The organism is Cognatiluteimonas profundi (genome assembly GCF_009792795.1).
Taxonomy (GTDB): domain Bacteria; phylum Pseudomonadota; class Gammaproteobacteria; order Xanthomonadales; family Xanthomonadaceae; genus Cognatiluteimonas; species Cognatiluteimonas profundi.
On record NZ_VKHQ01000002.1, the window covers coordinates 56423 to 266141 of the forward strand.

General features: G+C 67.1%; 185 protein-coding genes, 1 tRNA gene, 2 pseudogenes and 1 riboswitch (1 of these 189 only partly in view). Of the genes and pseudogenes, 103 read left to right on the plus strand and 85 right to left on the minus strand.

Features of this window, described 5'->3' with window-relative positions:
* Both GST15_RS01075 and GST15_RS01080 read right to left on the minus strand, forming a co-directional pair.
* On the minus strand, positions 1-1369 hold the 5' portion of the coding sequence (locus GST15_RS01075) for a TonB-dependent receptor (RefSeq protein WP_159015407.1). It extends 1061 nt beyond the left edge of the window; only the first 1369 of its 2430 coding nucleotides appear in the window; the start codon lies at positions 1367-1369; the stop codon falls past the left edge of the window.
* Positions 1370-1442: 73 nt separating this feature from the next.
* Positions 1443-3476 carry a tetratricopeptide repeat-containing sulfotransferase family protein gene (locus tag GST15_RS01080; RefSeq protein WP_159015408.1) on the minus strand — a complete coding sequence of 678 codons (2034 nt, stop codon included), beginning with the start codon at positions 3474-3476 and terminating at the stop codon, positions 1443-1445.
* Positions 3477-3738: 262 nt separating this feature from the next.
* Here GST15_RS01080 and GST15_RS01085 point away from each other — a divergent pair, with 262 nt between their 5' ends.
* From GST15_RS01085 to GST15_RS01100, 4 genes are all read left to right on the plus strand, one after another.
* The gene (locus GST15_RS01085) at positions 3739-4032 is read left to right on the plus strand and encodes a hypothetical protein (protein ID WP_159015409.1); all 294 of its coding nucleotides are present in this window, start codon (positions 3739-3741) and stop codon (positions 4030-4032) included.
* A gap of 214 nt (positions 4033-4246) precedes the next feature.
* The gene (locus tag GST15_RS01090) at positions 4247-7171 is read left to right on the plus strand and encodes a bifunctional diguanylate cyclase/phosphodiesterase (protein WP_159015410.1); all 2925 of its coding nucleotides are present in this window, start codon (positions 4247-4249) and stop codon (positions 7169-7171) included.
* 68 nt (positions 7172-7239) lie between these two features.
* Positions 7240-9048, plus strand: a complete 1809-nt coding sequence (locus GST15_RS01095) for a DUF885 domain-containing protein (protein WP_159015411.1) — start codon at positions 7240-7242, stop codon at positions 9046-9048.
* A gap of 2 nt (positions 9049-9050) precedes the next feature.
* A complete protein-coding gene (locus GST15_RS01100) occupies positions 9051-9899 on the plus strand; it encodes a DUF72 domain-containing protein (RefSeq protein WP_159015412.1) in 849 nt (282 codons plus the stop codon).
* Positions 9900-10013: 114 nt separating this feature from the next.
* On the opposite strand, the gene GST15_RS01105 is transcribed toward GST15_RS01100, so the two are convergent.
* Positions 10014-12077, minus strand: a complete 2064-nt coding sequence (locus tag GST15_RS01105; protein WP_159015413.1) for a S9 family peptidase — start codon at positions 12075-12077, stop codon at positions 10014-10016.
* A 57-nt stretch (positions 12078-12134) separates the two neighbouring features.
* The gene (locus GST15_RS01110; RefSeq protein WP_159015414.1) at positions 12135-14129 is read right to left on the minus strand and encodes an OPT family oligopeptide transporter; all 1995 of its coding nucleotides are present in this window, start codon (positions 14127-14129) and stop codon (positions 12135-12137) included.
* Between the two features lie 140 nt (positions 14130-14269).
* Here GST15_RS01110 and GST15_RS01115 point away from each other — a divergent pair, with 140 nt between their 5' ends.
* Positions 14270-16084 (plus strand): peptide MFS transporter, encoded by a 1815-nt coding sequence (locus GST15_RS01115; RefSeq protein ID WP_233263017.1) that lies wholly within the window; start codon positions 14270-14272, stop codon positions 16082-16084.
* Between the two features lie 76 nt (positions 16085-16160).
* On the opposite strand, the gene GST15_RS01120 is transcribed toward GST15_RS01115, so the two are convergent.
* The 6 genes from GST15_RS01120 to ssb are packed head-to-tail and all read right to left on the minus strand — an operon-like array spanning position 16161 to position 22144.
* On the minus strand, positions 16161-18137 hold the full coding sequence (locus GST15_RS01120; protein ID WP_159015416.1) for an alpha/beta hydrolase family protein: 1977 nt from the start codon (positions 18135-18137) through the stop codon (positions 16161-16163).
* Between the two features lie 49 nt (positions 18138-18186).
* Positions 18187-19092: a dTDP-4-dehydrorhamnose reductase gene (gene rfbD, locus GST15_RS01125; RefSeq protein WP_159015417.1), complete on the minus strand. Its 906-nt coding sequence runs from the start codon at positions 19090-19092 to the stop codon at positions 18187-18189.
* Positions 19089-19646: a dTDP-4-dehydrorhamnose 3,5-epimerase gene (gene rfbC, locus GST15_RS01130; protein ID WP_159015418.1), complete on the minus strand. Its 558-nt coding sequence runs from the start codon at positions 19644-19646 to the stop codon at positions 19089-19091. Before rfbC ends, rfbD begins: the two co-directional genes overlap by 4 nt.
* Positions 19647-19659: 13 nt before the next feature.
* Positions 19660-20547, minus strand: a complete 888-nt coding sequence (gene rfbA / locus GST15_RS01135) for a glucose-1-phosphate thymidylyltransferase RfbA (RefSeq protein ID WP_199268693.1) — start codon at positions 20545-20547, stop codon at positions 19660-19662.
* An 11-nt stretch (positions 20548-20558) separates the two neighbouring features.
* On the minus strand, positions 20559-21614 hold the full coding sequence (gene rfbB, locus GST15_RS01140) for a dTDP-glucose 4,6-dehydratase (protein WP_159015420.1): 1056 nt from the start codon (positions 21612-21614) through the stop codon (positions 20559-20561).
* Positions 21615-21670: 56 nt separating this feature from the next.
* Positions 21671-22144: a single-stranded DNA-binding protein gene (gene ssb / locus GST15_RS01145; RefSeq protein WP_159015421.1), complete on the minus strand. Its 474-nt coding sequence runs from the start codon at positions 22142-22144 to the stop codon at positions 21671-21673.
* Between the two features lie 155 nt (positions 22145-22299).
* On the opposite strand from ssb, the gene GST15_RS01150 reads away from it, so the two are divergent.
* Complete coding sequence (locus GST15_RS01150; RefSeq protein ID WP_159015422.1) at positions 22300-23316, plus strand: polyprenyl synthetase family protein; 1017 nt, start codon at positions 22300-22302, stop codon at positions 23314-23316.
* 31 nt (positions 23317-23347) lie between these two features.
* Here the strand turns inward: GST15_RS01150 and GST15_RS01155 are convergent, their stop codons facing one another.
* The 4 genes from GST15_RS01155 to GST15_RS01170 form a co-directional block, all read right to left on the minus strand.
* On the minus strand, positions 23348-24130 hold the full coding sequence (locus GST15_RS01155) for a dienelactone hydrolase family protein (protein ID WP_233263007.1): 783 nt from the start codon (positions 24128-24130) through the stop codon (positions 23348-23350).
* Between the two features lie 66 nt (positions 24131-24196).
* Positions 24197-25579 (minus strand): UDP-N-acetylmuramoyl-L-alanine--D-glutamate ligase, encoded by a 1383-nt coding sequence (gene murD / locus GST15_RS01160; RefSeq protein ID WP_159015423.1) that lies wholly within the window; start codon positions 25577-25579, stop codon positions 24197-24199.
* On the minus strand, positions 25560-26921 hold the full coding sequence (gene murL / locus GST15_RS01165) for a UDP-N-acetyl-alpha-D-muramoyl-L-alanyl-L-glutamate epimerase (protein WP_159015424.1): 1362 nt from the start codon (positions 26919-26921) through the stop codon (positions 25560-25562). The genes murD and murL overlap by 20 nt, the downstream gene beginning before the upstream one ends.
* The gene (locus GST15_RS01170; RefSeq protein ID WP_159015425.1) at positions 26914-29532 is read right to left on the minus strand and encodes a bifunctional aspartate kinase/diaminopimelate decarboxylase; all 2619 of its coding nucleotides are present in this window, start codon (positions 29530-29532) and stop codon (positions 26914-26916) included. Before GST15_RS01170 ends, murL begins: the two co-directional genes overlap by 8 nt.
* A gap of 142 nt (positions 29533-29674) precedes the next feature.
* On the opposite strand from GST15_RS01170, the gene GST15_RS01175 reads away from it, so the two are divergent.
* Complete coding sequence (locus GST15_RS01175; protein WP_159015426.1) at positions 29675-30586, plus strand: PhzF family phenazine biosynthesis protein; 912 nt, start codon at positions 29675-29677, stop codon at positions 30584-30586.
* Complete coding sequence (locus GST15_RS01180) at positions 30583-31458, plus strand: PhzF family phenazine biosynthesis protein (protein ID WP_159015427.1); 876 nt, start codon at positions 30583-30585, stop codon at positions 31456-31458. The genes GST15_RS01175 and GST15_RS01180 overlap by 4 nt, the downstream gene beginning before the upstream one ends.
* A gap of 94 nt (positions 31459-31552) precedes the next feature.
* Here the strand turns inward: GST15_RS01180 and GST15_RS01185 are convergent, their stop codons facing one another.
* Both GST15_RS01185 and GST15_RS01190 read right to left on the minus strand, forming a co-directional pair.
* Complete coding sequence (locus tag GST15_RS01185; protein ID WP_159015428.1) at positions 31553-32404, minus strand: glycine zipper 2TM domain-containing protein; 852 nt, start codon at positions 32402-32404, stop codon at positions 31553-31555.
* A 141-nt stretch (positions 32405-32545) separates the two neighbouring features.
* Complete coding sequence (locus tag GST15_RS01190) at positions 32546-32980, minus strand: OsmC family protein (RefSeq protein ID WP_159015429.1); 435 nt, start codon at positions 32978-32980, stop codon at positions 32546-32548.
* Positions 32981-33254: 274 nt separating this feature from the next.
* Between GST15_RS01190 and fusA the strand changes: the two genes are divergently transcribed.
* Positions 33255-35315 (plus strand): elongation factor G, encoded by a 2061-nt coding sequence (gene fusA / locus GST15_RS01195; RefSeq protein WP_159015430.1) that lies wholly within the window; start codon positions 33255-33257, stop codon positions 35313-35315.
* 173 nt (positions 35316-35488) lie between these two features.
* Positions 35489-35884 carry an HU family DNA-binding protein gene (locus GST15_RS01200; RefSeq protein ID WP_159015431.1) on the plus strand — a complete coding sequence of 132 codons (396 nt, stop codon included), beginning with the start codon at positions 35489-35491 and terminating at the stop codon, positions 35882-35884.
* A gap of 130 nt (positions 35885-36014) precedes the next feature.
* On the opposite strand, the gene GST15_RS01205 is transcribed toward GST15_RS01200, so the two are convergent.
* Complete coding sequence (locus GST15_RS01205) at positions 36015-36479, minus strand: CHRD domain-containing protein (protein WP_159015432.1); 465 nt, start codon at positions 36477-36479, stop codon at positions 36015-36017.
* 143 nt (positions 36480-36622) lie between these two features.
* Between GST15_RS01205 and GST15_RS01210 the strand changes: the two genes are divergently transcribed.
* The 3 genes from GST15_RS01210 (at position 36623) to GST15_RS01220 (ending at position 37998) form a co-directional block, all read left to right on the plus strand.
* Positions 36623-37063: a hypothetical protein gene (locus GST15_RS01210; RefSeq protein ID WP_159015433.1), complete on the plus strand. Its 441-nt coding sequence runs from the start codon at positions 36623-36625 to the stop codon at positions 37061-37063.
* Positions 37064-37133: 70 nt separating this feature from the next.
* The gene (locus GST15_RS01215) at positions 37134-37301 is read left to right on the plus strand and encodes a hypothetical protein (protein ID WP_159015434.1); all 168 of its coding nucleotides are present in this window, start codon (positions 37134-37136) and stop codon (positions 37299-37301) included.
* Positions 37302-37308: 7 nt separating this feature from the next.
* A complete protein-coding gene (locus GST15_RS01220; protein WP_159015435.1) occupies positions 37309-37998 on the plus strand; it encodes a hypothetical protein in 690 nt (229 codons plus the stop codon).
* A 55-nt stretch (positions 37999-38053) separates the two neighbouring features.
* Here the strand turns inward: GST15_RS01220 and GST15_RS01225 are convergent, their stop codons facing one another.
* Both GST15_RS01225 and GST15_RS01230 read right to left on the minus strand, forming a co-directional pair.
* A complete protein-coding gene (locus GST15_RS01225; protein ID WP_159015436.1) occupies positions 38054-40276 on the minus strand; it encodes a DUF5916 domain-containing protein in 2223 nt (740 codons plus the stop codon).
* Between the two features lie 114 nt (positions 40277-40390).
* The gene (locus GST15_RS01230; protein WP_159015437.1) at positions 40391-40855 is read right to left on the minus strand and encodes an SET domain-containing protein; all 465 of its coding nucleotides are present in this window, start codon (positions 40853-40855) and stop codon (positions 40391-40393) included.
* 123 nt (positions 40856-40978) lie between these two features.
* Here GST15_RS01230 and GST15_RS01235 point away from each other — a divergent pair, with 123 nt between their 5' ends.
* From GST15_RS01235 to GST15_RS01270, 8 genes are all read left to right on the plus strand, one after another.
* Positions 40979-41530, plus strand: coding sequence for a cytochrome C (locus GST15_RS01235; RefSeq protein ID WP_425482182.1), 552 nt, complete (start codon positions 40979-40981; stop codon positions 41528-41530).
* A 74-nt stretch (positions 41531-41604) separates the two neighbouring features.
* Positions 41605-42054, plus strand: coding sequence for an SUF system Fe-S cluster assembly regulator (locus GST15_RS01240; RefSeq protein ID WP_159015438.1), 450 nt, complete (start codon positions 41605-41607; stop codon positions 42052-42054).
* A gap of 8 nt (positions 42055-42062) precedes the next feature.
* Entirely contained in the window at positions 42063-43514 is a 1452-nt protein-coding gene (sufB, locus tag GST15_RS01245; protein ID WP_159015439.1) for a Fe-S cluster assembly protein SufB, read from the plus strand.
* Between the two features lie 134 nt (positions 43515-43648).
* A complete protein-coding gene (sufC, locus tag GST15_RS01250) occupies positions 43649-44416 on the plus strand; it encodes a Fe-S cluster assembly ATPase SufC (protein ID WP_159015440.1) in 768 nt (255 codons plus the stop codon).
* A complete protein-coding gene (gene sufD / locus GST15_RS01255) occupies positions 44416-45681 on the plus strand; it encodes a Fe-S cluster assembly protein SufD (RefSeq protein WP_159015441.1) in 1266 nt (421 codons plus the stop codon). The genes sufC and sufD overlap by 1 nt, the downstream gene beginning before the upstream one ends.
* Positions 45678-46913 (plus strand): cysteine desulfurase, encoded by a 1236-nt coding sequence (locus tag GST15_RS01260; protein ID WP_159015442.1) that lies wholly within the window; start codon positions 45678-45680, stop codon positions 46911-46913. The genes sufD and GST15_RS01260 overlap by 4 nt, the downstream gene beginning before the upstream one ends.
* A 76-nt stretch (positions 46914-46989) precedes the next feature.
* Positions 46990-47514 carry a GNAT family N-acetyltransferase gene (locus GST15_RS01265; RefSeq protein ID WP_159015443.1) on the plus strand — a complete coding sequence of 175 codons (525 nt, stop codon included), beginning with the start codon at positions 46990-46992 and terminating at the stop codon, positions 47512-47514.
* Positions 47511-47834: a non-heme iron oxygenase ferredoxin subunit gene (locus tag GST15_RS01270; RefSeq protein ID WP_159015444.1), complete on the plus strand. Its 324-nt coding sequence runs from the start codon at positions 47511-47513 to the stop codon at positions 47832-47834. Before GST15_RS01265 ends, GST15_RS01270 begins: the two co-directional genes overlap by 4 nt.
* Before the next feature lie 10 nt (positions 47835-47844).
* On the opposite strand, the gene GST15_RS01275 is transcribed toward GST15_RS01270, so the two are convergent.
* Together GST15_RS01275 and GST15_RS01280 are read right to left on the minus strand one after the other, a co-directional pair.
* Positions 47845-48444: a HutD/Ves family protein gene (locus GST15_RS01275; protein WP_159015445.1), complete on the minus strand. Its 600-nt coding sequence runs from the start codon at positions 48442-48444 to the stop codon at positions 47845-47847.
* A gap of 236 nt (positions 48445-48680) precedes the next feature.
* Positions 48681-49028 (minus strand): ComEA family DNA-binding protein, encoded by a 348-nt coding sequence (locus GST15_RS01280; RefSeq protein WP_159015446.1) that lies wholly within the window; start codon positions 49026-49028, stop codon positions 48681-48683.
* Between the two features lie 257 nt (positions 49029-49285).
* Between GST15_RS01280 and GST15_RS01285 the strand changes: the two genes are divergently transcribed.
* Positions 49286-50776 (plus strand): M20 family metallopeptidase, encoded by a 1491-nt coding sequence (locus GST15_RS01285; protein WP_159015581.1) that lies wholly within the window; start codon positions 49286-49288, stop codon positions 50774-50776.
* Between the two features lie 74 nt (positions 50777-50850).
* Positions 50851-51129, plus strand: coding sequence for a GlsB/YeaQ/YmgE family stress response membrane protein (locus tag GST15_RS01290; protein ID WP_159015447.1), 279 nt, complete (start codon positions 50851-50853; stop codon positions 51127-51129).
* 61 nt (positions 51130-51190) lie between these two features.
* Here the strand turns inward: GST15_RS01290 and GST15_RS01295 are convergent, their stop codons facing one another.
* On the minus strand, positions 51191-52597 hold the full coding sequence (locus GST15_RS01295; RefSeq protein WP_159015448.1) for a mannose-1-phosphate guanylyltransferase/mannose-6-phosphate isomerase: 1407 nt from the start codon (positions 52595-52597) through the stop codon (positions 51191-51193).
* Between the two features lie 69 nt (positions 52598-52666).
* On the opposite strand from GST15_RS01295, the gene GST15_RS01300 reads away from it, so the two are divergent.
* Positions 52667-53683, plus strand: a complete 1017-nt coding sequence (locus tag GST15_RS01300) for an aminoglycoside phosphotransferase family protein (protein WP_159015449.1) — start codon at positions 52667-52669, stop codon at positions 53681-53683.
* Positions 53680-54384 (plus strand): N-acetylmuramate alpha-1-phosphate uridylyltransferase MurU, encoded by a 705-nt coding sequence (murU, locus tag GST15_RS01305; RefSeq protein ID WP_159015450.1) that lies wholly within the window; start codon positions 53680-53682, stop codon positions 54382-54384. Before GST15_RS01300 ends, murU begins: the two co-directional genes overlap by 4 nt.
* A 16-nt stretch (positions 54385-54400) precedes the next feature.
* On the opposite strand, the gene hda is transcribed toward murU, so the two are convergent.
* The 3 genes and pseudogenes from hda to GST15_RS01320 all read right to left on the minus strand — a co-directional run.
* Positions 54401-55111 carry a DnaA regulatory inactivator Hda gene (gene hda / locus GST15_RS01310; RefSeq protein WP_159015451.1) on the minus strand — a complete coding sequence of 237 codons (711 nt, stop codon included), beginning with the start codon at positions 55109-55111 and terminating at the stop codon, positions 54401-54403.
* Positions 55108-56256, minus strand: a complete 1149-nt coding sequence (locus tag GST15_RS01315; protein ID WP_159015582.1) for an AI-2E family transporter — start codon at positions 56254-56256, stop codon at positions 55108-55110. The genes hda and GST15_RS01315 overlap by 4 nt, the downstream gene beginning before the upstream one ends.
* 60 nt (positions 56257-56316) lie before the next feature.
* A pseudogene (locus GST15_RS01320) lies at positions 56317-57321 on the minus strand (DUF2066 domain-containing protein); the annotation flags it as partial.
* Positions 57322-57501: 180 nt separating this feature from the next.
* Between GST15_RS01320 and purM the strand changes: the two are divergent.
* From purM to GST15_RS01340, 4 genes are read left to right on the plus strand one after another with little or no spacing between them, the layout of a single operon-like run.
* Positions 57502-58518: a phosphoribosylformylglycinamidine cyclo-ligase gene (gene purM / locus GST15_RS01325; protein ID WP_325064763.1), complete on the plus strand. Its 1017-nt coding sequence runs from the start codon at positions 57502-57504 to the stop codon at positions 58516-58518.
* Positions 58519-58523: 5 nt separating this feature from the next.
* On the plus strand, positions 58524-59177 hold the full coding sequence (purN, locus tag GST15_RS01330; RefSeq protein WP_159015453.1) for a phosphoribosylglycinamide formyltransferase: 654 nt from the start codon (positions 58524-58526) through the stop codon (positions 59175-59177).
* Positions 59178-59187: 10 nt separating this feature from the next.
* On the plus strand, positions 59188-59913 hold the full coding sequence (locus GST15_RS01335; protein ID WP_159015454.1) for a DUF3108 domain-containing protein: 726 nt from the start codon (positions 59188-59190) through the stop codon (positions 59911-59913).
* 47 nt (positions 59914-59960) lie between these two features.
* Positions 59961-60620, plus strand: coding sequence for a DUF3108 domain-containing protein (locus GST15_RS01340; protein ID WP_233263009.1), 660 nt, complete (start codon positions 59961-59963; stop codon positions 60618-60620).
* A 43-nt stretch (positions 60621-60663) separates the two neighbouring features.
* Here the strand turns inward: GST15_RS01340 and murA are convergent, their stop codons facing one another.
* Positions 60664-61920, minus strand: a complete 1257-nt coding sequence (gene murA / locus GST15_RS01345; protein ID WP_159015456.1) for a UDP-N-acetylglucosamine 1-carboxyvinyltransferase — start codon at positions 61918-61920, stop codon at positions 60664-60666.
* A gap of 1 nt (position 61921) precedes the next feature.
* Positions 61922-62155 (minus strand): BolA family protein, encoded by a 234-nt coding sequence (locus GST15_RS01350; RefSeq protein WP_159015457.1) that lies wholly within the window; start codon positions 62153-62155, stop codon positions 61922-61924.
* A 67-nt stretch (positions 62156-62222) separates the two neighbouring features.
* On the opposite strand from GST15_RS01350, the gene GST15_RS01355 reads away from it, so the two are divergent.
* The 15 genes from GST15_RS01355 to GST15_RS01425 all read left to right on the plus strand — a co-directional run bounded on the left by GST15_RS01355 (position 62223) and on the right by GST15_RS01425 (position 74655).
* Entirely contained in the window at positions 62223-63218 is a 996-nt protein-coding gene (locus tag GST15_RS01355; protein ID WP_159015458.1) for a KpsF/GutQ family sugar-phosphate isomerase, read from the plus strand.
* 54 nt (positions 63219-63272) lie between these two features.
* Positions 63273-63839 carry a KdsC family phosphatase gene (locus tag GST15_RS01360; RefSeq protein ID WP_159015459.1) on the plus strand — a complete coding sequence of 189 codons (567 nt, stop codon included), beginning with the start codon at positions 63273-63275 and terminating at the stop codon, positions 63837-63839.
* A complete protein-coding gene (gene lptC / locus GST15_RS01365; protein ID WP_159015460.1) occupies positions 63836-64393 on the plus strand; it encodes an LPS export ABC transporter periplasmic protein LptC in 558 nt (185 codons plus the stop codon). Before GST15_RS01360 ends, lptC begins: the two co-directional genes overlap by 4 nt.
* A 52-nt stretch (positions 64394-64445) precedes the next feature.
* Complete coding sequence (lptA, locus tag GST15_RS01370; protein WP_159015461.1) at positions 64446-64925, plus strand: lipopolysaccharide transport periplasmic protein LptA; 480 nt, start codon at positions 64446-64448, stop codon at positions 64923-64925.
* The gene (gene lptB, locus GST15_RS01375; protein ID WP_159015462.1) at positions 64925-65644 is read left to right on the plus strand and encodes an LPS export ABC transporter ATP-binding protein; all 720 of its coding nucleotides are present in this window, start codon (positions 64925-64927) and stop codon (positions 65642-65644) included. The genes lptA and lptB overlap by 1 nt, the downstream gene beginning before the upstream one ends.
* A gap of 40 nt (positions 65645-65684) precedes the next feature.
* A complete protein-coding gene (locus tag GST15_RS01380) occupies positions 65685-67109 on the plus strand; it encodes an RNA polymerase factor sigma-54 (RefSeq protein WP_159015463.1) in 1425 nt (474 codons plus the stop codon).
* A gap of 115 nt (positions 67110-67224) precedes the next feature.
* Positions 67225-67551, plus strand: coding sequence for a ribosome hibernation-promoting factor, HPF/YfiA family (hpf, locus tag GST15_RS01385; protein ID WP_159015464.1), 327 nt, complete (start codon positions 67225-67227; stop codon positions 67549-67551).
* A gap of 25 nt (positions 67552-67576) precedes the next feature.
* On the plus strand, positions 67577-68029 hold the full coding sequence (locus GST15_RS01390) for a PTS sugar transporter subunit IIA (RefSeq protein WP_159015465.1): 453 nt from the start codon (positions 67577-67579) through the stop codon (positions 68027-68029).
* Complete coding sequence (hprK, locus tag GST15_RS01395) at positions 68026-68973, plus strand: HPr(Ser) kinase/phosphatase (RefSeq protein WP_159015466.1); 948 nt, start codon at positions 68026-68028, stop codon at positions 68971-68973. The genes GST15_RS01390 and hprK overlap by 4 nt, the downstream gene beginning before the upstream one ends.
* Positions 68970-69848: an RNase adapter RapZ gene (gene rapZ / locus GST15_RS01400; protein WP_159015467.1), complete on the plus strand. Its 879-nt coding sequence runs from the start codon at positions 68970-68972 to the stop codon at positions 69846-69848. The genes hprK and rapZ overlap by 4 nt, the downstream gene beginning before the upstream one ends.
* 82 nt (positions 69849-69930) lie before the next feature.
* Entirely contained in the window at positions 69931-70323 is a 393-nt protein-coding gene (locus GST15_RS01405) for a PTS sugar transporter subunit IIA (protein ID WP_159015468.1), read from the plus strand.
* A gap of 12 nt (positions 70324-70335) precedes the next feature.
* A complete protein-coding gene (locus tag GST15_RS01410) occupies positions 70336-70605 on the plus strand; it encodes an HPr family phosphocarrier protein (RefSeq protein ID WP_159015469.1) in 270 nt (89 codons plus the stop codon).
* A complete protein-coding gene (gene ptsP, locus GST15_RS01415; RefSeq protein WP_159015470.1) occupies positions 70605-72329 on the plus strand; it encodes a phosphoenolpyruvate--protein phosphotransferase in 1725 nt (574 codons plus the stop codon). Before GST15_RS01410 ends, ptsP begins: the two co-directional genes overlap by 1 nt.
* Positions 72330-72479: 150 nt before the next feature.
* A complete protein-coding gene (mgtE, locus tag GST15_RS01420) occupies positions 72480-73841 on the plus strand; it encodes a magnesium transporter (RefSeq protein WP_159015471.1) in 1362 nt (453 codons plus the stop codon).
* 28 nt (positions 73842-73869) lie between these two features.
* Positions 73870-74655, plus strand: coding sequence for a carboxylesterase family protein (locus GST15_RS01425; protein ID WP_233263010.1), 786 nt, complete (start codon positions 73870-73872; stop codon positions 74653-74655).
* Positions 74656-74686: 31 nt separating this feature from the next.
* Here the strand turns inward: GST15_RS01425 and GST15_RS01430 are convergent, their stop codons facing one another.
* From GST15_RS01430 to GST15_RS01440, 3 genes are all read right to left on the minus strand, one after another.
* Positions 74687-75631 carry an aspartate carbamoyltransferase catalytic subunit gene (locus GST15_RS01430; RefSeq protein WP_159015585.1) on the minus strand — a complete coding sequence of 315 codons (945 nt, stop codon included), beginning with the start codon at positions 75629-75631 and terminating at the stop codon, positions 74687-74689.
* Positions 75632-75699: 68 nt separating this feature from the next.
* Entirely contained in the window at positions 75700-76188 is a 489-nt protein-coding gene (ruvX, locus tag GST15_RS01435; protein WP_159015472.1) for a Holliday junction resolvase RuvX, read from the minus strand.
* Positions 76181-76786, minus strand: coding sequence for a YqgE/AlgH family protein (locus GST15_RS01440; protein WP_159015473.1), 606 nt, complete (start codon positions 76784-76786; stop codon positions 76181-76183). Before GST15_RS01440 ends, ruvX begins: the two co-directional genes overlap by 8 nt.
* A gap of 123 nt (positions 76787-76909) precedes the next feature.
* Between GST15_RS01440 and GST15_RS01445 the strand changes: the two are divergent.
* Positions 76910-77791 (plus strand): annotated as a pseudogene (locus GST15_RS01445) (DUF72 domain-containing protein); the annotation flags it as partial.
* 55 nt (positions 77792-77846) lie between these two features.
* On the opposite strand, the gene GST15_RS01450 reads toward GST15_RS01445, so the two are convergent.
* Positions 77847-78977 (minus strand): PilT/PilU family type 4a pilus ATPase, encoded by a 1131-nt coding sequence (locus tag GST15_RS01450; protein ID WP_159015475.1) that lies wholly within the window; start codon positions 78975-78977, stop codon positions 77847-77849.
* Positions 78978-79059: 82 nt separating this feature from the next.
* The gene (locus GST15_RS01455; RefSeq protein WP_159015476.1) at positions 79060-80097 is read right to left on the minus strand and encodes a type IV pilus twitching motility protein PilT; all 1038 of its coding nucleotides are present in this window, start codon (positions 80095-80097) and stop codon (positions 79060-79062) included.
* Positions 80098-80367: 270 nt separating this feature from the next.
* Between GST15_RS01455 and GST15_RS01460 the strand changes: the two genes are divergently transcribed.
* Genes GST15_RS01460 through GST15_RS01470 form a run of 3 tightly spaced genes read left to right on the plus strand, consistent with a single transcriptional unit; the run spans position 80368 to position 82286 of the window.
* Positions 80368-80964 (plus strand): YggS family pyridoxal phosphate-dependent enzyme, encoded by a 597-nt coding sequence (locus tag GST15_RS01460; protein WP_425482175.1) that lies wholly within the window; start codon positions 80368-80370, stop codon positions 80962-80964.
* Positions 80961-81785, plus strand: coding sequence for a pyrroline-5-carboxylate reductase (proC, locus tag GST15_RS01465; RefSeq protein WP_159015478.1), 825 nt, complete (start codon positions 80961-80963; stop codon positions 81783-81785). Before GST15_RS01460 ends, proC begins: the two co-directional genes overlap by 4 nt.
* 6 nt (positions 81786-81791) lie before the next feature.
* Positions 81792-82286 (plus strand): DUF4426 domain-containing protein, encoded by a 495-nt coding sequence (locus GST15_RS01470; protein WP_159015479.1) that lies wholly within the window; start codon positions 81792-81794, stop codon positions 82284-82286.
* 42 nt (positions 82287-82328) lie between these two features.
* Here GST15_RS01470 and GST15_RS01475 read toward each other — a convergent pair whose 3' ends face one another.
* The 3 genes from GST15_RS01475 to pdxH all read right to left on the minus strand — a co-directional run bounded on the left by GST15_RS01475 (position 82329) and on the right by pdxH (position 84190).
* Complete coding sequence (locus tag GST15_RS01475) at positions 82329-82634, minus strand: hypothetical protein (RefSeq protein ID WP_159015480.1); 306 nt, start codon at positions 82632-82634, stop codon at positions 82329-82331.
* 115 nt (positions 82635-82749) lie between these two features.
* Entirely contained in the window at positions 82750-83553 is an 804-nt protein-coding gene (locus GST15_RS01480) for a cobalamin-binding protein (protein ID WP_159015481.1), read from the minus strand.
* 34 nt (positions 83554-83587) lie between these two features.
* The gene (gene pdxH, locus GST15_RS01485) at positions 83588-84190 is read right to left on the minus strand and encodes a pyridoxamine 5'-phosphate oxidase (RefSeq protein WP_159015482.1); all 603 of its coding nucleotides are present in this window, start codon (positions 84188-84190) and stop codon (positions 83588-83590) included.
* A gap of 17 nt (positions 84191-84207) precedes the next feature.
* Here pdxH and GST15_RS01490 point away from each other — a divergent pair, with 17 nt between their 5' ends.
* The 5 genes from GST15_RS01490 (at position 84208) to hemE (ending at position 88136) form a co-directional block, all read left to right on the plus strand.
* On the plus strand, positions 84208-85035 hold the full coding sequence (locus GST15_RS01490) for a kinase (RefSeq protein ID WP_199268689.1): 828 nt from the start codon (positions 84208-84210) through the stop codon (positions 85033-85035).
* Positions 85036-85117: 82 nt separating this feature from the next.
* Positions 85118-85660 carry a shikimate kinase gene (locus GST15_RS01495; RefSeq protein WP_159015483.1) on the plus strand — a complete coding sequence of 181 codons (543 nt, stop codon included), beginning with the start codon at positions 85118-85120 and terminating at the stop codon, positions 85658-85660.
* Positions 85657-86739, plus strand: coding sequence for a 3-dehydroquinate synthase (gene aroB, locus GST15_RS01500; protein ID WP_159015484.1), 1083 nt, complete (start codon positions 85657-85659; stop codon positions 86737-86739). The genes GST15_RS01495 and aroB overlap by 4 nt, the downstream gene beginning before the upstream one ends.
* Before the next feature lie 46 nt (positions 86740-86785).
* Complete coding sequence (locus GST15_RS01505) at positions 86786-87040, plus strand: WGR domain-containing protein (RefSeq protein ID WP_159015485.1); 255 nt, start codon at positions 86786-86788, stop codon at positions 87038-87040.
* A 34-nt stretch (positions 87041-87074) separates the two neighbouring features.
* Positions 87075-88136 (plus strand): uroporphyrinogen decarboxylase, encoded by a 1062-nt coding sequence (gene hemE / locus GST15_RS01510; protein ID WP_159015486.1) that lies wholly within the window; start codon positions 87075-87077, stop codon positions 88134-88136.
* Here the strand turns inward: hemE and GST15_RS01515 are convergent.
* Positions 88133-89569 (minus strand): M28 family metallopeptidase, encoded by a 1437-nt coding sequence (locus GST15_RS01515; RefSeq protein ID WP_233263012.1) that lies wholly within the window; start codon positions 89567-89569, stop codon positions 88133-88135. The two genes, hemE and GST15_RS01515, sit on opposite strands and share 4 nt — an antisense overlap.
* A gap of 195 nt (positions 89570-89764) precedes the next feature.
* Between GST15_RS01515 and GST15_RS01520 the strand changes: the two genes are divergently transcribed.
* Entirely contained in the window at positions 89765-90979 is a 1215-nt protein-coding gene (locus GST15_RS01520) for an MFS transporter (RefSeq protein ID WP_159015487.1), read from the plus strand.
* 100 nt (positions 90980-91079) lie between these two features.
* On the opposite strand, the gene GST15_RS01525 is transcribed toward GST15_RS01520, so the two are convergent.
* A complete protein-coding gene (locus tag GST15_RS01525) occupies positions 91080-94580 on the minus strand; it encodes a hybrid sensor histidine kinase/response regulator (protein WP_159015488.1) in 3501 nt (1166 codons plus the stop codon).
* A gap of 191 nt (positions 94581-94771) precedes the next feature.
* On the opposite strand from GST15_RS01525, the gene GST15_RS01530 reads away from it, so the two are divergent.
* The 3 genes from GST15_RS01530 to GST15_RS01540 are packed head-to-tail and all read left to right on the plus strand — an operon-like array spanning position 94772 to position 96550.
* Positions 94772-95407, plus strand: coding sequence for a YceI family protein (locus GST15_RS01530; protein ID WP_159015489.1), 636 nt, complete (start codon positions 94772-94774; stop codon positions 95405-95407).
* Positions 95404-96009, plus strand: a complete 606-nt coding sequence (locus GST15_RS01535; protein WP_159015490.1) for a cytochrome b — start codon at positions 95404-95406, stop codon at positions 96007-96009. Before GST15_RS01530 ends, GST15_RS01535 begins: the two co-directional genes overlap by 4 nt.
* On the plus strand, positions 95990-96550 hold the full coding sequence (locus tag GST15_RS01540; RefSeq protein ID WP_425482176.1) for a YceI family protein: 561 nt from the start codon (positions 95990-95992) through the stop codon (positions 96548-96550). Before GST15_RS01535 ends, GST15_RS01540 begins: the two co-directional genes overlap by 20 nt.
* A gap of 46 nt (positions 96551-96596) precedes the next feature.
* Here the strand turns inward: GST15_RS01540 and GST15_RS01545 are convergent, their stop codons facing one another.
* Positions 96597-96827, minus strand: a complete 231-nt coding sequence (locus tag GST15_RS01545; RefSeq protein WP_159015492.1) for a glutaredoxin family protein — start codon at positions 96825-96827, stop codon at positions 96597-96599.
* Positions 96828-96889: 62 nt separating this feature from the next.
* On the opposite strand from GST15_RS01545, the gene GST15_RS01550 reads away from it, so the two are divergent.
* The 6 genes from GST15_RS01550 (at position 96890) to GST15_RS01575 (ending at position 108667) form a co-directional block, all read left to right on the plus strand.
* Complete coding sequence (locus tag GST15_RS01550) at positions 96890-98287, plus strand: L-serine ammonia-lyase (RefSeq protein WP_159015493.1); 1398 nt, start codon at positions 96890-96892, stop codon at positions 98285-98287.
* 103 nt (positions 98288-98390) lie between these two features.
* A complete protein-coding gene (locus GST15_RS01555) occupies positions 98391-101498 on the plus strand; it encodes a ligand-binding sensor domain-containing diguanylate cyclase (protein WP_159015494.1) in 3108 nt (1035 codons plus the stop codon).
* On the plus strand, positions 101495-103720 hold the full coding sequence (locus tag GST15_RS01560) for a putative bifunctional diguanylate cyclase/phosphodiesterase (protein WP_159015495.1): 2226 nt from the start codon (positions 101495-101497) through the stop codon (positions 103718-103720). The genes GST15_RS01555 and GST15_RS01560 overlap by 4 nt, the downstream gene beginning before the upstream one ends.
* A 204-nt stretch (positions 103721-103924) precedes the next feature.
* Positions 103925-104833: a peptidoglycan DD-metalloendopeptidase family protein gene (locus GST15_RS01565; RefSeq protein ID WP_159015588.1), complete on the plus strand. Its 909-nt coding sequence runs from the start codon at positions 103925-103927 to the stop codon at positions 104831-104833.
* Positions 104834-104896: 63 nt separating this feature from the next.
* Entirely contained in the window at positions 104897-106501 is a 1605-nt protein-coding gene (locus GST15_RS01570) for a peptide chain release factor 3 (RefSeq protein WP_159015496.1), read from the plus strand.
* 207 nt (positions 106502-106708) lie between these two features.
* Positions 106709-108667 (plus strand): AsmA family protein, encoded by a 1959-nt coding sequence (locus tag GST15_RS01575; RefSeq protein ID WP_159015497.1) that lies wholly within the window; start codon positions 106709-106711, stop codon positions 108665-108667.
* Positions 108668-108701: 34 nt separating this feature from the next.
* Here the strand turns inward: GST15_RS01575 and GST15_RS01580 are convergent, their stop codons facing one another.
* The 3 genes from GST15_RS01580 to mtgA are packed head-to-tail and all read right to left on the minus strand — an operon-like array spanning position 108702 to position 110915.
* On the minus strand, positions 108702-109130 hold the full coding sequence (locus tag GST15_RS01580; RefSeq protein ID WP_159015498.1) for a CBS domain-containing protein: 429 nt from the start codon (positions 109128-109130) through the stop codon (positions 108702-108704).
* Complete coding sequence (locus GST15_RS01585; RefSeq protein ID WP_159015499.1) at positions 109090-110115, minus strand: glycosyltransferase family 2 protein; 1026 nt, start codon at positions 110113-110115, stop codon at positions 109090-109092. The genes GST15_RS01580 and GST15_RS01585 overlap by 41 nt, the downstream gene beginning before the upstream one ends.
* A gap of 53 nt (positions 110116-110168) precedes the next feature.
* Positions 110169-110915, minus strand: a complete 747-nt coding sequence (gene mtgA, locus GST15_RS01590) for a monofunctional biosynthetic peptidoglycan transglycosylase (RefSeq protein ID WP_159015589.1) — start codon at positions 110913-110915, stop codon at positions 110169-110171.
* Between the two features lie 124 nt (positions 110916-111039).
* On the opposite strand from mtgA, the gene hslO reads away from it, so the two are divergent.
* The 5 genes from hslO (at position 111040) to GST15_RS01615 (ending at position 118401) form a co-directional block, all read left to right on the plus strand.
* Positions 111040-111927 (plus strand): Hsp33 family molecular chaperone HslO, encoded by an 888-nt coding sequence (gene hslO, locus GST15_RS01595; protein WP_199268694.1) that lies wholly within the window; start codon positions 111040-111042, stop codon positions 111925-111927.
* A 137-nt stretch (positions 111928-112064) separates the two neighbouring features.
* On the plus strand, positions 112065-112901 hold the full coding sequence (locus tag GST15_RS01600) for an XOO1806 family protein (RefSeq protein ID WP_159015590.1): 837 nt from the start codon (positions 112065-112067) through the stop codon (positions 112899-112901).
* 161 nt (positions 112902-113062) lie between these two features.
* A complete protein-coding gene (locus GST15_RS01605; protein WP_159015501.1) occupies positions 113063-115945 on the plus strand; it encodes a TonB-dependent receptor domain-containing protein in 2883 nt (960 codons plus the stop codon).
* Positions 115946-116014: 69 nt separating this feature from the next.
* On the plus strand, positions 116015-117856 hold the full coding sequence (locus GST15_RS01610) for a sulfotransferase (RefSeq protein WP_159015502.1): 1842 nt from the start codon (positions 116015-116017) through the stop codon (positions 117854-117856).
* Entirely contained in the window at positions 117844-118401 is a 558-nt protein-coding gene (locus tag GST15_RS01615) for a 2OG-Fe(II) oxygenase (RefSeq protein WP_159015503.1), read from the plus strand. Before GST15_RS01610 ends, GST15_RS01615 begins: the two co-directional genes overlap by 13 nt.
* Before the next feature lie 22 nt (positions 118402-118423).
* Here GST15_RS01615 and GST15_RS01620 read toward each other — a convergent pair whose 3' ends face one another.
* The 3 genes from GST15_RS01620 to GST15_RS01630 form a co-directional block, all read right to left on the minus strand.
* The gene (locus tag GST15_RS01620) at positions 118424-119698 is read right to left on the minus strand and encodes an aspartyl/asparaginyl beta-hydroxylase domain-containing protein (RefSeq protein ID WP_159015504.1); all 1275 of its coding nucleotides are present in this window, start codon (positions 119696-119698) and stop codon (positions 118424-118426) included.
* Positions 119695-121476: a phosphoenolpyruvate carboxykinase (GTP) gene (locus tag GST15_RS01625; RefSeq protein WP_159015591.1), complete on the minus strand. Its 1782-nt coding sequence runs from the start codon at positions 121474-121476 to the stop codon at positions 119695-119697. The genes GST15_RS01620 and GST15_RS01625 overlap by 4 nt, the downstream gene beginning before the upstream one ends.
* 109 nt (positions 121477-121585) lie before the next feature.
* On the minus strand, positions 121586-122164 hold the full coding sequence (locus GST15_RS01630) for a TetR/AcrR family transcriptional regulator (RefSeq protein ID WP_233263013.1): 579 nt from the start codon (positions 122162-122164) through the stop codon (positions 121586-121588).
* Between the two features lie 187 nt (positions 122165-122351).
* Here GST15_RS01630 and GST15_RS01635 point away from each other — a divergent pair, with 187 nt between their 5' ends.
* The gene (locus tag GST15_RS01635) at positions 122352-124847 is read left to right on the plus strand and encodes an acyl-CoA dehydrogenase (RefSeq protein WP_159015506.1); all 2496 of its coding nucleotides are present in this window, start codon (positions 122352-122354) and stop codon (positions 124845-124847) included.
* A gap of 79 nt (positions 124848-124926) precedes the next feature.
* Here the strand turns inward: GST15_RS01635 and GST15_RS01640 are convergent, their stop codons facing one another.
* The 5 genes from GST15_RS01640 to GST15_RS01660 are packed head-to-tail and all read right to left on the minus strand — an operon-like array spanning position 124927 to position 129224.
* Complete coding sequence (locus GST15_RS01640; protein ID WP_159015507.1) at positions 124927-125844, minus strand: DUF4097 family beta strand repeat-containing protein; 918 nt, start codon at positions 125842-125844, stop codon at positions 124927-124929.
* A 26-nt stretch (positions 125845-125870) separates the two neighbouring features.
* On the minus strand, positions 125871-126368 hold the full coding sequence (locus GST15_RS01645) for a hypothetical protein (RefSeq protein WP_159015508.1): 498 nt from the start codon (positions 126366-126368) through the stop codon (positions 125871-125873).
* Positions 126361-126954, minus strand: coding sequence for an RNA polymerase sigma factor (locus tag GST15_RS01650; protein ID WP_425482177.1), 594 nt, complete (start codon positions 126952-126954; stop codon positions 126361-126363). The genes GST15_RS01645 and GST15_RS01650 overlap by 8 nt, the downstream gene beginning before the upstream one ends.
* 43 nt (positions 126955-126997) lie before the next feature.
* Complete coding sequence (locus GST15_RS01655) at positions 126998-127888, minus strand: metallophosphoesterase (protein ID WP_159015509.1); 891 nt, start codon at positions 127886-127888, stop codon at positions 126998-127000.
* A 10-nt stretch (positions 127889-127898) separates the two neighbouring features.
* Complete coding sequence (locus GST15_RS01660) at positions 127899-129224, minus strand: Xaa-Pro dipeptidase (protein WP_159015510.1); 1326 nt, start codon at positions 129222-129224, stop codon at positions 127899-127901.
* Positions 129225-129391: 167 nt separating this feature from the next.
* Here GST15_RS01660 and GST15_RS01665 point away from each other — a divergent pair, with 167 nt between their 5' ends.
* Entirely contained in the window at positions 129392-131014 is a 1623-nt protein-coding gene (locus GST15_RS01665) for a GMC family oxidoreductase (RefSeq protein WP_159015511.1), read from the plus strand.
* On the opposite strand, the gene GST15_RS01670 is transcribed toward GST15_RS01665, so the two are convergent.
* Positions 131011-135303 (minus strand): EAL domain-containing protein, encoded by a 4293-nt coding sequence (locus GST15_RS01670; protein WP_159015512.1) that lies wholly within the window; start codon positions 135301-135303, stop codon positions 131011-131013. The two genes, GST15_RS01665 and GST15_RS01670, sit on opposite strands and share 4 nt — an antisense overlap.
* A gap of 218 nt (positions 135304-135521) precedes the next feature.
* Here GST15_RS01670 and GST15_RS01675 point away from each other — a divergent pair, with 218 nt between their 5' ends.
* The gene (locus GST15_RS01675) at positions 135522-136664 is read left to right on the plus strand and encodes a hypothetical protein (RefSeq protein ID WP_159015513.1); all 1143 of its coding nucleotides are present in this window, start codon (positions 135522-135524) and stop codon (positions 136662-136664) included.
* On the plus strand, positions 136661-138073 hold the full coding sequence (locus GST15_RS01680; protein WP_159015514.1) for an MBOAT family O-acyltransferase: 1413 nt from the start codon (positions 136661-136663) through the stop codon (positions 138071-138073). The genes GST15_RS01675 and GST15_RS01680 overlap by 4 nt, the downstream gene beginning before the upstream one ends.
* Before the next feature lie 23 nt (positions 138074-138096).
* Here the strand turns inward: GST15_RS01680 and GST15_RS01685 are convergent, their stop codons facing one another.
* Both GST15_RS01685 and GST15_RS01690 read right to left on the minus strand, forming a co-directional pair.
* Entirely contained in the window at positions 138097-140010 is a 1914-nt protein-coding gene (locus GST15_RS01685; protein WP_159015515.1) for a M48 family metallopeptidase, read from the minus strand.
* A 165-nt stretch (positions 140011-140175) separates the two neighbouring features.
* Entirely contained in the window at positions 140176-140772 is a 597-nt protein-coding gene (locus tag GST15_RS01690; protein WP_159015516.1) for a LemA family protein, read from the minus strand.
* An 80-nt stretch (positions 140773-140852) separates the two neighbouring features.
* Here GST15_RS01690 and GST15_RS01695 point away from each other — a divergent pair, with 80 nt between their 5' ends.
* Complete coding sequence (locus GST15_RS01695; RefSeq protein ID WP_159015517.1) at positions 140853-142268, plus strand: serine hydrolase domain-containing protein; 1416 nt, start codon at positions 140853-140855, stop codon at positions 142266-142268.
* 332 nt (positions 142269-142600) lie between these two features.
* On the opposite strand, the gene GST15_RS12950 is transcribed toward GST15_RS01695, so the two are convergent.
* From GST15_RS12950 to GST15_RS01730, 7 genes are all read right to left on the minus strand, one after another.
* Positions 142601-143140, minus strand: a complete 540-nt coding sequence (locus GST15_RS12950) for a hypothetical protein (protein WP_199268690.1) — start codon at positions 143138-143140, stop codon at positions 142601-142603.
* A gap of 719 nt (positions 143141-143859) precedes the next feature.
* On the minus strand, positions 143860-145209 hold the full coding sequence (gene gcvPA / locus GST15_RS01705) for an aminomethyl-transferring glycine dehydrogenase subunit GcvPA (protein WP_159015518.1): 1350 nt from the start codon (positions 145207-145209) through the stop codon (positions 143860-143862).
* A 76-nt stretch (positions 145210-145285) separates the two neighbouring features.
* On the minus strand, positions 145286-145681 hold the full coding sequence (gcvH, locus tag GST15_RS01710) for a glycine cleavage system protein GcvH (protein WP_159015519.1): 396 nt from the start codon (positions 145679-145681) through the stop codon (positions 145286-145288).
* A gap of 86 nt (positions 145682-145767) precedes the next feature.
* Positions 145768-146868, minus strand: coding sequence for a glycine cleavage system aminomethyltransferase GcvT (gene gcvT, locus GST15_RS01715; RefSeq protein WP_159015520.1), 1101 nt, complete (start codon positions 146866-146868; stop codon positions 145768-145770).
* Between the two features lie 105 nt (positions 146869-146973).
* Positions 146974-147408 carry an NfeD family protein gene (locus GST15_RS01720; protein ID WP_159015521.1) on the minus strand — a complete coding sequence of 145 codons (435 nt, stop codon included), beginning with the start codon at positions 147406-147408 and terminating at the stop codon, positions 146974-146976.
* Between the two features lie 2 nt (positions 147409-147410).
* The gene (locus tag GST15_RS01725; RefSeq protein WP_159015522.1) at positions 147411-148376 is read right to left on the minus strand and encodes an SPFH domain-containing protein; all 966 of its coding nucleotides are present in this window, start codon (positions 148374-148376) and stop codon (positions 147411-147413) included.
* A gap of 72 nt (positions 148377-148448) precedes the next feature.
* A complete protein-coding gene (locus GST15_RS01730) occupies positions 148449-149423 on the minus strand; it encodes a potassium channel beta subunit family protein (protein WP_159015523.1) in 975 nt (324 codons plus the stop codon).
* Positions 149424-149684: 261 nt separating this feature from the next.
* Here GST15_RS01730 and GST15_RS01735 point away from each other — a divergent pair, with 261 nt between their 5' ends.
* From GST15_RS01735 to GST15_RS01790, 12 genes are all read left to right on the plus strand, one after another.
* The gene (locus GST15_RS01735; protein WP_159015524.1) at positions 149685-150260 is read left to right on the plus strand and encodes a TMEM165/GDT1 family protein; all 576 of its coding nucleotides are present in this window, start codon (positions 149685-149687) and stop codon (positions 150258-150260) included.
* 54 nt (positions 150261-150314) lie between these two features.
* A complete protein-coding gene (locus GST15_RS01740) occupies positions 150315-151451 on the plus strand; it encodes a GGDEF domain-containing protein (protein WP_159015525.1) in 1137 nt (378 codons plus the stop codon).
* A gap of 58 nt (positions 151452-151509) precedes the next feature.
* A complete protein-coding gene (gene dusB, locus GST15_RS01745) occupies positions 151510-152523 on the plus strand; it encodes a tRNA dihydrouridine synthase DusB (protein ID WP_159015526.1) in 1014 nt (337 codons plus the stop codon).
* 166 nt (positions 152524-152689) lie between these two features.
* Positions 152690-153913 (plus strand): methionine adenosyltransferase, encoded by a 1224-nt coding sequence (metK, locus tag GST15_RS01750; protein WP_159015527.1) that lies wholly within the window; start codon positions 152690-152692, stop codon positions 153911-153913.
* 126 nt (positions 153914-154039) lie between these two features.
* The gene (locus GST15_RS01755; protein ID WP_159015594.1) at positions 154040-155632 is read left to right on the plus strand and encodes an SDR family NAD(P)-dependent oxidoreductase; all 1593 of its coding nucleotides are present in this window, start codon (positions 154040-154042) and stop codon (positions 155630-155632) included.
* A gap of 217 nt (positions 155633-155849) precedes the next feature.
* On the plus strand, positions 155850-156551 hold the full coding sequence (locus tag GST15_RS01760) for a hypothetical protein (RefSeq protein WP_159015528.1): 702 nt from the start codon (positions 155850-155852) through the stop codon (positions 156549-156551).
* Positions 156552-156564: 13 nt separating this feature from the next.
* Positions 156565-159741 carry a VPS10 domain-containing protein gene (locus tag GST15_RS01765; protein ID WP_159015529.1) on the plus strand — a complete coding sequence of 1059 codons (3177 nt, stop codon included), beginning with the start codon at positions 156565-156567 and terminating at the stop codon, positions 159739-159741.
* Between the two features lie 198 nt (positions 159742-159939).
* Positions 159940-160033, plus strand: a riboswitch (S-adenosyl-L-homocysteine riboswitch).
* Positions 160034-160071: 38 nt separating this feature from the next.
* Complete coding sequence (gene ahcY, locus GST15_RS01770; RefSeq protein ID WP_159015530.1) at positions 160072-161493, plus strand: adenosylhomocysteinase; 1422 nt, start codon at positions 160072-160074, stop codon at positions 161491-161493.
* A 64-nt stretch (positions 161494-161557) separates the two neighbouring features.
* Entirely contained in the window at positions 161558-162388 is an 831-nt protein-coding gene (gene metF / locus GST15_RS01775; RefSeq protein WP_159015531.1) for a methylenetetrahydrofolate reductase [NAD(P)H], read from the plus strand.
* A 92-nt stretch (positions 162389-162480) separates the two neighbouring features.
* Entirely contained in the window at positions 162481-163125 is a 645-nt protein-coding gene (locus GST15_RS01780) for a hypothetical protein (RefSeq protein ID WP_159015532.1), read from the plus strand.
* A 39-nt stretch (positions 163126-163164) separates the two neighbouring features.
* A complete protein-coding gene (locus GST15_RS01785) occupies positions 163165-163713 on the plus strand; it encodes a hypothetical protein (RefSeq protein ID WP_159015533.1) in 549 nt (182 codons plus the stop codon).
* A gap of 111 nt (positions 163714-163824) precedes the next feature.
* Positions 163825-164757 (plus strand): branched-chain amino acid transaminase, encoded by a 933-nt coding sequence (locus tag GST15_RS01790; RefSeq protein WP_159015534.1) that lies wholly within the window; start codon positions 163825-163827, stop codon positions 164755-164757.
* A 52-nt stretch (positions 164758-164809) separates the two neighbouring features.
* On the opposite strand, the gene GST15_RS01795 is transcribed toward GST15_RS01790, so the two are convergent.
* From GST15_RS01795 to GST15_RS01820, 6 genes are all read right to left on the minus strand, one after another.
* Positions 164810-166138, minus strand: coding sequence for a sensor histidine kinase (locus GST15_RS01795; RefSeq protein WP_159015535.1), 1329 nt, complete (start codon positions 166136-166138; stop codon positions 164810-164812).
* Positions 166125-166808 carry a response regulator transcription factor gene (locus tag GST15_RS01800; RefSeq protein ID WP_159015536.1) on the minus strand — a complete coding sequence of 228 codons (684 nt, stop codon included), beginning with the start codon at positions 166806-166808 and terminating at the stop codon, positions 166125-166127. Before GST15_RS01800 ends, GST15_RS01795 begins: the two co-directional genes overlap by 14 nt.
* Positions 166809-167097: 289 nt before the next feature.
* Positions 167098-168000 carry a 30S ribosomal protein S6--L-glutamate ligase gene (rimK, locus tag GST15_RS01805; RefSeq protein ID WP_159015537.1) on the minus strand — a complete coding sequence of 301 codons (903 nt, stop codon included), beginning with the start codon at positions 167998-168000 and terminating at the stop codon, positions 167098-167100.
* The gene (locus GST15_RS01810; protein ID WP_159015538.1) at positions 167997-168440 is read right to left on the minus strand and encodes an ATP-dependent zinc protease family protein; all 444 of its coding nucleotides are present in this window, start codon (positions 168438-168440) and stop codon (positions 167997-167999) included. Before GST15_RS01810 ends, rimK begins: the two co-directional genes overlap by 4 nt.
* A 74-nt stretch (positions 168441-168514) precedes the next feature.
* Positions 168515-168588 (minus strand) — tRNA-Gly (locus GST15_RS01815).
* Positions 168589-168634: 46 nt separating this feature from the next.
* A complete protein-coding gene (locus GST15_RS01820; protein WP_159015539.1) occupies positions 168635-170512 on the minus strand; it encodes an autotransporter domain-containing protein in 1878 nt (625 codons plus the stop codon).
* Positions 170513-170644: 132 nt separating this feature from the next.
* Between GST15_RS01820 and thiS the strand changes: the two genes are divergently transcribed.
* The 4 genes from thiS to GST15_RS01840 all read left to right on the plus strand — a co-directional run bounded on the left by thiS (position 170645) and on the right by GST15_RS01840 (position 174401).
* Positions 170645-170845, plus strand: a complete 201-nt coding sequence (thiS, locus tag GST15_RS01825) for a sulfur carrier protein ThiS (RefSeq protein ID WP_159015595.1) — start codon at positions 170645-170647, stop codon at positions 170843-170845.
* Positions 170846-170892: 47 nt separating this feature from the next.
* Positions 170893-171699, plus strand: a complete 807-nt coding sequence (locus GST15_RS01830) for a thiazole synthase (RefSeq protein WP_159015540.1) — start codon at positions 170893-170895, stop codon at positions 171697-171699.
* Between the two features lie 96 nt (positions 171700-171795).
* Positions 171796-172530: a tRNA (guanosine(46)-N7)-methyltransferase TrmB gene (gene trmB / locus GST15_RS01835; RefSeq protein WP_159015541.1), complete on the plus strand. Its 735-nt coding sequence runs from the start codon at positions 171796-171798 to the stop codon at positions 172528-172530.
* A 26-nt stretch (positions 172531-172556) separates the two neighbouring features.
* Complete coding sequence (locus GST15_RS01840; protein WP_159015542.1) at positions 172557-174401, plus strand: SLC13 family permease; 1845 nt, start codon at positions 172557-172559, stop codon at positions 174399-174401.
* 42 nt (positions 174402-174443) lie between these two features.
* Here the strand turns inward: GST15_RS01840 and GST15_RS01845 are convergent, their stop codons facing one another.
* Positions 174444-174830, minus strand: a complete 387-nt coding sequence (locus GST15_RS01845; protein ID WP_425482178.1) for a Rieske (2Fe-2S) protein — start codon at positions 174828-174830, stop codon at positions 174444-174446.
* A 70-nt stretch (positions 174831-174900) separates the two neighbouring features.
* Here GST15_RS01845 and GST15_RS01850 point away from each other — a divergent pair, with 70 nt between their 5' ends.
* From GST15_RS01850 to mscL, 3 genes are read left to right on the plus strand one after another with little or no spacing between them, the layout of a single operon-like run.
* Positions 174901-175197, plus strand: coding sequence for a hypothetical protein (locus GST15_RS01850; protein ID WP_159015544.1), 297 nt, complete (start codon positions 174901-174903; stop codon positions 175195-175197).
* Between the two features lie 7 nt (positions 175198-175204).
* Positions 175205-175909, plus strand: coding sequence for a fumarylacetoacetate hydrolase family protein (locus GST15_RS01855; protein WP_159015545.1), 705 nt, complete (start codon positions 175205-175207; stop codon positions 175907-175909).
* Between the two features lie 40 nt (positions 175910-175949).
* Complete coding sequence (gene mscL, locus GST15_RS01860; RefSeq protein ID WP_199268691.1) at positions 175950-176354, plus strand: large-conductance mechanosensitive channel protein MscL; 405 nt, start codon at positions 175950-175952, stop codon at positions 176352-176354.
* Between the two features lie 30 nt (positions 176355-176384).
* Here the strand turns inward: mscL and GST15_RS12930 are convergent, their stop codons facing one another.
* Genes GST15_RS12930 through GST15_RS01880 form a run of 4 tightly spaced genes read right to left on the minus strand, consistent with a single transcriptional unit; the run spans position 176385 to position 182313 of the window.
* Positions 176385-177242, minus strand: a complete 858-nt coding sequence (locus tag GST15_RS12930) for a class I SAM-dependent methyltransferase (protein ID WP_325064761.1) — start codon at positions 177240-177242, stop codon at positions 176385-176387.
* Positions 177232-178086: a TrmH family RNA methyltransferase gene (locus GST15_RS01870; RefSeq protein ID WP_159015546.1), complete on the minus strand. Its 855-nt coding sequence runs from the start codon at positions 178084-178086 to the stop codon at positions 177232-177234. Before GST15_RS01870 ends, GST15_RS12930 begins: the two co-directional genes overlap by 11 nt.
* A gap of 28 nt (positions 178087-178114) precedes the next feature.
* Positions 178115-181249: an efflux RND transporter permease subunit gene (locus GST15_RS01875; RefSeq protein ID WP_159015547.1), complete on the minus strand. Its 3135-nt coding sequence runs from the start codon at positions 181247-181249 to the stop codon at positions 178115-178117.
* Positions 181246-182313, minus strand: a complete 1068-nt coding sequence (locus GST15_RS01880) for an efflux RND transporter periplasmic adaptor subunit (RefSeq protein WP_233263014.1) — start codon at positions 182311-182313, stop codon at positions 181246-181248. The genes GST15_RS01875 and GST15_RS01880 overlap by 4 nt, the downstream gene beginning before the upstream one ends.
* A gap of 228 nt (positions 182314-182541) precedes the next feature.
* Between GST15_RS01880 and cysK the strand changes: the two genes are divergently transcribed.
* Both cysK and GST15_RS01890 read left to right on the plus strand, forming a co-directional pair.
* The gene (gene cysK, locus GST15_RS01885) at positions 182542-183498 is read left to right on the plus strand and encodes a cysteine synthase A (protein WP_159015548.1); all 957 of its coding nucleotides are present in this window, start codon (positions 182542-182544) and stop codon (positions 183496-183498) included.
* A gap of 115 nt (positions 183499-183613) precedes the next feature.
* Positions 183614-184132: an O-acetyl-ADP-ribose deacetylase gene (locus GST15_RS01890; RefSeq protein ID WP_159015549.1), complete on the plus strand. Its 519-nt coding sequence runs from the start codon at positions 183614-183616 to the stop codon at positions 184130-184132.
* An 81-nt stretch (positions 184133-184213) separates the two neighbouring features.
* Here the strand turns inward: GST15_RS01890 and GST15_RS01895 are convergent, their stop codons facing one another.
* Positions 184214-185224: a class I fructose-bisphosphate aldolase gene (locus GST15_RS01895; RefSeq protein ID WP_159015550.1), complete on the minus strand. Its 1011-nt coding sequence runs from the start codon at positions 185222-185224 to the stop codon at positions 184214-184216.
* 181 nt (positions 185225-185405) lie between these two features.
* Positions 185406-186887 (minus strand): pyruvate kinase, encoded by a 1482-nt coding sequence (gene pyk, locus GST15_RS01900; RefSeq protein WP_159015551.1) that lies wholly within the window; start codon positions 186885-186887, stop codon positions 185406-185408.
* Positions 186888-186920: 33 nt separating this feature from the next.
* Between pyk and GST15_RS01905 the strand changes: the two genes are divergently transcribed.
* Positions 186921-187520, plus strand: a complete 600-nt coding sequence (locus tag GST15_RS01905; RefSeq protein WP_159015552.1) for a GNAT family N-acetyltransferase — start codon at positions 186921-186923, stop codon at positions 187518-187520.
* Between the two features lie 29 nt (positions 187521-187549).
* Here GST15_RS01905 and GST15_RS01910 read toward each other — a convergent pair whose 3' ends face one another.
* Both GST15_RS01910 and GST15_RS01915 read right to left on the minus strand, forming a co-directional pair.
* Complete coding sequence (locus tag GST15_RS01910; RefSeq protein ID WP_159015553.1) at positions 187550-188749, minus strand: phosphoglycerate kinase; 1200 nt, start codon at positions 188747-188749, stop codon at positions 187550-187552.
* A gap of 102 nt (positions 188750-188851) precedes the next feature.
* On the minus strand, positions 188852-189289 hold the full coding sequence (locus GST15_RS01915) for a group III truncated hemoglobin (RefSeq protein ID WP_159015554.1): 438 nt from the start codon (positions 189287-189289) through the stop codon (positions 188852-188854).
* A 104-nt stretch (positions 189290-189393) separates the two neighbouring features.
* On the opposite strand from GST15_RS01915, the gene fdxA reads away from it, so the two are divergent.
* Together fdxA and GST15_RS01925 are read left to right on the plus strand one after the other, a co-directional pair.
* On the plus strand, positions 189394-189717 hold the full coding sequence (gene fdxA, locus GST15_RS01920) for a ferredoxin FdxA (RefSeq protein ID WP_159015555.1): 324 nt from the start codon (positions 189394-189396) through the stop codon (positions 189715-189717).
* 51 nt (positions 189718-189768) lie between these two features.
* Positions 189769-191283: a glycosyltransferase family 39 protein gene (locus tag GST15_RS01925; RefSeq protein ID WP_159015556.1), complete on the plus strand. Its 1515-nt coding sequence runs from the start codon at positions 189769-189771 to the stop codon at positions 191281-191283.
* A gap of 70 nt (positions 191284-191353) precedes the next feature.
* Here GST15_RS01925 and gap read toward each other — a convergent pair whose 3' ends face one another.
* Positions 191354-192373: a type I glyceraldehyde-3-phosphate dehydrogenase gene (gene gap / locus GST15_RS01930; RefSeq protein WP_159015557.1), complete on the minus strand. Its 1020-nt coding sequence runs from the start codon at positions 192371-192373 to the stop codon at positions 191354-191356.
* A 76-nt stretch (positions 192374-192449) separates the two neighbouring features.
* Between gap and GST15_RS01935 the strand changes: the two genes are divergently transcribed.
* Positions 192450-193280 carry a S1/P1 nuclease gene (locus tag GST15_RS01935; RefSeq protein WP_159015558.1) on the plus strand — a complete coding sequence of 277 codons (831 nt, stop codon included), beginning with the start codon at positions 192450-192452 and terminating at the stop codon, positions 193278-193280.
* Between the two features lie 28 nt (positions 193281-193308).
* On the opposite strand, the gene trxC is transcribed toward GST15_RS01935, so the two are convergent.
* Genes trxC through GST15_RS01960 form a run of 5 tightly spaced genes read right to left on the minus strand, consistent with a single transcriptional unit; the run spans position 193309 to position 199612 of the window.
* Positions 193309-193749 carry a thioredoxin TrxC gene (trxC, locus tag GST15_RS01940; RefSeq protein WP_159015559.1) on the minus strand — a complete coding sequence of 147 codons (441 nt, stop codon included), beginning with the start codon at positions 193747-193749 and terminating at the stop codon, positions 193309-193311.
* Positions 193746-196997 (minus strand): efflux RND transporter permease subunit, encoded by a 3252-nt coding sequence (locus GST15_RS01945; protein WP_159015560.1) that lies wholly within the window; start codon positions 196995-196997, stop codon positions 193746-193748. Before GST15_RS01945 ends, trxC begins: the two co-directional genes overlap by 4 nt.
* On the minus strand, positions 196990-198069 hold the full coding sequence (locus GST15_RS01950; RefSeq protein ID WP_159015561.1) for an efflux RND transporter periplasmic adaptor subunit: 1080 nt from the start codon (positions 198067-198069) through the stop codon (positions 196990-196992). Before GST15_RS01950 ends, GST15_RS01945 begins: the two co-directional genes overlap by 8 nt.
* A gap of 7 nt (positions 198070-198076) precedes the next feature.
* A complete protein-coding gene (locus GST15_RS01955) occupies positions 198077-198292 on the minus strand; it encodes a YgaP family membrane protein (protein ID WP_159015562.1) in 216 nt (71 codons plus the stop codon).
* A gap of 12 nt (positions 198293-198304) precedes the next feature.
* Entirely contained in the window at positions 198305-199612 is a 1308-nt protein-coding gene (locus GST15_RS01960; RefSeq protein WP_159015563.1) for an NAD(P)/FAD-dependent oxidoreductase, read from the minus strand.
* 247 nt (positions 199613-199859) lie between these two features.
* On the opposite strand from GST15_RS01960, the gene GST15_RS01965 reads away from it, so the two are divergent.
* Genes GST15_RS01965 through GST15_RS01975 form a run of 3 tightly spaced genes read left to right on the plus strand, consistent with a single transcriptional unit; the run spans position 199860 to position 201902 of the window.
* On the plus strand, positions 199860-200210 hold the full coding sequence (locus GST15_RS01965) for an ArsR/SmtB family transcription factor (protein ID WP_159015564.1): 351 nt from the start codon (positions 199860-199862) through the stop codon (positions 200208-200210).
* Positions 200207-201100, plus strand: coding sequence for an MBL fold metallo-hydrolase (locus GST15_RS01970; protein WP_159015565.1), 894 nt, complete (start codon positions 200207-200209; stop codon positions 201098-201100). The genes GST15_RS01965 and GST15_RS01970 overlap by 4 nt, the downstream gene beginning before the upstream one ends.
* Before the next feature lie 52 nt (positions 201101-201152).
* Complete coding sequence (locus GST15_RS01975) at positions 201153-201902, plus strand: sulfite exporter TauE/SafE family protein (protein ID WP_159015566.1); 750 nt, start codon at positions 201153-201155, stop codon at positions 201900-201902.
* A 15-nt stretch (positions 201903-201917) separates the two neighbouring features.
* On the opposite strand, the gene GST15_RS01980 is transcribed toward GST15_RS01975, so the two are convergent.
* The 4 genes from GST15_RS01980 to tkt all read right to left on the minus strand — a co-directional run bounded on the left by GST15_RS01980 (position 201918) and on the right by tkt (position 206177).
* Entirely contained in the window at positions 201918-203132 is a 1215-nt protein-coding gene (locus tag GST15_RS01980; protein WP_159015567.1) for a M56 family metallopeptidase, read from the minus strand.
* Entirely contained in the window at positions 203119-203490 is a 372-nt protein-coding gene (locus tag GST15_RS01985; RefSeq protein ID WP_159015568.1) for a BlaI/MecI/CopY family transcriptional regulator, read from the minus strand. The genes GST15_RS01980 and GST15_RS01985 overlap by 14 nt, the downstream gene beginning before the upstream one ends.
* A gap of 84 nt (positions 203491-203574) precedes the next feature.
* Positions 203575-204174: a DNA-3-methyladenine glycosylase gene (locus GST15_RS01990; RefSeq protein WP_425482179.1), complete on the minus strand. Its 600-nt coding sequence runs from the start codon at positions 204172-204174 to the stop codon at positions 203575-203577.
* An 11-nt stretch (positions 204175-204185) separates the two neighbouring features.
* The gene (gene tkt, locus GST15_RS01995) at positions 204186-206177 is read right to left on the minus strand and encodes a transketolase (RefSeq protein ID WP_159015570.1); all 1992 of its coding nucleotides are present in this window, start codon (positions 206175-206177) and stop codon (positions 204186-204188) included.
* A 194-nt stretch (positions 206178-206371) separates the two neighbouring features.
* Between tkt and GST15_RS02000 the strand changes: the two genes are divergently transcribed.
* Positions 206372-207001, plus strand: a complete 630-nt coding sequence (locus GST15_RS02000) for a phosphatase PAP2 family protein (RefSeq protein WP_159015571.1) — start codon at positions 206372-206374, stop codon at positions 206999-207001.
* Between the two features lie 43 nt (positions 207002-207044).
* On the opposite strand, the gene GST15_RS02005 is transcribed toward GST15_RS02000, so the two are convergent.
* Positions 207045-208397: a dicarboxylate/amino acid:cation symporter gene (locus tag GST15_RS02005; protein ID WP_425482183.1), complete on the minus strand. Its 1353-nt coding sequence runs from the start codon at positions 208395-208397 to the stop codon at positions 207045-207047.
* A gap of 166 nt (positions 208398-208563) precedes the next feature.
* Here GST15_RS02005 and GST15_RS02010 point away from each other — a divergent pair.
* The coding region (locus GST15_RS02010; protein WP_199268692.1) for a HAMP domain-containing protein at positions 208564-209719 on the plus strand (1156 nt) is incomplete at its 3' end.

The window sequence follows — 209719 nt, forward strand, 5'->3', positions numbered from 1 at the left end:
GATCCTGTCGTTGTTGCGCCGTCAGCCAGATGGTGTCCGGGAATCCGGTGACTTCAAGCGACGACGCAAGGTTGTCGACAAGATAACGCTGGTAGATGTCGTGGCCCTGCCGTTGCCAGAACAGGCCTGCGACCATCCGCAGGCGATTGTCCTGTGGCGACGTCAGTCGCAGTTCGTGGCTGGTCATCGTGTAGCCGTCCTTCGCATTGATGTGCTGGGACGGATTGATGAATGCACCGCTGTCGTCGACGAAGTAAGCGCCATAGCCAAGGCCGGGCTGGTCGTACCAATAGCCGTAATCGCTGTAGTCGGCCTGCGAATCGACCTGGCGACCCAGGTGCGAGTAGGCGTAGACGAGGTCGAAATTGCCGACCTTGCCCTCGACCGTCAGCGCCGCCTGCGTCCAGTGGTCGTTGGAATGCTCGGGGTAGAAGTGGGTCACCGCCAGGTCGCCCACCGACGGGTCGTAACCGCTGCTGCCATTGGCGTCCTGTCGCTGGCCCATGACCTGCGGGGTCACCGACCAGTTGTCGTTGAGGTCGATCTTCAACGCCGCGCGGGCGCCGACGGTGTTGGCCCAGTTGTAGTTGTCCTTCGCCCGGCCGGCGTTGTCGATGGTGATCCCCGACGTCGGGAATGTCCGCGTGCCGAAGACGTTGTCGACATAGCCGGCATCGTGCTTCTGCCAGCCGACCAGCCGGATCGCCGCGCTCGGCGACAACGGCGCGTTGACGAAACCCTCGAGCACATGGCCCGTGCCGCCGCCTTCGATCGTGTTCGCCTCGACCGCATAGCCGGAGGAAAACGCGCTCTTGTCGGGCTTGTTGGTGATGATGCGGACGGTGCCGGCCTGGGAACTGGCACCGTACAGCGTGCCCTGCGGGCCGGCGAGCGCCTCGATGCGCTGCACGTCGTAGATATGGACGTCCAGCGAGCCTTCGATCGTGGTGATCGGCTGTTCGTCCAGGTACATGCCCACGCTCGGCTGCGAGCCCGAATGGTTGCCATCACCGCCGCTGGCGACGCCGCGCATGTACACCTGGGCGAAGCCCGGCCCGGAGAACACACCACCACCGACGGTGCCGTAGGACAGGCTGGGCAGCAGCTTGGCGTAATCGGCGAAGCTCAACACGTCCTGCTGCTTGAGCTTCTCCTCCCCCAGCACCTGCACGCTGATCGGCACCTTCTGCAGGTTCTCCACGCGCTTCTGCGAGGTCACCGTGATCGTGTCCAGCGTCCGCGTGTCCTTCACCGCCTGGTCGGGCGGCGTTGGCGTGGCGGCCGCATCCGGTTCGGCGGGCGCGGTCTGCGCCCAGGCCATCGTGCAGCAGGCGAGGTAGATCGCCGCGGTCAGCGGCAGCCTGTTCAAGCGCGATTTGCGCCGGTTTTGTATTGCCCATGCTCTCGGTTGCATTGCATCTCCCCCATCGGTGATCAAGCGTTCAAGGCCTGGTTGAACAGGCCGGTGTCTGGAGTGTTTCCGGATATGCGTCGAGCACAGGCCCCAGCGCCTGTTTCAACGGGCCCAGCCAAGGTTCGTAATGCCGCCAGTGATCGATGCCTTCACGGAAGATCGGCCTGCGCACCTGCTCGGAGCTGGCGGTGCGCACGGGACGCTCGTTCTCGAAGAAGCGCAGGCACTGCTCCTCGAAGGGAAGTCCGCAGTAATCGAGCAGTCGCCGCACCTGGGTGCCGGTGTCGGTGACCATCTGTTCGTAGCGGACGCGATGGATGCGACCGGGTTGGACCTCGTCGAAATGCGTCATCAGCGCGACGTAGTCCTGGTAATAGCGGCCAAGGTCGACGAGGTCGTAGGTGAAGGTCTGCCCCAGCGCGAAGTACTGCTTGAAGGCCGAAAAGCAGCATGCCATCGGATGTCGCCGCGCATCGATGATCCTTGCGTTCGGCAGGATCAGGCGGATGAGACCGACATGCGCGAAGTTGTTCGGCATCTTGTCGATGAAGAACGGTGCGGATGTCTTGCGGTGGATGCGCGTGCGCTCCAGGTAGCGCTCGCCCAGTTCGCGCAACTGCTCCGCATCGAGCATGGCGACGGCGTCGTGGTAGGTCCTGGCGTCCGCACCGGACTGGCGACGCAGCGCTCGCGTCATCGTCATCAGTTCGGGCAACTCCATCGTGCCTTCCACCTGGCTGTGGCTGGACAGGATCTGCTCGATCAGCGTGGACCCGGCACGCGGCAAGCCGACGATGAAGATCGGATCCGGCGCGGATGCGCCCGCACCGGCTCGCTGCGCGTAGAAGTCGGCCGTGTACAGCTCTTTCGCCCGCTGCGTGCGGACACTGGTGTCGTCGGCGCTGTAGGGACTCGTCATGCGCCGCAGGCTGTTGCCACGCTGGTAATGCACGAAGGATTCCTCGAACTCCTCAGCGTCCTCGAGCGCCTTGGCCAAGGCGAATGCAAAGTGCTGGCGGTGTTCGTCGCCGAGGTCGGCGCGCTCGAGTTGCGCGCGCATCGCTCGCACATCGTCCGCACTGAAACGGAAGGTCTTCAGGTTGGCCAGGCTCCACCAGGCGTCGCCGAAGCCCGGCTCGAGCGCGCTGCTGCGTCGATACGCCGCGATCGCCTGCTCCTGCCTTCCTGCTGTCTTCAAGGCGTGGCCGTAGCTCAGCCAGATCCTTGCGTGGTCCGGGTATTGCGCCAGCAGTGCGTCGTAGATGTCGATGGCCGGCAGGTAGTCGCCGGTCCGGCACAGGATCACCGCCTTGAGGTTCCTGTAGGCGGGATTGCGCGGATCCTTGCGCAGCAGGCACTCCACTTCGGCCAGGGCCTCGGCGGCACGATTGGCGCGATTGAGGACGAGTGCATGGTGATGCCGCGCAGCGTCGAAATCCGGCGCCAGCGCAATGCAGCGCGCCAGCAACGCCTCGGCATCGTCGTCGCGTCCCAGGCGCGCCGCCAGCTCGGCCAGCATCCGGATCGCGGCGACGTCGGTCGGCGACTTCTTCAGGTGCGCGCGCAGCAGGAGTTCGGCGTCGGGTATGCGGTCCTCGCACAAGGCCGTTGCGGCGGCGAGCAGGTCGGGGTCACGGGTCGAATAACGGACATGGCTCGAATACGCGGCCGAGGCGGCTGTCGCATCGCCAGCCAGCGCCAACTGGTCGGCCAGCATCAACCACGCGCCGGGGAGGTCCGGCTTGAGGCTGACCGCGCGCCTGAGCGCCGCCGTGGCGGCATCGCTGCGGCCCAGGGCTGACAACGCCCGTCCCAGCTCCCACTGCGCCATCGCCCACTGCGGCTGCGCTGCCGCGACCGGCGCGAGGACAGCGACCGCCTGCTCCGGAGCCCCGCGCGCGGTATGCGATGCGCCCAGCACCAGCAATGCCATTGGATGCTCGCCGACCACGGCGATGATTTCGCGTGCCTGTTCGGCGGCGAGTTCGGGCTCACTGGCGAGCAGCCGCGTGGCGTGCGCGAGGGCGACGTCGAGCGATGCCACCTGCCCGGCTTCGCTCATGCGACGGCAAGCCAGGCTGGCGTGGGGCACACGTCGGCCACGACAGGTTCGTGGACCCGGCCGGATCGGTGGAACGGGCAGGACGACATGCGATTCCCCGGTTCTGCTGCGACGCCACGGCGCCCCCACCCTCGCGCCGGTTCACGCAATCTACGCCGCGGGGATTTGCCGCGTCCAGTGGGGCGGCAGGCACTTCGCCGTCACGTCGACTTAGCCCGGCCCTGCCTAGGCTCCCGGCTTCTCCCCAGCCCAGAGAGTTGCGATGCCGACCCTGAGAATGCGCGTGACCGGCGGTGAAGGCGACGTCCGCGCCATGATGAACCTGCTGCAAAGCCTGGATGGAATCGAGCACGTCGAGGAAGTCGGCGACCTGATGCCGCACATGGACGATGCCGATTCGAGTTCGGCCGGCCTGAGCGACATCGCGGGCCCTGACGTCCATGAGATCGAGATCGACGCCCCGAACGACTCCACCGCCCGCCGGGTGCGCGAGGCGGCCGAGGCGCTGGCCTTCGACCTGGATGCCCTGGTGGAGTTCGAGGAAGAAGAAGACTAGGCATCCGCGGCCTGCGACTGCGCGCGCATGGCGTGCGCGGTCGACAGACAGGTATTCCTGAATGGCGCAGCTGAGGACGCTCACCGCCGCCCTGCGCGACGCCGCCGGGAGCACGCGCCTCATTCGCTGGGCGGGTCGGCGTTTGCGTGGCGCGGCGCCCATTTTCGCGCACCGCATTGCCGGATACTGCCACCACACCCTCCAGGGAACCCCGATGCCACGCAAAGGTTCCGTCATAGAACGCGCCACGCTGGCCGATCGACTGCTGCACGCGATCACGCCCGAGCAGGTCGCCGACGTCATGCTGGAGAGCGATCCGGCGCTGGCCGCGCCCGGCACGTGCGTGCTGTGGTCGGACAACTGGCCGCATGCCATTACGTCGTATCCCTCACCCTGCCTGGAGCCCTGCGTGCTGGCTGCCGCCCATGCGGCATTGCAGGAATGGCGCGAGCGGGCGACCCAGTCGGCAACCACGCAGGTCCTTTGCGACAAGGACGGCGCGACGGCCGTGCTCCATCTTCCAGCCGCAAACGATGCGTTGCCGGCGTCAGGCCTGCAGGCCGCCGGTGCGCGCATGGCTGAAGTGCTGGCGATCCAGCGCCTGCACGGAACCGTTGCGCAGCTGGCCCAGGCCGAGCATCTGCAGCGGGCGTTGTTCGCGATCGCCGACATGGCCGGCTCCAATTTGGACATGCCCGACATGCTGCGCGGGCTGCACCGTATCGTCGGCGAGCTGATGTACGCGGAGAACTTCTACATCGCGCTGTACAACGAGGCCGACGGCAACATCCGCTTCCTGTACTTCGTCGACAGCGTCGACGCCGCCGGCCCCACGGCCGGCGAGGAATTCCCGCTGGACCGCATCAGGCACGGCCCGACCTGGTGGACGATCCATGAGCGCAAGCCGTGGATGGGCACCACCGAGCAACTGCAGGCGCAGATCCCCGGCCCGCTCAACATCCATGGCGCCGACAGCCACGACTGGCTCGGCGTGCCGATGCTGCGCGACGGACAGGTGCGCGGGGTCATGGTGGTGCAGAGCTACCTGCCCGACGTGACATTCAGCAGCACCGACATGGCGCTGCTGGGATTTGTCGGCGAGCACATCCTGACCGCGCTGGAACGCAAGCAGGGCCAGGCGGAACTCGAGCGCCGGGTGGAGGAGCGCACCGCACAGCTGGCCGAAACCAACGAGGAGCTGCGCCAGGAAGTCGCCGAACGCCAGCGTGGCGAACGCCTGCAGTCGGCGCTGTACCAGATCGCGGCGCTTGCCAGCGTCGACGAGAGCAGCGAACGCTTCTTCCGGCACGTGCATGCCGTCGTGTCGGACCTGATCAACGCGGACAATTTCTACATCGCGCTGCTGTCAGGGGACGGCTCGACGCTCGAATTCCCTTATCGCGTGGATCGCAACGCGCCGCACAGCGCCGCACGCCCGCTCGGGCGCGGCCTGACGGAATACACCTTGCGCAGCGGGCGTGCGCAGCTGGTCGACGGCCGCGAGGCGGCGCGCAGCCTGATCGAGGCGGGCGAAATCGACGAGGGCTATATCGACTCGCCGACCGCATGCTGGCTGGGCGTGCCGCTGATCGGCACCGAGTCGTGCATCGGCGTGGTCGCCGTGCAGAGTTACACGCCCGACGTGCGCTACGACCAGCGCGATGCCGAGCTGCTGACGTTCGTCTCCTACCAGCTGGCCAGCAGCATCCAGCGCCGGCGTGCCGCCGATGCCCTGCTGACCTCGCACATCCGCCTTGAGGAGCGCGTCGAGGAACGCACGCTCGAACTGCGCGAACAGATCGCCGTCCGTGAGCAGATCGAGGCGCAACTCCAGCACCAGGTCATGCACGACCCGCTGACCGGACTTCCCAACCGGCTGTACCTGCGCGACCGCGTGGAGCGTGCGATCGCCGGCGTACGCCGCAACGAGGAGCGGCGCTTCGCCCTGCTCTACCTGGACGTGGACCGGTTCAAGATCATCAACGACAGCCTGGGCCACCTGGCTGGCGACCAGGTGCTGCAGGAAGTCGCGCGCCGCCTGGGCGAATGCGTCCGCGAACCGGACGTGGTCGCGCGGCTGTCGGGCGACGAATTCGCGTTGCTGCTCGAGGACGCCCCCGTTCCGCAGACGGCGAGCAAGGTCGCACAGCGCGTGCTCGAGGCGCTGAAGCGGCCGCTGCTGGTCAATGCACATGAATTGCATACGTCGGCCAGCATCGGCATCGCGATCGGCGACCGGCGCTACCAGACGACGGACGAACTGCTGCGCGACGCCGACATCGCGCTGTACCGGGCGAAGAGCGCCGGCCGCCAACGATTCGTGATGTTCGACGATTCGCTGCAACGCAATGCCATGGACGTCCTCGGGCTTGAGCAGGAGTTGCGCGAGGCATTGGCGGCGGGACAATTCGAGCCGTATTTCCAGCCATTGGTGCGGCTTGCCGATTCGATGGCCGTCGGCTACGAGGCACTGGTGCGCTGGCACCATCCGCAGCGTGGCGTGCTGTTGCCGGGCGAATTCCTGCGCGTGGCCGAGGACAGCGGACAGATCGAGGCGATCGACTGGCAGATGTACAACATGGCCTGCACGGCGGGCGCGGCACTGGTTCGCGACGGCGGCTTCATCACCATCAACGTCTCGCCGCGTCATTTCCAGAACGAGGACCTCGACGAACGCCTGCTGGCGGTCACGTCGGAAACCGGCTTCGACCCCGCCAAGCTGCGCATCGAAGTCACCGAAGGCACCTTGCTCGGCGACCCGGCCGCCGTGGCCAAGGTCCTGCAGCGATTGCGCGTCGCCTGCATCGAGGCCGCGCTGGACGACTTCGGCACCGGCTACTCCTCGCTGGGTTACGTGCACCGGTTCCCGCTGAAGATGATCAAGATCGACCAGTCCTTCGTCGCCCCGCTGGGACAGGAGGACTCGCCTCGGAGCCTGGCGGTGATCGGCGCGATCCTGGCGCTGGCGCGTTCGCTGGGACTGGAAGTCGTCGCCGAGGGCATCGAGACCGAACAGCAGCTGCGGATCCTGCGCGACATGGGTTGCGTCTTCGGGCAGGGGTATTTCTTCGGACGTCCGCAGCCGGCCGGACACTGGCTCGCCCTGCGCGAGGCGCGCACCGCCGAAATCGTGGCCTAGGCCCGCGCCTGTCGATTGCCTCCCCGCTGGCGGGGGATATGCTTGGGGTTTACGCCACCGAGACCGCCATGCGCCCGTCACTGCTCGCCGCAACCCTGCTGACCGCCACCCTGGCCGCCTGCCAATCCACGGCGCCCGTTCGCCCCGACCAATCGACGTCGATCGCCGCCCCGGTCGTCAATGCTGCCGACGCACGCTTCGATGCCGTCGCCAAACACTGGCTGGACGGATGGACCCGGCTCAACCCGGTCTCGGCCACGCAGCTGGGCGACCATCGTTTCGACAGCGAGATCGACGACCTGAGTGCGGGCGGGCGGCAGCGCATGGTCGACTTCAGCCGGCAGGTGCTGTCCGAGCTCGACGCCATCGACGCCAGCGCGCTGTCGCGGGAAAACCAGGTCGACGCGATGATCCTGCGCAACCAGCTGCGCTCGGACATCTGGAGCATCGACACCTTCCAGTCGTGGGCGTGGGATCCGCAGGTGTACAACGGCCTGGCCGGCGGCGCGATCTACAACGTCATGGCGCGCGACTTCGCGCCGATGCCGCAGCGATTGAAATCGGCGACCGCGCGCATGGAGAAGATCCCCGGGATCTTCCTGCAGATGCGCGCCAACCTCGATCCGGCGCGCGTGCCCAGGATCCATGCCGAGACAGTCGCCAAGCAGAATGCCGGCGTGCTCAGCCTGGTGGATGAATTCATCACGCCCAACGCCGGCCAGCTCACCGGCGCGGACCGCCAGCGACTGGATGCGGCGGTCGCCGGGCTGCGCACGGCCGTCGCCGATCAACAGGCATGGCTCGACGGGACGCTGGTGCCGAATGCGAAGGGCGATTTCCGCATCGGCCAGAAGCTGTACGACGAGAAGCTGCGGATGTCGCTGGACTCGACCTTGTCGCGAGCCGAGATCCGGCAGCGCGCCGAAGCGGAGATCAAGCGCGTGCGCGGCGAGATGTACGACATCGCGCGCGGCGTGCTGAAGGACCGTAAATCGGCGACGCCGCTGCCGGCAACGCCGACCGCCGTGCAACAGCAGGCGGCCATCGAGGCCGCCCTCGAGCTGGCCTACGCCGATCACCCCGCACGGGACCAGGTCGTGCCGGCAGCGAAGCAGGCGCTGGCGAACGCAACGGCGTTCGTGCGCGCAAAGGACCTGGTGACCGTGCCCAATGACCCCGTCAACGTGGTGCTCATGCCGGAATTCCAGCGCGGCGTCGCGGTCGCGTACTGCGATTCACCCGGCCCGCTGGACAAGGGATTGGCAACGTATTTCGCGATCTCGCCGATCCCCGATGACTGGACCCCGAAACAGGCGGACTCGTTCCTGCGCGAATACAACTCGCGGATGATCAACCTGCTGACCATCCACGAGGCCATGCCCGGGCACTACCTCGAAGGCGCGCATTCGGCGCAATTTCCTTCGACCTTGCGGGCGGTGCTGCGTTCCGGCGTCTTCGCCGAGGGCTGGGCGGTCTACACCGAGGACATGATGACCAGGGCCGGCTACATGGACAACGATCCGCTGTTCCATCTGGTGCAGCTGAAGTTCTACCTGCGTTCGGTCGCCAATGCCCTGCTCGACCAGGGCGTGCATGTCGACCATTGGACGCGCGAGCAGGCGATGCAGCTGATGACGCAGCAGACCTTCCAGCAGGAACGCGAAGCCGCCGGCAAGTGGGTCCGCGCGCAGTTGTCGTCGGCGCAGCTGCCGACATACTTCGTCGGCGTGCAGGAGCAGTTCGACCTGCGCCACGCGATGGAAGCCAGGCTTGGCGACCGTTTCAACGAGAAGGCATACCACGACCAGGTGCTGTCCTACGGCGCACCGCCGGTGCGCTACGTGCGCGAACTGATGCTGGACGAACCCATCCACTGACGATGGCCCGCCTTCCCGCCGAACCGGAGCCGATCGCGACGACACCGCGCGTCGTCGACGGCATCCGCGTCGGCGTGGGCGGCTGGACCTACGCGCCCTGGCGGGACAACTTCTACCCCGCCGGGCTGGTGCAGCGCCGCGAACTGGAATACGCCAGCCGCCACCTCACCGCCATCGAGATCAACGGCACCTGGTACGGCGCGCAGAAACCGGCGACCTACGCGAAGTGGCGTGACGAGACGCCCGATGGCTTCGTGTTCTCGGTCAAGGCACCGATGCGCATCACCATGGCGCGCGCACTGGCCGACACCGGCGGACAGATCGATGCCTTCCTCGCCGGCATCGTCACGCTTGCCGGCAAGCTCGGTCCGATCGTGTGGCAGTTCGATCCGATGCGGAAGCTGCAACTCGACGATCTTGCGCGGTTCGTCGAACTGCTCCCGGCGCGCGTCGATGGACGCGCGCTGCGGCATGTCCTGGACGTGCGCGTGCAGGCGGTGGTCGATGCCGACTTCATCGCGCTGGCCCGCCGCCATGGCATGGCGACCGTCTTCACCGACTCGACCGAGCATCCGTCGTTTGCCGACGTGACCGCGGACTTCGTCTATGCGCGCCTGATGGGAACCCACAGCGCGATCCCCACCGGGTATCCGGAAGCGGAGCTGCGGATCTGGGCGGAGCGCGCCCGGACCTGGAGCCGTGGCGGCGAGCCAGGCGATCTTCCGCGGATCGGTCCGGCCGCCACCGGCAAGACGTCGGCACGCGACGTCTTCCTCTATTTCATCAGCGGCGCCAAGGAGCGCAATCCGGCCGCTGCGCAGGCACTGTTGCGCATGCTGGGATCCGCGTAGCGATCGTGCCGTCATCCGTCGGATGGCACAGGCCACGCGCCCGGCTCTACTGCCAGCAACGCCCAAAAAAAAGCCCCGCTCGATCGAGCGGGGCCTTGTTGCCACGGACAGGTCTTACTGCCCGATGTGTTGCTTCAGCCACGCATTGACCGTGTCGTGCCAGAGCACGCTGTTCTGCGGCTTGAGCACCCAATGGCTCTCATCCGGGAAGTACAGGTATTTCGACTCGATGCCCTTGCGCTGCAATGCGGTGAATGCGGCGATGCCCTGCTCCACCGGGATGCGGAAATCCTGCTGGCTGTGGACGATCAGCATCGGCACCGTCCAGTCCTTGACGTGCAGGATCGGGTTGAACTTCTCGTAACCCTCTGGATTGCTCCACGGCGTGCCGCCGTTCTCCCACTCGCTGAACCAGAGCTCTTCGGTCGCATAACCCATCATGCGATTGTCGAACACGCCATCGTGCGCAACGATGCACTTCCACGGTTGCTGCCAGTTGCCGGCGATCCAGTAGGCCATGAAGCCGCCGTAGCTGGCGCCGAGCGCGCAGGCCTTGTCGCCATTGAGGAAGGAATACTGCGACAGTGCCGCGGCCCAGCCTTTCTGCAGGTCTTCCAGCGGACGGTCGCCCCAGTGTTGCGAGATCGCGTCGGTGAACGCCTGGCCGTATCCGGTCGACCCATGGAAGTCCACCATCACCACCGCGTAGCCCTGCCCGGCATACGTCTGCGGATTCCAGCGGTAGCTCCAGCCGTTGCCGAAGCTGCCCTGCGGGCCGCCATGGATCAGGAACGCGACCGGATAGGTCTTGCCTTCCTCGTAGTTCCATGGCTTGACGATGTAGCCGTGCACGGTGTCGCCGTTCCAGCCCTTGAACTGGAAGGGCTCGTACGCGCCGAACTTGACCTCCGGCAGCATGTCCGCGGCACTGGGCGTTGCTGCAACGACGGGCGCGCCATTGATTCCGCCGGTGAACAGCTGGTCGCCGGTCTGCATGCTGTTGCGCGCAAACGCCAGCGTCGGCCCCTCGATCACGAATGCCGACACGGTACCGTCGCCGACCATTTCGGTGACGCCGCCGCTGGCGATGTCGACCGAGAACAGCGGGTGCTGTCCGAGGTTCTCGGCCGTGGTGTAGATGGTATTGCCATCGTCGGACAGGGTGATGCCGTCGGCCGAGCGGTCCCACTGCGGATCGATCTCCCGCGTCGCACCCGTTCCCAGGTCCATCGCCATCAACGCGAAGCGATCGGCCTCGAAGGTCGGGCGCTTCATCGCGCGGTAATACAGCGTCCTGCCGTCGGCGCTGAACACCGGGCCGGCGTCCCAGGCCTTGTTGGCGGCGGTGAGGTTCTGCGCGGTGCCACTGCCGTCGGCGTTGAGCCGGTACAGGTCGAAGTTGGTCGAGTGCGGCTCATCGCCATTGGACAGTCGCGCACTGACGACCAGGCTCCTGCCATCCGGCGCCCAGGCCACGTCGCTCATGTCGCCGAAGGGCTTGGACGGCACGTCGGCGACCAGGTCGGCGCCGATCAGGGTGGCGGCCTTCGACGGCGCCTTGCCGCCGAGCGCTGCGACGAAGAGCCGATTGATGCGGCCATCGGCCCAGGTGTCCCAGTGGCGGATGAAGAGGTGGTCGAAGACGACGCCGGTGGACTTGTCCTTGCCGACGCCATCGAGCTTGTCCTTCGTGCAGCCCAGGTCAGCGCCACAGGCGGGAAAGACGCCTGCGGCGAGGGCCACGCGCTTGCCATCGGGCGACAACGCGAATGCATCGACGTCCACGGGCAATGCGGTGACCGCCGACGGCGCTCCCCCTGAAGCCGGCATCGCGTAGAGCTGCGAGCTGCCCGACTTCGCGCTGAGGAAATACACGGTCTTCCCGTTCGGGGAAAACGCCGGTGAGTTGACGTTCCAGCCCTTTGGCGTGAGTTGTTTCGCATGCGCGGTGTCGTGCGCGGGCACGTCCTCGATCCACAGTGCGCTGGCGGCCTTGTTGGCGGCGTAGTCGACCACGCGCTTGGCGAACACCAGCTTGTGGCCATCCGGCGACAGCGTCGGGGACGAGAAGCGGTCCATGGTTTCCAGGTCGCGGGCCTGGAACCCGCGCGCGGCGAGTGCGGACGACGACCAGGTGAGCAGCAGGGCGAGTGGAAGCAAAGCGTGGCGAGGCGTCATGTGGGATCCGTTGCGTCTTGTGGGAATGATCTTGTGGGAATGATCAGGCTGTAGTGCTCAGGCTATCGCGCGGCGTGACAGGCCCTCGATCCAGCGGTACAGCAACAGCACCGCCAGCACGAAGGCCACGCCACCGATCCAGAGGGCCGGGCCCGCGGCGAATTGGTCGCCGACCAGCGACAGCGGGAACAACTTGAACGCAACGATGCCGGCAATCAGCACGCCGACAAGTCCCTCGCCGACGATCATGCCGGAGGCGAGCAGCACGCCGAGTTGCTTCGCCGCTTCGGGCCGTGCGCTGCGTTCGGCGCGGCGGTCGTAAAGCGCGCCGGCGATGGCGCCAACGACCACCATCAGCGTGGCCGAGGTCGGCAGGTAGATACCCAGGCCCACCGCCAGCGGCGACAGGTGCGCGTGCTTCGTCGTGCGGCGCAACACTGCGTCGAGCACGATCAGCACCACGCCGATGGCGGCGCCGATGCCGATCAGGCTCCAGTCGATGTTGTTCTGGATCACGCCTTGCGCGAGCGCGGAGATCAGACCGGCCTGCGGCGCGGCAAGGGCCTTGGCCGGGTCCACGCCCGGAGCGCCGGCGAAGCCGTAGGCCGTGTTCACCAGCGACAGCACCGGCGGAATGACCGCCGCGCCGGCGATCACGCCGACGATCAGCGCCCACTGCTGCTTGGCGGGCGTGGCGTCGACGAGTTGGCCTGTCTTGAGGTCCTGCAGGTTGTTGTTGGCGATCGCCGCGACGGTGAACACCACGGCCGTGACCAGCAACGCGAACGCCACCAGTCCCTTCTCGTGCCCGGGCTCCATCAGCGGCTTGATGCCGAACACCAGCAGCAGCGCCGCACCGATGACGACCAGGATGCCGATGCCCGACAGTGGGCTGTTCGATGAGCCGATCAGGCCGGCCATGTAACCGCAGATGGCGGAGACCATGAATCCGGTGATCACGATGTACAGCAGGCCGCCCAGGATCAACGTGGGTGTGTGCGCGCTCAATCCGGTCTCGTTGGCGAAGTAGTTGAGCAGGAAGGCGATCGGCACGAAGCAGGCGGCCATGATGAGGCCGACGATGCCGATCGGGATGTCGTGCTCGGTGCGCGGCAACGTGTGCAGCGTGCCGCCCTTGCGCGCGCGGTTGGCGGCCATCGCCGAGGCGAGGCCACTGATCACCGGCTTGACCAGCTTGCCGAGCGTCCAGATCGCGGCAACACCAATCGTGCCCGCGCCGACGAAGCGCACCTGCGTGCTCCAGGTCGCGCCGGCGAAGTCTTCCGGGCTGCCGGTCATGGGCAGCAGTACGGAGAAATGCGGCACGCCCCAGCCCCAGCCGATGATCGCGCCCAGCAGCATGGCCACGCCGACCCATAGGCCAACGAGGTGGCCGACCGCGAACAGTGCCATCGACAACGCAAAGTCGAAGCCGGTGACGGCGTTGCCGCTGCCAACCTTGAAGTAATGCTTGACGTCGCTGGTGAACACGCGCGTCGCCACGACGATCGCGAACCCAGCGGCGACCACCGCGCCCCAGACCACCGCGAGCAGGCCGGCCCGGCTTTCCTCGGCGCCTTCGCGGGTGCCCCCGGCGCCAGGGCTTCCGACCTTCAGCACCTCGGCACAGGCCACGCCTTCGGGATAAGGCAGGTCGGAGCCGGTGACCAGCGCGCGGCGCAGCGGGATGGAATACATCACGCCCAGGATGCCGCCCAGCGCGCAGATCAGGAACGACACCCAGTACGGGAAGCCTGTCCACCAGCCGATGATCACCAGCCCCGGCAGCACGAAGATGATCGACGACAGGGTGCCCGCCGCCGAGGCTACGGTCTGCACGATGTTGTTTTCCTGGATGGTCGAGTTCTTGAAGTTCCGCAGCAGCGCCATCGAGATGACCGCGGCCGGGATCGACGTGGCGAAGGTCAGGCCGGCCTTGAGCCCGAAGAAGACGTTGGCGGCGGTGAACAACACGGTGATGACGACGCCGAGGACCAGCGCGCGCAGGGTCAGTTCGGTCCGGGGTTCCGCGAGCTTGCTCTGGGTGGCCACGGTCGGGTCCTGTTGGAAGACAGCGGAGTATTGCAAACCCGGAGTCCCACGTGCGAGTGGCCTGCCCGCGCGCCGGCACCGCCGGATCCGCGGGCTACACTCCGGCTGTCCACCGCGGAATGCCCATGACTGCCATCCCCATGAACGCCACCCTGCCTGCCGGGCGCGACCTGCGCGACGAGCTGTTCGGGCATCCGAAGGGCGTCTACGTGTGTTTCTTCACCGAGATGTGGGAGCGCTTCTCGTTCTACGGGATGAAGGCATTGCTGCTGTTGTACCTGCTGCAGCACCACCGCTTCGGCGACAAGTCCGGGCTGGACGTGCTGGGCGCCTATGGCGGCCTGGTGTACTGCCTCCCGGTGGTCGGCGGCTTGCTCGCCGACCGCTTCCTGGGCATGCGCAAGGCGGTGATCTTCGGTGGCCTGCTGCTGGTCTGCGGGCATTTCGGCATGGCGTTCGAGGGCGATGCCGCGACGCTGGTGAATGGCGTCGTCGTGCGTGACGAGGCGTCGTTGCGCGTGTTCTATCTCTCGCTGTCGCTGATCATCATGGGCGTCGGATTCCTCAAGCCCAACATCTCCACGATCGTCGGCAAGCTGTATCCGGAAAACGACCCGCGGCGCGATTCCGGGTTCTCGCTGTTCTATGCCGGCATCAACCTGGGGGCGCTGTTCGCCTCGATCGTGTGCGGCTACCTCGGCCAGACCCTTGGCTGGAGTTATGGCTTCGGTGCCGCGGGCATCGGCATGCTGTTCGGGCTGGTGCAGTTCATGTGGGGACAGAAATACCTGCACGGACACGCAGAATCGCCGGCCCCCGAAAAACTGCGCGAACGCGTGTGGGGAATGCCGCGCGAATGGGCCATCTACCTGGGCGCGATCGCCGGCCTGCTGCCAGTCGCATGGCTGATGTGGGCGGTCGCCAACGGCGCATTCGCGCTGGGTGGCGAAGTCTCGCTCGCGCTGTTGTTGATGATCGCGGTGATGCTGGCGGTCCTGGTGTGGTTCTTCTGGTTCATCGCGACCCAGTGCACGCCGGTGCAACGTCACCAGATGATCGCGCTGATCGTCCTGATCGCGATGTGCCTGGTGTTCTTCACCCTCTACGAGCAGACCTACGGCTCGTGGGTGACGTTCACCGATCGCATGCTCACCAAGGATGTCGTGCCATCGCTGGTCCAGGCACAGGCGCCGGTCACGTGGACAGTCGACGCCTGGTCGAATGTCATGGTGTTCCTGCGCAACGCGCCGTGGTCCATCGTCTCGCTGCTGCTCGCGCCGGCGGCCTTCATGGTGTCGGCGCAGCTGTCCGATCGCAACGCCGACTCCGCCGCGCCCAAGGTGCTGTTCGGGCTGGCAGCGTTGGCGATGCTGGTGTTCCTGCTGCGCGACGTGCTGGTGCTGCCGCAGACGGCGGGATCGCTGACGTATCTCGGTGCCTTGTTCATCGTGCTGCTGGCACCGGTGTTCAGCGTCCTGTGGGCGTGGCTCGAACGGCGAAACCTCGACCCTTCCAAGCCGGTGAAATCGGCACTGGGTCTGCTGCTGGCGGGGCTGAGTTTCATCCCGCTGGCGTGGGCGGCGCAGCAGGCCGGCGCCAGCGGCGAACTGGCGAGCGTGTGGTGGCTGGTGCTGGCGTACTTCGTGCTGGAGCTCGGCGAAATGTGCCTGGCGCCGGTCGGCTTGTCGGCGGTGACGCAGCTGTCGGTCGCCCGCGTGGCCAGCCTGATGATGGGTACGTGGTTCCTGGCGACGGCATTTTCCGAAACCCTCGCGGCCTTGTTCGGAAAGCTCGCCGCGATCGACATTCCCGAGGGGACGACGCTGGACTTCGCGAGCGCCGGCGCGAAGTACGCGCACCTGTTCTGGATCATGACCTGGATCGGGGTAGGTTTCGCCGTGGTTGCATTCGTCATCGCGCCGCTGCTGCGCCGGATGATGCACGGCGTCCGCTAGAACTCCGCGGCACGATCTCCGCGACACAAACAGAAACGGCGCCTCGCGGCGCCGATTCCGTGGTGACACGTGCCGGTCAGTGCTGGGTCGCGGCGGTGCTGGCACCTGCACTCGCGGTCGCGGCAGGGCCGATGTTTTTGTCGAGGAAGCCCAGCAACTGGTTGTAGAACTGCTTCTTGTGGTCCTCGACGAAAAAGCCGTGCCCTTCGGTACGGATGAACAAGGTTTCCACCGGCACGCCTGCGGCACGCAGTGCCTTTTCCATGGCTTCCGACTGCTCGATCGGCACGCGCTCGTCCTGTCCGCCGGCCACGAGCAACACCGGAACCTTGATCTGGCTGGCGAGGCGGACCGGCGACACGGACACGAGGTCGGAGGGCTTGCCCACCCAGTTGTCGAGGTACGCCTTGCTGGAGTTGGCCCATCCGCCCTTGCTGATCCACGCCGGAACGTCGTAGACGCCAACGTATCCAACGGCGCATCGATACAGGCCTGGCTCCTTCGCCGACCCCATCAGGGCCGCGTAGCCGCCATAGCTGGCGCCGTAGATGCAGATGCGCCGACCATCGGCGATACCCTGGCTGATCGCCCAGCGCGTGGCATCGGTGACGTCGTCCTGCATGGTGCGGCCCCACTGGCGCATGCCGGCATGCTGGTAGGCTCGTCCGTGCTCACCCGAGCCGCGGAAATTGACCTGCAGAACGGCATAACCCGCAGACGCCAGCATCTGGATTTCAGGGTCGAATGCCCACTCATCGGAGATGCCGAACGGCCCGCCATGTGGCAACACCACCATCGGCAGGTTCTTCCCGGCTCCGCGGGGGGTGGTCACGTACCCGTAGAGGGTCATGCCGTCGCGCGCCTTGAAATTGAACGGCTGCACGCTGGCCATGGCCTCCGGATCGAACCAGTCGCGCCGGCTGACCAGGTGATCGGCCTTCTTGGCGACGGTATCGAACAGGTAGAAATCGCCGGGATTGCGATCACTGGAGACGCTGACCATAACCTGGTGCCCGTCCGTGGTGCGCGACGTGATGGCGACGGTATTCCCGGGAAACGCCGCTTCCAGGCTGCGGTACAGCCGCGCATCGGGGCTGCCCGGATCGAAGAACAGCGTGTGCGTCTTGTTGCCCATCACCATCGCGCCGACCGGCACATTATTGAGGCCATGGATGATCGCCGCGGGATCGGCTTCGTCATCGCGCAGGACCTGCCGCCGGGCGTTGGTGGCGACATCCATCGCGACGATGGCGTCGGGCCCACTGGACTGCTCGACCTGGATATAGGCAGTGCGATCGTCGGCCGAGAAACCGAGGGGCCATTCGGCATGGCCGCTGGACAGTTCGTTGTTGATTTCGACCCAATCGGCCTTGTCGGCAGCACGGTAATACAGCCGCTGGACATCACTCATGTCAACGCCAATGACAAATCGGACCACGCCGTGATGGTCGGTCATGAATCTCGCGTTTCGCACCGGCGCAGTCACGACCGGCATGCGCCTGCCCGTTACAACGTCCAGCCGGTCCACGCGTGAAAAAGCATCGGCATCGAATGGCGATACGGATACGAGTACGTTCTGGTCGTCACCAGGCAGGTCATCGACGAGGAACGCGGCCACGCGCTCTGTCGTCCTGCCCTGGATGTGCGTTCCCGTGCTCATCTGCGCGACGTCCGGGCCAACCAGCAGTTGAGAATCACTGCCGTCGGCGTTGATGGCGTACAGGTTCCCGGTCAGCTCTGGCTGGTCCAGCGCGCCGAACTTGCGGCCCATGCTGATGACCAGGCGCTTGGGACTGACCCAGTCGAAATGCGCGACGTAGGTATTCTTCCCCAGGCTGAACCCAGCGCTCGCCTTGTTGTCGGAGCGGTGCACGACAAGCAGCACCGACTTGCCCTCCATGGGCACCGTCGCGGCGTAATAGTCGCCATTGGGCGACAGCTTGATCGTCTCGAAATCATCGCGCTTGGCATATGGCGCGACATCCACCGTGACGGCCGCGCACGGAAAGGCAACGGCCACTGCAAGCAGCACACCTGGCATCCAGCGTTTCATCCCCAATCTCCCTGTCGTGAATGTGCAGCGGTTTCCGGGCGATGGCCGGTCAGGCCCGCGCGGTCGTCATCGTGTCCAGGACGTCCCCAAGGGCGTCGTGCCAGTCGGGCAACGTGATGCCAAATGTGGATTGCAGCAGGTGGCAATCCAGCACCGAGTAGGCGGGCCGGGCCGCGGGCGTCGGGAAGTCGGCGGTGGTGATCGGCACCACGCGCGGCCGACGCGCCAGCAGCCCGCGTTGGTGGGCCCCGGCGATGATCGCTTCGGCAAAACCATGCCAGCTGGTCTGGCCCGCAGCGGTGAGATGCCACAGGCCGGATTGCGCGGGCGATTGCGCGAGCACCTGCGCGGTGACATCGGCGATCAACGCGGCAGGCGTCGGGGAACCGACCTGGTCGGCCACCACGCGCAGCTCGTCGCGCTCGTTCGCCAGTCGCAACATCGTGCGGAGGAAGTTCCTGCCGTGGGCGGCATAGACCCACGCGGTGCGGAACACCAGGTGGCGCGCACCGCTGTCGAGCACCGCTTCCTCGCCAGCGCGCTTGCTGGCGCCGTAGACGCCCAGCGGAGCGACGGCATCATCCTCGCGATAGGGGCTGGTGCCGCGTCCGTCGAAGACGTAATCGGTCGAGTAATGCACGAACTGCGCATCGCATTGCGCGCAGGCATCGGCGATCGCGCGCGGCGCGTCGGCATTGACGCGCCAGGCGGTGGCTGCATCGGATTCGGCCTGGTCGACGGCCGTATAGGCAGCGGCGTTGACCACCACGTCCGGAGCCAGGGCAAGGATGCGTGGCGCCAGCGCCCCCGGGACATCGAGGTCAAGCTGCTCGCAGGGAGTGCCGTCGTCCAGCACGCCGCTGCGCGTGGCCACGGTCAGCGCACCGACTGGCGCGAGGCTGCGCCGCAACTCGGTGCCCAACTGGCCAGCACCACCCAGCAGCAGGATCCTCATGCCGACCAGGTCGGCAGGCGCTCCATCGCGATGTCGGCGAGGAACGGAGCGCGCGCGTCCTTGGCCGACAACTCGGGCTGGCTCACTGGCCAGTCGATGGCCAGCGTCGGATCGTCCCAGCGGATCGCCGCATCGGCGGCACCGTCATAGGTCGCCGTGCAGGCGTAGGTGAACAACGCGCGCTGGCTCAGGACGACGAATCCGTGCGCAAAGCCTTCCGGAATCCAGAAATGACGCTTGTTGTCTGCGCTGAGCACGGCTGCGGTCCAGCGCCCGAATTGCGGCGAACCGCGACGGATGTCCACTGCCACGTCCCAGACCTCGCCCTCGAGCACGCTGACCAGCTTGCCCTGCGGTTTGGGCCACTGGTAATGCAGGCCGCGCAACACACCCTGGGCGGAGCTGGAGACGTTCCCCTGCACGAAGGCGGCAGGCAGGCCCGCGGCGGTGAATTTGTCGGCGTTGAACGATTCGTAGAAGAAGCCACGCTCGTCCTCGAACACGCGCGGCTCGAGGATCATGCAACCGGCCAGGTCGGTCTGGACGATATTCACCGGGTACGCCGACTCATTCGATGCGGCCGTGTTCGAGCAGCGACAACAGGTAGTGTCCGTATCCGCTCTTGGCAAGCGGCTTGGCGAGTTCGCGCAGCTGCGCGTCGTCGATCCAGCCATTGAAGAACGCGATCTCCTCCGGGCAGCACACGCGCAATCCCTGGCGCTTTTCGATCGTCTCGATGTAGGTGGACGCTTCCACGAGTGATTCGTGCGTGCCGGTATCCAGCCATGCATAGCCGCGACCGAGCTTTTCCAGCTGCAGGCTGCCCTGCTCGAGATAGCAGCGGTTGAGGTCAGTGATCTCGAGCTCGCCGCGCGACGACGGCTTCAGCGAGGCTGCGTAGCGGCTGGCGTCTCCGTCATAGAAGTACAGGCCGGTGACCGCGTAATTGGAGCGCGGCTGCGTCGGTTTTTCGGCCAGGCCGATGACCCGGCCGTCGGCATCGAACTCCGCGACGCCGTAACGCTCGGGATCGCGTACCCAGTAGCCGAAGACGGTCGCGCCGGATTGCCGTGCGCTTGCGCGCTGCAGGACTTCGGTCAGGCCGTGGCCGTAGAAGATGTTGTCGCCCAGGACCAGGCAGCTGGGATCGCCCGCGATGAATTCCTCGCCAATCAGGTAAGCCTGCGCAAGCCCATCAGGGCTCGCCTGCACGGCGTATTCGATGCGCATGCCCCATTGCGAACCGTCGCCGAGCAGGTTGCGGAACAGTGCCTGCTCATGCGGGGTGTTGATCACCAGCACGTCGCGGATGCCCGCGAGCATCAACACGCTGAGCGGGTAATAGATCATCGGCTTGTCGTACACCGGCAGCAATTGCTTGCTGATCGCCTGGGTGATCGGATACAGCCGGGTACCGGATCCCCCGGCAAGGATCATGCCCTTGCGCGGACGCACGCTCGCGTCGCTCATGCAGCGGCCCCGATGCGCTCGAGCCGGTAGCTGCCGTCGAGCACGCCCTGGACCCATTCCTGGTGCTGCAGGTACCAGTCGACGGTGGCGGCGATGCCCTGCTCGAAGTCGTGCGACGGCTGCCAGCCGAGTTCGCGCTTGAGCTTGGATGCATCGATCGCATACCGGCGATCGTGTCCCGGACGATCGGCGACATAGGTGATCTGGCTGGTCCGCGAGGCGCCATCGGCGCGTGGCCGGCGCGCGTCCAGCAGCGCGCAGATCGCCTGGACCACGTCGATGTTCTGCATCTCGGCATCGCCGCCGACGTTGTAGGTTTCGCCGACGCGGCCCCGCTCGAGCACCGCGTTGATCGCCGTGCAGTGGTCGCCCACGTACAGCCAGTCGCGCACGTTCCTGCCGTCGCCGTAGATCGGCAGGGCCTCCCCCGCCAGCGCCCGCGCGATGACCAGCGGGATCAGCTTTTCGGGAAACTGGAACGGTCCGTAATTGTTGGAGCAGTTGGTGGTGAGGACCGGCAGTCCGTAGGTGTGGTGGAACGCGCGGACCAGGTGGTCCGATGCCGCCTTGGATGCCGAATACGGCGAGTTGGGCGCGTACGGCGACTGCTCGGTGAATTTCCCGGTGTCCCCCAGCGAGCCATAGACCTCGTCGGTCGACACGTGGAGGAAACGGAACTGCTCCCTGGCCGCGCCCTGCAACCCGCGCCAATGATCGCGGGTGGCTTCCAGCAGCGACAGGGTGCCGACGACGTTGGTCTGCACGAATGCCGCCGGGCCGTCGATCGAGCGATCCACGTGGCTCTCGGCGGCGAAATTGACCACGGCACAGGGCTGGTGCGCCTGCAGCAACGAGGCCACCAGTGGGCGGTCACCGATGTCGCCATGCACGAATACATGGCCCGGATGTTCGTCCAGGGCCGCCAGCGTGTTCCGGTTGCCGGCATACGTGAGTGCATCGAGGTTGACCACCCGGATGCCGCGCGCCACCGCATCGAGGACGAAATTACCGCCAATGAATCCGGCACCGCCGGTGACCAGCCATGTCTTCACTCGCAACCACTCCTGTGACGGTACGCACCCACTGGCGCCGACGCGCCCGGCGAGCATCAGAACGGGATGTCGTCATCCGCGAAGTCGTCCATCGGTGCCGGCCGCTGCGCAGGTGCATCGCGACGCGGTGCCGCTTCCTGGCGCTGTGGACGGGCGGCACGTGGTGCGCCCTCCTGGCGTGGCTCGCCCCGACCTTCGCCACCACCGCCGAGCATCTGCATCTCGTCGGCGATGATGTCGGTGAAATAGCGCGTGACACCATCTTTTTCGCTGGTGCTGTATTCGAGTCGACCTTCGATATAGACCTGGCGACCCTTCTTCAAATATTCGGCCGCCACTTCCGCGGTCTTGCCGAACAGCTTGACGCGATGCCATTCCGTCTTTTCCTGGTAGTTGCCTTCTTTATCCTTGCGGGAGGATGAAGTGGCAATACTCAGGGTGGTGATGGCCATCCCGCCCTGGGTGTACTTGGTTTCGGGATCGTTGCCGAGGTTGCCGACGAGGATCACCTTGTTGATGCCGCGAGCCATGACGTTCCTTTACTGGCGCCCGGGATGGGGCGCAGACGATTGAAGTATATCCGCCGGCCCCCGGCCATCGGCGCTCGTCCCGGGCTTCTGTCGGGTTATTCCGGGGTTTTGCGGGCTCCGTATAATCTGGCGTCCTCCGTTGCACCGGTTCATCCATGGATTCCGCCCTGCACCTCCCGGCCGCGACGCCCCTGGCCGAGACCCAGGCACTCGTGGCGGCCGACATGGCCGCCGTCGACGCATTGATCCGGCGCCGGCTGGCGTCCGACGTGCTGCTGATCAACCAGGTCGCCGAATACATCATTGGCGCCGGCGGCAAGCGGCTCCGGCCGATGCTGTTGCTGCTGGCCGCGCGTGCGCACGGCGGCGGTGGCGCCGGGCCGGGGTTCGACGCCGCCATCCACCAGCTTGCTGCGGTCGTCGAATTCATCCACACCGCGACCCTGCTGCACGACGATGTCGTGGACGAATCGGACCTGCGCCGTGGCCACAGCACGGCCAACGCCGTCTGGGGCAATGCCGCCAGCGTGCTGGTTGGCGACTTCCTCTACTCGCGCAGCTTCCAGCTGATGGTGGAGCTGGATCGCCCGGCCGTCATGCGCATCCTCGCCGACACCACCAACGCCATCGCCGAAGGCGAAGTGTTGCAGCTGCTGCATGTCCGCAATGCCGATACCGATGAAGCCGCCTACCTGCGCGTCGTCGAGCGCAAGACAGCGGTGCTGTTCGCGGCGGCGACCCGGCTGGGCGCCTTGCTGGCGGGCGCATCCGCCGCCGAATGCGATGCGATGCACGACTACGGCATGAACCTGGGTTATGCCTTCCAGATCGCCGACGACATGCTCGATTACGCCTCCGACGCGCGGACGCTGGGCAAGAACCTCGGCGACGACCTTGCCGAGGGCAAGGCCACGCTGCCGGTGATCCACGCGATGTCGCACAGCGACGCCGCCACGCAGGCTCGGCTGCGCATGGCCATTGAACAGGGCGACGTCAGCGCGCTCCCGGACGTGCTCGCCGCGATCCGCGCGGCGCGCAGCCTGGAATACAGCGAGCAGCGCGCCAACGAATACGCCACGGCCGCCGGACACGTCCTGGACGGACTGGCCGACAATCCGCATGTCCGCGCCCTGCGTGGACTCGCGCGCCATGCCGTCAACCGGGTGAATTGAGCACTCGCAACCCGCCTGGCGACACGTCCGGTCAGCGCGCGAATCGTTCCTTGAAGAAATCGTCCATCATCACGAAGGCGCGCTTCGCCACCTTGGGGTTGTAGACGCAATTCGGCGGGGAATTCGCGTTCTCCAGTGCGAAGCAGTGCACCGCGCCGCTGAAGTTCACGAATTGCCAGTCGACACCGGCCGTATCCATTTCCTTCTGGAAGGCGGCGATATCCTCGGGCTTGGTGTTCCTGTCGTCCGCGCCGTTCAAGACCAGCAGGCTGGGCTTGACCGTGCCGGCCCTGGCGGGAAGCGACGTCCCCAGGCTGCCGTGGAAACTCACGACTCCCGCGAGATTTGCGCCATTGCGTGCCAGCTCCAGCGCCGTGGCGCCGCCGAAACAGAAGCCGATCGCTCCCAGCCGGCTGACGTCCAGCGGCGAACTGCCGGCCTGCGCCCTGAGCACATCGAGCGCCTTGTCGGCGCGCGCCCGCAGCACCGTGCGGTCCGCGTACAGCGGCTTGACCTGCGCCATCGCCTGCGCGTCGTCCTGTGGTCGGACGCCCTTGCCGTAGACATCGGCGACGAGGATCACGTAGCGGCTGCCGGCGATTTTCGTGGCGGTTGCAACTGCGGCATCGGTGACCCCCTTCCAGTCGGGGACCATCAACAAGCCGGGACGCCGTGTGGCGCTCGCGTCGTCGTAGACCAGCACGCCGCTGAATGCCTGGTCGCCCAGCGTCCACTCGACGGGCCGGGCCTGCATCCGCGCCATGGCCGGCAGCGACAGCAGGCACAGCAGCAGCAATCCGATCATGCGTTTCATGGACAAGCCTCCTCGTGGCGAATGCAGGTTTGCGCGGCCACTGTGCCGTGCCCGTGAAGCCTGCTGTCAGGCGACGCCGAGCCCGGGAATGGCGGTGATGGCATCGGGGTCGAAACCAGCAAGCGCCGCGAAATGTCGTCCGCGTTCCGTGTAGTCGCGATATGCGCCGAAGCTCGGCGCTCCCGGCGACAACAGCACGACGCCGTCGCGGCCCAGGCGGGCCTTGGCCAGCCGCATCGCATCGCCCAGATCCGCTGCGGAATCCAAGGTGAAATGCTCCCGCGTCGCCAGCGGCGCCAGCAATTCGAAGATCCGCGGACCGTTCTGGCCCATCGTGATGATCGACGCCGGCGCGCCGCCATGCATCGCCGCGGCAAAGCCATCCCAGTCGATGCCGCGATCGTGTCCGCCAATCAGGATCGCCGTCGGCCGGTCGCCGAACATCGCCAGCGCGGCCAGGCTCGCATGCGGCGTGGTGCTGATCGAGTCGTTGACGTAGGTGATCCCGTCACGCGTTCCGAGCACCTGCAGCCGATGTGGCAGCGGACGGAAGGAGGCCACGTGCGGCAACAGGGCCGCGGCATCCAGCCCGACGCTATCGATCACCGTCAGCACGGCGCACAGGTTGTCGCGATTGTGCCGGCCCGGCAATGCGTGCGCGCCCGCATCATCAAGGCAGGTGTCCCCACGGAACAGCGCATCACCGCGCAGGTGCCAGCCATCCCCGCGTCCGAACCAGTGCACCTGGCTGTCCGGCAGCGACAACGCCGCCAGCGTCGGATCATTCGCATTGAGCACCGCCAAGCGCGGGCGTGCCTGTGTCAGCAGCCGCAGCTTGTCCTCCACGTAGCGCGCCTGCGAGCCATGCCAATCCAGGTGCTCGGGAAAGATGTTGAGCACGACCGCCACTTCCGGGCGGACACCGGACATGGCGACATCGCTGGTCTGGAAACTGGACAGCTCGATCGCCCAGAACTCGGCGGCGGCGTCCATCAGCTCCAGCAGCGGCAGGCCGATGTTGCCGGCAAGCGCTGTGCGATGGCCGCCGGCGCGCAACAGGTGCGCAAGGATCGCAGTCGTCGTGCTCTTGCCCTTGGTCCCGGTCACGCACAGCGTGCGCGCATCCGGATGTTCGGAAAACCAGAGCGCGGTACCCCCGATGAATCGCGTTCCCTGCGCGGCGGCGGCGGTCACCGCGTCGCAATAGGGGCTGATGCCCGGCGATTTGACCACCACGTCGAACCCCAGGAACGACTCGCCGGACAGCTCGGTTTCAACCTGCAGGAAGTTGTCCCGCAGCGCATGCGCCATCGGTACTTCGCCGGCCAGGCAGAACAGCGTCAGCGGCATTCGTGGCCATTGCGCGCGGATCACGCGATACGCCGCGCGGCCCTCGCGGCCCCAGCCCCAGAGCGCGACGCGCTGGCCGTCAAGCTGCGAAATGCGCACGCAGCCGGTCCCAGATGGAGGCGGGAATGCGGTGTTCACCGTCGGGAACCAGCAATGGCGCGATGGCAAGCCCTGATGGGTCGAGGTGCGGCATGATTTCGCGTGCGAACCGCGCGACCAGTGCGTCCTCGCTCCACTCCGGACGGGTCGTCAACGCCGCCATCGCGGCGCGCGATTCGCGACCCTCGCCGACGCACTCGAAGGGTTTGTGGTCGCGGTATTCCAGCAGCGCGTCGTAACCACCGGTCTGCGCTTCGTCATCCAGCAGGTTGCGTCCGACGATCCCCACCAGGCGCGGCTTGGACACGAATGGCGCCAATGCCAGGAAGACGAAATGGCACTTCGGGCAGACCCCGCACCAGCGATTCGCCGGCCGCTCTCCGAGCAGGTGGAAGTTGCGGTTGCAGCTGGAAAACCACGCATCGTAGCGATCGGTCCGCGCGAACTGCCGCGCAACCGCCAGCTCGCTGAGCGGACGCAGCAGCGAGTAGTACTGCAGGTCGGCGGCGACATGGCGCTGGACGTAGTCGCCGAACGCCTGCTCGCAGGCCCAGCCCTTCGACCACTGGTGGTTCACCTCGCCCGTGCCTTCGATGAAACTGCCGTAGCTCGCCGAGCGCTCGTTGGAGAACACGACCTGGTCGACGCCGAGCACGACGGCGGCGAATACCAGGATCGCGGAGTTGACCACCGTGACCGGGATGTGCCCGTTCCACGCGCCTTGCCGGTTGTAGTCGAACAGTTGCGGCGCGAGCTGGCGACCGATGTTCAGCGTCGGCAGGCCGGTGCGTGCTGCGCAGGCAGCGATCAGTTGCGACCCGCCGATCCAGGTGACGGTCTGCGCGATTCCGATGCCGCGCAACGCCTCGATCGAAACGAGCGAATCCTTGCCCCCACCGATCGCGACCAATGCGTGTTCGCGCAGTCCCGCGGCTGGCGCTGGCGGCGCCTCGCCGGCAACGTGCGGGAAGCGGATCCTGTCGTGCAGGTCCAGCCCGTTGCGGTAGGCGAATTCGCCCAGGCCATTGAGGTAGATCGTGTCCAGCAGCGCCGCGGCATCGGCGTTGATGGCATACGACTCGATCCGGATCTGCCTTGGCACCGCCGCCTTGTAATAGCTCACCCCGGCGATCAGGTGCAGCAGCTGCAGTGCCTGTTGCGCGGCGGCTTCGCGCCTTGCGTCCAGCACGAACGGCGCGCCCGGCACCGTGATGGTCTCGACAAGCTCGGGGCCATCGTCGAACGCGTATACCAATCGCGCCACGCCGGACGCGGCGTCGAAGCCGCAGCGCACGAAGCGGAACGCCTGGATCCCATCGCGCGCGAATTGCCACTCAGCCATCGATTCCGTCCTCGTTCGCGATGCCATCGCCCAGGATGATCTCCACCGGCAGATCGCGCAGGTTGTACTGGTTGGCCATGGCCATGCCGTAGGCGCCCGTGTCCGCGACCAGCATGACGTCGCCCTCGCCCGTCGCCGCCGGTAATTCGCGCTGTTGCGCCAGGACATCGCTGCTCTCGCAGATCGGCCCGACCACATCGACAACCTGCATCGGGCCGTCGACTGCCTGCGACAGGTTGTGGATGCCGTGGAACGCGCCGTAGAGCGCCGGGCGCAGCAACGCGTTCATGCCTCCGTCCAGGCCGACGCGGCGTACGCCGTCCTTGTCGACCACCTGCGTCACGTGCAGCAACAACACGCCCGCTTCGGCGACGAGGTAGCGACCGGGTTCCACCGCGAGCCTGGTGCCGGGATAAGCCGACTTGATCGACGCCAGGTCCCGTGCCCATGCCTGGACATCGAAGGGTTCGTCGTCCGGGCGATACGGTACGGGAAGTCCGCCACCGATATCGATCGTCTCGATGCTGCCGATGCTGTCGGCAAGGCCGGCAAGCTCGGCGTACACGTCGCGCCAATGTGCCGCCACGGCGATCCCGCTTCCCAGGTGCGCATGCAGGCCAGTGATGCGCATGCCAAGCGCGCGCGCACGGGCGACGAAGGCATCCAGCTCCACGACCGGAAGCCCGAACTTCGCATCGCTGCCGCCGGTGCGCACCTTCTGGTGGTGGCCTTCGCCACGGCCCAGGTCCAGTCGCAACCAGACGCTGCGTCCACGCAACAGCTCCGGCCAATGCTGCAGCATCTCGCTGTTGTCGACCGTGACCGTGACACCGCGCTCGAAGGCCGCGGCGTATTCACTGCGTGGCGCGAAGCTCGGCGTGAACAGCACGCGCGCCGGATCGATGTGCGGCAGTACCGCGAACACGCGATCGATTTCGGCGCGCGACACGCATTCGAACCCGAAGCCTTCGGCCTCGATCGCACGCAGGATGGCTGGATTCGCATTGGCCTTGAGTGCATAGAAGTGCTGGTCGACGGCGGCGACGTCGCGCAGCCTGCGCGCGCGTTCCCGCACGGTGGCCAGGTCATAGGCGTAGACCGGCACGCCGGGTCGCGCGACATCCAGCAGTTGTTGCCTGCGACGTCGCCACCACGGATCCGGACGTGGCGTGCGCCCCTGCGCGATCTCGCGCCAGCTGGGGCCGAACACGGCCGTGTCCTGCACCGGCATCGCACCGCTGCGGATCAGTTCGGCATGCAGTTGCGGGATGAGTCCTTCCGCATCGGCCTCGTCCACCACGAAGGTCAGGTTGAGGTCATTGGACGACTGCGAGATCAGGTGCACGCGTTCGCGCCCGAAGGCGGCCCAGATGTCGGACAGTCGATGCAGCAGCGAGCGCATGCCGCGGCCGACGAGCGTGATCGCCGCACACGGGGCGATCACCTTGACCCGGCAGACTTCGGCCAGATCGGCGCTCAGGGCCTCGAGCACGTTGCTGCTGACCAGGTTGTCGTTGGGATCCAGCGACACGGTGACGTTGGTTTCGGACGAACCGATCAGGTCGACCGACAGTCCGTGGCGCTTGAAGCGCTCGAAGATATCGGCGAGGAATCCCACCTGCTGCCACATGCCGATGCTTTCCATCGACACCAGCACGATGCCATTGCGGCGACTGATGGCCTTGACGCCGGGCACCGTCGCCACGCCGCCGTCGATGCGCGTGCCCGGCAGGTCCGGTCGCTCCGTGTCGAGGATGGCGATCGGCACGCCGGCCTCCCGACAGGGGCCGATCGAGCGCGGATGCAGCACCTTGGCGCCGGTGGTGGCGATTTCCTGTGCCTCGGCGTAATCCAGTCGCACCAGCAGGCGCGCATCGGGCACCTCGCGCGGGTTGGCACTGAACATGCCGGGCACGTCGGTCCAGATTTCCACGCGCCGCGCGCCGAGCAGCGCCCCGAAATACGCGGCCGACGTGTCGGACCCTCCCCTGCCGAGGATCGCGGTACCGCCGTCGGCGTGTCGCGCGATGAATCCCTGGGTGATCAGCATCCGTGTCGGCTGCTGGCCAAAGCGCTGGCGCTGGGCCGCACTCGAATCCAGCCCGCAGCTCACCGACAGCCGCGTCGACCAGGCATTTTGGTTGGGCAGCGCCACGGCATCGAGCCAGTCGCGCGCATCGCACCAGCCGATGTCGAAGCCGCTGGCGCGCAGGTAGGCGGCGCCGAGGGTCGAGGACAACAATTCGCCCTGCGCGAGCAACTCGGCTTGCCAATCCAGCGTGCGTGTCGACGCCCGCGCGTCGGCGGACAACGCGCGCAACGCGGCAATCCGCTGCTCGAGGACGCGATCGGCATCCAGGCCAAGCTCCACGGCGAATTCGCGGTGCCGGTCGATCAATGCCGCGACCTGCGTGGCGATGTCGCCGACGCCATCGGCGATCGCCTGCAGGGCGTTGGTCGTGCCGGACAGTGCCGAGACGACGACCAGGACCCGGGTGCCGCCCGCATCCGCGCGCTCGCGGGCCAATCGACCGATGGTGTCCCAACGATGCCGGCGGGACACCGAGGTGCCGCCGAACTTGAGCACGATCCACTGATCGGGAGCAGGCATGCAGGCGAATCGACGCGGGATGGCCCGGATGGGCAAGAGTTGCGCATTCTAGTCGCTGTGGACGGGTTGTCGGGCTTCCGGAAGCAGTGGAGCCTGCCGCTCCGGCCTGCGACACTGGCGTCCGTTTCCCGGATCGATCGCGATGAATCCCGCGCTGCGCCGTTATCTCCAGCTGGACGTATTTGCCGGCTCGCCCGGCGCCGGCAATCCGCTGGGCGTCGTGTTCGACGCGCAGGACATGGACCCGGCATCGATGCAGGCCTTCGCCGCCTGGACCAACCTGTCCGAAACGATCTTCCTGCTGCCGCCGCGCGACGCGCGTGCGGATTACCGGGTGCGGATCTTCACTCCGCGCCAGGAACTGCCGTTCGCCGGCCATCCCAGCGTCGGCGCGGCCTGGGCGGCGCTGGATGGTGGTATCGCCGATGCAAACGCACGGACCTTGACGCAGGAATGCGCGGCCGGCTTGTTGCCGGTGCGGATCGCCGACGCGGGCGGCATCCGCAGCGTGCATGTCCGCGCGCCCCGGGCGACACCACAACCGCAACATCCTGCGTCGACGATCGCCCTGCTCGAAGCCTGCGTCCGCACGCTGCCGCTGGGCACGCAGCCGGCGGCACTGTGGAACAACGGACCTGGCTGGTGGCTGGTGGAACTCGTGGATGAACGCGCGGTTCGCACCTTGCAACCGGACCTTGCGGCGATCGCCGCGCTGACCATCGACAGCGGCGCGGTCGGGCTTGCGGTGTATGCGCGGGCGCCTGCCGATTCCCGCCATCAACTGGTGGTGCGCGCTTTTTGTCCGGCAGACAACATTCCCGAGGATCCGGTCACCGGCAGCGCGAATGCCTGCATCGCGGCGCTGCTGGCCGATGCCGGCGCGCTACCCGGTGCCGGTGGTCGTTACCGGGCGAGCCAGGGCCGCGAAGTCGGACGCGACGGCGTGGTCGACGTCGAAGTCGATGCGGCCGGCGATGTCTGGATCGGCGGCCAGGTCCAACGCGTGATCGCCGGATCGGTGCTGTGGCCCGATGACATGCGAGCGTCGCCATGAGCCGACGTTACGTGCAGCTCGACGTGTTCGCCGACCGGCCCGGCGCCGGCAATCCGCTGGCGGTCGTGCTGGATGCCGACGGGCTGGACGACGACGCGATGCAGGCGATCGCCCGCTGGACGCGCCTGCCGGAAACCACATTCGTGTTCCCGGCGACATTGCCCGGCGCCAGTTATCAGCTGCGGATCTTCAGCCCCCGACGCGAAGTGCCATTTGCCGGACACCCGAGTGTCGGCACGGCCCACGCGGTGCTCGAAGCCGGCATCGCAGCCTGTGTCGACGGCATGCTGGTCCAGGAAGGCATCGCTGGCCTGCTGCCGCTGCGCGTCGAAGGCAGCGGCGCCGCACGCACCATCGCGGTGCGCACGCCACAATCGCGCGTGATGGAAGTCGTCGCAGCCGATGACAGTCGCGTGGCGCCTGTACTCAGCGGCTGGCGATTGGGCGCGCTTCCACCGGTCCTGATGGAAGGCGGCCGACGCTGGTGGCTGGTCGAACTGGAAGGAGAAAGCACGCTGCGCGCCATCACCCCCGATTGGGAGGCCATCACGCGCCTGGCGGTGGACAGCGACAGCATGGGTGTCTGTGTGTTCGCCCGCTGCATCGGCAAGCCGCATGACCTGGCGGTGCGCGCATTCGTGGGCGCGCCGGCGCAATTCGAGGATGCCGCGTCGGGCGCCGCCAACGCGACGCTCGCTGCATGGCTTGCGTCGCGTGATGCCCTGCCGGGAACCGGCCGCAGCTACCTGGTCAGCCAGGGACGCGAAGTCGGCCACGATGCCCTGCTGCGGATGCAGGTGGATGACGACAACGCCGTGTGGTCGGGTGGTCAGGTCTGTACCGTCGTACGGGGCGAGATCGACTGGCGTTGAGGCGACGCGGCCGTGCGCTAACGCGCCGACTTGTGCCGGACATGCGAAGGGGCCGTCGCCGGCCCCTTCGCACACGCATTCCACGGATCGCGACTCAGCCGGGATTGACGGCCACGCGGACCCGCAGGCGGCTGCCGGGGTTGTAGCTGGTACGCGTGGTGTACGTGCGGCCACCGTACTCATAGGTCACGTCGTACCCGCTGATACCCGCGTTGTTGACCTGGCCGTACTGGCCCGACTGCCCGTATCCGGCCTGGGTGTAGTTGCCCGGATACCCGCCGTTGCCCACCTGCACCGGATCGCACACCTGGACGATGCCGGTACGCGGATAACGATTGCGCTGCGCGTTCTCGTACACCTTCTGCCCCACCACGCCGCCGACCATCGTGCCGATCGCGGAGGTTGCATACCGGGCAGAGCCGCCACCGACCTGGCTACCCAGCGCTGCGCCGAGCACGCCGCCAATCACGGTTGCAACCGTGCGCCCGGTGCTGCTGCCCTGGTTGGCGTAGCCGTTGTTGTTGTAGCCGTCGTTGCGATAACCGGTGTTGTCGTAGCCGTTGTTGCCATAGCCGTTGTTGTAGCCGTTGTTGTAGCCGTTGCCGGCGTAGCTGTCCTGGCGGGTCACGCAGCCCTGCTGCGCATTCGCCGGGTACGCATAGCCCGAGCCGCCGTAGCCCTGGGCATAGATGGGATCCACCCGCACCACGCGGGCATAGTCGTAATACGCACCACTGCTCTGGCCGTAACGATCGGCAGTCGGCTGCCCGTATGCGGGCTGGCCGTACTGGCCGTACTGGCCGTATTGCTGCGGCTGGCCGTATTGCGCCTGACCGTACTGCTGCGGCTGGCCGTACTGGGAGTAATAGCCCGAGGACTGCGCCGAGGCGGTGCCGATGGAGGCGGCCAGGCCCAGGGCAAGGATCGAAGCGGTCAGGACTTTCATGGATTGACTCCGGTCGCCGGATTGGCGTGGGGCCATGGTTGGGTTGGCGGTGTTACCCGAGGCTGAACCCGGCGGGCCAGCTTGTTTCCGTTTACCGCGCCGACAGCCGGGCGATGGGCCCGGCACCGGAAACCGCGTGCCTCAGACCAGCGACGCCTCCATGCTGATCGGCACGGCGCTGAGCGCCACCCTGGAAACCGGGCAATGTTTCCCGGCATCTTCGGCCAACTGGCGAAACTTGACCGCGTCGATGCCCGGAACGTCGGCGGTGACCTTCAGGCGGATCGCACTGATCGACGGGCCACCATCCATCGACAGGTCCACCTCGGCACGCGTGTCCAGCGCCGCTGGCGGATGCCCGGCTTCGGTCAACCGCGCCGACAAGGCCATGCTGAAACAGCCCGCGTGCGCTGCGGCGATCAATTCTTCCGGATTGGTGCCCTTCTGCTCGCCAAACCGCGAATTGAAGCCGTAAGGCGTATTGGCGAGCAAACCACTGGCGGGCGTGCTCAGGCTGCCGTGGCCGGTTTTCAGGTCACCCTGCCAATGCGCGGTGGCGTGGCGCGAGATACCCATGGCTTTGCTCCATTCGAAATGGATCGCCAGCGTACGCGCCGGGGTGTTAGCGCTGGGTTCTGCTGCATCGCGTGCAATGCGCATCGGCCACGGCCATGGCTTGACCCCCGCCACCTGCTGGGGGAGGCTTGACTGCCGGCCCGACGCGCCGGGACCCGCCATGACCGACCGCCGAGCGCCAGCCCGGACGGCAGCGCTTCCGCAGCGGACAGCCATGACGGCCTGTTTTTCACTCGGGCGCAATGCCCGACTCCAACACGGGAGAAACGGCCTCATGTCGCACACCACCGGGCAAATCCGCAACGTGGCCCTCGCGGGTCATCCAGGCGCCGGCAAAACCCTGCTCTTCGAAGCCCTGCTGCATGCCGGCGGCGCGATCACTACGGCAGGCACGATCGAACGCGGCAACACCGTGTCCGACTTCGACCCCATCGAAAAGGAGCGCGGTCACTCCATCGATGCGGCGATCGCCAGCATCGACCACGCCGTCGGCGGACAGGCCGTGCACGTCAACCTGATCGACACCCCGGGATATCCCGATTTCCGTGGGCCGACGTTGTCCGCCCTGGCCGCGGTGGAAACGCTGGCGATCGTCGTCGACGCCGATACCGGCATCGGCTACGGCACGCGGCGGATGATGGATTACGCGAAGTCACGCAACCTGTGCCGGATCATCGTCGTCAACAAGATCGACCACGACGGCGCCGGCATGGCGCGACTGCTCGACGAACTGCGCGACACTTTCGGCCCCGAAGTGCTGCCACTGAACCTGCCGGTCGACCGCGGCAGGAGCGTGATCGACTGCTTTGGCAGCGACCAGGGCGACAGCGACCTGGGCGCGGTGTCCGACTGGCACCGCAGGATCATCGACCAGGTCGTGGAGGTCAACGAAACCGTGATGGACCATTACCTGGACCTGGGCGAAGGCGGCCTGGGCGGGCAGGAACTGCACGACGCATTCGAGCAGTGCCTACGCGAAGGCCACCTGGTGCCGGTGTGCTTCGTCTCGGCGCGCACCGGCGCCGGCGTGCGCGAACTGCTCGATATCGCGGGCAAATTGCTGCCGCACCCGGGCGAAGGCAATCCACCGCCGTTCGTCAAGGGCAGCGGCGATGCGGCGACGCCGCTGCAATCGCGGCCCGATCCCGACGCACATGTCATCGCCGACGTCTTCAAGATCGTCAACGATCCATTCGTCGGCAAGCTCGGCATCTTCCGCGTGTACCAGGGCACGATGAAGAAGGACACGCAGCTGTTCATCGATGACGGGAAGAAACCCTTCCGCGTCGCGCACCTGTTCAAGCTCAAGGGCAAGGAGCACATCGAGATCGCGCAGGCGGTCCCGGGCGACATCGCGGCGGTGGCGAAGGTCGAGGAGTTGCACTTCGACGCCGTCCTCCACGACAGCCACGACGAGGATCACATCCACCTGGCTCCGCTCGACTTTCCCAAGCCGATGTTCGGCCTCGCCGTGCAGGCGGCACGCAAGGGACAGGAGCAGAAGCTCGCCTCGGCGTTGCACAAGCTGGCCGAGGAGGATCCCGCCTTCGCGGTCGAGCACAATACCGAGCTCAACGAAACCGTCCTGCGCGGCCTGTCCGACCTGCACCTGCGGGTGATGCTGGACCGGCTGCGGGAAAAATACGGCGTCGAGGTCACCACCCGGCCGCCGCGCATCGCCTACCGCGAAACGATCAGCGGCAAGGCCGAGGGACACCATCGGCACAAGAAGCAGACCGGAGGCGCGGGACAGTTCGGCGAAGTCTTCCTGCGCATCGAACCGCTCAAGCGCGGCTCGGGCTTCGAGTTCGCCGACGAGGTGAAAGGCGGCACGATCCCCGGGCAGTTCATCCCGGCAGTCGAGAAAGGCGTGCGCCAGGTGCTGGCCAGCGGCGCCGTCGCCGGATATCCGCTGCAGGACGTCCGGGTCACGGTCTACGACGGCAAGTACCACGCGGTCGACAGCAAGGAAGTCGCCTTCGTCGCCGCGGGCAAGAAGGCCTTCCTCGATGCCATCGCCCATGCCAACCCGCAGGTACTCGAGCCCATCGTCAACCTGGAGGTCGCCGCGCCCGAGCAGCACATGGGTGACATCAGCGGCGGCCTGGCCTCCAAACGCGCGCGCATCAATGGCACCGACTCGGTGCGCGGTGGGGAGATCATGGTCAAGGCGCAGGTCCCGCTCTCGGAACTGGAAGGCTATGCCGCCGAGCTGAAATCGGTCACGGCCGGTCGCGGCCGCTATTCGCTGGATTTCAGCCACTACGAGCCCGTACCGACGCAGGTGCAACAGAAACTGGTCGCCGCCTACAAGCCCCGGCACGAGGAGGATTGAAGCGGCCGATGGCGTTTTCGGACGGCCTTTGCGCGGCAGTTGCGGCCGATCGGCAAAAAAACCCCTTGAAAACGCCTCCCGGGACTTGGCGCCGGCATTCGCATCGCCTACATTCCGTCTGCCGAGGGGGAATTCCTGGCGAACCCATCCATCATCGAGTACACGGGACACATATGGCGAAGAAGAAAGTCGCAACTAAAAAAGCCGCTCCGAAGGCCGCCGCCAAGCCGGCCGCTGCGAAGCCAGCTGCAACCAAGCCAATCAAGGAAGCGCTGGGCAAGTCCGGCCTGGTTGCGCACATCTCCGAAAACAGCGGCGTGGCGCCGCGCGATGTCCGCGCCGTGCTGAGCTCGCTGGAAGGCGCCGTGCACGGTTCGGTCAACAAGAAGGGCATCGGCTCGTTCACCCTGCCTGGCCTGCTCAAGATCACCGCCGTCAGCGTGCCGGCCAAGCCCAAGCGCAAGGGCATCAACCCGTTCACCAAGGAAGAGCAGTGGTTCGCCGCCAAGCCCGCTTCCGTCAAGGTGAAGGTGCGTCCGCTCAAGAAGCTGAAGGACGCCGCGGCCTGATTGCCGCAGGCGCCGCGCAGGCAGCGGCGTCGTCCCGATGCACGAGGGGCCGGTTTCGACCGGCCCTTTTTCTTTGGGAATTCCAGGTGCGCGAGGTGATTCGCCACCGCATCGATCGCGAGCGCATCGATCAGGGCGTGATCGCGCCGCCCTGCGTCTCCAGCCGCACGGGTTGCGGCACCAGCTGGCCGCGGATTTCGCCCTTCGGATAGTTGCTCGTGGTGACAAGCAGGTAGCTGTTGCCCGCACGCACGCTCCCGGCGGCAAGCGGGGTCAGCGTCAGTTCCGCATCGACGACCGATCCCGCGGCCTGCTCCATGCGCACGTCCAGTGGCGCCACCGCGGCGCCATTCTCCGCGCTGCTGCCCAGCTGCAGCGTTGCCCCGGTGACATTCGACGACAGGCCGCCGAAGACCATGGTGAGGCGCACCTTGCCGTCGTCGCTCAGCGTGGCGGTTGCTTCGCCGGTGCCAAGCGAATCGGTCGCCGATACCACGCTGGCGCCATCGAGCAGTGCGTGCAGCCGCAGGTCGGCCGCCTGCAGCGAGCCCGCGCTGGCGAGCAGCAGCGTCGCGATCATGCCGGCCATTTTCATGACGGATATCCATGGGACAGCTTCCAGACGCTACGCCGCCGACCTTGCGACACCACGTGAAGGTGCTTCCGCCCCGCCGGTTGCCGCGCTAGCATCGGCACGCTCGCCAACCATCCACACGTCCGCCAGGATTGGAGTCCGCCATGCGCAAGCGCTTCTGGGTGTGCGGCATCGTCGTCTCGATCGCTGCCATGGCCCTGGATTTCCTGGTGCATGGCCTGCTGCTGCAGCCCGACTACAACGCCCTTGTCGCCAGCGGGCTGATGCGTTCCCAGGTCGACGCGCAGGCATACCTGCCGTACATGCTGGCGGCGCACCTGCTGATCGGCTTTGGCCTGACCTGGCTGTACATGCATTTCAGCGGCCCGCATGTCCGCGGCGCAGCTGGGACGTCATTGTCCCCGGGGCTCCGGTTCGGCGCCGCCATCGCGGTGATGTCGACGATCCCGGGCTACCTGATCTATTACGCGGTGCAACCATTACCCGCGGCGCTCGTGCACAAGCAGCTGATCTTCAGCTCGATTGCGATGCTGCTGCTCGGGCTGCTGCTGGCATGGCTCGATCCGGGACGCAAGACGCTGTGACTGCGGTCGTCACGGCCGGTCATCGCCGACATGCCCAGCTGGCGCCCCCTGCGATGACGGGAGTGAGCTGATGGGATCGACACGGATGGAGTGGGCAGCGATCCTGCTGTTGGCTGACTATGCCCGCGACGAGCCGGTGTACCAGTTCGACGATTCGTTGCTGCAACGCCTGCAGTCGCGCCGCATCGGTGCGACCACCATCGACAACGGCCTCGTGGTCGTGCACCTGGACCAGTGACGCCATGATGCGTATGACGACAGCGCTCGCGTGTTGCGTGTTCCTGCTGCTGGCCGGTTGCGGCAGGCACGACACCACCGTCAATGCCGGAGCAGGGGACGAATCGGATGTCACGTTGCCAAAACCGGCGGCCGCAGGCGGCTCGGTAACCGGAATGCCCAGCAAGCCTGGTCCCGGACAGGTTGGTCCGCCTGCCGCGCAGTCATTGCCTGCAGGGGATGCTTCGTCCGCTGCACCGGCGGATGCCCTGGTCGCCGGAATGCCGGCCGATCCCATCGATGCCGCAGGCGCGCAATCGCCAGACGCCATCGTCATGCCCGCGGAGCCGACCGCCGCCGAGGCCATTGCGGTGGTTCGCGAGTACTACCGGTCAATCGATTCGCTGGACTTCGCCCATGCCTGGTCGCTGTGGTCCGACGGCGGACGTTCCAGCGGACAGACGCTCCAGCAGTTCGCCGATGGCTTCGCCAATACCGCACACGTGACGATCGATACCGGCGCGCCGGGCAACATCGAGGCTGCGGCGGGGTCGCGCTTCATCCAGGTTCCGGTGACCATCCAGGCCACGACGCGCGATGGCGGCACGCAGCGCTACAGCGGCACCTACACCCTGCGCCGCGCAGTGGTCGACGGCGCGACCGCGGAACAGCGCGCGTGGCGCATCGCGTCGGCCGCACTGCATCCCGTGCAGCCCTGAACCGCTGCGCCGACGAGCGACGTTTGCGCACGGACTGCAGCAAACGCAACCGGCATCACAACTCGAATCGGTAGCTCAACTTGACCAGCAGTTGTTCGCTGTCGCGCAGCGAGAAGCTGTCGCCGAGTTGCGCGGGGGCATCCTGCGAGAACGGATCGAGCAGGTATCCGCCGCGGCCGTAGACGACATAGAGGTCGGACAGCGGCGCCAGTTCGTAGCGGTAGCGCACCTGGAAACCGAGGTTGCGCACGCTGAAGTCGCCGATGGGATCCGCGGTCGCAACGGGCGTTCCATCCGGCTGCGTGCGCCACGCCTGTCGCGTCCGGGCGTCGAGGCCCAGGGCCTGCAGCTTCACCCTGAGCTCCTGCCGCGACCCGATGGTCCAGTTGGCGCCTGCATCGAACTGCAACGCGCGTTCGTCGAAGCTACCCAGCAGGTTGTCGTGCTGCCAGATCAACCACTGGGGCGTATGTTCCACGTACAGCGACGCGAAGACATTGAAGGCGTCGCTGACGAAGTATGTCGGCTTGAACATCGCGCTGAACGCAATGCCGCGATCGCCGAATCCGCTGTTGTTGGCGGCCACGTTGCCGAACAGCTCCCAGTCGCCCTTGCGTGGGCGGAAGCGTTCGTAATACGCATTGAAGTTCGATCCCATGCGCACGATGCCATTGCCGCGCAACAGGCGGTCGTCATGGCCAGGCGCATTGACGTTGAGCTGGGCGAATTCGTTCCCGCCATCACGGCGCGTGCTTTGCCGGCTCAGGCGCAGCTGCCGCTGCAGCGCCAGGCCATGGTCGTTGTTGGTGCCGCTGACGCGGTAACGCCACTCATGGGAGGAATACGCCGAGCTGTCCGGCAAATCGGTGATGCGCTGCGTCAGCTGGTAATGGGCGTAGTCGAGGTTGGCGCGCGACAGGTAGCCAAAATCGTTCAACTGCAGGCTGTCGCCGAAGTGCATCGCCAGCCACTGCTGGCGCCAGCCGTGGTCCATGTCGAGATCGGCAACAACGGTCGCGCCACTGCCGCGCGTCGTCTGCCCCTGCTCCACGATGTCGCTGCCAATCAGGCGCGTCTGCACGTTGATGCGCGCGGTGGGCCGCCAGCTGTGGTCGATTCCGAACACTGTGGCCGCGCGGCCCAGGTACGGACGATCGACATGCGTGACCATCAGGCCGACATTCTGCTCGTCGAAATCACGCACCAGCCGCATCGCGCTGAACGAACGACCGATGTCGTCGGCTTCCTGGGCCACGAACAAACCGTACTTGTAAGCGCCCAGGCTGCCATTGAGCTTGACGGCCGCGGTGATATCGCCAGGGCCGCTGCCGTCATCGGCGGGACCCCCGACGCGGCGCGTGTACAGCAACTGGCTGAAGTCCGAGGGCGTGGTGAACTCGAACAGCCCCTGGTTCTCGGTGAAGAACGGACGCTTGTCACTGTAGAAGGTTTCGTTGGCGCCGAAATTCACCACCAGGTCGTCGCTTTCGACCTGGCCGAAATCCGGGTTGATGGTCGCGGTCAGTTGCGTCTGTCCGTTGGGTTTCCAGACGATGTCCGCGCCGGCATCCTTGTGGTCGGTGCCGGCGACGTTGTCGAAGGACGCGACCGCAAACGGAGTGATCGCCAGCAGCGACTGGCTGTATTGCGACACGGTCACCTTGCTGAAATCCGACAGGAAGCGCGGCCGGGTGTAGCTCGCGGCGGGCCAGGCCAGGCGCTCGCCGGTCGACCCGACCACGCGATCCAGGTAGATCCCCATCGTGCGCTTGCCATCCACGCCCTTGCGCATCGGCGCGATGTACCAGGGGATCAGCATTTCAGCCGACCACGTGTCGCCGTCCTCGCTGACGGCGTGCTTCCAGTTACCGTCCCAGTCCTTGCTGAAATTGTGCTCGTTGGTGATGGTGGCATCGGTGATGCCGTCGGTGATGGTCAGCGTGAAGTTGTATCCGGTGCGGCCGTCGCCATCGAAGTCCACCATCAGGTTGACGCGGTCTACCTGGGCATCTTCGTCGCGCTGGGTGCGGCGGTAGGTTCGCGGCACCGAAGCAGGTTGCGTGTTGCGGAATCCGATTGCGAGGCCCTCTGGCGTCGCCAGGATCCACGCCTGGGTTGGATACGGCGAGGGCGCGCCGGTCAGCGGGTCGACCACGCGAAAATCGGTGACATGCTCGGCGCCCGCCCATTCTTCGGGCTGGATATGGCCATCGACATCGATTGCCCACGCGGGCATGGCCAGCGCGCAGAGGAATACAAGGCAAAACAGCGTCCGCATCGACTCGTCCCGGTGAACAGCACGCGTACGGTACGCATGTCGACGCCAGCAACCGACTGGCGAAAGTCATGGCAACCCGAAGGCCCGCGACTGCATCACGCGGGCCGGCGATCCTCAGCGCTTGGGCTTGAGCATCGTCCCGGTGCAGTTCTTCGCACCGCAGCGGCACGCCCAGATCTTCTTCAGGCGCGCGGTGTGCGGCTCCTCCAGGGTGATGCCGTAGTCGTACGTCAGCTCTTCACCCGGCTTGATCGCGCGCATCGCCTCGATGAAGACGCGTGATTTCCTGGGATCGTTCTCGTTTTCATCGAGAACCGCTTCGCAGTTCGGCTTGCAGCTGTGGTTGATCCAGCGGGCGCTGTTGCCGGAAAAATTGGCGTCGATGACGTATTCGTCGTTGAGCGTGAACAGGAACGTGTGTCCGCTGTCGGCATCGCCGCTATCGCCCGCATCGACATCCGCGTGGGTGCGACGCTTGCCCTTGTATTCGATGACGCGCTCGCCCTTGGCGATCGGCGCCAGCGCGAACACGCCATTGCCATGGATTTGGGATTTGCGGGCGGCGATCTTGCGGGGCATGCGCGGATTCCTGTTGTGCGAGGCCTATTGTCGCGCGTCGTCGCTCTCCCGGCCATGCCTTGGCCGGTTCGCCATCGACATTGCGTAAAAAGGCACGTCCTCCCATTGACAGCCGTGAACGCCATGCGCCCGAATCCCGCACCCACCCTGCTCTCCTTCGCAGTCCTGTTCGCCATCGCTGGCTGCATGGATGCCGTCGACAGACCCGACGCTGCCCGCGCAGCGCAAGCAATCGGCGCAGCGGCGCCGATGACCGACACCGAACTGCTCGCGCGCGGCGAATACATGGTGCGCATGGGAGGCTGCAACGATTGCCATACGCCCGGATGGAACGACAGCGCCGGGCAGTTGCCGACGCAACACTGGCTCACCGGCTCGCCGCTCGGCAACAAAGGCCCGTGGGGCACGACGTATCCGGCCAACCTGCGCCTCAAGGTGGCGGACATGGATGAGGCCACCTGGATGAGCTACACCGCGAACCTGCACACCAGGCCCTTGATGCCGGACTTCGCCGTCCGTGCGATGCATGAGGAGGATCGGCGCGCCATCTACCGGTTCATCCACTCGCTGGGCCCTGCCGGGCAGCCTGCGCCGGCTTTCCTGCCGCCCGGTCAGGATCCGTCGCCACCCTACCTGGAGCTGGTGCTCCCGCCGGCCCCGCCAGCCGGACACTGACCCATCTGGTTTGACCTGCTTGGCCCGGAGGCCTGGAAACCGTACAATTTCGGTACGCTTTCCGGGCCATCCGCATGTTGCGCGTCACCAAGCTCACTGACTACGCCACCGTCGTCCTGACCGTCCTGGCCGCCCAGCCGGGACGCGTGCTCAGCGCGTCCGAACTGGCCGAACAGGCGGGGCTGGAGGCACCCACGGTCGCCAAGCTGCTCAAACCGCTGGCGCAGGCCGGACTGGTCGCCGCGTTCAGGGGCACCCACGGCGGTTATCGCCTGGCCCGACCCGCCGAGGACATCTCGCTGATCGCAGTCGTCGAAGCCATGGAGGGTCCGCTCGGCATGACCGAATGCAGCCTGCATGGCGGCTCCTGCGGCATCGAACAGTCCTGTGGCGTGCGCGCCAACTGGCGACGCATCAACGACGTCGTCGCCGATGCGCTGCGCGGCGTCACCCTCGCCCAGATGCTCGCCCCACCGCCCGGCAACCCTCGCAAGAGCATCCCGGCATTGCTCACGATGGCCTGAGGACAGACATGACTTCCGAAACCTCCATCGAGAACGCCGGCATCATCGAGCAGCTGGGCCGACGTTATGACGCCGGCTTCGTCACCGAGATCGAGTCGGACTCCCTGCCCCCGGGCCTGGACGAGAGCACCATCCGCGCGCTGTCCGCCAAGAAGGACGAGCCCGAATGGATGACCGACTGGCGCCTGGCTGCCTACCGGCACTGGCTGACGATGCCGGTCCCGCACTGGGCGAAGCTGCGGATGGGACCCATCGATTTCCAGGCGCTGAGCTATTACAGCGCGCCCAAGGCGAAGTACGCGACGCTGGCGGATGTCCCGCAGGAACTGCTGGACACCTACGAAAAACTCGGCGTGCCGCTGCATGAGCGCGCCAAGCTGGCGGGCGTCGCCGTCGACGCGGTGTTCGACTCGGTGTCGGTCGGCACCACGTTCCGCAAGGAGCTTGCGGAAAAAGGCGTCATCTTCTGCTCGATGTCCGAAGCCGTCCGCGAGCATCCGGACCTGGTCCGCAGATACCTGGGCACCGTGGTGCCGACCGGCGACAATTATTTCGCCGCGTTGAATTCGGCCGTGTTCTCGGACGGCAGCTTCGTCTTCATCCCGCGCGGCGTGCGCTGCCCGATGGAACTGTCGACGTACTTCCGCATCAACGCCGGGCACACCGGGCAGTTCGAGCGCACGCTGATCATCTGCGAGGAGAAGGCCTACGTGTCCTACCTCGAGGGCTGCACGGCGCCCATGCGCGACGAGAACCAGCTGCATGCCGCCGTCGTCGAGCTGGTCGCGCTGGACGATGCCGAGATCAAGTATTCGACGGTGCAGAACTGGTATCCGGGCGACGAGGAAGGCCGCGGCGGCATCTACAACTTCGTCACCAAGCGCGCCGAGTGCCGCGGTGCGCGCAGCAAGGTGACCTGGACGCAGGTCGAGACCGGCTCGGCGATCACCTGGAAGTACCCCAGCTGCGTGCTGCTCGGCGACGACTCGAGCGGCGAGTTCCATTCGGTCGCGCTGACCCACCACTGCCAGCAGGCGGACACCGGCACCAAGATGATCCACATCGGCAAACGCACCAAGTCGAAGATCGTCAGCAAGGGCATCAGCGCCGGTCGTGGCCAGAACACCTATCGCGGCCTGGTCAAGGTGGAAAAGACCGCCGAGGGCGCGCGCAACCACACCCAGTGCGACTCGCTGCTGATCGGCAAGCGCTGTGGCGCGCATACGTTTCCGTACATCGAGGTCAAGCATCCGTCGGCGACGGTCGAGCATGAAGCGACCACGTCGAAGATCTCCGACGACCAGCTGTTCTATTGCCGGTCGCGCGGCATCGCCGAGGAAGACGCGGTCTCGCTGATCGTCGACGGCTTCTGCAAGCAGGTGTTCCGCGAGTTGCCGATGGAATTTGCCGTCGAAGCCAAGAAACTGCTCGAAGTCAGCCTTGAAGGCGCGATTGGCTGACGTATTGCTTGACCCCTTCTCCCGCGTTGCGGGAGAAGGTGCCGAAGGCGGATGAGGGCGCTCCGGCAGTGCAAAGCGTCCTCCCCCAAACCCTGTCCCGCAAGCGGGACAGGGGCTAACGAACTGGAACCAAGATGCTCAATATCGACAATCTGCACGTCCGCGTCGGCGGCCGTGAAATCCTCAAGGGCCTGTCGCTGCAGGTGGGCGCGGGCGAAGTGCACGCGATCATGGGGCCCAACGGCGCCGGCAAGTCGACGCTGGGCAACGTGCTGGCGGGCCGCGACGGCTACGAGGTCACCGCCGGGTCGGTCACCTACGCCGGCACGGACCTGCTGGCGCTGGCTCCCGAGCAGCGCGCCGCAGCCGGGGTGTTCCTCGCGTTCCAGTATCCGGTCGAAATTCCCGGGGTGAACAACACCTACTTCCTGCGCTCGGCGCTCAACGCGCAGCGCAAGGCACGCGGCGAGCCCGAACTGGATTCGATGCAGTTCCTGAAGCGCGTGCGCGAGAAACTGGCGGTGCTGCACCTGGATGACCGGCTGCTGCAACGCGCCGTCAACGAGGGCTTCAGCGGCGGTGAGAAGAAGCGCAACGAGATTTTCCAGCTCGCCGTGCTCGAACCCAAGCTCGCCATCCTGGACGAGACCGATTCGGGACTGGACATCGATGCGCTCAAGAACGTCGCCGATGGCGTCAACGCCCTGCGTGCGCCCGATCGCGCCTTCCTGCTGATCACGCACTACCAGCGCCTGCTCGACTACATCCGCCCGGATGTCGTGCATGTACTGGCGGACGGCCGCATCGTCGAAAGCGGCGGCCCCGACCTGGCACTGCAGCTCGAGCAACACGGCTATGCCTGGATCAAGGACCGCATCGCCCCCAGCGAAGCGGCGGCCTGATGAGCGCACTGCTCGACTCGCTCGCTGCCTCCTTCCGCGGTAACGCCACGCAGCGCAGCGTCCTGGACGCGGCGTTGCGCGACGGTCTTCCCGGCGCGCGCAACGAGGCATGGAAATACACCTCGCTGCGGTCGCTCGAACGGCGCAGCTTCGTCGCCACCGGACCTGAGGCCAGCGAATTCGATGCTGCGTTGCTTGCGGACATCCCCGCGCCGCGGCTGGTCTTCGTCAACGGGCGCTTCGACGCGCGCCACTCGGACTGTGCCGAGCTGCCGGCGGGCGTCGTGTTGCGCCCGCTGTCCGACGGCCCGACCGCCAACGACGATGCCATCGATACGGACTTGCGCGCCCCGCGGCGCGAGGCCGCCGTATTCGAGCGGCTGGCCACGGCACTGGCCGATGAAGGCGTCGTTCTGCAGGTGGCGGCAGGTATCCGCACGACGACACCGCTGCACCTGGTCTTCGTCGGCATCGCGGCAGCGGCGGACGTGGCCTCGCACGCCAGGCACCTGGTCGATGTGGGCGCAGGAGCGAGCGTCGCCGTCGTCGAGCACCAGTTGCACGGCGGCGACCACGCCAACCTGTCCAACGCTTTGATGCACGTGCGCCTGGCCGCTGGCGCCGAACTGCTGCACGCGCGCGTCCAGGACGAATGCGTCCGCGCCACGGTGATCGCGCAGACGATGGTCGTGCTCGCCGCCAGCGCGCGTTACCAGCGCATCGACATGGAGCTGGGAGCAGGCTTGTCGCGCCACGACATCGGCATCAGCCTCGATGGCGACGACGCACGGGCATCGGCCAACGGGATCCTGCTGGGAACCGGCAGGCGCCATCTCGACACGCGGCTCGGTGTCGAACATCGCGGCCGCGACACGTCCTGCGACCTCGTCTGGCGTGGCCTGGGCGCGGGCCGCAGCCGCACCGTGTTCCGCGGCGGCATCGTCATCCATGCCGGTGCGGATGGCGCCGATGCGCGCCTGGCCAACAAGAACATCCTGCTCGGCGAAGGTGCCGAGATCGATACGCAGCCCGCGCTGGAAATCCACGCCGACGAAGTCAAGGCGGCGCACGGCGCAACCGTCGGTCGACTCGATCCGACCGCCCTGTTCTACCTGCGCTCGCGCGGTTTGCCGGAGCCCGATGCACGACGCCTGCTCACCGGCGCGTTCTGTCGCGAGATCACCGAGGGCGTGTCCGACCCGACGGTCAGGGACGTGCTGACACGATCGCTCGAGCGCGCGCTGGCGACACTGGAGATCGGATGAACGCCGCAAGCCCGCAAACCATCGACTGGACGCGGGTCCGTGGCGACTTTCCGCTGCTGGCACGCCAGGTCCACGGCAAGCCGCTGGTCTACCTGGACTCGGCCAACACCGGGCAGAAACCGGCAAGCGTGATCCAGTGCGTCGACGATTTCTATCGTTGCCACAACGCCAATGTCAGTCGCGCTGTGCATGCGCTCGGCAACGAAGCCACCGAGGCCTACGAGGGCGCGCGCACGCGGCTGGCACGCCACCTCAACGTGCGCGCCGACGACCTGGTACTCACCAGCGGCACCACCTTCGCGATCAACCTCGTCGCTTATTCCTGGGCGCTGCCGCGCCTGCGTCCGGGTGACGTCATCCTGCTGACGCGCATGGAGCACCACGCCAACATCGTCCCCTGGCAGCTGGTGGCCGAGCGCACCGGCGCGTCCATCCGCGTCGCCGAGGTGACGGCGGAAGGCGTACTCGACCTGGATGGCTTGCGCGCGGCAATGACCTCCCAGGTCAAGCTGCTTGGCCTGACCCATGTGTCCAATGTCCTGGGCACGGTGAATCCGGTCCGCGACATCTGTCGCGAGGCGCGCAGGCGCGGGATCGTGACCGTGGTCGATGGCTCGCAGGCGGTGCCGCACATGCCGGTGGACATTGCCGCGATCGGCTGCGATTTCTATGCCTTCACCGGACACAAGATGTGCGGACCCACCGGCACCGGCGGATTGTGGGGGCGTCGGGAACACCTCGACGCCATGCCGCCATTCCTTGGCGGCGGCGAAATGATCCGGCAGGTGCGTTTCGAAGGCAGCACCTTCAACGACCCGCCGCACCGATTCGAGGCCGGAACGCCCAACATCGCCGGCCATGTCGGCCTGGGCGCGGCAGTGGACTACCTCGACGCACTGGGGATGGACCATATCGCCGCGCGCGAAGCGGACCTGCTGTCGCACCTGACCGAATCAATGCGCGCGGAGGCAGGCGTGCGCATCATCGGCACGGCACCGGACAAGGCGGCCGTGACCAGCTTCCTGGTCGATGGCGCGCATGCGCACGACCTTGCAACGCTGCTCGACCTGGAAGGCGTTGCCGTTCGTTCGGGCCACCATTGCGCGCATCCGCTGATGGATTTCTATGGCGTGCCGGCCACGTGCCGGGCGTCAATCGCCTTCTACAACACCCATGGGGAGATCGATGCCTTCATGGTCGCCCTGCGCAAGGTGCGGCGACTGCTCGGCTAGAATCCTTGTCGATGGCAGGGGCGGACATGACGAACGATATCGCGATCGTGTTGCGGGACAGGGACGGAATGACGACATGGCGGAGTTGACTTTCCGCGCCGCAACGCCGGCCGACGTGCCAGCCGTGGTCGCGCTGGTGGAATCGGCGTATCGCGGCGATTCCAGTCGTCGCGGCTGGACGACGGAGGCGGACCTGGTCGATGGCTCGCGCACCAGCGAAGAAGACGTGCTTGCCACCATCCTTCGACCCCGAAGCCGGATCGTGCTGGCCGAGCACGATGGCGCGCTGCTGGCCTGTGCGCACGTGGCCGACGACGGGGACGCCGGCTATTTCGGACTGTTTTCCGTGCGCCCCGACCTGCAGGGAGCAGGAATCGGCAAGGCCGTGATGTCCGAAGCCGAGCGCGTCGCGCACGAGGAATGGGGGCTGCCAATCATGCGCATGACCGTGATCGACGTGCGGCAGGAGCTCATCGCGTTTTACCAGCGCCACGGATATCGCCGGACCGGTGAGGTCAAGCCCTTCCCCTACGGCAACGCGCGGGTTGGACAGCCTCGCCGCGACGACCTGCAGTTCGCGATACTGGAGAAGCGCTGGTGAGCGACTGGATACGTGTTTGCGCCACCGCCGAGATGTTGCCGGGCGAGTCGCGGGTGGTCTGGGACGGCGAAACGCCAATCGTCGTCTTCAATTACGACGGCGATTTCTATGCGCTGGAGGATCGCTGCAGCCACGAGGATTTCGAACTGTCCGCTGGTCCATTCGATGCCGAGGAGGCCACCATCGAATGCGTGCTGCACGGATCGCGCTTCGACGTTCGCGACGGTCGCGCGCTCAATCCGCCGGCCTACGCGCCAGTGGTGAAATTTCCCACGCGCGTCGAACAGGATGTGGTGTGGACGCGGGATGACCGCGACTGACGCCTGCCGGCTAGTGGCCCTTGGGCTGCAGCTGGATCACAAGCACCTCACCGCCACCATCCAGCACGAAACGCTGGCGCGCATCGCCCCCCACCAGCAGCGCGGTATCGCCGGTGCCGATGTCGCCCAATGCGGAGGCGTCGGCGAAACGCCCCTGTCCGCCCATCAGGTACAGCGCCCAGACATGGCCCGGGTCGACGAAGATCACCATCGGGCCCACCAGAGGCCGATGCCATAGCCGGGCATCCATCCGGTCGCGACGCCACATCAGGTTGAAATCCTGGGTGGGGCCGTCGACAAGCCTGCCGGTGACGCCGCGCTCACCGGCAAACCGTGCACGGTCATGCGGCGGTTGCAGGATCTGCTCGACGCCGTCATCGAATTGCAGCGACAGCCCATTGCCGGCCAGCAGCACGAGTTCGCGGTCGACGTCCTCGAATCGGGAAAATGGCGCGTCGTCGTCGATCTCGGCGATCGACAAGCGCCAGTCCCAGTCTCCCTGGCCTGGCGATCGCGTGATTTCGCGGGTCCAGCCAAGGCCGTTCTTCCAGCGTTCGCGCTGGTAGGTGTTGGCCCGGATCACCCGGGTCGCTCCGCAGGCATCAGTCATGCGGACATTCTAGGGGCCGACCCGCGCGCATCGCGTAGGCGTGGCTGTCGAAGGCCGAGGCGCCCGCAGTGCGGCGCTCGCATGTGGGCATGGCTGAAGAAGAAGGTGCCGCTTCGCCCGCGCATCATGCGCGGGCGAGCGGCCAACGTCCTTGTCATTGGTGTCCCGCCAGTCTTGTCGGGCATCCGCCCCTGGCCGCTGGCCGCACATCCGTGCGCGGCCAGCGTGGTACACGATCAGCGCCGGGTGACGGGCGCCATTGGCTGTCGCGCTGGCGCGGCGTTGCCGCCCAGCAGGATGCGGTCACGGTTCTTCTCGACCGTCTTCAGTCCGATGCCCTTGACCAGGGCCAGTTGCTCGGCGCTCTTGAAGCTGCCGTGCTCCTTGCGGTAGGCCACGATCGCTTCGGCCTTGGACGGTCCCACGTTGAGCAGGACGCGATCGATGGTCACGGCATCGGCGGTATTCAGGTTGACCTTGTCCATGCCGTGCAAGCCGGCCCTGTCGGCTGCGTGGGCGTTGCACAGTGCTCCGGTCGCCAGCAGCAGCGACAGGACGATGGATTGGGTGAAATGGGTTTTCATGGCTGTTCCTTGAGGTGATTGGGAGTCCGTTCCTGCCGGCTGGACGCTGTCTGCCGGTGGAGACAGTGTCCCGATTGCCTGCCGCCCACCCTATCGCCGGACCCGCCGTGGCGAAGCCGGCGAATGCCCCACGGGACTGTCGGAAAAGTCCTACACGCCGCGGCGGTAGAATTCAGCCTTCGACTCTGGATCAATCCCCCATGGACCCCAGCCCCACCCAGGCCGCCCCATCGCACTCGCCACCCAGCCCATCCAGGATGGATGCGGCAGCGCTGCAGCGGTACATCGACGGCAGGTGGGACGACGACATCGTTCCCCAACTGATCGACTACATCCGCATCCCGAACAAGTCGCCGATGTTCGATTCGGACTGGGTGGCCCACGGACACATGGACAGGGCCGTCGAGCTGATGCGGTCCTGGGCGCAGGCGCAGGCGATTGCCGGCCTCGAACTTGAAGTCGTGCAGCTGGCTGGGCGGACGCCGCTGATCTTCATCGAGATTCCCTCGACCGACGGCCAGGCGGGCGAGGATTGCGTCCTGCTGTACGGGCATCTGGACAAGCAACCGGAAATGACCGGCTGGGACGAGGGCCTGGGACCCTGGGAACCCGTGCTCGACGGCGACCGGCTGTACGGACGCGGCGGCGCGGACGACGGCTACGCGATCTTCGGCTCGCTGACCGCGATCCAGGCCCTGCAGCAACAAGGCATTCCACACGCCCGATGCGTCGTGCTGATCGAGGCCTGCGAAGAATCCGGAAGCTATGACCTGCCCGCGTATGTCGATCACCTCGCGGCGCGGATCGGCAAGCCGTCGCTGGTGGTCTGCCTGGATTCTGGTTGCGGCAATTACGAACAACTGTGGTGCACCACGTCATTGCGCGGCCTGGCCGGTGGCAACCTGACGGTGCGGGTGCTGGAGGAAGGCGTGCATTCGGGCGACGCTTCCGGGGTCGTTCCGTCGAGTTTCCGGCTGGCGCGCCAACTGCTCTCGCGGATCGAGGACGAGGCCACCGGCCGCATCATCATCGACGCGCTCCATGCCGAGGTGCCGGCCGATCGCCTGCTGCAGGCAGGCACAGTCGCCCACGTACTGGGGAGCGAGGTCTATGACAAGTTCCCGCTCACGCCGGGCGTCAAGCCCATGGCGGAGGACCTCACCGAACTGGTCCTCAATCGCACATGGCGGCCGTCGCTGTCGGTGACGGGCGTCGACGGCATCCCGCCGTTGGCATCCGCCGGCAACGTGCTGCGGCCCTACACCACCCTCAAGCTCTCCCTGCGCCTGCCCCCCACGGTGGATGGAAAGCCCGCAGGGGAATTGCTGAAGGATGTACTCGAGCGCGATCCGCCCAATGGCGCCCATGTCTCGCTTGAACTGGAAAAAGCCAGCAGCGGCTGGAATGCGCCGGTGATGATGCCCTGGCTGGAACGGGCAATCGGGACCGCCAGCCACGAGTTCTTCGGCCGGCCGGCCATGTACATGGGGGAAGGCGGCACCATTCCGTTCATGGGCATGCTCGGCGAGAAGTTCCCGGGCGCGCAGTTCATGATTACGGGCGTGCTCGGTCCGCATTCCAACGCCCATGGCCCGAACGAATTCCTGCACATCCCGATGGGCAAGCGGGTGACGGCATCGGTGGCACGGGTCCTGGCCGAGCACCACGCTGCCAGCCTGCGCGGGGAAACGACTGGCGTGGCGGCTGTGGCCGGCGCCAGCCAGCACGGGGACCACGGTTGTTGCTGAATCGCGGGTGCGCGCACTGACGTCAAGGCCCTGTCCCATCGGATAAGCTCGGCCATCGACAACGGGAGCGCACCATGCACTGGGATCTTTTCGGCAGCAGGAACTGGATCTACATCATCCTGATCGGCTTCGTCGTCGGCTTGCTGGCGCGCGCGCTCAAGCCCGGGCGCGACAGCATGGGCATCATCTTCACGACCCTGCTCGGCATCGCCGGTGCGCTGCTGGCCGGATGGGCCGGGCAGACGATGGGCTGGTATCGGCCGGGGCAACCGGCGGGATTCCTGGGCGCACTGCTGGGCGCCATCGTGATCCTGATCATGGTCAGCCTGTTCCGTCGCCCGCGCAGGTTCTGACGGGTACGCAATCGACAGGCAGACACAAAAGCCCCGCCGTCGCGGGGCTTTTTTTGGGGCGTCAGGCTCGCCCGTAGACGTCGTCGTAACGGACGATGTCGTCCTCGCCCAGGTAGTCGCCGGACTGCACCTCGATCAACTCCAGCATCTGCGGGCCGGGGTTTTCCAGGCGGTGGCGGGCGCCGAGCGGAATGTAGGTCGACTGGTCCGCCTGCAGGTCGAACACCTCGTCGTTGCGCGTGACCCGCGCGGTTCCGCTGACGACGATCCAGTGCTCCGCTCGCCGGGTATGCGACTGCAGCGACAGGCGCGCGCCGGGCTTGACCTTGATCCGCTTGACCTGGAAACGCGCGCCGACGTCCACGGAGTCATAACTGCCCCACGGGCGGTGCACTTCGCGATGCAGCGCGGCCTGGCTGCGACCGCCGTCCTTGAGCTGCGTCACCACATCCTTGACCTGCTGCACGCGATCCTTGCGCGCGACCAGGACGGCGTCGTCGGTTTCGACCACGACCAGGTCGTCCACGCCGACCAGCGCCACGAGCCGGCGCGCGTGCACGTAACTGTTGCGGCTGTCGACGGCGATGACATCGCCGAATGCCGCGTTGCCATCGGCATCGCGGATCGCGACATCCCACAACGCCGACCATGAGCCCAGGTCGCTCCAGCCGATGTCGACCGGCAGCACCATGGCCGCATCGGTCCGCTCCATCACAGCGTAGTCGATGGAATCGGCCGGACAGGCGGCGAACGCCTCACGGTCCAGGCGGATGAAATCGCCATCGACGATCGCCTGGTCGAAAGCCTTGCGGGTTGCCGCTGCGACGTCGGGGCGGAAGCGCTCGAGTTGCTCGAGATAACGCGACGCGCGGAACAGGAACATGCCGCTGTTCCAGTAATAGCCGCCTGCTTCGAGATACGTTTTGGCGGTCGCCTCGTCAGGCTTTTCGACGAAGCGGGCGACCTGCCGGATGCGATCGTCGCCCGCTGCGGCCTGGATGTAGCCAAAACCGGTTTCCGGCGCCGTGGGCAGGATGCCGAAGGTGACCAGGGCCCCCTGGCGCGCCGCTGGAATCGCCGCCGCGACGGCTTCGCGGAACGCATCGGCGTCGCGGATCACGTGGTCCGACGGCAACACCAGCAGCAACGGGTCGTTTCCCTCGGCCATGGCCTGCATGGCGGCGGCGGCAATCGCCGGCGCGGTATTGCGGCCGATGGGCTCCAGCACGATCGCCGGGGTGGGTGCACCGATCTGCCGCAATTGCTCGGCGACGAGGAAGCGATGCTCCTCGTTGGCCACGACGATCGGCGCGGCGGTCGCGATGGGGGCCACGCGTTGCCAGGTGGCCTGCAGCATCGTGTCGTCGCCACCCAGCGGCAGGAACTGCTTGGGGTACAGCTCACGCGACAATGGCCACAATCGTGTCCCCGAACCACCCGACAACAGTACCGGCTGCACGATTTCCATGATTGCCTCGCAAGATTCCAGCACGCAGTTTAACCTGCCCGACAGACTGCCCTCGCACCGGTACATTCGATGAGCCCACCTGACGACGATGCGGTCGCGCGCGATCGCGAACGCCTGGCCTGGATGCGCAACGCGCTGGGCGACGGCGATGTCGGCCTCGAGCGCGCGTCGGTCGACGCCGGGTTTCGCAGTTACTGGCGCACGACCGGATGCACGCCGTCGCGCATCGTCATGGATTCCCCGCCCGGACTCGAGGATGTGCGGCCGTGGCTGCGGATGCACGCGCGGCTTGCGGCCGGCGGCGTCCGCGTACCCAGGATCCTGTCGCAGGATGCCGACAGCGGATTCCTGTTGCTGGAGGATCTTGGCGCTCGGACCCTGCTGCAGGTCATCGATGCCGACAACGCCGATGCATGGTTCGATGCCGCCATCTCGCAACTGTTGAAGATCCAGGCCATCGCGCCGGTCGACCTGCCGGCATATGACGAAGCGCTGCTGTCGCGCGAATTGCACCTGTTCGACGAATGGTTCCTCAAGCAGCACCTGGGCCTCGTGCTCGAACCACATGAGCTGCAGGTCCTCGAAGACGCGTACCGCCTGCTGATCGATGCCGCGCTGGCGCAGCCGCGGGTGCTGGTGCATCGCGACTTCATGCCGCGCAACCTGATGCCGGTCGCCGACGGCCTTGCCGTGCTCGATTTCCAGGATGCCGTCGCCGGTCCGATCGCGTATGACGTGATCAGCCTGTTCAAGGATGCCTTCGCCAGCTGGCCCGAGGCACGCGTGGAGGAGTGGATCGCGCGCTACCACCAGCGTGCGGCGGAAGCCGGACTCCCGGTGCCGTCGCTCGCGCAATTTCGTCGCGACGCCGACTGGATCGGCATGCAGCGCCACCTCAAGGTCATCGGCATCTTCGCCCGCCTGCGACACCGCGACGGCAAGCCGAAATACCTCGCCGACGTGCCGCGGTTCTTCGCCTACCTCGACGCGGTCCTTCCACGCTATCCGGAGCTGGCGCCGCTCCGGGAGTTCATCGAGCGCCGCGTCACACCATTGCTGGCCCGCAACGCCGGCCTCGACGCATGAAGGCGATCGTCCTCGCGGCGGGCCTGGGCGAACGCATGCGTCCCCTGACCGACAGCACGCCCAAGCCACTGCTGCAGGTCGGCGGCAAGCCGCTGATCGCCTGGCACCTGGAGAAGCTCGCAGCGGCCGGTGTGCGCGACGTCGTCATCAACACCTCGTGGCTGGCCGAACAGTTCCCGCGCGTGCTGGGCGACGGAAGCCGATGGGGCCTGCGGCTGCATTACGCATACGAGGGTGCGGTGCCGCTGGAAACCGGCGGCGCACTGTGGAATGCGATGACGCTGCTGCGCGACGATGTCTTCATCGCCGTCAATGGCGACATCTGGACCGACTACGACTTCGCGCGACTACCCACCGACATCGACGGACAGGCGCACCTGGTGCTGGTCGACAACCCGCCCCAGCATCCGGATGGCGACTTTGCGTTGCATGGCGATCGCGTGGCGTCCGACGGCAGCCCGCGCCTGACATTCTCCGGGATCGGCGTCTACAGACCGGCCCTGCTGGATGACTGGCGCTCGATCATCGGATCCGCGCCTGGATCGGATGCAACGCCGCCACGATTCAAACTGGCACCATTGCTGCGTGACGCGATGCGGCGGGATTGCGTGTCGGGTGAACAGTACCGTGGCCGCTGGACCGATGTCGGTACGCCCGCGCGACTGGCGCGGCTCGATCTCGAACTGACCGACGGCCGATAGCGAAGGCGTACCGCGCCTACCTGTCCGGACCCAGCACCTGCCGCAGGAAGGGCACGGTGATACGGCGCTGCGCGGCCAGCGAGGCCCGATCGAGCGTGTCGAGCAGGCCCGCCAGTCCGGCGATGTTGCGGCCCACGCGATGCAGCAGCCAGTCGAGCGCGGCGTCATCCAGCAACAGTCCGCGCCGTTGCGCGCGATCGCGCAACACCGCGCGCCGACCCGCATCGTCCAGCGCCGACAAGCCGATCCGTGCGCACTGCGACAGGCGCGAACGCAGGTCGGGAAGGCACAGCGACAAGGCGTCGGGAGTGGTCTGCGCGGTATAGAGCACGGCCACGCCCGCCGCTCGTGCACGGTTGTGGAATTCGAACAATGCATGCTCGTCGTCGCGGTCGCCCGCGATGGTGTCCAGCCCATCCAGCGCAACCAGTTCGTTGCCTTCGATCGCGTCCAGCGCGGCGCGCAGGCGACCGCGCGCCGCCTGCAATGGCAGGTAGGCGGCGTGTCGCCCGCCAGCCTCGGCCGCGGCGCAGGTCGCCAGCGCCAGATGGGTCTTGCCGGTCCCGTCAGGCCCCTGCAGGTACACCCAGTCGCCGCCCGCCATCGCAAGCGCCTGCAGTTGCGCCAAGGCACCAACCGGTGCGTCGACGAACGTGTCCAGGCGCTGGTCGGGCGGATAGCGCAATGTCAGTGGAAGCTGTGGGCTGGTATCGCCAGTCGTGCTCATGCCAGCTCGTCGACATCCGCCGACAGTGGAGCGCCTGCCTCGTCGAGGATGACCGCGTGGCTTTCACCGGCATAGAGCCGGCTGTGGGTGTAGCGCTCGTGGGCGTAGCGCAACAGCACGTTTGCGATTGCCGCCACCGGGAGCGCCACCAGCATTCCGAGAAAACCGAACAGCTGGCCGCCCGCAAGCACGGCGAAGATCACGGCCGCCGGATGCAGGCCGATGCGGTCGCCAACCAGCGTGGGAGTGAGCCACGCGCTCTCGATCACCTGCCCGATCGCAAACACCGCCGCCACCCCGGCCAGGTGTTGCCAGTCGCCAAACTGCACCAGCGCCGCGATGCCGCCCAGGATGATCACCGTCGCCGGGCCGAGATACGGGATGAAAGTCAGCACGCCGGCGATCAACCCGATCAGGATTCCGAGGTCGAGGCCGACGAACCAGAGCCCGGATGCATACAGCGCACCGAGGATCAGCATCACCAGCAGTTGCCCGCGCAGGAAGCCGCCAAGGACTTCACTGGATTCGGCGGCCAGCCGCGACACGGTCGCCGAATGGTCGCGCGGCACGAGGGCGGCAACCCGCTCGACGATGTGGTCCCAGTCACGCAGGAAGAAAAACGTCAGCACCGGCAACAGCACGATGTTCGCAAGCCATGCCAGCAAGGCGAAGCCCGATCGCGACAGGTAACCCAGCGCGGTGCTCGCGAACCCGCCCGCCTGCTCCCAATGCGTCCGGATCAATTCGACCACACGCTGCGGATCCAGCCAGTCCACCAGTTGCATGCCGGTCTTGTCGCGCAGCCACGGCAGGACCGTGCCGACCAGCCAGTCGCGGTAATGCGGCAGCGAGGCGACCAGCACGACGATCTGGCGCTCCAGCAGCGGCACCAGCAGCAGCAGCGCCACCAGCATCAGCAGCGCCATGCAGGCGAAGACGATGACGACGGCGAAATTCCGCGACAGGCCGCGGCGCTCGATGCGGTCGACCAGTGGATCGCCGAGCCAGCCCAGCAGCGCGGCAAACACGAACGGCGTCAGCACCGGCGCCAGCAACCATGTCAGCCACCCGACGACGAGCGCACCCAGGCCCCACTGCAGGCGCCGCAGGAATGCCGTGATCGCAGCGTCGGCGCTCTGGTCCAAATCCACGGCCTAGTGCAGGCGGAAGACGGGTGGATCGCCTTCCTCGTCGATCAGCACGGTGTCGTCCACCAGCCGGCGGAAGCCGCTCATGCCGGTGGCAAGGTCCAGGTCGACCTCCAGGCCGGCCGGGGTGGCCCGCACCGGGATGACCCTGCGCACCACCGGCACGCCCTGCAGGTAACCGGACAGGCGCATGAAGTCCTCGCTGCTGTCGATTCCGGTGAAGGTCACCCGGTAGATGCCGGGCGGGCCCGCACTGCCGGCCTTGGCATAGCGACGCACCAGCGCATCGGCCGCTCCATCGGCGCCGCCGGCCATCGCGCGCCGCGCATCGTGTTCCTGCGAAGTCCAGTGGGACAACACGCGTCCGCTGTCGACGAACGTCCAGTCGGCGGTCCAGCCCTGCGCGCTGCGATACAGCTTGCCGATCAACTGCATCGGGGGGCTGTAGCGCGACGACAGCCGCGCCACGGCGGCCGTGTCGCCACGCCAGATCGCGCCCACGGCCGCCTGTTCGGCGGCCGTGCCCGATGGCAGGCCCAGCTTGAAGCCGCGCTCGACCGCGCGATCCAGCACCGAACGCGCCGCGACGGATTGCCCCAGCCCGACCAGCCGCGGGCCATGGCCATCATCGATGGCCAGCCACAGCACCGGCTTCGGACGCGGCTGCGGCCACACCGGCAATCCCAGCGCCGCGATCAGGTTGTCGACCTTGTCCTGGTCGAAGCGGACCACCAGCGTCGTGTCGTAGGTCGGCGCGCCGGTCGTGGGCGAGATCCCTTCGTCCTGCCGGTAATCGTAGCCATCGACATATTGGCGGGCGTTGCGCAATTCCTGGCCGACGCCGGGACGTGCGCTGACGTTGCGGTCGCCGGACAGCCTGCCGAGCACCTGCTGGAGGGCGCGCGCGAATCCGACGTTGCGTTCGCTCTCGCTCTGGCTGCGGACAGTCGCCTCGGCCTGGTACATGCCCTGCGCGGACGCACGATCGCCCTCCACCCGCTGGGCGAATGCCACGCCAAACCCACCGTCGAGAAGCATCCCGCCGGTCAGCACGGCCAGCATTACCGCCGTCACACAGGTCATCCGGATTGCCAGGCGCATCGTCCATCCTTGCCACGAACCAGCGGAAATGGTGCCGCACCCACGCCAGCGCGTCCATGACGACGACCCGGCGCTGCTAAAATGACCGGTCCAGCGCCCTTTGCGCACGTTGCCGGGACACGCGTGAATACCCCTACCCCCCTGACCTACCGTGATTCGGGCGTCGACATCGATGCCGGCAACGCCCTTGTCGAGCGCATCAAGCCACTGGTCAAGCGCAGCTTCCGCCCGGAGGTCATGGGCGGACTCGGCGGTTTCGGCGCCCTGTTCGACCTGTCGGGCAAGTACCGCGAGCCGGTGCTGGTGTCCGGCACCGACGGCGTCGGCACCAAGCTCAAGCTGGCCCAGCAGCTCGGCCGCCACGACACCATCGGCATCGACCTGGTCGGCATGTGCGTCAACGACGTACTGGTGCAGGGCGCGGAGCCGCTGTTCTTCCTCGATTACTTCGCGACCGGGAAACTCGACATCGAGACGACCGTCGCCGTCGTCGGTGGCATCGCGCGCGGCTGCGAAATGGCTGGTTGCGCGCTCATCGGCGGCGAAACCGCCGAGATGCCCGACATGTATCCGCCAGGCGAATACGACCTCGCCGGCTTCACCGTCGGCGCCGTCGAAAAGTCGCAACTGGTCGACGGCAGCAAGGTGCGCGCTGGCGACGTGCTGGTCGGCATCGCATCCAGCGGGCCGCATTCCAATGGCTATTCGCTCATCCGCCGCATCTTCGACCGCGCCGGGCGACCGGGCGACCTGGACATCGGCGGCGTCGCGCTGATCGATGCGCTGATGGCGCCGACCGCGCTCTACGTCAAGCCGATCCTCGAATTGCTGGGCAGGCATGACCTGCACGCGATGGCGCACATCACCGGCGGCGGCCTGACCGAGAACATCATCCGCGTCATCCCCGACGGCCTTGCACTGGAAATCGAGGCAAGCGCGATCGTGTTGCCGCCCGTGTTCGACTGGCTGCAGCGCGAAGGCGCGGTGTCGATGCCGGAAATGTGGCGCACCTTCAATTGCGGCGTCGGCTTCGTGCTGGTCGTGTCGCCCGGCGACGTCGCTGCCGTCGCATCCGACCTGGACCGACTGGGCCTGTCCCACCGCCAGGTTGGCGGCGTCGTGGCGGCCAGCGGCGGCGAACGCGTCCGCATCGGCTGATCGCCATGCTCCGGATCGCGGTGCTGGCGTCGGGCCGCGGCAGCAACCTGCAGGCGATGATCGACGCCATCGCCGTGGGCACGCTGGACGCGCGCATCACCGGCGTGTTCTCCGACAACGCCGCCGCGCCCGCGTTGCGGCGCGCGGTTGACGCCGGCCTCCCGGCGCGCGCGCTGGATCCGAAATCATTCGCCAAGCGATCCGCGTTCGACGCGGCATTGTTCGGGCAGGTCGAGGCGTCGCAACCCGACGTCATCGTCTGCGCCGGTTACATGCGCCTCATCTCCGCGCCTGCCGTGCGGGAACGCCGCGGCCGGCTGCTCAACATCCATCCCTCGCTGCTGCCCGCATTCAAGGGCCTGCACACGCATGCGCAGGCGCTGGCGGCGGGCGTCCATGAACATGGCGCGAGCGTCCACTTCATCACGCCCGACCTCGACGGCGGCCCGGTGATCGCGCAGGCGCGTGTTCCGGTGCTTGCGGGCGACCAAGCGGATTCCCTGTCCAGGCGGGTGCTGGCGCGCGAGCACCTGTTGCTGCTGGCGACCCTCCGGCTGTTCGCTGCCGGCCGCGTGGCCCTGCTGGGCGAAGCCATCCACGTCGATGGCAGGCCGCTGGCGACCCCTCTTCAGCTGGCAGCCAACAACGACTTCCCATGATGTGCCGCTGATGTCCCGACTCCCTTCCCTCGCGCTGCTGCTGATCCTGCCCTTGGCCGTGCATGCCGAAGCACCGCCATCTGATGCGCTTGAGCCGTTCCAGGCCACCTACCAGGTGTTCCACGGTGGCCGCGAACTCGGTGAGGCAAGCTTGCAGCTGGTGCATGTGGATGGAGCGCGCTGGCGCGTCGACCTGGCCATGCGTGGCAGCGGCCTGATGCGCCTGACCGGGCTCAACGTGCAACAAAGCACGCTGTTCGACACCAACGGCCACGACTATCGCCCGCTGTCGCAGAGCACGGTGAAGCGCGCGTTCCTGTCGACCCGGAAGACCGTCGGCCTGTACGACTGGAACCGACGGATCGCGCATTGGACTGGCGACGTCAGGAAAGGCCATGCGGGTCCTGTCGCGCTGCAGGACGGCGACATGAGCGGCTTGCTGATCGACCTGGCGGTGATCCGCGATGCGAGCCCGGGCCAGGGCCTGCACTACCGGTTCGTCGACGACGGACGCGTGCGCGAGCACGACTGGGTCGTCGCGCCGGAGACCGAAAGCATCTCGGTCGGCGACCTGAGTTACGACGCCATGCGCGCCAACCGCATCCAGGACGGTGGCGACGACACGTTGATCTGGGTGGCGTCGGGAGTCCCGACACCGATCCGCATCCTGCAGCGCGAAGACGGCAGCGACAGCACCGATTTGCGCCTCATCCAATACAAGGGAGTTGCACCATGAGCATCCACACCAGCCGGACCAAAGGCCTCACGGCATGGACTGCCACCATGGCACTCCTGCTTGCCAGCGCGGGCGCGCTGGCATCGCAGCCTGGCGAACTGAAGCCGTTCAATGCGGACTACCAGGCCAACTACATGGGCCTGCAGGGCAACGGCCGGATGACGCTCGCGCCCGCCGGGGGCAATCGCTGGAAGTACAGCCTGGATATCCACAGCACCATCGCCACCCTCAGCCAGAGCACCGTGTTCGACCAGCACGACGGCCAGTGGCGCCCGCTGTCCGGCAACGATTCGTCGATGCTGCTGATCCGCAAGGCGAACAAGAACGCGACGTACGACTGGGCCACTGGCCAGGCGCGCTGGAGCGGCGACGTCAAGCCCGATCGCAGCGGTCCGGTCCCGCTGAAGGCCGGCGACATGGACGCGATGCTGATCAACATGGCGATTGCGCGCGACGTCCAGGCCGGCAAGCCGCTGAACTACCGCATGGTCGACGATGGCCGCGCGAAGCAGCTGAGTTACCAGGTGGTCGGCAAGGAAGCCATCACCATCGGTGGCCAGTCGCGCCAGGCGACCAAGGTCACGCGCACCGATGGCGATCGCCAGACGATGGTGTGGGTGGTGGATGGATTGCCGGTTCCCGCGCGGATCCTGCAGCGCAAGCATGGCAACGACGAGATGGACCTGCAGCTGCAGGCGATCCGCTGACACGGGATGACGACACGCAAGCCCGGGACCGGGCTTGCGTGACTCAGTCGATCCGCCGGATCCCGGCGCCCAGCGCCGACAGTTTCGCCTCGATGTTCTCGTAGCCGCGATCCAGGTGGTAGATGCGGTCGATGACGGTTTCGCCGTCGGCGACCAGCCCGGCCAGGATCAGCGACGCGGACGCGCGCAGGTCCGTCGCCATCACCGGGGCACCGCTGAGCTTGTCGACACCGCGCACGATCGCTGTGTGGCCTTCGACCCGGATGTCCGCACCCAGCCGCAGCAGTTCCTGCACGTGCATGAAGCGGTTCTCGAAGATCGTCTCGATCATCACGCCGACGCCGTCGGCGATGCAGTTCATCGCCATGAACTGCGCCTGCATGTCGGTCGGGAATCCCGGATGCGGCGCCGTGCTCAGGTTGACCGCATGCGGGCGGCGGCCACCCATGTCCAGGGTGATGCTGTCGTCCGTGCAGTCGATGACGGCACCAGCCTCCTTGAGCTTGTCGATGACGGCATCGAGTGTCTCCGGGCGCGCGTGCGTGGCGGTGATGCGACCGCCGGTCATCGCGGCGGCCACCAGGAAGGTCCCGGTTTCGATGCGGTCCGGCACCACCGAATGCTCGGCGCCATGCAGTCGCTCGACGCCTTCGACGACGATGCGTCCGGTGCCGTCGCCTTCGATGTTCGCACCCATTGCACGCAGGCAGACCGCCAGGTCGATGATCTCCGGCTCCATCGCCGCGTTCTCGAGCACGGTCCGGCCCTCGGCCAGGGTCGCCGCCATCAGCACGTTCTCGGTGGCCCCGACACTGACCATGTCGAAGACGACCCGCGCGCCGCGCAGGCGCTTCGCGCTGGCCTTGATGAAGCCGTGGTCCACGCTGATGTCCGCACCCAGTGCCTGCATGCCCTTGATGTGCTGGTCGATCGGCCGCGAGCCGATGGCGCAGCCACCCGGCAGCGAGACTTCGGCAGCGCCGTAACGGGCAAGCAACGGCCCCAGCACCAGCACCGACGCGCGCATGGTCTTGACCAGTTCGTAGGGCGCGACATGGCTGTGCACCGTCCGCGGATCGATGCGGATGTTGAATGCATCGTCGATGGCGATGCCGGCACCGAGTTCGCCAAGCAGGCGCAACGTCGTCTTGACGTCGTGCAGGCGTGGCACGTTGCTGACGCGGAGCACGTCGTCGGCCAGCAGGCCAGCGCACAGGATCGGCAGCACCGCATTCTTCGCGCCGGAAATCCGCACGTCGCCATGGAGCGGTTTGCCGCCCTGGACAAGGATTTTCTGCACGTCAGGCGCCCGGCTCGCCGGGAGCGAGCGTCTTCAGCGCCAGGGCGTGGATTTCACCGCCCATGCGGTCGCCCAGCGTCGCGTACACCATGCGGTGGCGCGCCAGCGGCAGCTTGCCCCGGAATTCCTCGCAGACGACCGTCGCCTCGAAATGAACGCCGTCGGCGCCCTGGACCTCGACCCGCGCCCCCGACAGCCCTTGTTCGATCAACTCACGGATGCGTTCGGGGTTCATGAGGCTCCGGGCGGACGAACCGCGTAAACTGGAAGCCGTTCAGTCTAGCGGAAAGCCCCGGCCCGCAATGCCGCCCGAGCCCGCAATATCTCCCTCCTTCGATCTGGCCAGCAGTGGTCGACGCGTTCTCGATCTCGAGATCCGTGGGCTGCAGGCCGTGGCCGGGCGCATCGATGGCGACTTCACCGCCGCCTGCAGGCTGCTGCTTGCCAGCCATGGCCGGGTGGTCTGCATCGGCATGGGCAAGTCCGGCCACATCGCCCGCAAGATCGCGGCGACGTTCGCCTCGACCGGCACGCCCGCCTTCTACGTGCATCCAGGCGAGGCCGGCCACGGCGACCTGGGCATGATCACCGACGCCGACGTCGTGCTGGCGCTGTCGAACTCCGGCGAGACCGACGAACTGCTGATGCTGTTGCCGGTGCTCAAGCGACAGGGCAACCAGCTGATCGCCATGACCGGCCGACCCGGCTCGACGCTCGCCCGGCAGGCAGACGTGCACCTGGACGTCAGTGTCCCGGCCGAGGCCTGCCCGTTGGCATTGGCCCCGACCACCAGCACCACCGCTGCGCTGGCGCTTGGCGACGCGCTTGCCGTCGCGCTGCTCGAGGCACGCGGCTTCACCGCCGACGACTTCGCGCGCTCGCATCCGGCCGGTGCGCTCGGGCGGCGACTGCTGCTGCACATCACCGACGTCATGCACGCCGGCGACAACGTCCCGCGCGTGCTGGCGGACGCCACGCTGAGCGAAGCGCTGGTCGAGATGAGTCGCAAGCGCCTGGGCATGACGGCCATCGTCGACGACAGCGGGCGGCTGCTTGGCCTGTTCACCGATGGCGACCTGCGACGGGCCCTGGACGACGCCGCCATCGACCTGCGCCAGACCCGCATCGATGCGGTGATGACGCGCATGCCCAAAACCATCGGCATGGATGCGCTGGCCGTCGAGGCGGCGCAGATGATGGAAACCCACCAGATCAATGCACTGCTGGTCGTCGACCCGCAGCAGCACGTCGTCGGTGCGCTCAACATTCATGACCTGTTGCGGGCACGGGTGGTCTAAAGCTGCTTGCGCAATTGTCGTTCCGCCCGCCGATTTCCCTGGACAACGCACCCGATGCCCTATTCGCATATCAGCGACTTCCCCGCCGACATCCTTGCGCGCGCCGCCAAGGTGCGACTGGCGTGCTTCGACGTGGATGGCACGCTCACCGACGGACGACTGGTCTTCGACAGCGATGGCCGCGAAATCAAGGCATTCCATTCGCGCGACGGCCAGGGCCTGACATTGCTCCGGCGCGCGGGGATTCCGGTTGCATTCGTGACCGCCCGTGGCGGCGTGATCGCGGAACTCCGCGCCGCCGAACTCGGCGTGCAAGCCTTTACCAAGGTCCGCGACAAACTCGCCTGCGTCGGCGAGATCGCCGCGGGGATGGGCATCGGGATGGACGCGGTGGCCTTCATGGGCGACGACTATTCCGACCTGGGCGTACTGCAGGCCGCAGGCCTGTCGGTGGCGCCAGCCGATGCGCACGCATGGGTCCGTGAGCGCGTGCATTGGCGCACGATCGCCAACGGCGGCGCGGGCGCGGCACGCGAGCTTTGCGACCTGCTGCTTGCAGCACAGGGCCACGCCGACGCCATGCTTCGCCAGGCGCTGCACACCGGGCCGTTGCCGGCATGAACCTTCGCGCGGTACTCATCGCTTCCCTGGTGCTTGGTGCGGTGTTGACCGGCTGGCTGGTGCTGCGACATCGGGCCCACCAGGCGGTCGGCGGCACGGGCAGCGGGCGGTCGGATTTCGTGCTGCGCGATTTCGAGCTGATCTCCCTGGACAAGACCGGCAAGGAGGCCTTCACCCTGCGCGCTCCGCTGCTGGAGCAGACGCCCGGCGCGCGCACCATGGAACTGTCGTCGCCCCTGTTCCTGCTGCCCGACATCAACGGTCACTACTGGTCGGTGCGCTCGCGCACCGGCTGGGTCAGCAAGGACCACGACGAGCTGCGCTTGCGTGGCCGGGTCGTGACTGTCAGCCCGACAGAGGATCCGCGCCGCATCACGATGAACACCGAACAACTGAACGTCTACCCGAATACGCGCACAGCGACGTCCAAAGCCGTCGTGACCGTGGCCGAACCGGGCCTTACAATGCGGGGCCGCGGCCTCCAGGCTGATCTTGCCGCGAAGCGCTTCACCCTCCTTTCCCAGGCGACCGCTCGTTATGTCCCGTCACATTGATGCCCCGTTCGCGCGTGTCCTGCTGGCTTGCGTGCTGGCTTGCGCGACATCCATGGCGTTGGGCCGGACCACCGACCGCAGGCAGCCGATGGATGCCGAAGCCAACCAGAACACCTGCTCGCTGGGCGATGCGGGCCAGTGCGTGATGACCGGCAACGTGCGGATTACCCAGGGTTCGCTGGATATCAGCGCCGCCAAGGCGACCATTTTCCGCGCCGGCGGGGATATCAGCCGGGCGCTGCTCAGTGGAAGCCCGGTCGTGCTGAAGCAGGAAATGGACGACGGCACGCCGATGACTGCCCGCGCGAACAACGTGGATTACAACCTCAGCACCGACGTCGTCATCTTCACCGGTGATGTCGTCATCCAGCAGCCGCGCGGCACGATGAGCGGCCAGCGCGTGGTCTACAACCTGAAGACCGGCAACGTCGACAGCGGTGGCGAGGGCGGTGGCCGCGTCAAGATGCGCATCATGCCGAGGAATGCCGCCCCGGCCACGCCGCCACCCGCCCCCACCAAGACCACGCCCTGATGCTGGTCGCCGAAGGGCTGCGCAAGCGCTATCGCTCACGCGAGGTCGTCCATGACTTCGGCCTGACCCTGGATGCGGGCGAGGTCGTCGGATTGCTCGGGCCCAATGGCGCGGGCAAGACCACCTGTTTCTACATGATCGTCGGCCTGGTGCCGGCCGATGCCGGCCGGATCATCCTCGACGGCCGCGACATCACCGCCGAGCCGATGTACACGCGTGCCAAGCTGGGTGTGGGCTACCTCCCGCAGGAACCTTCCGTGTTCCGCAAGCTCAGCGTGGCCGACAACCTGCGGCTGGTGCTGGAATTGCGGCCGGACCTGGACCGGGCCGGGCGCGAGGCCGAACTGGCCAGCCTGATGGATGAGTTGCAGGTCGCCCACGTGGCCGACCAGAGCGGGGCCAGCCTGTCGGGCGGTGAGCGCCGACGCGTCGAGATCGCCCGTGCGCTGGCCGCAAAGCCCCGCCTGATGCTGCTGGACGAACCGTTCGCGGGCGTGGACCCCATTTCAGTGGGCGAAATCCAGCGCATCGTCCGCCACCTGAAGAATCGCGGCATCGGTGTGCTGATCACCGACCACAACGTGCGCGAGACCTTGGGCATTTGCGACCGCGCGTATATCCTCAACGAAGGCGGCGTGCTCGCGCAGGGGGCTCCGGACGCGCTGCTGGCGAATCCCGACGTGCGTCGCGTCTACCTGGGCGAATCCTTCCGTCTCTGACCGCGGCGCCGTCCTTCTCCCCGGACGTGTCCCTCTGGTCATGAAACCGCGTTTGCAGACATCGATGGGCCAGCAGCTGGTACTGACGCCGCAGTTGCGCCAGGCCATCCACTTGCTGCAGCTGTCGGCGCTCGAACTGGACGCCGAACTGGCCGAAGCGGTGGAGACCAACCCGCTGCTCGACTGGGCCGAACCCGAGCCGATCCGTACCGGGTCCGCCGACGGCGAGAGCCCGTCCGAAGGCGATGGTGGCGATACGTTCGGAGCGGACGATGCGCCACCGTGGACACGTGGCGAGGATGCCTGGCAGCAGCGCGTCGGCCCGTCATCCGATGGCGACGAGGACGACGGCGATGCCGCCGATCGCATCGCCGAGCCGCAGACGCTGCAGGACCACCTGCAATGGCAACTGCACCTGACCCACCTGTCGCCCCGCGATCGCCGGATCGGGCTGACGCTGATCGATGCCATCGATGACGATGGCTACCTTCGCGAGCCATTCGCAGCCCTGCGCGAGGCATTGGTCCCCGACCTCGTCGTCACCGACGAGGAACTGCTCATGGTCCTGCATCAGCTGCAACGATTCGATCCTGCCGGCGTCGGCGCCCGCAGCCTGGGGGAATGCCTGTCGCTGCAGTTGGGGCCGCTGCCCGATGAAACCCCGGGCAGGTCACTGGCGCTGCGCATCACCGAAGGGCCAATCGACCGCCTGCCGAAAATCGGCATCGACGGCGTCGCCACCGAACTGCAATGCCCGGTCGAGGATGTCTCGCTGGCCCTGCAACTGCTGCGCTCGCTGGATCCGCGCCCCGGCGCCCAGATCGGCAGCCTGCCGGCGGATACCTACATCACGCCGGACTGCGTGATCTGGCGCCAGCATGGCGTCTGGCGCGTGGCCCTGGCGAACGGGCGCGCACCGCGCCTGACGATCCATCGCGGCTACGAACAGATGATCGGCAGCGCCGGCACCAGCGACGCCGGCTACCTGCGCGGACGCCTGCAGGAAGCACGCTGGCTGCTGCGCAACATCGAAGCGCGCGGCGAAACACTCATCAAGGTCGTGCGTTGCCTGGTGCGACAGCAGTCGGGTTTCCTCGAATTCGGCGCGCAGGCGCTGCGGCCGTTGACATTGCGCGAAGTGGCATCGGAGGTCGGGCTGCACGAGTCGACCGTGTCGCGCGCGATTTCGCGCAAGTACGTGCGCACCCCGCGCGGCACCGTCGCGCTGCGCAGCTTCTTTGCCTCCGGCATCGACAGCGAGGGCGGCGGGGAAACCTCCAGCATCGCCATCCAGACCATGCTCCGCCGCCTGATCGACGCCGAGAACCCGCGCAAGCCCCTGTCGGACGCACGCCTGGCCGACACGCTCAAGGCGGCCGGGGTTCCGGTCGCGCGCCGCACGGTGGCCAAATACCGGGAGGCAATGGGCATTGCCTCGTCGCAGGAACGCGTACGCCTGGCCTGACCGGACGCCGTGGATGCGACTATGCTGGTATCGAGGGACCGATTCAGATTTCCTTCACAGCACTCATCGCTTCCCGGGTGATGCTGTCCTACCCAGTCGCTAGAGGAGGTTGCCGATGCGCATCGAAACCCACGGCCAGCAGATCGACGTCACTCCCCCGCTCCGCGACTATGTCCAGACCCGGTTTGCCCGACTCGGCCGCCATTTCGAACAACCCATCGATGTCCGCGTGGTACTGAGCCTGGATCCGCCCGATCATCGCGCCGAGGCCACAGTCAATTTCAACGGCCGCACCTTGCATACGGATGCCTCGGCACTGGACATGTATGCCGCCATCGACCTGCTGAGCGACAAGCTCGACCGCCTGCTGCTGAAACACAAGGAGAAGATGGTCGATCACCATCGTGGTGAAAACCCGGCGCGCAGCGGCGATTTCGCCTGACTGCCGTCCAGTCGCAGTCCCGTCCATGCTGTCCCTGTCCGAGTTCCTGACGCCGGACCGCATCGTCGAGATGGACGATCCGGGCGACCGCAACGCCGTCATCGACGCAGCCGCAAGGCTGCTTGCGGACGCCTCCCTGCAATCGGTATCGGCAGTCGTGGACAGCCTGCGCCAGCGCGAGCGCATGGGCAGCACCGCGATCGGCCATGGTGTTGCGATTCCGCACGGTCGCAGCGATGTCTTTCCCGACACGCGCGCCGCATTCCTGCGCTTGCGGCCAGGGGTCGACTTCGAGTCCGGCGACGGCATGCCGGTCGACCTCGTATTCGCCATGTCGGTGCCGGAGCATTTCACCCAGAGGCACCTGCAGTTGTTGTCCGACCTGGCGCAGCGATTCGGTGATGCCGACTTCCGCACCGCACTGCGCCAGGCTCCCGATGCCGTCGCATTGCGACACATCCTGCTGGCGAGCGCATGACCGCGCGCATCACGGCACGGGAACTGTTCGAACAGCAACGCGAACGCCTGGACCTGCGTTGGCTGGCTGGCGAGGAAGGCGGCACCCGCGTGCTCGAGTCCGGGGACACCGTCTCCCGGCGCCCGTCACTGGCTGGATACCTCAACGCCATCTATCCCAACAAGGTGCAGATCCTCGGAACCGAGGAACTCGCCTGGCTGGATGGCCTTGACTCACGGCTGCGCTGGGAAACCATCGCCAAGATCGTCGGCTTCGGCCCGCTGGCGCTGGTCATCAGCAAGGACCAGCCCTGCCCGGAGGACCTGCGCATCGCGGCCGAGGAATTCGGCACGCCGCTGTGGACGTCGCCCAAGCGCGGCCATGAACTGCTCAACCACATCCAATACCATCTGGCGCGCACGCTCGCGCCACGCGTCACGCTGCACGGCGTCTTCATGGAGATCTATTCCATCGGCGTGCTGATCACGGGCGAATCGGGTTCGGGCAAGAGCGAGCTCGCGCTGGAACTGATCACCCGCGGCCATCGCCTGGTTGCCGACGACGCGCCCGAATTCACCCAGATCGCCCCGGACGTGCTCGATGGCACCAGCCCCGAGATGCTGCAGGACATGCTGGAAGTCCGCGGGCTTGGCGTGCTCGACATCCGGCAGATGTTCGGCGACACCGCGGTCAAGAAGAACAAATACCTGCGCCTGATCGTGCACCTGACCCAACCGCACCTGGACGTCGTCCCGGGCGGCATCGAGCGCATCACCGGCGACCTGGGCGTGCGCCGCGTGCTGGACCTGGATGTTCCCAGGATCACGCTGCCGGTCATGCCCGGACGCAACCTCGCCGTGCTGACCGAAGCCGCCGCCCGCGCGCATATCCTGCGCGCCAAGGGCGTCGACCCGGCGGCGGCATTCATGGCCCGCCACAGCCACTTCCTCGAGCGATCCTCATGACCGCCCAGGCAGCACCCACGCTCATCATCGTCAGCGGCATGTCCGGGTCCGGCAAGTCGGTCGCGCTGAACACGCTGGAAGACCTCGGCTTTTACTGCGTGGACAACCTGCCGGCGGAACTGCTGCCGGACTTCGTGCGCAACGTCACGCGTGACGAAGGCGCGGCTCCGCAAAAACTGGCCGTCGGCATCGACGTGCGCAACCGCAACACCGACCTGTCGAACATCCCGGAATGGTTGTCGGCGGTCGGCGCCCTGGGCCTGGATCCGCGGCTGGTGTTTTTCGACACCGCCGACGCCGGCCTGCTCAAGCGTTACGCCGATACCCGGCGGCGGCACCCGCTCAGCCATCTCGGGCTGGCATTGGCGGATGCGATTTCGCTCGAGCGCCAGGTCCTCAAGCCGCTGCGGCAGATCGCCGACGCCGTCATCGACACCAGCGACCTCAACGTGCACCAGCTGCGGCGACAGGTGATCACGCAGTTCGGACTGACGACGGACGACTCGCTGTCGTTGCTGTTCGAGTCCTTCGCGTACCGCCGCGGGGTGCCGCCCGACGCCGATTTCGTGTTCGACGCGCGCGTGCTGCCCAACCCGCATTGGCATCCGCAATTGCGTCCGCTGTCGGGTCGCGACGAATCCGTTCGCGCCTTCCTGGAAACGCAGGAGGATGTCTGCGCCTACGTCGCGCAGGTCCAGCAGTTCCTCGACAGCTGGCTGCCGCGCCTGCGCTCGGACACCCGCAGCTACGTCACCGTGGCTTTTGGCTGCACCGGTGGACGCCATCGCTCGGTCTACCTGGCCGAGCGCCTGGCCGAGCACTGCCGCGCGAACGACTGGGGCGAGGTCGCCGTCTACCACCGGGAACTGGACTAGCCAACGCACGGCGGCCGCGCGTCCCGCGCGTCGCAGGCAACAGCGCTTCCAGCCTGTCCCACGCGTCTGCTAACTTGCCTGCATGGCCGTCGGCATCCTCCTCGTGACCCATCCCGGAATCGGTCCTGCGCTGATCGCGTCGGCGACGCGCCTGTTGCGCCAGTTGCCATTGCGGACCGAGGCCTTCGAGGTCGCATACGACGCCGACGCCGACCTGCTGTTGCCCGAGGCGAGCGCGGCGCTGCGGCGCGTGGACGGCGGCGAGGGCGTGCTGGTATTGAGCGATCTCTACGGCGCGACGCCGAGCAACCTGGCCGCCCGGATCGCCCGCATCGGCACGCCGGTGCGTCGCGTGTCGGCGCTGAACCTGCCGATGCTGCTGCGGGTGATGAACTACGCGGACATGTCACTGGACGAACTTCCGGCGATTGCCGCCGCAGGCGCCCGCAACGGCGTCATTGTCGACGATGCCTGAGGAAGCCCGTCCATGATCGAACGCGAACTGCTCGTCGGTAACCGCCTGGGCCTGCACGCGCGTGCGACGGCGCGCCTGGTGCAGCTGCTCTCGGGTTACCGCTGCAATGCGACGCTCGCGGCGAAGGGGCGCGAGGTCAACGCCAAGAGCATCATGGGCGTGATGCTGCTGGCGGCCGGCCCCGGCACCACGGTCGTGTTGCGCGTCGATGGCAGCGATGAAGCCGCCGCGGCCGACGCTGTCGCCGACCTGTTCGCGCGCAATTTCGACGAGGCGGCCTGATGCGGCTTGTGCTCAACGCAAATGGTGCATCGCGCGGAAGCGTGCTGGGCCGCGCGCGCGTCCGCTTGCCGCATGTGCTGGAAGTCGCCGAGGCCCATGTCGAGGACGTCGACGCCGAACTCGCACGACTGCATGACGCCATCCATGTCGTGCGCGGGGAAATGCGCGTGCTGCAGGAGCGACTGCAAGGCGCGCTGGCATCAGAGGTCGGTGAGTTCCTGGACCTGCATGCGTTGCTGCTCGACGATCCCGAGTTGCTGCAGGGCCTGGACACGCTGATCCGCAGCGGGCATTACACCGCGGACTACGCCTTGCGGCTGCAGCGCGACCGAATCGCCGGCGTCTTCGCCGGCATGGACGACGCCTACCTGCGCAGCCGGATCGACGACATCGATCAGGTGATCGGCAGGCTGCACGCGGCCCTGCACCGGCGCGAGGCCGACACCGGCGGTGTCGCCGGTGAAATCCTCGTCACCGACAGCATTGCGCCCACCGAGTTGCTGCAATTGCAGGCGCAGGGCGTCATGGCCGTGGTCACCGCCGGCGGCAGCATGTTGTCGCACAGCGCGATCCTGGCGCGTAGCCTGCACCTGCCGCTGGTGGTCGGCGCCACGAAGGCGCTGCAGAAGATCAACGACGGCGACGTGCTGGTGGTCGATGGCGGGACCGGACTCATCATCCGCGAACCCGACGCCATCGACCTGCGCGCGCATCGCACGCGCGCCAGGGAATACGCGCGCGAGCGCAAGCAGCTCAACCGCCTGCGACGCGAGCCGTCGCGCACGCTCGATGGCGTCGACATCAAGTTGTGGGCGAATGCCGAGTCACGCGAGGACGTGGCCGAGGCCCATGCACTCGGGGCGGCAGGCGTCGGCTTGTACCGCACCGAATTCCTGTTCCTCAACAGCTCCCAGTTGCCGGACGAAGAAGCGCAATTCAGGGCGTACCGCGACGTGGTGCTGGGCATGACCGGCCGCACCGTGACCATCCGCACGCTCGACGTCGGCGCCGACAAGGCCGACCGGACCGGACTGGCGCTGCCCAATGAACCCAATCCCGCGCTCGGTGTCCGCGGCGTGCGACTGTCGCTGCTGCGCGACGCGCTGTTCGAGACGCAGCTGCGCGCCATGGTCCGCGCATCGGGCTACGGACCGGTCCGGATCCTCGTGCCGATGGTGTCCTGTCGCGAGGAAATGATCGCCGTCCGGGCGATGCTCAAGCGTGTCGTCGCCGACCTGCAACGCGAAGGCCACGCCATGGCCGAGGGCATTCCGCTCGGCGCGATGATCGAGGTGCCATCAGCCGCCATCGCGCTGCCCGGGTTCATTGGCGTGCTCGACTTCCTGTCGATCGGAACCAACGACCTGGTGCAATACCTGCTCGCGGTGGACCGCAACAACGAATCGCTCGGAGATCTATACACGCCACTGCATCCGGCCGTCCTGCGGATGCTGCATGGCATCGTCGCATTGGCGAACCGGCGCTCGAAATCGGTCTCCGTCTGCGGAGAAATGGCCGCCGACCCGGTACTCGTTCCGCTGTTGCTGGCCCTGGGACTCAACGAGCTGAGCCTGCATCCCGCGACGCTGCTGGAGGTGCGACGCGCGATCCGCGGATGCGACTTCGGCGCCCTTCGGGCCAATGTCCCCGCCTTGCTGCGTGCGCATGACCGCAAGAGCATCGCGAAGTGGATGCAGGCCTTCGGCAGCGTTCGCGCAGCCTGACACGCGCCACCAGCGCATCCCATGACGGGGTGCGGCAACCCGATGTCTGCGAGGGAACCGTGCAGGAGCCTGCGTGTCGGGCGATAATGCCCGCATGAACGCCTGATCACGGTCGCGCCCTCGTGGATGCGACGCATACCGGAGGCCCGAATGGCCGAAGCCGTCCGCCACGACAAGACCGCGCGCCAGCTGCGTCTGCTCTCCGACGCGCTCGACAGCGGTCGCCTCGGCCCGGTGCGTCGGCTGGTCAACACGCTCTCGCCGGCCGAGATCGGCAACCTGCTCGAGTCCCTGCCGCCTGGCGAGCGCACCGTCGTATGGGGACTGGTCGATCCCGAGGACGACGGCGAGGTGCTGCTGCATGTCGGCGACGACGTGCGCGAGGGCCTGCTCGCGGACATGGATCCGGACGAGATCGTGGCTGCCGTCGAGGATCTCGACATCGACGACCTCGCCGACCTGGTGGAGGATCTCCCCGACACCGTCATCGACGAAGTCCTCAAGTCGATGGACCGCGAGAATCGCGAGCGGCTCGAGCAGGTGCTGTCGTATCCGGAGGACAGCGCCGGCCGACTGATGAATCCCGACGTGGTCACCGTGCGCGCCGACACCACGGTCGACGTCGTGCTGCGCTACCTACGCCTGCGCGGCGAGCTTCCCGATCACACCGACCACATCTACGTCGTCAGCCGCCGCCACCAGTACCTGGGCCGCATCGCACTGCAGTCGCTGCTAACGCACGAGGCCAGCACCCCGATCAACGAACTGATCGACGGCGAGCAGCCGGCGATCGATGTCGAGGAGTCGTCGGGCAGCGTCGCGCGCGGGTTTTCCGACCACGACTGGATCTCCGCGCCGGTCGTCGACGACAACAACATCCTGCTCGGGCGCATCACCATCGACGACGTCGTCGACATCATCCGCGAGCAGGCGGAGCACCAGGCATTGGGCGCCGCCGGCCTGGACGAGGACGAAGACCTCTTCAGCCCGGTCAGGCGCGCGACCAAGCGCCGCCTGCTATGGCTGACGATCAACCTGGGCACCGCGTTCCTTGCCTCGGCGGTCGTCGGCCAATTCCAGGGCACCATTTCGCACATCGTCGCACTGGCGGTGCTGATGCCGATCGTGGCAGGCATGGGGGGAAACGCCGGCACCCAGGTGCTGGCGCTGGTGATCCGCGGCCTGGCACTGGGTCAGCTCGGCGCCACCAACGTGCAGATCCTCATCTGGAAGGAAATCCGCGTGGCACTGCTCAACGGCCTTGCGCTGGGCCTGCTGCTCGGGGTGATCGTCTGGGCGTGGTTTGGCGAATGGCCATTGGCACTCGTGATCGCCAGCGCACTGACGATCAACCTGTTTTCGGCCGCGCTGGCAGGCGTGCTGGTGCCGGTGACGCTCAAACGCCTGGGATTCGATCCGGCGCTGGCGGGCGGCGTGATCCTGACCACCGTCACCGACGTGATGGGATTCCTGAGTTTCCTCGGGCTGGCGACGCTGGTGTTGTTACGCTGAAGCCAACCTTGATTCCACGGAGGCGCCGATGTTCCGCACAGGCATGGCCTTGGTCGCGATGACCCTCGCCTGCTGCACATGCAGCATCGCGCCCGCGCGACCGGACAGTGGACGCTTCGTCCAGCACGATCTCGTGATGGCGGGAACCACCTATCGCTACCAGGTGTTCGTGCCCTCGCGGGCGGCGGGTGGCGAGCATCCTCCCGTGATCCTGTTCCTGCATGGATCCGGCGAACGCGGCGATGACGGCGACAAACCGGTCGCGGTCGGGATCGGCCCCTACGTGCGTGCACACGTGGATGACTTCCCGGCGATCGTGGTCTTCCCGCAAGCCCGCGAACAGTGGGAATGGTCGGGCCCTGGCGCCGTGCTCGCCATGCAGGCGCTGGACGCGGCGAGCCGGGAATTCCACGGCGATGCACGCCGCACTTACCTCACTGGCCTGTCGATGGGCGGCTATGGCGTCTGGGAACTGGCACTGCTGCACCCGCAACGATTCGCGGCGCTGGTGCCGATTTCAGGTGCGATCCGGCCGCCGAGCGACGAGCGCGATTTGTTCGTCACCCCCGTCGCCAATGAATCAGACCCCTACGGCGCCCTGGCCCGTCGCCTGCGCACGGTGCCGATATGGATCTTCCATGGTGCGAAGGATGACGTCGTGCCGCTGGAGGACGATCGGCGCACCGCCGCCGCGCTGGAAGCCGTCGGCAATGGCGTGCGTTACACGGAATTCCCCGATGCGAACCACAACGCCTGGGATCCCGCCTACACCAGTCCACAGCTGTGGACCTGGCTGTTTGCCCAGCACCGGTAAAGGCATCTGGCGGGCAGGCGAACTTATGCGCTCAGCCCAGTAATTCCTCGAGCACGGCCATCCGCACGGCGACGCCATTGGACACCTGGCGCAGGATCAGCGATTGCGCGCCATCGGCAACGGCATCGTCGATTTCGACGCCACGATTCATCGGGCCCGGATGCAGCACGACGGCGTCACGGGCGGCGCGACGCAGGCGTTCCGCGGTCAGGCCGTAATCGCGGTGGTAATCGTCGATGGAGCTGATCAGGCCTTCCTGCATGCGCTCGCGCTGCAGGCGCAACATCATCACGGCATCGACGCCGTCCAGCGCCGCGTCCAGGTCCGCTGTCACCTGGCAGCCCTGCAAGGTCGCGTCATCGGGCAACAATGCATCCGGCCCGCAGATGCGGATGTTGCGTGCCCCCAGCGTCCGCAACGCCTGCAGGTCGGAACGTGCGACGCGCGAGTGCCGCACGTCTCCGACGATCAGGACCTTGATTGCCGCGAAGTCATCGCCCTTGGCCTGGCGCAGGGTCAGCATGTCGAGCAGGCCCTGCGTGGGATGGGATTTTCGGCCATCGCCGGCATTGACCAGGGCCGTCCCCACGTTGGCATCCTGGGCCAGCGCCGCAACCGCGCCGTCGGCCTGGTGGCGGACCACGAATCCCCGCACGCCCATGGCCTCGATGTTCTTGAGGGTGTCGATCGCGGTTTCGCCCTTCGTCGTCGACGAAGCCGATGCGTCGAAGTTCAGCACGTCAGCGCCCAGCCGCATGGCGGCCAGCTGGAAGCTCGATCGGGTGCGCGTGGACGGCTCGAAGAACAACGTGCAGATCGCCTTGCCTGCCAGCACGCCGCGCATGCTGGCCCCGGCGTTGCCCTGCTCCTGCAACTGCTGTGCGCGATCGAGCAGCCGCACCAGCACGTCGCGCGGCAAGCCCTCGAGCGTGGTGAGGTGTCGGAGACGGCCGGTGGTATCGAGTTGCTCGGTCATCGATGCATCCTGGGTGGCATTCATGGTGCGCCCGGTTTCGCCCGGGTCGATTGGAAGATCCATGCCGGCTACGCCACCGGCTTCGCATCGTCGGGCGCAGCCAGCCAGCGTTCGACGATGACGGCAGCGGCGACCGCGTCCAGGACGGCCGCATCGCGACGCCGCTTGCGACCAACGGCGCGATCGGCCGCGAAACGCTGCGCGGCATCGATCGAGCTCGCGCGCTCATCGACCAGCACCACCGGCAATGAGAAACGGGCCCGCAGGTCGCTGGCGAACGCATGCGCGAACGTGCGGATCGGCTGGTCGCCGCCATCGAGCGTCATCGGATCCCCGACGATGAACCCATCCGGCCGCCATTCCTTGTGCAGGCGATCGATGGCGGTCCAGTCCGGGCGCTGTCCATGGACGTCGACCACCGCCAACGCGCGGGCGCCATGGCCGAAGGCGCTGCCGACCGCCACGCCGATCCTGCGGGTTCCCACGTCGAAGCCCAGCACCGTGCCATCACGGCGGATCGTACCGACCGGGGGCTGGCCGCCGCTGGCCTCAGGCATGTCCGCTGTAGTCGGCCATGCGACTCATGTCGACGCCAATCCGTGCGGCTGCCGCCTGCCAGCGGTCGCCCAGCGGCACTCCAAACAGGATTCCGGCATCGGCCGGCGCGGTCAGCCAGCTGTTTTCGGTCAGCTCGTGTTCCAGTTGCCCGGCGCCCCACCCCGCGCAACCCAGCGCGACGGTGACGTGCCTGGGACCTTCGCCGCGGGCCATGGCCTCGAGGATGTCGCGGGACGTCGTCACCGAGAGTCCGTCGGCAATGGCCAGGCTTGAATCCCACTGTTCAGTGCCGTCATGCAGGACGAATCCCCGCTCCGGGTGCACCGGCCCGCCAGCCAGGACCGGTTGCGCGCACAGCGCCTCGTCATGGCTGGCGATGCCCATCTGCTCGAACACCTCACCCAGGGTGTACTCGGCGGCACGATTGACCACGACACCCATCGCGCCGTCGTCGTCGTGCTGGCAGATCAGGGTGACGGTGCGCGCGAATGGCGAGTCCGCCAATGCCGGCAGTGCGATCAGCAGCTGGCACGCCAGCGAGCCGCCGGTGTCGGCAGCCACCAGGGGCTGGTTTGCCGCGGAAGTCGCGTCGCTCATTGCGTGATTCTAACGCGCCGGCCGTCATGGGATCGTGGCTCTCCCGCCGCGCCGAGCGTGATCGGAGCATGGACGCCTGCCAGCTCACGCCACTGCAACCGGGGTCCGGACAGGATTGGAAAGGTGACGATCCGCATCGGCATCTCCGGCTGGCGCTACGCCCCCTGGCGCGGCGTCTTCTATCCCAAGGGACTGCCACAACGCGATGAGCTTGCGTTCGCCTCGCGTTGTTTCGACAGCATCGAGATCAACGGCTCGTTCCATTCGCTGCAGACTCCGGCGAGCTATTCCACCTGGCACGACGCGTCTGCCTGCGATTTCGTATTCGCGGTCAAGGGGCCGCGCTACATCACGCACATGCTGCGGTTGCGCGATGTGCAGAAACCGCTGGCGAACTTCCTTGCTTCGGGCGTCCTGCGATTGGGCCGCAAGCTGGGCCCGATCCTGTGGCAGCTGCCACCGACGCTGCGTTACGACTTCGACCGTGTGGAGGCATTCCTGTCGCTGCTGCCATCGGACACGGAACAGGCGTTGGCGCTTGCACGACGGAGGGACATCGACCGCATGCGCGGCCGCTGCGCACTGGCAATCGACGCCAGCCGTCCATTGCGGCACGCGATGGAGGTGCGCCACGAGAGTTTCTGCAATCCGCTGTTCATCGCCCAGCTGCGTCGCCACGCAGTCGCATGGGTGGTGGCGGACACCGCCGGCAAGTGGCCGTATGCCGAGGACGTCACCAGCGATTTCGTCTATGTGCGCCTGCACGGCGACACCGAGTTGTACGCCAGCGGCTATTCCGACCGGGTGCTGGGGCGATGGAGCCGCCGGATCCGGCAATGGGCCGGCGGCAGCGAGCCGCGGGATGCTCGCCGGATCGACGGCATGGCCGCGGCCCGAACGCACCGCGACGTGTATTGCTACCTCGACAACGACGCCAAGGTGCACGCGCCATTCGACGCACTCGCGCTGATGCGCAAGCTCGGGCTATCGGACGAGGCTGCGGCCACAGGTTTGCAGCCGGGCCTGCCGGCACCCCCTGCACGGGGGCGGGCCGGAGTGCTTAGCGCGCTTCCGCAACCTCGACGCCATCCAGCCCCTGGGACAGGGTCCGCGCGTCACCGCCCTGCGCCAGCTTGATGCGCAGGCGCACCTCGTTCGCGGAGTCGGCATAACGCAGCGCGTCCTCGTAGGAGATCTCGCCCGCCTGGTACAACTCGAACAAGGCCTGGTCGAAGGTCTTCATCCCAAGGTTGATGGATTCCTTCATCACGTCCTTGAGTTTGTGGATCTCGCCTTCGCGGATGTAGTCCTGGACCAGCGGCGTCCCCAGGAGGATCTCCATCGCCACGCGCCGCGTCTTGCCATCGGGACTCGGGATCAGCTGCTGCGCGACGACGCCCTTGAGGTTCAGCGACAGGTCCATCAGCAACTGGCCGCGGCGGTCCTCGGGGAAGAAGTTGATGATGCGGTCCATGGCCTGGTTGGCATTGTTGGCGTGCAGCGTGCACAGCACCAGGTGGCCGGTTTCGGCGAATGCGATCGCGTGGTCCATGCCTTCGCGCGTGCGGACCTCGCCGATCATGATCACGTCCGGGGCCTGTCGCAGCGTGTTGCGCAGCGCCGCGTCCCAGCTGTCGGTGTCGATGCCGACCTCGCGCTGCGTGATGATGCAGCCCTCGTGCTTGTGCACGAACTCGATCGGATCCTCGATCGTGATGATGTGGCCGGTGGAATTCTGGTTGCGGTAGCCGATCATGGCCGCGAGCGACGTCGACTTGCCGGTGCCGGTCGCGCCGACGAAGATGATGATGCCGCGCTTGGTCATCGCCAGCGTCTTGATGATCGGCGGGAGGCTCAACTCCTCGACCGTCGGGATCTTGGTCTCGATGCGACGCAGGACCATGCCAACCTGGTTGCGCTGGTAGAAACAGCTGACGCGGAAGCGGCCGACACCGGACACGCCGATCGCGAAGTTGCACTCGTGGGTCCGCTCGAATTCCTCGCGCTGCGGCGGCGACATCACATTGAGCACCAGGTCGCGGCTCTGCTGCGGCGTCAGCGGATTCTGCGTGATGGGCGCGATCTTGCCGTTGACCTTCATCGATGGCGGCATGCCGGCCGTGATGAAAAGGTCGGACGCCTTCTGGTGCGCCATCAGCTTGAGGAACGAGGTGAAATCGATGGTGCTCATTGCATGGCTCCAATAACCGGCAGCCGGTCATCGGCGGCCGGAACACACAGGTATTTTTGCCGCAGCTGTCCTGCTGCAACCCTCAATCGAACAGGCGCTTGTCCTTGGCGTAGTCGCGCGCCTGCTGCTTGGTGACCATGGAGCGCTTCACCAGGTCCTGCAGGTGCTGGTCGAGGGTCATCATCCCGTACTGCTGGCCGGTCTGGATCGACGAATACATCTGCGCGACCTTGTCCTCGCGGATCAGGTTCCGGATCGCCGGAGTGCCGACCATGATTTCCCAGGCCGCCGTCCGGCCGCCACCGACCTTCTTCAGCAGCGCCTGCGAAATCACCGCGCGCAACGACTCGGACAACATGCTGCGGACCATCGGCTTCTCGCCGGCCGGGAACACGTCGATGATGCGGTCGATGGTCTTGGCCGCCGACGACGTATGCAGCGTCGCGAACACAAGGTGTCCGGTTTCGGCCGCGGTGAGTGCCAGCCGGATGGTCTCGATATCGCGCATTTCGCCGACCAGGATGTAGTCGGGGTCTTCGCGCAATGCCGAACGCAGCGCCTCGTTGAAGCCGTGGGTATCGCGATGCACTTCGCGCTGGTTGATCAGGCACTTCTGCGCGGTGTGCACGAATTCGATCGGATCCTCGACGCTGAGGATGTGGCCGTACTCGTTCTTGTTGATGTGGTCGACCATCGCGGCCAGCGTGGTCGACTTGCCCGACCCGGTCGGACCGGTGACCAGGATCAGCCCCTGCGGCTGGTCGATCAGGTCCTGGAAGATCTTCGGGCAGCCGAGGTCTTCCAGCGTCAGCACCTCGGAGGGCACCGTGCGGAAGACGGCGCCGGCGCCGCGATTCTGGTTGAAGGCGTTGACGCGGAACCGCGCCAGGCCCGGGATCTCGAAGGAGAAGTCGACCTCGAGGAATTCCTCGTAGTCGCGCCGCTGCTTGTCCGACATGATGTCGTAGACAAGCGCGTGCACCTGCTTGTGGTCGAGCGCCGGGATGTTGATGCGTCGCACGTCGCCGTCGACGCGGATCATCGGTGGCAGGCCCGCCGACAGATGCAGGTCGGATGCTTTGTTCTTGACTGAGAATGCCAGTAATTCGGCGATATCCATGCGTGCTCCCCGGCACTCTGTCCACACCATGACCCGTGACGCGATCCGCGGAAGCCCGGGTGGAAACGATGGCTCCCGCGCCGCAGTATAGGCACAAATTCCGGGGTTCAACCTCCTACCCCGACAGGATCACACGTGCCCGTGCAGGCGCTCCAATCAGTCCTTCAAACCATTGGAAACGCGGCGCGACGCGCGGGTCGGCCACTCCCGCGATTATTGGCGGTCTCCAAACGACAGCCTGCGACGGCGATCGCGGAACTGGCTGCGGCAATGCGGGCCTTGCACCGGGATGTGACCGGCGCTGCAGGTGAACAGGCGCCGGCGTTCGGCGAGAACTACGTACAGGAAGCGCGCGCAAAGCGCGTCGCCCTCGCCGACCTGGGACTGGAATGGCACCTGATCGGCCACCTGCAATCCAACAAGGCCGCCGACGCGGCGACACTCTTCGACTGGGTGCAGACGGTGGACCGCCCCTCCCTGGTGCAGGCATTGGGCCGTCATCGTCCCGCCAACCTGCCTCCGCTCCAGGTGCTGGTCCAGGTCAACATCGATGATGAAGACAGCAAGCATGGCTGTGCCGCCGGCGATGTCATGCCGCTGGCGGCAGCGATCGCGGCGACGCCGAACCTGGTGCTGCGCGGACTGATGACCATCCCCGCTCCCCTGCCGGATCTCGAGCAACGGCGCTCGGCGTTCCGGCGGGCGAGACTGCTGTTCGACTCACTGCGGCAGGCGCATCCGCAGGCGGATACGCTGTCGATGGGAATGAGCGAGGATTTCGCCATCGCCATCGAAGAGGGAGCGACGATGATCCGGCTCGGCACCATCCTGTTCGGCCCACGCCCACCGAAGGAAACGGGCGCATGACCGGGCACGAAACCATCGCCTTTATTGGTGGCGGAAACGTCACGCGCATGCTGGTGACGGGCCTCGTGGCCGCCGGCGTCGATCCGGACACCATCCGCGTGGCCGAACCCGTTGCCAAGGTGCGGGCCGCCTTGCACGGGGACTTCGGCGTGCGGGTCTTTGCCGGCAGCCCGGCGGCCGTTGCCGGAGCGGATGCCTGGATCCTCTGCGTCAAGCCGCAGCTGATCCGCGGCGTCTGCGAAGGCCTCGCTGCGCAGACCCAGCTTGCACGACCGCTGGTGTTGTCGGTGGCCGCCGGCGTCACCACGCTGCAGCTCGATCGCTGGATGGGCGGCGACATCGCAATCGTGCGTGCCATGCCCAATGCCGCCGCCGTGCTGGGGGCGGGCGTCACCGGGCTCTATGCCAATCCGCAGGTGGACGCCGCAGGCTGCCGGCGTGCCGAACGTCTGATGTGGGCCAGCGGGGAAACCGTCTGGGTGACCGACGAGGAGAAGATGGACGCGGTGACGGCCGTATCCGGCAGTGGTCCGGCGTATGCCTTCCTGTTGGCCGAGGCGATGATTGACGCCGCGCTGGCCGAAGGCCTGTCGGACGACGTTGCTCGCAGCCTGGTCGCGCAGACGCTGCTGGGCGCAGCCAGGATGATGACCGAAGAAGTGGCCACGCCGGTCGAATTACGGCGCCGCGTCACGTCCCCCGATGGCACCACCCAGGCTGCGGTTGAAGTGCTGCTCGACGGCGGATTCCAAGACCTTGTCGCGCGCGCGATCCATGCAGCCAGGATCCGCGGCAGGCAGCTTTCCACCGACCTCGACTGAGCGACCATGACGACTTCCCGCAGACACATGCTTGCCTTCGCCGTGCTCGCGCTGCTGGCCACCGGTGGCTGCGCGGATCCGCAATCGCCATCGGGGCCCGGGGAGGCCCAGCCCGCCACCGATCAGCGTGGCGATGCCGTGGCCGACATTGGCGACGTCAGCGTGCGCGCCAGTGCCACGCAGACCTCGATGCTGCCCGAGTCGGTCGCACGCGAGTACGGCCTCGACCGCTCGCCGCGGACGATCCTGCTGCTGGTCAACCTTCGGGGCGTTGGCAGTGCGCCGGCGCCCGTGATTTCCGCCACCGTCACCGACCTGCTGGGGCACGCGACGCCGGTGTCGTTGCGCGCGGCGCACATCGCGCAGGCCGATGCCGGCACCGTCGATTACGTCGGTACCGTTGATGCAACGCTGCCGGACACCCTGCGCTTCACCGTCGTCGCCAGGCGTGGCGACGCGACGGCGACGCTGGAGGTCAGCCGGGATTACTACCCGCAGTAATCGGCTGGTCGTCGAAGCGCCTGGCGGCGGCTCTTCGCGCACTCAATCCATCCGCTCCCACTTCAGTTTGTCAGCGTTTCTCGTGACCAGGATGTGTGGAATCCCGGCCTTGCACGCGTCAGTCACCGCCGAAATCAACTGCCTGCGCAGGCGGCGGGTCAGGTTGGAGTCCTGGATGGAGAGCACGCGTTCGACATCCTCCGATTTGACGGAAGCGGGGTTGGCACAGGAAACATCCACCGACTCGCGTGTATCGGCGCGCACCTCGACGGTGGGAAGGCTGGACTGTGCGGACGCCACGCCCCAGACCAGCAGCGATGCAAGCGCGACAAACAATTGTGTACGCATGGCAGTTCTCCTGTTCACGGCGGGCGGCGCCATTGCCACCCGTGCCGAAGCGGCATTTCCCCGTGCCAAACAAGACAACGTCGTTCGCGATGAGAGCGGCCGGCGGAGGCGACTTTCACCTCGTCTTATCAATGCCATCCCATGCGCGGATGATCCTCGCGATCTCAGCGACCCCGTCGGTCAGCGCCGCCGGCCCCGGCTGCAGGATCAACGGCGACTTGATCTCGTGCAGTTCCCCATCGCGCACCGCCGGGATGTCGCCCCAACCCGGGCGCGCGGCAACGCGTTCTGGCTGGAATTTCTTTCCGCACCATGAGCCGATGATGATGTCGGGGGCGCGTCGGATCACTTCATCCGGGTCCTCGAGGATGCGTTGCTTCGCAAGCGGTTCGGCTGCGCGTTCTGGAAAGATGTCGTCGCCGCCGGCAATGCGGATGAGTTCCGCCACCCACTGGATGCCGCTGATCAGCGGTTCATCCCATTCCTCGAAATACACCTTGGGGCGTCGGGGCCGCCGGGCCGCCTCGCCCGCGATCGCGTCGAGGCCGCGACGCAGGCCATCGGCGTAGGCGGTGGCCTTGTCGCCGGCGCCCACCAGCGCGCCGAGACGGACGATGTAATCCAGGATCCCGTCCACGCTGCGATGGTTGCTGATCCAGACCTCCACGCCGCTGCGGATGAGCTCGGCGGCGATATCGGCCTGGATGTCGGAGAACCCGACGACGAAATCCGGACGCAGCGCCAGGATCCGGTCGATTTTCGCCGACGTGAATGCACTGACCTTCGGCTTCTCCTGCCGGGCCCGCGGCGGTCGCACGGTGAAGCCGCTGATGCCGACGATCCGCGCCTGCTCGCCGAGGGCGTACAGGGTTTCCGTCGGTTCCTCGGTCAGGCACACGATGCGGACTGGACCGGTCATGGCCTGTCCATCCCTGTGGGCATGCAGGGATCGCTCACGGATACAGCATGCGTTTGCCCCATTCGCCTTGCGCGTCGCATTCGTAAACGTCGCGCTCGTGCAGGCGGAATTCGGCGCCCATCCAGAATTCAATCACCTCCGGCCTGACCCGGAAGCCGGTCCATCGCGGTGGCCTGGGGACATCGCGACCGGCGAACTCGTGCTCCGCCCGGGCCAGACTGTCCTCGAAGACGTCACGCGACTCCAGCGTCTCCGACTGCCGCGACGCCCACGCACCGAGCTGGCTCACCCGCGGTCGCGAGGCGAAATACGCATCGGCCTCGACCTCGGACACCTGCTCCACGCTGCCTTCGACCCGCACCTGCACACCCTGTCGCACGCGCGGCCAGTGGAACAGAAGCGCCGCATGCGGGTTGGCCTGCAGTTCGCGCCCCTTGCGGCCATCCAGGTGCGTGTAGAACACGAAACCGCGCGCGTCGTGCGCCTTCAGCAACACCGTCCGCGCGGATGGCCGTGCATCCGGCGTCGCGGTGGCAACGACCATCGCCGTGCGATCGGGCTCGCCGGCGGCGAGCGCTTCGTCGAACAGTTCCTGGAAGCGGGACAGGGCCTGGAGATACAAAGGGTGTGCGGTCATTGCGTTATTGTCGCGCGATGCCAACGACTTCGCATTCACCCGCATCCGCCGGCTATCCGGACCCCTTCGTCGCCGACATCCTCGCCGACGCGCGCGGCCACGATTGCCGCACCTATGCCATTGCCGGGCTGCAGGGGACCGGCAAGTCCACCCTGTCGGCGCAGATGGCGGACATGGCGGCCAGCCTCGGTCGCCGGGTCGTCGCCTTGTCCATCGACGACTTCTACCTCGGACATGCCGCGCGACAGGAACTCGGGCATCGCGTGCACCCGCTGTGCGCCACCCGCGGTGCGCCCGGCACGCACGACGTGGCCCTTGCCTGCGAGGTGCTGGATTCACTGCGCGCGCAGCGTCCCACCGCATTGCCACGATTCGACAAGATCGCCGACGACCGCCTTCCGGAATCGCAATGGCCGACCGTGCAGCGGGCGGACATGGTCATCCTGGAGGGCTGGTTCCTCAAGGTCCCGCCGCAATCCGATGCGGAATTGCGGGAGCCGCTCAACGCGCTGGAGCGCGACGAGGATCCCGACGGCGTCTGGCGCAGCTGGAGCAACGAGGCGCTTGCCCGTGACTACCCGCCGCTGTGGTCGCGGCTGGACCGCCTGCTGTTCCTGCAGGGGCCCGGCTTCGAAATCGTCCCGCAATGGCGATGGCAGCAGGAACAGACGTTGCAGGCCGCCCACCCCGACCGGCAGGCCATGAGCCGCGAACAGGTCGAGCGTTTCGTGCAGTTCTTCGAGCGCGTCAGCCGCCAGGCCATGCGGACGCTGCCCGGCATCGCCGATCGCACCATCCGGCTGGATGCGCAGCGACATCCGATCGGCGCCACGTCGCACGCCTGAGACAGCTCGACACGCATCCCGCACCGCCGCATTGCCGACCGTGCTGCGACATGCAGGCCGCTGCGCTGCTAGCATCCGCGGCATGAATTCCGCCAGCAACCTGATCCTCGTGGGCCCGATGGGCGCCGGCAAGACGTCGATCGGCCGGCGGCTCGCCGAGCAGCTGCAGCTTGCATTCGTCGATGCCGATCGCGACATCGAACTGCGCACCGGCGCCGCGGTCGGCACCATCTTCGAGTGCGAGGGCGAAGCCGGTTTCCGGGCCCGTGAGCGCGCGGCTTTGGCCGAACTGTTCGCTGGCGACGGACAGGTGATCGCGACCGGTGGTGGCGCCGTGCTCGACCCGGCCAACCGTGAACGCATGCGCCAGCGCGGTTTCGTCGTGCACCTCGATGTCGGTGTCGACGCACAGCTGCAGCGCCTGGCGCGCGATCGCACGCGCCCGCTGTTGCAGCGCGACGACCACGAGCAGGTGTTGCGTGGGCTCAGCGCTGCGCGCGCATCGCTGTACGCCGACGTCGCCGACCTGCATTTCGACACCGATGGCCTGACCGCGGCCGACGCTGCCTGCGCATTGCTGGGCATGCTGGAAGGACGCTGGCGGCGCGGCGGCGTCGCGGCATGACGATGCGCACCGTGGAGGCCGGCGGACCCCGTCCCTACTCCATCCACATTGGTGCCGGATTGCTCGACGACGGCGCCGCACTCGCCGCGCACGTACGCGGTCGCCACGTGCTGGTCGTCAGCGACAGCAACGTCGGGCCACTGCATGCGCCTCGCGTCGCGACGGCCATCCAGCGCCAGCTGCCGCATGCCCAGGTGATTGTCTCCTGCATTGCCGCGGGCGAATCTGCCAAGTCACTCGATGGCTTCGCCGAACTCCTGCGCGAGCTCGCCGACCTGGGCGCGACGCGCGACGCCTGTGTCTTCGCGCTCGGCGGCGGTGTCGTCGGCGACCTGGCCGGCTTCGCCGCCGCCTGCTGGATGCGCGGCATCGATGTCGTGCAGTTGCCGACGTCATTGCTTGCGATGGTCGATTCCTCTGTCGGTGGCAAGACCGCGGTGGACCTGCCGCAGGGAAAGAACCTCGTTGGCGCGTTCCACCCGCCGCGCGCGGTTTTCGTCGACACCTCGACACTGCGCACGCTCCCGGACCGGGAACTGCGTGCCGGCCTTGCGGAGGTCGTGAAATACGGCGCCATCGCCGACCCGGGATTCTTCGCGTGGCTGGAAGACCATGTCGACGCATTGATCGCGCGCGACGATGGCGTACTCGCCGAAGCCATCGCCCGCAGCTGCGAGCACAAAGCGGCCATCGTTGCGCGCGATCCGCGCGAACAGGGCGAGCGCGCGCTGCTGAACTTCGGCCATACGTTCGCCCACGCCATCGAAGCCGAACAGGCGTACGACGGCCTCAACCACGGCGAAGCCGTCGCGGTCGGCATGGTCCTGGCGGCGCGTCTGTCGACCGTCGCGGGCATGGCGCCACCGGCGGATGCCGAGCGGCTTCGCGACCTGCTGGTCCGGCTGGGCCTGCCGGTGACGCGACCGGCGGGGCTGCAGCCCCAGGCGTTGCTCGCGCGCATGCGGCTGGACAAGAAGGCCGATGCGGCGGGCCTGCGCTTCATCCTGTGGGACGCGCTGGGCGCGGCGCGCATCGTCGGCGACATCCGCGACGAGGACGTCCTGCAAGTGCTGCAATAGCAGGTGCTGCAATGGCCGGCCTCCGCCGCCCGGTACAATTCCGGCCATGCGCCTGCTCCTGCAACAACGTGCCGAGGGCCGCGAGGCCCCACGCTTCGTGCAACTGATGCTCGAACCCGACCTGCTCGGGGGCTGGGCGCTGGTGCGCGAGACCGGGCAGATCGGCGGGCGCAGCCAGCTCAAGCGCGAGCAGTTCCTGGACCAGGCGAGCGCGCAGGCGGCCTTCGAGCATGCGCGCGACGCGCAACTCAGGAAGGGCTTCCAGCTCATGTTCGCCCAGGGTGCGGAAGCGCCGCGATAGCCTCCCCAGACGAGAATCCTGCTTGCACGCTCCCATGAAGAACGACCGCCTGCTGCGCGCGCTGCGCCGCGAACCCGTCGATTGCACGCCGGTCTGGCTGATGCGCCAGGCGGGCCGCTATCTGCCCGAATACCGGGCGACGCGTGCCCGTGCGGGCAGCTTCCTTGCCATGGCCAAGACGCCGGAACTGGCCTGCGAAGTCACCCTGCAGCCGCTGGCACGGTTTCCGCTGGATGCGGCGATCCTGTTTTCCGACATCCTGACGATTCCCGACGCGATGGGCCTGGGCCTGTACTTCGTCGACGGCGAGGGCCCGAAATTCGAACGGACGGTGCGCACCGCCGCCGACGTCGACCGGCTGTCGGTTCCCGACATGGAAACCAGCCTGCGCTACGTGATGGATGCCGTGCGACTGATCCGACGCGAACTCGATGGCAGCGTTCCCCTGATCGGTTTTTCCGGAAGCCCGTGGACGTTGGCCTGCTACATGGTCGAAGGCGGCGGCAGCGACAACTTCGCCCGCATCAAGGCACTGGCGCTGAACGACCCGGCAACCCTGCATCGCCTGCTGGCGGTCAACACCGATGCGGTGGTCGCCTATCTGTCGGCGCAGCGCGCCGCCGGCGCGCAGGTGCTGCAGGTGTTCGATACCTGGGGCGGCGTGCTGTCGCCAGCGATGTACCGGGAGTTCTCCCTGCCCTATCTCGTCCGCATCGCGCGCGAGCTCGAGCGCGGCGATGGCGTCGCCCGCACGCCACTGATCCTGTTCGGCAAGGGCAATGCGCCCTACCTGGATGCGCTCGCCGCCAGCGGTTGCGAAGGCCTCGGCGTGGACTGGACGGTGTCGCTCGAGGATGCGGCCCTGCGTACGCAGGGTCGGGTCGCGCTGCAGGGCAACCTCGACCCGGCGACGTTGTATGCGTCGCCCGCTGCCATCAGCGAGCAGGTCCGCCTGGTCCTGGACAGCTACCAGGCGGGCAACGGCGGATCACGCGAGGGGCATGTCTTCAACCTGGGCCACGGACTGTCGCCCGACATGAGCCCCGGCCACGTCGCCGCGCTGGTCGACGCCGTGCACATCCACAGCGCGCGCTAGCGCGACTGCGGCGCAATTGCCGGCGCGGCGGGGGCGGAATAGCCCCCAAAGCTTCCAGCCGCTCCGGGAAACACCACCGGACTTTCGAAACCGTCCTTCGATACGGCCGCCACGCCGAAGAAGTAGTTGTCGATGATCACGTTGGACAAGGTGTGGTCGGTGCTGTCGCCGACATATACCCCATGCGTCCATTGCGGATCGGTGGTCAGCCGCCAATACACCTTGTAGCCGGCGAGGTCCGGGGCCTGCGCCGCGCCCGGGCGCGTCCAGTGCAGGATCGTGTCGGCCGTGACCGCGCCATCGATGCGGACGTCGGCCGGCGGCGGTGGCGCCGATGCCATCGCCGCCAGGCTGACCGCGTTGAGTGCGGTCAACTTCGCCGCGTAGGGGAAGTCCACGCCGTCGATCGTGTCGCCATAGGCGATGCCGTTCTCCTTGCGGACGTCCTGGTGCTGGCGGTTGTAGTTCTCGTAGGTTTCCATCACCCGCACGGCCGGATAGCCGGCGTCGTTGAATGGACGCTGGTGCCCGCCACGGTCGAAGCGGTCGAGCCGGTAGACCATCATCACGTCCAGGCCCGGCACGTACAGGTCGGCCATGCGTGCGATGTAGCGGGCCAGGTTGCGCGATGGCGAATCGAGTTCGCCACCGGTGAAGCGCCGCTCGCGCGCCTCGGCGGCTGTCTCGGTGACGCGGGTACCTTCGGAGAACACGCGCGCGACGGTGTTGTCGACGACGCCGGTGATGCCGGCCGTGTTGCCGATCATGTCGTTGTTGAGCATCGCCTCGATGCGCCAGCCTTCGCGTTTTGCCTTGGCCGCCAGCGTGCGGCCGCCGTACAGGCCCTGCTCCTCGCCGGACAGCGCGGCGTAGACGATCGACCCGGCGAACTTGTGTTTCGACAGGATGCGGGCGGCTTCCAGCGTGCCCGCGAGTCCGGATGCATTGTCGTTGGCGCCCGGCGCATCGGAAGTCGAATTCATCACGTCAGAGACGCGCGAGTCGATGTCGCCGCTCATGATGACGTAGCGACCCGGATCGCTGGTTCCGCGCTGGATCGCGATGACATTGACGACTTCGGTCGGATTGGGGATGCGCTTTTCGCCGGAGATCGTCTCGCTGACGTCGATCACCTGCAGGCAGCCGCCGCACTGGGCCGAGATGCGTTCGAACTCGGCATGCACCCAGCGCCGCGCCGCGCCGATGCCGCGGGTGTTGGACTTCGTTTCGGACAGCGTGTGCCGGGTGCCGAAGCCAACGAGCTTGCGCACGTCGGCCTCGATCCGCACGGCCGAGGGCGCACGGCCGATGGCCTCGAGCAGCGGCTGCGTCGAAGGTGGCACGACAGTCGACGCCGGCGTTGCCGCGCGCAGCGACGACGGGGCCAGGACGGCCATTCCCAACAACAATCCAGCAACCAGGTCTGTGCGCATCGACGCTTCCCGTGTTCGTGATGGAGCGAGCGGCGCGCGCAATGGAGCACGACCGCGGAGGCGATCGCGAGCTTACAGCCGATCCATGCTGCCGGCCCCGGCCATCCGTCACACCTGGGGAATCGGCATCGACGCTGGCGAACGGGCGGCGCGCTGGCCGCTATAGTCGGCGCGACGCCCGCGATTGTTGACCCGATGACACCACCCGCCGCGCCAGCCGTTCCCAGGATTCCGCGCACGATCTGGGCCCTGGGCTTCGTCAGCCTGTTCACCGACATGGGCTCGGAGATGGTGCACAGCGTGCTGCCTGTGCTGCTGACCGGGCTTGGCGCCACTGCATTGACGATCGGCCTGATCGAAGGCACGGCCGAAGCACTGGTGCTCGTCACCAAGGTATTCTCGGGTTACATCAGCGACGCCATCGGGCGCCGCAAACCGCTGGTGCTGCTCGGCTACGGACTGGCGACCGCGGTCAAACCCTTGTTCCCGCTGGCCACCAGCGTCGAGATGGTGGTGGTCGCGCGCCTTCTGGATCGCTTCGGCAAGGGCATCCGCGGCGCGCCACGCGACGCCTTGGTCGGCGACCTGGCACCACCGGAGATCCGCGGCGCCTGCTTCGGCCTGCGCCAGTCGATGGACACCGTCGGTGCGGTGCTGGGTCCATTGATCGCGGTTGCGCTGCTCTGGGGTTTCGCCAGCAACCTGCACACGGTGCTGTGGGTTGCGGTGGTGCCGGGAATCGCGGCGGTGCTGCTGCTGTTGAAGGTTCCGGAACCCGCGGACACCGCTCGCCGCACCGCGCGCCTGCCGCTCAGTCGTGAAGGCATGTCGCGCCTGGGCCCACGCTTCTGGCGATTGTCCCTGCTCGGCGTGCTGGTCGCCCTGGCCCGATTCAGCGAGGCGTTCCTGGTGCTGCGCGCATCCGACCGGCATGTGCCGCTGATGTTCATCCCGATGGTGCTGGTGGTGATGAGCGTCGTCTACACCTTGACGGCCTACCCCGTGGGCCGGCTGTCCGATCGGGTGTCGCGACCGACATTGCTCGCCATCGGCATGCTGGTACTGGTTGGCGCCGACGTCGCATTGGCATCGACCGACGGCTATTGGCTGCTGTTCATCGGCATTGCGCTTTGGGGGCTGCACATGGGCATGACCCAGGGCATCCTGGCGACGCTCATCGCCGACGTCTCGCCCGCCGCCTATCGCGGTACGGCATTCGGCGTGTTCAACCTGCTGTCCGGCGCCGGGTTGCTGGCGGCCAGTGCACTGGCCGGCTGGTTGTGGGATCGCCATGGCCCGCCCGCGACATTCTGGACCGGTGCGCTGCTGGCCCTGCTGGCCGCGGGATGGATCGTGGTGTCCCGGCGCTCCCTGCTGCCCGAAGCCGCTGCGAAAATGCCGGCAGCCTGAGCGAAACCAGGCCCAGGCGCAGCGGGCTTGCGCAGGAGTCGACCGGAACCCGACACCGCCATCCAGGGACGCTTCGCGACCAGTGTCGATGAATCGGGCGTCAGGCCATTTCCAGCGGCGCCTGGCCGACCAGCGCCTGGATGGCGTCGGCCAGCATCTGCCCGGTCACCGGTTTGCGCACGAAGCCATTGAAGCCCGCCGCGCGTGCCAGCGGCTCGGCGTCGGCATCGGCGCGCGCGGTCACCGCGAGCAAGGGCGCCTTGAAACCCTGCGCGCGCAACTGCCGCGCCAGCGCCATGCCATCCATGCCGGGCAGGTCGAGATCGAGCAAGGCGATGTCGAAGCGCGCGCGGCTGCTTTGCGCCAGTGCCGCCAGCCCGTGCGCGACATGCACGACGTGATGTCCTTGCACCTGCAACAACCCGCGCAGGACTTCGGCGACGGTGGCGTCGTCCTCGACGAGCAACAGCTCGAGCGGGCGCAACGGCTGTGTATCGGGCGACGTCACCCGGACGACATTACCGTCGTGCATCGAGCCTTCCGGCAACGGCATTTCCACGGCGAAGCGCGTGCCCTTGCCAGGCGTGCTGTCGACCTCGATGCGCCCGCCCATGGCCGAGGCCAATTCCTGGCTGATCGCCAGGCCCAGGCCGCTGCCACCGTAGCGCGCGGCCGTGCGCGCTCCATCGGCCTGCTCGAATCGCTGGAACAAACGCGACGTCTGCTCCGCATTGAGGCCGGGCCCCGTGTCGCTGACCGTGAACCGGACATGCCCGGCGCCAACCGTGCGCACGTCGAGTCCGATCTCGCCGTCCTCGGTGAACTTGATGGCATTGCCGAGCAGGTTCAGCAGGATCTGCCGGATGCGCGTCGGATCGCCCTGCACCACCGCCGGCACGTCCGCTGCAATCGAATCGTGGAACTCCAGGCCGCGATGCCGGGCCAGCGGCCGCATCAGTTCGACCACGTCGGCGAGCATCGTGCGCAAGGCGAACGGTTGGTGTTCGAGTTGGAGCTTGCCTGATTCGATGCGCGCCAGGTCCAGGGCGTCGTTCATGAGCCGCAGCAGGTGCTCCCCCGCGCGACGGATGGATTCGGTGTAGCTGCGCTGGGTCTTGTCCAGCGCGGTCGCCAGCAGCAATTCGCTCATTCCCATCACGCCGGTCATCGGCGTGCGGATCTCGTGCCCGAGCGTGGCCAGGAACCGCGTCTTCGCCAGCGAGGCCTGCTCGGCGACGGCATGCTTGTGCTCGACGAGCTGCATTTCGTTGCGCTGGCGCAAGCGCGCGCGGTAGGCGCTGGCGAGCCACCATACCAACAGCGCCGCGGCCACCAGGAAGCCCGCCAGCGCCCATGGTGTGCGCCACCACGGCGGGTCGACGCGGAACGACAGCAGGTGCACCGCCGACCAGACGTTGTCGGCGGTCTTCGCCTTCACCTGCAAGGTGTAGCGTCCTGGTGGCAGTTGCGAAAAAATGCGCTCGCCGCTGGCGTCGGTTTCGACCCACTGCGGGTCGTAATGGTCCAGGCGAAATCGATAGCGACTGGATGCGGCGTTGTCGAAGGTGAGCAGCCGGGCAACGATGCGCAGGTCGCGATCGCCGTGCAGGATGGTCACGTTGCGTTCCTGCCCCAACTCCACCCTGCGGTCACCGCGGCGCACGCTGGCCGATTCGACGACCAGCGCCGGCACGTTGGCCGACGGATGCACCACGGCCGGGTCGAACAGCACCAGTCCTTCGGGCGTGGCCGCGGCGATGCGGCCGTCCTGCACGCGCGCCACCGGCCTCTCGCCGAACTCCTGGCTCGGCAGCCCATCGCGCACGCCATAGACGCGCGCCGATTGCGTGGCCGGATCGAAGCGGATCAACCCCCGAACGCTGGTCAGCCAGACGATGCCGGCACTGTCGACGGTCATGCCCTCGCTGGCCAGCGCCGGCACTCCCTGCCGCTGGTCGTAACGTGCAAGCAATCGCAGGCCGCCGCCATCCCAGCGGTAGGTTTCGAGCACGCCAAAGCGCGCCAGCCACACGGTGTTGTCGTCGCCGGAAGCAAAGCTGTCGATCATCCCGCGCGGTGCGCCCGGTACGGGTTCTAGGCGATGGCTGCCGTCGTTCCAGACCGACAGTCCCTGCGATCCGGCGATCCATGGCGCGCCGTCGGGACCCAGCCCGGCTTGCGAGACGTGCGTTCCACGCGGCAAGCCACTGGGGTCGCCCGGTTGCGAGGACTGCAGTACATGGCCCTCGCCATCGCGTTGCTGCACCCCACCCGCCTCGGAGACGATCCACAGGCTGCCGTCCGATGTTTCGTCGAGCCAGGCACGCTCACCCGGAAGCGCGGCATCCACTGCATCCTGCGAGGACCATCGTGTCGTCGCTCCGGTCTCCGGATCGAATCGCGCCAGGCCGTCGTAGTAGCTGATCCACACCTTGCCGTCGTGATCCTCGCGCACCTCCATCGGCATGTAGCCCGCGCCGGCGTCGGTGAGTGCGTGGCGGATGTCGCCGGTTTCCGGATCCAGGCGATCGAGCACGCCGCCGCTGCCGACGAGCCACATGTCGCCGCTGCGCGATGGCGCGATTCCGTGCACGAAGGCGTTGCCCGGCGAGCCCGGATCCCCTGCCTGGCGGGACAGTACCGAGAAGCGTCGCCAGTTCGGCCGCAGGTACCACAGGCCGCTGTCGCTGCTGGCAAACCAGAGTCCGCCTTCGCGATCCTCGTACGCACGCGACCACGACGGCTTGACCGCGCCGTGCGCGGAGTTGCTGTACAGCGGCACGTTGCGCACCGTGCCTTCGCTGTCGCGCCCGAGGCCGTCGAAGGTATCGAGCCAGTCGATGCCCTCGCGATCGCGCAGCAACATGTGGAACAGGGTCTTGTCGTATTCCGGCCAGGGCGAGAGCGAGACGCTGCCGTCCGGGTAACGGACACTGACGCCGCGCGGCGTGCCGATCCAGAGCGCGCCATCGGCGTCGATCGTCAGGCCATTGACGGCAGGCGCATGCAGCGCCGATCCGGGCAGCCGATCGAAATCGCGCCCGGTCCAGCGGGCGACACCGTTCTTGGTGCCGATCCAGAGTGTTCCGTCCGGTGCGACTGCAAGCTGGCCGACCGCGGCGTCGGGAAGACTGCGCGGATCGCCCGGGCGCGGCATGTAACGGACGATGCTTCCGTCCGGCGCCAATCGATGCAATCCGCCATCCGCCGTGCCGAACCAGAGCATGCCGTCGGCAGTGGATTCGATCGACCAGACATCGTTGCTGCCGATCGTCGGGTTCGAGGCGTGATCGTAATAGCGGAATGTCTCGCGGCGCACGTCGAGCATCGCCAATCCGGCCTTGCCGGTTCCCACCCAGACGCGGTTGCGCGCATCCACGTGCACGGCCCAGACCGTGTTGTCGCGAAGCCCCTGTCCCACGCGCCACGTGCGGAAACCGATGCCGTCGTAACGCGCCAGGCCATCGCTGGTCGCGATCCACAGGTAACCGTAGGCGTCTTCGGCGATGTCGTTGATGCGGTTGGACGGCAGCCCGTCCACGACCGTCAACTGCTGGGGTTGCGGGGTTTCCGGAAGGCCTGCATGAACCGGAAGGCCCATTGGCAGCCACAGACACAGCAACAAGGCTGCGGCCCGCAGTCGCGCGTGGAGACCTCTTTCATGCGGTGTCTTCAATGAACGCCCCCTGCGGACTGCCCTGTCACCGCCTGCGGCATGGTCGCAATGCACCGCAGCGCCCGCAAGCGTTCATTGAATGGGGCCTAGAATCGCGAACCTGCCGAGGATTGCCGATGAAGCGATATTCCCCCGTGCTCTGGTGCTTGCTGGCATTGCCATTGGGCGCAATCGCGCAACCGGCCAGCTATCAACTGGACCCGGTCCACACGCGGGTGCTGTTCCTGGTCAGCCATGCCGGTTATTCGCAGGCGATGGGTACTGTGTCCGGCAGTACCGGCACGGTCACGTTCGATCCGGACGACTGGTCGAGCGCCAGGCTGTCGGTGTCGGTGCCGATGACGCGGCTGGACATGGGTGATGCGGGCTGGAATCGCGCGGTCGACGCGCCCGCCCTGCTCGACGTGGCCGCCCATCCGGTGGCGACGTTCGTGTCCACCCGGGTCACGCCGAAGGACCACGATCACGCGCTCGTCTGCGGAACCCTCTCGCTGCGCGGGATTGCGCGGGACACCTGCCTGGATGTCACCTTCAACCAGCTCAAGCGCCTGTCGCTGCCGCCGTTCCGGCGCACCGCGGGGTTTTCGGCCACGGCCACGCTCAGCCGCAAGGACTTCGGCATCGCTGCCTGGCCCGGCGTGATCGGCGACGCGGTGCAGCTGCGAATCGAAGCCGAAGCGGAAGCGGCTCGCGGTCCACCGGCACCGGCCGCTCCGGTCACCCCGCCCGACGCGCAACCGCCGCAGCCATGAGCTGGAAGAATCCCGCGGATCGTTGGGGCTCGGTGAGCCAGGCCTTCCACTGGCTGGTCGTGGTCCTGGTCCTGGTCATGGCCTACCTCGGCCTGACCATGACCGACCTGCCCAACAGTCCGCACAAGATCCGGCTGTACGCACTGCACAAGTCGATCGGCCTGACCATCCTGGCCCTGGTCGCGCTGCGGCTGCTGTGGCGCTGGTACGCCGGCACGCCACGCCCGCTGGACGGCGTGCCGCGCTGGCAGTCGCGCGTGGCGACCGCAACGCATTGGGCCTTGTATGGGTTGTTGTTCGCGATGCCGGTCAGTGGCTGGCTGGTCAATTCGACGGCTGGCTTTCCATTGCAGTGGTTTGGCCTGTTCAACCTGCCGCCGATCGCGGGCAAGGACGAGGCGATGCGCGCGTTGACCCGCTCCACCCATGAGTTGCTGTTCTGGACGCTGGTCGCGACGGTGCTGCTGCATGCGGGTGCCGCCGCGTACCACCACTTCATGCGGCGCGATGCAACACTCCTGCGCATGTTGCCGCATCGCCGGACGCGCACCGACTCACTGATTGCACGTCGCCCCGACCAGGATGTCCACCATGTCCGTTAGATGGCCGCTGTTCGCAAGCCTGATCGCCCTGTCCACGCCTGCGTGGGCGCTGGACTATGTGCAGGCGCCGGGTTCGACGCTGGCGTTCGCCGGCACCTACCAGGGCGAAGTGTTCACCGGACGCTTTCCCGGATTCGACACCCGCTTGACGTTCGATCCGGCCCACCTGGACCAGGCGTCGCTCAAGGTCGCCATTCCATTGGCGTCAGCCACCACGGCCAATGCCGATTACGACGGCGAAATGCGCGGTTCCTCGTTCTTCGACGCCGGACGTTTCCCGCAGGCGCAGTACACCGCGACCGCGTTCCGCAAGCTGGGTGGCGATCGCTACGCCGCCGATGGCGTCCTGTCGCTGCATGGCGTCAGCAAACCGGTGACGCTGCAATTCACCTGGACGCCGGGTCCGCGCCCGGTCCTGTCGGGCAAGGCGACGGTCCGCCGCCTGGATTTCGGCATCGGCGGTGGTGACTGGGCCGACACCAGCCTGATCCCCGACGACATCGCGATCAGCACCAGGGTGCTGCTGCAGCCCGCGCGGTGACCGGTGCGGGCCTGGTCGCGACTGGTGAGCATCGCGACGCTGGCCTTCAGGCCGCTTCCATCCAGGCGCGAAGGCTGTCCACGTCGAATGGCCATGCGAGTTCGCGGCCGTGCACATCATCGCGCAGCACCGGTACGCGCTCACCGTAGGCGGCTTCCAGCGTCGCGTCGTCGTCGATGAACACACTGGCGAAATCCGGAACACGCGCCTGCGCGAGCAGGTCCAGCGCGAGGTCGCACAGGTGGCAGCTGTCGCGCTGGTAGAGGACCAATCGCATCGCAAAGTGGAGCCCGGGCAGGAGGCATAGAATAACGGCCTGCCCCATCGATACCACCGCGCATGGCCGTCAGCACCTTCGACCTTTACAAGATCGGCATCGGCCCGAGCTCGTCGCATACGGTCGGGCCGATGCGGGCAGCGGCGCGCTTCGTGACCCGCTGGCTGGCCGAGTCCGGCGCGCTGGAGCGGACCGCACGGGTGCGCGTGGAGGTGTTCGGTTCGCTGGCGATGACCGGCCGCGGACACGGCACCGACAAGGCCGTGCTGATGGGACTGGAAGGACACTGGCCCAACCAGATCGACCCGGACATGATCCCCGCCGCGCTCGAGCGCATCCGTGGCGAGAAAACCGTCCGCCTGCTGGGCACGCACCCGATCGCGTTCGACGAAAAACGCGACCTGGTCATGAACAAGCGCCAGAAGCTGCCCTTCCATACCAACGGCATGCGCTTCAGTGCGCACGACGCCGCCGGCAACGAGATCGCGACGCGCGATTACTACTCCGTTGGCGGCGGCTTCGTCGTCAACGAGGATGAGGCCGCGGAAGACCGCATCGTTGCCGACACGACGCCATTGCCCTATCCGTTCCATAGCGGGGATGAACTGCTGGCGCAGGTCGAGCGCAGCGGGCTGTCGATCGCGCAGCTGATGTTCGAGAACGAGAAGGCCTGGCGCAGCGAAGCGGAGATCCTTGCCGGGCTGCGCGAGCTGTGGGTGGCGATGCAGAGCTGCGTCGCGCGGGGCATCCGCCAGAACGGCACGCTGCCGGGCGGGTTGCACGTGCAGCGACGCGCACCACTGCTGTTCGCCGAGCTGTCCTCGCAACCCGAGGTCGCGATGCGCGATCCGTTGACGGTGCTGGACTGGGTCAACCTGTATGCGCTGGCGGTCAACGAGGAAAACGCCGCTGGCGGCCGCGTCGTCACCGCGCCGACCAACGGCGCTGCCGGCATCCTGCCTGCGGTCCTGCACTACTACGAGCGCTTCTGCGCCAACGCGCGCGATCCGGCCGCACTGGAAAAAGGCCTGTTCGATTTCCTGCTGACGGCATCGGCGATCGGCATTCTTTACAAGGAAAACGCATCGATCAGCGGGGCCGAAGTCGGCTGCCAGGGCGAAGTCGGCGTCGCCTGTTCGATGGCCGCCGCCGGCCTCACCGCTGCGCTTGGCGGCACGCCCGGCCAGATCGAGAATGCCGCCGAGATCGGCATGGAACACAACCTCGGCCTGACCTGCGACCCGATCGGCGGACTGGTGCAGATTCCGTGCATCGAGCGCAACGCGATGGGCGCCGTCAAGGCGATCAATGCCTCGCGCATGGCCCTGCGTGGCGACGGCAAGCACAAGGTCAGCCTGGACAAGGTCATCAAGACAATGCGTGACACCGGTCGCGACATGCAGGACAAGTACAAGGAAACCAGCCGGGGCGGGCTGGCGGTCAACGTCATCGAATGCTGATCCGGCCGGGGGGCCGGCAGCGCCGCGTTGACTGATTGCGAGGGACCGCGCGCAGGACGCGCCCACCGGCTTACTATCGTCGGGGGCAGGGGAGTCTCTGATCGTGAAGCCGTTGCGTCGCCCGTTGCACTGGCTGTCCGCCGTGTTGTTGCCGGCGCTGCTGTTGTGCGCGGGTCCGGTGCTGGCACTCAAGCCGGACAAGGCATTCACCCATTTCGTCATCGACCAGTGGTCCATCCACGACGGGCTGCCGCAGATCAGCGGCCTGAGCCTGGCCCAGGACCGGACGGGCTATCTGTGGGTCGGCACCCAGAGCGGGCTGGCACGCTTCGATGGCGTGCGCTTCGTGACGTTCGATCCCGAAACCGTGCCGGCATTGCCGGGCATCTGGATCCGCGCATTGCTGGCCGACCGGCAGGGACGCCTGTGGATCGGCACCTACAAGGGCCTGGCCGTCTATGAGGACGGGCGCTTCCGGCAGGTTCCCGCCCGGGATGCCGCGCGCTTTGCCTCGCTGGATATCTTTTCGCTGGTCGAGCGCGTCGATGGCGCGATCCTGGCAGGGACTTCCCACGGCGTTTTCGAGGTCTCCGGCGATCGCCTGGTCAAACGCCCCGGCCCATCCCCCGCACTGAGCCTGCTGTCGCGACCCGATGGCCTGTGGGTGGGGACCACCGGCGCGGTGGAGCGCATTGCCGGCAACAGCGAGGCAAATCTTCCGCTCCCCACCGGCACGGGCAGCGCGGCGGTGGTGCGCCTGGTCGATACGCAGGGACAACTGTGGGCCGGCACCTCCCAGGGTCTGTACGTGCTGGCGGCCGATGGCTGGAAAGCGCTACGGGCCCACCCGGTATTCGACGGTTCTCCCGTCACTGCCATGCTCGCCGACCGCGACGGCAACCTCTGGGTCGGCAGCAACGCCGGCCTTGGCCGCTTCCGCGATGGTGCGCTGACGGAGTTCGTCCCGGATACCAATCCACGCGCCTATCCGCAGGTGACCGCGGCACTGGAAGATCGCGAAGGCAACCTGTGGCTGGGCAGCCAGCTCAACGGAATCGCCCGCCTCTGGAACGGCTGGACCCGCCGTTACAGCGTCGGCGAGGGCCTGGACGACCCGATCGTCTGGTCGCTGTCGCCGGCGCCCGACGCCGGCTCCGCCGATCGCATCTGGGTCGGCAGCAACGACGGGCTGAGCCTGTTCGACAACGGCCATTTCAAGCTGGTCATCCCGGGCAAGGCTTTGCCGCATCCGCATGCCTACAACCTGCTGGCGGAAGCCGACCGCGTCTGGATCGGAACCCGCCGCGGGCTGGTGATCTGGCGCAACGGCCACCTGGAAACGCCCCCCGAAGTGGCGCCGATGGCGAGCGCACAGATCAACGGGATCGTGCGCGACAACGACGGCAGCGTGTGGTTTCCCACCAGCAACGGGCTGTTCCATCTCGTCGGCAAGACACTCAAGCGATTCGGCCCGGCCGAAGGGCTGGTCGACCCACGGGTTCGCGTGATCGCGTTCGACCGCGAGCATCGTCTGTTGCTGGGCACGCAGTCGGGTTTGTGGCAGCTGCGCGATGGCCGCGTGCAGCGCTACGGCAGGGCGGGCGCGATGACAGACGACATCGACATTTCCGCCATGCTGCCGTTGCAGGACGGCCGGCTGGTGGTCGGATCGCTGGCCGGTCGCCTGCTGGTCCAGGCCGGGAACCGCTGGCATTCCCTGGGCCCTGACAACGGCCTGCCGGGCAATTCGCCGTTCTTCCTCAGCGAAGGTCCATCGACCGGCCCCGGCAAGGAGTGGCTGTGGATCGCCGGCATCCGCGGCATCAGTCGCGTCCGCCTGTCGGAATTGCCGACGGCGGCCGACACCGTCACCCGCAGTGTCCACGGCGAGATGATTCTCAACGAGCGTGGCGATCCGAATTCCGGACAGCAGGGTTATTGCTGCAATGGCGCGGGAATGTCGAAGGGTTTCCGCAAGGATGGCGTGCTGTGGCTGCCATCGCGCGACGGCGTCGTCGCGCTCGACATGCGCGACATCGTCAAGAACCCGATGCCGCCGTCGCTTGTGATCGAGCGCGTCGGTACGCCCGACGGCTGGCGGGCGCCCTCCGCGACCCCGGGCAAACGCCTGGTGTTGCCCGCCTCTGCCCGCGACCTGAACTTCGAGTTCACCGCGCTGAGCTTCCAGGATCCGGCCAGCATCCAGTTGCGCTATCGGCTGCAGGGGTACGACCGCAACTGGCACCAGCTGGATGACGCGCGCAGGCGCAGCGCCAATTACACCAACCTGCCGCCGGGCAACTACACCTTCGAGCTGATCGGGGCCAACAACGCCGGCGTCTGGAGCCGGCAACCTGCCCTGCTGGGCTTCCGCATCCAGCCGCTTTTCCACGAAACCTGGCTGTTCCGGCTGCTGCTGGCGTCGCTGCTGGGGATGCTGGTTTATTCCGGCTACCGGTTCCAGCTGCAACGCCACGCGCAGCAGCGCAGCGCATTGGAGGACCAGGTGCAGTCGCGCACGCGGGAGCTGCATGCGGCCAATGCGCGGCTGGAGAAGGCCAGCCAGACCGATCCGCTGACCGGCCTGCGCAATCGGCGCTACCTGGCCAACCAGATACCAGCGGATCTTGCCTATTACGATCGCGAGCGCAAGCGCAGCGGCGAATACGACCAGGTGTTGGTGTTCGCGCTTGTCGACCTGGACTTCTTCAAGCACATCAATGATATGCACGGACATCGCGCCGGCGACCAGGTGTTGCTGCAGGTGTCGCAGGTACTGGGTTCGCTTGCGCGCAGCAGCGATTACCTGGCCCGCTGGGGCGGGGAGGAGTTCCTGCTGGTGTTCCGGCCCATGGCCGGCCGGCACCTGGAAACCATCGGCTCACGCATCCGCTCGGCGATTTCCAACCACGCGTTCGACGTCGGCCTGTCGCAGCCCCTGCGCATCACCTGCTCCATCGGCCTGTCGGAATACCCGCTGTTCCGCGATGCGCAGCACGGCCTTGGCTGGGAGCAGATGGTCGAGCTGGCCGACGCCGCGCTGTACTGGGTGAAGCAGAACGGACGCGATGGTTGGGCCGCATTCCGGCCCACAATGCTCACCGACGTCGCCAACCTGATGCGCGACCTGCAGCAAGGGGCCGATCTGATGCAAGCCGACCACCTGCAACTGCTGACGTCGCGCAGCACGGACGGGCAGTCGCGCCCATGAACGTGACCCGGACGCCATTCGCGAGGGGTGCGATCCGGGCCCTGGCCTTCGTTGCCGGCTATATCGCATGCGTTGCCTATGCGTGGCAGTTCATCGCCAGTCCCGGCGACATCGCGTTGTATTGGCCGGCCTCCGGCGTGGCGCTCGCGTGGGTGGTCCTGCGTGGCGCGCGATGGAGCGTGCTGGTTCCAGTCGCCATGTGGATCGCGCATGCGGGATTCCAGCCGGGCCGTGATGCCCTGCTTCCCTACGCGCTGGTGTCCGGATTCGCCGGTGCGCTCGCTGGTGGCTGGATGGCTTGCCGCAAGCCGGTCCTGCGCCCGGGAACCGTCGTCTACGGCTTCCGTATCCTGCAGGGCGGTGCGGTCATGGCGGTCGTCAGCGCGATCATCGGCGGATTCGGCATGTGGCGTGTGCAGCTCGTGCCCGCCCCCGACCTGATGGCGACACAGCTGCGTTGGGCGCTTGGGGACCTGCTGGGCATTGCCAGCATCACGCCGGCCCTGCTGCTGGCGGCGGATTGGTGGCAGCGACGCCCGCATGAGCGCCGGGATTATCCAGGTGGCGTCGGCGAGAGCCTGCTCTGGAATATCGCGCTGGTGGGCAGCTTCCTGCTCATGGCCTGGGGCATGAGCCTCAGCCACGACTTCGCGCTCGGCCTGTCCAGCCTTCCACTGGCCGTGGCCCTCTGGAGCGCCCTGCGATTCACGCCGCTGCGCACGGCGGTCTCGGTGTTGCTGACCGTTGCGTTGATCGCCGGGTTCGCCGGCCTCGGGCTGGCCGGTTTCCGCCCCGCGCAAGGCACGCTCGAAGTCGCGATCCTGCTGGTCTACCTGTGCCTGCTGGCGATCCTGCCGATGGTGCTGGCGATGACCGTCAATGAGCATCGGGCGGTCGCCCGCAGCCTGCTGCGTCGCGCCACCACCGATGCGCTCAGCGGACTACCCAATCGCGGCGCCTTCGAGACGCAGGTGCGCATGGCGCTACGCGATCCGGCCAATGTCCCGCTGGCCCTGGCGTACATCGACCTCGACAACCTGAAGCTCGTCAACGACACCGCCAGCCACCAGGTCGGCGACCAGCTGGTCAAGGCCGTCGCGGAATCGCTGCGCACGCAGATGCGCAGCGGGGACGTGCTGGGACATCTCGGCGGCGACGAGTTCGTCGTCCTCTTCCACAACGCGACGCCGACCATCGCGCGCGAACGCGCCCAACGCCTGCTGCACGCCGTCGACAACAGTCGCCATCGCGTTGGCGAGGAACAATATGGCACGACCGCCAGCATCGGCCTGGTGCCTTTCCAGCCCGAGCAGGTGGAATTCGCCGAAGTGCTGTCGCAGGCCGATGCCGCCTGTTTCAACGCCAAGGAACTCGGCGGCGACCGCGTCAGCATGGCCGGGGCGATGGCCGGCTCGGCGTCCGATCCGACATCGGGGATGCGCTGGACGGTCCGCATCCGCGAAGCCCTGAAGCAACAGGGCTTCCTGCTCTACGCACAATCCATCGCGCCATTGCATGCATCCATGGACGACGGCGCGCACTTCGAACTGCTGCTGCGGATGCGCGACAGCCGCGGCGGCACGCCACACCTGCCGGACCGCTTCATCCCGGCCGCCGAGCGTTTCCAGCTGGCCGTGAAGATCGACCGTGAGGTCGTGCGCCTGGCGCTGGAGCGGCTCGAGGCATTCCCGGAAGCGGCGACCGCCGTTTCCCTGTGCGCCATCAACCTGTCGGCGGCCGCGATGATGGACGAAGGCTTCGTCGGCTTCGTTGCCGAGCGCCTGCACCGCAGCTCGTTCCCTGCCAACCGGTTGTGCTTCGAGATCACCGAGACCAGCGCCATGCGCGATCCCGCGCGTGCGCAACGCGTCATCGACGACCTGCGCAGCCTGGGCTGCCGCTTCGCGCTGGACGATTTCGGCACGGGCTTCTGCTCCTTCGGCCACCTGCGCGCGCTGGACGTCGACTTCATCAAGATCGACGGCAGCTTCGTGCGCGACATGGAAACCTCGCCGCTGGCGGCCGAGGTCGTGAGCTCGATCACGCGCATCGCCCACCTGCTGAACAAGCGGACCATCGCTGAACATACCGAAACCGAATCGGTGCGCTCGGCGTTGTCCGCGCTTGGAGTCGACTACGCGCAAGGCTTCGCCATCGACCGTCCGCAGCCGTTCGACGCTTACCTGGCGGCGATCGCGGAGGTCCGCGCCAGCGTCGACTGAACAGGCCTCCGACCATCGCGCGTCCCGTGCGACTGGCGTCTGGTGATGGGCGGGCAACAGCCCGCACGGACGCCGTCGCGACCGATTGCATGATCTGTGATCGATGGCCGTGACGGGGCGTTGTTGACGCCGCCTTCACCTGCGCATACTCGACAGGTGGCTCGATATCGCTCACCCATTGCCTTCTGCTGGCGGCCAGCCTTGGTGCTTGTCGTACTGGCGACGGCATTGCTGCTGTCCGCGGGCGCACAGGCGGCCAAGGTCTACCGCTGGACCGACGCCAATGGCATCACCCATTACGGCGACCGCGCACCCGACAAGCTCCAACGCGCCTCGTCCGGGCATGTGCGGGTCATCCCGGTACGCGCCGAACCCGGCGCCATGGTCCGGCTACGGGTCCAGGGCGACCCGGGCAGCTACCAGGCATGGGCCGACAACACGCTGGCCGGACCGATCGAGGTGATGTTGCGGTTCGACCATTCCGAGAACGTGGCAGGCGACCCGATCCTGCCGGCACGGGCGACGGTTCCCGCGCACGGCAGCGTGCTGGTCGCGCGGATCGGCATGCTGGACGGCACGCATTCCGGACAGTTCGAACTGCGCCTGGACGGGATTCCCGGTGACCCGAACGCACGGCCGCAGGATGTCGACTACCAGATGCCCCTGCGCCAGCGCCAACAGCGCGTCGACCAGGGCTTTGGTGGCAGCTTCAGCCACAGCGACCCGCAGAATTTCTACGCCGTGGATTTCGCGGCCGATATCGGTACCCCCGTGCTTGCGGCGCGCGATGGCGTGGTGATGCAGGTCGAGAGCGATTTCGACAAGGCCGGCCTGGACCTGGAGAAATACGGTGGCCGCGCCAATTACGTCCGCATCCTGCACGCGGACGGCACGATGGGCCTCTACGCGCACCTCGAGGAAGGCGGCGTGCTGGTGCAGGTCGGGCAGCACGTCCGTGCCGGGCAGCAGATCGGCCTGTCCGGAAACACCGGTTTCACCACCGGCCCGCACCTGCACTTCGCCGTCCAGGTCAATCGCGGGATGCGGCTGGAGTCGATCCCCTTCCGCATGAGCGGCCCGCAGGGCGCACTGAGCTTCGCCAGCCGGCGTTAGGCCAGCGGCCGCTATAATCGGCGGCCTTCCCTGCCCGTCCACGCGCAACCGCGCGTCGTTCCCATGTCCGATGTCTCCACCGAAGCCGCGCGCCGTCGCACCTTCGCGATCATTTCGCACCCCGACGCCGGCAAGACCACGCTGACGGAAAAGCTGCTGCTGTTCGGCGGCGCGATCCAGATGGCGGGCAGCGTCAAGGGCCGCAAGGCCGCGCGCCACGCCACGTCCGACTGGATGGCGCTGGAAAAGGAACGCGGCATCTCGGTCACCTCGTCGGTGATGCAGTTCCCGTACGAGGGGCGCATCGTCAACCTGCTCGACACGCCCGGCCACGCCGACTTCGGCGAGGACACCTATCGCGTGCTGACCGCCGTGGACTCGGCGTTGATGGTCATCGACGTCGCCAAGGGCGTCGAGGAACGCACGATCAAGCTGATGGATGTCTGCCGCCTGCGCGACACGCCGATCATGACCTTCATCAACAAGCTCGATCGCGAAGGCAGGAATCCCATCGACCTGCTCGACGAGGTCGAATCGGTGCTGCAGATCCAGTGCGCGCCCGTCACCTGGCCGATCGGCATGGGCCAGCGGCTGAAGGGCGTCGTGCACCTGGTCTCCGGGGAGGTGCACCTGTACGAGCAGGGACGCAACTTCACCCGCCAGGATTCCACCATCTTCGGCTCCATCGACGATCCCGCGCTGGAGGCGCGCATCGGTGCCGACATGCTGCGCGAGGTGCGCGAGGAACTCGAACTCGTCCAGGGCGCGTCGCAACCGTTCGATGTCGCCGCCTATCGCGCCGGCAGGCAGACGCCGGTGTTCTTCGGCTCGGCGGTCAACAACTTCGGCGTGCAGCTGCTGCTCGACTTTTTCGTCGAGCACGCGCCGCCGCCGCAGCCGCGCGAAACCACCACGCGCGTGGTCCTGCCGGACGAGGCGCAGCTGACGGGATTCGTGTTCAAGATCCAGGCCAACATGGATCCGCAGCACCGCGATCGCGTTGCCTTCCTGCGCGTGTGCTCGGGTACGTTCCGGGCCGGCATGAAAGCGCTGCAGTCGCGCACCGGCAAGGAACTGAAACTGGCCAACGCGCTGACCTTCATGGCCAGCGACCGCGAGATCGTGGAGACGGCCTATCCCGGCGACGTGATCGGCATCCACAACCACGGCACGATCTCGATCGGCGACAGCTTCACCGAAGGCGAGCCGCTGTCCTTCACCGGCATCCCGAATTTCGCGCCGGAGCTGTTCCGTCGCGCGCGCCTGCGCGATCCGCTCAAGCTCAAGCAGCTGCAGAAAGGCCTGGCGCAATTGAGCGAGGAAGGCGCCACGCAGTTCTTCCGCCCGCTGATGTCCAACGACCTCATCCTCGGCGCCGTCGGTACGCTGCAGTTCGACGTCGTCGCCTATCGACTCAAGGACGAATACGGCGTCGACGCCGCCTTCGAACCCGTGCAGGTCACGACGGCACGCTGGATCAAGTGCGCGGACAACCGCAAGCTGGAGGAGTTCCGCGAGAAGAACGCGATGAACCTCGCCCTGGATGCCGCGGGCGAACTGGTCTACCTGGCGCCGACGCGCGTCAACCTGCAACTCGCCCAGGAGCGCGCGCCCGCGGTGACGTTCGCCGCGACCCGCGAACACGCCCATGCCGCCGTGGTGGCCTGAACGCCAGCAGTTCGCCAGGCAATCAATTCACCACCGCTTGACCACCCACTGCCGATGGTGCGGTGTCGATTGGCTTCTGCCAGTCCGCCTCGCGGCCGGTGCTGGAGATGTTCCAGTCGCCCGATCCGCTTTCGACCTCTGATTGCAACCTGGGCCCGCAAGGACGCAACCGATGACAGCGCACCATTCCATTCCAGGGCAGCACGGATGACCAGCGGCATCGACAGCAAGGCATCCCCGGCATCGCCGCTGGCACCGATCGCACGCCATCCGTGGCTGACCGCGCTCGCGGTGTTGCTGGTGGCCTTGGCGGTTCTGCTGGCGCTGTGGGACTGGAACTGGTTCAAGGGCCCGGTGGAGCGCTATGTGCATGCCAAGACCGGCCGGCAGCTTGTGATCGGCGGCAATCTCGACGTCGATCTCGGGCGCACGACCATCATCCGCGCCGATGCGCTCTCCTTCTCGAATGCGCCCTGGTCGAAGGTGCCGACGATGGCCAGCACGGATCGCCTGGAGTTCGGCATCCGCACATGGCCGTTGCTCCTGCACCGCGATGTGGAGATCCCGGACATCCGACTGACCCGTCCGCAGCTGCTGCTGGAAACCGGACCGAGGGATGTCGGCAACTGGGTGTTGCCCAATGCCGGGGGCCAAGGCCCGCAGTTCAACCAGGTGTGGATCGATCGCGGCCACCTGAAGGTCGTCAACGTCGCCAACCGCACTGGCCTGGACGTGGACATCAGCAGCCGCAAGACCAGCGGAAGCCAGACGCAGACGATCGACGTCGCTGGAAAGGGCTTGTGGAAGGGCAGCGACTTCAGCCTGCAAGGCATGGCGGAAAGTCCGCTGGCGCTGCGCGACACCGATCGCCCCTATCGCATCGACATGCGCATGTCCGCGGGCGCCACCCATGCGCATGCACGCGGCCGGCTGCTGGATCCGCTGCGCCTGCGCGACTTCGACCTGAAGCTGGCGATCACCGGCAGGAACATGGCCGACCTCTATCCGCTGATCGGAGTCGCCACGCCACCGACGCCGGCTTACCAGCTGGACGGCCGGCTGGGACGCTCCGGGAATGTCTGGAAATACGACGACTTCAGCGGCAAGGTCGGCACCAGCGACCTCGCCGGATCCGCCAGCATCGACCACGGGCGCGACCGGCCCAAGCTCACCGCGAGCCTGGCATCGCGACACATGGACATCGTCGACCTTGGTGGTTTCCTGGGCGTCACGCCGGGCAGCGCCGCCAAGGGTACGGCTGCACCGAGCACCGAAGCGCATGCGCCGCCTGCTGGCAGACTGCTGCCGGATACCGCGTACAACCTCGCCAAGCTGCGCGCGATGGACGCCGATGTGCGCCTCAAGGTCCACGACCTGGCAGCAACGGCTGTCCCCATGGAGAACATGGATGCGCACCTGCTGCTGGACGCCGGCGTGCTGCGCCTGGATCCGTTGAACTTCGGCGTCGCCGGCGGCTCCGTGCGCAGCAACATCAAGATGGACGCGCGCGAGAAGAACCTCGGCACCACCGCCAGCATCCAGGCGCGCAGCCTCGACCTGTCCAAGCTGATTCCGTCGGTGAAGTTCGGCAAGACGACGATCGGACGGGTCAGCGGCGATGTCGCGCTTCGCGGCACGGGCAATTCAATTGCGGCGATGCTCGCCAGCGCCAATGGCGATGCGGGGCTGGGCATGGGGCAAGGCGAAGTCAGCAAGCTGCTGATGAAACTGTCCGGCCTGGACATCGGCGGTGCGGCAAAGGTGATGATCACCGGCGACCAGCAGATCCCGATCCGCTGCGGCATGGGCGACTTCAGCGTGCGCGACGGCATCATGACCACGCAAAACCTGGTCGTCGACACCAGCGACAACACGATCCACGGCGTGGGCAGCATCAACCTCAAGGACGAGAGCCTGGCGCTGCAACTGATGTCCAGGTCCAAGCGTTTCAGCCTGGTGTCCTTGCGCGGGCCGCTGGTGGTCAGCGGCACCCTGCGCGATCCAGCCATCCGGCCCGATTACAAACGCGTCGGACTGCGGGCCGCGGCCGCTGCCGCGATCGGTGTCATCGCCGCCCCGATCGCGGCATTGGCGGCAACCGTCCAGCGCGGGCGCGAGCAGGAAATCCAGTGCGGGAAATACGGCGGCGCGGCGCCGGCACGCTGATCGACGATCGCAACCGACCGGCCGCGTGCGGCCTTCAACTGGCGATATAGCGTTGCAGCTGATCCAGTTCGAGTTGCTGGTCCTCGATCACGGCCTTCACCAGGTCGCCGATCGACACGACGCCGAGGACGACATCCTCGTCGACGACCGGCAGGTGACGGATGCGTCGCTCCGTCACCACCTGCATGCAGTGGTCGGTCGTGTCGGTCGGACCGACCGTCACCACCTTGGACGTCATGATGTCGCGCACCGGCGTGTCGCCTGACGATCGACCCTGCAGCACGATCTTCCTTGCGTAGTCGCGCTCGGACACGATGCCGACCAGCGCGCCGGCATCCATCACCAGCAACGCGCCGACATGTTTTTCGGCCATCTGCCTGATGGCGTCCAGGACCGGCGCATCGGGCCGGATGGCATGGATCTCAGGCGCCTTGGCCTCGAGCAAATGACGGACCGTCCGCATGGCTGTCTCCTTCCCGGATGCCTGCGGGCGAGGATACTCCGCCCGCCGGGTGCCACGTGTCGACGAGGTACAGCGGCCGCTGCTTGGATTCGGTGTACAGGCGACCCAGGTATTCACCGATCAGTCCGAGGGCGATCAGCTGGACACCGCCAAGGAACAGGATCACCGCCATCATCGATGGCCAGCCGGCGACCGGATCGCCCCACAGCAGCGACCGGACCACGACCCAGACGCCATAGGCGAAGGCAACCAACGCCGTGACCACGCCCAGGTAGGTCGCCAGGCGCAGCGGCGCGGTGGTGAAGCTGGTGATGCCCTCGATGGCGAAATTCCACAGCTTCCAGAAGTTGAACTTGGTCTTCCCCGCCAGGCGCGGCGCGCGCTCGTAGGCGATGGCCACCTGCTCGTAACCGATCCAGCCGAACAGTCCCTTCATGAATCGATGGCGCTCGCGCAGCTGTCGCAGCGCCGCCAGCGATCGCGGCGAGAGCAGTCGGAAGTCACCCGTGTCCTGCGGGATCGGCGTCTTCGACAGCCGTCCGATCAACCGGTAGAAGCCGTGCGCGGTGAATTTCTTCAGCCAGCCTTCGCCTTCACGGACGGTGCGCGTGCCATGGACGTCGTCGAATCCCTCGCGCCATTTGGCGACGAACTGCGGGATCAATTCCGGCGGATCCTGGCCGTCAGCATCCAGGACGAGCGCTGCACCGGCTTCGATGCGATCCAGTCCGGCGGTCAGCGCCGCCTCCTTGCCGAAATTGCGTGACAGGCGCAGCAGCGCGACGCGCGGATCGCGTGCCGCGATGCCCTGCATCACCTGCCAGCTGTCGTCATTGCTGCCATCGTCCACGTAGAGCACGCGGCCGTCGACGCGTGCATTCGCGGCAAGATCGTCGAGCACCGCCGACAGCCGCGGCTGCAGCAGCGGGAGGGTCTCGGCCTCGTTGAACACGGCGATGACGATCGTCAGCAAGTCTCGGGGCATGTCGCGTCCTGGTGCATTGCCGGCAACGCGTGCCGGATCGAGGCTGCGCGTGCTCACGGCAGGTCGCCGCCCGGACCCAGATGGCGCATCTGCCGCTGGATGCCGTTGCTGCGGCGTTGCACGTACGGGCCCGGTCGCCGCGCATCGTAGCGCCTGGGACTCGGCAGCACGGCGGCAAGCCGTGCGCTCTGCGCAGGCGTCAGGTGGCTGGCATCGACCCGGAAGAAACGCCGCGCCGCCGCCTGCGCACCGTATACGCCATCGCCGAACTCGGCGATGTTGACGTACATCTCCAGGATGCGGTGCTTGGGCCAGAAGGCCTCGATCAACACCGTGTACCAGACCTCGATACCCTTGCGGACCCAGCTTCGGCCGCTCCACAGGAAGAGGTTCTTGGCGACCTGCTGGCTGATCGTGCTGGCACCACGCACCTTGTGTCCGCGTGCATTGCTGGCACGCGCCTTCTCGATCGCCTTGAAGTCGAAGCCGTTGTGGGTCGGAAAATTCTGGTCCTCGGCCGCGACGACCGCCAGGGGCAGGCTCGGTGCGATGGCATCGAGGTCGCGCCAGTCGTAGGCGAATCCCGAATTCCAGTCGCCCTTCGCCCAGGCCGACAGCTGCCGCTGCACCATGAATGCCGAGAACGGCGGATCGACCACGCGCAGCACCAGCACCTGCAGCACCGACAGCCCGACGCAGGCGAGCAGGGCCATCAGCACCCAGCGCAGCCAGCGTCGCCGCCGCGAACCGCCGCGCCGCTTCGTCACGGCTTGCACACGCACCCCTGCGTCCCCATCCATTGTCCCTGCATGCCCGACAGGCATGTCCTCTTCATGACTCGACATGCATTATCACCATGCTGCGCCCGAGGGACGAAACGCGATGACCCAGGTCCATATCCCCGCAGTCCAGGCCGCGCACGGCCTGATCGACGACGACAGCCTGACACGCTTCCTGTTGCGGCACGCCGGGGTCCGCGGGGTCCGCGTCCACCTGGATGCCACCTGGCTGCAGATCCGCTCGCGTGCCGAATATCCGATCGCGATATCCGAACTGCTGGGCGAAGCGTCGGCCGCCTCGGCGCTGTTCACCGCGCATGCCAAGGTCGACGGTCGCCTGTCGGTGCAGCTGCGCGGCGATGGCCCGCTGCGGACGCTGTTCGCCGAGTGCACCGCGGCGGGAACGCTGCGGGCGATCGCGCAGCTGGATAAGGATGCTGCGCTGCCGCGCGACCTGCGCGTGCTCGGCAACAACGCCGTGCTGGCGATCACCATCGAGAATCCCGGGGCCGAGGGACGCGAGCCCACCCGCTACCAGGGCATGGTCGCGTTGGAATCCGATTCGCTGGCTGGGGCGTTCGAAGGCTATTTCCGGCAATCCGAGCAGTTGCCAACGCGGCTGCTGCTCGCGGCCGACGACACCCGCGCGGCCGGGCTGATGCTGCAGAAGCTGCCCGGCGACAGCGGCGACGACGATGGCTGGAACCGGGCGACGGCGTTGTTCGAGACGCTGTCGTCGCAGGAACTGCTGGATTGGCCGGCCGAACTGCTGCTGCAGCGGCTGTTCCACGAGGAGGAAGCCCAACTCCTGGATGTCAGGCCGCTGCGGTTTGCCTGTTCCTGCTCACGGGAGCGGGTCGCCTCGATGCTGGACGCACTGGGACAGGACGAGGCCCAGGCCGCGGCTGCCGAGGGAGTTGCCCAGATCCGCTGCGAATTCTGTGGCCAGCAGTACCTCTTCGACGCCGATGAGATCGCAGGAATCTTCCAGTCCCACCCGCCTGCCCAGCCAGCCCCGGAGCGGCTGCAATAGCTGGACAGGCACTCCCGGCGATTGTTAAATAAACATAAATCCAGTAGATTGAGGCCTTGATCCAAGGGAACTCGACCAGACACCCACGGTCACACGCAGCCATGTCAGCCCGCCTCCTGCAATTGCCACTCGCCCTGATGCTTGCCCTCGCCGGCACGTCGGGCGCTGCTGCGCAATCGCTGGGCAACAAGGCGACTGGCACCGTGAGCGACCAGACGATCCTGCCGGTCTGGAACAACGCCAGCGGCAAGCTTGAGGCGCTGCTGGTCCTCGAGCCCATGGGGGGCGCCCAGGCAGGCACGCGCTGGCGCTTTGGCAACGCGGCGCTGGACACCACTTTCGGGCTTGAAGCCGGCCACTCGCTCGGGCTGCTCTGCGATCGCAAAAAGGGCCTGGGCGCACTCGGGAGCCTGTCCAACAACTGCATGCTGGCGACGCTGGGAGACGGGCTGGACGACAACGGCAGCCGGCGCACCAGTGCCAATGCGGCCATCACCCGCAATGGCGGCAAGCTTGGGCTGTCGCTCGGCAGCGGCCACGACACGCTGCCGGCCTGGCTCACCCCGGGAGCAGCGGGCGGGCGCGTGGATGTCAATGACCTCACCGTCTTCGCCCAGAAAAACCTCAGCCGGCAGGGTTACGTGTCCATCGCGGGCACCATGGCCAAGGCACGCTTGATCTCACCGTCCGAAGCCCCCGCCCTGGCGGACCGCTGGAGCAGCAAGACCCTCAGCGTGGGCGGCGGATTTGGCGCCTTCGGGGCCAACATCATCGGCCATGTGGTCGACACCCCCGGCCAGCCGAAATGGGAAGGCCTGGGTCTGGGCCTCACCTGGCGGACCCCTTGGAGCGGCCAGCTCACCGTGGGCGCGGACAACGTCATCACACGGGGCAAGAACCCCTTCACCCCGGCCAGCGACGGTACGGAAGACGAGGGCACCGTGCCCTACGTGCGTTACCAGCAGGATCTCTGAGACCTGCGTTCCCGGCGGCTTTCAGCCCGCCACTTAACGACACTTTAATTTTTGGCCAAGGGGGGCTACTATCGGCCCCGGCCTTGCCGGCATTGGCGTCTTTCTTGACTCCACCGGGGAGGTTCCCATGGGAAATACCCAAGAACGACTTGGAGAGAGAGATGACCTTGAAGACCACAAAGCTCCGCGACGCGATCACCTTCGCGCTCGCCGTGGGCGCTACCGCCGTCGCCGGCACGGGCGTTGCATTCGCCCAGGACACCACGACGACGACCACCACCACGACGACCGCCCCGGCCGAACAGCAAGCCACGACCCTCGATCGCATCGAAGTCACTGGTTCGCGCATTCGCCGTGTCGACGCTGAAAACGCCAGCCCCGTCGTCACCATCGATCGCGCCGCGATCGAGAAGACCGGCAAGCTGACCCTCGGCGACCTGATCCAGGAACTGCCGAACATGGCCGGCGCGCCGACCAACCCGCAGGTCAACAACGGCGGTGGTACCGGTGCCTCGACGATCGATCTGCGCGGCATGGGCTCGGCCCGCACGCTGACCCTGATCGACGGCCACCGCATCATCAACGGCGACGTCAACGCCATCCCGGCCTCGGCCGTGGAGCGCATCGAAGTCCTGACCGTCGGCGCCTCGTCGGTGTACGGCTCGGACGCCATCGCGGGCGTCGTCAACTTCATCATGCGCAAGGACTTCCAGGGCATGGAAGCGTCGCTCAACTACGGCCTTTCCAGCCGTGGCGATGGCGAGCGCACCGGTGGATCGGTGACCTTTGGCCAGACCGGCGAAAAGGGCAACGTCATCGCCGGCATCGACTACAACAAGTTCAAGGCGATCTCCGCCGCGGACCGTGACTTCTCCAAGGATGCGACCTACCTGTACTACGGTTCGTCGTTCGTCGCCGGCTCCAGCCGCAATCCCTTCGGCCGCATCTTCCTGCCGTCAGGCGATCCGGTGCGGACCGCGCTGGGCTGCTCCAGCGTCACCCGCATCGCCGGTGCGCCGGGCAACAGCACCGCCGACTACCGCTGCTACAGCGGCGCGACCGATGCGTACAACTACCAGCGCACCAACCTGATCCTGACCCCGCAGGAGCGCACCAATGCGTTCTTCCTGGGCAACTATCAGATCACCGACGACGTCAGCGCCTACCTGCAGGTCTATCACAACAAGACCTCGTCCGGTTTCGCCATCGCGGCACTGCCGTTCGACGCCAACTCCGACGGCGTGCTGATTTCCAAGGACAATTACTACAACCCCTTCGGCATCGACTTCGGCGCCGGCACCAACCAGTTCATGACCCGCTTCACCTCGCTGGGTCAGCGCATGTCGTTCAACGCGACCACGACCGACCAGGTGTTCGCTGGCGTCACCGGCTTCCTGGGTGACACCTGGAAGTGGGACTTCGGCGTCAACTACGGCCACGTCACGCAGGACAGCGAGACCCACGGCTACGTGTATTACGAAGGCCTGCGTGCGGCCCTCGGCCCGTCGTTCCTCGACCCGGCCACCAACACCGTGACCTGCGGCACCGCGACTGCGCCGATCGCCAACTGCACCCCGTTGAACATCTTCAACATCAACGACCCGCAGACCATCGCGACCCTGCAGCAGTACGCAGTGAACCCGATGTACCGCCTGATGAACGACCAGAAGGGCTTCGAGGCCAATGCCTCCGGCGAACTGTTCAACCTGCCGGCCGGTGCCGTGCAGCTGGCGTTCGGTGGTGCATGGCATCGTGACTACCTGCGCACCACGGTCGACTACGTCGCAGTGGCTGGCGCCGATGGCACCTGCTTCATCTCGCAGGAAGCCTGCGGTTCGGCCCTGTCCGGCAGCTTCAGCGTCGGTGAGCTCTACGGCGAAATGTTCGTTCCGATCCTGAAGGACGTGCCGTTCGCCAAGGCCCTGAACGTGACCTTCGGTTCGCGCTTCTCGAACTACAGCGACTTCGGCAACACCGTCAACAACAAGCTGCAGGTCGAATGGCGTCCGTTCAACGACCTGCTGGTGCGTGGCACCGTTGCCGACGTGTTCCGGGCACCGACCATCAGTGACCTGTACGCCGGCCCGCAGGGCAACGCTCCACAGGCGCAGGATCCATGCGCGGGTTACACCAATGATCCGGCCCATGCCGGCGCATGCGGCGCGGGCACTGGCGCCACCGCGATCGATCCGGTCAACGGCATTGGCCCACAGGCCAACTCGCAGCTGACGGGCGTCATCTCCGGCGCGCGTTACGCCGGCTACCAGCTCAAGCCCGAGCAGGGTCGTTCGTACGACTGGGGCATGGTGTATGACCCGAGCTGGCTGTCGGGTGCGTCGATGAGCCTGGATTACTGGCGTCTGACGCTGGGCGACAACATCAGCACGATCGGTGCACAGACCGTTCTGACGCAGTGCTACAACGACAACAACAGCCCGTACTGCCCGTTCATCCATCGCTTCGCCAATGGTGACGTGTCGTACATCTCGCAGCCGACGGTCAACCTCGGCCGCCTGGACGCGACTGGCTGGGATCTGGCACTGCGCTACAAGATGCCGTCCACCGCGTTCGGTTCGTTCAACTTCGGCTTCGATGGCACCTACATCGCGAAGTGGGACAACGACGTCGACACCACCACCAATGCTGATCCGATCGTGCACCTGGCCGGCAACTACAACAAGGACTACGGCATGTACTCGCGTGTCCGTGGTCGCCTGTTCGCCGACTGGAGCCTGGGTGACTGGTCCGCCAGCTGGCGTACCCGTTACATCGGCGCGTTCGATATCCCGAGCGGCGATGGTGCCTGCGCTTACACCGGCAATTTCTGCGACCCGCTGTCCTACAGCAGCTACGTGACCCATGCCCTCCAGGTGGGTTATGCACTGCCGTCGATCAACTCGCGCCTGGAAGTCGGCGTGGACAACGTGTTCGACAAGCAGCCGCCGGTGCTGTACCAGAACAACGTGCTCAACGCCAACACGGACGTGAACACGTTTGACACGATCGGCCGCTACTACTGGGCTCGTTACACCGTCAAGTTCTGATCCAACTGTAGATTGCTAGACTTGGGGGCCGCGCGGCATGCCGCGCGGCCCTTTTTCTTTGGGACCCCGATGAGCCAGCTTCTCTTCAACGCAGCCGTCGCCGAATTCGAGGCCGGTCGATTCGAGTCCAGTGCCCGCCTGAGCAGGTCGGCACTGGAGTCGAATCCCGGAAATGAAAACGTCCTGACGCTGCTCGCCATCTCGTTGCAGGCCATCGGTCAATTCGCGGGCGCCGCGGATGCATTCGCGGCGCTGGCGCAGGCGAGGCCGGATGTCGGCGAATATCGGGCCAACCGCGGCGTGATGCTGCGGCATCTCAAGCGATACGACGAGGCGGAGGCGGAGTTCAAGCAGGCGTTGACGTTGCCGCATGCCGTCGATGGGACCCTGATCAATTACGGATTGCTGCTGCTGGACATGGGTCGCGTGGCCGAAGCCAGGCATTGCTTCCTGGATGCCTGCGAGCTGGGCGACCTGCCCGAAGCCCGCATCTACGCCGCCCTGGCCTGCATCGACTGCGGCGATACGCGTCGCGCGCAATCGCTGATCCCACCACATGCCTGGTGGCCGGCGCTTGATCCGTCGCTGCGACGCGACCTGACCAAGGCCCTCATCCAGCTGGGCCAGGTTGAGGATGCGGAGAACCTGCTGACAGCCGACGCGCGAACCGGCGATCCACTCGCTATCCTTCGCCTGGCCACATTGCATGAACGCACCAACCGGATCGACAGCGCCCGCTCGCTGCTCGAGCAGGTGCGGACCGAGGTCGCGACAGACGCGGAGATGGAGGCGGAATTCCTCAGCCTTGATTCCGCGCTGGCCTTGCGGGCGAAGGACTACGACCGAGCGCGCCGATCCACCCGCGCCCTGCTGCAGCTATCGGGGTTGCCGCCCGCGGCCAAGGCCAATGCCCACTTCGTCATGGCGAAGGTGGCCGACAAGCAGGGAGCCGTCGACGAGGCCATGGCCGAGCTCGCGCAGGCCCATGCCATCCAGTTCGCACTGGCCTCGGCCAGCCTGCCCGAGGTCGCCGAATCGCCGGACGAACCACTGCGCATTGCCTCCAGATGGATGACGCCGGAGCAGACGGTCTTTGCCGTCTCCCCCAACGCTCCATCCAGGGCCGAGTCGCCCGTTTTCATCGTCGGATTCCCAAGATCGGGCACGACCATGCTCGAACAGATGCTGGACGCGCATCCCGCGTTCGTCTCCATGGATGAGCGGATCATCATCCAGTACTGCGTCGAGTGCATGGAATCGAAAGGCCTGACCTATCCCCATGAACTCGACCGTCTGTCCGATGCCGACCTGGCGGAATTGCGCGAGCTCTACTGGGCTGAATCCAGCAAGGTCGCCGACATCGCGCCGGGCAGCACGCTGGTCGACAAGAATCCCCTGAACCTGTTGCGGCTGCCGATGATCCGCCGGCTCTTCCCCGACGCCCGCGTCATCCTGGCGTTGCGCCATCCCTGCGATGTCATCCTGAGTTGCTACATGCAGAACTTCCGCTCACCGGCCTTCATGGTGCTGTGCTCGACGCTGGAGCGGCTGGCGAAGAGCTACGTGAACGCCATGCGCTTCTGGATCCACCACCAGCCACTGCTGTGCCCCGATGCCCTGCTGCTGCGCTATGAGGAGACCGTGTCGGACTTCGCCAGCCAGGTGGATGTCATCGCCGATTACCTCGGGATCGCCGACCGCGCGCCGCTGTCCGATTTCGCCGCGCACGCCGCGGGAAAGAAATACATCAGCACTCCCAGCTACGCGCAGGTGATCGAGCCGGTGAACGCGCGCGCGGTCGCGCGCTGGCAGCCTTACCGGGCGTATTTCGAACCCCTGTTCCCGCTGCTGGAACCGATCGCCAGCCATTGGGGATACGCCCTGGACGGAGGCGAGCCATGCACGCGCTGAAGGACTACATCCGGGTTTACGACAATGCCCTGGAGGACGGCTTCTGCGCCAACCTCGTTGCCGGTTTCGAACAGATGACCGAACTGCAGCGGCGCAACGGGCGTGGCATCCGCCCCGGTCTCGACAACAGCGCCTGGACCGAAATGAACATCGGCACGCAGGCCGACAAGGCATTCCTGGGATTCTTTTTGGCCCAGGTCGACACCTACCTTGCCCGCTACAACAGCGAGGTTCCGCTGACCATTCCGGTTCCGCTGCGACCAAAGACGGACCGGCTGACACTCAAGCGCTACCACCCGCAGGTGGAAGGCTTCGAACCGCATTTCGATTCGATCGACGACTACAGCAGCCGATACATGGTCTTCCTCTGGTACCTGAACACCGTCGAGGAAGGTGGCGAGACGGAGTTCTGCGACCTCGGCATCAAGGTCGCTCCGAAGGCGGGCCGGCTGCTGATGTTCCCGCCGTACTGGATGTTCCAGCATGCCGGGCGGCCGCCGATCAGCGGCGACAAGTACATCCTGTCGACCTATCTGATGTTCTGAAGCGCCGCCGGCTGCCGGGGGATCAGCTGATCCCGGCGCCCAGGTTGAATTCGCCGATCTTCTCCACCAGGTCGCGGAGCGCGATGCGCTCGGGCTCGGTGGTGTCCGGGTTCCACGTGTCCACGACCAGCACGACCCGCTGCTGGCTGCTGCGATTCCACGCTTCATGCAAAAGCGTGTCGTCGAAGGTGACGCACCGACCCTCCTGCCACGCACGCGCCTCGCCACCGACGACGAGCCTGCAGTCACCTTGCGGCACGATCAGCGGCAGGTGCGTGACCACGCGGGTGTTGGTGATCCCGTGACGCGGCTTGACGTGGGTGCCGGGCGCCAACACGGAGAACATCACCTCGGGCGCGTGGTTTGCGATCTGCCTGAGTGGAACGCCAGCGAGTGCGGCTGCGGTCCTTGGACAGGCTGCAAGATGTTCCGCGAAGTCCTTGCCGCGCCGATGGAAGGAATAGGCATCGCCTGCCCCGGCCCCGGGATCGCTTTCAGGACCTGCCGTGTCGCCGCCGGAGCCGAGCAACGGCGCCACGTTGGAAAACTCGTCACGGATGTCGGCTGTCGCGGCTTCGAGTGCGTCGTACCAGTCGAACCGCTCGCGCGGATAGAAGGGTGTCGGTGGCAGTGCTGGCATCCACAGGAACGAGGGCCGCTGGCGCGGATCGGGATTGACCGGTGCATGGGTCTGCAGGTACACGCCCAGCGCGGCGGCGACACGTTGCATGCCGGTCGCGCCGAATGCCGCGATATGTGGCTGGAGTACCGCCTCGAACAGCGACTGCCGGCCCTGGTCGATCATCGCCATGGCCCGCTTGACGCGCTCGCGCATGGGCGGCGGCGTGGACGCGTCATCCAGCCAACCCCCTTGCGCCTGGGCATCGTGCACTGCACGAAAGGCCTGCTGCACGGCATCGGTCCGATTGCCCTGGTGCTGGAGGCACTCGGAATACATGAGCCGGAGCGCAGACTCTTGCGGATGCTGGGCCAGCGCCCGGCGGAAACTCTCGATCGCGGATGCGGGATCGCCGGCAGCGACCTGGCAGATCGCCAGCCCGGAGGTGATCGCGTAGGGAGCGTCGGCTGCGCGTGCCGCGACCGACAACACGTCGACCGCCGCCTGCGGCTTTCCATTCGCCAGCAACGTCGCGCCATGCAATGCGACGAACTCCGGGTTTCCCGGATCACTGTCGAGCAATGCGGTGCTGTCGCTCAGCGCACGCGCGAGGTTGCCGGCGGACAGGGAATTCTCGACATCCTGGCGTGAGGGCAGACCGGACACCGGGCCGGTCATGCCGTCGTCCGTGCAAGTGCGACGGCGATGCGCTGCTGCTCGCTTCGCAATGCGGCGGGCATGCGCGGACCGTATTCGTCCAGGTAGCTGCCGATGCCGTCGAGCTCGGCCAACCAGGCCTGTCGATCGAAACCGAACAGCTTGTCGCGCGCCTCGGCGGTCAGCGGCACGCCGTCGAGGTTGACGTCCTCCACTCGCGGCAGCGCACCGATCGGCGTGTCGACCGCGCCGGCCCTGCCTTCGACGCGCTTGATCATCCACTCGAGCACGCGCAGGTTGTCGCCAAATCCGGGCCACAGGAATTTGCCGTCATCACCCTTGCGGAACCAGTTGACGTGGAAGATCTTCGGCAGCCTTGCGCCTTCGCTGTCGAAGGACAGCCAGTGCGCGAAGTAGTCGGCGAAGTTGTAGCCGCAGAATGGCTTCATCGCCATCGGATCGCGACGCATCACGCCGACGGCACCGGTTGCCGCAGCGGTGGTTTCCGAACCCATCGCCGCGCCGACCAGCACGCCATGCGCCCAGTCGCGGGCCTCGAACACCAGCGGCACCAGCGATGCCCTGCGGCCGCCGAACACGATCGCCGAGATCGGCACGCCGGCCGGATTCTCCGCTTCGGCCGAGTAACTGGGGCATTGCCGGGCTGAAACCGTGAATCGCGAGTTTGGATGCGCCGCCGGACCGGCATTGCAATCGTATGCATTTCCACGCCAGTCAAAAGCGGGTTCGCCGACACCCAATCCCTCCCACCACGGCTGGTTGTCGGCCGTCAGTCCGACGTTGGTGAAGATGGTGTCGCGCTGGATGGAAGCCAACGCGTTGGGATTGGACGCCATGCTCGTGCCCGGCGCGACGCCGAAGAAACCAGCTTCCGGGTTGATCGCGTACAGGCGGCCATCGCTGCCCGGGCGCATCCAGCAGATATCGTCGCCGACGGTCCACACCTTCCAGCCGTCCTGGCGGTAACCCTCGGGCGGGATCAGCATCGCCAGGTTGGTCTTGCCGCAGGCACTGGGGAATGCGGCGGCGATGTAATGCGTCTCGCCCTCGGGATTTTCCAGGCCCAGGATCAGCATGTGTTCGGCAAGCCAGCCTTCCGTCCGCGCCTGGTGCGATGCGATGCGCAGGGCATGGCACTTCTTGCCGAGCAGCGCATTGCCACCGTAGCCCGATCCGAAGGACTTGATGGTGAGTTCTTCGGGGAAATGCATGATGAAGCGGCGATCCGGGTCGAGCTCACCGACCGAATGCAGTCCGCGCACGAAGCTCCCCTCGCGCTCGATCCGCGCCAGCGCCGCCGCGCCCATGCGCGTCATGATGCGCATGTTGGCGACGACGTATGGCGAATCGGTGATCTCGACGCCGCAACGCGACAGCGGCGAATCGATCGGTCCCATGCAGTACGGGATGACATACATCGTGCGGCCGCGCATGCAGCCGTCGAACAACCCGTCCATGCGCGCATGGCCGTCGGCCGGCGCCATCCAGTGGTTGTTGGGACCGGCATCGTCGCGCTCGCTGGTGCAGACGAAGGTCAGGTGCTCCACGCGCGCGACGTCTTCCGGATGCGAGCGATGCAGCCAGCTGCGCGGATGCGTGTCCGGGTTCAACGGCAGCAACGTGCCGTCGGCTTCCATGCGCTCGACGAGCGCCTCGAATTCGCTGTCGCTGCCGTCGCACCACTGGATGCGCTCAGGCCGGGTCAGGCGCGCGACTTCCAGCACCCACTGGTTCAGGGCATCCAGCCGGCTGCCTGCCGACTCGGGGGCGACAGCCATGCCGGGGTGGACGCGTTCCTGGCCGGATGCGCTTTTGCGATCCATGCTCGAGTTTGCTTCGTTCAAGACAATCACCTCTCTGACTTCAATTCGATTGGCTTCCCGCGCCTCACGGTGCCGGGATCAGCGTCGCCATCACGTGTTCGACGTAAGCCTCGAACTCATCGTGCTGCAGGCGCGGCTGGTGCAGCTGCAGGTTCAACTGCAGGAAACCGACATAGGCGGCGTAGGCCAGGCGGGCCCGATGCTGGGCATCCGCCCGTCCCATCCCGGCCTGGCGCAGGGACGCGGTGAGGTAGTCCAGGCGGCGGCCCGAGACGCGCTCGATGACCGGCTTGACCGTCGGATGATCGAGCGCCTTCAGCAGCTCGCTATAGATGGTGTGCAACTTGACCTGGTGCGCGACCACCAGGAACAGCGCGCGCAATCGCTCGCGTGGGTCGGGCACCGCTTCGACCGAGCCGAACACGGTTTCCTGCTCGACCTGTTCCCAACGCTCCAGCGCCGCTTGCAGCAAGGCATCGCGCGATGGGAAATGCCAGTAGAAGCTGCCCTTGGTCACGCCAAGGCGGCGGGCCAGCGGTTCGACGGCAACAGCGGCGACGCCTTGCTCGGCGATCACGTCCAGCGCTGCCTGCGCCCAGTCTTCCGCACTCAGGCGACCGCTGCGCTCGGCGACCCTGGTCACTGCACCTGTGCTCGCCGATACCATGTGAACAGTGTATCCATACGCCAGCGTCCCGAACAGTATGTATGCGCCGACTGTGGTTGACAGCCTCGCGAAGTGAATTCCATACTTGTCCGTATGGTGGTGACGCAAGCCCGCCATGGCCAGCTAACCTGTCCACCACGGCCGCATTGCGCTGGAGCGAACGATGAGCGTGTTACTGCCTTTCCTTGCCGTGTTGTTCGCCGGCGCATTCGCCGCTTACCACCGCTATCGGCTCACCACCTGGGTGGCGATCGTCGCCGTCCTGCTGCTTGCCTGCTGGCTGGGCGGCGCAAGCCATGTCGCCACCGGCATCGCGGCGCTGCTGGTGCTGCTGGTCGCCGTTCCGCTGCTGGTTCCCGGATTCCGCAAGCAGCGCATCACCGCGCCTTTACTCACCTTCTACACAAGGATCCTGCCGCCGCTGTCGGACACCGAACGCACGGCGATCGAGGCCGGAACGGTCGGTTTCGAGGGCCAGCTGTTTTCGGGCAGGCCCGACTGGAACCAGCTGCTGTCGCAGCCCGCGCCCGTGCTCACCGCCGCCGAGCAGGCCTTCCTCGACGGGCCGTGCGAAACGCTGTGCCGGATGAGCGACGACTGGGACATCAGCCACGTGCGCGCCGACCTGCCGCCCGAGATCTGGGACTACCTGAAGCACAACAAGTTCTTCGGGCTGAACATCCCCGCGCAGTACGGCGGCCTGGGTTTCAGCGCACTGATGAACCACAAGGTCATCCAGAAGCTGTCGTCGATCTCGTCCACCGTCAGCACGACGGTCGGCGTGCCCAATTCTCTGGGGCCGGCCGAACTGCTGATGCATTACGGCACCGATGAGCAGAAGCAGTACTACCTGCCGCGCTTGGCGGACGGACGCGAGGTGCCGTGCTTCGCCCTGACCGGCCCCTTCGCCGGTTCCGACGCGACCTCGATCCCGGACTACGGCATCGTCGCGATGGGCGAATGGAACGGCGCGCAGGTGCTCGGCATCCGGCTGACGATGGACAAGCGCTACATCACGCTCGCCCCGGTCGCGACGCTGATCGGTGTCGCCTTCCGCATGTACGACCCCGACGGCCTGCTTGGCGACAAGAAGGACATCGGCATCTCGCTGGCACTGGTGCCGCGCGAGACGCCTGGACTGGACATCGGCCGTCGGCATTTCCCGCTCAACAATCCCTTCCAGAACGGTCCGATCCGCGGCGATGGCGTGTTCGTGCCGCTGTCGCAGCTGATCGGTGGCGAGGACTACGCCGGCCGCGGCTGGCAGATGCTGATGGAGTGCCTGTCGATCGGGCGGTCGATCACCCTGCCCTCCATCGCCAGCGGCGGCGCCAAGATGAGCGCCTGCGTGACCGGTGCCTATGCGCGCATCCGAAAGCAGTTCGGTTTGTCGGTGGGGCGCTTCGAGGGCGTGGAGGAAGGCCTCGCGCGCATTGCCGGCAAGGCCTATGCGATCAGCGCGTTGGCCCAGGCCACGGCCGCCGCCGTCTCGCGCGGTGAAAACCCGGCGGTCCCGTCGACCATCGCCAAGTACCACTGCACCGAGATGGGTCGGGAAGTCATCCGCGATGCCATGGATATCCATGGCGGCAAGGGCATCATCCTCGGCCCGCGCAATTACCTGGGTCGCGCGTGGCAGGCGCTGCCGATCAGCATCACGGTCGAAGGCGCGAACATCATGACGCGCAGCCTGATGATCTTCGGCCAGGGCGCGATCCTCTGCCATCCCTGGGTGATGAAGGAGATGAAGGCGGCCGCACTGACCGACCCGCGGGAGCGCATCGATGCGTTCGACAGCAGCCTGTTCGGCCACATCGGCTCGGCCATCTCCAATGCCGTGCGCGCTTTCTGGTTCGGCCTGACCTCCTCGCGGTTCGGCCGCGCCCCGGGCGACGATTACACCCGCCGCTTCTATCGCAAGCTCAACCGTTACTCGGCGGTGCTGGCGGTGATGGCCGATACCTCCATGCTGCTGCTGGGCGGCAAGCTGAAGTTCAAGGAGTCGCTCTCCGGCCGCCTGGGCGACGTGCTCAGCAACCTCTACATCGCCAGCGCCATGCTCAAGCGTTACGAGGACGAAGGTCGCCCGGTCGGGGACCAGCCATTGCTCGCGTGGGCCTTCCACGATGCCGTACACAAGATGGAACTGTCCCTGTCGGGTGCCTTGCGGAATTTCCCCATTCGTCCGGTCGGCTGGTTGCTGTGGCTGCTGGTGTTCCCACTGGGGCGTCGCGCGACGCCGCCCAGCGATCGCCTGGGCCATCGCGCGGCGTCGTTGCTGATGGCGCCGTGCGACGCCCGGTCACGACTCGCGCAAGGTGTGTTCCTCACGCCCTGCGACAACAATCCGGCTGGTCGCATCGACAGTTACCTGCCCAAGGTCATCCTTGCCGAGCCCGTGGAGCGCAAGTTCCTCAAGGCACTCAAGAACAGCGACATCGAGGCGCTGGACTTCCCCGCGCAACTGGACGAAGGCGTTCGCGAAGGCTGGATCACCGCGGCCGAACGCGCGCAACTGGAGGAGTTGCGGACGATGACGCTGGACGCGATCACCGTCGACGATTTCGAACCATGGGAATTGCGGGCGGCGTCCTACTACGTTGATTTTTCCGACGACGCCAAAGCGCAGTCCGACAGCAGCAATCGTGCTGCGGCCTGATCCGGGCAGGACCGGCCGCGGCTGAAGTCGCTGTCGCGCGCATGGCGGCATTGCGCCGCCATGCGAACCCGTCGGAACCTCATTCCAGCGTCAGCTCCGCATCGCCGGAAAAGGTCTCCATCCGGACATCGCCCGAGCCGTTGCCGTAACGCTGGTCAAAGCTCGAGCCAGGACCGAACTCTTCCTTCTTCACGTCCGCTCCGGGCGCCTTCAGCGAGCCGCTGAAGCTCTCGCCGCTGACGCGCGCGGACAGCGCCCGCGGCATGTGCAGGCGGATGTCGCCGCTGACTGTCTCGGCCTTGATGTGGCCGCCTTCCGCCACTGCGACATGCGCGTCGACCGCGCCCGACACCGTCCCGGCCTGCAGCCGTTGCAGGCGCTCGCCGGTCGTATCGATCGACAGCTTTCCCGAAACGGTCTCCGCATGCACCTGGCCGTTGAGGCGCCCGCGCAACTGGATCGCGCCACTGACGGATTCCACCTTGACGTCGTCGCTGTTGATGGTCACCCGCTGGCTGCCGCTGACGCTATTGATGTCCGCATGCTGCGGCGCGGCGGCCGCGACGATATCGCCGCTCACCGTATCGATGCCCAGGTCACCCGGCGCCACGCCATCGACATCGACGTCCGCCGATACCGACTGGATATCCAGCGATGCACGCAGCGGTACCTGCAGCTGCAGGTCGGTCGGCCCGCTGCGGTCGCCGCGCCACGCGCCGAGCTGCTTGGGATATTGCACGCGCACGACAAGGTGGTCGCCACTCCCCTCGACGACGAGCTTCTCCACACCGGTGCCGAGCGAACCGGTCACGTGGACCTCGTTGCGGTCCCATGCACGGACCTTGATGTGGCCTTTGAGATTGTCGATCTCGATGCGGCCGCGCGCGTCCAGCGGCCGCGTCTGGTCGATTGGCGTCGCCGCCCACGCGCTGGCGCTGCCGAGGCAGGCGAACAGGGCGAAGGCAAGAACGCGTGGATGCAGGGTCGTGCGTGTCATGGCGGGCTCCAGGAACATCGAGGTTGTCAGCTCATCGCGGCGCGCTGCGTCAGCGCCAGCCGCAATGCGTAGGTGTGTTGCAGTCGATCGAGCAGGAAGCGGGCATCCGGATCGCGAACCAACGCGGCCTGGATCTGCGCGGCACTGCGATCAAGATCGCGCAGCGCCTGGGTGTCGGCGACATCGCCCTGGGCGCTGGCGGTGATCACCTGCAGCGCGCCGCGGTATTCGCGTGTCATGCCTTGGGCCTCGCGTGCGATCAGCTTGTCGCTGCCGCCACGCGGAGACGTGGCGTTGTGCTGCCAGGCCAGGAACACCGCCAGCACCACGGCTGCCGCCATCGCCCAAGGTGTCGCAGTGCGCCAACGGTTGCGCCCGAAGTGCATGGCGGGTGGTGTCTGCGCGATCCTGGCGGCGATCCCCGGCCACAGGTCGTGTTCGGGGGGCAGGTCGGTTCGCAGCGCGCGCAAGCGGACGCGCAGCGGATCGTCCATCCATCCGGTCGTGTCGCCGGTGTCAGTCATGGGTACCTCCGAGTCGTGTGCGCAGCAGGCCGCGGGCCCGGTGCAACTGGGCCTTGGAGCTGCCGACTGCCATGCCAAGTGCGTCCGCGATTTCCTCGTGCTTCCAGCCTTCCACGTCGAACAGCACCAGCACGGCGCGTGCGCGGGGCGGAAGGCTGGCGACAGCGCGTTCCAGGTCCAGCGTCAGTGCCGTCGCATGGCCAGCCGAATCCGGGGTGCCGATGTCCTCCAGCGCGGCATCGCCATCCGTGCTCGGCCGGCTGCGGCGCGCGCGCAGCTCCATCAGCGCCGTGTTGGCGGCCAGCCGGTACAGCCAGGTCCCGAAGGCGCTTTCGAATCGATAGCCCGGCAGTGCCTGCCAGGCGCGCACGAAGGTTTCCTGGGTCAGGTCCTCGGCGCGGGCGCCGTGGTAGCCGACCAGGCGCGTGATCACGCCATGCACGCGTGCGGCGTGGCGACGGTACAGCGCCTCGAATGCCTTGACGTCGCCATCCACCGCCGATCGCACCAATGCGCGGTCGATGTCGACCGGCTGGGCGGTTTGCGGCGGGCCGGACAGGCAGTCGGTCATGGTGGCGGCGAGCATACCCAGTCCGATGCGCCGCGGACCCTGGTGGTTTAAGGCCGGGCTACTGCGGCCTCGCCGCGCTGCGCAGGGTCAGGCGTGAGATCTCCGGCGGCACCCGGAACCGGAACGGGAGGATGCTGGTGCCGATGCCCGGGGTCACGAACAACAGCCGGCCGTGGTCGATGATGGGGCCGGCGATGAAATGTCCGAAGCGGACCGACGGCTGTCCGGGCAGCAGGTTCACCTGGCCGCCATGCGTGTGTCCGGCGATCACCAGCGACGCGCGTCCCGGCATCTTCGTGAACAGGTCGGGGTTGTGGGTGATCGCGATCACCGGCATGTCGTCGTTGACCGCGGAAAACGCGCGCCGGATATCGGGATGGCCTTCCCAGAGATCACCGACCCCGACGAGCCACAGCCGGCATTGCCCCAGGGAGATTTCAGCGCCCCGGTTCTCCAGCACGGTGATGCCGTCCGACTCCAGCGCCCGGCGCACGCGCGCGCCGTTCTTCCACCAGTCGTGGTTGCCCAGCACCGCATACACCCGCTTCTTCGCCAGCAGCGGCTTGAGGTGCGCCGCCACCACTTCCGGGTTGACGTACTTGCCCAGCAGCACCTTCAGGATGACGTAGTCGCCCGCCATGATGACGACGTCGCTGTCGCTCGAACCCAGCTCCGACACGACGCGGTCGAGCTTGTCGACCCCATTGCGCGGAGAACCCGTGTGCAGGTCAGCGACGACGTCAACGCGCAGGCCGTCGCATTGCGGCGTCCAGTGCGGCAGCGCGATGGTGTAGTCGCGCTCGACCAGGCGGCCTGGCTCCCAGACGAATCCCCATGCCAGGAAGACGAAAACGAATACCGCGACCGCCCATGCCGCGCGCTGCAGCAGGCGCCGCGCACGGCGGTCGGCATGTGCGGTGTCCAGCGGCCTTGGCTTGCGGCGAAACATTGCCAACGCGTTATGGCGTCGCGCCGTGCACCACGCGTCCGCCCTTCATCACGAAGCCGACGTGCTCCAGCACGCTGACGTCGGCCAGTGGATCGCCGCTGACAGCGACCATGTCGGCGTAATAGCCGGGCTTGATCGCGCCGACCTTGTCCTTCCAGCCGAGAAGATCCGCGGCATCCACCGTCGCCGAGCGGATCGCCTGCAAGGGCGTCATGCCCCACTTGACCATCGTGGCGAACTGCTTCGCGTTCCAGCCGTGCGGATAGACGCCCGCGTCGGTGGCGAAGGCCATCTTCTCGCCGGCGCGCACGGCCCTGCGGAAGTTCTCGCGCTGGGTGCGCCCGACCAGCCGCTCCTTGGCGAGCTGCTCCTCCGGCACGCCGAGCTTGCCGTATTCGGCGAGGATGTAATCGTCGTTGTAGACGTCGAAATCGAGCCACGTGCCGTGTTGCTTCGCAAGCTTCAGGCCTTCGTCGTCGATGAAGCTGCAATGCTCGACCGAGTCGACACCGGCGCGGATCGCCATCTTGATCGCTTCGGCCCCATGCGCGTGCGCGGCGACCTTCTTGCCCCAGCGATGCGCCTCGTCGACGATCGCATCCATCTCGGCCTGCGAGTACTGGGGCGCGCCAACCGATGTCTCGTTGCTGAGCACGCCGGCGCTTGCCATGAACTTGATGACGTCGGCGCCGCGCTTGACGTTTTCGCGGACGCGCTCGCGCACGCCCTCGACGCCGTTGGCGACGCCCGTCTCGCCGTGGAATTCGATGTTGGGCGCGAAGCCCGTGGTGTCGTCGGCGTGTCCGCCGGTCGATCCGAGCGCCACGGTCGCGGCGAGGATGCGCGGTCCTTCGATCTGCCCGCGGTTGATGGCGTTGCGCAGCGCGATGTCGACATAGTCGTCCGCACCGACGTTGCGCACCGTGGTGAATCCGGCGTCGAGCGTGCGCTTGGCGAGCGTCGGCGCGACCACTGCGTAGTCCATCGACCCCAGCGTGAGCGCGTCCTTGTAGTAGTTGCCGGTGCTGACCGTCGGGTCGGATGTCAGGTGCACGTGCACGTCGATCAGGCCGGGCAGCAGGGTGACATCGCCCAGCTCGATCACCTGCATGCCGGCCGGCGCGCTGCCGCCAGCGGTGACCGAAACGACCTTGTCGCCTTCGACCAGGACCAGCGGATCGGCGACGACGCGGCCGGTGTCGACATCCAGCAGGCGCGCCGCATGGACGGCGATGCGCGCCGGCGGCACCACCGAAGCGGAATTCTGCGCCTGGGCGTCGGCGGTCGAGGCAACCGCCAGTGTCAACAGCGTGGCGAACAGGGCAGCAAGGCGCATGCGTGGAATCCCACCGGAAGGAGGCCGCATGATCGCATGGAGGCCCGAATGCGTCTGCGGACGGCGTCGCACGAAGGCATGGAAGCATCCGTCCATCCAACCGCCCCGCGACGACACCCGGAAGCCTGCGGCATAGTGGGGGCGATCGCCGCCCAGGACACGCCACCGTGTACGACTACATCATCATCGGGGCCGGCTCGGCCGGCTGCGTGCTCGCCAACCGCCTCACCCAGGACAGCTCGGTATCGGTGCTGTTGCTCGAGGCCGGACCCGCGGACTGGAACCCATTCATCCACATGCCCGCGGGCTTGTCCAAGCTCGCGGGCAACCGGCGGATCAACTGGAACTACAGCACCGCCCCGGAGCCGGCGCTGGACAACCGCGCGCTGTGGTGGCCACGCGGGAAGGTGCTGGGCGGATCCAGCTCCATCAATGCCATGTGCTACATCCGGGGCGTGCCCGCTGACTACGACGCCTGGGCCGAAGATGGCGCCGAAGGCTGGGACTGGCACTCGGTCCTGCCCTACTTCCTGCGGGCCGAATGCAACTCGCGTGGCGGCGATTCGCTGCATGGCGACGCGGGTCCGCTATCCGTATCGGACCTGCGTCATGTGAATCCGCTGTCGCACGCATTCGTACAGGCGGGCCGACAGGCCGGTCATGCCGCCAACAACGACTTCAACGGGCCGAATCAGGATGGTTTCGGCCTGTACCAGGTCACGCAGCGCGACGGCGCCCGCTGCTCGGCCGCAGTCGCCTACCTGCACCCTGCGCGGCCGCGGCCCAACCTCACCGTGCAGACGGGCGCCCTGGTGTCGCGGATTACCTTCGATGCCTCGCCGCGACCGCGTGCCAACGGCGTCGTCTATTCGGTGCACGGCAAGGGATTCCACCAGCCCGCGGCGAGGGAAGTGCTGCTGTGCGGCGGCGCGGTGAATTCGCCGCAGCTGCTGATGCTGTCCGGCATCGGACCGGGGGATGCACTGCGACGGCTTGGAATCCCCGTCGTCGCCGACGTACCGGGCGTCGGCGAGAACCTGCAGGACCACCTGGACATCTGCACGCTGCAGCACTGCACGCAGCCGGTCACCTACGACCGCCTTGGCGACCTGCGCGTCGCCTTCGACTATTACCTGCGTGGACACCGGGGCGCCGGCACCAGCAACATCGCCGAGGCGGGTGCATTCGTGCGCTCGCGCTTCGCCCCGGACGATCGCGCGGACATCCAGTTCCACTTCATCCCGGCGATGCTCGACGACCATGGTCGCCATCGGCTCAAGGGCGACGGTTACACGGTGCACGCGTGTTTCCTGCATCCGCGCAGCCGCGGCCGCATCACGCTGGCGAGCAACCGCGTCGCCGACAAGCCGCGCATCCAGGCCAACTACATGAGCGATGCCGATGGCTTCGACCTGAAGATGATGGTGGAGTGCGCCAGGATGTCGCTCGAATTGCTGGCGCAGCCCGCCTTCGATGCGTATCGCGGGGCGCCGATCTACCCGGCGGCGAACGAACTCAGCGACAGCGACCTGGTCGCCTTCGTCAGGGCCAAGGCGGAAACCGTCTACCACCCCGTGGGGACGTGCCGCATGGGCAGCGATGACCAGGCCGTCGTCGATCCCGCGCTGCGCGTGCACGGCGTCGCGGGCTTGCGCGTGGTGGACGCAGCGGCGATGCCGCGCCTGCCGACCGGCAACACCAATGCGCCGACCATCATGATCGCCGAGCGCGCGGCGGACCTGATTCGCGGCAGCACCGTGCCAGCCCGGGACAATCCGGCGAAACGCTAGCTTGCCGATCCCGGCGCGACGCCGCCGCAGGCGCGCCACAGGCGCTCCAGCTCGTCCGCCGGCATCGGTCGCGCCAGGAAGTAGCCCTGGGCCTGGTCGCAGCCGTGCGCGCGCAGGAAATCCAGCTGCTCGGCTGTCTCCACGCACTCGGCGATCACCTGCAGGTTGAGCCGGTGCGCCAGGTCGATGATGGTCAGCGTGATCGATGCATCCTCGGCATTGGTGGTGACGTCGCGGATGAAACTGCCATCGATCTTGACCGCGTCCAGCGGGAAGCGGCGCAGGTAGGCCAGGCTGGAATACCCGGTGCCAAAGTCATCCACGGAAATATGGATGCCGGACCCCTGGAGCCGCCGCAGCATGTCGATGCTGTACTCGGCATCGGACATCAGCGCGCTTTCCGTCAGCTCGAATTCCAGCAGCCCCGCAGGCACCTCGTGTCGCTGCAGGCAGGCGGCAGTCATCGACCACAATTCGCGCGCGCCGGCGTCCGTGCGCGCAAGACCACGCGGGGCCGTTGGCGATGCCGGCGTTTCCCCGGCCATCTGCTGCGCCGAGACGTTGACGGCGATCGGCAATGCATCCAGTCCCGATGCGCGCCATGACTGCAACTGCCGGCACGCCTCCGCGATCACCCAGGCGCCCACGGCCACGATCAGTCCGCTCTCTTCCAGCGCTGGGATGAACTCCGATGGCGGCACCAGCCCGCGTCCCGGCCGACGCCAACGCAGCAAGGCCTCCATGCCGGTCCAGCGGCCGCTGTCCAGGCTCACCTTGGGCTGGTAGTGCAGGACGAATTCCCCGCGCTCCAGCGCCTCGCCCAGCGCCGCCTGCAACTCGCGCTTCTCGCTCGCGCGCAGGTTCATCGCCTCGGTATAGAACCGGTAGCCGTTGCGGCCGGACTGCTTGGCCTCGTACATCGCCATGTCCACGTACCGCACCAGGCTGTGCATGTCGGCGGTATCCGTCGGGTACACCGTGATGCCGATGCTGACGGTGCTGGTGACCGTGTGTCCGTCGAGCACGAACGGCACCCGCATGGCCGCCAGGATCTTCTCCGCGACGATGACCGCGACCTGCGGATCGCCGGGCGTGAGCAGGATGACGCCGAATTCGTCGCCGCCTAGGCGGCCCACGGTGTCGCGCAACCGCACGCAACCCAACAGGCGCTCGCCGGCCTGTCGCAGCAGTTCGTCACCGATCGCATGCCCCAGGCTGTCGTTGATGTCCTTGAAGTTGTCCATGTCCAGGAACAGCAGGGACACCAGCCAGCCTTGCGCATCGGCGTGCGCCATCGCGTTCTTCAGCGACTCCTGGAACAGGTGGCGGTTCGGCAGGCCGGTGAGTACGTCGAAATGCGCCAGTTGCTGCAGGCGCTCCTCGGCCTGCTTGCGCTCGGTGATGTCGTGCATGGCGACGACCGCACCGAGTTTGTCGCCGTCGCGATTGACCAGTGCGCGCCCATTGCAGACCACGACGTGGCGGGGCAGGTCCCTTGGCGCGATGACCATTTCGACGTCGCGGACCTGCTCGCCATGCAAGGCGCGGAACAGCGGCACCTGCGCCGTCCGCATCGGCGTGATGCCATCGGCCAGGTACAGGTCGTAGTGCCCGGACCATTGCTGCGGCGGCATCGGCTCCCCGGGCAGTCCGTGCAGGGCACGCGCGGCCTCGTTGAACATGGTGAGGTTGCCGTGCGCGTCGCAGGCGACGATGCCCTCGGTGATGTTGTCGAGCAATGCGTTGAGGAACTCGCCTTCCTGCTCCAGCGCGCGCTCGGCCTGGCTGCGGGCGATGAACTGCCCGAGCAGGTTGCCCAGGGTATCCATCATCCCGAGCAGGTCCGGGTCGGGCTCCTGGATGGCCAGGGAGAAGAACTCGACGACACCCAGTCCCTGCGCGCCATTGTTGACCGGCACCGCGAAGGCTGCCCGCAAGCCGTCGGCCATGGCCGCCGCGGCGCGAGGGAAATTGTCGTCGCTCGCGACGTCCGCGATCCATTCCGGCCTGCCGGCCAGGAACACCCGTCCGGGCAGTCCGATGCCCGGGGCGAATGCCATCGCCCGGCTCTGCGACAGGAATGCAGCCATAGGCACGCCCGGCGCGTGCCAGGCCTCGGCGCAGTGCAGCGCGCCATCGCTGCGGTCGACGATCCAGAGCAACCCGACGCTCCAACCGAGCGCTTCGCAAACGGCCTGCAGCAGCCTGGGTCCGGCATCGCCGAGGGCGTCGGATTCGATCAGCGCCGCGGCGGCAGCGGTTTGCGCGGACAGGCGCCGGTTCGCCATCAACTGCGCGCTGATGTCATGCACGAAGGCATGGAATTCCAGCGTCTCCCCGCGCAGTGTCGGCCAGATCGTCAACTCGATCGGGAACTCGTGGCCGTCGCGGTGCAGCGCGACCAGTTCCATGCGCTGGTTCAGGGCCGGTCCGTCGCCGTTGGCAAGCAGGTGCGCGACGCCGGGAAATTGCGCCTGTCGAAAGCGCGGGGGAATGACCAGCCCGGTGATGTCACGTCCGGACACGTCGTCGCGATGCCAGCCGAACATGCGCTCGGCCTGCCGGTTCCAGGCAAGGATCCTGCTGTTGGCATCGATCGCCACGTAGGCGTCGTAGGCGGTGTCGATGATGGCCTGCGCATGCTCGCGGCTCTGCTGCAGCGCGATGTTGCTCGACTCGAGCTCCGACGTACGCAACCGGACTTCGCTCTCGACCGCCACCCGCCGACCGACCGCCATCAGCAGGAAAATGCTGGACAGCGCCGCGAACAACATGCCGACGGCCAGCATGCACCACGCCAGCCATGACCGGTTCGTGGCAAGGTCTTCGGGACTCAGGAAGAACGTCAGCTGCCAGCGGCGTCCGGCAACCACGATCGTCTCAGTGCGCACGGCAATGCCTGGCCGATCGCCGGTTCCTGGCGGCGCGGGAACATCGGATCGATACATCACGCGTCGCGCGACTGGTGCCGCGGTGTCGTAGAGCCGCAGGTGCATGCCCTGCATGTCTTCGCGCTGCAGGAATGGCGCCATCATCGCGTCGATCAGGAACACCGCGGCGACGTAGCCGTGCAGCGCAGGTGCCTGGGCGGCGGCATCGCCTTCGTGCAACCAGTACACGGGCTGGTAAATGATGACGCCGGAGCGGCCGGGCGACTCCTGCACCAGGTCCACCACGCCGGTGGCAGCGGGCGCTGCGGATCTGCGCGCCTGCTGCAGGGCGGCGCGTCGTGACGGTTCCGAGGCCACGTCGAATCCGAGCGCCGACCGGTTGAGAGGTAGTGGCTCGATGTAGGTGACGGGAACGTAGTCGGGTCGCCGCGATGCGGGCACCAGGTCGCCGCGCGCGCCCATTTCGACGATGCGCAATGCCGGTTGTCCGGCCTGCCGGTTCGCGCTCTCGAATGCGGCGCGATCGGCATCCTCGACCAGCGGATTCCACGACAGCGCATGCAAGCCGGGATAGCGCCGCAGTGCGTCCGCGGTGAAGGCCTGGAACTGCCGGTTGTCCAGCTGCCGGGAGGACGCCACGAAATTGCCGACCTCGTGGACGACTTCGGTGTAGCTGGCCAGGCGCAGGACCAGCGACTGGGCGACGGCATCGGCACGCCGCTCGTATTCAACGCGGATGCGATGTTGCTCCAGTGCGCTGGCCTGCACGAACAACCACGTCACCGCGGCCAGCAGGATGCCGACCGGCACGCTGATGAACAACTTCTGCCGGCGCGACAGCCTGTCTGGCGGCGCCACCCAGACCAGGAACAGCGGCATGAAGACCAGCACGCCGATGGTGTCGCCAGCCCACCAGGTCAGCCAGGCGAAGGGGACATCGTCCGTCGACATGCCGCCCGAGAGCCACAGCAGCGTCACGCCGATGCTGGCATTCACCAGGCACGCGACCGCTCCACCCAGCGCAAGGAATTTCCCGATCTCAAGCTCACGGCTGAAGGCAACCGGATAGCGGCTGAAGCGGCGGATCAGCCAGGCGCCCGTCACGGCCTGGAGGCTGGCACCACCGGCCATGGCCGCGGCCAGTGCCACCGCCTTGGGCAACGTATCCGCACCGCTTGCCTGCAGCGCCGTGGGGTAGTCGAGGCAGAAGGCCCCCAGCAGGATGCCTGGCCAGACGCGGTAGCCGAACACCAGGATCCCGGCCAGCGCCACGCCGGCTGCCGGCCACACCGCGGTCGCATAGCCCGGCGGGATCGCGAGCAACAATGCCAGCCGCGCGGCCAGGTAATAGGCCACGGCCAGCCACAAGCCCTGCAGTAGCGGAGATCGCGGAGCCATGCCCCCTCCCGTGGCAGTGCTGCGAACCCCAGTGTGCCATGCGGTGGCAGCTGGAAATCCGGCGTGCGGAACCCGGCGCAATCAGCCTTGGAGGCATCCCTTGCGGCAGCATCCGCCCGCGGGCGCCGAACGCACTGATGTGGTGTCCAGCAGCGGCCATAATGCCGCGCTACGCGAGGGCGGGATGGCGCCTCTTGCGAACTTCGCCAGGGGTGGCCGTGACACTGGAATCGCGCAGCACCATCCGGACCAGGCTGGTCCCGATCCTGCTCCTGGCGACGCTGGCGATCGCGGGCTGGCTGGTCATTGGCGGGTTGCTGTTCCGCAGCGGGCTCTACTACCGCTATCTCGCATCGCCGGATTCAACGGCAGGGGAAGCCGAGCGCGCCCTGCTCGTCATCCAGAAGCGCTATCGGCCAGGCGCAAGGAACGTACTCGTCCTCGGCGACTCGCGCACCAATGAAGGCTTCTCGTCAAAGCTGGCGAACCATGCGGTCCCCGGCATCAACTTCATCGAAGCGGGGATGGCGGGTACCACGCCCAGGGTCTGGTACTACCTCCTGCGCAAGGTCGATCCGGATGGCGATCGCTTCGCGGCGATCGTCCTGGTGCAGATCTGTGATGCGACCTTTCCCAACCGCGAGGACCTGTCCGAGCGCCCGCTCGACCTGGCGTACCTGCCACCCTTGCTGACACTGGAGGATGGCTTCGATCTGCCTGCGTCCTTCCACGATGCCGCACTGCGCAAGCAGGCGTGGCGAACGGTGCTGCTGCCGATTCGCGCGGCACGTTCCGATCTGGCGGAGTTGGCCGCGACGCCACACATGCGGTTCCGCCAGGTGCGCGCCAACCTGCGCGCCTATGCCGACTCCCGATACGACTATGCAGGCCATCCCGAAAGCCTGGCTGCGGTCAGGCTGGATCCGTCGACGCTGCACCCCGTCGCCACGACGGCATCGCCCGCCGGCCTGGTCGATTACCTGGATCGACTTGAAGCCTCCCGGACATCATCGATGCCGACACGCCCGGAGAACCAGGCGTATTACCGTTACTGGATCAGTCGCATCGCGGGAGCCGGCCATCGCACTCCACGGCGGGTGTTCGTGGCAACACTGCCGCGCGGTCCTTTCCATCAGCAATTCGGACCGCCGCCGCGCCCGAGCCTGCAGGCCATCGGTTTGTCGACCGGCGACGGAGTCGCCTTGCTTGCGCCACCCGAAGTTGCCGCGCTGGAGCGCCCGGAATACTTCTTCGACGGGCTTCACATGGACAGCGCCGGCCGCAATCGCTACTCCGTGATTCTCGCGCAATCGGTCGCCGCTGCCCTCCGCGCACCGACAGTCGGCGGCGACGCGCCATGATGTTCGACAGCTTTGGATACTGGGTGTTCTTCGCCAGCTGCCTGGTGCTGTACTGGATGCTGCGCGACCGTCCGGCAAAAGTCCTGCTGGTCGTGGCGAGCTACATCTTCTATGGGTTCTGGGACGCGCGCTTCGTCCTGCTGCTGCTTGGTTCGACGGCTGCCAACTACGCATTCGGGCGCCTGATCGACTCGGCCGACGGGTCACTCCGCAAGCGTTGGGTGACGCTTGCCGTGGCCTTCAACCTGGCCTTGCTGGGATTCTTCAAGTACTGCGATTTCTTCATCGGCAGTTTCGCCGCGCTGTTCGGCATCGCGCCGGACGGACTGCTGCTGCACGTCATCCTCCCGGTCGGCATCAGCTTCTTCACCTTCGAGGGCATCGCCTATTCGGTCGACATCTACCGGCGCCAACTGCGCGCGGTCCGGTCGCCGTTGGATTTTGCGGTCTTCATTTCGTTCTTTCCGCACCTGATCGCCGGCCCGATCATCCGGCCGCATGATTTCTTCCCGCAGCTGCTGCATCGTGCCGAGCCCGTCGACGAGGATCGGCGCTGGGGCCTGCGCGAGATCCTCAAGGGGCTGGTGAAGAAGGTCGCACTCGCCGATTTCTTCGCGCTCATCGCCAATGCCTACTTCAACGGAACGCCTTTCGATGGCGCCCATGTACCGGCGAGCGCGGGCGTGTTCGCCTTCGCCATGCAGATCTATTTCGACTTCTCGGGCTACACCGACATCGCGCGTGGATGTGCGCGATTGCTCGGCTACCGTTTCCCGGTGAATTTCGCCAGGCCATACCTGAGCGCCGACATCGCGGATTTCTGGCGGCGCTGGCATGTGTCGCTGTCGACGTGGCTGCGCGACTACCTCTACTTCCCGCTTGGCGGCAATCGCCACGGATCCGCGCGCACCTACGCCAACCTCATGATCGTGATGGGGCTTGGCGGACTGTGGCATGGCGCAAGCTGGAACTTCCTGCTGTGGGGCCTCTACCAGGGCCTGTTGCTGTGCGTGCATCGCGCCTGGCGCACGCTGGTGACGCGCGCCGGCCTGACAGGCGTGGTCGACCATCGCAGCTTGCTGCCATTCTGGACGACGCTCACCTTCCTGGCCGTCACCGTGGGCTGGGTGCCGTTCCGCGCTGCCGACTTCGCCAGCACGGCGCGGACCTTGCGCGCGCTCGCAGGGCCGTTCGACTGGAGCTTCTGGGCAGCGCACCGCGCGCTCTACCTGGTGCCGCTGGCCTGCCTGGGATTCTGCATCGTCGATCGCCGCCAACGCCTGCAGGACTGGCTCGTCGAGCGCGCCTCGAATGTTTCGGTCGCCACCACCGCCGTCGCCTGCCTCGTCGCACTGGAATTATTCGCGCCGCTGGGCAGCGGCATTCCGTTCCTGTACTTCAAGTTCTAGGGATCGCCGCCGCGCAGCCTGCCTCAGGCCAGTTCGAGCATCGGTGGCAACGGGCAATGCAGCACCGCGCAGATCGTCCGCAGCAATTCGGATTCGGCGACGGTGACATGGTTGTCCAGGCTGACCGAAGCCGTGATTCCTTCGATCAGCACCTGCCGGGCCAACGGATCCAGCGCATCGAGCGGCTCCCAGACGGGATCCAGTGCCGACACGAGGTCCGTGCGCGGCAGGTAGGGCAGATAGTCGCTGGGAAGCACGCGCTGGATGCCCGCCAGGTATGCGCGCCGGGCTTCATCGGGGTCATCGCTGCCAGCCTGTGCCACCACGCACAACAGGGTTGCGACTTCGCTGGCGACATCGGACAGCTTGCGGCGCCCGTAGCGCGCGTATTTCGCCGGATCCAGCGATTCGCGGATCTGCGTCTGCAGCAGGCGCCCCAGGCAATATTCGAACAACGAGACCTGTCCGTCCGCGTGCACGACGGCATGCACGGTATCCATGAAGGCCTCGAGTTCCGGTCGAGGACGCAGCCGCAGCACGGGAAATGCCAGCGCGGCCAGTGGCAGTCGCAGCATCGGGTGCAGGCTGGACAGCGCACCGCCATGCAGCTCCATCGCCTCGTCGGCCGTCGACTGGCCAACGCGCGCGGCGATCTCGGCATGCTGGTTCGCCGACAGCTGCGGGGCGTCGTCGAGCAGCAGGCCCAGCACCAGCGCCATGACGGTTTCGCGTTTCGCGGCCAGCGCACGCAGCTCGGCGGGAATGGTCGAGACGATGGCGTCGGCACGGCGATAGTCGCCAGGCGCGGGATGTGCGACATGCGCGACCACCATGGGCGCGGTCACCGACAGTTGCGCCCCGGCGCCGGGCAGGCGCGCGTCGCCGGCGCCGACAAGGCCCATTCGCGCGTCTTCCTCCAGCCCGACCGGTGGCGCGGCAAGCCAGCGACGCTGCAATTCGCCCAACTGGTCGGCGCGGAACTGCGGTTCCAGCGCCTGGATGCGCTGGAGCAGTGGCGGATGCGTGGCGAACAATCCCGAGAAGCCGATGCCGTCGCCGAACAGCATGTGGCTGGCTTCCTCGGCATCGGCGCGATCGTTGAGGCGCGAGCCTTCCTCGAGTCCGGCGATCTTCTTCAGTGCACCGGCAAGCCCCTGCGCCTGTCGCGTGAACTGCACCGCGGACGCGTCGGCCAGCGATTCACGGGTGCGGCTGACACCGGCCTTGATCATCCGCGCGAAGAACAATCCGACGTAGCCGATCACCATCGCCACCAGTGCCGCGACCAGGATCGCCGCCGCGCCCTTGCTGTCGCGACCGCGCCCACCGAACTGCAGCACCTTGCGGCCAATGATGGCGAGCATGAGGATCCCGAACAGGATCCCCATCAGGCGGATGTTCAGTCGCATGTCGCCATTGAGGATGTGGCTGAACTCATGCGCGATCACACCCTGCAGCTCGTCGCGGTTGAGGCGGTCGAGCGCGCCACGGGTGACGGCGACCACCGCATCGGAAGGTGAGTAGCCGGCGGCGAATGCATTGATCGCCGATTCGTGTTCCAGCACGTAGATCTTCGGGACCGGCACGCCCGAGGCGATCGCGATTTCCTCCACGATGTTGCGCAGGCGTCGCAGGTTGAAGTCGGTGGTGTCCTCGGGCACCGGCACGCCGCCCAACTGCAGCGCGACCGGCTCGCCGCCACCGCGCAGGGATGCGATGCGGTACAGAGACCCAAGGCCGATGATCGCCAGCGTCAGCAGCGTGGTGAACGCCAGCAGCGCCCCGATTTCGCCCGGCTGCCTGCCGGCGGCGCCACCAAATGCAACCCAGGCGGCGAAGTCCACCGCGGCCACGATCCCGGCCACCGCCAGTGCGAACAGCACGATCAGTCGTGTCGTGGCGCTGCGTGCGGCAGCCTGGTTCTCGAAGAAGTTCATGCGGATTGCTCCTCCCCTTCTCTTGCGGGAGAAAGGTGCCGACGGCGGATGAGGGTGTGGTGCGGTGAAGCGAACGGATGCGTGATGGAGGCGGATGCTGCCGGTCATCGACCAGCGCTCCGCCGCTTCACCCCTGGCCCTCTCGCTGAGGAGAGGGCTCCGGGATCAGAACTGCACCTTCGGCGCCGCGCGCACCTGCGCCTGGTCGGTCGCCGGAATTTCCAGCAGCGCCGCCGGTGCGAACTGGAACATGCCGGCCACAACGCTGGATGGAAACACTTCGCGGCGGTTGTTGTAGCCCATGACCGCGTCGTTGAAAGCCTGCCGGGCAAAGGCGACCTTGTTCTCCGTGGAGGTCAGCTCCTCGGACAGCTGCATCATGTTCTGGTTCGCCTTGAGGTCCGGATAGGCCTCCGCGACCGCCATCAGGCGTCCCAGCGCGCCATTCAGGATCCCCTGCGAACTGGCCAGTTCCGCCATGGCGGCAGGATCGCCCGGGCTCGCCTTGGCCGCCGACAGGCCGCTCATCGCCGCCGTGCGCGCCGCGGTGACCGCCTCGAGGGTTTCGCGTTCGTGCTTGATGTAGCCCTTGGCCGTTTCGACCAGGTTCGGGATCAGGTCGAAGCGCCGCTGCAACTGCACGTCGATCTGCGCGAAGGCGTTCTTGAATGCATTGCGGGCCGTGACCAGGCCGTTGAAGATACCGACCGCCCAAAGCGCCAGAACCACGATAATTGCCAGCAATATCAAAAGCGTGACCATCGTTCTTCCCCTTGTTCATGCAAAGTGGAAATCAGGCGCTATGATCCCTCTGCACGCAGCATACGCAGGGGACCAAGCCGATGAAAGCACGCAACAATCGGCGCAAGGAACGCCTTGGCCGCGCGAGGCTGACGACGCTCGCGGTGCTGTTGCCACTGGCCCTGGGTTCGACCGCGCAGACCCCGGTGCGCTGGAGCGGCGTACAGACGGCATCGCCCGTGGCCATGATCACGGCGACAACCGCCCAGCCCGTCGATGCGACACCCGTCGCCAGCCCGCGCCAGATTGCATATGCCCCGCCGCCGAAACGACTCGTGCCGCTCGCGGCTGGTTTCGACGTCCAGCGATTCGAGTCCATGGCGCAGGCGCTGGTCGCCAACCAGCGCGTACCCGGTCTTGCCATGGCCATCGTCAAGGACGGCCACATCCTCACCGCGCGCGGTTATGGCATCACCGACGTGCGTGCCGCCGAGCCGGTCGACGCGCATACCGTGTTCCGGCTTGCGTCATTGTCCAAGTCCTTCGCCGGCGCGGTCACCGGCCTGCTGGTGTCCCAGGGCGCGTTGCGCTGGGACAGCAAGCTGACCAACTACATGCCGGCACTGCGGCTGTCCGATCCAACCGCGGCGCAGGAACTCACGGTTGCCGAAGTCCTCAGCCAACGCGTCGGACTGACGCACAACACCTATGACCGCGACCTGGAAGCGAACGTCGACTATCGCACCCTGGTGCAGAAACTCGCGTACGCGCCGATGGCGTGCCGGCCGGGCCAATGCTATGGCTACCAGAACATCGCCTTCAGCCTGATCGGCGATGTCGTGTTCGCCGTCACCGGCAAGTTCTATGGGGAAACGCTGGCGAGCCGCGTCTTCAAGCCACTGGGCATGAACGACGCGAGCACCGGCCTGGAAGGCATCGAGTCGAGTCCACGCTGGGCCAAGCCGCATGTGCGCGGCGGCGGCGGCTGGGTGTCGCTGATGCCCAAGCCGGCCTATTACGAAGTCACTCCCGCCGCCGGCGTCAACGCGAGCATCAGTGACATGGCGCAGTGGCTGATCGCCCAGACCGGCCATCGTCCCGACGTGCTGTCCGACTCGCTGCTGGCGACGCTCCACTCACCGGTGATCAACACGCCAAGCGAACTGCGTGGGTCGTCCTGGCGGGGCGAGCGCCTCAACGCCGCTGGCTACGCACTGGGCTGGCGGGTCTACGACTATGCCGGCCACCGCGTGGTGTTCCATGGTGGCGCCGTGCAGGGCTATCGCGGCGTCGTCGCGCTGCTACCTGAGAGCGACATGGGCGTGGCCATCCTGTGGAACAGCGAGAGCTCGCTGCCAAGCGGCTTGATGCCGACCATCCTGGACACCGCCATCGGCCTGACGCCGCACTGGCTCGACGGACGCACGCTGGGTGACACCCTGTATGCGCACGGCGCCGACAACGACAACGACGCGCCTGGCGTCGAGTCGTCCACTGCGCAGGCAAAGCCGAAGTAAGCCTTCGTTTCGCTGGACGGTCCAGGTGGTTGCACGGAGCGTCCTGCGATCGACCTGCTGTTGTCCGAGGCATGCGAGGGTGCTTCGGCGCCGCGGGGTGAGTCCTCTCGCGGTGAGCGCCGTGGCGCTGCGGGTCTCGCCGAGTCGCTGGGGACGGGCTACGGCCGGCAATCCATCAGGACGTCATGAGGCTCGCTGGCCCGGTGCGATCAGCGCGCGGCGGCGCGGCGCATGGTTGCGCATGACGCATCCATCGGCAGCGCCATAAAAAAACTCCCTCTCCGCCTGGGCGTGCGGAGAGGGAGCTCGATTGACGGCTTATCGGGACTTGCTTACATCATTGGCGCCGGCGCGGAAGGCATGGCCACTGGGGCCGCCCTACGCTTCGCCGGACGCTTCGCCTTCTTGGCAGCAGGCTTCTTGGCCGCTTTCTTCGCGGTCTTCTTGGCGGCAGGACGCTTCGCCGCCTTCTTGGCGGTCTTCTTGGCGGCCTTGCGCGGTGCTGCCTTGCGGGCGGTCTTCTTCGCGGTCTTCTTTGCAGCCTTCTTGGCTGTCTTCTTGGCTGGCCGCTTGGCTACCTTGCGGGTTGCCTTCTTTGCGGTCTTCTTGGCGGCCTTCTTCGCAGGACGACGCTTGGCAGCCGTCTTCTTGGTGGCCTTCTTTGCAGTCTTCTTCGCAGCCTTGCGTGCAGTCTTCTTCGCGGCCGGCTTCTTGGCTGCGGACTTGCGCACGGTCTTCTTGGCGGCTTTCTTCGCCGCCGGTTTCTTGGCGACTTTCTTCGTCGCCTTCTTGGCGGACTTCTTGGCAGCTTTCTTCATGGCCATGGAATGGCTCCTCGTCAGTGAACTTTCGGGTACTGCGGCCCAGTGCAAAACAACATCGCGGGTATCGGACCCGCGACCAACCGCCGACGCGCAAGGCGCGCCGGAACGGATCTGGTGCGCCGGGAGAAACCACCCCGGCAATAAAAAACCTGCATCGCAAAACGATGCAGGCTGGAATCTTGTGAGCGGTCGATGCGTTTCGCGGGGGAGATGTTGCCCGCGTCCACCTTCAAGACTGTCAGGGCGGAGGGCTTCGTTGCGCTGCTCGTTGTCCGGGTTGTTCGACTCACTCTCTTCTGCAGGTCATGTCTGCTGCGCGAAACCTAATCACGGTTTTTTCCAGTGTCAACACCTTGGACGAATTATTTTCAGGGCCGGCGCCGATCCGTCCCGGCGCCGAGCGACGATCGGATGCGCGATCCGCACGCCGACGCGCACGCGTGTTCGTCGCCGCATTGTCGCGACTGTTCCGAAACCGCTTTTTTTCAGCGCTTTTATTTGCAGGCGTTTGCCGCGCGCTTGCATTGCATGGCGCCACGGTCGCCGACACTTGCGGCCCGGACATGTCCGTCGACGTCGCGCACGGGGCTCGAAAATAATTTCGCGAGGCGGCCGATTTTGGCGCTGCACAAATGGTTTTGCGCGAGAAATGCGCGAACAATTCCTGGCATGCGGAGCCGACGCGGCGGGTGCGCGCGCGTCATGCCGGCAATAAAAAACCCGCTCCGTCGCCGGAGCGGGTTGTCGTCGGCAAGGCGCGTCGGTCGTCAGCGCAGGACGTCGGCGAGCGCCCCGGCGAATGCATCGAGGTCGGACCCGCTCTTGGTTTCGGTGGTGCACACCAGCAAGGCGTCGCCGTGCTCGGGGTATTCCTCACCCAGCGAAACACCCGCCACGATCTTCCTGGCGGCGAGCGCATCCACGACATCGGCGGCCGGCCTGGGCAGCTTGAGGGCGAGCTCGTGGAAGTGGACATGGCCGGGGAAAAGCGGCTCGACGCCGGGAATCCGAAGCAGCCGTTCGCGCAGGGCGCGCAGGTTCGCGGCGGAGGACGCCGCCACCTTGCGCAGGCCATCGGGACCCAGCAGCGACATGTAGATGGTCGCGGCCGTGACCAGCAAGCCCTGGTTGGTGCAGATGTTCGAGGTGGCCTTCGCGCGGCGGATGTGTTGCTCGCGCGCCTGCAGCGTCAGCGTGAAGCCGCCCTTGCCGTCGAGGTCGGTGGTGCGGCCGACGATGCGTCCCGGCAGGTTGCGCACCAACTCCTTCTTGCAGGCGAGGAAACCGAAGTACGGACCGCCCGACGACAGCGGCACGCCGAGCGGCTGGCCGTCGCCGCAGGTGATGTCGGCGCCCGTCGCGCCCCAGGAGCCCGGCGCCTCCAGCAATGCCAGCGACATCGGATTGACCACCGCGATCACGAGCGCGCCGCGCGCATGCGCCGCATCGGTCAGGCCGGCGACGTCCTCCAGCACGCCGAAGAAATTCGGTTGCGGCACGATCAGCGCGGTGAAGTCTCCGTCGATCGCGGCGACGGCAGCGGGATCGAGCGCGCCGCCGGGGCACGGCAGGGTGACGATCTCGATGCCCTGCAGTTCGATGATCGCCTGCATGGTCTTGCGATACGCCGGATGCAGCGACTCGGGCACCAGTACGCGGCGCGGGCCCTTGCGCGCGCTGCGCTCGGCCATCAGCACCGCTTCGGCGACGGCGGTGGCGCCGTCGTACATCGAGGCATTGCTGATGTCCATGCCGGTCAGGCGGGTCATCATCGTCTGGTATTCGTAGATCAGCTGCAGCGTGCCCTGGCTCGCCTCGGCCTGGTACGGGGTATAGGCGGAGTAGAACTCGCCGCGACCGACGATCTGCCAGATCGCCGCCGGGATGTGGTGCTCGTACGCCCCGGCGCCGGCGAAGTTCAGCACCGCCTCGTCCTGCCTGGCGCGATCGCGCATCAGCCGGACGACGTCCATCTCCGACAGGCCTTCGGGGACCTTGGCCAGCGACTGCACCTTCAACGCCGACGGGATCTCGTCGAACAGGGTCTCGATGTCGGGTGCGCCGATGGCCTCGAGCATGCTGCGGACGTCGGCTTCGGTGTGCGGGATGAAGGGCATGCGCTGGGTACCTGCTGAGTGCGGAAAAGACACCGGCCGCACACGGCGGCCGGCTGCAACGGATGTGGACGACGGCCTAGTGGTCTTCGTCTTCGAGCAGTTCGGCGTAGGCGTCGGGATCCAGCAACTCGTTGAGCTCGCCCGGCTCCTCGGCCTCAATGACGAAGATCCAGCCGTCGCCGTAGGCGTCCTCGTTGATGGTTTCCGGCTTGTCCGACAGCGCCGTGTTCACTTCAACGACCTTGCCGGTCACCGGACTGTAGACATCCGAGGCGGCCTTCACCGATTCGACCACGGCGCAGGCATTGCCTGCCTCGACGCGATCACCAACGGTCGGCAACTCCACGTACACCAGGTCGCCGAGCAATCCCTGTGCATGGTCGGAGATTCCGATGGTGACCTTCCCGTCGCCCTCGACGCGTGCCCACTCGTGGGATTTCAGGAACTTCAGGTCGCCGGGAATCTCGCTCATGGTGGGTCTCCGTGCTGGGGTCCGAGGGTGCGGCCGGACATGCCGAGGAAAGGGTGCCTAGTCTAGCGAAGCAAGCGTGCGAACGATCAAATCCCGTCCTGCGCCTTGCCGTCCCGCACGAAGGGAAACTTCACGACCCGCACGGGGACATGCCTTCCGCGGATGTCCACGCGGACATCACCCGGCTCACCGGCTGGGACGCGCGCGAATGCGATCGCCTTGCCCAGCGTCGGCGAGAACGTGCCGGACAGGATCTCGCCCTCGCCCTGCGCAGTCAGCACCGGCTGGCCATGGCGCAGGACGCCCTTGTCGTCCATCACCAGCCCGACCATCTGCCGCGGAACGCCTTGCGCCTTTTGTGCTTCGAGCACCGGCCGACCGATGAAGTCGCGGCCCTCGTCGAGCGCGACGGTCCAGGCCAGCCCGGCTTCGTAAGGGGTGACGGTGTCGTCCATGTCCTGCCCGTACAGGTTCATGCCCGCTTCCAGGCGCAGCGTATCGCGCGCACCCAGACCAGCCGGCTTCACGCCGGCGGCGAGCAGGGCGTTCCAGAGCGCAACCGTCCTGTCCTGCGGCACGACGATCTCGAATCCGTCCTCGCCGGTATAGCCGGTGCGGGCGACGAACAGCGGAGTGCCGTCCTTCGCCACCACCTGCGCGGCGGCGAACTTGCCGAGCTTGCCGGCAAGCTGCGCGCCGGCTTCGTCCAGCAGCCCGAGCACGCGCGTGCGCGCCGTCGGTCCCTGCACCGCGATCATCCCGAAGTCGCTGCGCTCGGTGACGTCGACAGCGAACGCCTGCGCCTGTGCCGCGATCCATGCCAGGTCCTTGTCGCGGGTGGCGGCGTTCACCACCAGGCGGAAGAAGTCCTCGGACATGTAATAGACGATCAGGTCGTCGATCACCCCGCCCTGCGGATTGAGCATCGTCGTATACAGCGCCTTGCCGGGCGTCTTGAGCTTGTCGACCGAGTTGGCCACCAGCCTGCGCAGGAATTCCCGCACCCGCGCGCCCTTCAGGTCGACCACCGTCATGTGCGAGACGTCGAACATCCCCGCGTCCCGACGCACCAGGTGGTGCTCCTCGACCTGGGAGCCGTAATGCAACGGCATGTCCCAACCGCCGAAATCGACCATCTTGGCGCCAAGTGCGCGATGGGCATCGTTGAGCACGGTCTTCTGGGTCATGGGCGGTATCCGGCGGGGAAGCCGGTGATTATCCCACGGAGCAATCCGCCCGCCCGCCTGCCCCGTTGCGCGACCGCGACACATCGTCGGCGGATGGACCTGCGATCAGGCGGTCGGCACCACGCGCAGGGTCATCCCGTCGGCGCCCACCACCCGCACCGGGGTGCCCACCGGCAAGTCGGGGCCGCTCACGTCCCACAGCGCGTCGGCAATCTGCACGCGACCACGCCCGTTGACGATGGCCGATTCCAGCGGCACAACCCGGTCGACGAGTTGTGCGGCGCGCCGATTGAGCATCGGCTGGTCGCTGACGCGATCGGCGCGCGTGAACCACGTCCGGTAGACGAAAATCGACACGAAGCTGAGCAACACGAACGCGGCGACCTGGGCCAGCAACGAGATGCCCGGCACCAGCAGCACGCCGACGAAGACCACGACGGCCGCGAATCCGAGCCACAGCATGAATGCGCCAGGCGCGAGCGCCTCGGCGGCGAACAGCAACAACGCCGCGGCTCCCCAGGCGAACACGTCCCAACGCATGCTCAGGCTCCCGTGCGTGGCGAGGGTGCCGGTGCGGCGACGCCGCGGGACGGTTGCCGATCCATCGCCTCGCGCGCCAGTTCGGCGATGCCGCCGAGCGAGCCGATGATGCCGGCCGACTCCATCGGCATCATCACGAACTTCTGGTTCGGTGCTTCGGCCAGCGACTTGAAGGCCTCGATGTATTTCTGCGCGACGAAGTAATTGATGGCCTGCACGTTGCCGTTGGCGATCGCGTTGGAGACGAGTTCGGTCGCCTTCGCCTCGGCCCCGGCCAGGCGCTCGCGCGCTTCGGCCTGGCGGAAGGCTGCTTCGCGATTGCCTTCGGCTTCCAGGATGGTCGCCTGCTTCTCGCCCTCGGCCTTCAGGATCGCGGCCTGGCGGAAACCTTCCGCCTCGAGGATGTTGGCGCGCTTCTCGCGCTCGGCCTTCATCTGTCGCGCCATCGACTCGATCAGGTCGCGCGGCGGCGCGATGTCCTTCAGCTCGATGCGGTTGACCTTGATGCCCCAGGGATGCGTGGCCTGGTCGACCGCGACCAGCACCTTGGTGTTGATCTCGTCGCGCTTGGACAGCGACTCGTCCAGGTCCATCGAGCCGATAGCGGTACGGATGTTGGTCATGACCAGGTTGAGGATGGCGATCTCCAGCGTCGCCACTTCGTACGCGGCCTTGGCCGCGTCGAGCACCTGGAAGAACACGATGCCGTCGACCTTGACGACTGCGTTGTCCTTGGTGATCACGTCCTGGCTGGGGACTTCGAGCACCTGTTCCATCATGTTGATCTTGCGCCCGACGCCATACATCACCGGCACCAGGAAGTGCAGTCCGGGACTCAAGGTGTGCGTGTAGCGGCCGAAGCGTTCGACCGTCCATTCGTAACCCTGCGGAACCATGCGCACCGTCTTGAACAACACGACGATGCCTGCGACCAGCAGGACCATTGCGAGCAACGAGCCACTGAACATTGGCGACACTCCCCCGGAACCGATGGTGAGTATAGGCCCGCTCCCGCCCCGCTCCGGTCGGGACAGGCCGCGCTACGCGGCGGTGGCCGCCTCGATCCGTTCCCAGGTCGGCTCGTCGACGGCGGCACCGATCGCGAGCGCCTCCAGGTTCTGCGTCAACTGGGCCGCGCGGCTTGCGCCGAGGAGCACGCAGGAGACGTTGGGATTGCGCAGGCACCACGCGATGGCAAGCGGCGCCGGGGCCACGCCCAGTTCGGCGGCAATGGCGCAGAAGCGGCGGGCACGATTCATGCGGCCGGATTTCGCATCGCCAAGCACGCCTTGCTTGAGCCAGCTGTAGCCCTCCTGGGCCAGGCGCGAGTCCTGCGGCACGCCCTGGTTGTATTTGCCCGTCAGCAGGCCCGACGCAAGGGGCGACCAGATGGTGGTGCCCATGCCCAGATCGGCATACAGATCCGCGTATTCGACTTCAACGCGCTCGCGGTGCAGCAGGTTGTACTCCGGCTGCTCCATCGTGGGCGCATGCAGGTGATGCGCCCTTGCGATGGCGTGCGCATCACGGATCTGGTCGGCCGACCATTCGGACGTCCCCCAGTACAACACCTTGCCCTGGCGGATCAGCCCGTCCATGGCCAGGACGGTTTCGGCGATCGGCGTGTCGGGGTCGGGCCGATGGCAGTAATACAGATCGAGGTAGTCCACGCGCAGGCGCTTGAGCGCGGCGTGGCAGGCGTCGACCACATGCTTGCGCGACAGGCCCTTCTGCGTCGGACGCGGGTGCTCGACCGAACCGAAGAACACCTTGCTCGACACGCACCATCCGTCGCGCGGCAGGCGCAGGTCGGCCAGCACGTCGCCCATCACGCGCTCGGCCTCGCCGTTGGCATAGGTCTCGGCGTTGTCGAAGAAATTGATCCCGTTGTCCCAGGCCAGTGCGATCAGCTCGCGCGCGGCGGAGCGTCCGAGCTGGTTGCCGAAGGTGACCCAGGCGCCGAACGACAGGGCCGACAACTGCAGGCCGGATGATCCAAGGCGACGGTATTGCATGGGGTTCTCCCGGGGGCGGCGAGCGCAGTGTATGGCCGTGCCTTGATGCCAAGGTACAATCCCGCCACTTTCCTCCTCCGGGGAGTAGTCCACCCGCAGCTTCCGCGGGGACTCGCGTCAACATGCTTGGCCGGCAGGCCATGGCGCGCGTGCGACCGGTGCTTCGACATCGGCTGCGGACAAGACCGAAGGCAGGTGCCGCGCCCCAGCCGGGCGCGTGGCGCTTGCTTTCGTCCCTCGTTCGCCCGGCCGGAGACGCACATGGATATTGGGGCACTGACCCCGGCGCTGGTTTCGGCCGGCACCGTTGCACTGGCCGAAATCGGCGACAAGACGCAATTGCTCGCCTTGTTGCTGGCCGCGCGATTCCGCAAGCCGCTGCCGATCGTCCTCGGCATCCTGCTGGCCACGCTGCTCAACCATGCCCTCGCCGGCTGGGTCGGTGCGGCCGCGGCGCAGTGGCTGACGCCGCAGGTGCTGCGCTGGATCGTCGTCGCCAGCTTCCTCGCGATCGCCGCGTGGTCGCTGAAGCCCGACCACCTGGATGCCGATCTGCCGCTGCCCGCGCACGGCGCTTTCGCGGCAACGGTGGTGGCGTTCTTCGTGGCGGAGATCGGCGACAAGACCCAGGTCGCGACCGTGCTGCTGGCCGCCAAGTACAGCCCCCTGTGGCAGGTGGTCGCCGGAACCACCATCGGCATGCTGCTGGCGAACGTGCCGGTGGTGCTGCTTGGCAGCCGATTCGCCGATCGACTGCCGCTGCGGGCGGCTCGCATCGCGGCGGCGGTGTTGTTCCTCGTGCTGGGGCTGTGGGTCGCCTGGCGCGGCGTCGGCTAGCAGCGACGGGCAATCGCGACGGCTATGCTGCAGGCCGGGTCGCCGGGGAATCGCGTGAACACACGATTGCAGTCGCTGTCGGAACTCGTCGCCTCGCTGATGGCGCGTCCGGACGAGCTCATGCTCGAAATCGGTGCCGGCGGCGAACGCCTCGTTGCACGCATACGGGCGTTGTTGTCCGCGCTGTGCCTGCTGTTGCCGCTTGTGGCGGCGCTCAGCGGAGCCAAGGTCAGCGAGACCTTGATCGGCCTGGCCGCCGCGGTGTTCGTCAACGTCATGGCGCAGGTGTGGCTGGCGCTGACGCGCAACCCGCGCCGCCACGGCTGGCTTCCTTACGCCACCGGCACCTACGACGTCAGCACCACCACCGCGGTGCTGGCATTGCTGGCGTTGGGCGACCGCGCCGCTGGCCTCAACAGCCTGGTGGTGTGGGGCTTCTATTCCATCGCCATCGTGCTGACGGCGCTGCGCAACGACGGTCGCCTGACGGCCTACGTCAGCTTGCTGGCGATCGTGCAGTACGCCGTGCTGGCGTTCGTGATCGTCGCGTCGGCATCCGGATCCGAGCAGCTGGTCTCGATCGACTACGGCACCGTCTCCGTCGACAGCCAGGTCGAGCGGCTGATCCTGCTGCTGCTCGTCGGCCTGCTCACCATCACCATCGTGTATCGCATGCAGCGGCTGGTGGAGATGTCGGGAACGGACGGCTTGACCGGCCTGCCCAATCGCCTGTGGCTGTCGCAGCGGATGCCACGCCTGCTCGATGGCGCCCGCGAAGGCGATGGCTCGCTGACACTCGTGCTCATCGACCTGGATCGTTTCCGCAGCGTCAACGATGAAATTGGATCGCGGGGCGCCGATCGTGCCTTGCGCCAGATCGCCTCGATGCTTGGCGAGATGCTGGAGCCGCGCGAACACGTGGCGCGCATCGGCGGCCAGGAGTTCGTACTGTTGCTGCGCAGTCCCATCGGCAGCGCGTGGGAGCGCACCGATCGCCTGCGTCGTTCGCTCGGCGAGCGGATGTTCCTGCCCGACTCGGGCGGCGACCCGCAGCGCATCACGCTGAGCGCGGGACTGGTGGCGTGGCCGCAGGATGGCCCCGACCTGTCGGCGTTGCTGCGCAGCGCCGATCGCCGCCTGCAACAGGCCAAGCGTGACGGCAGCAACCGGATCGTCGCGCGCGACGCCTGAGACGCCATCATCCTCGCGCGGCGAAGGCCGCTGACGGGGCACCGACTACAATGGCCGCATGCGGATCGGCCCATTCCTGATCGAACCCAAGGTGATCCTCGCGCCCATGGCTGGCGTGACGGACAAGCCGTTCCGTTTGCTGTGCAAGCAACTGGGAGCCGGCCTTGCCGTGTCGGAAATGACGAGCAGCGACCCGCGCTTCTGGACGACCACCAAGTCGCTGCGACGGATGGACCACGACGGCGAACCGGACCCGGTGAGCGTGCAGATCGCGGGAACCGATCCGGCCGTCCTGGCCGACGCCGCGCGTCACAACGTACAGCAGGGCGCGCAGCTGATCGACATCAACATGGGCTGCCCGGCCAGGAAGGTATGCAACGCCTGGGCCGGCTCGGCGCTGATGCGCGACGAACGCCTGGTCGCCAACATCCTGGACGCCGTCGTGCGCGCGGTCGACGTGCCGGTGACGCTCAAGATCCGGACCGGTTGGGATGCCGACCATCGCAATGCCCCGGTCATCGCGCGCCTTGCGCAGGCGGCCGGCATCGCCGCATTGACCGTGCACGGCCGCACGCGCGACCAGCAATACACCGGCATGGCCGAATACGACACCATCGCCGCCATCAAGCGCGACCTGTCGATCCCGGTAATCGCCAATGGCGACATCGATTCACCCGCCAAGGCGGCGTGGGTCCTGCGGCAGACCGGCTGCGATGCGGTGATGGTCGGTCGCGCGGCGCAGGGCCGGCCGTGGATCTTTCGCGAGATCGCGCATTACCTGGCCACCGGCGAACTGCTGCCGGAGCCGACGCTGCAGGACATCCGCGACGTATTGCTCGGGCACCTGGAACACCTGCATGCGTTCCATGGCGAGCTCGCCGGCGTGCGCATCGCCCGCAAGCACCTGGGCTGGTACGGCAAGGATCGCGCCGATGTCCCGGCCGACCAGCGTGCCGCCTTCCGCGCGGTGGTCAACCGCGCCGAGACGGCGCAGGCGCAACTTGCCTTGACCCGGGATTATTTCGACGCGCTGATCGCCGGCGAGACCCTCGACATGGCCGCCGCTGCCTGAACAGGCAAGCCGCCCCGGAACTCGCCGGCGGCCGCTGCCGCAGGCGGCGTGCAACTGAACCATCGGGCCGGGGGACAATGCAGCCGGCCAAACCGCCGTGTATCATGCGCGGCCATCCTTTCATCCGCATCAAGGGATGAATCCTTTTTCTCTGGAGCCGCGATCGATGTCCAGCTACCTGTTCACTTCCGAATCCGTGTCCGAGGGTCATCCGGACAAGGTCGCCGACCAGATTTCCGATGCCGTCCTCGACGCGATCATCGCGCAGGACCCGCGTGCGCGCGTCGCGTGCGAAACCATGGTCAAGACCGGCGTGGCGATCGTCGCCGGCGAAGTCACCACCTCGGCCTGGGTCGACATCGAAGCGCTTGCGCGCAAGGTGATCTGCGACATCGGCTATACCGATTCGAACGTCGGCTTCGACGGCGCCACCTGCGGCGTGCTCAACCTGATCGGCAAGCAGTCGGTCGACATCGCCGCCGGCGTCGACCGCAAGAAGCCGGAAGAACAAGGTGCCGGCGACCAGGGCCTGATGTTCGGCTACGCCTGCAACGAGGCGCCGGAATTCATGCCCGCGCCGATCTATTACGCGCATCGCCTGGTCGAGCAGCAGGCCAAGGTGCGCAAGCAGAAGAATTCCAAGCTGCCCTGGCTGCGCCCGGATGCCAAGTCGCAGGTGACCCTGCGCTACGACCACATGCACAACGTGATCGGCCTGGACGCGGTGGTGCTGTCGACGCAGCATGATCCCGGCATCAAGCACAAGGACCTGGTCGAGGGCGTCTACGAGCACATCCTCAAGCCGGTGCTGCCCAAGGCGATGCTCGATGCGCTGCCGAAGAAGAACGTGCACATCAACCCGACCGGCATCTTCGTCATCGGCGGACCCGTCGGCGACTGCGGCCTGACCGGCCGCAAGATCATCGTCGACACCTACGGCGGCATGGCCCGCCACGGCGGCGGCGCGTTCTCCGGCAAGGATCCGTCCAAGGTGGATCGCTCGGCAGCCTACGCCGCGCGCTATGTCGCCAAGAACATCGTCGCGGCCGGCATTGCCGACCGTTGCGAGGTGCAGGTGTCCTACGCGATCGGCGTCGCCGAACCCACGTCGATTTCGGTCACCACATTCGGCACCGGCAAGATCGATGATGAGCAGATCGAGAAGCTGATCCGGCGCCATTTCGACCTGCGCCCTTACGGCGTCGTGAAGATGCTGGACCTGATCCATCCGGTGTACCAGGCGACCGCGGCCTACGGCCACTTCGGCCGCAAGCCAAAGGATGTCAGCTACGTCGATGGCAACGGCAAGAAGCAGACGGCGACTGCGTTCTCCTGGGAACGGACCGATCGTGCCGAGGAACTGCGCAAGGACGCGGGACTGAAGAAGTAAGCAGCCCGCACGCTAACTACCTGCTCCACGGACGGGCCGCACTGCGGCCCGTTTTCGTTCTACGGATCATCCGTGAATGGCGTCGATTCCCGACGCTCCCCTTGTCAATTTACCGTCCCCATGACCATGAACATCCCATCGACGCCACAACCCTCCGACGCCCGACCCGATGAGCAGGCACCCGATGCCATCGCGGTGCTCGACGCGATCGCCGCGCTCGAGGCCATGGCGGCCGACCGCACGCTGATCGACGGCCTGCCCGCCGACCAGCGCGCGCGCCTGCAGCAAGCCGTGGCCCGCATCTACGAGCCCGATCCGCATGCCCGTCGGCAGCGGCTCAAGGCGCTCGAGCGCCAGCGCAATGCCGACAACATCCGCCGTGCCGACGCGCTGCTGGATCGCACCGGCATCCGCGAACTGCGCCGCAAGCCGGTGTTCACCACCCCGAACTATTTCCCGCCGGCGCTGGTCGCGCCGGAAGCGCCGCCGATCGTCGAATCGCCCGAACAACGCCACTGCTACGTCTGCAAGCAGAAGTACACGCGCCTGCACCACTTCTACGACCAGCTGTGCCCGCCGTGCGCGGAGTTCAACTTCGCCAAGCGCACGGAGCTGGCGAACCTCGACGGGCGCATCGCGCTGCTGACCGGCGGCCGCGTCAAGATCGGTTACCAGGCGGGTCTGAAGTTGTTGCGCGCCGGTGCGCGGCTGATCGTCACCACGCGTTTTCCGCGCGACTCCGCCGCGCGCTACGCGCAGGAGCCCGACTTCGACCAGTGGGGCCATCGCCTGGAAGTCTTCGGCCTGGACCTGCGCCACACGCCGAGCGTCGAGGCCTTCTGCCGCGAGCTCGCTGCGCGCCTGCCGCGACTGGATTTCATCATCAACAACGCCTGCCAGACGGTGCGTCGCCCGCCGGACTTCTATGCGCACATGATGGCCGGCGAAACCGCCGCCCTGACCGACGTGCCGGAATCCGTGCGCCGGCTGGTCGGTCACTATGAAGGTCTGCGTGGCCACGACATCCTCGGCGAACGACCGCGCGACATCGCGTCGGCCATGCGTCAGTCGATCGGCCATGTCACCGAGACAGCGGGCCTGGTGCATCCGGCGGAACTGTCGCAGGTGCCGCTGATGGCCGAAGAGCTGCTGGGGCAGAAGCACCTGTTCCCCGAAGGGCGCCTGGACCAGGATCTGCAGCAGGTCGACCTGCGCGGGCGTAATTCCTGGCGACTGCTGATGGCCGAGGTCCCCTCGGTGGAGTTGCTGGAAGTGCAGCTGGTCAACGCCATCGCGCCCTTCATCATCAACGCGCGCCTGAAGCCGCTGATGCTGCGCACCGACGGCACCCATGGTCCAAGCCGCGACAAGCACATCGTCAACGTCTCGGCGGTCGAGGGACAGTTCTATCGCAACTTCAAGACCACCCGCCATCCGCACACGAACATGGCCAAGGCCGCGCTCAACATGATGACGCGCACCGCCGCGGCCGATTACCACGGCGACGGCATCCACATGAACAGCGTCGACACCGGCTGGGTGACCGACGAGGATCCGGCCGAGCTCGCCGCGCGCAAGACGCTGGAGGAGCGCTTCCACCCGCCGCTGGACATCGTCGATGGCGCCGCGCGCATCGTCGACCCGATCATCAGCGGCCTCAATACCGGCGAGCACGTCTGGGGCCAGTTCCTCAAGGACTACCGGCCGACAGACTGGTAAGGGGAATTCCCCCGACCAGTCAAACACGCGGAAGTCCGACCCTGGAAAGGGCAGAGCCCTTCCGCGGCGGTCGCTCCCGGCGCGCGGCGGGGCGTTGGGGTGTGGACCGCCGAGCGCATCGGATTGCGGCGCACCATGACTTCCGGCCTTAACCCCGGCCCGGCTTGACCGGTAAGCTCGGCTGGATGGCTCCGTCCGGGCGCCTGGGAGATCGATCATGTTGCTGCGTCTCGCACTTGCGGCCGGCTTGGCCGGCTTGTCCTTACCTGCTTTCGCCGTGACCGCCGACCAGCTGGTCGCAAAAAACCTCGAAGCCCGCGGAGGCGCCGACAAGCTGCGCGCCATCACCTCGATGCACACCGTCGGCAAGATGCGGCTCGGCGGCAACCTCGAAGCGAAGACCGAAACCTTCGCCCTGGCGCCAGACAAGTTCCGGCAGGAACTGTCGCTGCAGGGGCTGACCGCGGTGCAGTCGTGGGACGGGCAGCAGGCCTGGGCGATCAATCCATTCGAGGGACGCCGCGATCCGCAGAAGCTCAGCGGCGACGACACCAAGGACCTCGTGCAGTCGGCGGATATCGCCGGCCCGCTGCTCGATGCGCAGAAGAAGGGCGAGCGCATCGAATACCTGGGCACCGAGGATATCGATGGCACCGACGCGCACAAGCTGCGCGTGACCTTCAAGAATGGCGACAGCCGCGTCATCTACCTGGATCCGGACCAGTTCCTCGAGATCCGCGTGGTCGACCACCGGATCGTGCGTGGCCAGGAGCAGGTGCAGACCACCGACGTGGGCGAATACGAGAAAGTCGACGGCGTGTACTTCCCGTTCGAGCAGGGCCAGAACCACATTGAATCCGCCGAACTGAACAAGCCGATCGACGCGGCGATGTTCTCCTTCCCCACTGCCAAGCACTGAGCTGGAGACCGCCATGCATCGTTCCATCACATTGCTCGCCCTCGCCCTGGGAGTGTCGTTGTCCGCGGCCGCCAGCGCGCAGGCCCCGGCGTCGCACACCGGCAGCTTCGACCAGGGCGTGATCTCCGGCCTTGGCATCCGCAACATCGGTTCGGCCGCGATGAGCGGCCGCATCGCAGCAGTCGCGGGCGGCCACGCCAAGAATGGCGACACCGTCTTCTACATCGGTTCCGCCAGCGGCGGCTTGTGGAAGTCGACCGACGGCGGCACGACGTTCAAGCCGAAGTTCGACAAGCAGCCCGTGCAGTCCATCGGTTCGATCGCCCTTGACCCGCGCGACCCGGACAACGTCTGGGTCGGCACTGGCGAAGCCTGGACGCGCGGCTCGGTGTCGATCGGCAATGGCGTCTATCACTCCACCGACGGTGGCGAGACCTGGGCCAATGTCGGACTGCCGCAGTCCGAGCGCATCGTCAAGCTCGCGGTCGATCCACGCGACGGCAACACCGTGCTCGCGTGCGTCACCGGCAAGCTCTGGAGCGATTCGGCCGAGCGTGGCGTCTACCGCACCAGCAACGGCGGCAAGAGCTGGACGCAGGTGCTCAAGGGCGGCAACGGTTCGACCGGTTGCGGCGGCATGAGCATCGATGCGAAGAATCCCGGCGTCGTGTTCGCCTCGCTGTGGGATTTCCGCCGCAAGGGCTGGACCTTCCGCTCCGGCGGCGAAAATGCCGACGCGCCATCGGGCAGCGGCCTGTACCGCTCCGCCGATGGCGGCAGGACCTGGACCGAAGTCACTGGCGGCGGACTGCCGGCCAAGCCCTACGGCCGCATCGCCGTCGCGGTTGCGCCATCGGATTCGAAAGTCGTGTACGCATTCGTCGAGGCGGTGAAGAGCGCGCTGTTCCGCTCCGATGACGGCGGCAAGACCTGGGACCGCCGCGACGACAGCCAGATGATGGTGTGGCGTCCGTTCTACTTTGCCAACCTGATCGTCGATCCGACCAATCCCGATCGCCTGTTCAAGCCCGACCTGCGGCTGATCCAGAGCCTGGATGGCGGCAAGACCTTCGCCGACGTCGGCGGCGGCGCCCACGGCGACTTCCATGACGTCTGGATCGACCCGAAGGATCCGCAGAAGGTCATCGCCGGCGACGACGGCGGCCTGTGGCTGTCCAAGGACGGCGGCAACCGCTGGTGGAAGGCCAACAACCTGCCGATCTCGCAGTTCTACCACGTGAGTGTCGACAACGATGATCCGTACCACGTGTACGGCGGCCTGCAGGACAACAGCTCGTGGGTCGGCGATTCGTCCTATCCGGGCGGCATCACCAACTCGCGCTGGGAAAACATGTTCGGCGGCGACGGCTTCTGGATGTTCCCCGACCCCTCGGACCACAAGTTCATCTATGCCGAGTCGCAGGGCGGCAACATCGGCCGGGTCAACCGCATCACGCATGAGTACCGCGACATCCAGCCACGCGCGAACTACAAGGAAAAACTGCGCTGGAACTGGAATGCCCCGATCGCGCTGTCGCCGACCGACAAGGACACGCTGTACATCGGTTCGCAGTTCCTGTTCCGCAGCCACGACCACGGCCAGACCTGGGACCGCATCTCGCCCGACCTGACCACCAACGATCCGAAGAAGCAACTGCAGGAACAGTCCGGCGGCATCACCGTGGACAATTCCGCGGCCGAGATGCACACGACGATCTACTCGATCAGCGAGTCGCCCAAGGACAGCAAGGTGATCTGGGTCGGCACCGACGACGGCAACGTCCAGGTCACGCGCGATGGCGGCAAGTCGTGGAAGAACGTGACGGCGGGCGCGGGCGTGCCGGCGAACTCATGGGTGTCGTATGTCGACGCGGGGCGTTTCGACGCCGGCACCGCGTACGTCACCTTCGATCGCCACACCTTCGGCGACATGGCGCCGATGCTCTACAAGACCACCGACTACGGTTCGCATTGGCAGGCGCTGGCGAATGCGGCGCAGACCAAGGGCATCAAGGGGTTTGCGTATGTCCTGCGCGAGGACCCGGTGCGCCGTGGCCTGCTGTACGCCGGCACCGAATTCGGCCTGTGGATCTCGCCTGACGACGGCGCCACCTGGGCGCAGTTCAAGGGTGGTGATTTCCCGGCGGTCTCGGTGCGCGACCTGGTGGTGCAGCCGCGCGACGGCGACCTCGTGCTGGCCACGCATGGTCGCGGGATCTGGATCATCGACGACCTCACACCGCTGCGGTCGCTGACGCCGGCGATCCTGCAGCAGGACGCCGTGTTCCTGCCCACGCGTCCGCAGCAGCAGCGCATCAGCACGTTCGGCGGCTGGCCCGAAGGCGACGCCAGTTACGCCGGCACCAGCGCGTCCACCGACGCCACGATCACCTATTACCAGAAGGCCAGGCACCTGTTCGGACCGCTCAAGCTCGAGGTGCTGGATGCGCAGGGCAAGGTGATCGACACCCTGCCCGCCGGCAAGCGTCGCGGCATCAATCGCGTGGCCTGGTCGATGAGCGTCAAGCCGCCGGTGGTGCCGCCGGCCGCATCGATCGCCGGCAGTGCCACGCAGGGTCCGCGCGTCCCACCGGGCACCTACACCGTGCGCATGACCAAGGGTGATCGCGTCATCGAGGAAAAGGTCGACGTGCTGCTGGATCCGCGCTCACCGTTCACCGTCGCCGATCGCCGAGAACAATTCGCCGCGGTGATGAAGGTGCATGGCATGTTCGGCCAGATGAGCGACCTGGTCGCACGCATCCAGGCGGTCCGCGCGGGTGCCGGCCAGGCGGCTGCGAAGCTCCCCGAGGCCGATCCGCTGCACGCGCAGCTGCTGGCCCTGTCCGACAAGGCCGACACCATCCGCAAGCAGATCGTCGCCACGAAGGAAGGCGGCGCGATCACGGGCGAGGAGCGCCTGCGCGAGCACATGGACCAGCTCTACGGTGGCCTGATGTCCTACGAGGGCAAGCCATCCGCGACGCTGGTGGCTTACACCGGCGCGCTGGAACGTGAGCTGGGCGACGTGGAAGCCGACTTCGGCAAACTGCGCGATGGCGACCTCGCCACGGCCAATGCCGCGCTCAAGGCCAAGGGCATGCCGGAAATCGAGCTGCCCGACCACGCCCCGCTTGCCTGGCGCTATTCGGGCGATCCGGATACGCGCGCGGCGCAGGAACGCGACTGAGTCACCTCCTCCATGGGTGAACACGACGGGCTGCTTCGGCAGCCCGTTTTTTTGGGCGGTTTCGTGGCGGCTGCGAAGAATTCACAGCCCGCATGTGGGTGTCCCGGCGCGCGGCGGCGCGGTGGGCCGGCTCGACAGGCGAGTGGCTCGCGGCACGATTCATCCCTTCATCGCGAGAAAGCGATAGAATGCCGCCGCCCTGCCGAGGGGCGCTGCAAGTCCGGGGGCCGCCAGCAGGGGTCGTTCCGGAATCAGGCTCGGCATGGTTTTCCTGCAACGGCGCCCGTTTGACGTGAGTCCCACGCGGACTCCTGAACGGAGCAGCACGCCATGAACATGCCAGCCACGACCGCCCACGATTACAAGGTCGCCGACATCACGCTCGCCGACTGGGGCCGCAAGGAAATCGACATCGCCGAGCACGAGATGCCGGGCCTGATGTCCATCCGCAAGAAGCACGCCACCGCCAAACCACTGCAGGGCGTCCGCGTCACCGGTTCGTTGCACATGACGATCCAGACCGCGGTGCTGATCGAAACGCTCAAGGACATCGGCGCCGACGTGCGCTGGGCATCGTGCAACATCTTCTCGACCCAGGACCACGCCGCCGCTGCGATCGCCGCGACCGGCACGCCCGTGTTCGCATGGAAGGGCGAGTCGCTGGAAGAGTATTGGGACTGCACGCTCGATGCGGTCACCTTCCCAGGCGGCCTCGGCCCGCAGCTGGTCGTGGACGACGGCGGCGATGTCACGCTGCTGATCCACAAGGGCTATGAGCTCGAGCAGGGTTCGACCTGGGTCGACGAACCCGCCGCGTCGCACGAGGAAGGCGTGATCAAGGCGCTGCTCAAGCGCGTGGCGAAGGAGCGTCCGGGCTTCTGGACCACCGTCGTCAAGGACTGGAAGGGCGTTTCCGAAGAGACGACCACCGGCGTGCATCGCCTCTACCAGATCGCCGAGCAGGGCAAGCTGCTGATCCCGGCGATCAACGTCAACGATTCGGTCACCAAGTCGAAGTTCGACAACCTCTACGGCTGCCGCGAATCGCTGGCCGACGGCCTCAAGCGCGCGATGGACGTGATGCTCGCGGGCAAGGTCGCGGTCGTCTGCGGTTACGGCGATGTCGGCAAGGGTTCGGCGCACTCGCTGCGGGCCTATGGCGCGCGCGTGGTCGTCACCGAGATCGATCCGATCTGCGCGCTGCAGGCGGCGATGGAAGGCTTCGAGGTCAACACGGTCGAAAGCACGCTGGGCCGTGGCGACATCTACGTCACCACCACCGGCAACAAGGACGTGTTGACGCTCGAGCACATGCGCCAGATGAAGGACCAGGCAATCGTGTGCAACATCGGCCACTTCGACAACGAGATCCAGGTCGACGCGCTGTATGCGTCGGGCGCCGAGCACGTCAACATCAAGCCGCAGGTCGACAAGTACATCTTCCCCAACGGCAACGCGATCTTCCTGCTGGCCGAAGGCCGCCTGGTCAACCTGGGTTGCGCGACCGGCCATCCGAGCTTCGTGATGTCCAACTCGTTCTCCAACCAGACGCTCGCGCAGATCGACCTGTGGGCGAACAAGGACGTGTACGAGAAGACCGTCTATCGACTGCCCAAGCACCTGGACGAGGAAGTCGCACGCCTGCACCTGGAGAAGATCGGGGTGAAACTCACCACGCTGACCCCCGCCCAGGCGGATTACCTCGGCGTTGCGATCGAAGGGCCCTACAAGCCGGATCACTACCGCTACTGAGCATTGCGGCGGGCGGCCCACGGGCCGCCCGTCTGCATCGGCACCGGCAACCGGAGTGAAGGTGATGGTTCGCGTCCCGATTTCGTTCGAGTTCTACCCGCCCAAGAACGACGAGCAGCGCGAGCAGCTCGATCGCACCGCTGCACGCCTGAAACCGCAGTCCCCGGACTACGTGTCCTGCACGTTCGGCGCCGGTGGCTCGACCCTGAGCTATACGTCCGAAACCGTCCGCGCGCTCAAGCACCAGCATGGATTCGAGGCCGCACCGCACGTGTCGTGCATGGGCGGCAGCCGCGAGGAGATCCGCGAGCTCCTCCGCCTCTATCGCGCCCTGGGCTGCAGGCGACTGGTCGCATTGCGTGGCGACCTGCCATCCGGCATGGCCCGCATGGGCGACCTGCGCCATGCATCGGACCTGATCGCGTTCATCCGCGAGCAGCAGGGCGACTGGTTCGACATCCAGGTCGGCTGCTATCCGGAAACGCATCCGCAAGCCGAGGACGCGCTGGCCGACATGCGGCATTTCAAGGCGAAGATCGATGCCGGCGCGGATGGCGCGATCACCCAGTATTTCTACAACGCCGACGCGTATTTCCGCTTTGTCGAAGATGTCCGTCGACTCGGCGTCGAGGTGCCGATCGTGCCCGGCATCATGCCGATCTCCAATTTCTCGCAACTCAAGCGATTCTCCGATGCCTGCGGTGCGGAGATCCCCCGATGGGTCGCCAAGCGCATGCAGGCCTATGGGGACGACAATGAGTCGATCCGCGCTTTCGCCACGGAAATGGTCGCGGCGATGTGCGATCGCCTGATCGCCGGCGGCGCGCCGGCATTGCACTTCTACACGTTGAACCTGTCCAAACCGACACTGAACGTGTTGCGCGCGCTGAGCTGAATTTCAGCGGGGTTCATTTCCAGGGCGCCACTGGCACGCGGCGTTGACAGTGTGCGTCCGACCATGCGGGCACACATCGATACGTGCCCGCCATGAAGACTTCGTTCCCTCTTGCCGTGTTGCTGGCGCTGCTGCTGTCGACTGCCCCGGTCGTTGCACCGGTGCAGGCGACGACCGCCATCCAGCGTTGCGCGTCCGCCGACGGCAGCATGGTCTACACCGACAAGGCGTGCTCATCGCTGGGTGCAAGCAACGTGGCGATCCCTGGCGCGTTGCTCACGCGCATCGCGCACGAGGAAGCGCGCTTCGCCAACACTGCAGGCGACGACGCAGTCATGCCCGCGGTCGCGCCGTCCAGCCTCCGTCGTCGTTCGCCAGCCAGTGGTTGCGCACGCACGCCCACGCAGCTGGCGATGGATCTTCGCGGCGCGCTGGTGCTCGGCGACGTGAACCGCGTGGCCGAGAGCTATGACTGGCGCGGCATGTCCAGCAAGCAAGGCAGGCAGACGATGGACCGGTTGCAGCGGCTGATCGGCAAGCCCGTCCTGGACAGCCATTATTTCGCTGCGCAGATCGCCTTGGCCGGCGATGCCGACGTGGGAAGCCTGCTTGCGTCCAATTCGGGCGACGGCGGCGACGGCGACGTCCTGCAACTGGTCCTCGGTGACCACGCGTCGCGCTCGGCGATCGATTTCGACGTGCACAAGACCTTGGGCTGCTACTTCGTCCACTTCTGACGGGGTTCCCCGCCATCGCCGTGGACGGTAGGCTGCGCCATGCCCGCCTTCCGCCTCGGCGCCCGCGCCCTGATTGTCATGCTGCTGCTGGCGGCCTGCCCCATCGCCAGCGCCCAGGTGCACCGCTGCGCCGCTCCTGACGGCACCACGATCTTCACCGACCGCGCCTGTGCCGATCTCGGCGCAGTCGACAGCGTGCCGCGCGGCACTGTCGGTACCGGCGCCCGGCTGTACCGCAGCGGGTGTTCGCACACGCTGCAGGACCTGGTCTTCGAACTGACGGCCGCGATCGACGCGCGCGACGTCAACCGCATGGCGGGCATCTATCACTGGGTCGGGCTGTCCGGCGCGACGGCGTACACGGTGATGGACCGCCTGCAGGTCATCGTGCAGCGTCCGCTGGTCGATATCTCGCCGTTGTTCCCTTCCGGGCCGGGGGGTGAGCAGGGCGATTACTACCCGCAGGCGACGACGCGCCGCGCGCCAACCGGCTTGCGGCTGGAGCAGACGCTGGCCAATGGCAGCACCCCGGCCCATACCGTGCTGGGCCTGCGCCGATACCTGGGCTGCTGGTGGATCAGCCTGTAGACCGGGTGCGCCGCCCCGACTGCCATGTCCCGGCGAGCGCCAGCGTGCCTTTCGGCCTGCGCGGGCTGGCGGCCTCGCCGTTAAACTAGGCGACTGACTCCGGAGTCTCCCATGACACAGCGTTATCCCGACTGGATCTGGCACAACGGCGCCATCAAACCGTGGGCCGAGGCGACGACGCATGTCATGTCCCACGCGCTGCACTACGGCTCGTCGGTGTTCGAGGGGATCCGCAGCTATCCGACATCGGACGCTGGACGGCCGACCGGTACCGCGATCTTCCGCCTGACCGATCACAGCCGGCGCCTGTTCGCGTCGGCGCGGATCTACGACATGGCGATTCCCTATTCGGTCGACGACATCAGTGCCGCCTGCCGCGCGGTGTTGACGGCCAACGAGCTGTCGCAGGGCTACCTGCGTCCCATCGCCTTCCGCGGGCTCGGCGGTTTCGGGCTGTCGGCCGATACGCCGACCGACGTCTCCGTCGCGGCGTGGGCCATGGGACCGTACCTGGGCGAAGGCGTGCTGGAACAGGGGATCGACGCCTGCGTGTCGAGTTGGCAGCGCTTCGCGCCCAACACGCTGCCGGCGGGCGCCAAGGCCGGCGGCAATTACCTGTCCGGGCAACTGATCGCCCGCGAAGCGCGTCGCCTGGGCTTTGGCGAAGGCATCGCACTGGCCTCCACCGGCCTGCTGAGCGAAGGCGCGGGCGAGAACCTGTTCCTGGTCTTCGATGGCGCGTTGCACACGACGCCGGTCAGCGCGGCGCTGCTCAACGGCATCACCCGCGACACGATCATGACCCTGGCGCGCGATCGCGGCCTGACCGTCATCGAGCGCGACCTGCCGCGCGAATACCTCTATCTGTGCGACGAATTGTTCATGTGCGGCACCGCGGCGGAAATCACCCCGATCCGCTCGGTCGACGGCCGCCAGATCGGCAGCGGCCAGGCCGGACCGGTCACGCGCCGGATGCAGGAACTGTTCTTCGGACTGTTCGACGGCAGCACGCCGGATCCCTACGGCTGGCTCGAACCGCTATAACGCCGCGCGCTGCTGCGAATCGCCAGCGGGCGCTGGTCGCCGAGGCCGCGATCTACGCGGTCATCGCCTCGCTGAAAGACAGCGTGGCCACCACCCCTCGCTCCGGTCCCGGCACGACGCGCACGTTCCAACCGTACAGATCGCAGAGGCGGCGGACGATGGACAGGCCGATGCCGCCACCCTGCGAATGCTCGGCGTGCGTGCCGCGGTAGCCGCGCTCGAACAGCCGCGCGGCGTCCTCGGGCGTGAGTCCAGGCCCGGAATCCTGCACCTCAACGGCTCCACGACCCAGGCGCACGACCACGTCGCCCTGCGCGGTGTACTTCACCGCGTTGCCGATCAGGTTGCCGAGTGCCACCGCGATGGCCGCCTCCGGCGCATCGACCACCAGCCCGCGCTCGCCTTCCAGTCGCAACTGCAGGGGCTTGCCGCCGATCTGCGCCCGATGCGCATCGAGCAACTGCTCGGCGATGCGCGCGACGTCGGCGGCACCGTGGCCGCGCTCGTTGCGCGACAGCAACAGCAGCGCGCTGATCAGGTCGGTGCACTGCTGCTCGGCGCGCTGGATGCGTTCCAGTCGCGCGCGCGTCTTGTCGTCCAGTTGCGGCCTGGACAACAGCAATTCGACCGCGCCGCGGATCACCGCCAGCGGCGTGCGCAATTCGTGGCTGACGTCGGCATTGAATTCGCGGTCGCGCTGCACGACCTGGGTCAGCCGGGTCGCGTAATCGTCCAGTGCGCTGGCCAGCTGTCCGACTTCGTCGTCGGCGAAATGCGCCGTCAGCATCTCCGGGCTGGACTGGCGCCCGGATTGTTTCAAGCGGCGGGCCAGCTCGGTCAGCGGACTGATCACGCGCGAGGCCGACCACCAGCCGACCAGCAGCGACAACACCGTCAGCAAGCCGACCAGGATCACCAGCGCCATCTTCAGCCGGTTCTGGCTTTCGCGTTCCTCGGCGATGTCGTACGCAAGGAAGAACCAGTACTTGGGATCCTTGCGCACGGCGAGCTTGTACACGCGCTGGCCGCCCTCGCCGTCCGGTACGCTGAGCTCGTGCACGCCGTTGGACAGGTCGCGCCATTCGGGCGGCACGCGCTCGAGCTTGCTGGTGCTGAACTGGCGTCCCTGGATCTTCTCGAAAGGGATGCCGATGGCGGTGGGATCGCGGTAGAAGCCGTTGGCGAACGAGTCGTTGTTGCGCACCAGCGCATCGGCAATGACCCTGCTCTCCACGCGGTTCTGGATGATGAAGGTCGCCGCCGCGATGAACGCCGACAGGAACATCCCCAGCAACAGGAAGGACAGGATCAGGCGGCTGCGCAATCGCCGCCGGAAGCGCGTGGGTCGTCGCGCCGGTGGCGCGATCTCAGCTGCTGGCATCGGGCGCCGCGATCCGGTAGCCGATGCCATGGCGCGTCTGGATCATCGGCGTCGGGAAGGGCTTGTCGACCATGGCGCGCAATCCATGGATGTGCACGCGCAGGGAATCCGAATCGGGAAGCTCTTCTCCCCAGACGCGCGTTTCCAGTTCCTGGCGGGTCACGACCGCCGGGGATGCTTCCATCAATGCCTGCAGGATCTTCAGCGCCGTGGGATTGAGCTGCAACAGCTTGCCTTCGCGCCGCACCTCGAGCGTGTCGAGGTTGTATTCCAGGTCGCCGACCTCGAGCACGCGCGTCTGCACGCCGCGGCCGCGACGGGCCAGTGCGTTCAGGCGCACTTCGACTTCCTGCAAGGCGAACGGCTTGATCAGGTAATCGTCGGCGCCGGAGTCGAATCCAGCCAGCTTGTTGTCCAGGCTGTCGCGCGCGGTCAGCATCAGCACCGGCGTCTGCTTGCGCGCGTCGTTGCGCAGCTTGCGGCAGACCTCCAGGCCATCCATGCCGGGCAGGCTGAGGTCGAGCACCACCGCATCGAAATCGTGGACGACCGCCAGGTGCAGGCCGGTGACGCCGTCGGCCGCGAAGTCGACGGTGTGGCCTTTGTCTTCCAGGTAGTCGCCGAGATTGGCGGCGATGTCGCTGTTGTCTTCTATGACGAGAATGCGCATCGAGGATCCTGTTGTGAGGCGGGGCCGGGGAATGGCCGGGATGCCATGAATGCGGCCCGATGCCAACGATTCTTGCACAGGGCACCGTGAGTCCAGCGCCAGCATCCGGGCGCCAAGAAAAGGCCCAGGAGCGTGGGACCGCTCCTGGGCCAAAAAAGTGCCCCGATGACCGTCATCTGCTGGAACCCGAAAGCACACCGTCTGGGATGCAGAACCGGTTGAGGAAGGCTACGCCGGGGTCGATTAAGCGGCTGTTAAACCGGACGCCGCCGGTCGCGCGGACCCTGTTTCAGGCCCGTCGGCGCCTGGCCCGGGCCGGCTGCTGGCCGGCCACCACGTGGTCGATGATCCGCGCGGCGATATCGACCCCCGTGGCGGCCTCGATGCCTTCCAGGCCGGGGGACGAATTGACTTCCAGCACCAGCGGGCCCCGCCGGGAGCGGATCAGGTCGACGCCGGCGACCCCGAGCCCCAGCACCGCCGCCGCGCGAACGGCCGTGGCCTGTTCGTCCTCGGACGCGCGCACCGGCTTGGCGCTGCCGCCGCGATGCAGGTTGGAGCGGAAATCGCCCTTGGGCGCCTGCCGGCGCATGGTGGCCACGACCTCGCCACCGACGACGAAACAACGCAGGTCCGCGCCCTTGGCTTCGGCGATGAATTCCTGCACCAGGAAGTTGGCGTACAGGCCGCGCAGCGCCTCGACGACGCTGCGCGACGCCGAGGGCTTCTCGGTGAGCATGACGCCGGCGCCCTGGGTGCCCTCGTTGAGCTTGATCACGTGCGGCGGCGGGCCAAGCATCGACAACAGGTCGACGGTGTCGTCCGGGTTGTCGCCGAAGACGGTCACCGGCAGGCCGATGCCCTCGGCCGCAAGCAACTGGTGGCAGCGCAGCTTGTCGCGCGCGCGCGCGATCGCTTCGGACGAATTCGGCGTGTAGGTGCCCATCAACTCGAACTGGCGCAGCACCGCCGTCCCGTATCGCGTGATCGATGCGCCGATCCGCGGCACCACCGCCGCATAGCCGGCGATCGGCCGGCCCTTGTAATGCATGTCGAAACCGTCGGAACTGATGCGCAGGTAGCAGCGCAGCGGATCGAGCACGCGCACGCTGTGGTTGCGCTCGCGCGCCGCCTCGACCAGGCGCCGCGTGGAATACAGCTTGCTGTTGCGCGACAGGATCGCGAGTTTCATGTGTGATGCCCGGTCTGCAGCGCAGGACGACTGTGCAGGAACGAGGATGAGGGGTTGACCGTGAACGCCCCCTCCAGCCCGGTGCGTCCCAGCAGCATCGGGAACCGCATGGCACAGCGATCGCTGAGGTTGACTTCGATGCGGCGCTGCTCGCCGGCGACCTGCAGCAGCGTCTGGATGAACACGCGCACGCAGCGATGCCCGCCCGAATCGGTCACTGCACGTTCGTCGAAGATCGGGGCGCAGGCTTCGACCTGGTTGCGGCCTGCCCTGCCCGTTGTCAGCTGGAATCCCACCCATGGCGCGCCTGCGTCGTGGAAGCGCCATTGCCTGTCCACGTGCAGCGCGGAACTGCGTGCGCCGGTGTCGATCTTCGCCCGCAAGCGGGCAATGCCCAGTTCGGGCAAGGACAACCATTCCCGCCAGCCGAGCTCGATCATGGGAAACCCCGCCCGCAAGGCCGCGTGACACGGAGACAACGACGGCGCCCGAAAAGGCGCCGCCGGGGTCGGTCTGGAGCGGGCGAAGGGAATCGAACCCTCGTCAGTAGCTTGGGAAGCTACAGCTCTGCCATTGAGCTACGCCCGCGAGGCGCGAAGTCTATGCCCCGCGGGCGCAAGGTGGCAATCGCGACTCAGAAGCTGCTGCCGACGCTGGCGAACACGCTGGCGTCGTTGCCCGCGCGCTGCGCGACCGAGGCACTGACGCCCACGTTCGCATCCAGTCCCAACACCTGCGTCCGCGCGCCGACGACGAGCGTGCCGTAGTTGCGGTCGTAGCCCATGCCCGGGACCGCATACGGCATGGTGCCGGGGATCGATTGCGCCTGGGCGAAGGCTTCGTCGGCCGACCGCCGGAATTCGCGATCCCAGGTCAGGCGCGCGTACGGCTGCATGTGGTCGTTGATGCGGTAGCTGGCTTGCCAGCCCAGGCTGCCGATCATCGAATTGAACCGCTGGTCGGGATAGGCCAGCGAGGTGGACACGGTCGGGTCGCTTTCGGCAAAGCCGTCGACGGCGATGTGCTGCGACAGCAGCGATGCGACCGGTCCGTGGCGCAACGCGCCGCTGACGAAGTCCCATCCCGCATTGACGCCGGCACTGAGGTTGCTGCCGTTGGTCGAGCCGCGGTGGGTCCGCGTGGCCGGTCCAAGCGCGACGTTGCGATCGGTGTCGAAACCCAGTCGGCTGTAGCTCACCTGCCCGTTCACCCACGCACTGTCGCCATGCCAACCCAGGAAGCCGCCGAGGCTGGCATCGGTCTGGCTGAAGCTGCCCATGCGATGGCCCCAATCCTGGCTCTGGCGGCCGTAGCCGGCAAATCCGCCGTACACCAGGTTGCCGCTGGCCCAGTCGACGCCGGCGGTCAGGGTCGGGCCGGCGCCGTCGTAGCGGTTGCCATCGCCGTAGCGCTGGAAATCACCACGCAGGTCGGCCCACCAGCGCATGCCGTCGGCGGCGGGCGTCCCGCCCAGGTGCGCGGCGACGCGATCGGCGCGCGAGCGGCCGACCATGGCTTCGGAATGCGGCAACACCGCGATCTGGTTCGGCGCTTCGAGGATGGAGATCGCGTATTGCGCGAGCAGCGCGTGCGACGCCGTCGTCGGATGCACGCCATCGGCGAACGCATAGGTCTGCGCCGCGGTCGGGTCGACGAAGTTGGCCGGATTGCAGCCCAATGCCGATGCCGCACCGCAGGCCGGTGTCGTGACGTTGGTCAGCCCGTACAAGCCCGGATCGGCGGTGATCTCATTGAGGAAGCTGAAGACGTCCAGCGGGATGACACGCAGTCCGGCTGCCTGCAGGCCGCCGAACAGGGTGGCGTTGTAACCCGCCGACAGCTGGGTCAGCCCGGCCGAACCCGCGGCTCCCTGCGACAGCCCGAACGGGGTCTTGCCCACGTCCGGCATCGTCGGCACCAGCACATAGCGTGCACCGGCATTTTGCAGCGCACCCACGAGGGCGACTTCGGCACCGGCGGCACCGAGGAAATCAGCCTGCGACTTGGCGCCGGCCAGGTAGAAGAACAGGTCGTTGGCACCGCCCCACACCGAGTACAGCGCGTGGGGGTTCGCCTGGCCACCGCTGGCGGCGAGATACGCATCCACCTGCGTGGTGAGCGAGGGCGCGTACTGCGTGAAGTACGGCGCCGGCGGATAACCCGGCCCCGGGCCCACGGTTGCGCCGCCCGCTGCATAGTTGTCGCCATTGGCCCCGGCAATGCCGGTCGGGGTCAGCTGCCATGCCGGCGTTGCGTTGGTGCCGTAGTACCCGGCGAGGAACTCGGCCCAGACCAGGCCCGGATTGGTGGTGAACCGGGCCACCGTCGCGGCCGCCGGGCCGTTCCCCGCCACCAGCACGGGCTGGTAGAAGCCGCTGTCGGTCAGGCTGTCGCCAAAGAACACGGTCTGGTCGAACTGCGTGTAGGAGTCGTTCTGCGCGAAGACCGGTGCGGCCGCCAAGGCCAGGGCCACGGCGAGGATCGAACGGGGAAGGCGATGGGACGGGATCATGCTGCACTCCTGGGCAAGGGACGCCGGACCGATACGCCGCCGGATGGGGGGATCGTTTCACGCCACATCGCCCTCCATCAAGTGCATGGCGGCAAGGGTGGCGACCCGACGGCGGAATGGGACAATGTCGACATGGACATCCTGCTCAATGGCACGTCGACGTCGATCCCCGACCAGTGCACGATCGCGCAACTGCTGGAGCACAACGGCCTGGCCGCCCGCCGTGTCGCGACCGAGGTCAACGGCGAGATCGTGCCGCGTGGCGAGCATGCAAGCTGCGTGCTGGCTCCCGGCGATCGCGTCGAGCTCGTGCACGCCCTGGGTGGCGGCTGAGCACGCGAAAGTCCGGGGTTGTCGCAGCCGCGCGGTAAACTGTGCGCATGGCCGACGACATCGCTCCCGCATCCATCGACCGGCCGCTGACGATCGCCGGCAGGACCTATCGCTCGCGCCTGCTGACCGGCACCGGCAAGTTCCGCGACCTTGACGAAACGCGTCGGGCAACCGAGTCGGCCGGAGCCGAGATCGTCACGGTTGCCATCCGCCGGATGAACATCGGGCAGGACCCGGGCGAACCGAACCTGCTCGACGTGCTGCCGACCGATCGCTACACGATCCTGCCCAACACCGCCGGCTGCTACACCGCCGACGAAGCCGTCCGCACCTGCCGCCTGGCGCGCGAACTGCTCGATGGCCACAGCCTGGTCAAGCTGGAAGTGCTCGGTGACCAGCGCACGCTCTTCCCCGATGTCGTGCAGACCCTGGCAGCGGCGGAAACGCTGGTGAAGGAGGGCTTCCAGGTGATGGTCTACACCTCGGACGATCCGATCCTCGCCAAGCGCCTGGAATCGATCGGCTGCGTCGCGGTGATGCCGCTGGCCGCGCCGATCGGATCGGGACTGGGCATCCAGAACCGTTACAACCTGCTTGAGATCATCGAGAACGCGAGCGTCCCGATCATCGTCGATGCCGGCGTCGGCACCGCGTCCGATGCAGCGATCGCCATGGAGCTGGGCTGCGACGGCGTGCTGATGAACACCGCGATCGCCGGCGCACGCGACCCGGTGCGCATGGCGCGCGCCATGCGATTGGCCGTCGAGGCCGGGCGCGATGCCTTCCTTGCCGGCCGCATTCCCCGCAAGCGCTACGCCAGTGCATCGTCGCCAGTCGACGGCCTGGTCGGATGATCCCGCGCCGCGGGACGGTCGTCATCGAGGAAATTCAACGCGTCGCCCCGCGCCGGCCAATTCAGCCTGCAAGCTTTGCCTTTCAGTCAGCCGTACATGACCAATCCCTTTTCCAGTGACGGCGCCAAGGCGCCCCCCAAGCCCTTCACGATCGAGCAGGGCCACCGCAGGGTGCGCAGTTTCGTGTTGCGCCAGGGCCGCTTCACCCCGGCCCAGCAACGCGCGTTCGACGAGCTATGGCCGCGATTCGGGCTGGATTACCAGGGGCATCCGCGCGACTTCGACGTCGCATTCGGGCGCAGCGCCAAGCGCGTGCTCGAGATCGGCTTCGGCAATGGCGAGGCCTTGCGCCATGCGGCGCAGCACGACCCCGGGCGCGACCTGATCGGCATCGAAGTGCACGCGCCGGGGGTCGGCCGGCTGCTCAATGCATTGGCCGCCGATGATGCCCGCAACGTCCGCATCTACCACCATGACGCCGTCGAGGTACTGGAGAACGAGATCACCGACGGCAGCCTGGACGAGATCCGCATCTATTTCCCCGACCCGTGGCACAAGAAGCGCCATAACAAGCGTCGCCTGCTGCAGCCCGGCTTTGCCGCATTGCTGACACGTAAATTGGCTGCGGGAGGACGCTTGCACCTCGCCACCGATTGGCACGACTATGCGGAGCAGATGTGGGACGTGCTCGATGCGACACCGGGCCTGCGCAATCGCGCCGGTCCACGTGGCCACGTCGTGCGTCCCGACTGGCGCCCGCAGACGCATTTCGAATCGCGCGGCCAGAAGCTTGGCCATGGGGTCTGGGACCTGCTGTACGACCGCAGCTGACGCAGAAGAGGATTCGTCGAAGTCGCATGGAGACCGCGCTCACGCTCACCACCGACATGAAGCTCGTGCTCGGGCTGGTGGTCTTCATGATGGCGATGTTCCTGTTCGAGCGCATCCGCGCCGATGTCGTCGCGCTGGTCGTGCTGATGCTGCTTGGCCTGACGCGGCTGGTCTCCCCGGAGCGGCTGTTCACCGGATTCTCGAGCAACGCCGTGATCAGCGTGATCGCGACCATGATCCTCGGCGCGGGACTGGACCGGACCGGCGCACTCAACCGCCTGGCTGGCTGGCTGCTGCGACGCGCGCACGGCATGGAGAAACGCCTGCTGCTGCTGACGACGGTGATCGCAGGCCTCAATTCGCCGTTGATGCAAAGCCCGGCGGTGATGGCCCTGTACATGCCGGTCGCCTCGCGATTGAGTTCGCGCACCGGCCTGCCCCTGTCGCGGTTCCTGCTGCCGATCGCGGCCGCGATCATCATGGCCAGCGGCATGACGATGGTCGGCAGCGCTCCGCTGATCATGCTCAACGACCTGCTGGTCTCGGCGAACGGCAACCTGCCGTCCGGCGTGGCCACGCTGCAGCCATTGAAGATGTTCGCCCCGCTGCCGATCGGCCTGGCATTGCTGGCGACCTGCCTTGCCTACTTTCATTTCCTCGGCGACAGACTGCTCGAGGGCGTCGGCGACGACTCCGGCGTGACGCCCGCGCGCACGCAGAGCTACTTCGCCAAGACCTACGGCATCGAGGGCGACGTCTACGAACTGACCGTCACCGCCGACAGTCCGCTGGTGGGCATGTCGCTGGGCGAGGCGGAAGCGCTGCACGGCGCGCCGCTGCTGCTCGCCCTCAAGACCGGAAACGAGTCGCGCCTGGCCCCACCGGCCGATGCACGCATCTGGGTGGGCAGCGTGCTCGGCGCCATGGGGCCGAAGCAGCGCGTGACGGATTTCTCGCAGAACAATTTCCTGCGCATGGCGACGCGCCTGCGCGAGTTCGGCGACTTGTTCAATCCCAGCCGTGCCGGTATTTCCGAGGCCGTGGTGCCGCCCACGTCGCGCTTCATCGGCAAGACCATCGCCGAACTGCAGCTGCGCAAGCAACAGGGCATCAGCCTGCTGGCGGTGAATCGCGAAAAAGACGTGCTGCACGACAACATCCGCAAGCTGACCGTTCGCGCCGGCGACATGCTGGTGCTGCACAGCGTGTGGACCGACCTCGCGCAGGCCGCCGCCAGCAAGGATTTCGTCGTCGTCACCGATTACCCGAAGGGCGAACAACGCCCGCACAAATTCAAGATCGCGATGGCGATCTTCCTGGTGACCATCCTGCTGGCGCTGAGTTCGCGGATTCCGGTGTCGATCGCGCTGATGACCGGCGTCGTCGGCATGTTGATCAGCGGCGTGCTGACCATGGACGAGGCCTACGCCGCGATCAGCTGGCGCACGGTCTTCCTCATGGCGTCGCTGATCCCGCTGGGCTGGGCGGTGGATTCAACCGGCGCCGCGGCCTGGGTGGCTGGCAGCGCCCTGGACCACCTGCCGCAGGGGATGGCGCCCTGGTTGTTGCAGGCGACGATCGCGATCCTGACGGCCTTGTTCGCGATCGTCATCGGCAATGTCGGTTCCACCATCGTGATGGTTCCGCTGTCCATCAACCTGGCGTTGGCGGCTGGCGGGAATCCGACCGCGTTCGCGCTGGTCGTGGCGCTGGCGGGATCCAGCAACATCATGACCGTGTCCAATCCGGTGATTTCCATGATCGGCGGACCCGGTGGCTACAACACGCCGAGCCTGTGGCGCATCGGTTCCCCACTGGTGCTCGCCTACCTGGCCGTCATGCTGATCGGCGTCAACCTGATGTTCCACTGACCGCCGCTTCAAAGGGTCCGGGCGGGCACTCCAGGCCGATCGCTAGCCGGCGCTGCCCACAAGCACCACCATGCCGTCCCGCAGCGTGACCACCACGGCACTCAGGCGGTCGCCGCGGCATGGGCCGGCAACGCAGACACCCTGGTCCGTCTCGAAGCTGGCGCCGTGCACCGCGCAGACCAGCAACCCGTCCCTGCTCTTGAGGAATCGGCCAGGCGACCAGTCGAGCCGGCGGCCGGCGTGCGGGCAGACGTTGTGCCAGGCGCGCACGCAGTCGCCACTGCGATGCAGGATCAAGGATGCAGTATCGCCGTCGATCGTCGCCTGGGCTTCGGCGAAGCCGCCATCGTCGATGTCGGCGAGCGGCGCGAGCACCTGCACTGTGCCGGTGGTCTCGTCTTCGCCCGCGCCGTTTAACGAAGTACTCACAACTGTATGGCGTCCAGGTCCGATACTGCCGGCACGGTCATCTGATCGCATTCTGTCACGACACCACGCAATGTTCGCCCAAGTCTTCCGCTTCGATGCCAGCCGCTTGCATTCGGCATTCGCACCACGCAAACCACGCCACCCGCTTGCCCGCATCGCCGTCGGGTTGCTGGGTATCGGCGTGCTGGCGTTACTGGTGTTCTTCAGCCTGTTCGTCGGCATCGCCATGCTGGGAATCGGCCTGGGTTACCGGTTGCTGCGCGCGCGCAAGCCGTCGGCGCCCCGCCCTGTCGGCAGGACGTCCTCGGCGAACGTGGTCGACGGCGAGTACCGCATCGTCGGAAAAACCATCCTGCCTTCCGCCTGAGCCGGACATGCCGTCCGTCACCGCACCCGCAACTCCCACGGTTCCGGTACGCGGGGGCGGCAGCTTCCAGGTGCACCGGATCTATTGCGTCGGTCGCAACTTCGCCGACCACGCGCGCGAAATGGGCGCAAGCGCTCCGGCATCGCCAGCCGAACGCGGGCGGCCCGTGTTCTTCCTCAAGCCTGCCGATGCCATCGTCATCGATGGCGTGGTGCCCTATCCGCCGGCGACCGCCGACCTGCACCACGAAGTCGAACTGGTGGTCGCGCTTGGCCGCGACGCGCCGCCCGGTGAGTTGCGGCACGACCAGGCAGGTGCGCTCATCTTCGGTTACGCCATCGGCCTGGACCTGACACGCCGTGACCTGCAGGCCGAGGCGAAATCGCGCGGCCTGCCCTGGGACATCGCCAAGGCCTTCGATCATTCGGCGCCGGTCAGCGACATCATCCCCGGCGACAGCGACATCGCCTCACGCTCGATCACGCTCATGGTCGATGGCGGGCGCCGCCAGCACGCCGCGCTGTCCGACATGATCTGGTCGATTGCCGATGTGCTCGTCGAACTGTCGCGCTTGTACATCCTGCGTGCCGGCGACCTGGTCTTCATGGGCACGCCGGCTGGCGTTGGCCCATTGCAGGCAGGCGACACGTTCACCGCCAGCATCGACGGCATGGTCGAGCTGCACGGCCGGATCACGCCCCCACTCGCGTGACAGGCAACAGGAACCACGGATTTCCGCAAAGGAGACGGCAATGGGCATGGTGAGCGAATTCAGGACTTTCATCGCCAAGGGCAATGTCGTCGACCTCGCGGTCGGCGTGGTCATCGGTGCGGCCTTCGGCAAGATCGTGACCGCGCTGGTCGACGGCGTCGTCATGCCCATTGTCGGCGTGGCGCTGGGCGGCGTCAGCGTGTCGGACTGGAAGGTCGTGTTGCGGCCGGCAGCACTGGATGCGGCGGGCAAGCAGGTCGCCGAGGTTGCCGTGCGCTACGGCATGCTGATCCAGACGCTGATCGACTTCGTGATCATCGCCTTCGTGATCTTCCTGATGCTCAAGGCCTACAACCGCCTGCACAAGCCATCCGACGCCGCGCCGGCGGAGGACGTGCTGCTGCTGCGCGAGATCCGCGATTCCCTGCGACGCCCAGGACCGTAGTCGCGCAGTCGCTGCGGGAAGCGCGCCGGGTCAGCGCGTGGCGCGCAGGATCCAGTTCGCTTCCGGAAGGCCGCTCGCGGGATCACGCACGCGCACGGCGACCGCATCGGCGAATCCGGCGTCACGCAACCGCTCGAGCAGGTCCCATCCGAAGTGGTGGAAACACAGCACGCCGCCGCCGAGTGGATCGCCGTGGAATTCCGGTGGCTGCAGGTATTCGATCACCCCGCCTGCATCGACCCGCGCGATCTCTTCGCTGGCATGCTGGCCGCAGTAGAAAGGCACCGTCAGCACGAGGTGTCCACCCGGGCGCAACACGCGGGCGAATTCGGCCAGGGCGCGCTTCACGTCGGGCACGTGCTCGAGCACATCGAGCGTTGCCACCGCATCCAGCGACCGGTCGGCGAAGGACAGTCGCGTGACATTCTCGCGGCGCAGCCAGCCCTTGTGGCCATGGCGCGCCAGCCACAGCCACAGCCAGAAGCGCTGGCCCCAGGTGGAGGTGAACTCGCTGCCACGCACCGACCGACAGCGCGCCTTCAGCTGCAGGTAGAAATGACTGGCTTGCTCGGTGACGTAGATGGCGTCGCTGCGCGGATCGATGCAGTCGAACAACACCTGCGCCAGCGCGCGCTGGCGCGCATTGTTGTGGCAGGCCTCGCACAACAGCGATTCGCGCAGGCTGATGGTTTCCGGGTCGGCACCGTCGATGCAGGCAAACTGTCGCCGTGCATTGCACAGCGCGCAGAACCCCTCGATCGGCTGCGTCGGCAGCGCCGCCAGCAACGCGCGATTCTCCAGGTGCTGCGACGCCAATGCCTGGCGATGCTGCGACTGCCATTCGAGCCACTCCGCCTGCGAGGCGAAGGCCAGGGCTTCAGCTGCCACGCGGCCTCCGCCACTCCGCCAGCAGGACAGCCGTGGCGGCCGCGACGTTGAGGCTTTCCACCGCGCCGCTGCCGGGTATGGACAGGCGCAGGTCGCAGATCGCCGCCACGTTGGGCGAGACGCCCGCGCCCTCGGCGCCGATGACGAATACCAATCGCTGCGACAGCGACGTCGCGAACAGGTCGCCGCCACCACGCACCACGGTGGCCGCCAACTGGAAGCCGGCGCCATGCAATTGCGCGATCGCATTGTCCTCGCGCCCCAGGCGCACGAAGGGCACCTGCTCGGCGCCGCCTTCGGCCACGCGGGCGGCGGCACCGGACAGTGCAAGCGTTGAGTGCTTGGGCAGCAAGGCCGCGCCGACGCCGAAATGCGCCGCGGAACGCAGGATCGCGCCGAGGTTGTGCGGGTTGCCGACACCGTCCAGCCACAGCGCGCACTGCGGGCCCGGTGGAAGGTCGCGCAGCCATGCCGTCAGCGATTGCGGCTCCTCGCGGAGCACATCGGCCACGATGCCTTCGTGGTGCGTGCTGGCCGCAAGCTTCTGCAGGTCGGCTTCCTCGACGACGCGATAGCCGATGCGGTTGGCCACGCACCACTTCAGCAGCGGCTGTACCTGCGGGATGCGCGCCTCCAGCAGCCAGACCTTGCGGATGGCCTCGGGCCGGCGTGCCAGCACCGCGCGGATGGCGTTCAGTCCATACAGGCGCAGTTCGAGGTCACGCTGCTCATGCGCGGGTGCCGGCAGCGGCGCCGTCGCGGGTGCAGGCGCACGGGCCGGCGCATGCGTCCGCGTGGCAGGCGTGCGCCATGGGCTGGCGGGCTTGTCGTCGTTGCGTGGCATGGCCGGATACCGCAGGTGGGGCCGCAGTCTACTCCGCTCGGGATTCGGCCTGGATATCGACCGATGGCGTCTCCCGATCCATCTGGTCCAGCCGATGCGTGCGCGCGTCGGGCGGTCGCGTGTGCGGGGCCAGCAGCAGGTAGAACGCGGGCACCACGAACAGCGACAGCAAGGTCGACACCGCCACCCCGAACACCACCACCACGCCAATCGTGGTGCGGCTGCCGGCGCCAGCGCCGGTGGCCAGCATCAGCGGCATCGCGCCGGCGATCGTCGCCACCGACGTCATCAGGATCGGCCGCATCCGCGTCGCCGCGGAATCGAGGATTGCCTGCACCACCGTCAGGCCGGCATCCCGGCGCTGGTTGGCGAATTCGACGATCAGGATGCCGTTCTTCGCCGCCAGACCGACCAGCATGACGATGCCGATCTGGCTGAAGAGGTTCAGCGATTTCCCGAACAGGTACAGGCCCAGCAATGCGCCCAGCACGGCCAATGGCACCGTCAGCATGATCACCAGCGGATGCAGGAAGCTCTCGAACTGCGCCGACAACACCAGGAACACGATCAGCAAGGCCATGGCGAAGGTGAACAGCACCGCGCTGCCCGATTGCAGGTACTCGCGCGACTGCCCGCTGAAATCCAGCTGCGCGGTCGCGGGCAATTCGGTGCGTCCGGTCGCGCGCACCCAGTCGATGGCTTCGCCGAGGGTGTAGCCGGGCGACAGTCCCGCCGACAGCGTGATCGCACGCAGGCGGTTGAAACGGCCGAGGCTGCCGGCCTCGGCGCGTTCGTCCAGGTGGACCACGCTCGCCAGTGGAACCAGTGCGCCGCTGCGGCTGCGCACGTACAGGTTGCGCAGGTCGGTCGGCGTGGAGCGCTCACCGGCCTCGCCCTGCAGCACGACGTCGTATTCCTGCCCTTGGCGCACGAACGTCGTCACCCGGCTCGAACCCAGCATCGCCTGCAGCGTGTCGCCGATCGCCTGCTCGGTGACGCCGAGGTCGGCGGCCTTGGCCTGGTCGACGACCACATGCAACTGCGGGCGCGTTTCCTTGTAATCGGCATCGGCGCCGTACAGCCCGGGATTCTGCTGCATGCGCGCCAGCATGCGGTCGCGCCATTGCACCAGTTGCCGGTAATCCGGACCTTGCAGCACGACCTGCAGCGGCTGTCCGCCACTGCGCACCAGTCCCTGGCGTGTCTGCGGGATCGCGCGGACGCCGGGAATCGCGCCGAGATCGCGACGGATCTTCTCGACGACCTGGTCGGTGCTGGCGTCGCGCTGGTTCCACGGCTTGAGGATGACGATCGCGCGACCGTTGTTCATGTTTTCCGACGGGCCGTAACCGCCGGGCACGCGACTGAGGATGCGATCGGCTGGCTTGCCTGCGCCGACGTAGCCCATCAGGATCTGTTCGACCTTGGTCATCTGCGCGACGGTGTAGTCGAAGCCCGCACCTTCCGGCCCGGTCACGGACACGCTGAAGGCGCCGCGATCCTCGCTTGGCGCGAGCTCACGCGGCACCAGCTTGAACAGACCCAGCGTGAGCAGCAGCGCCACCACCATCGCCACGCCAAACCACACCGGATAGGCGATGAAACGCGCAAGCAGCCGCTTGTAGCCGTCCGCCAGCGCGCGCAGGCGCTGCTCCGTCCATGCGTTGAAACCGCGCGGATTGGTATGCGGGCGCACCAGCAGCGAGCACATCATCGGGGTCAGGCTCAGCGCGACGAAGGCCGAGATCGCCACCGCGCCGGCCAACGCCACCGCAAGCTCGCGGAACAAGCGCCCGTTGTTGCCCTCGAGGAATGCGATCGGCAGGAACACCGCCACCAGCACTGCGGTCGTCGTCAGCACCGCGAAGCCGACCTGTCGCGTGCCGCGCAATGCCGCCAGCGGCACCGGCTCGCCCAGATCGGCGCGACGCTGGATGTTCTCGAGCACCACGATGGCGTCGTCGACCACCAGCCCGATGCTCAGCACCAATGCAAGCAATGTCAGCAGGTTGATCGAGAAGCCGAAGACCAGCAGCGGCACGAAGGCCGCCATCACGCACACCGGCACCGTCACCGCGGGCACCAGCGCCGAACGCATGCTGCCCAGGAACAGCCAGATCACCAGCAGCACCATCGCGATGGCTTCGGCCAGCGTCTTGTAGACCTCGTGCACGGCCACGTCGATGAAGACCGTCGCGTCGTAGGTGACGTCGATATGCAGCCCGGCCGGCAGCGTGCGGTTGATCTCGGCGACTTCCTTCTTCACCGCCTCGGCGACGGCCAGGTCGTTGGCCGTCGAGGTCTTGACGATGCCCAGGCCCACCTGCGACTTGCCGTTGGTGCGGTAATAGGCACGGCGCTCGCGCGAGCCGAGTTCGACACGGGCGACCTCGGACAGCCGGATGACATGGCCATCGCTGCCGTGCCCGATGGGAAGCTGGGCGAAGTCCGCCTGGTCGCCGAAGCTGCGGTCCAGCTGCAGGGTGAAGTCGCGCGTCGTCGATTCGAGCCGCCCGGCCGGGATGTCGACATTGCGGGCCCGCAAGGCGCTGGTGATGTCGTCGATGGTCAATCCGCGCGCGGCCAGCGCATCGCGATCGATCCAGATGCGCATCGCGTAGTCCTGCGCACCGCCAAGCTGCACCTGCGCGACGCCGTCGACGGTGGACAGGCGGTCGACGAGGTAACGCTCCGCGTAATCCGTCAGCGCCAGCGTGTCCATGCCGCGGCCGCTGAGGTTGAACCACACGATCACGTCCGAGTCGCTGGACACCTTGCGGATCTGCGGCGCGTCGGCGTCGTCGGGCAGCTTGTCGAGGTTGCGGCTGACGGCATCGCGCACGTCGTTGGCGGCGCTTTCGATATCGCGCTTGAGCGTGAACTCGATGTTGATGTTGGAGGTGCCGTTCTGGCTGTTCGACTGGATCGTGTCGACGCCCTCGATGCCGGAGACCGCGTCTTCCAGCACCTTGGTGACGCGCGTTTCCATCACGGCGGCCGAAGCGCCGGTATAGGTGGTGCTGATCGACACGACCGGCGGATCGATGTCCGGCAGTTCGCGCAGCGGCAGCCGGGTGAATGCGATCACGCCCAGCACGATCAGCAACAGGCTGATCACCGTCGCCAGCACCGGGCGGTGGATCGAGATGTCGGACAGCTTCATCGCGTGGCGTTCGCCTTTCCGTCGCCATCGGCCGCGGCATCGCCGGCGATCGTCACGCGGCTGCCGTCATGCAGCTTGACCGTGCCTTCGACGACGACGCGATCACCGGCCTTGAGCCCGGACACGACTTCGACACCACCCTGCTGGCGCGTGCCCAATGTCACCGGCACCAGGTGCGCGGTGTCGCCGACGATGCGGAACACCGAGCTCTGCTCGGCTTCCTGCTGCACGGCCAGCTCCGGCAGCACCAGCGCATCGCGCGACGGCAGTTGCACCTGCACGCGCAGCAGCATGCCGGGGCGCAGCTTCCCGTCGGGATTGGGGAGTTCGGCGCGCACCCGGATGGCGCGCGTGTCCGGGTCGACGCGGCTGTCGATGTTGGCGATGCGGCCCTTGAAATCCACGCCAGGCCAGGCATCGCTGGCCGCATCGATGGACTGCCCCACCGCGACCGCCGACAGCGCGGCTTCGGGCAGGGTGAAATCCAGCTTGATGGTGCGGTCGTCGTCGAGCGTGGTGATCACGGTCCCGGGCGACACCAGCGCGCCCAGGCTCACCTGGCGCAATCCGAGGACGCCGGCGAATGGCGCGGTGATCGTGCGATCGGCCACCGATGCGCGCTTGGCCTGGACGGCGGCCGCAGCGGCATCGCGATTGGCGCGCAGCGTGTCGAGCTGGCCACGCGCGACAAGCTGCTGGTCGGCGAGTTCCTGGCCGCGGCGCAGTTGCTGCGCGGCATCGCGCAGCGCGGCTTCGGCCGCGGCGACATCGGCCTGCTGCGCGCGACTGTTCATGTCCGCGAGCAATTGGCCGGCGTGCACGCGCTGGCCGCTGTCGAACGCCAATCGGGTGACGACGTCGCTGACCTTGGCGGTGATGGTGACCGACTCCTCGGCTTGCGCGGTTCCCAGCGCCTGCACCGAGTCATGGATGGATTGGGGGCGCACCACCGTGGCGGTCACCGCGACCGGCCGGTCGCCCGCCTTGCCTTCGGGAGACGCGTGCTTGCCGCATGAGGCAAGCAGGCCGCAGGCCAGCATCGCCAGGGCCAGGCTCCGCGGCATTACGCGCCGCAACATCATGTTTGGCAAAATCGTTCCAACCAGTAGGACAGCCGCACCATGTTACCGGTCGGGTCGTGGGCGGACCCGTGCCGTCAGGCCCATGCGCCCCCGGTCAACCGGGATCCCCGCCGGGCGTTTGCCCGCCGCTGCCGCCTTGACGGCCGCCGGTGCACACTTCGCGGGCCCCGCCCCGTGACGGGTTCTTCCCCTTCCACTCGAGCCGACGCCATGACACTGCATGCCAGCATCCTCGACACCATCGGCAATACCCCCATCGTGCGCCTGCATCGCATCGCGCCCGCACACGTGAACCTGTATGCCAAGGTCGAATCCTTCAACCCGGGCGGGTCGGTGAAGGATCGCCTGGCCATCGCCATCGTCCTGGACGCCGAGGCGAAAGGGCTGCTCAAGCCGGGCGACACCCTCATCGAGGCGACATCGGGAAACACCGGCGTTGCCCTGGCCATGGTCTGCGCCGCGCGCGGCTACAAGTTCGTCGCGGTGATGTCCGATTCGTTCTCCATGGAGCGCCGCAAGCTCATGCGCGCCTATGGCGCCAAGGTCATCCTGACGCCCGCGGCCGAACGCGGAACGGGCATGGTCCGGCGTGCCGAGGAGCTCGCCGCGAAACATGGCTGGTTCCTCGCCCGCCAGTTCACCAACCCGGCGAACCCGGCCTACCACCGGCAGACGACCGCAGCGGAAATCCTGCGGGATTTCGCCGGCCGCCGGCTGGATCATTTCGTCACCGGCTGGGGCACGGGCGGCACCCTGACCGGCGTCGGCGAAGTGCTGGCCGTCGCACGCCCCGACGTGAAGGTCACCACCTGCGAACCCGCCGGCGCGTCGCTGCTCGCCGGCAAGGACTGGGCGCCGCACAAGATCCAGGGCTGGACGCCGGACTTCGTGCCCGAGGTGCTCAACCGCAACGTCGCCAGCCAGATCCTGCCGGTCGATGACGTGGTCGCGCGCGACGTCGCGCGCCGGCTGGCGCAGGAGGAAGGCATCTTCGTCGGCCTCTCGGCCGGTGCGACCGTCGCCGCCGCGCTGGACATCGCGAAGTCGGCCGCGGAAGGCAGCGTGATCCTGGCGATGCTGCCCGATACCGGCGAGCGCTATCTGTCGACATTCCTGATGGAAGGCGTCAATGAAGGGTCCGACGACGAGTGGCTGGCGAGCCTGTGATATGCCGCAAGCGCGTTGCACGGCGCGCGGCGCGGCGGGTGCTGGCAGCAAGCCAGTGCAATCGCGGCGCGGCTGGCGAGCCTGATGCTGCAGAGGGCACACGCCTGAGCACGCGATGCTGATCGACGTCGTCGTCGCCGACATCACGACGTTGTCGGTCGACGCCATCGTCAATGCCGCCAACGAGCGGCTGCTCGGCGGAGGTGGCGTCGATGGCGCCATCCATCGTGCAGCGGGGCCGGAACTGCTCGTCGAATGCCGGGCGCTGCCGCTGGTGCGGCCGGGGGTCCGCTGCCCGACCGGACAGGCGCGGCTCACCGGTGGCGCCCTTCTCCCGTCGAGGCACGTCATCCACACGGCTGGGCCGATCTGGCTTGGTGGCGACAACGACGAGGCGGAACTGCTCGCCGCCTGCTACGCCGCATGCCTGGCGATTGCCCACGCGCATGGCCTGCGGACGCTCGCCTTCCCGGCGATCAGCTGCGGCATTTACGGCTTTCCGCCGGAACAGGCGATCCCGATCGCAGTGGAATCGATGCGATCGTGGGTCGACCCTTCGCCCGAACGCGTCCTGTTCTGCTGCCACGATGCGGCCATGGCGGCGCTGTATCGCGAGGTACTGGCCGGGCCGTGAAGCAGACGGGATCGCGGCGGTGGATCAGCCAAAAAAAACGCCGGCACGAGGCCGGCGTTTTCCACGCATGTCGAATCGTGATCAGGCGCCGCCCGTCCACTGGCCAAGTGCCGCAAGGCCGTTGTCGCGTGCGCGCGCATGCACGATCTGCTGCGCCCTGGCGACGTTGCCCACCAGGTCCTGCGCCCACAGCTTGAGTGCTGCGGACTGCATCGCGCGGCCGTAGGAGAACGACAGCGGCCACGGTTGCGGGCCCATGCGGTTCATCGCGTCCAGGTGCGCAGTGGCATCGGCGTCGCTCTGGCCACCGGACAGGAACACGATGCCCGGCAGGATCGCCGGCACGGTCGTCTTCAGGCACATCAGGGTGGATTCGGCGACCTCGTCGATCGACGCCTGCTCTTCGCAATCCTTGCCCGGGACGACCATCGACGCCTTGAGGATGGTGCCCTCGAGCATGACGCTCTGCTGGTAGAGCGCATCGAACAACGAACGCAGCACGACCTCGGTGACTTCGTAGCAGGTCTCGATGTCGTGCGACCCGTCCATCAGCACTTCGGGTTCCACCATCGGCACCAGGCCCTGCTCCTGGCACAGCGCCGCGTAGCGCGCCAGCGCATGGCTGTTGGCCTCGATGCAGCTGCCCGACGGGATGTCCTCGCCGATGTGGATCACCGCGCGCCACTTGGCGAAGCGCGCGCCCAGGCCGTAATACTCCTTGAGCCGGTCACGCAGGCCATCGAGGCCTTCGGTGACCACTTCACCCGGGAAGCCGGCCAGCGGCTGCGGACCCTTGTCGACCTTGATGCCGGGGATGATCCCGTTGTCGCGCATGAGCTTGGTGAACGGCACGCCGGCCCTGGTCGACTGGCGGATCGTCTCGTCGTACAGGATCGCGCCGGAGATGTGTTCGTTGAGCCCGGGCGTGGTCAGCAGCATCTCGCGGTACGCGCGACGGTTTTCTTCGCTGTTGGGGATGCCGACCGCCTCGAAGCGCTTGGCGATGGTGTTGTTGGACTCGTCGATCGCGATGATGCCCTTGCCCGCGGCGACCATGGCCTGGGCGGTTTCGGCAAGCTGTTCGATGCTCATTGGGGGTCGGCTCGCTGCGGAAAGAGCGGAATTATAACTGGCGCCACCCGGCCACCATGCGAAGGGCCGCGCCGCCGGCCGACACGCGCAGCCCGTGCAGGGCGGGTTTCAACCCGCCTTCGGCCACCGTGAAATGCGTCCAACGCCTTGGCTGAAGCACGAAGGCGGGTTGCAACCCGCCCTACAGTTCGCCTAAGCCCTCGGCCCGGCCCGAGTGGCCGACCTGCAGCAGGCGCAGGGTGTTGGTCGCGCCGTGCTGCTGCATGTGGTCGCCGCTGGTGATGATCACGCGGTCGCCTTCGACCAGCAGCCCCTGCTCGAACAGCTGCTTGAGCGATTCGCGCGCGGCCTCCCGCGTCGCCAGGCCGCGACTGTCGAAATCCACCGGGAAGACATCGCGCATCAGCGCCATCCGTCGCCGTGCGCCGACGTGGCGCGACAGCCCGAAGATCGGCACGTTCGAGCGGAAGCGCGACAGGTAGCGCGCAGTCCCGCCGGATTCGGTCATGGCGACGATCGCGCGCACGCCGATGTGCTCGGACAGGAACATCGTCGCCATCGCGATGGCCTGGTCGGTGCGCTCCAGGTCGCGTTGCGCCTGCTCGAAGTTGGTGTTGGCCTCGAACTGCTTTTCGGCGCCGGTGCAGATGCGGACCATCGCCTCGACCGCCTTCAGCGGATATTTGCCGGCCGCGGTTTCCTGCGACAGCATCACCGCGTCGGTGCCGTCGATCACGGCATTGGCGACATCCAGGACCTCGGCGCGGGTCGGGATCGGGCTGTCGACCATCGACTGCAACATCTGCGTGGCGGTGATGACGACCTTTCCCCGCGCCAGCGACTCGCGGATGATCTTCTTCTGCAGGCCGGGCAACTCGGCGTCGCCGATCTCCACGCCCAGGTCGCCGCGCGCCACCATCACCGCATCGCTGGCGTCGATGATCTCCGTCAGGTTCTCGATGGCCTCGGCACGCTCGATCTTGGCCATCAACGCGGCATCGCTGCCGTGGCTGCGCGCGATGGCGCGCGCCTCTTCCATGTCCGCGGCATTGCGGCAGAAGGACACGGCGATGAATTCCGCGCCCAGTTGCGCCGCGACCCCGATCAGCTCGCGGTCGCGGTCGGTCAGCGCGCCGAGCGACAGTCCACCGCCCAGCCGGTTGAGGCCCTTGCGATCGGACAGGCTGCCATCGTTGAGCACGGTGGTGACGATGCGGTCGCCGTCGATGCGCTCGACGCGCAACTGCATCATGCCGTCGTCGAGCAGCAGGGTATCGCCGGCACGCACGTCGTCGGGCAGGCCGAGATAACTGATGCCGACCTCGTGGCGCGTCCCGGCCGGCGCGTCGGTGCGGGCAACGAGGTCGAAGCGCTCGCCGGCCAGCAGTTGCACCCGTCCCTCGGCGAAACGCTCGATCCGCAGCTTCGGCCCGGGCAGGTCGGCGAGGATGCCGACCTCCGCGCCGACACGCTCCGCGGCCTCGCGCACGGCGCGTGCGCGCTCGAGTTGCGCCGACGGATCGCCATGCGAAAAGTTGAGCCTGACCACGTCGACGCCAGCGCGCAGCAGCGCGTCGAGCATGCCCGGCGGGTCGGTCGCGGGCCCCAGGGTGGCGAGGATCTTGGTGCGCCGGCGATGGTCGTTCGTGGCAATCTGTTTCATGATCCAACGCTAGCACAGCAGGCCGGCGGCACCATGACTGCGACGACACGCATCGACATCCCCTCCACGCTGGCGGCGCTGCCGTCGTTCCCGCGACTGCAGGGCAAGCGCGTGCAATTGCGCGGTCCCCGCGCCGAGGATGCCGACGCCGTGTTCGCGTTGTTCGCGGACCCGGACGTCATGCGCTACTGGAGCCGGCCGCCGATGACGACCCGCGGCGAGGCGGAAGGCCTGATTGCGGAAATCCAGGACGCATTCGAGCAGCGCGCCATGCTCAACTGGGTCGTGACCGGACGCAGCGATGACCGCGTCATCGGCACCTGCACGCTGTTCCGCATCGAACCGCGACACCGTCGCGCCGAGATCGGCTATGCCCTGCACCGCGATCACTGGGGACACGGCCTGGCGGCCGAAGCCGTCGCCCTGTCGCTCGACTGGGCGTTCCGCACGCTGGCCCTGCACCGCGTCGAGGCCGACATCGACCCGCGCAACGACGGCTCGCGCAAGCTGCTCCAACGGCTTGGGTTTGCCAGCGAGGGCTTGTTGCGGCAGCGCTATTTCGTCGGCGACGCGATCAGCGACACCGAGCTGTTCGGACTGCTGGCGCAGGACTGGTCCTCACGCCAGGACTAGGCAGCAATGATCCGCGCCGGCATCGGCGATCACGCGTCCGCGGAGGCCGCGGCCTTCAGCGCAGTCACCGCAGGCAACTCCTTGCCTTCGAGGAACTCCAGGAACGCACCGCCGCCGGTGGAGATGTAGCTGACCTTGTCGGCGATTCCATACTTGTCGACCGCCGCGAGCGTGTCGCCACCGCCTGCGATCGAAAACGCGTCGGATGCCGCGATGGCATGGGCGAGCGTTTCGGTACCGCGGCCGAAGGCGTCGAACTCGAACACGCCGACTGGACCATTCCAGACCACGGTGCCGGCGCGCTGGATCAGCGCGGCGTAGCGCTGCGCGGTCTGCGGGCCGATGTCCAGGATCATGTCGTCGCCACCCACCGCATCGACCGGCTTCACGGTCGCCGGCGCATCGGCGGCGAAACGTGGCGCGACGACGACATCGGTCGGCACCGGGATGTCGGCTCCGCGCGCCCTGGCGTCACGCATGATCTGCCGGGCGGTGTCGAGCAGGTCGTGTTCCACCAGCGACTTGCCGACGTCGAATCCCCCGGCGGCGATGAAGGTGTTGGCGATGCCGCCACCGACGATCAATTGATCGACCTTGCCGACCAGCGAGGACAGCAGTTCCAGCTTGGTGCTGACCTTGGAACCGGCGACGATTGCGAGCAGCGGCCGGGCCGGCGCATCGAGCGCCTTCGACAAGGCATCGAGCTCGGCCATCAGCAAGGGTCCGCCGCATGCCTTTGCCGCGAAACGGATCACGCCATGGGTGGACGCCTGCGCGCGATGCGCGGTGCCGAATGCATCCATGACGAAGATGTCGCACAACGCCGCGTAGCGTTTCGCCAGCGCTTCGTCGTCGCCCTTTTCACCGACATTCATCCGGCAGTTTTCCAGCAGCACCAACTGGCCCGGCTGGACCTGCACGCCATCCAGGTAATCGCGCAGCAGCGGCACGTCGCGGCCGAGCAGTTCCGACAGGCGCGCCGCCACCGGCGCCAGCGAGTCCGCATCGCTCCAGACGCCTTCCTTGGGCCGTCCGAGGTGCGACATCACCATCACGGCCGCGCCGCGTTCCAGCGCCAGGCGCAACGTCGGCAATGCGGCGTCGATGCGCTGCCCGGAGGTGATGCGCGGCGGCTGCCCATCGACGCGCTCGACCGGCACGTTGAGGTCCTCGCGGATCAGCACGCGCTTGCCGGCGAGGTCGAGATCGGTCATGCGAAGAATGGACATGGCGCCTTCCATGGTGGGTAGCCGTCCATTGTCCGGGCGCGGGCGGTCCGGTTCAAACCGGCAGCAACTGCCCGATTTGCCGTTGCTGTACCGCCCGATCCATCAAAGGCGCCCCGGCCTGCGTCCGGGGGCCAGCAGGCTGGCGGTCGTCACCTGCACGTTCAGTCCAAGGCCATCATGCAGGCTGCGTCCTATCCGGCTCGCAAGTTCCTGGAACAACTCCGCATGCGCCGGGGCCAGGACGGCATCCGCGGTCTCACCCCACAGGCGCAGCCAATGGTCGAAATGCTGGCTGCGGATCGGGTGCGGCCGGTGCGCGCCCATCGGGTTGCCGCGGTAGGTGCCGGCACGCAGCGCCACCGATGACCAGAACGACACGAGCGTGCGCTTATGTGCGGGCCAGTCGTGCACCGCTGCGCCGAATACGGGACCCAGGACCGGGTCGACGCGGACGCGGTCGTAGAAGCGATCGACCAGGCGCTCGATGTCGTCCGCACTCAATTCCGCGGCGGGCGCGGTCGCTGCAGTCTTGTCATCCATGGACCGAGTATCGGCAACCGGGCACCGCCCGGCCTTGACCCATGTCAGTGAAAGCTCCTTTCACGCGCGCGATACTGGCGAGCCCCCCGCACCGCCGCAGGCGCATGACCCACGTCGTCACCGAGAACTGCATCAACTGCAAACACACCGATTGCGTGGAGGTGTGTCCGGTGGACTGCTTCCACGAGGGCCCGAATTTCCTGGTCATCGATCCGGTGGAGTGCATCGACTGCACCTTGTGCGTCGAGGAATGCCCGGTGGGTGCGATCTTCGCCGAGGACGACGTGCCCGGTGGGCAGGAGCCATTCCTCGCGATCAATGCCGAACTCGCCCCGCTGTGGCCGGTGCTGACCCGGCGAAAGCCGGCATTGCCCGACGCGGCGCAATGGGACGGCGTGCCCGACAAGCTGCCCTTGCTGGAGCGCTGACGCCCCGCCATCGCGCTAAGCTCCTACCCGCTCCGGGGAGGGGGCAGGCCCATGGCAAGCCCACGCACGAACAATCGACCCGGCGATCTGGCCATCCTGCTGGCGCTGGCGCTGGCACGGCTGCTGCTGCATGTCGCGCTCAACGGCCGGTACGGATTCCACCGTGACGAACTGGCGGTGCTCGACGACGCCCGCAACCTCGCCTGGGGCTATGTCGCCTATCCGCCGCTGACGCCGGCGCTTGGGCGACTCGAACTGCTGTTGTTCGGGACCTCGCTGGGCGGCTTCCGGTTCTTCGCCGCCCTGGCGCAGTGCGCGGCGATGGTGCTGGCCGGACTGATCGCGCGGGAACTCGGCGGTCGACGCAGCGCGCAGCTGATCGCGGCACTCGCGGTTGCGGCGACACCGTTCTCGCTGCTGACAGCGAGCGAGTTCATGTACACCGCCTTCGATCACCTGTGGTGGGTCCTGCTGGCGTGGATGGTCCTGCGCTTGGTGAATCGCAATGATCCGCGCTGGTGGCTGGGGATCGGGCTGGTCATCGGCCTTGGAATGATGACGCGCTACACGATGCTGTTCTGCGTGGCAGGGCTGGTTGTGGGCGTGCTGGCGACGCCCTTGCGGCGGCAGCTCGCGAGCCCCTGGCCATGGCTTGGCGCAGGGCTGTCGCTGCTGGTCTTCCTGCCCAACGGGTTGTGGCAGTTCGACCATGGCTTCCTCGCATTGGACTTCCTGCAGTCGATCCACGCGCGTGACGTGGCCATCGGCCGCACCGACGGTTTCCTGCTCCAGCAGCTGTACGCGAGCACCGGTCCATTCCTGTTGCCGCTGTGGCTGGGCGGCCTGGGCTGGCTGGTGTTTGCGAAGGACGCCGCGCGCTACCGTCTGCTGGCGTGGTGGTACGCCGTGCCATTGCTGCTGTTCTGGCTGGCGAAGGGTCGCAGCTACTACCTCGCGCCGGCCTACCCGATGTTGCTCGCCGCGGGAGCTGTTGCCTGCGAGCGCTGGCTTGCAACCGTCCGCCCGCGCGCGGCGACCTGGCTCCGCGCCGCGATCGCGACCGGACTGGCTTGCGCCTTCGTCATTGGCGTGGCCGTGGCGTTGCCGTGGGCTCCAGTGAACTCCACCGGCTGGCGCATCAGCCGCGCGGCGCACGACAACTTCGCCGAGCAGGTCGGCTGGCCGGAGTACGTCACGCAGGTCGCCGACGTCTACCAGTCGCTGCCACCCGCGGAGCGCGCGCAGACCGGCATCTACGCCAACAACTATGGCGAGGCCGGCGCCATCGACCTGTACGGACCGCGCCATGGACTGCCACGCGCGATCAGTCCGGTGAATTCCTTCTGGTTTCGCGGCTATGGCGCACGGCCACCGACGACGGTGATCGTGCTCGGCGACGATGCGCACGGCATGAGCGACACGCCGGCCGATTGCGCGCTCGCCACACGCTTCCGCAACCCGCAGCACGTCGAGAACGAGGAAACCTCGCACCCGGATATCTACATCTGCCGCGACCTGCGCGTGCCGTGGTCGAAATTGTGGCCTGCGCGGCCGTCGTTCGGCTGACGCACGCGCGCCGCAGGAAAGAAGCCCCGCATCGGCGGGGCTTCGTGGTGGTCATTACGGTGCCGGGCGCTTACTTCGCCGCGACCACGCGCACCATTTCCAGGCACTTGTTCGAGTAGCCCCACTCGTTGTCGTACCAGCTGACCAGCTTGACGAAGGTGCTGTCGAGCGCGATGCCGGCATCGGCGTCGAAGATCGACGTGCGCGCGTCGCCGCGGAAGTCGGTGGCGACGACCTTGTCCTCGGTGTAGCCGAGGATGCCCTTCAGCGCGCCTTCGCTCTGCGCCTTCATCTCCGCGCAGATCTCGGCGTAGGTCGCCGGCTTCTCGAGCTCGCAGGTCAGGTCGACGACCGACACGTCCGAGGTCGGCACCCGGAACGACATGCCGGTGAGCTTCTTGTTGAGCTCGGGGATTACCACGCCCACGGCCTTCGCCGCGCCGGTGCTGGACGGGATGATGTTCTCCAGGATGCCGCGACCGCCGCGCCAGTCCTTGTGGCTGGGGCCGTCGACGGTGCGCTGGGTCGCCGTCGCCGCGTGCACGGTGGTCATCAGGCCGCGCTTGATGCCCCACTTGTCGTTGATGACCTTCGCCAGCGGCGCCAGGCAGTTGGTCGTGCACGAGGCGTTGGAGATGATCGCCTCACCCTTGTAGGTCTTGTCGTTGACGCCGAACACGAACATCGGCGTGTCGTCCTTCGATGGGGCTGAAAGGATGACTTTCTTCGCGCCCGCGTCGATGTGCTTCTGCGCGCCGGCCTTGTCGAGGAACAGGCCGGTCGATTCGATCACGACCTCCGCGCCCGCCTCGGCCCATTTCAGGTTGGCCGGGTCGCGTTCCTGGGTCAGGCGGATCTTCCTGCCGTTGACGACGAGCGTGTTGCCGTCCACCGCGACGTCGGCGGCGAAGCGGCCGTGGACCGAGTCGTACATCAGCATGTACGCGAGATAGTCGGGATCGAGCAGGTCGTTGATGGCGACGATCTCGATGTCGTTGCCGAAGTTTTCGACAGCCGAGCGCAGCACGTTGCGGCCGATGCGGCCGAAGCCGTTGATGCCAACCTTGATTGGCTTTCCAGAGATTGCCATTGCGGGAACTCCTGACAGACGGGGTGCGGAAAGCCCGTTATTTTAACGGTTCCCTGGTGATGGACCCACCCCGACGATGCCCCGATTGCCCGTACTGCTGCTCCTGCTCGTCCTGAGCCCCGCCGCCATGGCCTGGAGCGCCCTGGGCCATCGCCTGGTCGGCGACCTCGCGCAGCGCCACGTCCGGCCCGGTACCAGGAGCCAGATCCAGCTGCTGCTGGCGGGCGAACGCGACCCCACGCTGGCGGGAATCGCCCAGTGGGCCGACGACCTGCGCTACAGCGACACCTCCCGTTTCAGGGCGACGTCGCGCTGGCACTACATCTCCATGGACGACGGCTGCCGCTACGATCCGCCGCGCGATTGCCCCGATGGCAACTGCGTGATCGGGGCGATCCGGGCGCAACGCAGCATTCTTGCCGATGCGTCCGCGGCGCCGCAGTCGCGCCGCGACGCACTGAAATTCCTCGTGCACCTGGTCGCGGACGCGCACCAGCCGCTGCATGCGGGTGGCCACCGCGACAAGGGCGGCAACCGGTTCCAGGTCAACCTGCGCACCGACCATGTGCCGCCGCCGTTCCTGCACGAGCGCTACGTCGACGGGGTGCTGGGCACCAACCTGCACGCGATCTGGGATTACGACGTGCTGGCCTCCGCTGGCCTGGGCGAGCGCCCGTATGCCGATCGGCTCGCCGCCGCGCCCTGGCCGCCGGTCGCGGCCGCGAATGCGAATCCCGCGGTCTGGGCAGGCGAGTCCTGTCGACTGGTCGACGCCCGCGCGTTGTATCCGGCCGCGCACGCCATGGACAGCCGCTATCTGATCGCGCAACGCCCGCTGGCCGAATTGCGCATCCGCCAGGCGGCGTACCGGCTGGCGGCATTGCTCGACGACGCGCTCGACCACTGAGTCGCGCGCAAGTCGGCATCCTTTGCCGTCAGCGCGGCAGGTGCTGGCGCGTCCAGCGGACGATGTCCGTCGCCGACATCGCGCCGGGCTGTCGCGCCAGTTCGTGACCGCCAACGAACAACGCGAGCGTGGGAATGCTGCGGATCCCGAATCGCTGGCCCAGTGCCGGTTCGGCCTCGGTATCGACCTTCGCCAGCCGCACGTCGGGTTGCAGCTGCACCGCTGCCTTCTCGAACTCCGGCGCCATCATCCTGCAGGGCCCGCACCACGGCGCCCAGAAATCCACCAGCAGCGGCAGGCCACTGCGCCCGGCATGGACATCGAAATGGGCCGTATCCAGCGCCATCGGGTGCCCATCGAACAACACGCGATGGCACTTGCCGCAGGTCGGCGCTTCGCCCAGTCGCGCGGGAGGCACCCGGTTGAGCGCGTGGCAGTGGGGACAGGCAACGAGCAACGCGTCGGTCATGCGGTGACCTCTTCTTCCCGTGCCGCCTTCCAGCGCAGCAGCGTGTAGTACAGCAATGGAATCACCACCAGCGTGAGCACCGTGCTGACGAGGATGCCGAAGATCAACGACACCGCGAGTCCGTTGAAGATGGGATCGTCGAGGATGAAGAACGCACCGACCATCGCGGCGACGCCGGTCAGGACGATGGGCTTCGCGCGTACGGCACAGGCTTCGATCACCGCGTCCGCTGGCGAGAGGCCCTCAGCCACCGAATGGTTGATGAAATCCACCAGCAGGATCGAGTTGCGCACGATGATGCCCGCCAGCGCGATCATCCCGATCATCGATGTCGCGGTGAACTGCGCGCCGAGCAGCGCATGCCCGGGCATCACGCCGATCACCGTCAGCGGGATCGGCGCCATGATCACCAGCGGCACCAGGTAACTGCGGAACTGCGCGACCACCAGCAGGTAGATCAGCACGATGCCGGCGGCGTAGGCGATGCCCATGTCGCGGAAGGTCTCGTAGGTGATCTGCCATTCGCCATCCCACTTGATCGCGAAATGGCTGGTATCGGCCGGTTGCGCGATGAAGGTCTGGTCGAGTTTCTGGCCATCGACACGATGGTCGCGGACCTGGCCGACGAGGTTGAACATGCCGTACAGCGGGCTGTCGAGCTTGCCGGCTTCGTCGCCGGTGACATAGACGACCGGCAACAGGTCCTTGTGGTAGATGGCGCCGTCCCACGGCGTGCGCTGCACGCTGACCAGTTCCGACAAGGGCACCAGTTGCCCCTGTCCGCCGCGCACGCGCAGGGCGAGCAGGCGATCGGCGCTGGCCTGCTCGGCGACCGGCAGCCGCAGCCGGACCGGCCGCGGATATTTCGACGCACTGTCGTGGACCCAGGTCGCGTCCAGTCCCGACACGGCCGCCGCCAGTGCATCGTCGATCGCCGGTTGCGGCACGCCGAGTCGCGCTGCCCGCACGCGATCGACGACGAGCACCTCACGCGTCGCATTGGCCTCCACGCTGGAATCGACATCGACGATGTCCGGCGTCGCCAGGAAGCGCTGCTCAAGCCCGCGCGCGATGGCACGGCTGCGCGCGTAATCGGGACCATAGATTTCCGCCACCAGCGGCGACAAGACCGGGGGCCCGGGCGGAACTTCCACCACCTTGACCGACGCACCGTGCGCACGGCCAATCGCGGCCAGTCGCGGCCGCAGTGCGCGCGCGATCTCGTGGCTCTGGCGCTTGCGCAGGTGTTTGTCGACGAGGTTCACCTGCAGGTCGCCGACATTGCTGCCGCTACGCAGGAAGTACTGCCGCACCAGCCCGTTGAAATTGATCGGCGCGGCGGTGCCGGCATAGCCCTGGTAGTCGAGCACCTCGGGCACCGTGTCGATCACCGATGCCAGTTCGACCAGCAGCGCATTGGTGTCTTCGAGCGTGCGGCCTTCGGGGGTGTCGACCACCACCTGCAGCTCGGACTTGTTGTCGAACGGCAGCATCTTCAGCACCACCAGCTGCACGACCGCCAGCGACGCCGCCAGCACCACCAGTCCGGCAATGCCGCCGAACAGCCAGAGGCGGCGACGCCCGCCGGTTTCGGGGTCGAGGAATGGCCGCATCACCCGGCCGAACACGCGGTGCAGCCAGCTGTCGGTGCGCGCGTCGATGTCGGCGTGCGGCGCCGGGTCCTTGTCGTGCGGTGCATGGCGCGACAACAGTTTCAGCGACAGCCACGGCGTGACGACCAGCGCGATCGCCAGCGACAGCAGCATGCCGACCGATGCATTGATCGGGATCGGCCGCATGTAGGGGCCCATCAGCCCCGACACGAACGCCATCGGAAGCAGCGCGGCGATCACGGTGAAGGTCGCCAGGATGGTCGGGCCGCCGACTTCGTCCACCGCCGGCGGGATGGCCTCGCGCAGGGATTGCCCGCCGCGCGCCATGTGCCGGTGGATGTTCTCCACGATGACGATCGCATCGTCGACCAGGATGCCGATCGAGAAGATCAGCGCGAACAGCGACACGCGGTTGAGCGTGAAGCCCATCGCCCAGGACGCGAACAGCGTCACCGCCAGCGTCAGCACCACCGCGGTGCCGACCACGATCGCCTCGCGCCAGCCGAGCGCGAACAGCACCAGCAACACCACCGAGCCGGTGGCGAACACCAGCTTTTCGATCAGCTTGATCGCCTTGTCGGTGGCGGTGCGTCCGTAGTCGCGGGTCACGGTGACGTGCACGCCCTGCGGGATGAGTTCGCCTTCGAGCTGCGCGATGCGACGCGTCACCGCCGTGGTGATGTCGGCGGCGTTGCTGCCCGGCTTCTTGGCGATGGCGATGGTGACGGCGGGCGTGATCCCCTGTGCGGGGCCGGCGCGCCCCGGCGGCGCGCCGTGCCAGGCATAGCGCGAGGCAACGTCGGCTCCCTCGCGCACGCTGGCCACGTCGGACAGCTGCAATGGCTTGCCGCCGGCAAGGCCGATCACGAGCCCGCGCACGTCATCGGTGTTGGCGAGGAAGGTGCCGGCGGTGACCGGGACGGCCGCATCGCTGCCGACGCGCTCACCGACCTGGCGCACCACGTTCGCCGCCCGCAGCGACTGCGACAGGTCCTCGACGGTCAGCCCGTAGGCCGCGAGCTTGGCCGCGTCGAGCGTCACCTCGACGACGCGATCCGGCGCGCCGATCGTGTACACGTCGCGCGTGCCGGGGATGCGCTTGAGTTCGGTTTCCAGCGTGTGCGCGACTTCCGCCAGCTCGGTGGCACTGCGATGCGGATCGTCGGACCAGAGCGTCAGTCCCATCACCGGCACGTCGTCGATGCCCTTGGGCTTGATCAGCGGCTGGCCCACGCCGAGACCCTGTGGCAGCCAGTCCTGGTTGGAGAACACCTGGTTGTAGAGCCGCACGATCGCTGGCTGGCGTTGCACGCCGACGGTGTATTCGACCGTCAGCACCGCCATGCCCGGACGGCTGATCGAATAGACGTGCTTGATGCCCTCGATCTCCGAGAGCTTCTGTTCCAGCGGGGTACTGACCAGCTGCTCGACTTCGCGCGCCGACGCGCCCGGATACGGCACGAAGACATTCGCCATGGTGACGTCGATCTGCGGCTCTTCCTCGCGCGGCGTCACCAGCACCGCGACCAGGCCCAGCAACAGGCCCATGAGCGCGATCAGCGGCGTGATCGGATTGGCCTGGAACGCGGCGGCAAGACGCCCCGACAGCCCCAGGCGCGGAAGCTTGTCAGTCATGTTTGACGCCTGCGGCATCGCGCTGCGACACCAGTGCCTGCAATGCCGCGACCGGATCGGTGGCGATGCGCTCGCCTGGCTTCAGTCCCGCCAGCACCTCGACGCCGTCGCCAGCGGGCCGGCCCAGCCGCAACTGCCGGAGCATGAGGCGATTGCCGTCGATCACGTACACGCCGCTGACCTCGCCACGCTGCACCAGCGCGCTGCGCGGGATGCGCACGGCGCCGGTGTCGGCCTTGCCCGCGATGGGGAACAGGACCTTGGCGGTCGCCCCCGGCGAGGGCGCCTGCTCCATCGCCGGCAGGATCACGCGCACGGCCACGCTGTGGGTGGCCGGATCGGCGGACGGGAACACGGCCACGCTGGCCGCATCGAGTCGCCGACCATCGTCGAGCAGCACGGCCGCGCGACCGGCGCTGCGGATGGCTTCGGCATCGGACTGCGGGACCTGGACCTGGATCCGCAACGCGCCGGGTGCGTACATCGCCAGCAGCGGCTGGCCGGGGGCGACGCTTTCGCCGGGTTCGACAAGACGGGCACTGACGATGCCGGCATAAGGCGCGCGCACCACCGTGTAGTCGGCCTGCTGGCCCGCCTGCGCGAGTTGCGCGCGCGCGGCGTCGCGCGATGCGACCGCGCTGTCGCGTGCCGCGCGCGCCTGGTCGATCTGGGCGCGCGACACATATTGGCCGGATGCCAGTGCGTCGTAGCGGCGGAAGTTGGCTTCCGCTTCCACGGCGGCTGCTTCCGCCGCACGCAACTGCGCACGCGCGGTATTGGCGCCCGCCTGCTGCTCGACCGCCGTCAGCCGCAGCAACACCTCGCCCGCCGCGACGCGATCGTTCACGTCGACCGCGACCACGGTGACGCGACCGGCTGTCTGCGCGGTCAGCTGTGCCTGCTGCACGGCTTCGACCACGCCGTCCCATGCACGACCACCGTCGACGGTGGCCGCCTGCACGGTATGGGAGGCAAGGCGTGGCAGCGGCGGCAACTCGACGGTTTGCGTTCCGCTGCCACAAGCGGCCAGCGCCAGCACCAGGCTGGCGAGCAACAGGAGTCTGCTTGTCATGGCTCGCTCAGCGATAACCGCAGCCGGCCGGCGCATTGCGCCCGACGCCCAGCTTGCGCATCACCATCGCCGCCGGACAGAAGCGGGTGAATGCCGACTGCAGCAGGTTGAGGCCGACGAATGCCGTCAGCAGCCACCACCACGGCGACACGTAATACGTCAGTGCGAGGCTGATGAGGATCATCACCCCGGCAAATGCCATGACCGCGCGTTCCAGGCTCATCGGGTTCTCCTTTCAGGGTTGTTTGTGGGATGACGATGCGCGACTGCCTGGTTTCAGGCGTTCGATGCCGAGCATCCCCAGGATGTATTTCTCGTAGATCGGCTCGGATGTGCCGTTGCGCATCTTGTAGAGGAAGTACTTCTCGAATGCGATCTTGGCCACGTGCACCCATTTGCCTTTCTTCGTCCAGGTGACGTTGCGCGGCGGGATTTCCGGCAATGCGACGAACGCCATGCCGGTGTCGCCCATGTCCGCCAGGCACACCGCGTTCCACGTGCCTTCGAAATCGGGCGTTTCGCCGCGGAGCTCGGCCTTGATGTTGCGCACGATGGTGGTGACCATCGACTCGATCATGAAGCCGGTCTTCGGCGCGCCGGTGGCGATCGGTGTCACCTCCACGGGCGGGATCGCGACGCAGACGCCGGCGGCGAAGATCTGCGGGAATTTCGGGCTGCGCTGGTGCTTGTCGACGATGACGAAGCCGCGCGGGTTGCACAGGCCCTCGACGCCGGCCACCGCATCGACGCCCTTGAACGCCGGCAGCAGCATGGCGAACCTGAAGGGCAGCACCTGCTCCTTCAGCGGCTGTCCCTGCGCGTCGTGCTCGACGGCAACGACTTCGCCGGGGCGCACTTCCTGCACCTTGGCATTGGTGATCCAGCGGATGTGGTGCTGGCGCAGTTCGGATTCCATCAGGCCCTTGGAATCGCCCACTCCGCCCAGGCCCATGTGCCCGATGTAGGGCTCGCTGGTGACGAACGTCATCGGCACCTTGTCGCGCAGCTTGCGGCGGCGCAGGTCGGTGTCGAGGATCAACGCGAACTCGTAGGCCGGGCCGAAACAGCTGGCGCCCTGCATCGCGCCGATGACGATGGGACCTGGATCCTTCAGGAATTCCTCATATGCGGTCCACGCCTTCGCGGCATGCGCGGTCGTGCACACCGATTGCGTGTGGCCATGGTCGGGACCGCTGCCGGGCACTTCCTCGAAGGCCAGCTTCGGGCCGGTGCAGATCAGCAGGTAGTCATAGTCGAGCAGCTGGCCATCGCCGGTGCGCAACCGACGCGTCGGCGCATCGATGGCGACCGCGCCGGATCCGTTGAAGCCGATGTCCTTGCGGGCCAGGCGCTCCCCCGCATCCAGCGTGATCTCGGCCGCCTTGCGCCAGCCGACGGCCAGCCACGGATTGGAGGGCGTGAACCCGAAGAGCCCACCCTCGCCGACGACCGTGATCCGGTGCGAACTGCCCAGCCCCTCGCGCAGTTCATAAGCGGCGCTCATGCCGGCGAGGCCGGCGCCCAGGACAACAATGTTGGACATGGCGTTAGCTCCAGTACGGGATCGACCCATCCTCAATCGCCTGACCTGCGGCGGTATTGACCCTGATCAACCAAGGCCCGTCGGGTTGCGCATACTTTAGGACTACCTTATATTCGTGTCAACTAATATTTATCCGATGCCAGCCCGGATGCGCCAACCGGGCCGCGCCACCCGCGATGGCATCATGGCCGCGGCCCGAGCCACTGCCTGGCGTCACTTCCACCCAACAACTGCGAGGCCTGTTTCGATGCCGCGTCGCCCGTCCCGGAGCGTGTCCACCGCCGAGCGCATGCGTGCGCATGCGGGCGATGCCGCCCGCCTGCTGAAGACGCTGGGCAACGAGAAGCGGCTGATGATCCTGTGCCTGCTGGTCGACGGCGAACGTTCCGTCGGCGACCTCAACGCGCAACTGGACCTGAGCCAGTCGGCGCTCTCCCAGCACCTGGCGCTGCTGCGCGCCGACGGGCTGGTGCAGACCCGACGCGAGGCACAGACGATCCTGTATTCGCTGGCCGATGGCCCGTCGCGGCAGATCATCGCCACCCTGCACGACGTCTATTGCATCGATGATCGCGCCCTTTGCGGAGAACGCCCATGACGGACCAGCTGGCGATCCATCCCTTCTTCCATCCGGCCACGGGCACGTGGAGCCATGTCGTCAGCCGCGGCCGCGACGCCGTGGTGATCGATCCCGTGCTGGACTACGACCCCGGGTCCGGCCGCATCAGCATGGAGAGTGCGCGGCAACTGCTCACCCACATTGCCGACCAGCGCCTGCGCGTGCACCACATCCTGGAAACACATGCGCACGCCGATCACCTCAGCGCTGCCGCCTTCCTGCACGCGAACACGTCGGCCCCGATCGGGATCGGCAGCAACATCCGCTCGGTACAGGCGTACTTCGCCGACGTCTTCCAGGTGCCCGCCGACGACCCTGCCTTCACCGACGCGTTCGACCGGACGCTATCCGATGGCGACACGATCGATGCCGGCGCCTTGCGCATCGCGGTCCTGTCGACACCTGGGCATACCGCCGATGGCATCAGCTACCGCATCGACGGCAATGTCTTCGTCGGCGATACGGTGTTCGCACCCGACGTCGGCACGGCACGTTGCGACTTCCCGGGCGGCAGCATCGAGCAGCTGTACGCATCGATCCAGCGGCTGCATGCACTGCCCGACGATACGGTCCTGTGGCTGTGCCACGACTATCCGCCGCAGGGTCGGCAGCCGCGCTCCCATGTCGGCGTTGTCGAGTCCAGGCGCGACAACCGGATGTTGCGCGCCGATACCACGCTCGCCGATTTCCACGGCGCGCGCAGCGCACGCGATGCGGCCCTGCCGGCACCGAACCTGCTCTACCCCTCGCTGCAGGTCAACATCCGTGGCGGCCGGCTGCCGCAACAGGACGATGGCCGCGTGTACCTGAAGACGCCCATCCGGATCGACGAGGACGGCGCATCGTTGCTGGCGGCAGCGCCGCGTTGACGCAGGCTGGCATCGGGCTGTCGCCCGCAACGCGGCACGGCAAGCAGCGCACATGAGCGCGGTCGACTGGTTGCTGTCCGCGGCTTTTTTCCTGGTCGCGGTGCTGTATGCATCGGTCGGCCATGCCGGCGCCAGCGGCTATATCGGCGCGATGGCGCTGCTCGATGTCACGCCCGAAGCGATCCGGCCGACGGCGCTGGCGCTCAACCTGCTGGTCGGCGGCATCGGCCTGTTCCGCTGGTGGCGCGGCGGCCACGTGCATTGGCGAAACGTATTCCCGTTCGTGCTGTCGTCCGCACCGGCGGCGTTTCTCTCCGCACAGGTCAGCTTGCCGAGGGACCGTTATTCGCTGCTGCTGGGCTTGGTGTTGCTGGTGGCGGCGGCCGGCGTGTTCCGCAGCGCCGCACACGCCGAAGCCATCGATGCCGGTCTCGCCGGTCGCCAGGTTCCGTGGCTGCCGGCCCTGCTGGTCGGTGCAGCCATCGGCGTGCTGTCCGGCCTGACCGGAACCGGTGGCGCCATCTTCCTGACGCCGGTGTTGCTGTTCGCGCGCTGGATGCCGACGCGCGACGCCAGCGGCACGTCGGTGGCTTTCGTCTGGATCAATTCGCTCACCGGGCTGGCCGGACTGATGCATGCGAGCGGCACCCTTCCGCATGCACTGCCCATGTGGCTGCTGGTCGTCGCGATCGGCGCGCTGCTCGGCAGCCAGCTCGGATTGCGCTGGCTGCCGGTCAGGGGTCTGCGTTATGCGCTGTCGCTGGTGCTGGTCGTGGCGGCAGGCAAGCTCCTGCTCGGCTGAGCGGCGCCTGGCTGCCTAGCGCATCGCGGTGGGCGGAGGCGGCATCCGCGCGGCGGCCGATTCCGGTGGCGGCGGCGGCGGGGGCGGCAGTGCAGGCAGCGCGATCGCCGCGGGTACCGGTGGTGGTGGTGGCGGTGGCGATGCAGCGGTCGGCGGAGCCGGCGCGGCGGGTGGCGGCGGTGGTGCGGACAGCGCGATTGTCGCGGGAACCGGCGGCGATGGCGGTACAGCGATGGGCGGTGCCGGCGCAGCGGGCGGCGGCGGTGGCTTGCTGCCATCGATGCGCGTCAACAGCATCGCATGCACCGGATTGGCCGCAGGCACGTCGATCACCGGCCGCGACGGTTGCGAGGCCCAGGCCGCGAAGCCCGCCCCCAGGCTCAGCATCGCGACGAGCACGCTGCCGCCGATCCAGCGCGACAGTGATGGAACGGGTTGCGTGAGCATGGTGATTCTCTCCTTGAGTGGATGGCTGTATCCCCATTGGCAACCCAATGGCAGCGCTTGCGCCGCCAACTGGGTCTTGAACATGGCCTCGCCATACGCGCGACGCGACAGCGGATGGCGTGCGACGACGCGCAGGTCGCAGGCCAGCTCCTGGTCCTGGCGGAAATGACGCACGGCCACATGCAGCAGCGGGTTGAACCAGAACACGCAGCGCAGCGCGGTGGCCAGCGCGTTGGCATGCAGGTCGCCATGGACGATATGGGAACGCTCGTGCGCCAGCAGCAACGCGCACTGCTCGCTGTCGTAGCGCACGTCGAAATCCGAAGGCAGCGCGATGACCGGTCGCAGGAGCCCGAACGCCGCCGGCAGTCCGTCGACGGAATCCGCAACCCGCAGTCCGTCGGGGCGGCGATGCAGCTTGCCCAGGCCGCTGCGGAAGGCGTGCTGCTGCCGCGCGAACCAGATCGCGGCGCACATCGCCCCCAGCAGCCAGGTCCCCAGCAGCCACGGGCCGGGCGCGACGGCCACCTGCTGAACCACGACGTGTGCCGCAAGCGGCGTCGCGGCAAGACGCTGCCCGACCTGGATCGTCGTCACCGGCACCGTGGCCGCGGGCAACAACACGGCGATCGCAGCCATCGGCACCATCAGCCATGCCGAGTAGGCCACGGCCGCGCCGAAGGCCATGCGCAACCGCCGCCGCAACAGCAGCACCAGCGTCACTGCGCCGGTTGTCGCCAGCGCGGTCTCGAGCAAGACCTGCAGCGTGTCAGCGATGCCCATCGTCGATCTCCTCGAGCAGCTTGCGCAGTTCGGCGATGTCCTTGCGGCTGAGCTTGCGGTGCTCGCTGAAGTGGGCGACCAGTGGCGCCACGCGGCCATCGAACAGGCGCTCGAGCAGCCCCTGGCTCTCGCCCAGCATCCAGGCCTGGCGCTGCAGCACCGGCGAATACAGGTAACGGCGACCGTCCTTGCTGGCGCGGATCGCGCCCTTCTTCAGCAGGCGGTTGAGCAGGGTCTTGATCGTGGCTTCCTGCCACTGCCGGCTGTCGGCCAGCGCGGCGACGACGTCCTCGGCCGCCAGCGGCTGCTGGCGCCAGAGGACGTCCATGACGGCGGATTCGGCTTCACTGATCTGCATCGATTACGTCCGTAAACCTTTCCGGCAGATTACGCCTGTAATCGCCGCTGTCAAGCGGGTCCGGTAACGGAGATGGCGGGTCACCTAACGGCGCGAGACGTGGATGTGGCCGGGCACATGCCAGCGCCATGGCGCATCGACCGCATGGCGGATGCCGATGCGCGGCCCGACCGCGGGCTCCGCGGGCGGCGGGACGCCGTCGTCGACGATGCCGATGCCGCCACTGCCGGTCACCAGGTCGATGCCATCCTGCCGGCGGTCGATGCCGAAGGCCTGGCACAGGCGCGCGGGGCCGCTGCACAGGTCGCGATCGCGCTTCGCCGCCGGCCTCGCCTCGCGCATGCGCTCCAGGCCCGCAAGCGGTTCGGCGGCGCGCAACAACACGCCGACCCCGACACCGTCCTCGCCGCAGACGGTGTTGCAGCAGTAGTGCATGCCGTAGGTGAAGTACACATACATCATGCCGGGCGGACCGAACATCACCGCGTTGCGGGCGGTCCTGCCCCGATAGGTGTGCGCGGCCGCATCGTCGGCGCCGCAATAGGCCTCGACCTCGACGATGCGCGCGCGACGGCCGTCGGCGGATGCCAGCACCTTGTTGAGCAGTTCCGGCGCGACCTCGCGGGGATCGCGCCGGTAGAACGCGCGCGGCAGGCGCGTGTCGCGATCCCGCGTTGCCGGCAAACCCACCATCCTCAGCGCAGCGATCGCGCCACTGCGACCACGTTGTCGACGGTGAATCCGAAATGCGGCATCAGCGCCTCGATCGGCGCCGACGCACCAAAGCTGTCGATGCCGACGACGCCGCCGTCCAGGCCGACGTACTTGCGCCAGAAATCGCTGACGCCCGCTTCGATCGCGACGCGCCTGCGGCACGCGTCGGGCAGCACGGCTTCGCGATACGCCGCTTCCTGCCGGTCGAACACGTCGGTCGACGGCATCGACACCACGCGCACGCCGTCGCCGAGCTGCGCGGCCGCCTGCATGGCGAGGCCGACTTCGGATCCGGTGGCGATGAGGATCATCTGCGGCGCGCCGACGGAATCGCGCAGCACGTAACCACCGCGCGCGATGTCGGCCACCTGCCGCTCGTTGCGCGCCTCGTGCGCGAGGTTCTGCCGCGAGAACACCAGGCAGCTCGGGCCGTCGCGGCGCTCGATGGCCGCGCGCCAGCAGACCGCGGATTCGACCGCGTCGCAGGGGCGCCAGACATCGTTGTGCGGGATGTGGCGCAACGCCGCCAGGTGCTCGATCGGCTGGTGGGTCGGGCCGTCCTCGCCAAGGCCGATCGAGTCATGCGTGTAGACATGGATCGCGTGCGCGCCCATCAGCGCGCTCATGCGCACCGCATTGCGCGCGTAGTCGCTGAAGACCAGGAAGGTCGCGTCGTAGGGGATGAAGCAGCCGTGCAGCGCCAGGCCGTTGCTGATCGCCGTCATCGCGAATTCGCGCACGCCGAAATAGATGTAGTTGGCATCCGCGTCTTCGCTGACGACCGACTTGCTGCCCTTCCACAGCGTCAGGTTGGAATGCGCCAGGTCGGCCGAGCCGCCGATCAGCTCGGGCAGCAGTGGCGCGTAGGCCTCGATCGCCAGCTGCGATGCCTTGCGCGACGCGATGTTGGGACCTTCGGCCTGCAGGCGCGCGATGTAGGCATCGGCCTGCGCCGCGAAGTCATCCGGCAATTCGTTCCGCGAGCGCCGCACGAGCTCATCGGCGAGTTCCGGATGGCGATGCGCGTAGGCGTCGAACACGTCGCCCCACTGGTGCTCGCGGACGAGTCCGGCGTCGCGGGCGCGCCACGCCAGGCGGATGTCCTCCGGGATCTCGAACGGTCCGTGCTGCCAGTTCAACGCAGCGCGCGTCGCCGCCACTTCGTCCTTGCCCAGCGGCGCGCCGTGGCTGGATTCCTTGCCGGCCTTGCCCGGAGATCCGAAACCGATCGTCGTGCGGCAGCAGACCAGCGTCGGCTTGTCCTGCGATTGCATCGCCGCCTCGATCGCGGCCTTGATGGCGACGGCGTCGTGACCATCGACGCCGCGGATCACATTCCAGCCGTAGGCTTCGAAGCGTGCCGGCGTGTCGTCGGTGAACCAGCCCGCGACATTACCGTCGATGCTGATGTGGTTGTCGTCCCAGAATGCCACCAGCTTGTGCAGGCCCCAGGTGCCGGCCAGCGATGCGGCCTCGTGCGAGATGCCTTCCATCAGGCAGCCGTCGCCCATGAACACCCAGGTGCGGTGGTCGACGACGGCGAACTCGGGACGGTTGAACCGCTGCGCCAGCAGCTTCTCGGCCAGCGCCATGCCGACCGCGTTGGCGAAGCCCTGCCCCAGCGGCCCGGTGGTCGTCTCCACGCCGGGCGTCATGTGGTTTTCCGGATGACCCGGCGTCTTCGAACCGAGCTGGCGGAAATGCTTCAGCTCATCCAGCGGCAGGTCGTAGCCCGACAGGTGCAGCAGTGCGTACTGCAGCATCGAGCCGTGGCCGTTGGACAGGATGAAGCGGTCGCGGTTGAACCACTTGGGGTTGTTCGGATTGTGGTTGAGGTAATCGTTCCAGAGCACCTCGGCGATGTCCGCCATGCCCATCGGCATGCCCGGATGGCCGGACTTGGCGGCCTCCACCGCATCGATGGCGAGGAAACGGATGGCATTGGCAAGATCGCGGCGGCTGGGCGTCGTCATGGGGTCCGGATGGGTTCGAGGCGGACGCACGGCATCCGCGGGGCGGCACCGGCCTGGCGGCGGGCGCGGCTATTGTCCCATCCGGTCGCCGCGCTGTCGCGCCACGAAGCCGCCGAGCGCGGCGGGCGACGGCTCGTGATGGCGTGCTGACACCACCAGGCATAGGCTTCCCTCGTCCCCAGGAGGCCCCGCCCATGGCCCCACGCTCCGCCCTGCTGGCCGCCGCATTGGCCCTGTCCGCCCTGTCGCCGCAGGCCCTGGCGGCGGGTGGCCCCTTCGGCATCGACCATCGCGTCAATTACGACAACTCGGGGATCTGGAAGCGCAGCTACCAGAAGGACCTCGCCGCGGGTGCCGCGTTGACCGTCGTCGGCGGCGCGCTGTTCGGCAACAGCGACTCCCGGCTCGGGCACACCTTCGACCAGGCGCTGGACTCCATGGTCCTGACCGCCGCGACCACCAGCGTGATGAAGGTGGCCTTCTCGCGCGAGCGTCCGAGCGAGACCAACGACCCCAACCGCTTTTTCCAGGGCGGCTCACATCGAAGCTTCCCCAGCGGTGAAGTCGCCGAGATCAGCGCCATCGTCACGCCCTTCATCGCCGAATACCGCCAGGACCATCCGGCGGTCTACGCCCTTGCGCTGCTACCCGCCTACGACGCCGTCGCGCGGGTCAAGGTCCAGGGTCATTGGCAGAGCGATGTCCTGGTCGGTGCCGCGGTGGGCGTCGCCTGGGGGCTGTATGCGCACCATCGCAGGACGCCGCTGATCATGGGGCTGCTTCCCGGCAACGGCTTGATGGTCGGGTACTCGCGCCGGTTCTGATGCAGCCACGGCCGGCGTCCATGCGCCGGCCACGACACGGACCTCAGCGACGGCCGGTGAGCAGGTCCTGTTGCGCCTCGGCGCGCGGTTCGGGCGCCATCGCCGGAACATCCACTTCGCCGCTGCGATGGGACACGACGACGGCCGTCGCCAGGTCGCCGGTGACATTCAGCGCCGTGCGGCACATGTCCAGGAAGGTGTTGACGCCGATGATGATGCCGATACCGGCAGGCGGCAGGCCGACGATGCCGCAGATCATCGCGATCACCGGCAGCGACCCGGACGGGATGCCGGCAGTGCCGATGCCGCCGAGGATGCACAGCATCAGCACCATCAGCTGCTGCAGGAAGCCCAGGTGCAGGCCGAAGACCTGCGCCAGGAACAGCACGGTGACGCCTTCGAACAAGGCCGTGCCATGGTGGTTGGCCGACGCGCCGACGGTCAGCACGAAGCGCGACACCTTGCGCGGCAGGCCCAGGTTCTCCTCGGCCACGCGCAGGGTCACCGGCAGCGTCGCGGTCGACGAGGCGGTGGCGAACGCGGTGAGGGTCGCCTCCTGGCTTCCGCGGAAGAACGTGCGTACCGGCATGCCACCCATGTAGCGCACCCACAGCGGCAGCACCACGAACATGTGCAGCCCGATCGCCAGCAGCACGGTGGCGACGAACCAGCTCAGGCCGACGATGACGTCCCAGCCCAGTTGCGCGCACAGGGTGAACATGAAGCAGGCGACCGCGTACGGGGCCAGCAGGATGAATAGTCCGATCAGGCGCATGCTGACTTCCAGCAGGCCCTGCAGCGCGTGCTTGAAAGCCTCGGTCGCCGGGCTCGGCGTCAGCACCAGGCCGATGCCGATCATCAGCGCGAAGAACACCACGCCCAGCGTCTGCTTGTCGTCGACCGCCGCCGCAAGCGGGTTGTGCGGGACGATGTTGACCAGCAACTGCAAGGCGTCGAGCTGGTGGCCGCTGGCGACGATGTCGCTCGCCTTCGCCGCATTGCTCGCCATCGCCTGCTGCACCAGCGCCGGGTCCAGGTGCAGGCCGGGCTGGATCAGGTTGACCATCACGAGGCCGATCGCGACCGCCATGCCGGTGACGGCCGCGGTGTACATCAGGGTCTTCCATCCCAACCGCCCGAGGCTGGCGATGTCGCCCAGCTCAGCCACGCCCAGCACCAGCGCCGAGAACATCAGCGGGATCACCAGCATGAACAGCAGGTTGAGGAACACCTGCCCGAGCGGCCGCGTGACATACGTGATCGCGTCGTGGGTCAGCGGGGCATCGGCAGCGTAAAAATGCGCGGCCAGCCCGACCAGCGCGCCGAGCACGAAGCCCAGCAGGACCCTGATATGGAGTGGCAGGCGCTTGCGCAAGGTGAGCGGTGGGGAATTCAGCATGGGCTGGGTAGGCTGGACGGTGTCGCGAGCTTACATGACGCCCCTGCGCGGTCGGCACGACCGTGAAGGCCGCGTGCACGCAATCACGACATTCGATGAGCTACTTTGTCTTGAATCATGCCTGCCCGGATAGCCGGCGCTGGCCGTTTCCAGGGGGCTTTGCTTGAGCGAAAACACGACCCGTCGCAGCCGCCGCGGAGCCGCGACCAACAACACCGACGCGGCCATCGCCACGGCGACAATGGAAGCGGATCAACCGTCCCACGCAGCGACGCCGGTCCAGGCCGACCCGCTGCTGCAGCTGCTGGCAGCGATGCAGGACGTCAACGCCGGCGACTTCTCGGTGCAGTTGCCCATGTACTGGGACGGCATCCCCGGGAAGCTGGCGGAGGTCTTCAACAGGATCGTCAGCTCCAATCGTCGGCTGGCCGACGAGCTCGCGCGTGTCGGCCAGAAAGTCGGACGCGAAGGCCAGACCCGCCAGCGCGTGGTACCGGCCGACCGCCAGGGCGCATGGGCCGGAATGGAACACTCGGTCAACTGGCTGATCGACGACCTGGTGCGTCCAGTCGAAACCATGACCGAGGCGATGGCCGGCGTGGCCAAGGGCGACCTCACCCGCACGGTGCCGCTGGAAGCCGACGGCCGCCCGCTGCAGGGCGAGTTCCTGCGCTCGGCGAACATCGTCAACCGCATGATCGAGCAGATGAGCGAATTCTCGTCCGAGGTCACGCGCGTGGCGCTCGAGGTTGGCACCGCCGGCCTGCTCGGTGGCCAGGCCAAGGTCAAGGGCGTCTCCGGCGTCTGGAAGGACCTGACCGACTCGGTCAACCAGATGGCCAACAACCTCACCGCGCAGGTGCGAAACATTTCCGAGGTGACGATCGCGGTCGCCAACGGCGACCTGTCGCGCAAGATCACGGTGGACGTGCGCGGCGAGATCCTGCAGCTCAAGGAAGCCATCAACACGATGGTGGACCAGCTGCGCGGCTTCGCATCCGAGGTGACGCGCGTGGCGCGCGAAGTCGGTACCGAAGGCAAGCTCGGCGGCCAGGCGATCGTGCCCGGCGTTGCCGGCACGTGGAAGGATCTGACCGACTCGGTGAACTCGCTGGCGTCGAACCTGACGTCGCAGGTGCGCAACATCGCCGAAGTGACCACCGCTGTGGCCAAGGGCGACCTGTCGCGCAAGATCATCGTGGACGGGCGCGGCGAGATCCGCGCGCGGAAGGACAGGCTCAACACCATGGTGGACCGGCGCAATGGGTTCGCCGCGGAAGTCACGCGCGTGGCGCGCGAAGTCGGCACCGAGGGCAAGC

What these genes read in the sequence shown, in the direction of transcription:
- GST15_RS01080 (WP_159015408.1), bottom strand. Translation starts at nt 3,476, where the DNA reads ATGAGCGAAGCCGGGCAGGTGGCATCGCTCGACGTCGCCCTCGCGCAC.
- GST15_RS01085 (WP_159015409.1), top strand. Translation starts at nt 3,739, where the DNA reads ATGCCGACCCTGAGAATGCGCGTGACCGGCGGTGAAGGCGACGTCCGC.
- GST15_RS01090 (WP_159015410.1), top strand. Translation starts at nt 4,247, where the DNA reads ATGCCACGCAAAGGTTCCGTCATAGAACGCGCCACGCTGGCCGATCGA.
- GST15_RS01095 (WP_159015411.1), top strand. Translation starts at nt 7,240, where the DNA reads ATGCGCCCGTCACTGCTCGCCGCAACCCTGCTGACCGCCACCCTGGCC.
- GST15_RS01100 (WP_159015412.1), top strand. Translation starts at nt 9,051, where the DNA reads ATGGCCCGCCTTCCCGCCGAACCGGAGCCGATCGCGACGACACCGCGC.
- GST15_RS01105 (WP_159015413.1), bottom strand. Translation starts at nt 12,077, where the DNA reads ATGACGCCTCGCCACGCTTTGCTTCCACTCGCCCTGCTGCTCACCTGG.
- GST15_RS01115 (WP_233263017.1), top strand. Translation starts at nt 14,270, where the DNA reads ATGAACGCCACCCTGCCTGCCGGGCGCGACCTGCGCGACGAGCTGTTC.
- GST15_RS01120 (WP_159015416.1), bottom strand. Translation starts at nt 18,137, where the DNA reads ATGAAACGCTGGATGCCAGGTGTGCTGCTTGCAGTGGCCGTTGCCTTT.
- rfbD (WP_159015417.1), bottom strand. Translation starts at nt 19,092, where the DNA reads ATGAGGATCCTGCTGCTGGGTGGTGCTGGCCAGTTGGGCACCGAGTTG.
- ssb (WP_159015421.1), bottom strand. Translation starts at nt 22,144, where the DNA reads ATGGCTCGCGGCATCAACAAGGTGATCCTCGTCGGCAACCTCGGCAAC.
- GST15_RS01150 (WP_159015422.1), top strand. Translation starts at nt 22,300, where the DNA reads ATGGATTCCGCCCTGCACCTCCCGGCCGCGACGCCCCTGGCCGAGACC.
- GST15_RS01155 (WP_233263007.1), bottom strand. Translation starts at nt 24,130, where the DNA reads ATGAAACGCATGATCGGATTGCTGCTGCTGTGCCTGCTGTCGCTGCCG.
- murL (WP_159015424.1), bottom strand. Translation starts at nt 26,921, where the DNA reads ATGGCTGAGTGGCAATTCGCGCGCGATGGGATCCAGGCGTTCCGCTTC.
- GST15_RS01170 (WP_159015425.1), bottom strand. Translation starts at nt 29,532, where the DNA reads ATGCCTGCTCCCGATCAGTGGATCGTGCTCAAGTTCGGCGGCACCTCG.
- GST15_RS01175 (WP_159015426.1), top strand. Translation starts at nt 29,675, where the DNA reads ATGAATCCCGCGCTGCGCCGTTATCTCCAGCTGGACGTATTTGCCGGC.
- GST15_RS01180 (WP_159015427.1), top strand. Translation starts at nt 30,583, where the DNA reads ATGAGCCGACGTTACGTGCAGCTCGACGTGTTCGCCGACCGGCCCGGC.
- GST15_RS01185 (WP_159015428.1), bottom strand. Translation starts at nt 32,404, where the DNA reads ATGAAAGTCCTGACCGCTTCGATCCTTGCCCTGGGCCTGGCCGCCTCC.
- GST15_RS01190 (WP_159015429.1), bottom strand. Translation starts at nt 32,980, where the DNA reads ATGGGTATCTCGCGCCACGCCACCGCGCATTGGCAGGGTGACCTGAAA.
- fusA (WP_159015430.1), top strand. Translation starts at nt 33,255, where the DNA reads ATGTCGCACACCACCGGGCAAATCCGCAACGTGGCCCTCGCGGGTCAT.
- GST15_RS01200 (WP_159015431.1), top strand. Translation starts at nt 35,489, where the DNA reads ATGGCGAAGAAGAAAGTCGCAACTAAAAAAGCCGCTCCGAAGGCCGCC.
- GST15_RS01205 (WP_159015432.1), bottom strand. Translation starts at nt 36,479, where the DNA reads ATGAAAATGGCCGGCATGATCGCGACGCTGCTGCTCGCCAGCGCGGGC.
- GST15_RS01210 (WP_159015433.1), top strand. Translation starts at nt 36,623, where the DNA reads ATGCGCAAGCGCTTCTGGGTGTGCGGCATCGTCGTCTCGATCGCTGCC.
- GST15_RS01215 (WP_159015434.1), top strand. Translation starts at nt 37,134, where the DNA reads ATGGGATCGACACGGATGGAGTGGGCAGCGATCCTGCTGTTGGCTGAC.
- GST15_RS01220 (WP_159015435.1), top strand. Translation starts at nt 37,309, where the DNA reads ATGCGTATGACGACAGCGCTCGCGTGTTGCGTGTTCCTGCTGCTGGCC.
- GST15_RS01225 (WP_159015436.1), bottom strand. Translation starts at nt 40,276, where the DNA reads ATGCGGACGCTGTTTTGCCTTGTATTCCTCTGCGCGCTGGCCATGCCC.
- GST15_RS01230 (WP_159015437.1), bottom strand. Translation starts at nt 40,855, where the DNA reads ATGCCCCGCAAGATCGCCGCCCGCAAATCCCAAATCCATGGCAATGGC.
- GST15_RS01235 (WP_425482182.1), top strand. Translation starts at nt 40,979, where the DNA reads ATGCGCCCGAATCCCGCACCCACCCTGCTCTCCTTCGCAGTCCTGTTC.
- GST15_RS01240 (WP_159015438.1), top strand. Translation starts at nt 41,605, where the DNA reads ATGTTGCGCGTCACCAAGCTCACTGACTACGCCACCGTCGTCCTGACC.
- sufB (WP_159015439.1), top strand. Translation starts at nt 42,063, where the DNA reads ATGACTTCCGAAACCTCCATCGAGAACGCCGGCATCATCGAGCAGCTG.
- sufC (WP_159015440.1), top strand. Translation starts at nt 43,649, where the DNA reads ATGCTCAATATCGACAATCTGCACGTCCGCGTCGGCGGCCGTGAAATC.
- sufD (WP_159015441.1), top strand. Translation starts at nt 44,416, where the DNA reads ATGAGCGCACTGCTCGACTCGCTCGCTGCCTCCTTCCGCGGTAACGCC.
- GST15_RS01260 (WP_159015442.1), top strand. Translation starts at nt 45,678, where the DNA reads ATGAACGCCGCAAGCCCGCAAACCATCGACTGGACGCGGGTCCGTGGC.
- GST15_RS01265 (WP_159015443.1), top strand. Translation starts at nt 46,990, where the DNA reads ATGGCGGAGTTGACTTTCCGCGCCGCAACGCCGGCCGACGTGCCAGCC.
- GST15_RS01275 (WP_159015445.1), bottom strand. Translation starts at nt 48,444, where the DNA reads ATGACTGATGCCTGCGGAGCGACCCGGGTGATCCGGGCCAACACCTAC.
- GST15_RS01280 (WP_159015446.1), bottom strand. Translation starts at nt 49,028, where the DNA reads ATGAAAACCCATTTCACCCAATCCATCGTCCTGTCGCTGCTGCTGGCG.
- GST15_RS01285 (WP_159015581.1), top strand. Translation starts at nt 49,286, where the DNA reads ATGGATGCGGCAGCGCTGCAGCGGTACATCGACGGCAGGTGGGACGAC.
- GST15_RS01290 (WP_159015447.1), top strand. Translation starts at nt 50,851, where the DNA reads ATGCACTGGGATCTTTTCGGCAGCAGGAACTGGATCTACATCATCCTG.
- GST15_RS01295 (WP_159015448.1), bottom strand. Translation starts at nt 52,597, where the DNA reads ATGGAAATCGTGCAGCCGGTACTGTTGTCGGGTGGTTCGGGGACACGA.
- GST15_RS01300 (WP_159015449.1), top strand. Translation starts at nt 52,667, where the DNA reads ATGAGCCCACCTGACGACGATGCGGTCGCGCGCGATCGCGAACGCCTG.
- murU (WP_159015450.1), top strand. Translation starts at nt 53,680, where the DNA reads ATGAAGGCGATCGTCCTCGCGGCGGGCCTGGGCGAACGCATGCGTCCC.
- hda (WP_159015451.1), bottom strand. Translation starts at nt 55,111, where the DNA reads ATGAGCACGACTGGCGATACCAGCCCACAGCTTCCACTGACATTGCGC.
- purN (WP_159015453.1), top strand. Translation starts at nt 58,524, where the DNA reads ATGCTCCGGATCGCGGTGCTGGCGTCGGGCCGCGGCAGCAACCTGCAG.
- GST15_RS01335 (WP_159015454.1), top strand. Translation starts at nt 59,188, where the DNA reads ATGTCCCGACTCCCTTCCCTCGCGCTGCTGCTGATCCTGCCCTTGGCC.
- GST15_RS01340 (WP_233263009.1), top strand. Translation starts at nt 59,961, where the DNA reads ATGGCACTCCTGCTTGCCAGCGCGGGCGCGCTGGCATCGCAGCCTGGC.
- GST15_RS01350 (WP_159015457.1), bottom strand. Translation starts at nt 62,155, where the DNA reads ATGAACCCCGAACGCATCCGTGAGTTGATCGAACAAGGGCTGTCGGGG.
- GST15_RS01355 (WP_159015458.1), top strand. Translation starts at nt 62,223, where the DNA reads ATGCCGCCCGAGCCCGCAATATCTCCCTCCTTCGATCTGGCCAGCAGT.
- GST15_RS01360 (WP_159015459.1), top strand. Translation starts at nt 63,273, where the DNA reads ATGCCCTATTCGCATATCAGCGACTTCCCCGCCGACATCCTTGCGCGC.
- lptC (WP_159015460.1), top strand. Translation starts at nt 63,836, where the DNA reads ATGAACCTTCGCGCGGTACTCATCGCTTCCCTGGTGCTTGGTGCGGTG.
- lptA (WP_159015461.1), top strand. Translation starts at nt 64,446, where the DNA reads ATGGCGTTGGGCCGGACCACCGACCGCAGGCAGCCGATGGATGCCGAA.
- lptB (WP_159015462.1), top strand. Translation starts at nt 64,925, where the DNA reads ATGCTGGTCGCCGAAGGGCTGCGCAAGCGCTATCGCTCACGCGAGGTC.
- GST15_RS01380 (WP_159015463.1), top strand. Translation starts at nt 65,685, where the DNA reads ATGAAACCGCGTTTGCAGACATCGATGGGCCAGCAGCTGGTACTGACG.
- hpf (WP_159015464.1), top strand. Translation starts at nt 67,225, where the DNA reads ATGCGCATCGAAACCCACGGCCAGCAGATCGACGTCACTCCCCCGCTC.
- GST15_RS01390 (WP_159015465.1), top strand. Translation starts at nt 67,577, where the DNA reads ATGCTGTCCCTGTCCGAGTTCCTGACGCCGGACCGCATCGTCGAGATG.
- hprK (WP_159015466.1), top strand. Translation starts at nt 68,026, where the DNA reads ATGACCGCGCGCATCACGGCACGGGAACTGTTCGAACAGCAACGCGAA.
- rapZ (WP_159015467.1), top strand. Translation starts at nt 68,970, where the DNA reads ATGACCGCCCAGGCAGCACCCACGCTCATCATCGTCAGCGGCATGTCC.
- GST15_RS01405 (WP_159015468.1), top strand. Translation starts at nt 69,931, where the DNA reads ATGGCCGTCGGCATCCTCCTCGTGACCCATCCCGGAATCGGTCCTGCG.
- GST15_RS01410 (WP_159015469.1), top strand. Translation starts at nt 70,336, where the DNA reads ATGATCGAACGCGAACTGCTCGTCGGTAACCGCCTGGGCCTGCACGCG.
- ptsP (WP_159015470.1), top strand. Translation starts at nt 70,605, where the DNA reads ATGCGGCTTGTGCTCAACGCAAATGGTGCATCGCGCGGAAGCGTGCTG.
- mgtE (WP_159015471.1), top strand. Translation starts at nt 72,480, where the DNA reads ATGGCCGAAGCCGTCCGCCACGACAAGACCGCGCGCCAGCTGCGTCTG.
- GST15_RS01425 (WP_233263010.1), top strand. Translation starts at nt 73,870, where the DNA reads ATGTTCCGCACAGGCATGGCCTTGGTCGCGATGACCCTCGCCTGCTGC.
- GST15_RS01430 (WP_159015585.1), bottom strand. Translation starts at nt 75,631, where the DNA reads ATGACCGAGCAACTCGATACCACCGGCCGTCTCCGACACCTCACCACG.
- ruvX (WP_159015472.1), bottom strand. Translation starts at nt 76,188, where the DNA reads ATGCCTGAGGCCAGCGGCGGCCAGCCCCCGGTCGGTACGATCCGCCGT.
- GST15_RS01440 (WP_159015473.1), bottom strand. Translation starts at nt 76,786, where the DNA reads ATGAGCGACGCGACTTCCGCGGCAAACCAGCCCCTGGTGGCTGCCGAC.
- GST15_RS01450 (WP_159015475.1), bottom strand. Translation starts at nt 78,977, where the DNA reads ATGAGCACCATCGATTTCACCTCGTTCCTCAAGCTGATGGCGCACCAG.
- GST15_RS01455 (WP_159015476.1), bottom strand. Translation starts at nt 80,097, where the DNA reads ATGGATATCGCCGAATTACTGGCATTCTCAGTCAAGAACAAAGCATCC.
- GST15_RS01460 (WP_425482175.1), top strand. Translation starts at nt 80,368, where the DNA reads ATGCGGGCCTTGCACCGGGATGTGACCGGCGCTGCAGGTGAACAGGCG.
- proC (WP_159015478.1), top strand. Translation starts at nt 80,961, where the DNA reads ATGACCGGGCACGAAACCATCGCCTTTATTGGTGGCGGAAACGTCACG.
- GST15_RS01470 (WP_159015479.1), top strand. Translation starts at nt 81,792, where the DNA reads ATGACGACTTCCCGCAGACACATGCTTGCCTTCGCCGTGCTCGCGCTG.
- GST15_RS01475 (WP_159015480.1), bottom strand. Translation starts at nt 82,634, where the DNA reads ATGCGTACACAATTGTTTGTCGCGCTTGCATCGCTGCTGGTCTGGGGC.
- GST15_RS01480 (WP_159015481.1), bottom strand. Translation starts at nt 83,553, where the DNA reads ATGACCGGTCCAGTCCGCATCGTGTGCCTGACCGAGGAACCGACGGAA.
- pdxH (WP_159015482.1), bottom strand. Translation starts at nt 84,190, where the DNA reads ATGACCGCACACCCTTTGTATCTCCAGGCCCTGTCCCGCTTCCAGGAA.
- GST15_RS01490 (WP_199268689.1), top strand. Translation starts at nt 84,208, where the DNA reads ATGCCAACGACTTCGCATTCACCCGCATCCGCCGGCTATCCGGACCCC.
- GST15_RS01495 (WP_159015483.1), top strand. Translation starts at nt 85,118, where the DNA reads ATGAATTCCGCCAGCAACCTGATCCTCGTGGGCCCGATGGGCGCCGGC.
- aroB (WP_159015484.1), top strand. Translation starts at nt 85,657, where the DNA reads ATGACGATGCGCACCGTGGAGGCCGGCGGACCCCGTCCCTACTCCATC.
- GST15_RS01505 (WP_159015485.1), top strand. Translation starts at nt 86,786, where the DNA reads ATGCGCCTGCTCCTGCAACAACGTGCCGAGGGCCGCGAGGCCCCACGC.
- hemE (WP_159015486.1), top strand. Translation starts at nt 87,075, where the DNA reads ATGAAGAACGACCGCCTGCTGCGCGCGCTGCGCCGCGAACCCGTCGAT.
- GST15_RS01515 (WP_233263012.1), bottom strand. Translation starts at nt 89,569, where the DNA reads ATGCGCACAGACCTGGTTGCTGGATTGTTGTTGGGAATGGCCGTCCTG.
- GST15_RS01520 (WP_159015487.1), top strand. Translation starts at nt 89,765, where the DNA reads ATGACACCACCCGCCGCGCCAGCCGTTCCCAGGATTCCGCGCACGATC.
- GST15_RS01525 (WP_159015488.1), bottom strand. Translation starts at nt 94,580, where the DNA reads ATGGGCCTTCCGGTTCATGCAGGCCTTCCGGAAACCCCGCAACCCCAG.
- GST15_RS01530 (WP_159015489.1), top strand. Translation starts at nt 94,772, where the DNA reads ATGAAGCGATATTCCCCCGTGCTCTGGTGCTTGCTGGCATTGCCATTG.
- GST15_RS01535 (WP_159015490.1), top strand. Translation starts at nt 95,404, where the DNA reads ATGAGCTGGAAGAATCCCGCGGATCGTTGGGGCTCGGTGAGCCAGGCC.
- GST15_RS01540 (WP_425482176.1), top strand. Translation starts at nt 95,990, where the DNA reads ATGTCCACCATGTCCGTTAGATGGCCGCTGTTCGCAAGCCTGATCGCC.
- GST15_RS01545 (WP_159015492.1), bottom strand. Translation starts at nt 96,827, where the DNA reads ATGCGATTGGTCCTCTACCAGCGCGACAGCTGCCACCTGTGCGACCTC.
- GST15_RS01550 (WP_159015493.1), top strand. Translation starts at nt 96,890, where the DNA reads ATGGCCGTCAGCACCTTCGACCTTTACAAGATCGGCATCGGCCCGAGC.
- GST15_RS01560 (WP_159015495.1), top strand. Translation starts at nt 101,495, where the DNA reads ATGAACGTGACCCGGACGCCATTCGCGAGGGGTGCGATCCGGGCCCTG.
- GST15_RS01570 (WP_159015496.1), top strand. Translation starts at nt 104,897, where the DNA reads ATGTCCGATGTCTCCACCGAAGCCGCGCGCCGTCGCACCTTCGCGATC.
- GST15_RS01575 (WP_159015497.1), top strand. Translation starts at nt 106,709, where the DNA reads ATGACCAGCGGCATCGACAGCAAGGCATCCCCGGCATCGCCGCTGGCA.
- GST15_RS01580 (WP_159015498.1), bottom strand. Translation starts at nt 109,130, where the DNA reads ATGCGGACGGTCCGTCATTTGCTCGAGGCCAAGGCGCCTGAGATCCAT.
- GST15_RS01585 (WP_159015499.1), bottom strand. Translation starts at nt 110,115, where the DNA reads ATGCCCCGAGACTTGCTGACGATCGTCATCGCCGTGTTCAACGAGGCC.
- mtgA (WP_159015589.1), bottom strand. Translation starts at nt 110,915, where the DNA reads ATGGATGGGGACGCAGGGGTGCGTGTGCAAGCCGTGACGAAGCGGCGC.
- GST15_RS01600 (WP_159015590.1), top strand. Translation starts at nt 112,065, where the DNA reads ATGCTTGCCCTCGCCGGCACGTCGGGCGCTGCTGCGCAATCGCTGGGC.
- GST15_RS01605 (WP_159015501.1), top strand. Translation starts at nt 113,063, where the DNA reads ATGACCTTGAAGACCACAAAGCTCCGCGACGCGATCACCTTCGCGCTC.
- GST15_RS01610 (WP_159015502.1), top strand. Translation starts at nt 116,015, where the DNA reads ATGAGCCAGCTTCTCTTCAACGCAGCCGTCGCCGAATTCGAGGCCGGT.
- GST15_RS01615 (WP_159015503.1), top strand. Translation starts at nt 117,844, where the DNA reads ATGCACGCGCTGAAGGACTACATCCGGGTTTACGACAATGCCCTGGAG.
- GST15_RS01620 (WP_159015504.1), bottom strand. Translation starts at nt 119,698, where the DNA reads ATGACCGGCCCGGTGTCCGGTCTGCCCTCACGCCAGGATGTCGAGAAT.
- GST15_RS01625 (WP_159015591.1), bottom strand. Translation starts at nt 121,476, where the DNA reads ATGGCTGTCGCCCCCGAGTCGGCAGGCAGCCGGCTGGATGCCCTGAAC.
- GST15_RS01635 (WP_159015506.1), top strand. Translation starts at nt 122,352, where the DNA reads ATGAGCGTGTTACTGCCTTTCCTTGCCGTGTTGTTCGCCGGCGCATTC.
- GST15_RS01640 (WP_159015507.1), bottom strand. Translation starts at nt 125,844, where the DNA reads ATGACACGCACGACCCTGCATCCACGCGTTCTTGCCTTCGCCCTGTTC.
- GST15_RS01645 (WP_159015508.1), bottom strand. Translation starts at nt 126,368, where the DNA reads ATGACTGACACCGGCGACACGACCGGATGGATGGACGATCCGCTGCGC.
- GST15_RS01650 (WP_425482177.1), bottom strand. Translation starts at nt 126,954, where the DNA reads ATGCTCGCCGCCACCATGACCGACTGCCTGTCCGGCCCGCCGCAAACC.
- GST15_RS01655 (WP_159015509.1), bottom strand. Translation starts at nt 127,888, where the DNA reads ATGTTTCGCCGCAAGCCAAGGCCGCTGGACACCGCACATGCCGACCGC.
- GST15_RS01660 (WP_159015510.1), bottom strand. Translation starts at nt 129,224, where the DNA reads ATGCGCCTTGCTGCCCTGTTCGCCACGCTGTTGACACTGGCGGTTGCC.
- GST15_RS01670 (WP_159015512.1), bottom strand. Translation starts at nt 135,303, where the DNA reads ATGGCTCCGCGATCTCCGCTACTGCAGGGCTTGTGGCTGGCCGTGGCC.
- GST15_RS01680 (WP_159015514.1), top strand. Translation starts at nt 136,661, where the DNA reads ATGATGTTCGACAGCTTTGGATACTGGGTGTTCTTCGCCAGCTGCCTG.
- GST15_RS01685 (WP_159015515.1), bottom strand. Translation starts at nt 140,010, where the DNA reads ATGAACTTCTTCGAGAACCAGGCTGCCGCACGCAGCGCCACGACACGA.
- GST15_RS01690 (WP_159015516.1), bottom strand. Translation starts at nt 140,772, where the DNA reads ATGGTCACGCTTTTGATATTGCTGGCAATTATCGTGGTTCTGGCGCTT.
- GST15_RS01695 (WP_159015517.1), top strand. Translation starts at nt 140,853, where the DNA reads ATGAAAGCACGCAACAATCGGCGCAAGGAACGCCTTGGCCGCGCGAGG.
- gcvPA (WP_159015518.1), bottom strand. Translation starts at nt 145,209, where the DNA reads ATGCCCTTCATCCCGCACACCGAAGCCGACGTCCGCAGCATGCTCGAG.
- gcvH (WP_159015519.1), bottom strand. Translation starts at nt 145,681, where the DNA reads ATGAGCGAGATTCCCGGCGACCTGAAGTTCCTGAAATCCCACGAGTGG.
- gcvT (WP_159015520.1), bottom strand. Translation starts at nt 146,868, where the DNA reads ATGACCCAGAAGACCGTGCTCAACGATGCCCATCGCGCACTTGGCGCC.
- GST15_RS01720 (WP_159015521.1), bottom strand. Translation starts at nt 147,408, where the DNA reads ATGCGTTGGGACGTGTTCGCCTGGGGAGCCGCGGCGTTGTTGCTGTTC.
- GST15_RS01725 (WP_159015522.1), bottom strand. Translation starts at nt 148,376, where the DNA reads ATGTTCAGTGGCTCGTTGCTCGCAATGGTCCTGCTGGTCGCAGGCATC.
- GST15_RS01730 (WP_159015523.1), bottom strand. Translation starts at nt 149,423, where the DNA reads ATGCAATACCGTCGCCTTGGATCATCCGGCCTGCAGTTGTCGGCCCTG.
- GST15_RS01735 (WP_159015524.1), top strand. Translation starts at nt 149,685, where the DNA reads ATGGATATTGGGGCACTGACCCCGGCGCTGGTTTCGGCCGGCACCGTT.
- dusB (WP_159015526.1), top strand. Translation starts at nt 151,510, where the DNA reads ATGCGGATCGGCCCATTCCTGATCGAACCCAAGGTGATCCTCGCGCCC.
- metK (WP_159015527.1), top strand. Translation starts at nt 152,690, where the DNA reads ATGTCCAGCTACCTGTTCACTTCCGAATCCGTGTCCGAGGGTCATCCG.
- GST15_RS01755 (WP_159015594.1), top strand. Translation starts at nt 154,040, where the DNA reads ATGAACATCCCATCGACGCCACAACCCTCCGACGCCCGACCCGATGAG.
- GST15_RS01760 (WP_159015528.1), top strand. Translation starts at nt 155,850, where the DNA reads ATGTTGCTGCGTCTCGCACTTGCGGCCGGCTTGGCCGGCTTGTCCTTA.
- GST15_RS01765 (WP_159015529.1), top strand. Translation starts at nt 156,565, where the DNA reads ATGCATCGTTCCATCACATTGCTCGCCCTCGCCCTGGGAGTGTCGTTG.
- ahcY (WP_159015530.1), top strand. Translation starts at nt 160,072, where the DNA reads ATGAACATGCCAGCCACGACCGCCCACGATTACAAGGTCGCCGACATC.
- metF (WP_159015531.1), top strand. Translation starts at nt 161,558, where the DNA reads ATGGTTCGCGTCCCGATTTCGTTCGAGTTCTACCCGCCCAAGAACGAC.
- GST15_RS01780 (WP_159015532.1), top strand. Translation starts at nt 162,481, where the DNA reads ATGAAGACTTCGTTCCCTCTTGCCGTGTTGCTGGCGCTGCTGCTGTCG.
- GST15_RS01785 (WP_159015533.1), top strand. Translation starts at nt 163,165, where the DNA reads ATGCCCGCCTTCCGCCTCGGCGCCCGCGCCCTGATTGTCATGCTGCTG.
- GST15_RS01790 (WP_159015534.1), top strand. Translation starts at nt 163,825, where the DNA reads ATGACACAGCGTTATCCCGACTGGATCTGGCACAACGGCGCCATCAAA.
- GST15_RS01795 (WP_159015535.1), bottom strand. Translation starts at nt 166,138, where the DNA reads ATGCCAGCAGCTGAGATCGCGCCACCGGCGCGACGACCCACGCGCTTC.
- GST15_RS01800 (WP_159015536.1), bottom strand. Translation starts at nt 166,808, where the DNA reads ATGCGCATTCTCGTCATAGAAGACAACAGCGACATCGCCGCCAATCTC.
- rimK (WP_159015537.1), bottom strand. Translation starts at nt 168,000, where the DNA reads ATGAAACTCGCGATCCTGTCGCGCAACAGCAAGCTGTATTCCACGCGG.
- GST15_RS01810 (WP_159015538.1), bottom strand. Translation starts at nt 168,440, where the DNA reads ATGATCGAGCTCGGCTGGCGGGAATGGTTGTCCTTGCCCGAACTGGGC.
- GST15_RS01820 (WP_159015539.1), bottom strand. Translation starts at nt 170,512, where the DNA reads ATGATCCCGTCCCATCGCCTTCCCCGTTCGATCCTCGCCGTGGCCCTG.
- thiS (WP_159015595.1), top strand. Translation starts at nt 170,645, where the DNA reads ATGGACATCCTGCTCAATGGCACGTCGACGTCGATCCCCGACCAGTGC.
- GST15_RS01830 (WP_159015540.1), top strand. Translation starts at nt 170,893, where the DNA reads ATGGCCGACGACATCGCTCCCGCATCCATCGACCGGCCGCTGACGATC.
- trmB (WP_159015541.1), top strand. Translation starts at nt 171,796, where the DNA reads ATGACCAATCCCTTTTCCAGTGACGGCGCCAAGGCGCCCCCCAAGCCC.
- GST15_RS01840 (WP_159015542.1), top strand. Translation starts at nt 172,557, where the DNA reads ATGGAGACCGCGCTCACGCTCACCACCGACATGAAGCTCGTGCTCGGG.
- GST15_RS01850 (WP_159015544.1), top strand. Translation starts at nt 174,901, where the DNA reads ATGTTCGCCCAAGTCTTCCGCTTCGATGCCAGCCGCTTGCATTCGGCA.
- GST15_RS01855 (WP_159015545.1), top strand. Translation starts at nt 175,205, where the DNA reads ATGCCGTCCGTCACCGCACCCGCAACTCCCACGGTTCCGGTACGCGGG.
- mscL (WP_199268691.1), top strand. Translation starts at nt 175,950, where the DNA reads ATGGGCATGGTGAGCGAATTCAGGACTTTCATCGCCAAGGGCAATGTC.
- GST15_RS01870 (WP_159015546.1), bottom strand. Translation starts at nt 178,086, where the DNA reads ATGCCACGCAACGACGACAAGCCCGCCAGCCCATGGCGCACGCCTGCC.
- GST15_RS01875 (WP_159015547.1), bottom strand. Translation starts at nt 181,249, where the DNA reads ATGAAGCTGTCCGACATCTCGATCCACCGCCCGGTGCTGGCGACGGTG.
- GST15_RS01880 (WP_233263014.1), bottom strand. Translation starts at nt 182,313, where the DNA reads ATGCCGCGGAGCCTGGCCCTGGCGATGCTGGCCTGCGGCCTGCTTGCC.
- cysK (WP_159015548.1), top strand. Translation starts at nt 182,542, where the DNA reads ATGACACTGCATGCCAGCATCCTCGACACCATCGGCAATACCCCCATC.
- GST15_RS01890 (WP_159015549.1), top strand. Translation starts at nt 183,614, where the DNA reads ATGCTGATCGACGTCGTCGTCGCCGACATCACGACGTTGTCGGTCGAC.
- GST15_RS01895 (WP_159015550.1), bottom strand. Translation starts at nt 185,224, where the DNA reads ATGAGCATCGAACAGCTTGCCGAAACCGCCCAGGCCATGGTCGCCGCG.
- pyk (WP_159015551.1), bottom strand. Translation starts at nt 186,887, where the DNA reads ATGAAACAGATTGCCACGAACGACCATCGCCGGCGCACCAAGATCCTC.
- GST15_RS01905 (WP_159015552.1), top strand. Translation starts at nt 186,921, where the DNA reads ATGACTGCGACGACACGCATCGACATCCCCTCCACGCTGGCGGCGCTG.
- GST15_RS01910 (WP_159015553.1), bottom strand. Translation starts at nt 188,749, where the DNA reads ATGTCCATTCTTCGCATGACCGATCTCGACCTCGCCGGCAAGCGCGTG.
- GST15_RS01915 (WP_159015554.1), bottom strand. Translation starts at nt 189,289, where the DNA reads ATGGATGACAAGACTGCAGCGACCGCGCCCGCCGCGGAATTGAGTGCG.
- fdxA (WP_159015555.1), top strand. Translation starts at nt 189,394, where the DNA reads ATGACCCACGTCGTCACCGAGAACTGCATCAACTGCAAACACACCGAT.
- GST15_RS01925 (WP_159015556.1), top strand. Translation starts at nt 189,769, where the DNA reads ATGGCAAGCCCACGCACGAACAATCGACCCGGCGATCTGGCCATCCTG.
- gap (WP_159015557.1), bottom strand. Translation starts at nt 192,373, where the DNA reads ATGGCAATCTCTGGAAAGCCAATCAAGGTTGGCATCAACGGCTTCGGC.
- GST15_RS01935 (WP_159015558.1), top strand. Translation starts at nt 192,450, where the DNA reads ATGCCCCGATTGCCCGTACTGCTGCTCCTGCTCGTCCTGAGCCCCGCC.
- trxC (WP_159015559.1), bottom strand. Translation starts at nt 193,749, where the DNA reads ATGACCGACGCGTTGCTCGTTGCCTGTCCCCACTGCCACGCGCTCAAC.
- GST15_RS01945 (WP_159015560.1), bottom strand. Translation starts at nt 196,997, where the DNA reads ATGACTGACAAGCTTCCGCGCCTGGGGCTGTCGGGGCGTCTTGCCGCC.
- GST15_RS01950 (WP_159015561.1), bottom strand. Translation starts at nt 198,069, where the DNA reads ATGACAAGCAGACTCCTGTTGCTCGCCAGCCTGGTGCTGGCGCTGGCC.
- GST15_RS01955 (WP_159015562.1), bottom strand. Translation starts at nt 198,292, where the DNA reads ATGAGCCTGGAACGCGCGGTCATGGCATTTGCCGGGGTGATGATCCTC.
- GST15_RS01960 (WP_159015563.1), bottom strand. Translation starts at nt 199,612, where the DNA reads ATGTCCAACATTGTTGTCCTGGGCGCCGGCCTCGCCGGCATGAGCGCC.
- GST15_RS01965 (WP_159015564.1), top strand. Translation starts at nt 199,860, where the DNA reads ATGCCGCGTCGCCCGTCCCGGAGCGTGTCCACCGCCGAGCGCATGCGT.
- GST15_RS01970 (WP_159015565.1), top strand. Translation starts at nt 200,207, where the DNA reads ATGACGGACCAGCTGGCGATCCATCCCTTCTTCCATCCGGCCACGGGC.
- GST15_RS01975 (WP_159015566.1), top strand. Translation starts at nt 201,153, where the DNA reads ATGAGCGCGGTCGACTGGTTGCTGTCCGCGGCTTTTTTCCTGGTCGCG.
- GST15_RS01980 (WP_159015567.1), bottom strand. Translation starts at nt 203,132, where the DNA reads ATGGGCATCGCTGACACGCTGCAGGTCTTGCTCGAGACCGCGCTGGCG.
- GST15_RS01985 (WP_159015568.1), bottom strand. Translation starts at nt 203,490, where the DNA reads ATGCAGATCAGTGAAGCCGAATCCGCCGTCATGGACGTCCTCTGGCGC.
- tkt (WP_159015570.1), bottom strand. Translation starts at nt 206,177, where the DNA reads ATGACGACGCCCAGCCGCCGCGATCTTGCCAATGCCATCCGTTTCCTC.
- GST15_RS02000 (WP_159015571.1), top strand. Translation starts at nt 206,372, where the DNA reads ATGGCCCCACGCTCCGCCCTGCTGGCCGCCGCATTGGCCCTGTCCGCC.